This is a genomic window from Rhodobacter sp. SY28-1, assembly GCF_005222785.1.
Taxonomy (GTDB): Bacteria; Pseudomonadota; Alphaproteobacteria; order Rhodobacterales; family Rhodobacteraceae; genus Tabrizicola.
Genome location: NZ_STGH01000001.1, coordinates 945,582 through 1,173,297, shown reverse-complemented (window position 1 = coordinate 1,173,297; position 227,716 = coordinate 945,582). Strand labels below are relative to the sequence as shown.

At 65.5% G+C, this 227,716-nt stretch carries 201 protein-coding genes, 4 tRNA genes, 2 pseudogenes and 2 riboswitches (2 of these 209 only partly in view); of the genes and pseudogenes, 92 read left to right on the top strand and 115 right to left on the bottom strand.

The annotated features are described in order from the left end of the window. The 15 genes from rpsL to E8M84_RS05585 form a co-directional block, all read right to left on the bottom strand. A protein-coding gene (gene rpsL, locus E8M84_RS05655; protein WP_103259202.1) for a 30S ribosomal protein S12 crosses the window boundary here: on the bottom strand, positions 1–327 show its 5' portion. It extends 45 nt beyond the left edge of the window; the window shows 327 of its 372 coding nt (coding positions 1–327); it begins with the start codon at positions 325–327; its stop codon lies beyond the left edge, outside the window. Positions 328–609: 282 nt separating this feature from the next. Further along, positions 610–1,488 carry a DMT family transporter gene (locus E8M84_RS05650; RefSeq protein ID WP_137110176.1) on the bottom strand — a complete coding sequence of 293 codons (879 nt, stop codon included), beginning with the start codon at positions 1,486–1,488 and terminating at the stop codon, positions 610–612. A 311-nt stretch (positions 1,489–1,799) separates the two neighbouring features. Next, the gene (locus E8M84_RS05645; protein ID WP_170971855.1) at positions 1,800–2,588 is read right to left on the bottom strand and encodes a universal stress protein; all 789 of its coding nucleotides are present in this window, start codon (positions 2,586–2,588) and stop codon (positions 1,800–1,802) included. A gap of 143 nt (positions 2,589–2,731) precedes the next feature. After that, positions 2,732–6,982 (bottom strand): DNA-directed RNA polymerase subunit beta', encoded by a 4,251-nt coding sequence (gene rpoC, locus E8M84_RS05640; protein WP_137110174.1) that lies wholly within the window; start codon positions 6,980–6,982, stop codon positions 2,732–2,734. Between the two features lies 1 nt (position 6,983). Continuing rightward, entirely contained in the window at positions 6,984–7,304 is a 321-nt protein-coding gene (locus tag E8M84_RS05635) for a hypothetical protein (protein ID WP_137110173.1), read from the bottom strand. Positions 7,305–7,342: 38 nt separating this feature from the next. Then, positions 7,343–11,476: a DNA-directed RNA polymerase subunit beta gene (rpoB, locus tag E8M84_RS05630; protein WP_137110172.1), complete on the bottom strand. Its 4,134-nt coding sequence runs from the start codon at positions 11,474–11,476 to the stop codon at positions 7,343–7,345. Between the two features lie 237 nt (positions 11,477–11,713). Then, on the bottom strand, positions 11,714–12,091 hold the full coding sequence (rplL, locus tag E8M84_RS05625) for a 50S ribosomal protein L7/L12 (RefSeq protein ID WP_137110171.1): 378 nt from the start codon (positions 12,089–12,091) through the stop codon (positions 11,714–11,716). Between the two features lie 66 nt (positions 12,092–12,157). Further along, positions 12,158–12,673, bottom strand: coding sequence for a 50S ribosomal protein L10 (gene rplJ / locus E8M84_RS05620; protein WP_137110170.1), 516 nt, complete (start codon positions 12,671–12,673; stop codon positions 12,158–12,160). 230 nt (positions 12,674–12,903) lie between these two features. Beyond that, on the bottom strand, positions 12,904–13,602 hold the full coding sequence (rplA, locus tag E8M84_RS05615; protein WP_137110169.1) for a 50S ribosomal protein L1: 699 nt from the start codon (positions 13,600–13,602) through the stop codon (positions 12,904–12,906). Positions 13,603–13,607: 5 nt separating this feature from the next. Further along, positions 13,608–14,060: a 50S ribosomal protein L11 gene (gene rplK, locus E8M84_RS05610; RefSeq protein ID WP_137110168.1), complete on the bottom strand. Its 453-nt coding sequence runs from the start codon at positions 14,058–14,060 to the stop codon at positions 13,608–13,610. Between the two features lie 90 nt (positions 14,061–14,150). Beyond that, positions 14,151–14,684, bottom strand: coding sequence for a transcription termination/antitermination protein NusG (gene nusG / locus E8M84_RS05605; protein WP_137110167.1), 534 nt, complete (start codon positions 14,682–14,684; stop codon positions 14,151–14,153). 155 nt (positions 14,685–14,839) lie between these two features. Further along, a complete protein-coding gene (secE, locus tag E8M84_RS05600) occupies positions 14,840–15,031 on the bottom strand; it encodes a preprotein translocase subunit SecE (protein WP_137110166.1) in 192 nt (63 codons plus the stop codon). A 174-nt stretch (positions 15,032–15,205) separates the two neighbouring features. Continuing rightward, positions 15,206–15,736: a hypothetical protein gene (locus E8M84_RS05595; protein WP_137110165.1), complete on the bottom strand. Its 531-nt coding sequence runs from the start codon at positions 15,734–15,736 to the stop codon at positions 15,206–15,208. Between the two features lie 119 nt (positions 15,737–15,855). Further along, positions 15,856–15,931 (bottom strand) — tRNA-Trp (locus E8M84_RS05590). 82 nt (positions 15,932–16,013) lie between these two features. Continuing rightward, positions 16,014–16,664, bottom strand: coding sequence for a CatB-related O-acetyltransferase (locus tag E8M84_RS05585; RefSeq protein WP_137110840.1), 651 nt, complete (start codon positions 16,662–16,664; stop codon positions 16,014–16,016). 167 nt (positions 16,665–16,831) lie between these two features. Between E8M84_RS05585 and E8M84_RS05580 the strand changes: the two genes are divergently transcribed. Together E8M84_RS05580 and E8M84_RS05575 are read left to right on the top strand one after the other, a co-directional pair. Further along, positions 16,832–17,026 (top strand): DUF2256 domain-containing protein, encoded by a 195-nt coding sequence (locus E8M84_RS05580; protein ID WP_137110164.1) that lies wholly within the window; start codon positions 16,832–16,834, stop codon positions 17,024–17,026. An 82-nt stretch (positions 17,027–17,108) separates the two neighbouring features. Then, positions 17,109–17,966 (top strand): class I SAM-dependent methyltransferase, encoded by an 858-nt coding sequence (locus E8M84_RS05575; protein WP_137110163.1) that lies wholly within the window; start codon positions 17,109–17,111, stop codon positions 17,964–17,966. On the opposite strand, the gene E8M84_RS05570 is transcribed toward E8M84_RS05575, so the two are convergent. Together E8M84_RS05570 and tuf are read right to left on the bottom strand one after the other, a co-directional pair. Next, the gene (locus E8M84_RS05570) at positions 17,963–18,481 is read right to left on the bottom strand and encodes an alkylphosphonate utilization protein (protein ID WP_137110162.1); all 519 of its coding nucleotides are present in this window, start codon (positions 18,479–18,481) and stop codon (positions 17,963–17,965) included. The two genes, E8M84_RS05575 and E8M84_RS05570, sit on opposite strands and share 4 nt — an antisense overlap. Before the next feature lie 73 nt (positions 18,482–18,554). Then, positions 18,555–19,730 (bottom strand): elongation factor Tu, encoded by a 1,176-nt coding sequence (tuf, locus tag E8M84_RS05565; protein ID WP_137110161.1) that lies wholly within the window; start codon positions 19,728–19,730, stop codon positions 18,555–18,557. Positions 19,731–19,897: 167 nt separating this feature from the next. Here tuf and E8M84_RS05560 point away from each other — a divergent pair, with 167 nt between their 5' ends. Both E8M84_RS05560 and E8M84_RS05555 read left to right on the top strand, forming a co-directional pair. Beyond that, positions 19,898–21,256 carry a cytochrome P450 gene (locus E8M84_RS05560; protein ID WP_137110160.1) on the top strand — a complete coding sequence of 453 codons (1,359 nt, stop codon included), beginning with the start codon at positions 19,898–19,900 and terminating at the stop codon, positions 21,254–21,256. A gap of 69 nt (positions 21,257–21,325) precedes the next feature. Beyond that, a complete protein-coding gene (locus tag E8M84_RS05555; RefSeq protein WP_137110159.1) occupies positions 21,326–21,763 on the top strand; it encodes a GFA family protein in 438 nt (145 codons plus the stop codon). 6 nt (positions 21,764–21,769) lie between these two features. Here the strand turns inward: E8M84_RS05555 and parC are convergent, their stop codons facing one another. After that, entirely contained in the window at positions 21,770–24,082 is a 2,313-nt protein-coding gene (parC, locus tag E8M84_RS05550; protein ID WP_137110158.1) for a DNA topoisomerase IV subunit A, read from the bottom strand. A 215-nt stretch (positions 24,083–24,297) separates the two neighbouring features. On the opposite strand from parC, the gene E8M84_RS05545 reads away from it, so the two are divergent. Then, positions 24,298–24,828 (top strand): SH3 domain-containing protein, encoded by a 531-nt coding sequence (locus E8M84_RS05545; protein ID WP_137110157.1) that lies wholly within the window; start codon positions 24,298–24,300, stop codon positions 24,826–24,828. A 27-nt stretch (positions 24,829–24,855) separates the two neighbouring features. Further along, the gene (locus tag E8M84_RS05540) at positions 24,856–25,686 is read left to right on the top strand and encodes an SDR family oxidoreductase (RefSeq protein WP_137110156.1); all 831 of its coding nucleotides are present in this window, start codon (positions 24,856–24,858) and stop codon (positions 25,684–25,686) included. A gap of 33 nt (positions 25,687–25,719) precedes the next feature. Here E8M84_RS05540 and E8M84_RS05535 read toward each other — a convergent pair whose 3' ends face one another. Next, complete coding sequence (locus tag E8M84_RS05535) at positions 25,720–26,412, bottom strand: tellurite resistance TerB family protein (protein ID WP_137110155.1); 693 nt, start codon at positions 26,410–26,412, stop codon at positions 25,720–25,722. A gap of 85 nt (positions 26,413–26,497) precedes the next feature. Further along, a complete protein-coding gene (locus tag E8M84_RS05530) occupies positions 26,498–30,073 on the bottom strand; it encodes a hydantoinase B/oxoprolinase family protein (protein WP_137110154.1) in 3,576 nt (1,191 codons plus the stop codon). Between the two features lie 119 nt (positions 30,074–30,192). Here E8M84_RS05530 and E8M84_RS05525 point away from each other — a divergent pair, with 119 nt between their 5' ends. After that, positions 30,193–30,639, top strand: a complete 447-nt coding sequence (locus tag E8M84_RS05525) for a thiol-disulfide oxidoreductase DCC family protein (RefSeq protein WP_137110153.1) — start codon at positions 30,193–30,195, stop codon at positions 30,637–30,639. Further along, complete coding sequence (locus E8M84_RS05520; RefSeq protein ID WP_137110152.1) at positions 30,636–32,246, top strand: SDR family oxidoreductase; 1,611 nt, start codon at positions 30,636–30,638, stop codon at positions 32,244–32,246. The genes E8M84_RS05525 and E8M84_RS05520 overlap by 4 nt, the downstream gene beginning before the upstream one ends. A gap of 44 nt (positions 32,247–32,290) precedes the next feature. On the opposite strand, the gene E8M84_RS05515 is transcribed toward E8M84_RS05520, so the two are convergent. After that, positions 32,291–32,890: an arylesterase gene (locus E8M84_RS05515; protein WP_346763680.1), complete on the bottom strand. Its 600-nt coding sequence runs from the start codon at positions 32,888–32,890 to the stop codon at positions 32,291–32,293. Between the two features lie 97 nt (positions 32,891–32,987). Here E8M84_RS05515 and E8M84_RS05510 point away from each other — a divergent pair, with 97 nt between their 5' ends. Next, positions 32,988–33,683, top strand: a complete 696-nt coding sequence (locus E8M84_RS05510) for an ABC transporter ATP-binding protein (protein ID WP_137110150.1) — start codon at positions 32,988–32,990, stop codon at positions 33,681–33,683. Next, positions 33,680–36,193: an ABC transporter permease gene (locus E8M84_RS05505; protein WP_137110149.1), complete on the top strand. Its 2,514-nt coding sequence runs from the start codon at positions 33,680–33,682 to the stop codon at positions 36,191–36,193. Before E8M84_RS05510 ends, E8M84_RS05505 begins: the two co-directional genes overlap by 4 nt. Here E8M84_RS05505 and E8M84_RS05500 read toward each other — a convergent pair. From E8M84_RS05500 to E8M84_RS05490, 3 genes are all read right to left on the bottom strand, one after another. Next, positions 36,190–36,936, bottom strand: coding sequence for a class I SAM-dependent methyltransferase (locus E8M84_RS05500; RefSeq protein ID WP_137110148.1), 747 nt, complete (start codon positions 36,934–36,936; stop codon positions 36,190–36,192). The two genes, E8M84_RS05505 and E8M84_RS05500, sit on opposite strands and share 4 nt — an antisense overlap. A gap of 116 nt (positions 36,937–37,052) precedes the next feature. Further along, positions 37,053–37,964: a pirin family protein gene (locus E8M84_RS05495; protein WP_137110147.1), complete on the bottom strand. Its 912-nt coding sequence runs from the start codon at positions 37,962–37,964 to the stop codon at positions 37,053–37,055. 101 nt (positions 37,965–38,065) lie between these two features. Continuing rightward, the gene (locus E8M84_RS05490) at positions 38,066–38,458 is read right to left on the bottom strand and encodes a DUF1801 domain-containing protein (protein WP_137110146.1); all 393 of its coding nucleotides are present in this window, start codon (positions 38,456–38,458) and stop codon (positions 38,066–38,068) included. A 209-nt stretch (positions 38,459–38,667) separates the two neighbouring features. On the opposite strand from E8M84_RS05490, the gene E8M84_RS05485 reads away from it, so the two are divergent. Then, on the top strand, positions 38,668–39,459 hold the full coding sequence (locus E8M84_RS05485) for a phytanoyl-CoA dioxygenase (RefSeq protein WP_137110145.1): 792 nt from the start codon (positions 38,668–38,670) through the stop codon (positions 39,457–39,459). A 120-nt stretch (positions 39,460–39,579) separates the two neighbouring features. On the opposite strand, the gene E8M84_RS05480 is transcribed toward E8M84_RS05485, so the two are convergent. Beyond that, positions 39,580–40,227, bottom strand: coding sequence for a GntR family transcriptional regulator (locus E8M84_RS05480; RefSeq protein ID WP_137110144.1), 648 nt, complete (start codon positions 40,225–40,227; stop codon positions 39,580–39,582). Positions 40,228–40,260: 33 nt separating this feature from the next. Then, complete coding sequence (locus E8M84_RS05475) at positions 40,261–40,953, bottom strand: M48 family metallopeptidase (protein WP_137110143.1); 693 nt, start codon at positions 40,951–40,953, stop codon at positions 40,261–40,263. A gap of 124 nt (positions 40,954–41,077) precedes the next feature. Here E8M84_RS05475 and E8M84_RS05470 point away from each other — a divergent pair, with 124 nt between their 5' ends. The 3 genes from E8M84_RS05470 to E8M84_RS05460 all read left to right on the top strand — a co-directional run bounded on the left by E8M84_RS05470 (position 41,078) and on the right by E8M84_RS05460 (position 42,599). After that, complete coding sequence (locus tag E8M84_RS05470) at positions 41,078–41,413, top strand: TIGR02300 family protein (RefSeq protein ID WP_137110142.1); 336 nt, start codon at positions 41,078–41,080, stop codon at positions 41,411–41,413. 105 nt (positions 41,414–41,518) lie between these two features. Then, positions 41,519–41,594, top strand: a tRNA-Ala gene (locus E8M84_RS05465). A gap of 354 nt (positions 41,595–41,948) precedes the next feature. Then, positions 41,949–42,599: a pyridoxamine 5'-phosphate oxidase family protein gene (locus E8M84_RS05460; protein WP_137110141.1), complete on the top strand. Its 651-nt coding sequence runs from the start codon at positions 41,949–41,951 to the stop codon at positions 42,597–42,599. 1 nt (position 42,600) lies between these two features. Here the strand turns inward: E8M84_RS05460 and E8M84_RS05455 are convergent, their stop codons facing one another. Beyond that, positions 42,601–45,759 carry an efflux RND transporter permease subunit gene (locus tag E8M84_RS05455; protein WP_137110140.1) on the bottom strand — a complete coding sequence of 1,053 codons (3,159 nt, stop codon included), beginning with the start codon at positions 45,757–45,759 and terminating at the stop codon, positions 42,601–42,603. Next, the gene (locus E8M84_RS05450) at positions 45,756–46,817 is read right to left on the bottom strand and encodes an efflux RND transporter periplasmic adaptor subunit (RefSeq protein WP_170971854.1); all 1,062 of its coding nucleotides are present in this window, start codon (positions 46,815–46,817) and stop codon (positions 45,756–45,758) included. Before E8M84_RS05450 ends, E8M84_RS05455 begins: the two co-directional genes overlap by 4 nt. 377 nt (positions 46,818–47,194) lie before the next feature. On the opposite strand from E8M84_RS05450, the gene E8M84_RS05445 reads away from it, so the two are divergent. Beyond that, positions 47,195–48,556, top strand: a complete 1,362-nt coding sequence (locus E8M84_RS05445) for a DEAD/DEAH box helicase (protein WP_137110138.1) — start codon at positions 47,195–47,197, stop codon at positions 48,554–48,556. A 22-nt stretch (positions 48,557–48,578) separates the two neighbouring features. Here the strand turns inward: E8M84_RS05445 and E8M84_RS05440 are convergent, their stop codons facing one another. Then, complete coding sequence (locus E8M84_RS05440; protein ID WP_137110137.1) at positions 48,579–49,031, bottom strand: hypothetical protein; 453 nt, start codon at positions 49,029–49,031, stop codon at positions 48,579–48,581. 361 nt (positions 49,032–49,392) lie between these two features. Here E8M84_RS05440 and E8M84_RS05435 point away from each other — a divergent pair, with 361 nt between their 5' ends. Then, a complete protein-coding gene (locus E8M84_RS05435) occupies positions 49,393–49,971 on the top strand; it encodes a thymidine kinase (protein WP_137110136.1) in 579 nt (192 codons plus the stop codon). On the opposite strand, the gene E8M84_RS05430 is transcribed toward E8M84_RS05435, so the two are convergent. After that, positions 49,944–50,891 (bottom strand): DMT family transporter, encoded by a 948-nt coding sequence (locus E8M84_RS05430; RefSeq protein WP_137110135.1) that lies wholly within the window; start codon positions 50,889–50,891, stop codon positions 49,944–49,946. The genes E8M84_RS05435 and E8M84_RS05430 overlap by 28 nt on opposite strands. 188 nt (positions 50,892–51,079) lie before the next feature. Here E8M84_RS05430 and E8M84_RS05425 point away from each other — a divergent pair, with 188 nt between their 5' ends. After that, positions 51,080–52,102 carry a hypothetical protein gene (locus tag E8M84_RS05425; protein ID WP_137110134.1) on the top strand — a complete coding sequence of 341 codons (1,023 nt, stop codon included), beginning with the start codon at positions 51,080–51,082 and terminating at the stop codon, positions 52,100–52,102. 33 nt (positions 52,103–52,135) lie between these two features. Here E8M84_RS05425 and E8M84_RS21790 read toward each other — a convergent pair whose 3' ends face one another. The 8 genes and pseudogenes from E8M84_RS21790 to E8M84_RS05385 all read right to left on the bottom strand — a co-directional run bounded on the left by E8M84_RS21790 (position 52,136) and on the right by E8M84_RS05385 (position 59,110). Next, complete coding sequence (locus E8M84_RS21790; RefSeq protein ID WP_137110133.1) at positions 52,136–52,690, bottom strand: SPOR domain-containing protein; 555 nt, start codon at positions 52,688–52,690, stop codon at positions 52,136–52,138. After that, the gene (gene upp, locus E8M84_RS05415; RefSeq protein ID WP_137110132.1) at positions 52,690–53,322 is read right to left on the bottom strand and encodes a uracil phosphoribosyltransferase; all 633 of its coding nucleotides are present in this window, start codon (positions 53,320–53,322) and stop codon (positions 52,690–52,692) included. The genes E8M84_RS21790 and upp overlap by 1 nt, the downstream gene beginning before the upstream one ends. Position 53,323: 1 nt before the next feature. Next, positions 53,324–54,301 (bottom strand): adenosine deaminase, encoded by a 978-nt coding sequence (locus E8M84_RS05410; protein ID WP_137110131.1) that lies wholly within the window; start codon positions 54,299–54,301, stop codon positions 53,324–53,326. A gap of 67 nt (positions 54,302–54,368) precedes the next feature. Then, the gene (locus tag E8M84_RS05405; RefSeq protein WP_137110130.1) at positions 54,369–55,565 is read right to left on the bottom strand and encodes a phosphopentomutase; all 1,197 of its coding nucleotides are present in this window, start codon (positions 55,563–55,565) and stop codon (positions 54,369–54,371) included. After that, positions 55,565–56,875 (bottom strand): thymidine phosphorylase, encoded by a 1,311-nt coding sequence (locus E8M84_RS05400; protein ID WP_137110129.1) that lies wholly within the window; start codon positions 56,873–56,875, stop codon positions 55,565–55,567. The genes E8M84_RS05405 and E8M84_RS05400 overlap by 1 nt, the downstream gene beginning before the upstream one ends. Continuing rightward, positions 56,872–57,312, bottom strand: a pseudogene (locus E8M84_RS05395) (cytidine deaminase); the annotation flags it as partial. The pseudogene E8M84_RS05395 and the gene E8M84_RS05400, both read right to left, overlap by 4 nt. An 89-nt stretch (positions 57,313–57,401) precedes the next feature. Beyond that, positions 57,402–58,478, bottom strand: a complete 1,077-nt coding sequence (locus tag E8M84_RS05390) for a cupin domain-containing protein (RefSeq protein WP_137110127.1) — start codon at positions 58,476–58,478, stop codon at positions 57,402–57,404. Next, on the bottom strand, positions 58,475–59,110 hold the full coding sequence (locus E8M84_RS05385) for a GntR family transcriptional regulator (protein WP_137110126.1): 636 nt from the start codon (positions 59,108–59,110) through the stop codon (positions 58,475–58,477). Before E8M84_RS05385 ends, E8M84_RS05390 begins: the two co-directional genes overlap by 4 nt. Before the next feature lie 248 nt (positions 59,111–59,358). On the opposite strand from E8M84_RS05385, the gene E8M84_RS05380 reads away from it, so the two are divergent. The 4 genes from E8M84_RS05380 to E8M84_RS05365 all read left to right on the top strand — a co-directional run bounded on the left by E8M84_RS05380 (position 59,359) and on the right by E8M84_RS05365 (position 65,833). Next, the gene (locus E8M84_RS05380; RefSeq protein WP_170971853.1) at positions 59,359–61,647 is read left to right on the top strand and encodes an NADP-dependent malic enzyme; all 2,289 of its coding nucleotides are present in this window, start codon (positions 59,359–59,361) and stop codon (positions 61,645–61,647) included. 267 nt (positions 61,648–61,914) lie between these two features. After that, positions 61,915–63,801, top strand: coding sequence for a propionyl-CoA synthetase (locus tag E8M84_RS05375; protein ID WP_137110125.1), 1,887 nt, complete (start codon positions 61,915–61,917; stop codon positions 63,799–63,801). Positions 63,802–63,887: 86 nt separating this feature from the next. Further along, positions 63,888–64,406 carry a hypothetical protein gene (locus E8M84_RS05370; protein ID WP_137110124.1) on the top strand — a complete coding sequence of 173 codons (519 nt, stop codon included), beginning with the start codon at positions 63,888–63,890 and terminating at the stop codon, positions 64,404–64,406. Beyond that, positions 64,403–65,833, top strand: coding sequence for a sigma-54 dependent transcriptional regulator (locus E8M84_RS05365; RefSeq protein ID WP_137110123.1), 1,431 nt, complete (start codon positions 64,403–64,405; stop codon positions 65,831–65,833). The genes E8M84_RS05370 and E8M84_RS05365 overlap by 4 nt, the downstream gene beginning before the upstream one ends. Before the next feature lie 74 nt (positions 65,834–65,907). On the opposite strand, the gene E8M84_RS05360 is transcribed toward E8M84_RS05365, so the two are convergent. After that, a complete protein-coding gene (locus E8M84_RS05360; protein WP_137110122.1) occupies positions 65,908–66,666 on the bottom strand; it encodes an NAD kinase in 759 nt (252 codons plus the stop codon). A gap of 205 nt (positions 66,667–66,871) precedes the next feature. Between E8M84_RS05360 and glyA the strand changes: the two genes are divergently transcribed. Next, positions 66,872–68,167: a serine hydroxymethyltransferase gene (glyA, locus tag E8M84_RS05355; RefSeq protein ID WP_137110121.1), complete on the top strand. Its 1,296-nt coding sequence runs from the start codon at positions 66,872–66,874 to the stop codon at positions 68,165–68,167. Positions 68,168–68,205: 38 nt separating this feature from the next. Here glyA and E8M84_RS05350 read toward each other — a convergent pair whose 3' ends face one another. After that, positions 68,206–69,099, bottom strand: a complete 894-nt coding sequence (locus tag E8M84_RS05350) for an OST-HTH/LOTUS domain-containing protein (protein ID WP_137110120.1) — start codon at positions 69,097–69,099, stop codon at positions 68,206–68,208. A gap of 136 nt (positions 69,100–69,235) precedes the next feature. Between E8M84_RS05350 and E8M84_RS05345 the strand changes: the two genes are divergently transcribed. Then, a complete protein-coding gene (locus tag E8M84_RS05345) occupies positions 69,236–70,114 on the top strand; it encodes a DUF817 domain-containing protein (RefSeq protein WP_240790288.1) in 879 nt (292 codons plus the stop codon). 61 nt (positions 70,115–70,175) lie between these two features. Here the strand turns inward: E8M84_RS05345 and E8M84_RS05340 are convergent, their stop codons facing one another. Then, the gene (locus E8M84_RS05340) at positions 70,176–70,547 is read right to left on the bottom strand and encodes a hypothetical protein (RefSeq protein WP_137110119.1); all 372 of its coding nucleotides are present in this window, start codon (positions 70,545–70,547) and stop codon (positions 70,176–70,178) included. 112 nt (positions 70,548–70,659) lie between these two features. On the opposite strand from E8M84_RS05340, the gene E8M84_RS05335 reads away from it, so the two are divergent. After that, positions 70,660–71,433, top strand: a complete 774-nt coding sequence (locus tag E8M84_RS05335; protein WP_137110118.1) for an alpha/beta fold hydrolase — start codon at positions 70,660–70,662, stop codon at positions 71,431–71,433. Here the strand turns inward: E8M84_RS05335 and E8M84_RS05330 are convergent. The 10 genes from E8M84_RS05330 to glpD all read right to left on the bottom strand — a co-directional run bounded on the left by E8M84_RS05330 (position 71,430) and on the right by glpD (position 82,171). Beyond that, on the bottom strand, positions 71,430–71,603 hold the full coding sequence (locus tag E8M84_RS05330; RefSeq protein WP_137110117.1) for a CTP synthetase: 174 nt from the start codon (positions 71,601–71,603) through the stop codon (positions 71,430–71,432). The genes E8M84_RS05335 and E8M84_RS05330 overlap by 4 nt on opposite strands. Positions 71,604–71,688: 85 nt before the next feature. Next, positions 71,689–72,816, bottom strand: coding sequence for an iron-containing alcohol dehydrogenase (locus E8M84_RS05325; RefSeq protein ID WP_137110116.1), 1,128 nt, complete (start codon positions 72,814–72,816; stop codon positions 71,689–71,691). Further along, entirely contained in the window at positions 72,813–74,297 is a 1,485-nt protein-coding gene (glpK, locus tag E8M84_RS05320) for a glycerol kinase GlpK (RefSeq protein WP_137110115.1), read from the bottom strand. The genes E8M84_RS05325 and glpK overlap by 4 nt, the downstream gene beginning before the upstream one ends. Before the next feature lie 220 nt (positions 74,298–74,517). Next, on the bottom strand, positions 74,518–76,239 hold the full coding sequence (locus tag E8M84_RS05315; protein ID WP_137110114.1) for an ABC transporter substrate-binding protein: 1,722 nt from the start codon (positions 76,237–76,239) through the stop codon (positions 74,518–74,520). Between the two features lie 88 nt (positions 76,240–76,327). Next, complete coding sequence (locus E8M84_RS05310; RefSeq protein ID WP_137110113.1) at positions 76,328–76,735, bottom strand: DUF2160 domain-containing protein; 408 nt, start codon at positions 76,733–76,735, stop codon at positions 76,328–76,330. Continuing rightward, positions 76,735–77,538 carry a carbohydrate ABC transporter permease gene (locus E8M84_RS05305; protein ID WP_137110112.1) on the bottom strand — a complete coding sequence of 268 codons (804 nt, stop codon included), beginning with the start codon at positions 77,536–77,538 and terminating at the stop codon, positions 76,735–76,737. Before E8M84_RS05305 ends, E8M84_RS05310 begins: the two co-directional genes overlap by 1 nt. After that, positions 77,538–78,410 carry a carbohydrate ABC transporter permease gene (locus E8M84_RS05300; protein WP_137110111.1) on the bottom strand — a complete coding sequence of 291 codons (873 nt, stop codon included), beginning with the start codon at positions 78,408–78,410 and terminating at the stop codon, positions 77,538–77,540. The genes E8M84_RS05305 and E8M84_RS05300 overlap by 1 nt, the downstream gene beginning before the upstream one ends. Before the next feature lie 3 nt (positions 78,411–78,413). Continuing rightward, complete coding sequence (locus E8M84_RS05295) at positions 78,414–79,484, bottom strand: ABC transporter ATP-binding protein (RefSeq protein WP_137110110.1); 1,071 nt, start codon at positions 79,482–79,484, stop codon at positions 78,414–78,416. Between the two features lies 1 nt (position 79,485). Continuing rightward, a complete protein-coding gene (locus E8M84_RS05290; RefSeq protein WP_137110109.1) occupies positions 79,486–80,574 on the bottom strand; it encodes an ABC transporter ATP-binding protein in 1,089 nt (362 codons plus the stop codon). Between the two features lie 10 nt (positions 80,575–80,584). Then, on the bottom strand, positions 80,585–82,171 hold the full coding sequence (gene glpD / locus E8M84_RS05285) for a glycerol-3-phosphate dehydrogenase (RefSeq protein WP_137110108.1): 1,587 nt from the start codon (positions 82,169–82,171) through the stop codon (positions 80,585–80,587). A gap of 250 nt (positions 82,172–82,421) precedes the next feature. Here glpD and E8M84_RS05280 point away from each other — a divergent pair, with 250 nt between their 5' ends. Then, a complete protein-coding gene (locus tag E8M84_RS05280; protein WP_137110107.1) occupies positions 82,422–83,183 on the top strand; it encodes a DeoR/GlpR family DNA-binding transcription regulator in 762 nt (253 codons plus the stop codon). A 5-nt stretch (positions 83,184–83,188) separates the two neighbouring features. Here E8M84_RS05280 and E8M84_RS05275 read toward each other — a convergent pair whose 3' ends face one another. From E8M84_RS05275 to E8M84_RS05255, 5 genes are all read right to left on the bottom strand, one after another. Then, on the bottom strand, positions 83,189–84,322 hold the full coding sequence (locus E8M84_RS05275) for a glycosyltransferase (protein ID WP_137110106.1): 1,134 nt from the start codon (positions 84,320–84,322) through the stop codon (positions 83,189–83,191). Next, positions 84,306–85,898, bottom strand: coding sequence for a hypothetical protein (locus E8M84_RS05270; RefSeq protein ID WP_137110105.1), 1,593 nt, complete (start codon positions 85,896–85,898; stop codon positions 84,306–84,308). The genes E8M84_RS05275 and E8M84_RS05270 overlap by 17 nt, the downstream gene beginning before the upstream one ends. A 330-nt stretch (positions 85,899–86,228) precedes the next feature. Continuing rightward, positions 86,229–87,500, bottom strand: coding sequence for an organoarsenical effux MFS transporter ArsJ (arsJ, locus tag E8M84_RS05265; protein WP_276607105.1), 1,272 nt, complete (start codon positions 87,498–87,500; stop codon positions 86,229–86,231). Continuing rightward, on the bottom strand, positions 87,497–88,504 hold the full coding sequence (locus tag E8M84_RS05260; RefSeq protein ID WP_137110104.1) for an ArsJ-associated glyceraldehyde-3-phosphate dehydrogenase: 1,008 nt from the start codon (positions 88,502–88,504) through the stop codon (positions 87,497–87,499). The genes arsJ and E8M84_RS05260 overlap by 4 nt, the downstream gene beginning before the upstream one ends. 4 nt (positions 88,505–88,508) lie before the next feature. Further along, positions 88,509–89,363, bottom strand: coding sequence for a metalloregulator ArsR/SmtB family transcription factor (locus E8M84_RS05255; protein WP_137110103.1), 855 nt, complete (start codon positions 89,361–89,363; stop codon positions 88,509–88,511). Between the two features lie 287 nt (positions 89,364–89,650). Here E8M84_RS05255 and E8M84_RS05250 point away from each other — a divergent pair, with 287 nt between their 5' ends. The 6 genes from E8M84_RS05250 to E8M84_RS05225 all read left to right on the top strand — a co-directional run bounded on the left by E8M84_RS05250 (position 89,651) and on the right by E8M84_RS05225 (position 94,295). Beyond that, positions 89,651–90,952 (top strand): integrase arm-type DNA-binding domain-containing protein, encoded by a 1,302-nt coding sequence (locus E8M84_RS05250; RefSeq protein ID WP_240790287.1) that lies wholly within the window; start codon positions 89,651–89,653, stop codon positions 90,950–90,952. Next, on the top strand, positions 90,949–91,611 hold the full coding sequence (locus tag E8M84_RS05245; protein ID WP_137110102.1) for a hypothetical protein: 663 nt from the start codon (positions 90,949–90,951) through the stop codon (positions 91,609–91,611). The genes E8M84_RS05250 and E8M84_RS05245 overlap by 4 nt, the downstream gene beginning before the upstream one ends. A gap of 65 nt (positions 91,612–91,676) precedes the next feature. After that, positions 91,677–91,862 carry an AlpA family transcriptional regulator gene (locus tag E8M84_RS05240; protein ID WP_137110101.1) on the top strand — a complete coding sequence of 62 codons (186 nt, stop codon included), beginning with the start codon at positions 91,677–91,679 and terminating at the stop codon, positions 91,860–91,862. Then, a complete protein-coding gene (locus E8M84_RS05235; RefSeq protein WP_137110100.1) occupies positions 91,859–92,797 on the top strand; it encodes a ParB N-terminal domain-containing protein in 939 nt (312 codons plus the stop codon). Before E8M84_RS05240 ends, E8M84_RS05235 begins: the two co-directional genes overlap by 4 nt. Positions 92,798–92,799: 2 nt before the next feature. Continuing rightward, entirely contained in the window at positions 92,800–93,210 is a 411-nt protein-coding gene (locus E8M84_RS05230; RefSeq protein ID WP_137110099.1) for a hypothetical protein, read from the top strand. A gap of 506 nt (positions 93,211–93,716) precedes the next feature. Continuing rightward, the gene (locus E8M84_RS05225) at positions 93,717–94,295 is read left to right on the top strand and encodes a hypothetical protein (protein ID WP_137110098.1); all 579 of its coding nucleotides are present in this window, start codon (positions 93,717–93,719) and stop codon (positions 94,293–94,295) included. Positions 94,296–94,936: 641 nt separating this feature from the next. Here the strand turns inward: E8M84_RS05225 and E8M84_RS05220 are convergent. The 3 genes and pseudogenes from E8M84_RS05220 to E8M84_RS05210 all read right to left on the bottom strand — a co-directional run. Continuing rightward, positions 94,937–96,766, bottom strand: a pseudogene (locus E8M84_RS05220) (ParB/RepB/Spo0J family partition protein); the annotation flags it as partial. A 393-nt stretch (positions 96,767–97,159) separates the two neighbouring features. Further along, positions 97,160–97,771: a hypothetical protein gene (locus E8M84_RS05215; RefSeq protein ID WP_137110097.1), complete on the bottom strand. Its 612-nt coding sequence runs from the start codon at positions 97,769–97,771 to the stop codon at positions 97,160–97,162. Beyond that, positions 97,772–99,274 (bottom strand): caspase family protein, encoded by a 1,503-nt coding sequence (locus E8M84_RS05210; protein WP_137110096.1) that lies wholly within the window; start codon positions 99,272–99,274, stop codon positions 97,772–97,774. A gap of 440 nt (positions 99,275–99,714) precedes the next feature. On the opposite strand from E8M84_RS05210, the gene E8M84_RS05205 reads away from it, so the two are divergent. Next, complete coding sequence (locus E8M84_RS05205) at positions 99,715–100,758, top strand: hypothetical protein (protein ID WP_137110095.1); 1,044 nt, start codon at positions 99,715–99,717, stop codon at positions 100,756–100,758. Here the strand turns inward: E8M84_RS05205 and E8M84_RS05200 are convergent. Genes E8M84_RS05200 through tssH form a run of 8 tightly spaced genes read right to left on the bottom strand, consistent with a single transcriptional unit; the run spans position 100,740 to position 108,296 of the window. Then, on the bottom strand, positions 100,740–101,825 hold the full coding sequence (locus E8M84_RS05200; RefSeq protein ID WP_137110094.1) for a hypothetical protein: 1,086 nt from the start codon (positions 101,823–101,825) through the stop codon (positions 100,740–100,742). The two genes, E8M84_RS05205 and E8M84_RS05200, sit on opposite strands and share 19 nt — an antisense overlap. Further along, on the bottom strand, positions 101,813–102,898 hold the full coding sequence (locus E8M84_RS05195) for a DUF2169 domain-containing protein (protein ID WP_137110093.1): 1,086 nt from the start codon (positions 102,896–102,898) through the stop codon (positions 101,813–101,815). The genes E8M84_RS05200 and E8M84_RS05195 overlap by 13 nt, the downstream gene beginning before the upstream one ends. Then, positions 102,899–103,387: a hypothetical protein gene (locus E8M84_RS05190; protein ID WP_137110092.1), complete on the bottom strand. Its 489-nt coding sequence runs from the start codon at positions 103,385–103,387 to the stop codon at positions 102,899–102,901. After that, positions 103,387–103,800 (bottom strand): hypothetical protein, encoded by a 414-nt coding sequence (locus E8M84_RS05185; protein WP_137110091.1) that lies wholly within the window; start codon positions 103,798–103,800, stop codon positions 103,387–103,389. The genes E8M84_RS05190 and E8M84_RS05185 overlap by 1 nt, the downstream gene beginning before the upstream one ends. A gap of 12 nt (positions 103,801–103,812) precedes the next feature. Beyond that, the gene (locus E8M84_RS05180; protein ID WP_137110090.1) at positions 103,813–104,646 is read right to left on the bottom strand and encodes a DUF4150 domain-containing protein; all 834 of its coding nucleotides are present in this window, start codon (positions 104,644–104,646) and stop codon (positions 103,813–103,815) included. Next, positions 104,646–105,167: a type VI secretion system-associated protein TagF gene (gene tagF, locus E8M84_RS05175; protein WP_137110089.1), complete on the bottom strand. Its 522-nt coding sequence runs from the start codon at positions 105,165–105,167 to the stop codon at positions 104,646–104,648. The genes E8M84_RS05180 and tagF (E8M84_RS05175) overlap by 1 nt, the downstream gene beginning before the upstream one ends. A gap of 4 nt (positions 105,168–105,171) precedes the next feature. Then, on the bottom strand, positions 105,172–105,576 hold the full coding sequence (locus E8M84_RS05170) for a hypothetical protein (protein WP_137110088.1): 405 nt from the start codon (positions 105,574–105,576) through the stop codon (positions 105,172–105,174). Positions 105,577–105,587: 11 nt separating this feature from the next. Then, positions 105,588–108,296: a type VI secretion system ATPase TssH gene (gene tssH, locus E8M84_RS05165; protein WP_137110087.1), complete on the bottom strand. Its 2,709-nt coding sequence runs from the start codon at positions 108,294–108,296 to the stop codon at positions 105,588–105,590. A gap of 157 nt (positions 108,297–108,453) precedes the next feature. Here tssH and E8M84_RS05160 point away from each other — a divergent pair, with 157 nt between their 5' ends. From E8M84_RS05160 to tagF (E8M84_RS05095), 14 genes are all read left to right on the top strand, one after another. Next, positions 108,454–110,556, top strand: coding sequence for a serine/threonine-protein kinase (locus E8M84_RS05160; protein WP_137110086.1), 2,103 nt, complete (start codon positions 108,454–108,456; stop codon positions 110,554–110,556). Positions 110,557–110,628: 72 nt separating this feature from the next. Next, a complete protein-coding gene (locus tag E8M84_RS05155; protein WP_137110085.1) occupies positions 110,629–111,768 on the top strand; it encodes an ImpA family type VI secretion system protein in 1,140 nt (379 codons plus the stop codon). A gap of 30 nt (positions 111,769–111,798) precedes the next feature. Next, positions 111,799–112,323 (top strand): type VI secretion system contractile sheath small subunit, encoded by a 525-nt coding sequence (gene tssB, locus E8M84_RS05150; RefSeq protein WP_137110084.1) that lies wholly within the window; start codon positions 111,799–111,801, stop codon positions 112,321–112,323. A gap of 3 nt (positions 112,324–112,326) precedes the next feature. Beyond that, complete coding sequence (gene tssC / locus E8M84_RS05145) at positions 112,327–113,832, top strand: type VI secretion system contractile sheath large subunit (RefSeq protein ID WP_137110083.1); 1,506 nt, start codon at positions 112,327–112,329, stop codon at positions 113,830–113,832. A 43-nt stretch (positions 113,833–113,875) separates the two neighbouring features. Then, positions 113,876–114,361: a type VI secretion system tube protein Hcp gene (locus tag E8M84_RS05140; RefSeq protein ID WP_137110082.1), complete on the top strand. Its 486-nt coding sequence runs from the start codon at positions 113,876–113,878 to the stop codon at positions 114,359–114,361. 38 nt (positions 114,362–114,399) lie between these two features. Then, positions 114,400–115,110: a type VI secretion system baseplate subunit TssE gene (gene tssE, locus E8M84_RS05135; protein WP_137110081.1), complete on the top strand. Its 711-nt coding sequence runs from the start codon at positions 114,400–114,402 to the stop codon at positions 115,108–115,110. Continuing rightward, positions 115,110–116,975 (top strand): type VI secretion system baseplate subunit TssF, encoded by a 1,866-nt coding sequence (gene tssF / locus E8M84_RS05130; RefSeq protein WP_137110080.1) that lies wholly within the window; start codon positions 115,110–115,112, stop codon positions 116,973–116,975. Before tssE ends, tssF begins: the two co-directional genes overlap by 1 nt. Then, positions 116,939–117,967 (top strand): type VI secretion system baseplate subunit TssG, encoded by a 1,029-nt coding sequence (gene tssG, locus E8M84_RS05125; RefSeq protein ID WP_137110079.1) that lies wholly within the window; start codon positions 116,939–116,941, stop codon positions 117,965–117,967. Before tssF ends, tssG begins: the two co-directional genes overlap by 37 nt. After that, positions 117,964–119,442, top strand: coding sequence for a type VI secretion system-associated FHA domain protein TagH (gene tagH, locus E8M84_RS05120; protein WP_137110078.1), 1,479 nt, complete (start codon positions 117,964–117,966; stop codon positions 119,440–119,442). Before tssG ends, tagH begins: the two co-directional genes overlap by 4 nt. Further along, positions 119,432–119,890: a type VI secretion system lipoprotein TssJ gene (gene tssJ, locus E8M84_RS05115; protein ID WP_137110077.1), complete on the top strand. Its 459-nt coding sequence runs from the start codon at positions 119,432–119,434 to the stop codon at positions 119,888–119,890. The genes tagH and tssJ overlap by 11 nt, the downstream gene beginning before the upstream one ends. Before the next feature lie 33 nt (positions 119,891–119,923). Further along, positions 119,924–121,255 carry a type VI secretion system baseplate subunit TssK gene (tssK, locus tag E8M84_RS05110; protein WP_137110076.1) on the top strand — a complete coding sequence of 444 codons (1,332 nt, stop codon included), beginning with the start codon at positions 119,924–119,926 and terminating at the stop codon, positions 121,253–121,255. Beyond that, complete coding sequence (gene icmH / locus E8M84_RS05105) at positions 121,252–122,700, top strand: type IVB secretion system protein IcmH/DotU (RefSeq protein WP_137110075.1); 1,449 nt, start codon at positions 121,252–121,254, stop codon at positions 122,698–122,700. Before tssK ends, icmH begins: the two co-directional genes overlap by 4 nt. Continuing rightward, on the top strand, positions 122,701–126,234 hold the full coding sequence (gene tssM / locus E8M84_RS05100) for a type VI secretion system membrane subunit TssM (RefSeq protein ID WP_137110074.1): 3,534 nt from the start codon (positions 122,701–122,703) through the stop codon (positions 126,232–126,234). Beyond that, on the top strand, positions 126,216–126,755 hold the full coding sequence (tagF, locus tag E8M84_RS05095; RefSeq protein ID WP_137110073.1) for a type VI secretion system-associated protein TagF: 540 nt from the start codon (positions 126,216–126,218) through the stop codon (positions 126,753–126,755). Before tssM ends, tagF (E8M84_RS05095) begins: the two co-directional genes overlap by 19 nt. Position 126,756: 1 nt before the next feature. On the opposite strand, the gene E8M84_RS05090 is transcribed toward tagF (E8M84_RS05095), so the two are convergent. The 4 genes from E8M84_RS05090 to E8M84_RS05075 all read right to left on the bottom strand — a co-directional run bounded on the left by E8M84_RS05090 (position 126,757) and on the right by E8M84_RS05075 (position 133,273). Beyond that, positions 126,757–129,060 (bottom strand): type VI secretion system Vgr family protein, encoded by a 2,304-nt coding sequence (locus tag E8M84_RS05090; protein WP_137110072.1) that lies wholly within the window; start codon positions 129,058–129,060, stop codon positions 126,757–126,759. Positions 129,061–129,155: 95 nt separating this feature from the next. Then, a complete protein-coding gene (locus E8M84_RS05085) occupies positions 129,156–131,633 on the bottom strand; it encodes an ImcF-related family protein (protein ID WP_137110071.1) in 2,478 nt (825 codons plus the stop codon). Beyond that, entirely contained in the window at positions 131,630–132,517 is an 888-nt protein-coding gene (locus E8M84_RS05080) for a M15 family metallopeptidase (protein ID WP_137110070.1), read from the bottom strand. Before E8M84_RS05080 ends, E8M84_RS05085 begins: the two co-directional genes overlap by 4 nt. Next, positions 132,518–133,273: a PP2C family serine/threonine-protein phosphatase gene (locus E8M84_RS05075; RefSeq protein ID WP_137110069.1), complete on the bottom strand. Its 756-nt coding sequence runs from the start codon at positions 133,271–133,273 to the stop codon at positions 132,518–132,520. Positions 133,274–133,425: 152 nt separating this feature from the next. On the opposite strand from E8M84_RS05075, the gene E8M84_RS21655 reads away from it, so the two are divergent. The 3 genes from E8M84_RS21655 to E8M84_RS05060 all read left to right on the top strand — a co-directional run bounded on the left by E8M84_RS21655 (position 133,426) and on the right by E8M84_RS05060 (position 136,905). Beyond that, complete coding sequence (locus E8M84_RS21655; protein ID WP_240790286.1) at positions 133,426–134,097, top strand: OmpA family protein; 672 nt, start codon at positions 133,426–133,428, stop codon at positions 134,095–134,097. A gap of 142 nt (positions 134,098–134,239) precedes the next feature. Further along, positions 134,240–134,458, top strand: coding sequence for a hypothetical protein (locus E8M84_RS21595; protein ID WP_205914563.1), 219 nt, complete (start codon positions 134,240–134,242; stop codon positions 134,456–134,458). 2 nt (positions 134,459–134,460) lie between these two features. Further along, positions 134,461–136,905 (top strand): caspase family protein, encoded by a 2,445-nt coding sequence (locus tag E8M84_RS05060; RefSeq protein ID WP_137110068.1) that lies wholly within the window; start codon positions 134,461–134,463, stop codon positions 136,903–136,905. A gap of 138 nt (positions 136,906–137,043) precedes the next feature. Here the strand turns inward: E8M84_RS05060 and E8M84_RS05055 are convergent, their stop codons facing one another. The 6 genes from E8M84_RS05055 to E8M84_RS05030 all read right to left on the bottom strand — a co-directional run bounded on the left by E8M84_RS05055 (position 137,044) and on the right by E8M84_RS05030 (position 139,569). Then, a complete protein-coding gene (locus tag E8M84_RS05055; protein WP_137110067.1) occupies positions 137,044–137,223 on the bottom strand; it encodes a hypothetical protein in 180 nt (59 codons plus the stop codon). 297 nt (positions 137,224–137,520) lie between these two features. Next, positions 137,521–137,596: transfer RNA gene (locus E8M84_RS05050), tRNA-Ala, on the bottom strand. 71 nt (positions 137,597–137,667) lie between these two features. After that, positions 137,668–138,111, bottom strand: coding sequence for a thioredoxin TrxC (gene trxC, locus E8M84_RS05045; RefSeq protein ID WP_137110066.1), 444 nt, complete (start codon positions 138,109–138,111; stop codon positions 137,668–137,670). 61 nt (positions 138,112–138,172) lie between these two features. Then, the gene (locus E8M84_RS05040) at positions 138,173–138,490 is read right to left on the bottom strand and encodes a DUF3775 domain-containing protein (RefSeq protein WP_137110065.1); all 318 of its coding nucleotides are present in this window, start codon (positions 138,488–138,490) and stop codon (positions 138,173–138,175) included. Between the two features lie 60 nt (positions 138,491–138,550). Continuing rightward, the gene (locus tag E8M84_RS05035; protein ID WP_137110064.1) at positions 138,551–138,874 is read right to left on the bottom strand and encodes an AzlD domain-containing protein; all 324 of its coding nucleotides are present in this window, start codon (positions 138,872–138,874) and stop codon (positions 138,551–138,553) included. Continuing rightward, positions 138,871–139,569 carry an AzlC family ABC transporter permease gene (locus E8M84_RS05030; RefSeq protein ID WP_137110063.1) on the bottom strand — a complete coding sequence of 233 codons (699 nt, stop codon included), beginning with the start codon at positions 139,567–139,569 and terminating at the stop codon, positions 138,871–138,873. Before E8M84_RS05030 ends, E8M84_RS05035 begins: the two co-directional genes overlap by 4 nt. Before the next feature lie 134 nt (positions 139,570–139,703). Here E8M84_RS05030 and E8M84_RS05025 point away from each other — a divergent pair, with 134 nt between their 5' ends. Beyond that, positions 139,704–140,363: a hypothetical protein gene (locus E8M84_RS05025; protein WP_137110062.1), complete on the top strand. Its 660-nt coding sequence runs from the start codon at positions 139,704–139,706 to the stop codon at positions 140,361–140,363. An 83-nt stretch (positions 140,364–140,446) separates the two neighbouring features. Here the strand turns inward: E8M84_RS05025 and gcvP are convergent, their stop codons facing one another. From gcvP to E8M84_RS04995, 6 genes are all read right to left on the bottom strand, one after another. Beyond that, positions 140,447–143,314, bottom strand: coding sequence for an aminomethyl-transferring glycine dehydrogenase (gene gcvP, locus E8M84_RS05020; RefSeq protein ID WP_137110061.1), 2,868 nt, complete (start codon positions 143,312–143,314; stop codon positions 140,447–140,449). Positions 143,315–143,417: 103 nt separating this feature from the next. Further along, the gene (gene gcvH, locus E8M84_RS05015) at positions 143,418–143,777 is read right to left on the bottom strand and encodes a glycine cleavage system protein GcvH (protein WP_137110060.1); all 360 of its coding nucleotides are present in this window, start codon (positions 143,775–143,777) and stop codon (positions 143,418–143,420) included. Between the two features lie 10 nt (positions 143,778–143,787). Next, positions 143,788–144,909, bottom strand: coding sequence for a glycine cleavage system aminomethyltransferase GcvT (gene gcvT / locus E8M84_RS05010; RefSeq protein ID WP_137110059.1), 1,122 nt, complete (start codon positions 144,907–144,909; stop codon positions 143,788–143,790). Positions 144,910–145,068: 159 nt separating this feature from the next. Next, positions 145,069–145,170, bottom strand: a riboswitch (glycine riboswitch). A gap of 78 nt (positions 145,171–145,248) precedes the next feature. Beyond that, positions 145,249–146,661, bottom strand: a complete 1,413-nt coding sequence (locus tag E8M84_RS05005; RefSeq protein WP_137110058.1) for an MATE family efflux transporter — start codon at positions 146,659–146,661, stop codon at positions 145,249–145,251. A gap of 100 nt (positions 146,662–146,761) precedes the next feature. After that, on the bottom strand, positions 146,762–148,087 hold the full coding sequence (gene gltX, locus E8M84_RS05000) for a glutamate--tRNA ligase (RefSeq protein WP_137110057.1): 1,326 nt from the start codon (positions 148,085–148,087) through the stop codon (positions 146,762–146,764). Positions 148,088–148,220: 133 nt separating this feature from the next. Further along, positions 148,221–148,649, bottom strand: coding sequence for a DUF1801 domain-containing protein (locus tag E8M84_RS04995; protein WP_137110056.1), 429 nt, complete (start codon positions 148,647–148,649; stop codon positions 148,221–148,223). A 97-nt stretch (positions 148,650–148,746) separates the two neighbouring features. On the opposite strand from E8M84_RS04995, the gene E8M84_RS04990 reads away from it, so the two are divergent. The 4 genes from E8M84_RS04990 (at position 148,747) to zapE (ending at position 152,423) form a co-directional block, all read left to right on the top strand. Then, complete coding sequence (locus E8M84_RS04990; protein WP_137110055.1) at positions 148,747–149,157, top strand: metallopeptidase family protein; 411 nt, start codon at positions 148,747–148,749, stop codon at positions 149,155–149,157. A gap of 120 nt (positions 149,158–149,277) precedes the next feature. After that, complete coding sequence (locus tag E8M84_RS04985; protein WP_137110054.1) at positions 149,278–150,207, top strand: MBL fold metallo-hydrolase; 930 nt, start codon at positions 149,278–149,280, stop codon at positions 150,205–150,207. Between the two features lie 137 nt (positions 150,208–150,344). After that, a complete protein-coding gene (locus tag E8M84_RS04980; protein WP_137110053.1) occupies positions 150,345–151,292 on the top strand; it encodes a 1-phosphofructokinase family hexose kinase in 948 nt (315 codons plus the stop codon). A 51-nt stretch (positions 151,293–151,343) separates the two neighbouring features. Next, a complete protein-coding gene (zapE, locus tag E8M84_RS04975; protein ID WP_137110052.1) occupies positions 151,344–152,423 on the top strand; it encodes a cell division protein ZapE in 1,080 nt (359 codons plus the stop codon). Here zapE and E8M84_RS04970 read toward each other — a convergent pair. From E8M84_RS04970 to serB, 3 genes are read right to left on the bottom strand one after another with little or no spacing between them, the layout of a single operon-like run. Continuing rightward, complete coding sequence (locus E8M84_RS04970) at positions 152,420–153,181, bottom strand: TSUP family transporter (protein ID WP_137110051.1); 762 nt, start codon at positions 153,179–153,181, stop codon at positions 152,420–152,422. The genes zapE and E8M84_RS04970 overlap by 4 nt on opposite strands. Beyond that, positions 153,174–153,644 carry a GNAT family N-acetyltransferase gene (locus E8M84_RS04965; protein ID WP_137110050.1) on the bottom strand — a complete coding sequence of 157 codons (471 nt, stop codon included), beginning with the start codon at positions 153,642–153,644 and terminating at the stop codon, positions 153,174–153,176. Before E8M84_RS04965 ends, E8M84_RS04970 begins: the two co-directional genes overlap by 8 nt. Further along, positions 153,641–154,516 carry a phosphoserine phosphatase SerB gene (gene serB / locus E8M84_RS04960; RefSeq protein WP_137110049.1) on the bottom strand — a complete coding sequence of 292 codons (876 nt, stop codon included), beginning with the start codon at positions 154,514–154,516 and terminating at the stop codon, positions 153,641–153,643. The genes E8M84_RS04965 and serB overlap by 4 nt, the downstream gene beginning before the upstream one ends. A gap of 154 nt (positions 154,517–154,670) precedes the next feature. Here serB and E8M84_RS04955 point away from each other — a divergent pair, with 154 nt between their 5' ends. The 4 genes from E8M84_RS04955 (at position 154,671) to E8M84_RS04940 (ending at position 158,977) form a co-directional block, all read left to right on the top strand. After that, positions 154,671–155,828, top strand: coding sequence for a phosphoserine transaminase (locus E8M84_RS04955; protein ID WP_137110048.1), 1,158 nt, complete (start codon positions 154,671–154,673; stop codon positions 155,826–155,828). Positions 155,829–155,915: 87 nt separating this feature from the next. Next, on the top strand, positions 155,916–157,511 hold the full coding sequence (serA, locus tag E8M84_RS04950; protein ID WP_170971886.1) for a phosphoglycerate dehydrogenase: 1,596 nt from the start codon (positions 155,916–155,918) through the stop codon (positions 157,509–157,511). Between the two features lie 43 nt (positions 157,512–157,554). After that, positions 157,555–158,142 carry a dimethylsulfonioproprionate lyase family protein gene (locus tag E8M84_RS04945; protein WP_137110046.1) on the top strand — a complete coding sequence of 196 codons (588 nt, stop codon included), beginning with the start codon at positions 157,555–157,557 and terminating at the stop codon, positions 158,140–158,142. An 82-nt stretch (positions 158,143–158,224) separates the two neighbouring features. After that, on the top strand, positions 158,225–158,977 hold the full coding sequence (locus tag E8M84_RS04940; RefSeq protein ID WP_137110045.1) for a metallophosphoesterase: 753 nt from the start codon (positions 158,225–158,227) through the stop codon (positions 158,975–158,977). A 28-nt stretch (positions 158,978–159,005) separates the two neighbouring features. On the opposite strand, the gene E8M84_RS04935 is transcribed toward E8M84_RS04940, so the two are convergent. After that, entirely contained in the window at positions 159,006–159,227 is a 222-nt protein-coding gene (locus E8M84_RS04935; RefSeq protein WP_137110044.1) for a hypothetical protein, read from the bottom strand. Between the two features lie 100 nt (positions 159,228–159,327). On the opposite strand from E8M84_RS04935, the gene E8M84_RS04930 reads away from it, so the two are divergent. Further along, a complete protein-coding gene (locus tag E8M84_RS04930) occupies positions 159,328–159,903 on the top strand; it encodes a DUF2585 domain-containing protein (RefSeq protein WP_137110043.1) in 576 nt (191 codons plus the stop codon). Between the two features lie 4 nt (positions 159,904–159,907). Here E8M84_RS04930 and E8M84_RS04925 read toward each other — a convergent pair whose 3' ends face one another. Beyond that, positions 159,908–161,008: a sugar MFS transporter gene (locus E8M84_RS04925; protein ID WP_137110042.1), complete on the bottom strand. Its 1,101-nt coding sequence runs from the start codon at positions 161,006–161,008 to the stop codon at positions 159,908–159,910. A gap of 128 nt (positions 161,009–161,136) precedes the next feature. Between E8M84_RS04925 and bktB the strand changes: the two genes are divergently transcribed. Continuing rightward, positions 161,137–162,294 (top strand): beta-ketothiolase BktB, encoded by a 1,158-nt coding sequence (gene bktB, locus E8M84_RS04920; RefSeq protein WP_137110041.1) that lies wholly within the window; start codon positions 161,137–161,139, stop codon positions 162,292–162,294. Positions 162,295–162,368: 74 nt separating this feature from the next. On the opposite strand, the gene pbpC is transcribed toward bktB, so the two are convergent. Then, entirely contained in the window at positions 162,369–164,378 is a 2,010-nt protein-coding gene (gene pbpC, locus E8M84_RS04915; RefSeq protein ID WP_394347397.1) for a penicillin-binding protein 1C, read from the bottom strand. 111 nt (positions 164,379–164,489) lie between these two features. Next, complete coding sequence (locus E8M84_RS04910) at positions 164,490–169,937, bottom strand: alpha-2-macroglobulin family protein (protein WP_137110040.1); 5,448 nt, start codon at positions 169,935–169,937, stop codon at positions 164,490–164,492. A gap of 160 nt (positions 169,938–170,097) precedes the next feature. Here E8M84_RS04910 and E8M84_RS04905 point away from each other — a divergent pair, with 160 nt between their 5' ends. Continuing rightward, positions 170,098–172,632, top strand: coding sequence for a response regulator (locus tag E8M84_RS04905; RefSeq protein WP_137110039.1), 2,535 nt, complete (start codon positions 170,098–170,100; stop codon positions 172,630–172,632). 214 nt (positions 172,633–172,846) lie between these two features. Here E8M84_RS04905 and recQ read toward each other — a convergent pair whose 3' ends face one another. Together recQ and E8M84_RS04895 are read right to left on the bottom strand one after the other, a co-directional pair. Further along, positions 172,847–174,892, bottom strand: coding sequence for a DNA helicase RecQ (gene recQ, locus E8M84_RS04900; protein WP_137110038.1), 2,046 nt, complete (start codon positions 174,890–174,892; stop codon positions 172,847–172,849). Between the two features lie 16 nt (positions 174,893–174,908). After that, positions 174,909–175,196: a YggT family protein gene (locus tag E8M84_RS04895; protein ID WP_137110037.1), complete on the bottom strand. Its 288-nt coding sequence runs from the start codon at positions 175,194–175,196 to the stop codon at positions 174,909–174,911. Between the two features lie 125 nt (positions 175,197–175,321). On the opposite strand from E8M84_RS04895, the gene E8M84_RS04890 reads away from it, so the two are divergent. From E8M84_RS04890 to E8M84_RS04860, 7 genes are all read left to right on the top strand, one after another. Then, positions 175,322–175,867, top strand: a complete 546-nt coding sequence (locus E8M84_RS04890; protein ID WP_137110833.1) for a thioesterase family protein — start codon at positions 175,322–175,324, stop codon at positions 175,865–175,867. A 93-nt stretch (positions 175,868–175,960) separates the two neighbouring features. After that, positions 175,961–177,331 (top strand): MFS transporter, encoded by a 1,371-nt coding sequence (locus E8M84_RS04885; protein WP_137110036.1) that lies wholly within the window; start codon positions 175,961–175,963, stop codon positions 177,329–177,331. After that, positions 177,328–178,224, top strand: a complete 897-nt coding sequence (mepA, locus tag E8M84_RS04880) for a penicillin-insensitive murein endopeptidase (protein ID WP_137110035.1) — start codon at positions 177,328–177,330, stop codon at positions 178,222–178,224. The genes E8M84_RS04885 and mepA overlap by 4 nt, the downstream gene beginning before the upstream one ends. Before the next feature lie 83 nt (positions 178,225–178,307). Beyond that, complete coding sequence (locus tag E8M84_RS04875) at positions 178,308–178,928, top strand: queuosine precursor transporter (protein ID WP_394347384.1); 621 nt, start codon at positions 178,308–178,310, stop codon at positions 178,926–178,928. Positions 178,929–179,249: 321 nt separating this feature from the next. After that, complete coding sequence (gene arfB, locus E8M84_RS04870; protein WP_137110033.1) at positions 179,250–179,672, top strand: alternative ribosome rescue aminoacyl-tRNA hydrolase ArfB; 423 nt, start codon at positions 179,250–179,252, stop codon at positions 179,670–179,672. After that, positions 179,669–180,577, top strand: a complete 909-nt coding sequence (locus E8M84_RS04865) for a phosphotransferase enzyme family protein (RefSeq protein ID WP_137110032.1) — start codon at positions 179,669–179,671, stop codon at positions 180,575–180,577. The genes arfB and E8M84_RS04865 overlap by 4 nt, the downstream gene beginning before the upstream one ends. 54 nt (positions 180,578–180,631) lie before the next feature. Beyond that, on the top strand, positions 180,632–182,110 hold the full coding sequence (locus E8M84_RS04860) for an inorganic phosphate transporter (protein ID WP_137110031.1): 1,479 nt from the start codon (positions 180,632–180,634) through the stop codon (positions 182,108–182,110). On the opposite strand, the gene pncB is transcribed toward E8M84_RS04860, so the two are convergent. The 3 genes from pncB to pncA all read right to left on the bottom strand — a co-directional run bounded on the left by pncB (position 182,107) and on the right by pncA (position 184,850). Then, positions 182,107–183,399, bottom strand: a complete 1,293-nt coding sequence (gene pncB, locus E8M84_RS04855) for a nicotinate phosphoribosyltransferase (protein WP_137110030.1) — start codon at positions 183,397–183,399, stop codon at positions 182,107–182,109. The genes E8M84_RS04860 and pncB overlap by 4 nt on opposite strands. A 93-nt stretch (positions 183,400–183,492) precedes the next feature. Continuing rightward, positions 183,493–184,248: a DUF6782 family putative metallopeptidase gene (locus E8M84_RS04850; protein ID WP_137110029.1), complete on the bottom strand. Its 756-nt coding sequence runs from the start codon at positions 184,246–184,248 to the stop codon at positions 183,493–183,495. Continuing rightward, entirely contained in the window at positions 184,245–184,850 is a 606-nt protein-coding gene (gene pncA, locus E8M84_RS04845; protein ID WP_137110028.1) for a bifunctional nicotinamidase/pyrazinamidase, read from the bottom strand. Before pncA ends, E8M84_RS04850 begins: the two co-directional genes overlap by 4 nt. 99 nt (positions 184,851–184,949) lie before the next feature. Here pncA and E8M84_RS04840 point away from each other — a divergent pair, with 99 nt between their 5' ends. After that, positions 184,950–185,861 (top strand): rhodanese-related sulfurtransferase, encoded by a 912-nt coding sequence (locus E8M84_RS04840; protein WP_137110027.1) that lies wholly within the window; start codon positions 184,950–184,952, stop codon positions 185,859–185,861. 28 nt (positions 185,862–185,889) lie between these two features. Here E8M84_RS04840 and E8M84_RS04835 read toward each other — a convergent pair whose 3' ends face one another. Next, the gene (locus tag E8M84_RS04835; RefSeq protein WP_137110026.1) at positions 185,890–186,927 is read right to left on the bottom strand and encodes an LLM class flavin-dependent oxidoreductase; all 1,038 of its coding nucleotides are present in this window, start codon (positions 186,925–186,927) and stop codon (positions 185,890–185,892) included. A 261-nt stretch (positions 186,928–187,188) separates the two neighbouring features. On the opposite strand from E8M84_RS04835, the gene E8M84_RS04830 reads away from it, so the two are divergent. Beyond that, on the top strand, positions 187,189–187,671 hold the full coding sequence (locus tag E8M84_RS04830) for a RidA family protein (RefSeq protein WP_137110025.1): 483 nt from the start codon (positions 187,189–187,191) through the stop codon (positions 187,669–187,671). Between the two features lie 113 nt (positions 187,672–187,784). Here the strand turns inward: E8M84_RS04830 and E8M84_RS04825 are convergent, their stop codons facing one another. Continuing rightward, positions 187,785–187,982 (bottom strand): hypothetical protein, encoded by a 198-nt coding sequence (locus E8M84_RS04825; protein ID WP_137110024.1) that lies wholly within the window; start codon positions 187,980–187,982, stop codon positions 187,785–187,787. 97 nt (positions 187,983–188,079) lie between these two features. On the opposite strand from E8M84_RS04825, the gene E8M84_RS04820 reads away from it, so the two are divergent. Beyond that, positions 188,080–188,943, top strand: a complete 864-nt coding sequence (locus tag E8M84_RS04820) for a LysR substrate-binding domain-containing protein (RefSeq protein WP_137110023.1) — start codon at positions 188,080–188,082, stop codon at positions 188,941–188,943. A gap of 46 nt (positions 188,944–188,989) precedes the next feature. Here the strand turns inward: E8M84_RS04820 and E8M84_RS04815 are convergent, their stop codons facing one another. Continuing rightward, positions 188,990–189,730, bottom strand: a complete 741-nt coding sequence (locus E8M84_RS04815) for an NYN domain-containing protein (protein ID WP_137110022.1) — start codon at positions 189,728–189,730, stop codon at positions 188,990–188,992. A 123-nt stretch (positions 189,731–189,853) separates the two neighbouring features. On the opposite strand from E8M84_RS04815, the gene E8M84_RS04810 reads away from it, so the two are divergent. Next, positions 189,854–190,840, top strand: a complete 987-nt coding sequence (locus tag E8M84_RS04810) for an acyltransferase (protein ID WP_137110021.1) — start codon at positions 189,854–189,856, stop codon at positions 190,838–190,840. Here the strand turns inward: E8M84_RS04810 and E8M84_RS04805 are convergent. From E8M84_RS04805 to E8M84_RS04785, 5 genes are all read right to left on the bottom strand, one after another. Then, on the bottom strand, positions 190,837–191,220 hold the full coding sequence (locus E8M84_RS04805) for a hypothetical protein (RefSeq protein WP_137110020.1): 384 nt from the start codon (positions 191,218–191,220) through the stop codon (positions 190,837–190,839). The genes E8M84_RS04810 and E8M84_RS04805 overlap by 4 nt on opposite strands. A gap of 36 nt (positions 191,221–191,256) precedes the next feature. After that, on the bottom strand, positions 191,257–191,727 hold the full coding sequence (gene ybaK / locus E8M84_RS04800) for a Cys-tRNA(Pro) deacylase (protein ID WP_137110019.1): 471 nt from the start codon (positions 191,725–191,727) through the stop codon (positions 191,257–191,259). A 33-nt stretch (positions 191,728–191,760) separates the two neighbouring features. Beyond that, a complete protein-coding gene (locus E8M84_RS04795) occupies positions 191,761–192,354 on the bottom strand; it encodes an ATP-dependent Clp protease proteolytic subunit (RefSeq protein WP_137110018.1) in 594 nt (197 codons plus the stop codon). Between the two features lie 127 nt (positions 192,355–192,481). After that, positions 192,482–193,204, bottom strand: a complete 723-nt coding sequence (locus E8M84_RS04790; protein WP_137110017.1) for a hypothetical protein — start codon at positions 193,202–193,204, stop codon at positions 192,482–192,484. Between the two features lie 253 nt (positions 193,205–193,457). Continuing rightward, on the bottom strand, positions 193,458–194,588 hold the full coding sequence (locus E8M84_RS04785; protein WP_137110016.1) for an S-(hydroxymethyl)glutathione dehydrogenase/class III alcohol dehydrogenase: 1,131 nt from the start codon (positions 194,586–194,588) through the stop codon (positions 193,458–193,460). Positions 194,589–194,682: 94 nt separating this feature from the next. Here E8M84_RS04785 and E8M84_RS04780 point away from each other — a divergent pair, with 94 nt between their 5' ends. Together E8M84_RS04780 and E8M84_RS04775 are read left to right on the top strand one after the other, a co-directional pair. Further along, positions 194,683–194,964 (top strand): I78 family peptidase inhibitor, encoded by a 282-nt coding sequence (locus tag E8M84_RS04780; RefSeq protein WP_170971852.1) that lies wholly within the window; start codon positions 194,683–194,685, stop codon positions 194,962–194,964. Then, positions 194,964–195,245 (top strand): I78 family peptidase inhibitor, encoded by a 282-nt coding sequence (locus E8M84_RS04775; protein ID WP_137110014.1) that lies wholly within the window; start codon positions 194,964–194,966, stop codon positions 195,243–195,245. The genes E8M84_RS04780 and E8M84_RS04775 overlap by 1 nt, the downstream gene beginning before the upstream one ends. A 51-nt stretch (positions 195,246–195,296) precedes the next feature. On the opposite strand, the gene E8M84_RS04770 is transcribed toward E8M84_RS04775, so the two are convergent. After that, positions 195,297–195,737, bottom strand: coding sequence for a cytochrome c (locus tag E8M84_RS04770; protein WP_137110013.1), 441 nt, complete (start codon positions 195,735–195,737; stop codon positions 195,297–195,299). A 196-nt stretch (positions 195,738–195,933) separates the two neighbouring features. On the opposite strand from E8M84_RS04770, the gene E8M84_RS04765 reads away from it, so the two are divergent. The 3 genes from E8M84_RS04765 to E8M84_RS04755 all read left to right on the top strand — a co-directional run bounded on the left by E8M84_RS04765 (position 195,934) and on the right by E8M84_RS04755 (position 200,979). Continuing rightward, on the top strand, positions 195,934–197,610 hold the full coding sequence (locus E8M84_RS04765) for a DUF6504 family protein (RefSeq protein ID WP_137110012.1): 1,677 nt from the start codon (positions 195,934–195,936) through the stop codon (positions 197,608–197,610). Positions 197,611–197,658: 48 nt separating this feature from the next. Beyond that, positions 197,659–198,906 carry an RNA polymerase factor sigma-54 gene (gene rpoN, locus E8M84_RS04760; RefSeq protein WP_137110011.1) on the top strand — a complete coding sequence of 416 codons (1,248 nt, stop codon included), beginning with the start codon at positions 197,659–197,661 and terminating at the stop codon, positions 198,904–198,906. A gap of 72 nt (positions 198,907–198,978) precedes the next feature. After that, on the top strand, positions 198,979–200,979 hold the full coding sequence (locus E8M84_RS04755; protein WP_137110010.1) for a hydantoinase/oxoprolinase N-terminal domain-containing protein: 2,001 nt from the start codon (positions 198,979–198,981) through the stop codon (positions 200,977–200,979). 8 nt (positions 200,980–200,987) lie between these two features. Here E8M84_RS04755 and E8M84_RS04750 read toward each other — a convergent pair whose 3' ends face one another. Beyond that, the gene (locus tag E8M84_RS04750) at positions 200,988–201,803 is read right to left on the bottom strand and encodes a hypothetical protein (RefSeq protein ID WP_137110009.1); all 816 of its coding nucleotides are present in this window, start codon (positions 201,801–201,803) and stop codon (positions 200,988–200,990) included. A 107-nt stretch (positions 201,804–201,910) separates the two neighbouring features. Between E8M84_RS04750 and E8M84_RS04745 the strand changes: the two genes are divergently transcribed. From E8M84_RS04745 to E8M84_RS04735, 3 genes are all read left to right on the top strand, one after another. Continuing rightward, positions 201,911–201,987: transfer RNA gene (locus E8M84_RS04745), tRNA-Met, on the top strand. A 1,042-nt stretch (positions 201,988–203,029) separates the two neighbouring features. Further along, positions 203,030–204,028, top strand: coding sequence for an AAA family ATPase (locus E8M84_RS04740; protein ID WP_137110008.1), 999 nt, complete (start codon positions 203,030–203,032; stop codon positions 204,026–204,028). A gap of 9 nt (positions 204,029–204,037) precedes the next feature. Beyond that, the gene (locus E8M84_RS04735) at positions 204,038–206,392 is read left to right on the top strand and encodes a S8 family peptidase (RefSeq protein WP_240790285.1); all 2,355 of its coding nucleotides are present in this window, start codon (positions 204,038–204,040) and stop codon (positions 206,390–206,392) included. Between the two features lie 231 nt (positions 206,393–206,623). Here the strand turns inward: E8M84_RS04735 and E8M84_RS04730 are convergent, their stop codons facing one another. Next, positions 206,624–207,550, bottom strand: a complete 927-nt coding sequence (locus E8M84_RS04730; RefSeq protein WP_137110007.1) for a hypothetical protein — start codon at positions 207,548–207,550, stop codon at positions 206,624–206,626. A 229-nt stretch (positions 207,551–207,779) separates the two neighbouring features. On the opposite strand from E8M84_RS04730, the gene E8M84_RS04725 reads away from it, so the two are divergent. Next, on the top strand, positions 207,780–208,232 hold the full coding sequence (locus E8M84_RS04725) for a hypothetical protein (protein WP_137110006.1): 453 nt from the start codon (positions 207,780–207,782) through the stop codon (positions 208,230–208,232). 134 nt (positions 208,233–208,366) lie between these two features. On the opposite strand, the gene E8M84_RS04720 is transcribed toward E8M84_RS04725, so the two are convergent. Further along, positions 208,367–209,536: a DUF4268 domain-containing protein gene (locus E8M84_RS04720; protein WP_137110005.1), complete on the bottom strand. Its 1,170-nt coding sequence runs from the start codon at positions 209,534–209,536 to the stop codon at positions 208,367–208,369. 25 nt (positions 209,537–209,561) lie between these two features. Next, positions 209,562–212,411 carry a class I SAM-dependent DNA methyltransferase gene (locus E8M84_RS04715; RefSeq protein WP_137110004.1) on the bottom strand — a complete coding sequence of 950 codons (2,850 nt, stop codon included), beginning with the start codon at positions 212,409–212,411 and terminating at the stop codon, positions 209,562–209,564. A 447-nt stretch (positions 212,412–212,858) separates the two neighbouring features. On the opposite strand from E8M84_RS04715, the gene E8M84_RS21785 reads away from it, so the two are divergent. Then, the gene (locus E8M84_RS21785; protein WP_276607104.1) at positions 212,859–212,990 is read left to right on the top strand and encodes a hypothetical protein; all 132 of its coding nucleotides are present in this window, start codon (positions 212,859–212,861) and stop codon (positions 212,988–212,990) included. A gap of 482 nt (positions 212,991–213,472) precedes the next feature. On the opposite strand, the gene E8M84_RS04710 is transcribed toward E8M84_RS21785, so the two are convergent. From E8M84_RS04710 to E8M84_RS04695, 4 genes are all read right to left on the bottom strand, one after another. Next, positions 213,473–213,691: a hypothetical protein gene (locus E8M84_RS04710; protein ID WP_137110003.1), complete on the bottom strand. Its 219-nt coding sequence runs from the start codon at positions 213,689–213,691 to the stop codon at positions 213,473–213,475. 2 nt (positions 213,692–213,693) lie between these two features. Continuing rightward, positions 213,694–213,876, bottom strand: coding sequence for an AlpA family transcriptional regulator (locus tag E8M84_RS04705; RefSeq protein WP_205914562.1), 183 nt, complete (start codon positions 213,874–213,876; stop codon positions 213,694–213,696). 79 nt (positions 213,877–213,955) lie between these two features. Continuing rightward, the gene (locus E8M84_RS04700; RefSeq protein WP_137110001.1) at positions 213,956–214,630 is read right to left on the bottom strand and encodes a hypothetical protein; all 675 of its coding nucleotides are present in this window, start codon (positions 214,628–214,630) and stop codon (positions 213,956–213,958) included. Then, complete coding sequence (locus E8M84_RS04695) at positions 214,627–215,826, bottom strand: site-specific integrase (RefSeq protein WP_137110000.1); 1,200 nt, start codon at positions 215,824–215,826, stop codon at positions 214,627–214,629. The genes E8M84_RS04700 and E8M84_RS04695 overlap by 4 nt, the downstream gene beginning before the upstream one ends. 282 nt (positions 215,827–216,108) lie before the next feature. Beyond that, positions 216,109–216,323, top strand: a riboswitch (cobalamin riboswitch). Positions 216,324–216,352: 29 nt separating this feature from the next. On the opposite strand from E8M84_RS04695, the gene E8M84_RS04690 reads away from it, so the two are divergent. From E8M84_RS04690 to E8M84_RS04665, 6 genes are all read left to right on the top strand, one after another. Further along, positions 216,353–216,796, top strand: a complete 444-nt coding sequence (locus E8M84_RS04690) for a DUF1636 domain-containing protein (protein ID WP_137109999.1) — start codon at positions 216,353–216,355, stop codon at positions 216,794–216,796. Continuing rightward, positions 216,793–217,560 carry an ABC transporter ATP-binding protein gene (locus E8M84_RS04685; protein WP_137109998.1) on the top strand — a complete coding sequence of 256 codons (768 nt, stop codon included), beginning with the start codon at positions 216,793–216,795 and terminating at the stop codon, positions 217,558–217,560. Before E8M84_RS04690 ends, E8M84_RS04685 begins: the two co-directional genes overlap by 4 nt. Then, entirely contained in the window at positions 217,561–218,490 is a 930-nt protein-coding gene (locus E8M84_RS04680) for an ABC transporter substrate-binding protein (RefSeq protein WP_137109997.1), read from the top strand. It abuts the gene before it with no gap. A 6-nt stretch (positions 218,491–218,496) separates the two neighbouring features. Then, positions 218,497–219,837 (top strand): FAD-dependent oxidoreductase, encoded by a 1,341-nt coding sequence (locus E8M84_RS04675; protein ID WP_137109996.1) that lies wholly within the window; start codon positions 218,497–218,499, stop codon positions 219,835–219,837. A gap of 103 nt (positions 219,838–219,940) precedes the next feature. Next, positions 219,941–220,996: an iron ABC transporter permease gene (locus E8M84_RS04670; protein WP_137109995.1), complete on the top strand. Its 1,056-nt coding sequence runs from the start codon at positions 219,941–219,943 to the stop codon at positions 220,994–220,996. After that, positions 220,993–222,435: a cobyric acid synthase gene (locus E8M84_RS04665; protein ID WP_137109994.1), complete on the top strand. Its 1,443-nt coding sequence runs from the start codon at positions 220,993–220,995 to the stop codon at positions 222,433–222,435. Before E8M84_RS04670 ends, E8M84_RS04665 begins: the two co-directional genes overlap by 4 nt. Before the next feature lie 27 nt (positions 222,436–222,462). On the opposite strand, the gene E8M84_RS04660 is transcribed toward E8M84_RS04665, so the two are convergent. After that, positions 222,463–223,389, bottom strand: coding sequence for a zinc ABC transporter substrate-binding protein (locus tag E8M84_RS04660; protein ID WP_137109993.1), 927 nt, complete (start codon positions 223,387–223,389; stop codon positions 222,463–222,465). A gap of 66 nt (positions 223,390–223,455) precedes the next feature. Here E8M84_RS04660 and E8M84_RS04655 point away from each other — a divergent pair, with 66 nt between their 5' ends. The 4 genes from E8M84_RS04655 to E8M84_RS04640 all read left to right on the top strand — a co-directional run bounded on the left by E8M84_RS04655 (position 223,456) and on the right by E8M84_RS04640 (position 226,605). Continuing rightward, a complete protein-coding gene (locus E8M84_RS04655) occupies positions 223,456–223,965 on the top strand; it encodes a Fur family transcriptional regulator (RefSeq protein WP_137109992.1) in 510 nt (169 codons plus the stop codon). Next, entirely contained in the window at positions 223,962–224,720 is a 759-nt protein-coding gene (locus E8M84_RS04650) for a metal ABC transporter ATP-binding protein (RefSeq protein WP_137109991.1), read from the top strand. Before E8M84_RS04655 ends, E8M84_RS04650 begins: the two co-directional genes overlap by 4 nt. Next, entirely contained in the window at positions 224,713–225,495 is a 783-nt protein-coding gene (locus E8M84_RS04645; protein WP_137110831.1) for a metal ABC transporter permease, read from the top strand. The genes E8M84_RS04650 and E8M84_RS04645 overlap by 8 nt, the downstream gene beginning before the upstream one ends. An 81-nt stretch (positions 225,496–225,576) precedes the next feature. Continuing rightward, positions 225,577–226,605, top strand: coding sequence for a hypothetical protein (locus E8M84_RS04640; protein WP_137109990.1), 1,029 nt, complete (start codon positions 225,577–225,579; stop codon positions 226,603–226,605). Between the two features lie 3 nt (positions 226,606–226,608). Here E8M84_RS04640 and speB read toward each other — a convergent pair whose 3' ends face one another. Together speB and E8M84_RS04630 are read right to left on the bottom strand one after the other, a co-directional pair. After that, a complete protein-coding gene (gene speB / locus E8M84_RS04635; RefSeq protein WP_137109989.1) occupies positions 226,609–227,583 on the bottom strand; it encodes an agmatinase in 975 nt (324 codons plus the stop codon). A gap of 71 nt (positions 227,584–227,654) precedes the next feature. Continuing rightward, positions 227,655–227,716, bottom strand: partial view of a phosphoribosyltransferase gene (locus E8M84_RS04630; protein ID WP_137109988.1) — the end only. Its footprint extends 616 nt past the window's final position; the window shows 62 of its 678 coding nt (coding positions 617–678); the start codon falls outside the window, past its right edge; the stop codon is at positions 227,655–227,657.

Below are 227,716 nucleotides of genomic sequence, written 5' to 3'. Positions count from 1 at the left end.
CTCTTTCACGCCCTGGGTGTCCAGAACGCCGCGGAGGATGTGGTAACGCACACCCGGAAGGTCCTTGACCCGGCCGCCACGGATCAGGACGACAGAGTGTTCCTGAAGGTTGTGCTTTTCGCCGGGGATGTAGGAGATGACCTCGAAGCCGTTGGTCAGGCGCACCTTGGCGACTTTCCGCATGGCCGAGTTCGGCTTCTTCGGGGTGGTGGTATAGACGCGGGTGCAGACCCCACGCTTTTGCGGGCAGGATTCCAGGTGCTGCGACTTGGACTTCCGGACCACTGCTTCCCGGGGCTTCCGGATCAGCTGTTGAATCGTCGGCATTCACGTTCCTCGTTTCGATACTCGCCCCCCTAGCCGTTGGGGGCGCCGCTTCTCGACCGTGCCTTGCGCGAATCGCAAAACACTAACACCGCAGCCACCCCCGGCCGGGGATGTCGCGGTGGACTTTCAGAGGATCGGGGCATGTTCGGCCCGGATCATGACCACTTCAAGCGCTCTGAGCCCTGAACCAGAGGCGGACCTCGGGCGTCGGGTTGGCGGGCGTATAGGGGGAATCGGCAGGGGTGTCAATGGAAGGCCCCGGCCTAGAGCGGCGCAGGTCTGTCAGTCCCGCACCCGGCGCAGCTGGCGTTCGCGCCAGAGCGTAAAGAGACCCGCCGCGACCACGATGGCGGCACCAAGAAGGGTCCAGCCGTCGGGGAAATCGCCGAAGACGACAAGGCCCAGGACGATGGCCCAGAGGAGCGAGGTATAGCGGAACGGCGCGACAAGTCCTATGTCGCCGTGGCGCATGGCGGCGACCGATGTTAGGTATCCGACGATCAGGAAAAGCCCCGCGCCCAGGATGCGGGCCAGTTCCCATCCGGTGGGGCTTTGCCAGCCCTGGATCGCGGTGCCGGTCCAGCCCATCACGCTGACTGCGACGGCCGCGCCAAGGGCGACGATGGCCGAGGGGACCTGGCCCTGCAGCGGCCGCACCGCCAGGTCACGGACCACCACGCAAAGCGCCGAGCCGACACCAAGGAGTGCCCAGCGGTCAAACCCCTCGGTCCCCGGGCGGATGATGATGAGGACGCCGATCAGGCCGACGAGGATCGCGGTCATCCGCCGCCAGCCGATCTTGTCCCCGAAGACGAGGGCAGCGGCGAGAGTGATGAGAAGCGGCAGCGATTGCAGGATGGCCGAGAGGTTGGCGAGTGGCATCCGGAGCAGCGCTTCGAGAAACAGGATCGTGGCGGCGACATCGGCGAGGGACCGCAGCGCGATCAGGCCGGAATCGCGGCGGTTGGGTCGGAAAGTGAAGGCGCGTGTCGCCAGCGCGAGGATCGTCAGCCCCAGGATCGCGATCAGACCGCGGAGCGAGATGGACTGATAGAGCGGCAAGGTGGCGGTCACCGATTTCATGAAGGTGTCGTTGATCGTGAAGGCGGCCATTGACGCGCACATCAGCAGGATGCCGCGGAGGTTCTCGGAGATCGGCACGACGGGGTCCTTCCCTTGCCCGGCATGGGTATCAGGCGGCAAGGGGAAGGGAAAGCGCCCTGCGTGGACAGATTTGCGGGTCTTTTGGACTCAAGGGCTTAGGCGCGGGCGTTAACCGGGTGACAAGGATTGGCATCCCTGCGCGGGTGGGTGCGGTTTTCGAATTGAGCGCTGACGCGCAAGCCTTTTGTCTCGTCGTCGGCCTTCGCCTCCTCCTCGGGCGTCGGGGGCGCTTCGCCCCCCGAACCCCCAGAGGATATTTGGCGAAGGGAAAGTACGGCGGCGGGGCCAAGCCGCCCCGGCCGCCCGGCTTATGCCGAGAGCAAGACCGGGAGCGGGCAGTCGCCGTCGAGGACCCGGCCGGTGACGCTGCCGAAGATCAGCTCGTGGATCGGCGAGTGGCGGACTGCGCCGGTGACGATGAGGTCACACTGGGCCTCGTGCGCGGCGGTGAGAAGGGCGTCGTAGACATCGCGGCCCGAACGGGGGATCTCGCGGAATTCGGCCTTGATCCCGTGGCGGGCAAGGTGATGCGCGGCCTCGATCCCGGACTGGTCCATCCGCAGCGCCTTGTCATCGGTGACGCGGGCGACCACCGCCTCGGCCCCGGGGGGCAGCAGCGCGATGGCGTCCTGCATCGCGCGGGCGGCGGCATGGGTGCCGTCCCAGGCGATCAGTGTCCGGCGCGGCAGCGTGCGGCTGCCGGTCCGGGGGGCGATAACGAGGGGGCGGCCAGAGTCGAAGATCGCGGCCTGCGCCAGCAGCCGTTCGCCCACCAACGGCCCGCGTCGCCCGGTGAGGATGCCGAAATCGGCGACTTTCAGGTGGTCTGCGAAGACCTCGCCGATGCCGTAGGCATAGCTGGAGCGGTCGACGACCGAGACCGGAACCCCTGCCCTTTCGGCCTGCGCGACAATGGTGGCACGCACCTTCGCCAGGTCCGTGTCATCAGACGCGCTGCTGGTGACATCCGCCGGGAAGGCCAGCACGACCACGCGGGCATCAAGTCCGCCAGCCCAGCCCAAGGCTAGCGCCAAGTCCGTGGCGTCTTCGACACCTCGGGACGGTTCGACAAAGGTGATAATCGAGCGTGCGGGCATGGCCTGGGCCTCCTCTCCTGCGGTCCTGAAAGGGGAGGTATGCATGGCCCTGCCCGGTCACAAGGGCATGGGGACGCCAGCGCAAAAGGAAAGCCCCGCCAACCGGATGGCTGGCGGGGCTGTTAGCCTGAAAGGCGCGCGACTTAGTCGCGGCTTTCGATCGTGTCGACGAGGCCAGAGTCGAAGATCGACTCCGCGTCCGGTTCCATCACGGCCATCGGCGCTGCCAGAGCGGCGGCTTCTTCAGCCTCCGACCGGCGGGCTTCGATGACGGTCTGGTCGCGGTCGGCTGCGATCTTCTTGACGCGGCTGGTGGCGCCACCGGTGCCCGCCGGGATCAGGCGGCCGACGATGACGTTTTCCTTGAGCCCCAGAAGCTTGTCGCGCTTGCCCTGCACCGAAGCTTCGGTGAGGACACGCGTGGTTTCCTGGAACGAGGCCGCCGAGATGAAGCTGCGGGTCTGCAGCGACGCCTTGGTGATGCCGAGGAGGACCGGCTCGGCTTTCGCCTCGCGCCCGCCGCGGTTGACCGCCTTGGTGTTCTCTTCGTCCAGCTCGATCTTCTCGACCTGTTCGCCTTTCAGAAGCGTGGTGTCGCCCGAGTCCAGGATCTCGAACTTCTGCAGCATCTGACGGACGATGACCTCGATGTGCTTGTCGTTGATCTTCACGCCCTGCAGGCGATAGACGTCCTGCACTTCGTCGATCATGTAGTTGGCAAGCGCCTCGATCCCCATGATCCGCAGGATGTCGTGCGGAGCCGGGTTGCCGTCCATGATGTAGTCGCCCTTCTGGACGAAGTCGCCTTCCTGAACCGGAATGTGCTTGCCCTTGGGGATCATGTATTCGACGGCGGTCAGCGTCTCATCGACCGGTTCAACGGTGATGCGGCGCTTGTTCTTGTAGTCCTTGCCAAAGCGGACATAGCCATCGGTTTCAGCGATGATCGCGTGATCCTTCGGACGACGGGCTTCGAACAATTCGGCCACGCGGGGAAGACCCCCGGTGATGTCCTTGGTCTTGGCACCTTCGCGCGGGATACGCGCCACCACGTCGCCGGGCCGCAGTTCCTGGCCGTCTTCGACCGACAGGATCGCGTCCACCGACATGGAGTAGCTGATCGGTGCGCCCTGGTCGTTGCGGACCGGGTCGCCCGTCGCCGGGTCCATCACGATGATCTCGGGCTTGAGGTCGCCGCCCTTGGGCACCGAACGCCAGTCCGAAACGATCTTCTGGGTCATGCCCGTCGCATCGTCGGTTTCCTCGCGGACCGAGATCCCCGCAACGAGATCCTTGAACCGTGCCACGCCGGTCTTTTCGGCGATGATCGGCAGGGTGAAGGGGTCCCATTCGAAGAGCTTGGTGCCACGCTTGACCGTCTCGCCTTCCTTGACGTGCAGTTTCGCGCCGTAGGTCAGCTTGTGGGCGGCCCGTTCCTGGCCCGCCTCGTCGATGATCGCGATCTGCATGTTCCGGCCGATGACGATCTGCTCGCCATTGACGTTCTTCAACAGGTTCGCGTTGCGGAACTCGATCTTGCCTTCCTGGCTGGCTTCCAGGAAAGACTGCTGGCCACCCTGGGCCACGCCGCCGATGTGGAAGGTGCGCATGGTCAGCTGCGTGCCGGGTTCACCGATGGACTGGGCGGCGATGATGCCGACCGCTTCGCCGATGTTCACCAGCGTGCCGCGCGCCAGGTCGCGACCGTAGCAGAGCGCGCAGACGCCCTCTTCGGCCTCGCAGGTGAGCGGGCTGCGGATGCGGATCTGGGCGATGCCCGAGCCGTTGATCAGGTCGGCGCGACGTTCGTCGATCAGCTCGCCCCGGGCGACGATCACGTCGTCCGAGCCGGGCGCGATCACGTCTTCGGCCGCGACGCGACCAAGGACACGCTCGCCCATCGGCACGATCACCTCACCGTCGTTGACCGCGGCCTGCGCCGTGATCGACTGTTCGGTGCCGCAATCGTGGACGCGGATGATGCAGTCCTGTGCCACGTCGACCAGACGGCGCGTCAGGTAGCCCGAGTTCGCGGTCTTCAGCGCGGTGTCCGACAGACCCTTCCGGGCGCCGTGGGTCGAGTTGAAGTATTCAAGAACGGTCAGACCTTCCTTGAAGTTCGAGATGATCGGCGTCTCGATGATCTCGCCCGAGGGCTTGGCCATCAGGCCGCGCATCCCGCCAAGCTGCTTCATCTGGATGACCGAGCCCCGGGCACCGGAGTGGGCCATCATATAGACCGAGTTCGGTTCCATTTCGGCACCGTTCTTGTCGGTGCGCGACGCGGAGATCGTGGCCATCATGGCCTCGGTCACCTTGTCGTTGCACTTGGTCCAGGCGTCGACGACCTTGTTGTACTTCTCGCCCTGAGTAATCAGGCCGTCGAGGTACTGCTGTTCGAAGCCGGCGACCTGCTCCTTCACCTCGTTCACGATGGTCCACTTGTTGTCGGGGATCACCATGTCGTCCTTGCCGAACGAGATGCCGGCGCGGAAGGCTTCGCGGAAGCCAAGGGTCATGATCTGGTCGCAGAAGATCACCGATTCCTTCTGGCCGCAGTAGCGGTAGACGGTGTCGATGACGGTCTGCACGTCCTTCTTCCGCAGAAGGCGGTTCACCAGATCGAACGGCGCCTTCGCGTTCAGCGGCAGCAGGTTGCCAAGCCGCAGACGGCCCGGGGTGGTGTCGAACCGCTTCCAGACGATGTTGCCGGTCTCGTCGACCTGACGGAGACGCGCCTTGATCTTGGCGTGCAGATGCACCGCACCGGCGGCCAGCGCATGTTCGACTTCCTCGATGTCGGCGAAGGCCATGCCTTCACCCTGCATGCCTTTACGCTCCATGGTCACATAGTAGAGACCAAGGACCATGTCCTGCGACGGAACAATGATCGGTGCGCCGTTGGCGGGCGACAGAACGTTATTCGTCGACATCATCAGGACGCGCGCTTCCAGCTGGGCTTCGAGGCTCAGCGGAACGTGGACGGCCATCTGGTCCCCGTCGAAGTCGGCGTTGAAGGCCGAGCAGACGAGCGGGTGCAGCTGGATCGCCTTGCCTTCGATCAGGATCGGCTCGAACGCCTGGATGCCCAGACGGTGCAGCGTCGGCGCGCGGTTCAGCAGGACCGGGTGTTCACGGATGACTTCATCCAGGATGTCCCAGACCTCCGGACGCTCCTTCTCGACCAGCTTCTTCGCCTGCTTGACGGTCGAGGACAGACCCTTGGCCTCCAGCCGCGAGTAGATGAACGGCTTGAAGAGTTCCAAGGCCATCTTCTTCGGCAGGCCGCACTGGTGCAGCTTCAGTTCCGGGCCGGTCACGATGACCGAACGGCCCGAGAAGTCGACGCGCTTGCCCAGAAGGTTCTGGCGGAAGCGGCCCTGCTTGCCTTTAAGCATGTCCGACAGCGACTTCAGCGGGCGCTTGTTGGTGCCCGTGATGACGCGGCCGCGGCGGCCGTTGTCGAAGAGCGCATCGACGGCTTCCTGCAGCATCCGCTTTTCGTTCCGGACGATGATGTCCGGCGCGCGCAGCTCGATCAGGCGCTTCAGGCGGTTGTTGCGGTTGATGACGCGACGGTAGAGGTCGTTCAGGTCGGAGGTCGCAAAGCGGCCGCCATCCAGCGGGACCAGCGGGCGCAGTTCCGGCGGGATCACCGGAAGCACGGTCAGGATCATCCATTCCGGGCGGTTGCCCGATTCCAGGAAGGATTCGACGATCTTCAGCCGCTTGATGATCTTCTTCGGCTTCAGCTCGCCAGTGGCTTCCTTCAGCTCCTCACGGAGTTGTTCGGCAGTGGCGTCGAGGTCGATCGCCGCCAGCATCTCGCGGATCGCTTCCGCGCCGATGTTCGCGGTGAAGGCGTCGGTGCCGTACTGGTCCTGCGCGTCGAGGAATTCCTCTTCGGTCATCAGCTGGCCGTAGGTGAGGTCGGTCAGGCCCGGCTCGATGACGACGTAGTTCTCGAAGTAGAGGATGCGTTCCAGGTCCCGCAGCGTCATGTCGAGCATGAGGCCGATCCGGGAGGGCAGCGACTTCAGGAACCAGATGTGCGCGACGGGGGCGGCGAGCTCGATATGGCCCATCCGCTCACGCCGCACCTTCTGGAGCGTGACTTCAACGCCGCACTTTTCGCAGACGACGCCGCGATACTTCATGCGCTTGTATTTGCCGCAGAGGCATTCGTAGTCCTTGATCGGCCCGAAGATACGGGCGCAGAACAGGCCGTCACGTTCCGGCTTGAAGGTCCGGTAGTTGATGGTTTCCGGCTTCTTGATCTCGCCATAGGACCAGCTCAGGATCCGCTCTGGCGAGGCCAGAGAGATCTTGATCTCGTCGAAGGTCTTGACCGGAGCAACCGGGTTGAACGGATTGGTCGAGAGTTCCTGGTTCATTTCAATTCCTCACTTGAGGGAGGGAAGTCGGGTCTCGGCGAACGATTACGCCAAGCGTTTTTTCAATCTCGGACATGCGAAGCACATAGGTGTGCGGCCATTCCGGCGTAGGGTCAGGCGCGGTTTGCCAAGTCAGATGCACCACATGAGCCTCATCCGCATTGTCTGGGTCGATGGCCAGAACGTCGTCACTTGCGTCGTCGATGGCTACCACGTCGATACGGTTGAGTATGGGGAACAGTGCGTGTCCGCTACTGACTTCGCGCATGAGCTGGGTCTTGAAGATCGCGGCACGATCACCCGTAACTGCTTCCCAGCTCATTCTTTCCACCTTGCCTCTGCCCTAACTATGGACTGACCTCACTCCTCCTCCGCATCCAGGAGTTCCATGTTGAGGCCGAGGCCCCGCACTTCCTTGACGAGAACGTTGAATGATTCCGGCACGCCGGCTTCGAAGTTGTCCTCGCCCTTGACGATCGACTCGTAGACCTTGGTCCGGCCTGCCACGTCGTCCGACTTCACCGTCAGCATTTCCTGCAGGGTGTAGGCGGCGCCGTAGGCTTCCAGGGCCCAGACCTCCATCTCGCCGAGACGCTGGCCACCGAACTGGGCTTTACCACCCAGAGGCTGCTGCGTGACCAGCGAGTACGGGCCGGTGGACCGGGCGTGCAGCTTGTCGTCGACCAGGTGGTGCAGCTTGAGCATGTACTTCACGCCCACCGTCACCTTGCGCTGGAACTGCTCACCCGTGCGGCCGTCGAAGACCACCGACTGGCCCGATGTGTCAAAGCCCGCGCGGGTCAGCGCGTCGTTGACATCGGCTTCCTTGGCGCCGTCGAAGACCGGGGTTGCAATCGGCACGCCCTTGGTCACGTTGCCCGCCAGTTCCAGGAACTCGTCCTCGTCGCGGCCCGCAAAGGCCTCTTCGTAGGTCTCGTCGCCGTAGGCCAGACGGACAGCCTCACGCACCGGGGTCATGTCGCCGGACCGGCGGTATTCCTTCAGCGCGTCGTCGATCTTCAGGCCCAGGCCGCGCGCGGCCCAGCCCATGTGGGTTTCCAGAATCTGACCGACGTTCATCCGCGACGGCACGCCGAGCGGGTTCAGAACGAGGTCGACCGGAGTGCCATCGGCCAGGAAGGGCATGTCTTCCATCGGCACGACCTTGGAGATGACGCCCTTGTTGCCGTGACGGCCGGCCATCTTGTCGCCCGGCTGCAGCTTGCGCTTCACCGCGACGAAGACCTTGACCATCTTCATCACGCCCGGAGGCAGGTCGTCGCCACGGCGCACCTTTTCGACCTTGTCGTCGAAGCGGTGATCGAGAGCACGCTTCTGCGCTTCGTACTGGTCGTGCAGCGCTTCGACTTCCTTGGCGTCGTTCTCTTCGCCCAGGGCCAGCTGCCACCACTGGCCGCGCGAAAGCGTGCCCAGAAGTTCGTCGTCGATGGTCGACCCGGCCTTGATGCCCTTCGGCCCCTTCACGGCGGTCTTGCCCATGATCAGGGTCTTGAGGCGCGCGTAGATGTTGCGTTCCAGGATCGCGAGTTCGTCGTCGCGGTCGCGGGCGAGGCGTTCGACTTCCTCACGCTCGATCTGCAGGGCGCGTTCGTCCTTGTCGACGCCGTGGCGGTTGAAGACGCGGACTTCCACGATGGTGCCATAGGCGCCCGGGGGCAGCCGCAGCGAGGTGTCGCGGACGTCCGAGGCCTTTTCCCCGAAGATGGCGCGGAGGAGTTTCTCTTCCGGCGTCATCGGGCTTTCGCCCTTCGGGGTGATCTTGCCGACCAGGATGTCGCCCGGCTGAACCTCGGCCCCGATGTAGACGATGCCCGCTTCGTCGAGGTTGCGCAGGGCTTCCTCGCCGACGTTCGGGATGTCGCGGGTGATTTCTTCCGGCCCGAGTTTCGTATCCCGGGCGGCGACTTCATATTCCTCGATGTGGATCGAGGTGAAGACGTCGTCGCGCAGGATGCGTTCCGAGATCAGGATCGAGTCTTCGTAGTTGTAGCCGTTCCACGGCATGAAGGCGACGACCACGTTCCGGCCAAGGGCCAGTTCGCCCATGTCGGTGCAGGGGCCGTCGGCCACCACTTCGCCGCGCTTCACCACGTCGCCCACCTTCACCAGCGGGCGCTGGTTGATGCAGGACGACTGGTTCGACCGCTTGAACTTGCGCAAACGGTAGATGTCGACGCCCGGCTCACCGGGTTCCAGCATCTCGGTTGCGCGCACGACGATACGGGTCGCGTCGACCTGGTCAATCACGCCAGCCCGGCGGGCCATGATGGCGGCGCCGGAGTCACGGGCAACCACGGCCTCGATCCCGGTGCCCACGAACGGGGCATCGGATTGCAGCAAGGGAACCGCCTGACGCTGCATGTTCGAGCCCATGAGGGCGCGGTTGGCGTCGTCGTTTTCGAGGAACGGGATCAAGGAGGCCGCAACAGACACCAGCTGTTTCGGCGACACGTCGATGAGGTCCACCGAATCCGGCGGGTTCAGCATGAATTCCCCGGCCTTCCGGCTGGAGATGAGCTCTTCGGTGAAACGACCCTCGGCATCCTGGCCAGCGTTGGCCTGGGCGACGGTGTGGCGCATCTCTTCCGTGGCCGACATGTAGACGACCTCGTCGGTCACCTTGCCGTCGATCACCTTGCGGTACGGGGTTTCGATGAAGCCGTACTTGTTCACGCGGGCGAAGGTCGCCAGCGAGTTGATCAGGCCGATGTTCTGGCCTTCCGGCGTTTCGATCGGGCACATCCGGCCATAGTGGGTCGGGTGGACGTCGCGGACTTCAAAGCCTGCACGCTCACGGGTCAGACCGCCCGGCCCAAGGGCCGACAGGCGGCGCTTGTGCGTCACTTCGGACAGCGGGTTGGTCTGGTCCATGAACTGCGACAGCTGCGAAGAGCCGAAGAATTCACGCACCGCAGCGGCGGCGGGTTTCGCGTTGATCAGGTCCTGCGGCATGATCGTGTCGATTTCGACCGACGACATGCGTTCCTTGATCGCGCGCTCCATCCGCAGAAGGCCGACGCGGTACTGGTTTTCCATCAGCTCGCCGACCGACCGGACGCGGCGGTTGCCGAGGTGGTCGATGTCGTCGATCTCGCCCTTGCCGTCGCGCAGTTCGGTCAGCGCCTTGACGCAGGCGATGATGTCCTCGCGATCCAGCGTGCGCTGGGTGTCCGGCTTGTCGAGGTCGAGGCGCATGTTCATCTTGACCCGGCCGACGGCCGAGAGGTCATAGCGTTCCTTGTCGAAGAACAGCGTGTCGAACAGCTGCGACGCGGCTTCCACGGTCGGCGGCTCGCCCGGGCGCATCACGCGGTAGATGTCCATGAGCGCGGTGTCGCGGCCCATGTTCTTGTCCACCGCCATCGTGTTGCGGATGTAGGGGCCGACATTGACGTTGTCGATGTCGAGAACCGGGATGTCGGTGATGCCCTGGTCCAGAAGGACCTTCACCGTGCCGCCCTTGACTTCGCCGTCGCGGTCCAGTTCCCAGGTCAGCTCGTCACCGGCTTCGACCCAGATCTCGCCGGTTTCCTCGTTGATGATGTCCTTGGCGACATAGCGCCCGAGGATGTGGTCGAAGGGGACCAGAAGCTCGGTGACCGTGCCCTCGTCCTTCCACTTCTTGACCATCCGCGGCGTGGCCTTTTCGCCCGCTTTCAGGATGACTTCCCCGGTGGCCGCATCGACCAGGTCATAGGTCGGGCGGGTGCCCGAAACGCGCTGCGGGAAGAACTTGGTGACCCAGCCCTTGTTCTTCACATAGCGGAAGTTGATGGTTTCGTAGTAGGCATCCATGATGCCTTCCTGGTCCATGCCCAGCGCATAAAGCAGCGTCGTCACCGGCAGCTTCCGGCGGCGGTCGATGCGGGCGAAGACGACGTCCTTGGCGTCGAATTCAAAGTCCAGCCACGAGCCGCGGTACGGGATGATGCGGCAGGCGAAGAGAAGCTTGCCCGAGGAATGGGTCTTGCCCTTGTCGTGGTCGAAGAACACGCCGGGCGAACGGTGCATCTGGCTGACGATGACCCGCTCGGTCCCGTTCACAACGAAGGTGCCGTTCGACGTCATCAGGGGCATGTCGCCCATGTAGACGTCCTGTTCCTTGATGTCCTTGACCGACCGGGCCCCGGTGGTTTCATCGACATCGAACACGATCAGGCGCAGCGTCACCTTCAGGGGTGCCGCATAGGTCATGTCGCGCTGCTGGCATTCGTCCACGTCGTACTTGGGCTTTTCCAGCTCGTACTTGACGAACTCCAGGACCGAGGTCTCGTTGAAGTCCTTGATCGGGAACACCGACTGGAATGTGCCCTGGATGCCTTCGCCGTCCAGCGGCTTGTCGCTGTCGCCGGACCGCAGGAACAGGTCGTAGGAGGATTTCTGAACCTCGATCAGGTTCGGCATCTCCAGAACTTCGCGGATTTTGCCGAAGTAGCGGCGGACACGTTTCTGGCCAACATAAGCTTGCGCCATGTTTGTCTCATACCTTTCATTTTTCGCTGGCACACCACCCGTCGGGCCACGGGCGCGCACCGCTTGCGAAGAGACCGTCAGGGTTCCATTCGTGCCGCCCGTCCCGAAGGGTGGCTCCCGAACCCGACGCGTCTTGGAAGAGGCTTATCGCCCAAGCCCCTTCCAAGACGCGCATGGCTGGGACCGAATTCCTCGGCCCCAGCCCTGCTGTTCTACGGGGTTGCCCCCGAAGTCCGATTACTTCAGCTCGGCCTTGGCGCCAGCTTCTTCGAACTTCTTCTTCATCGCCTCGGCGTCGGCTTTCGAGACGCCTTCCTTGATCTTGCCGCCAGCTTCGGTCAGGTCCTTGGCTTCCTTGAGGCCAAGGCCCGTCAGTTCGCGGACGACCTTGATCACGTTGATCTTGTTCGCACCGGCGTCGGTCAGGACGACGTCGAACTCGGTCTTTTCTTCTTCAGCTGCAGCAGCCGGGCCAGCAGCCGGACCAGCCATCATCACAGCGCCGCCAGCGGCGGGCTCGATGCCGTACTTGTCCTTCAGGATGGTCTTCAGTTCCTGAGCTTGCAGGAGGGTCAGACCGACGATCTCTTCGGCGAGTTTGTTCAGATCAGCCATTTTTCAGTTCCGTTTGTTAAGATGGGTTCCAACGGTGCGGTATCAACCACGACCGGGATGAAAGGATCAGGCCGCAGCCTTTTCCTCGATGGTCGACAGGATGCTCGCGATGTTCGAAGCAGGCGCACCAATGGCCCCGGCGATGTTCGAAGCGGGCGCACCGATGCACGACACGATCTGAGCGATAAGCTCTTCACGCGACGGCATGGAAGCGACAGCCTTGACACCGGCCTGGTCCAGAACCGTTTCGCCCATTGCCCCGCCAATGATGACGAACTTGTCGTTCGTCTTGGCGTAGGCGTCGCAGACCTTGGCCGCAGCCACGGGGTCTTCCGAGAAGGACAGAACGGTCATGCCCGTGAGCAGGTCACCCATCTTTGCAGCGGGCTTCCCTTCAAGGGCGATCTTGGCGAGCGTGTTCTTGGCAACGCGAACGGACCCACCCACGTCGCGAAGCTTCGCGCGCAGGTCCTGCATCTGTGCAACCGTCATCCCGGTGTAGTGGGCAACCACCACAACGCCAGAGCTTTCGAAGATCTGGCCGAGTTCCTCGACCACTTTCTCTTTCTGGGCTCTATCCACAGTTTCACTCCAAGGTTGGGGTTTCCCCCGGCTCATGTTTGCCCCCTTGCAGGGGCGTCGGGTCCGTAACGGTTCCCGAAACCAAGACCGCCCGAAGGCGCCTTCAATCTCGTTCCCCATCTCGGGCAGGATTTATGGTGTTTGCGCACCACCCACCGTCTCGGACAGAACCGGGCCGAGAGACATGTCTCATGGCCCGGGTAGTCTCCCGGTCACCCGGGAATTCTGGCTTACGCCTGGGTCGCCGAAGCGATGTCGACCGACACGCCCGGGCCCATGGTCGAGGACAGCGACACCTTCTTCAGGTAGGTGCCCTTGGCGCCCGACGGGCGGGCCTTGGACACCGCGTCCACGAAGGCGCGGATGTTCTGGGCCAGCTTCGCCTCGTCGAACGAGACCTTGCCGACACCCGCGTGCACCACGCCGGCCTTTTCGACCTTGAACTGGACCTCACCGCCCTTGGCGCCTTCGACGGCCGTTTTCACGTCCATCGTCACGGTGCCGACCTTCGGGTTCGGCATCAGGTTGCGCGGCCCGAGGATCTTGCCCAGACGGCCGACGAGCGGCATCAGGTCCGGGGTCGCGATGCAACGGTCGAAGTTGATGTTGCCCTGCTGGATCGATTCCATCAGGTCTTCCGCACCGACGATGTCCGCACCGGCGGCCTTGGCTTCGTCAGCCTTGGCGCCACGGGCGAAGACGGCGACGCGGACGGTCTTGCCGGTACCGTTCGGCAGGGCGACCACACCACGGACCATCTGGTCGGCGTGACGCGGGTCAACACCCAGGTTCATCGCGATTTCAACCGTCTCGTCGAACTTGGCCGAAGCCGCGCCCTTGATCAGCTTCACCGCGTCTTCGACGGTGATGTTCGCCTTGCCAGCGAAGGCTTCGTTCGCCTTGGCGACGCGCTTTGCAATCTTTGCCATGGTGCTCAGCCCTTCACTTCGATGCCGCAGGACTTGGCCGAGCCGAGGATGATCTGCATCGCAGCTTCCACGGAATTGGCGTTCAGGTCCTTCATCTTGGTCTCGGCGATCTTGCGCAGCTGGGCCGCGGTGATCGTGCCAGCGACTTCACGGCCCGGCTTGGTCGAACCCTTGGCGCGCGAACGCTTCCCGACAGCCGGAAGGCCAGCAGCCTGCTTGATCAGGAACGAGGCCGGAGCCGTCTTCAGCTCGAGGCTGAAGGACTTGTCCTGGTAGTAGGTGATGATGACGGGCGTCGGGGTACCCGGCGGGATGTCGGCGGTCTTCGCGTTGAATTCCTTCACGAAGGCCATGATGTTCAGGCCGCGCTGACCCAAGGCCGGACCGACCGGGGGCGACGGGTTGGCCTGCTGGGCCTTCACTTGCAGCTTGAGGCTGCCGATAATCTTCTTGGCCATCTGGCCTTCTCCTTTGTCACTGCACCCTGGGGTGCGGTTTAGTGGTTCGGTCCGTCACCCTTGCGGGCGCTCGCCTCCCACGCGATGCACTCAGGCCCCTTTCGAGACCTGGGTGAATTCCAGTTCGACGGGCGTCGCCCGGCCGAAGATCGACACGGTGACCTTCAGGCGGCTGTGCGCCTCGTCCACATCCTCGACCATGCCCGAGAAGCCCTCGAACGGGCCGTCGGTAACCTGCACCGTTTCGCCGATGTCGAAGCGGATCAGGTTGCGCGGTGCTTCGAGGCCTTCCTCGACGCGGTTCAGGATCGCGTTCACTTCGCCGTCGCGCATCGGCATCGGCTTGCCCTGCGGGCCCAGAAAGCCGGTGACGCGGTTGATCGACGAGATCAGGTGGTAGCCGCGGTTCGACATTTCCATGTGGACCAGCACATAGCCCGGCATGAAGCGGCGTTCCGAAGTGACCTTCTTGCCGCGCCGGACCTCGATGACCTCTTCGGTCGGGACCAACACTTCGTCGATCTCTTCCTCAAGCCCCGCATCGGCGACGGCGGTCTTGATCTGCTCGGCCACCTTCTTCTCGAAGTTCGAGAGAACGCTTACCGAATACCAGCGCTTCGCCATAATGCCTGCTTCCTTGCTGCCCGGGCCATTCGGCCCATCTTCATCTTCGCCCGGAACAAAAAACAGCGCGCACCCCGAATCGATGCGCGCCGGTGTCCCTTTGGTTGGCGCGGGGTCTACCCCCTGCACGGTCCCAATTCAAGAGGGAAAGGCGATCAGGCGCCGATGATGTAGGTCAGCACCGTGCGGATACCAAGATCGACAAGGCTGAAGAAGGTCGCAGCCAGCGCCGACAGGATGAAGACCATCAGCGTGGTCAACAGCACCTCGCGCCGGGTGGGCCAGACCACCTTGGCGACTTCGGCGCGGACCTGCTGGAGGAACTGAAGGGGGTTCGTGGTCGACATGGGGATTCCGGGCTTGGGTTCGCAGGGGGAGATACGGGGTTCGGCCGGGGATTTCAAGCCGCGCCGGGAAATCGGGCGATCAAACGCGCGATCCGACCCCTGAAAATGGCGGCGCCCCCCATGCGGGACGGGCATGGGGGGCGCACAGGACAGGCGGCGGGGGGCCGCCGGTCTTTACTTCAGGCGGCTGACGACGCCTTCGGCAAACACGTCAACCAGACGGGTGTAGGCTTCGTTGGTGTCGGTCGACAGGACCACGGTCATGCCCTCGGGCACCACGACCTTCGCGTTTTCCAGCGAGGTGGTCAGCTCGTAGCCGTCGGCGTTCGAGTTGTCGGTGTCGTCCTTGACGGTGACCTGACCGACCAGGACCGCATCGCCCAGGTTCAGCTCGCGCTGGAGCGCATTGGCGAGTTCGACTTCGCGGATGTCGACGATGATCTGCGCACCATCGACCCTTCCGTTCTCGTCCGGCGTCACTTCCTCGGTCACCAGCCGGTCAACCAGACGCGCAGCGAGCGCGTTTTCCAGGTCGGCTTCCAGGTTCGCCCAGTAGGCTGCGGCTTCCTCGTTCTGAACGGCGCTCAGGTCGACCTGCACGTCGATCTTGGCAACCTTTTCCACGCCCGCGAAGGCGGGGATGGACAGCAGCGAGACAAGGGCACCGGCGGCCGCACCAGCGGCAAGGTTACGGGATTTCAGCATGATCTTCTCCGTTTCAAAGCAATCGTGTTGCTGAATACGGAACGCCCGAACCGTTGATCCGGTTCCCGCGCGGGCTGTGCAACGGCGCTGCCAAGCCGGGACGGGAGGGACGGGGGGGATGGCAGGGGCAGCAGGGCTCGAACCCGCGACCTACGGTTTTGGAGACCGTCGCTCTACCAGCTGAGCTATACCCCTACGCGAGCGACGGGTTACGGCAGGCCGCGCGGGAGGTCAAGGGATTCTCTCGCGCTGTCTGCCAGGTCGCCCGTCGCTGCGGTCAGTCCCCGGGCCGCAGGGCCTCAAGGGCCGCAATGTCGGGCTGCAACAGCGCGGGAACGGCAGCCCGGATGCGGTCAGGTGGCCAGTCCCACCAGGCCAGCGCCAGCAGCCTTTCCGCGATCCCGGCAGCAAACCGCGGGCGGATCAGGCGGGCCGGGTTGCCCGCGACGATGCTGTAAGGCGCGACATCACGCGTCACGACCGATCCCGCGCCGATGATCGCGCCGCTGCCGATGCGGACACCGGGCAGGATCAGCGCGCCATGGCCGATCCAGACGTCATGGCCGATCACCGTGTCGGGCAGGCCGGTGAAGCCCGCCTTGTAACCCTCGATGGTAGCGGGGTCGAAGACCGGGAAGGGAAAGGTGGTCAGCCCGTCCATCGCATGATTGGCCGAGGCGGTGATGAACCGCACGCCATGCGCGATCTGGCAGAACCGGCCGATGACCAGCGTCTCGGGCGCGCCGGGGTAAAGGTAGGGCGCCAGCCGCGCCGCCCAATTCTTGGGCGGGTCAAAGTCGTTGGCGTAGGTGAAGTCGCCGATGCGGATGTTCGGGTGGTCGATCACCTGGTTCAGGTGGACCATATCCGGCAGCACGGTGCCATCGGACAGCACCAGGGGATGCGTTTGGTTGGGATCAAGCGGCATGTCAGGACCTTTCATGAACGGTTCGCGGAACGGTTCAGGCAGTCAGGTCCATGTCAGCCTCCTGTTGCGGGTCCTTGCTTTTAGCACAGTGCAGTGACGGGCAAAAGACACGCTTGTCTTGCGCTGTGACCGATCCAGCTTGGTCCTTGGCCGGAAGAGGAGCCAACATGCCAAAGATGCGCAAGAAATCGGACCTGCCTGTCAAGCTCTGCGCCGCTTGTGGCCTGCCTTTCACCTGGCGCAAGAAATGGGAACGGGACTGGGAGACAGTCCGGTTCTGTTCGGATCGCTGCCGGAAGGCGGGTCCGAAGCGGGAGGCGGAGGCTCCTCGTGCGACGTCGTCCTCTCCTCGCGCCAGTTGAGACTGCGGCGCGTGACAAGGTCATCGAGGAGCGCACTGGAAAGCTGCGGCGCGGTTGCCTAGTCTCGCGGCAGGAGGTCGCCGTGCAGACAGGGACAGACATCGTCGCCGAGTTCGCAGCACGGCCCTGGGCGGCTGTGACACTGGCCGATCTCGGCCCCGCCGCGCGCGTCCCCACGATGCTGACGCCCGAGGAATCGCAGCTTTATCACTGGCTGGGTCGCCGGGTGCAGGGCGACGGCGCGGTGGTGGACCTTGGCGCCTACGCCGGCGGATCGGCGGCGCGGCTTCTGTCGGGGCTTGCCGCCGCCGGGCGGGCGAACCCGGTCCACAGCTACGACCGCTTCCGCTCCTCGCGCGCGTTCTGGGCCAGGTTCATGCCCGACGAACCCCTGCCCGAGGCCGATGACGCCGACCTTCTGCCGGTGGTGCGGCGGCATCTGGCACCCTGGGGCGATCAGGTGGTGCTGCATGTCGGTGACATCGGCGACAAGCAGTGGGCGGGCGGGCCGATCGAGATCCTGTCGGTCGACGCCGCCAAGGGCTCGGGCATGGCTGACCATATTGCCGCAGAGTTCTTTCCGATGCTGGTGCCGGGCCGGTCTGTCGTGGTGCAGCAGGATTACCTGATGGCGGTGCAGCCCTGGCTTTGCGCCCAGATGGTCGGGATGCGGGACCAGTTCCAGCCCCTGGCGCATGTGCCGAAAGTGGGGCTGGTGTTCCTGTGCGTGGCCCCGGTGACCAGGGCGGCGCTGGCGGGAGGTCGGGTGCATGACCTGACCGATGGCAAGCTGATGCAGCGCGTCCGCGCGGCGGCGGACTGGCACGAGGGGATGGTGCCACGCGGCCGGTTCAAGGCGATGCTGGAACAGATCAAGGCCCATCCGGGGGTGCGGCTGGGCTGGCAGATGAAACAAGCGGCTGCGCAGCCGAAGGGCTAGGACGACTTCTTCACATATTGGCACAGGATCACGATCTGCTGCCCGTTGACCCGGCCCTCGATCTGATCGGCATTGTCCGGCACCAGCCGGATGCCTCGTACCGCCGTGCCACGCTTGGCGACCATGGAACTGCCCTTGACGGGCAGGTCCTTGATCAGCGTCACCGTATCGCCCGCGGCAAGGCGCACACCGTTTACATCGCGATGCTCCACCGCGGGGACGACACTTTCACCCGCCATGGCGCGCGCCAGAACCTCGGGATCAAGATAGACCGTTTCCAGAAGATCGGCGGCCCAGGCCTCGCCCGGCAAGGCCTGCAAGAGGCGCCAGGCCGCGATCTGGGTGCCCGGGTCCTCGGACCAGACCGCATCGCCCAGGCAGCGCCAGCGCGGGCCGGGGATGATGTCACCGGACAGGGCCGCAGCACAGACCGGGCAAAGCAGCGCGACATCCGCCCCGGGGGAAAGGGTGACGGGTTGGGCGTCGGGGGCAGCGCAGAGAACGCAGGCGGACATGAGGATGGCCTTTCAAACGAAAAAGGCGCGCGGGGTGCCGCGCGCCTTCTGGATGCCTTGATCCGATCGCGCCCTACGCGATGATTTTCGAGACGACGCCTGCGCCGACGGTGCGGCCGCCTTCGCGGATGGCGAAGCGCAGCTTCTCTTCCATCGCGATCGGGGCGATCAGTTCCACGACGAACTTCAGGTTGTCGCCCGGCATCACCATCTCGGTGCCTTCCGGCAGCTGCACGGTCCCGGTCACGTCCGTCGTCCGGAAGTAGAACTGCGGACGGTAGTTCGCGAAGAACGGGGTGTGGCGGCCGCCTTCTTCCTTGGTCAGGATGTAGGCCTCGGCTTCGAACTTGGTGTGCGGCTTGACCGAGCCGGGCTTGCACAGCACCTGGCCACGTTCCACGCCGTCACGGTCCACGCCGCGCAGGAGCGCGCCGATGTTGTCGCCCGCCTCACCGCGATCCAGGAGCTTGCGGAACATCTCGACGCCGGTGCAGACCGACTTCTTGGTGTCGCGGATGCCGACGATCTCGACTTCGTCACCGACGTTGATCACGCCACGCTCGACCCGGCCGGTCACGACGGTGCCGCGGCCCGAGATCGAGAACACGTCTTCGATCGGCATCAGGAAGGGCTGGTCCACGGCACGCGCCGGGGTCGGGATGTATTCGTCCACGGCCTTCATCAGCGCGCGGATCGAATCCTCGCCGATTTCCTTCGACTCGCCGATCATCGCCTGGTGGGCCGAGCCCTTGATGATCGGGATGTCGTCGCCCGGGTATTCGTAGGACGACAGCAGTTCGCGCACTTCCATCTCGACCAGTTCGAGAAGTTCGGCGTCATCCACCAGGTCGACCTTGTTCATGTAGACGACCATGTAGGGGATGCCGACCTGACGGCCGAGCAGGATGTGCTCACGCGTCTGCGGCATCGGGCCGTCGGACGCAGCCACGACCAGGATCGCGCCGTCCATCTGGGCGGCACCGGTGATCATGTTCTTGACGTAGTCGGCGTGGCCGGGGCAGTCGACGTGGGCGTAGTGACGGTTCTCGGTCTCGTACTCGACGTGGGCGGTCGAGATCGTGATGCCACGAGCCCGCTCTTCCGGAGCGCCGTCGATCTGGTCATAGGCGCGGAATTCGCCGAAATACTTGGTGATCGCCGCGGTCAGCGTCGTCTTGCCATGGTCAACGTGACCGATGGTCCCGATGTTAACGTGCGGTTTATTCCGTTCAAACTTTGCCTTCGCCATCGCGTTATCCGCCCTTGTCCAGATCGGGCCCGTCGGGGACCCGAGATTACACGGGCGGCGACTTAGCCCGTGGGACGGGGAAATTCAAGCCTGATTGGCCGGAAGGCCGGGGGTGCGGCATGCCTGCGCTTTGCCGCCGCGCAAGGCTGCCCTATCTTCATCACATCATGCTCGACGCCCCCGCCCCCCTGCCCGCCCGCGTGGCGCTTCACACCGAACCCATGGGGGTCTGGGCCAGCTTCCGCGCCGCACAGCGCAACGTGCTGGAACTGATCCCGGAAGTGGCGACGCGGGTGCCGATCCTGTCGGGCCGGACGGGCAAGCGCTGGCACATGCTGATGGACCCGGACGGGCTGAAGCAGGTCCTGCGCGACCGCGTGGAAAGCTATCCGAAGTCAGTTGTCACCAAGCTGATCCTGGAACCCGCCATCGGCGACAGCCTGTTCGTGGCCGAGGGCGCGCAGTGGATGTGGCAGCGCCGGACGGCGGCGCCGGTCTTCTCGCACCGCAATGTGTCCGCCTTGGGCCCAGTGATGACGGCTGCGGCGGAACGGTCGGTCGCGCGGTTGGACAAGGCGGTGGGCCGGGCGGCGGATCTTTTTGAGGAGATGGTGACGGCGACCTTCGAGGTGATAGCGGATGTCACCTTCTCGGACGGCACCGGCTTTGACCGGGGCGCAGTGCATGCCGCCATCGAACAGTATATCGCCGAAACCGCGAAGGTGTCGCTGTTGGACGTCCTCGGCGCCCCGCCCTGGGTGCCGCGCCCGAACCGGCTGTTCACCGGGTCCGCCATGCGCGAGACGAAGCGGCTTGCCGACCGTGCCATCGAGGCGCGCAAGGCCGAGGGTGGGAAGACCCCGCCGGACCTTCTTGACCTCCTGATGGCCGGGTCGGACCCGGAAAGCGGGCGGCAGATGACGACGTCCGAACTCCGCGATAACCTCCTCACTTTCATCGTTGCGGGGCACGAGACGACGGCGCTGACCCTGTCCTGGGCGCTTTACCTTTCCGCCTTCGATCAGGGGGTGCAAGCCGCCGCGCGGGCCGAGGCGCAGGCCGCCCTTGGCGACCGGGCGGCGACCGTGGCTGACCTGCCCCGACTGCCGCTGACCCGCCGGATCGTGGACGAGGCGCTGCGGATGTATCCCCCGGCGGCCTTCCTGTCGCGCACCGCAATGGCCGCCGACACCCTTTGCGGCCGCGAGGTCCGGCCCGGCGATACGGTGATCCTGCCGATCTATGCGCTGCACCGGCATCGCCTCTTGTGGGAGGACCCCGACGCCTTCCGCCCAGACCGCTTCGCCGACCCGAAGGCCGTCCCACGCTTCCAGTACCTGCCCTTCGGCGACGGCCCCCGCATCTGCATCGGGGCGTCGTTTGCGTTGCAAGAGGCCGTGATCGTGCTGGCCACCCTGCTGGCGCACTTCCGGTTCACCCCGATCCCGGGGAAGGAACCGAAACCGGTGATGATCCTGACGCTGCGGCCGCAGGGTGGGGTCTGGCTGAAGGTGGAGCGGGCCTGACTATCCATGTTATGGCGCGACGCACCGGCGAGTGGTAGACTGGTCACCTGATTGACTTGGAGAAGTGCCATGAAAGTCGATGGCCGGTGTCATTGCGGCCACATCACGTTCGAGGCCGAAGTCGACCACGACAGGGTCCTGCTCTGTCATTGCAGCGATTGCCAGACCTTGTCGGGGACAGCGTTCCGGGTCGTCGCCCAGTCGGTACCGCGCACCTTCAGATTGCTTTCAGGCAGCCCTCGCATCTATCGCAAGACCGCAGACAGCGGACAGCAGCGCGAACAGGCGTTCTGTCCGGACTGCGGCACGCCGATCTACTCGGCGCCAGTTGCGCCCGAGCCCCGCGCCCTCGGACTGCGGGTCGGCGCCCTTCGGCAGCGCGCCGAGCTGGTTCCCCGCATGCAGCTTTGGGTCCGGTCGGCGCCGGGCTGGCTTTCAGACATTGGGGCAATCCCCAGCCACGAAACGCAACCTGCATTCGGGGCAGACGGCAGCTTCCGCAAGTGACCAGGGTCAGGTGAACCGATTGTCCCTCGGGAACCCGCGCGGGGCCATCTTGCCGGCGCTGGCGCGCGCGCCGGTCCATTCCAGAAGGTCAGTCTCGGTCCGGGTGCGCCCGGCGGGGTCCTTCCACGACAGACCCTCGGCCTTCACGAAGGTGATCGCATCCGATAGCCCGCCGTCCTTGTACTTCTGCAACCGGACGCCCTTGCCCTTGGCCATCTCCGGCAGCTCGTCCAGCGGAAAGACCAGCATTTTCCGGTTGTCGCCCACCACCGCGACCATGTCCCCCGCCACCGCGACGCAAACGGCGGTCTTGACCCCGTCCCGCACCGTCAGCACGGCCTTCCCGGCCTTGGTCTGGGCGAGAAGCTCCTCGGACGGCACGATGAACCCGTCGCCGGCGCTGGAGGCCAGCAGGTACTTCTGGCCAGGCCGGTAAATCAAAAGATCGGTGATCCCGGTGTCGTTCGGCAGGTCCACCATCAGGCGCACCGGTTCACCCATTCCGCGCCCGCCCGGCAGGTTCGCGCCCAGCAGCGTGAAGAACCGCCCATTCTCGGCCACCAGCAGGATCTTGTCCGTCGTCTCGGCATGGAAGGCAAAGCGCGGGCCGTCGCCGTCCTTGAACTTCTGTTCCGCCGCCAGATCGACATGGCCCTTCATCGCCCGGATCCAGCCCATCTTCGAGCAGATGACGGTGATCGGCTCGCGGTCGATCATCGCCTCGTAGGGGATCTCCTCGATTTCAGTGGCATCGGCAAACTGGGTGCGCCGAGCACCAAGGGCGGTGCCCTTCCCGTAGAGCTTCCGGACCTCGTCCAGTTCCTTGCCGATGCGCTTCCACTGACGGCGCTCGCTGTCCAGCAGGTCGGCGAGGTCGGCGCGTTCCTTGGCCAGAGCGTCACGCTCGGCGTTCAGCTCCATCTCCTCCAGCCGCCGCAAGCTGCGCAGCCGCATGTTCAGGATCGCTTCGGCCTGCACCTCGGTCAGCACACCCTGCCCCTTGGCAGGCGGCCGGTAGTCCTTTTCCGACGTCGCGCGGATGTGCGATTTCGACCAGTCCTCGGCCATCAGTGCGGCTTTGGGGTCGTTGTCATATCGGATAATGTCAATCACGCGGTCGAGGTTCAGGAAGGCGATCAGAAGCCCTTCCAGCACCTCCAGCCGCGCGTCGATCTTCTCAATCCGGTGGAGCGAGCGCCGCCGCAGCACGTCCCGCCGATGGTCAAGGAAGGCGCGCAGCACTTCTTTCAGCGAACAGACCTTCGGCACCTTGCCGTCGATCAGCACGTTCATGTTCAGCGAGAAGCGCACCTCAAGGTCCGAGTTCTTGAACAGGCTTCCCATCAGCACGTCCGGATCGACGTTGCGGGCACGGGGTTCCAGGATCAGGCGGATGTCCTCGGCGCTTTCGTCCCGGACATCGGCCAGGAGGGGAACCTTCTTGATCTGGATAAGCTCGGCCAGCTTTTCGATCAGCTTGGATTTCTGGACCTGAAACGGGATCTCGGTGACGACGATCTGCCACGTCCCGCGGCCCAGATCCTCGACCTCCCACTTCGCGCGGGTGCGGAAGGCGCCGCGCCCCGTGCGATAGGCCTCAAGGATACTGTCGCGCGGTTCCACGATCACCCCGCCCGTCGGAAAATCCGGGCCGGGGATCAGCTGGACCAGCGCCTCGTCCGTCAATGAAGGATCGGCGAGCAGCGCCTGACAGCCGTCGATCAGCTCATCCAGGTTATGCGGAGGGATGTTCGTCGCCATCCCGACCGCGATACCACTGGAACCATTGGCCAGAAGGTTCGGGAAGGCGGCGGGCAGCACCACCGGTTCTTCCAGACGGCCATCGTAGTTCGGGCGGAAATCGACGGCGGTTTCGTCGATGCCTTCCATCAGCGCCTCGGCAGCAGCCGTGACGCGGGCCTCCGTATAGCGGGACGCCGCCGGGTTATCCCCGTCGATGTTGCCGAAGTTGCCCTGCCCGTCGACCAGCGGGTAGCGCATGTTGAAATCCTGCGCCAAACGCGCCATCGCGTCGTAGATCGCGGCATCCCCGTGCGGGTGGAAATCCCCCATCGTGTCGCCAGAAATCTTGGCCGATTTCAGGAAGCCCCCCGTCGGCGTCAGCCGCAGCCGCCGCATCGCCCAGAGGATTCGCCGGTGCACCGGCTTCAGCCCGTCGCGCGCGTCCGGCAAGGCGCGGTGCATGATGGTCGACAGCGCATAGGTCAGATACCGCTCACCGATCGCGCGGGACAGCGGTTCGGCGGTTGTCAGGCCCTCTGGGCCCTCGATCTTGGGCTCGTCATCATCTGCGCTCATGCATGTTGTGTAGGGAAAACATGGTCACGGGTCCAGATGGCAAACTCGCCCTCTGGAACCATCTCTATGCTTGTGCATTTTTCCTGCACTCCCACCCGGCGCCTGTGCTAAGAGGGCCGAAAGAGAAAGACGGATTCCAGATGCTGCGCTTGACGCTTATTTTGTGTGCCGGCCTGTTTGCCGCCCTAATGATTGCTGGGGAGGACCGCGGCCAGATGCGGCCGGGCCTGGCCGAAGCTGCCGCACGGAAGGCCGCCGATGGTCCTGATTCGGCTGTGCCGACCGCAGAGACCGAGGCAGTGACCGTCGTCGCAGCAGCTCCGGCCGCCAAACCCGAGGTTGCAGAACCCGTGGCCAATCCCGCAGTCGCTGACCCCGCCCCGGTGGTCGCGCGTGCCGAGCCCGAACCCTATGTCGAACCGGAACGCACGCTGGTCACAGAGATCGAGGAGCCGGTCTTTTCGCTGTCCTCGGTCGGCAACGAAACCGTTCCCGAAGCGCCCGCCCCGCAAGCAGCCCCCGAAGTCGTCGACGGTGGGACGGGGACAATCTGGTACGTCGTGGCCAATTCGGTGAACGTCCGCGCCGAACCTTCGACCGACGCGGAAGTGCTGGGCAAGCTTGGGTCCGGCGAGGCAACTCTTCTGGTGCAGGCGGTCAATGACGAATGGGCGCGGATCGTGATCCAGGGCGACGGGGTGGAAGGCTTCGTCGCGATGCGCTACCTGAGCCCCGAGGCCCCCTGAGGGGCTCTTGCCGCTCGGGAGCCCCTGATGACCCAACGTTCGATCCTGATCACCGGATGCTCTTCGGGCATCGGTCTGGATGCGGCACGCACGCTTCATGCGCGGGGCTGGCGGGTCTTTGCGACCTGTCGGCAAGAGGCGGATTGTGACCGGCTGCGTGCCGAGGGGCTGGAAAGCTTCCGCCTGGACTATGCCGATGAAGACAGCATCGCCGCCGCCGTGGCCGAGGTCGTCGCGCGGACCGGGGGCACACTGGATGCGCTGTACAACAACGGTGCCTTCGCCTGCCCCGGCGCGGTCGAGGACCTGCCACGCGGCGCCTTGCGGGCAATCTTCGAAACCAACCTTTTCGGCTACCACGACCTGACCCGCCGGGTGATCCCGCTGATGCGGGCGCAGGGCCACGGGCGGATCATCAACTGTTCCTCGGTCCTCGGCCTTGTCGGCATGACCTGGCGCGGGGCCTATGTCGCGACCAAGTTCGCGATGGAAGGCCTGACCGACGTGTTGCGGATCGAGATGCGCGGGACGGGGATAGAGGTGATCCTTATCGAACCCGGCCCCATCGCCACCAGGATCCGTGAAAATGCGGTGCCGCATTTCGAGAAGTGGGTGGACTGGGAAAACTCCGCCCGGCGCGAGCAGTATGTCTCCTTGCGCGGTCGGCTTTACGACAAGAAGGTCAAGAAGGACACGTTCGAGCTTGGCCCCGAGGCGGTCACGCAGAAGCTGATCCATGCGCTGGAAGCCAGCCGCCCGAAGGCGCGCTACTATGTGACGACACCCACCTATCTGATGGGCGTTGCCCGCCGCATCCTGCCGACCCGCGCGCTGGACTGGCTGATCGCCAAGGGCTAAGCGCCAGATTCTGCGCCGGGAAATCGCTATCCGCTACAGACGCGCGGCCTCGGCATGCAGATTGTCGACCAGCGCCTGATCCAGGTTCATCCGCGCCGCCAGCATCGCGAGATACCCTTTCTCCGCCGGGTTCGCCTCATCCACCACCAGAAGCGAGGCCGTGTACAGCTGAGCCGCCTCCGCCTCTGACCCGGCCAGCGCGGCGATCCGCCCCACGTCCAGCGGTGCGTCAAGTTCCGCCCGGATCAGGTCGTTGGCATCGGCCCCAAGGCCAAGAACGTCCAGCTGCTGGTCAATCGCGGCCCGCTCGGCCTCTGACACCTCGCCATCGGCCTTGGCCGCCGCGATCATCGCCTGCAGCATGTGCGTCGCGAGATCGTCCGCCTCTGCGCCCTCCACGGGGTTGAAGGCGCTTCCCTCCGGCGCAGGCAGGGCCGTCGCCTCGGTGCCGCCCGACCGGCCCGCCTTCCAGTCCTCATAGGCCTTGTAGGCCAGCCCACCGATGGCCGCCATGCCGCCGATCTTGAGCCCGGTCCCCAGCATGCGCCGCCCGCCCCGCGTCAGAAGCACGCCCAGAAGCCCCCCGGCAATCGCACCCTTGCCCAGGGTCGACTGGTTGTTCCAGGCCGCTTTCGCCTTGTCGGTCAGGCCGTTGGCGCCCTGCCCCCCGGTCATCTGGTTGAGACCGCCCACGAGGTTGTCCAACAGGGATTTCGCGTTCAGCATCCTGACCTCCTACCTTTGACGCGCGGAGTATGCGGCCCGTCCTGCAACGCCGCAATGACAGCGCGGGGGTCCGGCCAACTGCCGCCTACGCCACCCCCCAGCCCCCGCCGCCGGGGGTCCGCATCTCGAACACCGCACCCTCAGGCAGATCGCGTTCGTCGTTACCGTCCAGCTTTTCGACCCGTCCGTCCGGCCAGTGCACCAGGTTTTCACCCACCGCCCCCGGCCCACCGCCGGCACCTCCGAAAGGCGCAATCTTGCGGCTGCCGCACAGCGTCGTAACCGTTACCGACGCCAGGAACCGGAGCTTCCGCACCGCCCCGTCGCCACCCCGCCACTGCCCCGCCCCGCCCGAGCCCTTGCGAATCCCGAACGCCTCCAGCCGCACCGGGAACCGCTTTTCCAGCACCTCGGGGTCGGTCATCCGGGTGTTGGTCATGTGGCTTTGCACCGCGTCACATCCGGCAAAGCCCGGCCCCGCCCCGGTGCCCCCGGCGATGGTCTCATAGTTCTGGAACCAGTCATTGCCCCAGATGAAGTTGTTCATCGTCCCCTGTGCCGCCGCGACCACCCCCAGCGCACCATACAGCGCGTTGCAGGCCGACTGGCTGACCTCAGTATTCCCCGCGATCACCGCCGCCGGGGCGCGCGGGTTCAAAAGCGTCCCCTCCGGCACGATGATATCCAAGGGCTTAAGGCAGCCCTCGTTCAGCGGAATGGCCTTCCCGACCAAAGTGCGGAACACATACAGCACCACCGCCCGCGTCACCGCCTGCGGGGCATTGTAGTTCCCGGAATGCTGCGCACTCGTCTCAGTGAAATCGATTTTCGCTGATCGAGCGCTGCGGTCCACGGTGACCCGCACCACAATCTCCGCCCCGATATCCATCGGATAGCGGAAGGCCCCATCCGACAGCCGGTCGATCACCGCGCGCACGCATTCCTCGGCGTTTCGCTGCACATGGCCCATGTAGGCCGCGACCACCTCGGCCCCGTGCAGGGCCACAACCCGCAACAGCTCGCGCCGCCCGGTTTCGTTCGCCGCAATCTGCGCCTTCAGGTCGGCCATGTTCTGGTCCGGCGACCGGCAGGGCCAACGGCCTGACCCCAGCAGAGCCCGCGTCTCCACCTCTTGCAGCACACCGGCCCGGACCAGCGGGAAAAGGTCGATCAGCACGCCCTCCTCCTCGATCGTCGTGCTGTCCGGCGGGCCGGAGCCTGGCGTGCGACCGCCAATGTCGGCGTGGTGACCGCGCGAGCCCAGCCAGAAGGCGGGCCTGCCGTCCACAAAGACCGGGGTGATGACCGTCACGTCGGGAAGATGCGTCCCACCGTTCCAGGGCGAGTTCAGCATCCAGGCATCACCCTCGCGCGCTGTCGCGCCGACCGCCGCGATAACCGTCTTCACCGCGTGGGACATCGACCCCAGATGCACGGGCACATGCGGAGCGTTGGCGACCAGATCGCCCGCCGCATCGAAGATCGCGCAGGAAAAATCCAAGCGTTCCTTGATGTTGACCGACCAGGCCGTGTTGGCCAGCGTCGCGCCCATCTGGTCGGCCACCGACATGAACAGGTTGTTGAACACCTCCAGCAGAACCGGATCTGCCTCGGTTCCCGCTGCCGGGGGGCGGGCAATGGCGGTCACCCGGCCCAGGATCAGGTTGGCCTGCGCATCGACGGTCGCCTCCCAACCTGGCTCGACGATCACGGTTCCCGTCGCCTCCGAGATCACGGCGGGACCACTGATCCGGGTAGCTGTGCCGCAGGCGTCGCGCCGGTAAAGCGGCACGTCCTGCCATTGGCCGCCTGCCCAGACGGGCAGTTGCCCTTCCGGCGTTCCGGCCCCCAATGCCGGTGCCATGTCGGGAAGGTCAGCCCCGCCGCCCTCGGCCTCGACCGCCAGTATCTCGAACAGAAGTGCGCGCTCGGGCGAGGTAAATCCAAACCGCGCCTGATGCGCTGCGGCAAAGGCATCCGCCATGGCAGCGGCTTCGTCAAATGGAACCGGCAGTGACTGGTGCTGGCCCTCATAGCGCAGATGCGCGGTCCGGGTCACGGCAGGCGCGGCCACCCCTTGCGCCGCGAGTTCGGCGACCGCCTCCGCGGCAAGGGCCTCGATCCGTTTGCGGGCCTCAACCAACGCGGAAAGCGGGGCATCGAACTGGGCCTCCCGCAGCACCCGCAGTTGCGCCAGACCCATTCCGAAGGCCGACAGGACGCCCGCCTGTGGATGGATGAAAACGGTTTTCATTCCCAAAGCATCGGCGACGCCGCAGGCATGTTGCCCCCCGGCGCCACCAAAGCACTGCAGCGCGTAGCCCGTCACATCATGCCCGCGCTGGACACTGATCTTCTTTATCGCATTCGCCATGTTGTCGATGGCGATGCGCAGGAAGCCTTCGGCGATCACTTCGGGCGGGTCGCGTCGTCCCGTTATGGTCTCCACCTCTGCCGCAAGCGTCTGGAATCCCCTCCGCACCGCCTCGACATCCAGCGGCTGGTCGCCACCCGGGCCGAAGACCGCAGGGAAATGGGCAGGCGACAGCCGCCCCAGCATGACATTGCAATCGGTGATCGTCAGCGGCCCGCCCCGGCGATAGCTGGCCGGTCCCGGATTGGCCCCGGCACTTTCCGGTCCCACCTGGAAACGTCCGTCCCGGAAACTGCAGATCGACCCACCGCCCGCCGCGACGGTGTGGATGTCCATCATTGGCGCGCGCATCCGCACGCCTGCGACCTCGGTCTCGAACGATCGTTCATATTGGCCGGCATAATGGCTGACATCGGTCGAGGTCCCGCCCATGTCAAAGCCGATCAGCCGGTCAAATCCCGCAACCTGCGCGGTCCGCACCATGCCCACGATGCCCCCGGCCGGACCGGACAGGATGGCATCCTTGCCCTGGAACCGGCCCGCCTCAGTCAGCCCGCCGTTCGACTGCATGAACAGAAGCCGACCCGTTGCCCGGCCCATGTCCAGCGCGCCTTCGACTTGCGCCACATAGCGCCGCAGGATCGGCGACAGATAGGCATCAACCGCCGTCGTATCCCCCCGCGCGACCAGCTTGGCCAGACGAGAGACTTGATATGACAGGGAAATCTGGGTGAACCCCGCCGCACGGGCCAGCTCACCCACCCGTGCTTCATGCACCGGGTTCACATGGCCATGCATCAGCGCCACCGCCACTGCCGCGATGCCATCGGCGCGCGCCTTGGTCAAAGCATCAAGCACTGCGGCCTCATCCAGCGGGCGCACCTCCATCCCGTCGGCATCCAGCCGCCCAGGGATTTCGAACACCTGTTCGTAAATTAGATCCGGCCGTCTGATGTTCAGCGCAAAGAGATCCGGCCGCGCCTGCGTTCCGATCCGCAAGAGGTCACCGAAACCTTCGGTGATCAGAAGGGCAACACGCTCTCCCTTGCGCTCCAGCAGTGCATTTGTCGCAACGGTCGTGCCCATCTTCACCGCCGCAATTGCCCCGTCCGGGATCGGCTCACCTGGGCCGAGACCGAGACAGTCGCGGATGCCCTGCACCGCGGCGTCCGGATAGCGTTCGGGGTTTTCCGACAAGAGCTTTGCGGTGACCAGCCGACCGTCCGGAGACCGTCCCACCACATCGGTGAAGGTGCCGCCCCGGTCGATCCAGAATTCCCACGCCATGCCCTGTCCTCCTGCCACCCTTGGTGACGCCAGCCCCAGCAAGTTGCAAGCCGCTACCGCGCGCATTGGCCACAGGGCGACCGCTTGCCTTCCTGCGCGCCGCGACCGAACATCGGCCCATGCGCCCCTGGTCCTACCGCGACGACCCGGCCGTCCCGGCCTTCGACGACAGTGCCCTCGTCGCCGTGATGGACGCTGAATGCGCAATCTGCAGCTGGGGCGCGCGGATGATCCACCGGCTGGACCGCGCCGGAACCACCAGGATCTGCCCGATCCAGTCGCCGCTGGGCACGGCGCTCTTGCGCCACTACGGCCTTGACCCGCAGGACCCGGCGAGTTGGATGTTTCTTGACGAAGGCACCGCCCACAAGGATTTCGAGGCGGTCCTGCATGCCGGTCGCCGCTATGGCGGCTTCGGTCACCTGACCCTCGCCCTTCGCCTGATCCCGAGACCCCTGCGAGACTGGCTCTACCGCCGCCTCGCCCGCAACCGCTATCGCCTGTTCGGCCGCGCCGACCTCTGCGCCCTGCCTGACCCCGCCCTGCAGCGCCGCATCCTGCGATGAAGGTCCTGATCCTTGGCGGCACAGGAGTTTTCGGCGAACGCCTGGCCCGGCTTCTCGCCCGCGACGGCCACCAGATCACCATCGCCGCCCGTGGCCTGCCCGCCGCTCAGTCCCTTGCCGCCGAGTTGAACGCCACCGCCCTGCAGCTTGACCGAAAGGGAGACCTCTCCGCACTCCACGGCTATCAGGTCATCATCGACGCAGCCGGGCCCTTCCACGCCTACGGAGCCGACCCCTACCGCCTCGCCAAGGCCGCTCTCGCGGCTGGGAGCCACTACCTCGACCTTGCCGACAACGCCGCCTTCTGCGCCGGGATCACTGCGCTGGATGCCGAGGCCCGCACCGCGAACAAGGCCGCCATCTCCGGCCTCTCTTCGGTCCCCGCGATCTCCAGTGCCGCCGTCCGGGCGCTGGCCGGAACGGACTGCCCGCTTCACATCGACAGCGCGATCCTGCCCGGCAACCGCAGCCCCCGTGGCCTGTCGGTCATGGCCTCGATTCTTGCTCAGGCAGGCCGCCCATACCCGCTTTACAATGCGGGCCGATGGACCACCGTCCCCGGCTGGTCCGCCCCGCAGGACTACGCCCTCCTTGGTGGCCTGTCCCGGCAAGGCTGGCGGATCGAGGTGCCCGACACCCGCCTGTTCCCCGCCCATTTCGGCGCCGAGACCGTCGAATTCCGCGCAGGGTTGGAACTCGGCATCATGCGCTACGGCCTTGCCGCCTTCGCCACACTCCGCCGTGTGCTCCCCTTCCCCGTCACCGCCCCCCTGGTCCGCGCCTTCCGACTGGCTGCCGACCTTCTCGCCCCCTTCGGCACCGGGACCGGCGGCATGTCCGTCACCGTCACCACCGCCACCCACCGCCTCCGCTGGTCGCTTCTGGCCACGCATGGCGACGGCCCCTTCGTCCCCGCCATCGCAATCCGCGCCCTCCTGCGCCGACCGGACCTGCCCGTCGGCGCCACTCCCGCACTGGAGACCGTCACCCTCGACGAGATCGAGGCGGCACTTTCCGACCTGTCCATCCGCTGCGAACGCCAGTCCGAGACCCTGGACCCGATCTTCCCGCGCGTCCTTGGCCCGGCCTTCACCGCTTTGCCCAAGGCGATCCGCGCCACCCACCTGACCGCCGCAACCACTCGCTGGACCGGTCGGGCTTCGGTCACCCGGGGCACGCAGGCCTGGAGTCGACTGATAGCCACACTGTTCCGCTTCCCGGCAGCGTCCGAAGAGACCGAGGTTGAGGTCACCAAGACCGTCACGGCCCAGGGCGAAACCTGGACCCGCCGCTTTGGCACCCGAAGCTTCCAGTCCCACCTGAAGGCCACTCCGCAAGGCATGACCGAACGCTTCGGCCCCTTCACCTTCACGCTGGGCCTGACGGTCAAGGACGGCGCCTTGCATTACCCCGTTCTTGCAGGGCGCGTCGGCCCGATCCCGCTGCCCCGCTGGGCGCTTCCCGGGTCCGACACGCGCGAGCATGCCGAAAACGGCCGCTTCCATTTCGACGTCTGCCTGACGGCACCCCTGACTGGCGGGCTGATGGTCCACTACCGGGGAACGCTGTCCCCAAGCGCGCCCGAAGACCCATCACCACCAGGCTGAAGGTCCACCCAGGAATTTTCGTCGAAATTCTTGGGCTTGCCTCGTCAGGACCCGGCTTCCTTCAGCAACTCCTCCACCTTCGGCCCCAGCCCCTCGACAATCAGCTTCACCCCCTCGGGGTTCGGATGCAGCCCGTCCGCCTGCATGAACGCCGCCATCGACGCCGGATCGGTCGGGTCCGCTCCTGCCGCGCGCAGGCCACCGAAGAAGTCGTCCGCCAGGAAGGTCCCATAGGCCCCTGCCAACTCGCCATACATCCCGTCGAAGGCCGCCTTGTACTCTGGCCCGAAATTCCCCGGCGCCTTCATCGACACCAGGAGGACCGGCAACTGCCGGGCCGCTGCTTCCTTTAGGATGCCCTCCAGGTTCGCCTTCGACGCCACCGGGTCCAGCCCGCGCAACAGGTCGTTGCCGCCGAGGGTCACGATCAGCGCATCCGCCTCCGGCCCCAGCGCCCAACCGATCCGGGCAAGTCCCCCCGCCGTCGTATCGCCTGACACGCCCGCGTTCTGCACCGCAACATCATGCCCCCGGGCCTTCAGCCAGCCCTCCAGCACCGGGACAAAGCCCTGCGACTGGTCCGCCAGCCCATAGCCCGCCGTCAGGCTGTCGCCCAATGCCACGATCGTGACCGGCTCAGCCATTGCGAATGTTGACAGTGCCAAGACTGCAATTGCAGCATTGCGCATTCGCCGCAGCGCGCCATATCCCCTTGAAAGCCCAACCCGAAGGACCCTTTGCATGACCGATCCCGTCCTCGCGCTATCCGATGCGCGGCTGACCCTTGCCGGCAACGCGGGCCCGGTCGAGATCCTGAAGGGCATTTCCCTGTCCATCCACAAGGGCGAAACGGTCGGGCTGATCGGGCCATCGGGGTCGGGCAAGTCGTCGCTCCTCATGCTCATGGGCGGGTTGGAGCGTGCCACCGGCGGCAAGGTTCTGGCGCTGGGGCAGGACCTGACCGCGATGAACGAAGATGCGCTCGCCCGCTTTCGTCGGGGGAATATGGGGGTTGTCTTCCAATCCTTCCACCTCATTCCGACAATGACCGCGCTGGAGAACGTGGCACTGCCGCTGGAACTTGCCGGGGCGACGGATGCCTTCGACCGGGCGCAGGCGGAATTGACCTCCGTGGGTCTGGGCAAACGGATGCACCACTACCCAAGCCAGATGTCGGGGGGCGAACAGCAGCGCGTGGCCCTGGCCCGCGCCGCCGTCCCGCGCCCGGCGATCCTTCTGGCCGATGAGCCGACGGGCAATCTCGACGGCGTCAATGGCCAGGCGATCATGGACCTCCTCTTCGGCCTGCGGGACCGGCACGGCGCGACGCTGGTGCTTGTCACCCACGCGCCCGAGCTTGCGTCCCGTTGCGACAGGGTGATCCGTCTCGCCGACGGCCTTCTCGCGCCCGAAGCGCTCGCCAAGGCCGCCGAATGAGCCTCGCCCTCACCATCGCCCGGCGCGAGCTTCGTGGCGGCCTGCGCGGTTTCCGCGTGTTCCTTGCCTGCCTGGCCCTTGGCGTCGCCGCCATCGCTGCCGTTGGCACCCTGCGGACCGGCATCCAGCAAGGCCTGACCGATCAGGGTTCCGTGATCCTCGGCGGCGATGCCGAAATGCGCTTCACCTACCGTCAGGCCGACGCAGACGAACGCGCCTACATGGACCGCATCGCCACCAAGGTGTCCGAGGTCTACGATTTCCGCTCAATGGCGCTGGTGCAGGACGACCAGGCGCTGACCCAGATCAAGGCCGTCGACGATGCCTGGCCCCTGACCGGCGCGGCCCAGCTTGACCCGCCGATCCCGGTGGCCGAGGCACTGGCCGACCAGAACGGGCTGCCCGGCGCGATCATGGACCCCGTCCTGATCGAGCGTCTGTCTCTTGCGGTCGGCGACACCTTCCGCCTCGGCACACAGGAGTTCCGCCTATCGGCAGCCCTCACACGAGAACCCGACTCCGCATCCACCGGCTTCACCCTTGGCCCCCGCACCATCGTTCATTCCGACGCTCTGGCCAACTCAGGCCTTCTGGCCTCGGGCTCGATGTACGAGACCCGCTACCGCCTGATCCTGCCCCCAGGCGCGGACCTGCAAGCCCTTGAGGAACAGTCCGAAACCACTTTCCGCGACAAGGGCATGCGCTGGACCGACAGCCGCCGCGCCGCGCCGGGGATTGAAAGCTTCGTCGACCGCATCGGCAGCTTCCTCGTCCTTGTTGGCCTTGCCGGTCTGGCCGTCGGGGGCGTCGGCATTTCCGCCGCGATCCGCAGCTATCTGGATGGCAAGGTGGAAACCATCGCCACGCTGAAGACCCTCGGCGCGGAAGGTGGCCTGATCTTCCGCAGCTACCTCTGGCAGACCGCGATCCTGTCGGCCCTCGGCATCGCCCTCGGCCTTGCCCTTGGGGCTATCGTCCCCCTCCTCGCCGCCCCCCTGATCGAAGCCTCGCTCCCCTTCCCGGCCGAAATCCGCCTCTCCCCCATGGCGCTGGTGGAGGCCGCCTTCTACGGCACCCTATCCGCCCTGATCTTCACCCTCCTCCCCCTCGCCCGGACCGAGCGTATCCGCCCCGCCGCCCTGTACCGTGGCGGCTCCGGCACCCGCGCCTGGCCGAGGAAACGCTACCTCACCGCCCTCGCACTCGCGGCACTGGCGCTCATCGGCAGCGCCACTTGGCTCTCCGGCATCCCCGAGCTTGCCCTTGGCGCGGCAGGTGGCGTCCTCGGCGCGCTTCTCATCCTGGCGCTGGCCGCCGCGGGCCTGAGATGGGCCACCAAACGACTCGCCCGCACCAAACTCACCCACGGCCGCCCCGCAACCCGTGCCGCCCTGTCCGCCATCGGGGCACCCAGGTCCGACGCCACCTCCGTCGTCCTCTCCCTCGGCCTCGGCCTCTCGGTCCTTGCTGCCGTGGGCCAGATCGACTGGAACCTGCGCCAAGCCATCGCCACCGACCTGCCCACCCGCGCGCCCGCCTTCTTCTTCGTCGACATCCAGCCCGACCAGATCGACCCCTTCCTCGCGATGATGGACGCGAACCCCGCCGTGACCGACATGGAAACCGCCCCCATGCTGCGCGGCGTCATCACCCAGATCAACGGCAAGCCCGCCCGCGAAGTGGCAGGCGACCACTGGGTCGTGCGCGGCGACCGCGGCATCACCTACGCCGCCACCCCCGGCGCCAAGACCCGGATCACCGACGGGACCTTCTGGCCCGAGGATTACCAGGGCGACCCGCAGATCAGCTTCGCCACCGAGGAAGCCGAGGAAATCGGCCTGAAGCTCGGCGACACGATGACCGTCAACATCCTGGGCCGCGACCTGACCGCAACCGTGACGTCCTTCCGCGAGGTGGACTTTTCCAACGCCGGGATGGGCTTCGTCATGACCCTGAACCCCGCAGCGCTGGCCGGGGCCCCCCACACCCACATCGCCACCGTCTACGCCCCGCCCGAGGCTGAGGCCCAGATCCTGAAGGACGTCACCAAGACCTGGCCCAACATCACCGCCATCGGCATCCGTGAGGCCGTGGACCGCGTGGCCGAAGCCCTGTCCGCCATCGCCACCGCCACCGCCTGGGCCGCCGCAGGCACGCTGATCACCGGCTTCGTCGTCCTGATCGGGGCGGCGGCGGCAGGCGAGCGCGCCCGGATCTACGAATCCGCGATCCTGAAGACCCTTGGCGCCACGCGCGGCAAGATCCTGTCCAGCTTTGCCCTCCGCTCTGCCCTGATGGGGGCCGCCGCAGGCGTGGTCGCGGTGATCGCCGGGGGCCTTTCCGGCTGGGCGGTGATGACCTTCGTGATGGACTCCAGCTACCGCTTCGAACCCGTCTCGGCCATCGGCATCGTCGCGGGCGGCGTTCTGGCCACGCTTCTCGCCGGCCTCTTCTTCGCGATCCGCCCGCTCAACGCGCGCCCGGCCGGGACGCTCCGCGCACAGGACTAGGGCGTGATCTGCTGCGGCACCAACGCCGTCTCCTCGGGCAAGGCAACGGGGCGGAACATCTGGAACACCTTGCGGGCCACCAGCCGCGCGCCGGTGTATTCGAAGGACGCGAAAAACCGTTCGACCCCGAACTGCTTGATGTCCATGTCAGTGAAATCCGCGACGATCCGGTCGTAGTTGTCCGCCAGCACCCGGTTCTTCGGGTCCAATCCGCTGACCGCGACCAAACCCGTCGGCTGGCAATCCAGCACTGTGATCGTCAGCTCCGGCCGCCACTGCTGCAGGATCGGGATCAGCTTCCAGACATCCCCCGTCCAGGCCCCCTCCGGCAGGTTGTCCAGATCACGCCGGGTCATTTTCAGCCCGTAGGGCACGCAGTCGTGCAAGAGGATCACCCCCTTCGGGTCCATCGCCGCCTCGGTGTTCAGGAAGTCGCGCAGCAGGAACTCGAACAGGTGCATCCCGTCAAGGAAGGCGAGGCTCAGCCGGATGTCGTTCCGCGCCAGAAAGCCATTCGCAAAGAAGTCATCGCTCGTCGCCTGGAACACATGCAACGCGGGCTTTGACCCGATGATGTTGATCTCGGCCCGGAAGAACGGGTCGACCGCGATAGTCTTCGACCGGACGGGGGCGAAACTTTCCCCCGACCGGCAGCCAACCTCCAGATACCAGTCGAACAAAAGCTGGGAATGCAGCGTGGCCAGGAACCGGCGGTACTGCATTCCAAGCGGCTTGTTGTACATGTGGGCTCTCTCGGGCTGACCTGCGCGACGTTCGCCGCACCATGCCGAGAGCCTTGGCCGGTTGCAACCCGTGGCAGCGCCCAAGAATTTTCGGCGAAAATTCTTGGGCTGCCCGATCAATGCGCCGGGCGGATGAAAGTCCCGTTGCGCAGTTCGGTGAAGGCCTGGCGCAGTTCGGCCTCGGTGTTCATCACGATCGGCCCGGCCCAGGCCACCGGCTCCTCGATCGGCGCGCCGCTGACCAGCAGGAACCGCACCCCGTCCGGCCCCGCCGTCACCGTCACCTCATCACCCGCGCCAAAGCGGACCAGCGTGCGGTTGCCGGACAGGTCGCGAATGTTAACCTCTTGGCCCTTCACTTCCTTCTCCAGCAGCACGCCTTCCGGCCGCGCCGCATCGCGGAAGCTGGCCGAGCCCTCGAACACATAGGCAAAGGCGCGGCGGCGGGTATCGACCTTGAAGGTCTTCCGCTTCCCCGCCGGGACATAGACATCCAGATACTGCGGGTCCGCGGCGATGCCATCCACCGGGCTTTTGACCCCGCGATAGTCGCCGATGACCACGCGAATGCTGGTGCCATCATCCTCATGCCGTTCCGGCAGCGCCTCGGCCGGCATGTCCTGATAGCGTGGAGCGGTCATCTTGAGCCGCCCGGGAAGGTTGCCCCACAGCTGGAAGCCATGCATCCGGCCCTGCGCATCACCCTTCGGCATCTCCTGATGCAGGATGCCCCGCCCGGCGGTCATCAGCTGCAGCGACCCCGGCCCGAGGATCCCCCGGTTGCCCAGCGAGTCGCCATGCTCCACGGTCCCGGCCAGCACATAGGTGATCGTCTCGATCCCCCGATGCGGATGCCACGGGAACCCCGCCGAATAGTCGCGCGGGTGGTCCCCCCGGAAGTCGTCGAACAGCAAGAACGGGTCCGCCTCGGTCGGGTCCTGGAACCCGAAGGCGCGGTGCAGATGGACGCCAGCGCCCTCGATATGGGGCTGGGCGCGGCGGGTCTCGATGACGGGACGGATGGACATGGGTCTCTCCTGAATTGCGTTGCGCTGAAGATGGGGCCAGGCGGCCCATAGGCCAAGGCGCAAATGCGGGGGGCATCTGTGCAGGGATGCACCGAAGAACCCTAGACGAGCCGCTCCAGCCTGCCCTTGCGCATCAGGTTCTGGTAATCCCATTGCACATGCCGGGCCTTATCCAGCCAGCGCTGCAGATCGGTGGGGTCGATCTGATCTGCCGAAATGTAGAAGACGGAAGCGTCCTTGAACTTTCCCGTCCCCGGAAGCAGCCCGGGCTCATCGAACCCCATACCGCTCCAGAACATCAGCCGGATGCCGCGCTTCTGCTTGCTGTAACCCACGGTCGGATTCCCGGCCAGAAACCAGACCGGATGCCGGTGCCAGATCTTGCCCTCGGCCTCCGGCAGCCCGGCCTTGATCTCGGCGCGCAGTCGGTCGCAGATCGCCCGGTCATCGGGATTCTGAAGCGCGTGGTAGGCGTCGATGGTCTCGGGTTTCATCCAGACACCCTACCCATGGCGCGGGCACCACACAACTTTAGGCACCGCCATAAGGAAGCGGATTGTCCCAGAGCCCCCGGCCCCCTATCGTCTGCGCATGATGTTCATGTCTACCTTCTTCCCGCTGGTCTGAGGCGCCCCCGTCGCCCGGCACCGTTGCGTGCCGATCCAGATCGCATCCGGCCCGCGTGGCCGAAGGACCTTTCATCATGCCTGTATCTCCTCAGATCGACCTGACACCGGGTCAGGTGACCCACTTCATCAATCAGGGCTTCGTCCGGTTGGACGATGCCTTCCCAGCCGATCTTGCCGCCGAATGCCGGTCCGCCCTATGGGAGCAGATCGGTCTTTCGCCGGATAGGCACGAAACCTGGACCGCGCCGGTGGTCCGTGTCCCCTTCATGGGCACTCCGCCCTTCGTGGCCGCCGCGAACACGCCGCGGCTGCACCGGGCATATGATCAGCTTGTCGGCGCGGGCCGCTGGGTCGCACCAACGGGTCTCGGCTCCTTCCCGATCCGCTTCCCCTCGCCCACCAGCCCCGGCGACGACGGCTGGCATGTCGATGTCAGCTTCGGCACCGATCATCCCGACTTCATGGAATGGCGGGTGAACGTTAAAAGCTCCGGGCGGGCGCTTCTCATGCTGTTCCTCTTTTCGGACGTCGGGCCAGAGGACGCACCGACCCGCATCCGTGGGGGATCACACAGCGTTATCGCCCGTCAGCTTCTGCCGCATGGCGAGGCAGGCCTGACCCTGCGTCAGCTTGCCGCCGACGGCTTTGCCTCGACGGCGCACTGCCCCGAGGCGCTGGCAATCGGGCCTGCGGGCACCGTCTATCTATGCCATCCGTTCCTCGTCCACGCCGCCCAGGCGCATCGCGGAACGCAGCCGCGCTTCATGGCGCAACCGCCGCTATTTCCGGTGGGCGAGTTCAATCCGGCCCTGCCACCGTCCCCGGTCCAGATCGCAATCCGTCAGGCCTGCAGTCTGACGTTCTGAGCGTTCCCCGGGCGGTGGGGAGACCTGCCGCCCGGAATGTGCAGACCTTAACTTTCGGTAAATGCCCGCAGCCAACCTATTGTTTTCTTTCAAGCATCCACGACTGTCCACCGTGGACACTCACCCCGCCAGATGCCGCAGCCCTTGCGTCACGTCGGTCCGCACCGCCAGCCGCAACCCCGGCTCATCCCCCGCCTTCAGGGCCGCCAGGATCATCCGGTGGTGATGGGGCGGCTCCCTCCGCTTGACCCGCGCATAGACCGCCCGCATCGTCGGCCCCAGCTGCAGCCAGACCGTCTCGCACATCGCCAGCATCGCCGGGGTCTGGGCGCGCAGGTAGAGCGTCCGGTGGAACTCCAGGTTGGTGCGGACATAGGTGACCGCATCCCCCCGGACCGCCGCCTCACCATTCATCAGGTTGATCGCCGTCAGCCTCTCGATCAGCGCGAAGTGGGCCCTCGGGAGCGCCCGGGCCGCCATCTCCGGCTCCAGCAGCGCCCGGATCGCCGCCAGTTCCTCGATCCGTTCCGGGGTCAGTTCCGGCGTCGAGATCCGACCCGAAGACGACAGCGTCAGCGCCCCCTCGGCCACCAGACGCCGCACCGCCTCCCGCGCGGGGGTCATCGAGACTCCGAACTGTTTGCCCAGGCCACGCAGCGTCAGCGACTGGCCGGGGTCCAGCTCGCCATGCATCACCTGCTGGCGCAGCGACCGGTAAAGCCGTTCATGCGCGGCGGCGTTGGGATCGGTGGGACGCGGGGTCAGCATGGGCCGCAGGGGAACACCCGCCGGGCCGGACGGTCAATCCTGAAAGCGCAGGCGGTGCAGGGTCTGGCCATTGTCATGCAGCCAGGCCCGCCGGGCCTGCCAGCCGGGATAGATCCCGTCCACCACCGCCCAATAGGCCGGGGAATGGTTCAGCTCGACCAGATGCGCGACCTCGTGCGCGGCGACGTAGTCAAGGACGGCAGGCGGCGCCATGATCAGCCGCCAGGAATACATCAGCCGCCCGTCCGGCGAACAGGAGCCCCAGCGCGACCGGGTGTCCCGCAGGGCGAGCGAGGAATAGGGCCGCCCGACTAGTCCTGCATAATGGGTCGAGGCCCGCGCCAGCCGGTCCCGCGCCAGAACCTTCAGCCAGGCCGCGACCCGCGCGCCCGCAGTGGCCGAATCGCCCGGCACCAGCAGGCGGTCATCCTCGACCCGCACGCCACGCCCGGTTCCGGCGGCAATCATCAACTCGCGCCCCTCGACCGGGATCACCGACCCGAGGCCCACCGGACGCCGCGCCGCATCCGGCATGGCCTCCAGCGTCTCGCGCAGCCAGCCCTCGTGGCCGCGCAGGAAGGCCAGCGCCTCCCCCTCCCGCGCCCGCAGCGGCATCGACAGGGTGACCTTGCCATCCAGTCGCGACACCCGCAGCGAAAAGCGCCGCGCCCGGGGCGAGCGCTTGAGATGGACCTCGACAGGAGGAGAGCCGGGCAGGACGGCCATGAAAACCCCTTGAAACCTTCGCGGACGATAGCCATTTCCCGCAGCACACAAAAGGCTTTGACAGTCGCGCAGCCTTGTGGCAAGCGGCAGCTTTCCTGCTGACCCACCATCCAAAGGGATCACTATGCCCAAAGCAGAATGGGGCACGAAGCGCATCTGCCCGACGACCGGCAAGCGCTTCTACGACCTGAACAAAACCCCGATCGTCAGCCCCTACACGGGCGAGGTCGTGGACATCGAATCCGTTCGTCGCAAGATGGCCGCCTCGGTCATTTCGCGCGCGGTGCCTGAGAAGGATGACGACGTTCTGGTCGAGGATCTGGAAACCGAAGACGCGCTGCTGGACGGCGCCGTCGCGGATGATTCCGAACTGGACGACGATCTTCTGGAAGACGACGCAGACGACAACGTCTCGCTCGACGACCTCGCCGACGTGCCGGGCGACGAGGAAGAAGTCTGAGGGCAACCGCCGGGCGACAAGGGCGATTTTCCCCCTTGCAGCCCCCGGCGACCTGTCCTAGATAGCCGGCATCGCGACGGCAGCGCCGCGATGCTTCTCTCCGGTGGGGTCATAGCTCAGATGGGAGAGCGCTTGAATGGCATTCAAGAGGTCGGGAGTTCGATCCTCCCTGGCTCCACCAAAGAGAACCTTCGGGTTCACACCTAAAGCGGCCTGCTTCTGACGAAGCGGGCCGTTTTGGTTTTGCGCTTGCCGCAGCGCAGAAACTTCAGAGCCTGAAACAAATCAGCCTAGTCGTTGACCCATAGCGCCGAGGATTCTAGCTTGCCTCACGCGCAACTGGGTGAGATTGGACAACGCTATCACACCAACTTGCCCCGAGCGGGCGTCTTCTACCGGCTCCGCCCGCTTTCAGGCTCATATATATATTTTTCCTTCTGAACTATTTCTTGCGTTTTTGTCCGCTTCCGCTTTGATGGCCCCGCTTCCCGTTTCGACCGGCACGACCGCCCCACCCAATTTCGCAGGACATCCCATGCCAGCCACAAGTCCGAACCCCGAACTCTTCGTCCAGGATGAAACGGCCCTGCGGGCGCTCTTCCCGGCGACCCACGCGCTGGCCGCCTTGAAATCGCTGGGGATTCTGGACCCCCACGCGCGGGAGTTCATCCGCCGCTCGCCCTTCCTGACCATCGGCACGCAAAACAGCGAGGGCCGCGCCGATGTCAGCCCGCGCGGCGATCCGACAGGATTCGTGCAGGTGCTGGACGACCGGACGCTCGCGATTCCGGACCGGCCCGGCAACAACCGGCTGGACACGCTGTCGAACATCCTTGCCAACCCGAATGTCGGTCTTCTGTTCATGGTGCCCGGCTTTGACGACACACTGCGTGTGAACGGCACGGCGCGGCTGTCGACCGACCCCGAACTCTTGCGCGCCATGGCGGTCAATGATCGCACGCCGACGCTGGCCATCGTCGTCTCGGTGTCCGAGGTCTTCCTGCACTGCGCCAAGGCCTTCCGCCGCTCGCGCCTGTGGGACCCGGAGGCGCGGCAGGACCGCAAGGAAATGCCCAGCCTGCTGAAGATGATTCTCGACCAGACCAACGGCGCACCGCAGGACCCGGCCGAGATGCGGAAGATCGACGAGGGGTTGGAGGCCGACTACCGCAAGTCGATGTACTGACCTATTCGGCGGGCTGGGCGCCCCTGCGACCGCCGGTCCGCAGCTTTTCCGGCCGGTACTTCGCATACCACTCGCGCCGCTTCTGCCGCTGCCAGAACCAGGGCTTCGGATTGTCGGCCCGGGTGACCAGCATCAGCATCGACGGGATGATGACCAGGGTCAGGACCGTGGCAAAGGCCAGCCCGTAGACGATGGCGCTGGACAGCGCGATCCACCACTGCGTCGAGGGCGCGCCGATCGTGACCTCATGGCTAAGTAGCTCCATGTTCAGGCCGAAGGCGATGGGCAGCACGCCCAAGATTGCGGTCAGCGCGGTCAGGACCACGGGGCGGGCGCGTTCGCGGCAGGTCTGCAGGATCGCCTCGATCTTCGGCCGCCCCTCGCGGCGCAGGGTGTCGTAGGTGTCGATCAGCACGATGTTGTTGTTCACAACCACGCCCGCCAACGCGATGATCCCGATGCCGGTCATCACCATGGTGAAGGGCTGCCCCATGATCATCAGGCCCAGAAGGACGCCGATCGTGGACATGACGACCGCCGACAGCACCAGCCAGACCGAGGTGAAGTTGTTGAACTGCGCCAGAAGCACAATGAAGATCAGGAAGATCGCCGCGGCGAATGCCTTGGACAGGAAGGCCCCGGCCTCGGCCTGCTCGGCGTCCTCACCGGCCAGTTTCCAGCGGATGCCGTACTGGTCAAGCTTCGCCTCCTCCAGCGCCGCAGTCACCTGGGCATAGATCGCGTCGGCTTGCACGCCTTCACGGATGCCGGCCTGCACCGTCACGGTCCGCGCGCCGTCCAGCCGGGTCAGCGTGCCCGTCGTCGGCGCGGCTTTGCGGGTCACGAAGTTCGAAATCGGAACCGATCCTTCCGCCGTCTGGATGCGCAGCTGGTCAAGGGCGGAGATCGTCCGCTGGTCGGCAGGCAGGCGCAAGACGATGTCCACCGCGTCGTCGGCCCCGGCAGGGCGATAGTCCGACAGCTTCAGCCCGCCGGTCACCAGTTGCACCATTGCCCCCACGGTCGAGGGCGCGATGCCGTAACGCGAGGCGGCGGCGCGGTCGACCTGCAGCTCCCAGTCGACGCCGGGCGGCGGCAGGCCGTTCGAGATGTCGATGACGTCGGGAACGCTGGCCAGCCGGGTCGCGACCTGCTGGGCGACCTCGTTCAGATAGGTCGGGTCGTCGGCGGACAGCTGGATCTGGATCGCCTTCCCTGTGGGCGGCCCGGCCTGCGGAACAGAAACCTGGATGTCCACGCCCGGGATGCCCACCATCGCATGCCGCAGGTCGGCGAGGATGGCGTTCGCGTTCTTCCGTTCGCGCCAGTCGACGAATTCGTACTGGATGGTGCCGATCACGTCGGCATCGACCTCTTGCCCCATGCCGCCCCCGCCCTGGCCGGTCCGGGTGTAGACCGTCTCCACCCCCGGCCAGCCAAGGATACGCGCCTCGGCCTGGGCAACCAGCGCATCCTTCTCGGCGATGGACAGGTTGCCGCGTGCCTTGACGTAGAGAAGGCCGAACTCGGGTTCGACATCGGGGAAGAAGATCATGCCCTTGCCGTATTTGGCGTAGGCGAAGGGCACCGAGACCAGGAGGCCGATGGCCAGAAACAGCATGATGACCGGGTGCCGCACCGCCTTGCCGACAACCCACATGTAAGGGCCGTCCTTGTGTTCCGGCGGGTGCTTGAAGGGCTTCGCGATCAGGGCACCCAGGGTCGGCACGAAGATCAGTGCGTAGACCAGCGAGGCCGACAGCGTGACGATCAGCGTGATCGGCAGGTACTTCATGAACTCGCCAACGATCCCCGGCCAGAAGAGCAGCGGAGAGAAGGCCGCCACCCGCGTCATCGTCGCGGCGACCACCGGCCCAGTCATCTTGTGCGAGGCCATTGCGAAGGCCTCACGCTTTTCCATCCCTTCGGACATCCGGCGTTCGGCATATTCGGTGACGATGATCGCGTCGTCGACCAGCATCCCCACAGCCAGGATCAGGCTGAACAGCACCACGATATTGACCGTGTAGCCCCACAGCGACAGCGCCAGCATCCCCATCAGGAAGGATGCGGGAATGGCAAGGCCGATCAGCAGTGAGGCACGGACCGACAGGGCGTAGAGAATGACGATGAAGACCAGGATCACCGCCGTCAGGACCGAGTTCTGCAGGTCGAACAGCAGCTGCCTGATGTCCTTGGACTTGTCCTGGCTGAAGGTGACCTCGGTGCCCTCGGGCAGCAGCGACTTGAACTCCTCGGTCACCGCCTTCACCTGGTCGACCGTCTCGATCAGGTTCGCGCCCGACCGCTTGGACACCTCGATCGCGACGGCCGGAACACCGTTCAGGCGGGTCACCGTTTCGGGCTCTTTCAGCGTCGGCAGAATGTCGGCGATATCGCGCACGCGGACCGTCGCGGTGCCCGTCGACACCACCGGCAGGTTCGCCACATCCTCGATCGTTTCCAGAAGCGACGGCACCTTGATCGCATAGCGCCCCTCGGCCCCCTGCAGGGCCCCGGCGGCCACAAGCTGGTTCCCGGCGGCGAAACCGGCGATCAGGATGTCGGGCCGCAGACCATAGGTCGCAAGCTTGCCGGGGTCGATCACCACCTCGACCAGATCGTCGCGCACCCCCTGCAGATCGGCGTTCAGGACCGGGGGCAGTTCCTCGATCCTGTCCCGCAATGCGCGCGCCGATTTGGCCAGTACCCGCTCTGGCACGTCCCCCGACAACGTGATCACCAGGATCGGGAATTCCGACAGGTTGACCTCGTTCACCGTCGGCTCGTCGGTCCCGTCCGGCAGTTCCGGACGCGCCTGGTCGACCTTGGTCTTCACATCGTCCAGCGCCTTCTTCAGGTCGGCCCCGGCCTGGAACTCGATCAGGACGTTGCCGCCGTTCTGATAGGCGGTCGCGGTCATCTTCTTGATGCCGGTGATCGACTTCAGCGCCGTCTCCATCGGGCGAAGCAGCAGCCGCTCGCTGTCCTCGGGCGAGATGCCGTCATAATGCATGCTGACGTAGAGGATCGGGATCTGGATGTCCGGCTCGGCCTCTTTCGGGATCGAGATATAGGCCATCGTCCCGGCCAGCATCAGGAACAGCAGGACCGAGATCGTCAGCCGCGCGTTGGCGATGGCGGTTTCGACAAGCTTCATTGGCCGACCCCAGAAGCAACTTCGACCGTGTCGCCATTGCGGACCAGGTCCTGCCCGGCGGTGATGATGCGGACGCCTTCGGGCACGCCAGTCACCACCAACCCCTCGGGCGTGTCGTCAATGATCTGCACCACCGCGAACTGGGCCACGTTGTCGGTGCCGACCACGCGCAAACCAAGCTCGCCCTTGTCCGACAGCGTGATGACCGAGCGCGGCACGACGACGGCGCGGACCGGCTGGGCATACAGAGAAACCTGGGCCGTCATCCCCGAGGGCAGCGTCATCCGCGGGTTCGGCAGCGCGATTTCCACCGGGAAGGTCCGGGTCTGGGCCGAGGCCTCGCGCGCGACCAGCCGCACGGTCCCGTCCATCTCGGTCCCGTTCACCAGCCGCACCTTTGCGGTCGAGCCAACGGAGACCGCGCCAAGGTCAACCTCGCTGACTTCGGCCTTAACCAGGATCGGGTCCAGCGACAGGATGGTGGCGACCGGCGCCCCGGTCTGCACCCATTCGCCCAGTTCCACCAAGACGGTATCGACCACGCCTCCGAACGGCGCCTTGAGGCGCAGCCGGTCGGCCGCCGCACGGGCGCGGTTCAACTCGGCCTGCGCAGCATCGCGGGCGGACCGGGCATTGGTGAGGTTCGATTCCGAGGTGCTGCCGCCTTCGAACAGCTTTTGCGCCACGGCGAGGTCACGCTCTTTCTGCTCCAGCGCGATGCGGGCGATCTCTTCCTGGGCCAGCGTCTCGGGCCCCTCCAACTCCATCACCACGGCCCCGGCTTCGACCATGCCGCCTTTCGTCATCGACAAGGACGCGATGACCCCCTCGGCCCGCGCGGCCAGTTCCACGCGCTTGTCGGCCTCGGTAATGCCCGACAGCCGGATGGCGCGGGCATGGTCGACAAAGACCGGCTCCACCGCCGAAACGGTACGGACCAGCGGCGCATTCTCGACCGGCGCCACCTCGGACGTAGGGGATTCCTGACCCTCGGAGGTCTGCGCACTGCCCACCGACGAAAACTCTCCGGTGGCGATCCATGCCGTAGCGGCAGCCATCACGCAAAGGGCGGCAATTCGATGAAATTTCGGCATGATCGGCAGCACCCGGGGCAAGTCGTTGATAGGAAGGTGTTTTCTAATTGGTCTGGCGGCAGATCCATCGCCCTGAAGGGGGCGCGGATGACTGTCAGGCTTGACGCGGCAAGTGATACGCGCGTGCAGGCAAGAGGTCCAGCCCTTGCGTACCGGACGGTTTGTCTTGACTTGGCCCGCCAAAGCGCCCATTTGCCCCCTGTCCGATGCCCGTGCCGCGTGAGCACCGAAAGGCCCGGACATTCTGGTTCCCACAGTCACGCAGGGGCGCCGCTTGCGGCACGGTCACGGGCAAAGGTCCGGGGCGAGGGTCGCAGGCCCTCTGTAGATTGGGAACACCCATGACCACTTTTGCCGACCTCGGCCTGTCGCCGAAAATCCTGAAAGCGCTGGAAAAGACCACGCTGAAGACCCCCACGCCGATCCAGGCGCAAGCGATCCCGCACATCATGGAAGGCCGCGACCTGATGGGCCTGGCCCAGACCGGCACCGGCAAGACCGCCGCTTTCGGGCTTCCGCTACTCCACCGTCTTCTCGACGTCGGCCACCCGCCGGGACCGAAGAACGTCCGCGCGCTGATCCTTGCGCCCACGCGCGAGCTGATCGGCCAGATCAAGGACAACTTCGAGGTCTTCACCAAGGGCACCGCAGTCAAGATCACCATGGTCGTCGGCGGCGCATCGCTGTTCAAGCAGGCCCAGGCCCTGTCCAAGGGCACCGACGTGCTGGTCGCAACCCCGGGCCGCCTGATCGACCTGCTGGAACGCGGCGACGTGAGCCTGGAGAAATGCGGCTACCTCGTCCTGGACGAAGCCGACCACATGCTGGACATGGGCTTCATCCATTCCCTGCGGAAGATCGCCAAGCACATCCCGCTGAAGCGCCAGACGCTGCTGTTCAGCGCGACGATGCCCAAGGACATCGAGGAAATCGCCGACACCTACCTGCGCAACCCGATCCGCGTCCAAGTGGCACCCCCCGGCAAGCCGGTGGAGCGGATCAGCCAGGGTGTCCATTACATCCCGAACGGCGACAAGGCGAAGCTGCTGGAAGAGTATCTGAAGAAGCACCCGGGCGAGCAGGCTCTGGTCTTCGGTCGCACCAAACACGGGTCGGAAAAGCTGATGAAGCTGCTGGCGACCTGGGGCTTCAAGGTCGGCTCGATCCACGGCAACAAGAGCCAGAACCAGCGCGACCGGACGCTGGGCGAGTTCAAGGCCGGCGAACTGGACGTGCTGGTCGCGACCGACGTTGCCGCGCGGGGGATCGACATCCCGACTGTGCGCCACGTCTACAACTTCGACATGCCGAACGTGCCGGAAAACTATGTCCACCGCATCGGCCGCACTGCACGGGCGGGGGCCGAGGGGTCCTCGATCAGCTTCTGCGCTCCGGCGGAAATGGGCGAGCTGCAGGCCATCGAGAAGATGCTGAAAAAGCCGCTGCCGGTCGTGGGCGGTGCGCCCTGGGCCGCTGACGTGGTGGCAGCTGCGCCAAAGCCCGGCCAGAACCGGGGCCAGCGGCAAGGCAACGGCGGACGCCAGGGCCAGAAGCTGACGGCCAAGCCGCAAGGCGCCCGCGGTCCGGCCAAGCCGGGCCAGGGACGCCCGCAGGGTCAAGGCAAGCCCGGCGGCCAACGGCAGGCCCAGGGTCAGGGCAAACCGCAGGGCGGCAGCTTCGCCCCGCGGCGCGACGCGCGCTAGAACCTGACGGCGGGCTGATCCCTCAGCCCGCTTCCTCTTCCAGGTTCAGCTTCATCTCCAGCAGCACCTGCTGGATTGCCAGCGTCTCGCGCAGCAGGCGCTTCGCCTCGTTGATCGAGATCTTCCCGTCGCCGATGGCCTGGTTGTACTCGGCCATCAGCATCCCGAACCGCTGCGCCAGCGCGACCACGTCCTGATTGACCCCCGACGAAGTCGCGTTGCGCTTCTCGCCGTCATAGGACAGCGTGATCCCCCGCAGATCGGCCAGCGCCGCCGTGACATGGGGAAACCGGCTTGCTTCCTCCAGTGCGGCAACGACGTCGATCGGCATGAACCGGTCGTCATGTTCGCCGCTGTCCGAATAATAGCGTCCCAGCGTCGCCTTGGACTTGCCGGTAATCTCGCAAGCGGCTTCGATTCCCACATCCTTGACCAGCGCCTCGGTGTGCTTCTTGAGGTAGGACTCGACCGACATGCACTCTCTCCACTCGCCTGACCCCGGGTCACTGCCGGGGAAACCCGCCGTTTTTTTCCCATTAATCGGATGGGAACCCTTTGTCATTTATAAAGATGTTCCGGTCATGCCGGAACGTGTAGCGAGTGGCCGGCGTCCCCAGCGCCGGTAGGGGTGGGGCCCGCCGCATCAGCCTGACACAGGCTGACGGCGGCGCCGAAACGCGGCGGGCCCGTGTTCCGTAACAAGTGTGCGGCAGTATCCGCAGGTGACAGTAACGGGCCCGCATGGCCTACCCGGTGCCAGTATCCGTCGTCGTCGGGCAGTGTCTGCAGGTCCATGACTTGCAGCGCGGCCCGGTGATCGGCTAGGGCTTCGCCCCATGGCAAAGCTTTACTTCCACTACTCGACGATGAACGCGGGGAAATCGACCTCGCTTCTGCAGGCCTCGCACAACTACCGCGAGGGCGGCATGCAGACCTATCTCATCACCGCGCAATTCGACAACCGCGCCGGACAGGGCCGGATCGCCAGCCGCATCGGCATCGGCGAGGATGCGGATACTTTCGGCCCCGATGAGGACATGTTCGAAAAGCTGAAGGCGCGCTTCGCCAAGGGCCCCGTGGCCTGCGTCTTCATCGACGAATCACAATTCCTGTCCAAACCGCAAGTCTGGCAACTGGCCCGCGCCGTCGATGACCTTGGCGTCCCGGTCATGTGCTATGGCCTGCGTGTCGACTTTCAGGGCAACCTGTTTCCCGGCTCGGCCGCCCTCCTCGCCTGGGCCGACGAGATGCGCGAGGTCCGCACGATCTGCCACTGCGGCAAAAAGGCCACCATGGTCATCCGCCGTGGCCCGGACGGGCGCGCGCTGAAGGATGGCGAGCAGGTGGTGATCGGCGGGAACGAGACCTACGTCAGCCTCTGCCGCCGTCACTGGCGCGAGGCGGTGGGCGACTGATCCAGCGACGGTTCGCGGGCCGGGCGGGCGATCAGCACCCCGGCCACGACGATCAGCCCCATGCCCGCGATGGCGATCCAGGTAAGCCGCTCGCCCCACAGGATCAGGCCCCAGGCGGCCGAGGCGGGGAGAATGACATACTCGAAGACCGAAACCCGGGACGCCTCGGCAATCTGGTAGGCCTTCACGATCATCCCGACCCCCAGAAGCGACCCGGCTGCCTGCACGAAGGTCCACCACAGGAACTCCCCCGTCGGCCAAACGGGCCCGCGTTGCAGGAACCCTTCCGGGCCCTCGGGCACCGGCAGCGGAAAGGCCCAGAGGACCGCCATCCCGACCAGTCCGATCACGCCCAGCATCCCGAAGAAACCCGCCACCACCGTCTCGGCGCTTTCCCCCGCGCACCAGCGCTGGGTGGCGATGTTGCCCATCGCGTACAAGGCCCCGGCAATGATCGGCAGCAGGGCCGCGAGCGTCGCGCCCGACATCGCCTCTGGCCCAAGCACAAGGACGACGCCGACAAAGCCGACAAAGACCGCCAGCACCTGCACGCCGCTGATGGCCTGACCGTAAAGAGACCGCTGGATCAGCAGCACGAAAATCGGTGCCGTGAACAGACCCGCCGCGACCTGCGCCACCGGCAGAAACGCAAGTGCGCCGAAGTAGATCACCATGGCCGCGCCGTGGATCGCGGACCGCGCCAGCACCGCGCGGGGCCGCTTGGGGCGCAGCTGCAAGCCAAGGGGTACCGCAACCAGCGCGAGGATCACGAAGGCCATCAAGGTCCGCGTGGCATGGAACTGCCAAAGCCCGGCATCCCGCGCGATCACCCGGACGTAGTTGTCGGTGAACGCAATGACACAGGCATAGATCAGCACCGCGCCAAAGGCGGCCAGGGTTCGGTTCTGCGCTGTGCTCATCGCCCGGTCCAGAGTCTCATCGGCCCTAGATGCCGGGCTTGCCCGCCCGTCGCCAGTCCGAACGCGACGCAAAGCGACAAATCCCGGTCGCGGATGCACCTTCGGGGCGACGGGCAGCCCGGGGGTCATTGTCGGCGCCCGCCGGGCCGGATAGAGTTGCGGGCAAACAGGCAGAGACACTCCGGCCAATGACGGCGTTGAAGAAGTATCAAAGGCTGGAATGCGGCGGGCTGTGGCGTGAGACGCCGCAAGATCAGCGCCGCGATGTCCTGGTGCGCTTTGGCGATGCAACCCTGGTCCTGTCCGATCCGAAAAGCGGCACTGCGATCAGTCACTGGTCGCTTCCTGCGATTGAACGCATCAACAAGGGCGAAGAGCCTCCGATCTTTGCACCGGGGGTGGATGCCAGCGAAAGCCTGGAATTGACCGACCCCGAAATGATCGCGGCGCTTGGCGCGGTGCGTCACGCGGTGCAGGCCGCAACCGCCCGCCCCGGCCGGCTGCGCGGCGTGCTGCTGACCGGGACGACGCTTGCAGTGCTGGCCATCGGCGTCTTCTGGCTGCCCGGAGCCCTGGTCCGGCACACCGCTTCGGTCGTGCCCCCTGCGCAGCGCGCCGATCTTGGCCAGCGCGCGCTGGACGATCTGGCCCGGGTCACCGGCGCCAACTGCAGCAACCAGTTCGGCCTGCAGGCGCTGGCCAGCGTGTCCGAACGGGTCTTCGGACCCGTCGACACGCCCATTCTCTACGTCATGCCGGAAGGGGTCGAGCAGCCGCTCCACCTTCCCGGCGATGTGATCGTCCTGCCGCGCCGAATGATCGAGCAGGCCAATGGCCCCGAGGCCGTGGCCGGTGCGGCGCTGGTCGAACGGCTGCGGGCGCGGGCCGAGGACCCGATCATCCCGATGCTGGAACATGCAGGCCTGCGCGCGACGCTGCAGCTCTTGACGACCGCCGCCTTGCCGGACGAGGCCATCGCGGGCTATGGCGAGGCGCTGCTGCGGACCGCCCCCCTCGCCCTGCCCGACGCTTCGGTGCTTGCCGCGTTCGAGGCGGCGCAGATCCCCGTGACGCCCTACGCCCTTGCGATTGATCCGGACGGGAAAACGACCGCCGGTCTTGCGGCGGGCGATCCCTACAAGGGGCTTTCCCCTTCGCCGCTGATCCCGGACGAATCCTGGGTCGCGCTGCAGGGCATCTGCGGCGGCTAGAGTCAGACAGGCTCGGCCAAAGCTCGGGCCGCGTCAGGGGCCCATCACGATGGCATCGGGATAGCCGTTCCCGCGCAGGGCCATGCGTGCCTCGCTCGCCGCCGAGGCATCGGCAAACGGTCCGGCAAAGACCGTGATCAAGGTCGAGCTGCCACCCTGCAACTGGCCACGGACAGCCTGATACCCCAGCGCGCGCAAGGTCTTTTCCGCCCGGTCCGCATTCGCCGCCACGCCAAAGCTGCCGACCGCCACGAAATAGCCGCCGGGCGCGGCGGGTGCTGACGGGTCGGCCGATGCGGCAGCTGGTTGGTCGTCTGGGGCATAGGTCGTGGCGCCCGTCTCCTCTGCCACCGGCACCCGCCTGCCCGAAGGCGGGTTGCTGCAGATCGGCGAGCCTTCCCGCGATACCCGTGGCACCCAGACGACTTCTCCGCCGCTCCCGGCCCGCACGAACATGCAGCCCTTCGAATCGACATATTGCTGCCCAGCGTATCCCGGCGGCGGCAGTTCCGCCGGACGCAACGGTTCCCGGGCCGGGGCCGGTCCGACAAGACCAAGGATCAGGCCCGCAGCCAGGACCGCGCGCATCACTTGGTCCCGAACATCCGGTCCCCGGCATCGCCAAGGCCCGGCACGATATAGCCGTGGTCGTTCAGGTGGCTGTCGACCGCCGCCGTGACGATCGGCACATCCGGATGCGCCTCTTTCATCCGGGCAATCCCTTCCGGAGCCGCAAGCAGGCAGAGGAACCGGATCTGCTTTGCCCCCGCCTTCTTCAGCAGCGACACCGCTGCCGCAGACGAGTTCCCCGTGGCCAGCATTGGATCGACGACAATGGCGATCCGGTCCTCCATGTGCTCGGGCAGCTTGCAGTAGTATTGCACCGGCTGCAGCGTCTCGGGGTCGCGGTAAAGCCCGACGAACCCCACCCGCGCCGCCGGGATCAGCTCTAGGATTCCGTCCAGAAGCCCGTTCCCCGCCCGCAGGATGCTGACGAGCGCCAGCTTTTTGCCCTCGATCATGGGCGCGTCCATCTCCTCCAGCGGCGTCTCGATCCGCTTGGTGGTCATCGGCAGTTCCCGCGTGACCTCATAGGCCAGAAGCAGGCTGATCTCGCGCAGCAGCTTGCGGAACGACGCGGTCGAGGTGTCCTTCTCGCGCATCAGGGTCAGCTTGTGCTGGACCAGCGGGTGCGACACGACGGTCAGGTGATCCAGCATTTCAGGCCTCCAAGCGCTTTCCGATCCTCGCCTTGGTATCCGCGTCACAAAAGGCCGCGTCAAGCGACTGGCGCGCAATCCGCCGGAATTGCCCCTCGTCCCAGTCGAAGGCCCGGTGCAGCTCCTCATATTCCCGCGCCATCGTGGTGTGAAAGAAGGGCGGATCGTCGGTGCTGACGGTGACCTTCACCCCCCGCCGGTCGAGTTCATGGATCGGATGATCGCGGAAGCTCTTGTAGACCCCCAGCGTCACGTTCGACCCCGGACAGACCTCCAGCACGATCCCCTTCTCGGCCAGCTCATCCACCAGCGCGAGGTCCTCGATTGCCCGCACCCCATGCCCGATCCGCTCCACTTCCAGGTCGCGCACTGCATCGCGCACAGACTCCGGCCCACCCCATTCCCCCGCGTGCGCCGTAAGCCGCAACCCCGCCTCCCGCGCGCAGTCGAAGGCCCAGCGGAAATCCTTGGGCGCCCCCACCTTCTCGTCCCCCGCGATGCCGAAGCCGACGATCCAGTCCCCTGCCGTTTCCGCGGCACAGCGCGCCGTCTCCCGCGCCTTCTCGGGTCCGAAATGCCGGATGCAGGTGATGATCCCCCGCAGCGTGATCCCCAGATCGCGCTCCGCCTGATCCGCCGCCTCCCGCATCGCATGCAGGTATTCCCGCCAGGCCCCGACATCGCGCCCGCCGCAGAAATCGGGCGACAGGAAGGTCTCGGAATAGACCACGCCCGAGGCTGCGGATTCCTCCAGCACCGCGAGGGTCAGCCGCTGATAGTCGCGCGGAGACTGCAGCGCCGAGGTCGCCGCCTCGTAGACCTTCAGGAAATCCCAGAAGTCTTTGTAGCGGTAGTTTCCAGCGGCATCGAACACGCCGGATATATCCAGATGCTTCTCCTTCGCCAGCCCCGCGATGAAGGCCGGCGGGGCCGCCCCCTCCAGGTGCAGATGCAGCTCGACCTTCGGCAATCCGCTCATGCCATCCCCATTTTCTGTCTACAAATATCCTCTGGGGGTCCGGGGGGCGAAGCGCCCCCGGGGGTGGTCACAGGAAACTCCGTCCGGGCCCCTTGGCCATCACCCCCAGATGCGCCGCCACCGATGCCCCCACATCCACGAATCCGCACAAACCGACCTCGCGCAGACCCGCACCCCAGCCCACCACCGGCACCCGTTCCCGCGTATGCTCCGTCCCCCGGAAGGTCGGGTCATTGCCGTGATCTGCCGTGAAGATCGCCAGGTCCCCCGGTCGCAGATTTGCGAAAAACCGGGGCAGGCCCGCGTCGAACCACTCCAGCGCGCGGGCATAGCCCGCCACGTCGCGCGGGTGACCATACAGCGTGTCGAACTCCACGAAGTTCGCAAAGGTCAAGCTGCCCTCCTCCGCCTCGGCCCCAAGCCGGACGAGATGTTCGAAAAGATCAGCATCAGACTTGCCCTTGTGCAGCTGTCCGATCCCCCGCATCGAAAAGATGTCGCCGATCTTGCCGATCCCGTGCGTCGCCCGCCCAGCCCCCGCCACCCAGTCCAGAAGCGTCGGCGACGGCGGCTCGATGGCAAAATCCTTGCGGTTCGAGGTCCGCTTGAAGTTGCCCGGCGTGCCCGTGAACGGCCGCGCGATGACCCGCCCGACCTTCCTGGCATGCAGCATCGGCGCCAGGTCCTTGCACAGCTTCAGAAGACGCTCCAGCCCGAAGGCCTCTTCATGGCAGGCGATCTGAAACACGCTGTCCGCGCTCGTGTAGCAGATCGGCCACCCTGTCCGCAGATGCTCCTCGCAATGCTCGGCGATGATCGGCACACCCGACGCATGACAGTTCCCAAGAATGCCGTCGGTCCCGGCCAAGCGGCAGACCTCGGCCACGATGTCCTCAGGAAAAGCAGGCACCGTGTCGGGAAAATAGGTCCAGTCCCAGGGCACCGGCACCCCTGCCAGCTCCCAATGTCCGGACGGAGTATCCTTGCCGCGCGACACCTCGGTCGCGGCTCCCCACAGCCCCTCCGGCACCGCCGCCAGCCCCGGCGTCGCCGCCCCGGAGGCCAGCCGGATCGCCGCGCCCAGCCCCAGCCGGTCGAGGTTCGGCATCTTCAACAGCCCCGACCGCCCGACCTCCGCCCGACCTTCCGCACAGGCCGCCGCGATATGGCCCAGCGTGTTCGAGCCTTCATCCCCGAAAGCCGCCGCATCGGGCGCGCCGCCGCAGCCGACGGAATCCATCACCACCAGGAAAGCGCGCGCCATCAGCCGATCCTTTTCTGTATCAGCGCGGGCTCGTCGGGCAAGTCCGGCACGATCCCATAGGCCGCCTGCACGGCCGCAACCGCCGCGCGGCCAGCGTCTTCAGTCACTGCATGGACCATCGCCAAGGGCACACCCTCGCCCGTCTCCTCACCGATCCCGGCCAGATCCGACAGCCCGACCGAGGGGTTGACCCGGTCGCCTTCGCGCAACCGTCCGCCGCCCAGATGCACCACGGCCAGCCCCAGCGCCTCGCCGTCGATCCGCGCGACAAACCCGTCGTGCAGCGACGGCACTTCCATCATCACGGGGGCCGAGGGCAACCGGTCCGGCCAGCGTTCCACGAAATCCGCAGGTCCGCCCTGCGCCACGACCATCCGCCCGAAACACTCCGCTGCGGCACCCGATTCCAGCGCTTGGGCGATCCGCCCCTCGCCATCGCTGGCGTCCGAGGCAAGCCCCGCCAGCGCCAGCACCTCGCCACCCAGCGCCACGGTCACGTCCCACAAGGCCGCGTTGACCGAAGTCCCGGTCAGCGTCTCCATCACCTCGATCACCTCCAGCGCATTGCCCGCCGCCGTCGCCAGGGGCTGCGACATGTCGGTGATGAGCGCCGAGGTCATGCACCCCGCCCCCTGCGCGGTCTTGACCAGCGACCGCGCCAGCGCCTCGGCCTGCTCGGCCGTCTTCATGAACGCGCCGCTGCCGCACTTGACGTCCAGCACCAGCGCCTCCAGCCCCGCCGCCAGCTTCTTCGACAGGATCGACGCCGTGATGAGATCGATCGACTCCACCGTCGCCGACACATCGCGGATCGCATAAAGCCGCCGGTCCGCCGGGGCCAGGTCGCTGGAGGCCGCCACGATTGCGCATTTCACCTCTGCCATCTGCTTCCGCAGGGCCGCTTCCGTCAGCCCGGTCCGGAACCCCGGGATCGCCTCCAGCTTGTCCAGCGTGCCGCCGGTATGGCCGAGCCCCCGGCCCGAGATCATCGGCACATAGGCCCCGCACACCGCCAGAGCGGGGGCCAGAAGCAAGGACGTGCAATCCCCGATCCCGCCCGTCGAATGCTTGTCCACCACCGGGCCGGGCAGGTCCCACTCCAGCACCTTCCCGCTGTCGCGCATGCCCCGCGTCAGGGCCACCCGGCCCTCCTCGGACAGGCCTTTCAGCAGCACCGCCATTGCGAAAGCCCCAGCCTGCGCATCCGTCACCGCGCCCGAGGCCAACCCCATGGCGAACCAGCGCAACTCCTCGACCGAGGGTTTCCCGCCATCCCGCACCCGCGCGATGATGCTGCGGGCGTCGCTCATGTCCGTTCCATATGGGCCGCCGTGAAGACGCCCGGCAAAAGCTCGGCCACCGTCATCACCTTCTCCTTGCCGTCCGTCGTGCACAGCGTGACCTTCACCTCCTGCCCGGCAAACTCCGCGATCTTCTGGCGGCATCCGCCGCAGGGCGGCACCGGGTCCGGGCTGTCGGCGATCACGCAGACCTCGGCGATCCGGGTATCCCCCGCTGCGATCATCGCCGCGATGGCCCCGGCCTCGGCACATGTGCCTTCCGGATAGGCCACGTTCTCGACATTGCAGCCGACATGCACCGCGCCAGAGGTTGACCGCAGGGCCGCGCCCACCTTGAACCGCGAATAGGGCGCATACGCCCGTTCCCTGACCGCCGTCGCCGCCTGAAGAAGCGTCATCGCCACCCCCTGTTTGACCATTTGGTCAGAGTGTGAAGCCGCCCGCCGATTTCCGCAAGCCGGGTGTGCTCGTCGTTCGCCTCCGTCTCCTCCTCGCGCGCGCCCCCGACGAGAAGCCGAAGGCGCACGAGGAGGCGTCACACCACCCGCGTCGCCGGATTGCCGGGCAGCGTCACCTCCAGCAGCTCCAGGTCCTCCGTCGCCTCGGAATACCGCGTCGCCATCCCGGGCGGGATCACGAAGGCATCCCCCGGCGACAGGCGGAACGGGTCCTTTCCCTCGCCCTCCAGCGTCATCCCGCCCTGCATCACGAAGGTGAAGAGGATATCCCCCTCATGCACCGTCCACGGCGCCACGCCCTTGGACCGCGCCACCATGACCGAGGCGACACCCTTCGTCGCCGCCATGATCCCGGTATCCCGCGCCTCGAAACCGGGGATACGGAAGGGTTTGAAGACGCCATCCTTCCCGATGTCATGGACGAACCGCTGCCCCTCCCACTCCCGCTCGGGCCGGAAGTGCGGGGTGGGCAGCTGCATCTCGTGGTCAATCTCGGTCACATGTTCGGCGGGCACACCGATCTCCACCACCTGCACGCCCTCGGAATGCAACACCTTGTGGCGGATGCCCGGCGGCTGGATGAAGCAGTCCCCGGCGTGGATGCGGCGGATACCGCCTTGATCTTCATAAAGAACATCCACCCAGCCCGCAACGCAGAAGATCAGCTGGAAGCCCACCTTGTGGAAATGCACCATGTCCGGCACCGGCCCGTCGGGCACCCGGATGTGGCTGGCGATCATCGCGCCGCCCAGCCGCGTGGGCACCAGGTCGCGATACTCCATCCCTGCCCGCCCGATCACCCAGGGCGCCTGATCCGCCAGCCGCCGCACGACGAAGGCATGTTCTGTCACCGGCGTCACGACCGGGGGATTCAGCTCGTCGATCTCCACCTTCGTCCCGTTCGGCGCTGTCAGAGACTTCGCGCCCCCCGCAAACCCCGGATCATCGGTCAGGATGCGCAGCGTTCCGGGGGCCTCCGCCGCCCCTTTCTCGATCCGCAGCCGCACCCCATGGCCCGACAGCACCGCCACCGAGGGATTGTCGGCCGGAAAGATCATGTCCAGCCGAAAGCCCAGCGTGTTCGTGTAGAACGGCAGGTCGTCCCGCAGCTCCTGCGTCGGCAGCCGGATCTCGGCGCGGATGTCCTGAGTCATGATCTCTCCTCAATGCGATGATAGGCAGTTTCGGCGTCGTAGATGAAGCGCAGCATCAGATCGGCGGCGCGAGGACCGTCCTGTGCCTCGAAGGCATGAAGCAGCGCCTGCAGGCCGCCGATGATCGTGAGCCGCGCCGCAGGGTCCGGCAGGGTCGCAAAGCGCACCGACTGCACCTGACCGGAATAGCGCTGGATCGCATGGCGAAGCTCACCGTTCCGGACCGCCCCCAGCCAGGCATTCCGAAACGCCTCGGACCCCCGGTGAAACGACGCGACGTCCGCCCCCGCGCGCTCGGCCACTTCCAAGCTCGCGCGCATCCCAGCAAGGTCATCCCCCGTCCTGTCCCGCGCCACGCAGGTCACCGCATGGGGTTCAAGCAGCCGCCGCAAGGTGAAGACCTCGGCAATCCGGTCCGGCGAAAGGTTCGGCAGGGCGAATCCCCGACTGGTGCTTTCCAGATACCCTTCCGAGACCAGTTGCATCAGCGCCTCGCGCACCGGCATTCGGCTGACCCCCAGTTCGGCGGCGATGGCATGGTCGACCAGGCGCGCATCCGGCCCCACCTCGCCGCGCAACAGGCGCAGGCGGAGGGCCTCATGAATGCGGGTGCGATGACTGGTGCGCGACATGACGCATAAAAGTATACTGTTTATGGCAATCGTCTAGAAAAAACGGCAGAAATGGCAAGTTATCGTCGAGAACAGTATACTCCTTATCCCAACCAGCGCCATCACTCGCTTGCAAAGCCGAAAAGCGCTTGCGGGTTTTCCACGATTTCCATAACCCGCAAATGCAGGCATTGTGGGACCGCAAGGTCGGGCCAAACCCGGCCAGGGATAAGATGGTTCAACGTTAAACCATCTTGAGGAGGGGACAGATGGACGATCGGCTGGACGAGGCGAAACAGGCAGCACGGCAGGCAGCGCTGGACTACCATGAGTTTCCGAAGCCCGGGAAACTGGAGATTCGCGCCACAAAGCCCCTCGCGAACGGCCGCGACCTCGCCCGCGCCTATTCCCCCGGCGTCGCCGAAGCCTGTTTGGAGATCAAGGCCGACCCGTCAACTGCCTCGCGCTACACCTCCAAGGGCAACCTCGTCGCGGTCATCTCGAACGGCACAGCCGTCCTTGGCCTTGGCAACATCGGCGCGCTCGCCTCCAAGCCGGTGATGGAAGGCAAGGCCGTCCTTTTCAAGAAATTCGCCAACATCGACTGCTTCGACATCGAGGTGAACGAACCCGACCCGGTCAAGCTGGCTGAAATCGTCTGCGCGCTGGAACCCTCCTTCGGCGCGGTGAACCTTGAGGACATCAAGGCCCCTGACTGCTTCATCGTCGAAAAGCTGTGCCGCGAGCGGATGAACATTCCCGTCTTCCACGACGACCAGCACGGAACGGCAATCGTCGTCGGCGCCGCGGCAACCAACGCGATGATCGTTGCGGGCAAGACCTTCGGCGACATCAAGGTCGTCTCCACCGGCGGCGGGGCCGCGGGCATCGCATGCCTGGAGATGCTGGTGAAGCTGGGCGTGAAGCGCGAGAACGTCTGGCTCTGCGACCTTGAGGGCCTCGTCTACCACGGCCGGGCCGAGCAGATGACTCAGCAGAAGGCCGCCTTCGCCCAAGGCGACAAACCCGCGACGCTGGCCGATGTCATCAAGGGGGCCGACCTCTTCCTCGGGCTCTCGGGTCCCGGAGTCCTGACCCCGGAGATGGTCCAGACCATGGCCCCGAACCCGATCATCTTCGCTTTGGCGAACCCCACGCCCGAGATTCTGCCCGATGAGGCGCGCAAGGTCGCCCCCGGCGCGATCATCGCCACGGGCCGCAGTGACTTCCCGAACCAAGTCAACAACGTCCTCTGCTTCCCCTTCATCTTCCGCGGCGCGCTGGATGTAGGTGCCACCACCATCAACGATGCGATGGAACTGGCCTGCATTGAAGGCATCGCTGCACTGGCCCGCGCCACCACCAGCGCCGAGGCCGCCGCAGCCTATCGGGGCGAGACGCTCAGCTTCGGCCCCGACTACCTGATCCCCAAACCCTTCGACCCGCGCCTGATCGGCGTCGTCGCCAGCGCCGTCGCCAGGGCCGCGATGGAGACGGGCGTCGCGACCCGCCCGCTCGCCGACATTGACGCCTACAAGCGCAACCTCGACGGGTCGGTCTTCAAGTCCGCCCTCCTGATGCGCCCGGTGTTCGAGGCCTCGAAGATGGCCGCCCGCCGCATCGTCTTTGCGGAAGGTGAAGATGAGCGCGTCCTCCGCGCGGCGAACGCGATGCTGGAGGAAACCAACGACCAGCCCATCCTGATCGGCCGCCCCGAAGTGGTCGAGGCGCGCTGCGAACGCTTCGGCCTGCCGATCCGCCCGGGCCGCGATTTCCATCTGGTGAACCCCGAAAACGACCACCGCTACCGCGACTACTGGGGCACCTACCACGAGCTGATGGCGCGGCGCGGGGTGACGCCCGACACCGCCCGCGCCGTGATGCGGACGAACACCACCGCCATCGGCGCCATCATGGTTCACCGCGACGAAGCCGACAGCCTGATCTGCGGCACCTTCGGCCAGTTCAACTGGCACCTGGGTTATGTCCGCCAGATCCTGGCTCGAAACGGCCTCCACCCTGTCGCGGCTTTGTCGCTGATGATCCTCGAAGACGGCCCCCTCTTCATCGCCGACACCCATGTCCACCCCGAACCGACCCCGCAACAGATCATGGAGACGGTGATCGGCGCCGCCCGCCACGTCCGCCGCTTTGGCCTGGCCCCCAAGATCGCGCTCTGCACCCAAAGCCAGTTCGGCAACATGGACACCGCCTCTGCCCGCCGGATGCGCGACGCTTTGGAGATGCTCGACCAACGGGAGCCCGACTTTGCCTACGAAGGCGAGATGAACATCGACGCCGCCCTGGACCAGTCGATCCGCGACAGGCTTCTTCCCGGCTCGCGCTACGAAGGCGCGGCGAACGTCCTTGTGTTTGCGTCCTCCGAAGTCGCCTCGGGCGTTCGCAACATCCTGAAGGTCAAGGCGGGGGGCCTTGAGGTCGGCCCGATCCTGATGGGCATGGGCAACAAGGCCCACGTCGTCACCCCCGCCATCACCGCGCGCGGCCTGCTGAACATGTCAGCCATCGCCGGAACCCCGGTCGCGCATTACGGCTGACCGCTCCTCGTTCGACTTCGTCTTCTCGTCGCAGAAGCCAGGCGACGAGTGACGAGGTCGCAGGCGGGCGAATCGTCCGAGCGCAGGTTTTGCAAACTCGGCGGATCAGGCCATCCGCTCCTTGCTTGTTGGCGTTATTTGCAAATTTTGGCGTCCGCTAACCGCAAATTCTGCAAATCTGTCGCACCCTGCTACCGGTAACACCGTTGCGCGACCGGCATCCCATCGCATACGAACCCTTCAGTGCATCAGCGGGGGGAGATCGCGATGAGCTACGCACAGGTCTATCAGCAGTGGCAGAACGACCCGGAAGGCTTCTGGCTGACCGCGGCGAACGGCATCGACTGGGTGAAACGGCCCAGCAAGGCGCTCGATGACAGCCGCGCCCCCCTCTACGAATGGTTCACCGACGCGGAAGTGAACACCTGCTGGAACGCCGTCGACCGCCACGTCATCGCCGGGCGCGGCAAGCAGCCCGCGATCATTCACGACAGTCCCGTCACCGGCACGAAACACGTCATCACCTACGCCGAACTGCAGGACCGCGTCTCCCGCCTGGCCGGGGCGCTGAAAGCCAAAGGCGTCGAAAAAGGCGACCGCGTCATCATCTACATGCCAATGGTCCCCGAGGCGTTGGAGGCGATGCTCGCCTGCGCCCGCCTGGGTGCCATCCATTCGGTCGTGTTCGGCGGCTTCGCGGCCCATGAACTTGCCGTCCGCATCGACGACTGCGCCCCCAAGGCGATCATCGCGGCCTCCTGCGGCATCGAACCCTCCCGCGTCGTCCACTACAAACCCCTCCTCGACGCCGCAATCGACCAAGCCAGCCACAAGCCCGACTTCTGCGTGATCTTCCAGCGCGAACAAGAGGTTGCCAAACTCACCGAAGGCCGCGACGTCGCCTGGCACGAATTTCAGTACGGCGTCACCCCCGCCGACTGCACCCCCGTCGCCGGCAACCACCCGGCCTATATCCTCTACACCTCCGGCACGACCGGCGCGCCCAAGGGCGTCGTCCGCCCCACCGCCGGGCATCTTGTCGCGCTGAACTGGACCATGCGCGCGATCTACAACTGCGGCGCGGGCGACGTGTTCTGGGCCGCCAGTGACGTGGGCTGGGTCGTCGGTCACAGCTACATCTGCTACGCCCCCCTCATCGCCGGCTGCACCACCGTCGTCTACGAAGGCAAACCCGTCGGCACCCCCGACGCCGCCGCCTTCTGGCGCGTCATCAACGAACACAAGGTCCACGCCTTCTTCACCGCCCCCACCGCGCTCCGCGCCATCAAGCGCGACGACCCCGAGGGCAAACTCGTCCCGAAACTCCCCACCCTCCAGGCCCTCTACCTCGCCGGAGAACGCGCCGATCCCGACACGATCCACTGGGCGCAGAACCACCTGAAGGTCCCGGTCATTGACCACTGGTGGCAGACCGAAACCGGCTATGCCATCGCCGCCAACCCGCTCGGCATCGAACACCTGCCGGTCAAGATCGGCTCGCCGTCCGTCGCCATGCCCGGCTTCGACGTCCAGGTCCTGGACGAAGGCGGCCACCCGGTCAGCCCCGGCACCCTTGGCGCCATCGCGATCAAGCTGCCCCTGCCCCCCGGCACCCTTCCCACGCTCTGGAACGCCGAGGACCGCTTCCGCAAGTCCTACCTCAACCACTTCCCCGGCTATTACGAGACGGGGGACGCAGGCTATATCGACGCCGACGGCTACCTCTACATCATGGCCCGCACCGATGACGTCATCAACGTCGCGGGCCACCGCCTGTCCACCGGCGCGATGGAGGAGGTCCTCGCCTCGCACAAGGACGTCGCCGAATGTGCCGTCATCGGGGTCGCGGACGACCTGAAAGGCCAGTCCCCACTGGGCTTCCTGTGCCTGAACAAAGGATCGAACCGCCCGCATGACGAGATCGTCAAGGAATGCGTGAAACTGGTCCGCGACCAGATCGGCCCGGTCGCTGACTTTAAGCGGGCCGTCGTGGTTGACCGCCTGCCCAAGACGCGGTCTGGCAAGATCCTGCGCGGGACGATGGTCAAGATCGCCGACAGCCAGCCCTGGAAGATGCCCGCCACAATCGACGACCCCGCGATCCTGGACGAAATTGCCCTTGCGTTGCAAACACTGGGCCTCGCTCGCCAATAAAGCGAAGATTACTGGACAGAAGCTGCCATCTGCGGCAATCTTTGCATTATGCAAAGACATCTTTCGCATTTCGGGACGATTCGGGCGTGACACTGGCGGGTGGAAAGACCCAGGCGCTGGCCAATCTCCGCCAGGCGGTTGAGGGGTTGCGCCCCTATCTCTCCTCGACCGACGAACAGGCTGCCCTGCTCCTGATCGAGGAAACTGCCGCCCGACTGGCCGAACCGCAGGCCGTCGGGGTGACTGGCCTCATGGATTTCGACCCCACCCGGCTAAGCCACCTGATGGAAATCACCGGCCCCGAGCTTGCAGTCGAGCTCCTTGCTCGCCTGACGGAAGACCTGACGGCTACCGAAACCAGCCTTTTGTCGGGGGCAGGTGGGCGGAACTGGAAGGCGCTGCGCGAGGGCAGCCATGTGCTGATCTCGCTCTCGGGCTCGGTCGGTGCCATATCCCTGCAGACGATGGCCGAAAACCTGAACGCCATCGCGCACAGCCAGGACCAGGACGCGCTGGACCGGCTGATGCCCCCGCTTGCATCTGAACTGGCCAGCCTGATCCGGCTGATCCGCGGCACCCGACCCGCTGGCGGTGCCACCCGATGAAAGGTGCAACCCCCCTCACGCGGCCTTCGGTGCTTCTGGTTGAAGACACGCTGTCCTTGCAGATGGTCTACCGGTCGATCCTTGCCACCGCCGGTCACCGCGTCGCCGTGGCCGGCACGGCCGAGGACGGTTTGCAGCAATTCCGCGCGCATCGGCCGATGGTCGTGCTGCTGGACCTGATCCTGCCCGACCGCGACGGGCTGGAACTGATGCGCGAAATCCAGGCGCTGCAACCGGAAACCCGGGTCATCGCAATCACCGCCAACGGCTCGGTCAACCGCGCGGTCGAGGCGATGCGGGCCGGGGCCCATGATTTCCTGGTCAAGCCGTTCGACGAAGGCAGGTTCCTGTCGGCCGTCCAGAACGCCTTGGCCGAGGCCACGCCGCGCGAAACAGCAAAGCCCGACAACGGCTCGACCACCCAGACCCGGGATCCGGCGGAAGTCTCGGAAAGCTCGGGCTTCATCGGCACCTCCGACGCGATGCGGCGCATCCATTCCACCATCGGCTCGGTCGCCCGTTCGATGGCAACCGTGTTCATCACCGGCGAAAGCGGCACCGGGAAAGAACTGTGCGCCCTGGCGGTTCATGCCAATTCCAACCGCGCCTCTGGCCCTTTCATCGCCCTGAACTGCGGCGCGATTCCGCAGGACCTGCTGGAGTCCGAGGTCTTCGGCCACATGAAGGGCAGCTTCACCGGCGCGATTTCTGACAAGCAGGGCGCCGCCACCGCCGCCGATGGGGGCACCCTGTTCCTCGACGAGATCTGCGAAATGGCCCCGGCCTTGCAGACCAAGCTTCTTCGCTTCCTGCAGACCTCGACTGTCCAGCCCGTCGGCGCCACGCGCCCGCGCAAGGTCAACGTCCGCATCGTCTGCGCCACGAACCGCGATCCCTTGGACGCCGTTCGCCGCGGTCATTTCCGCGAGGACCTTTACTACCGTCTCTACGTCGTCCCGATCCACATGCCCCCCTTGCGCGAACGCGGGCAGGACGTGATCGAAATCGCCGAAGCCGCACTGGCCCGCTTTGCCCAGGAAGAGGGTCGGGATTTTCACGGCCTTGACCACGCGACACGGTCGCTGATGCAGTCCCTGCCCTGGCCCGGCAACGTCCGTCAGCTTCTGAACGTGATGCGCAACGTCGTGGTGCTGAACGAAGGCGGCTGGGTCACGCCCGACATGCTCCCGCCCGGTCTGGCGGACGAAGGCAGCGCTGGCACTGAACCGGTGGCCGTCATGGCCTCACCGGACGCCCTGACCGCCGACAGCCTACTGGGCCTGCCCTTGGCCGAAGCCGAACGCCGGTTGATCGAGGCGACACTCTCCCTGCACGGCGGCTCAATCCCCAAGGCCGCCCGGGTGCTGGACGTGTCGCCCTCCACCCTCTACCGCAAGATCGAAGCCTGGAACGCCAAGGCCTCCTGACCGCTCCTCGATGACTTTGTCACGCGTCGCTGCCCCCTGCGAGGAGAAGTCGAAGACGAACGACGAGCTGACCCTCAGACGAACTGCTCGCCGATCAGCCGTTCCTCCAGCCCATGACCGGGATCGAACAGCAGCCGATGCCGCACTGTGGGTTCCGACCGCACCTCGACGCTGACCACATCCCGCACCGAGGACCGGCTGTCCGCATCCGCCATCACCGGCCGTTTCTCCGCCTCGACCACCTCGAACCGCACCACCGCATTGGACGGCAACAGCGCCCCCCGCCAGCGCCGGGGCCGGAAGGCCGACATCGCGGTCAGCGCCAGCACATCCGACCCGATGGGCAGGATCGGCCCGTGGGCCGAATAGTTGTAGGCCGTCGACCCCGCAGGCGTCGCCACCAGCGCCCCGTCGCAGACCAGCTCCTCCAGCCGCACCCGCCCGTCGATGGAAACCCGCAGCTTCGCCGCCTGCGGCCCCTGCCGCAGCAAGGACACCTCGTTGATCGCCAGCGCCTCGGTGACCTTTCCCCGCGCGTTCTCGGCCCGCATCGCCAGCGGATGGATCACCGTCTCTTCGGCTGCCGCCAGCCGGTCCGGCAGGTCCTCGACCGCATAGGCGTTCATCAGGAACCCGATGGTCCCGCAGTTCATCCCGTAGACCGGCAACCGCTGCCCATGCGCCGCATGCAGCGTCTGCAGCATGAACCCGTCGCCCCCCAGGGCCACGATCACCTCGGCCACCCGCACATCCGCCTGGCCATAGCGCGCCGTCAGCGCCGCATGCGCCGCCACCGCCGCCGGGGCCTTCGATGCCGTGAACCTGATCCGCACTGCCCGTGCCTCCTGCCTGTCCCGTACTCTTGCCGCCCCTGCCCCGGAACTCAAGCCCGATACGCGCGCCCGTTTCCGATCCACGCCCCCGGTTTCCGCTGCGTAAGATTATTTCGCCCCCACCATGGGACATGTCGCTTTCTTGCCTTTCCCGACCGCGCCCCATGCTCTAAATAGCCCCGCACACCCTGGCCCGGAGGACCTCATGAACGCCCCGCACCGCGACACCGGCTTCTTTACCGAACCCCTGTCCTCCCGCGACCCCGAACTGTTCGGCGCCGTGACCCAGGAACTCGGACGCCAGCGGCATGAGATCGAGCTGATCGCCTCCGAAAACATCGTCTCCCGCGCCGTGATGGAGGCGCAGGGCTCCGTCATGACCAACAAGTATGCCGAGGGCTACCCGGGCAAGCGCTACTACGGCGGCTGCCAGTTCGTCGACGTGGCGGAAAACCTCGCCATCGACCGTGCCAAGCAGCTGTTCAACTGCGGCTTTGCGAACGTCCAGCCGAACTCCGGCTCGCAGGCCAACCAGGGCGTCTTCCAGGCGCTGCTGAAGCCCGGCGACACCATCCTTGGCATGTCGCTGGACGCCGGCGGCCACCTCACCCACGGCGCCGCCCCGAACCAGTCCGGCAAATGGTTCCACGCCGTGCAATACGGCGTCCGCAAGCAGGACCTGGAACTGAACTACGACCAGGTCCAGGAACTGGCGACCGAGCACAAGCCCAAGCTCATCATCGCCGGCGGCTCGGCCATCCCGCGCATCATCGACTTCAAGCGCATGCGCGAAATCGCGGATTCGGTCGGTGCCTACCTCCTCGTCGACATGGCGCACTTCGCGGGTCTCGTGGCCGCGGGCCTCTACCCCTCGCCCTTCCCGCACGCCCATGTCGCCACCACGACGACGCACAAGACCCTGCGCGGCCCGCGCGGCGGCATGATCCTCACGAACGACGAAGAGATCGCCAAGAAGGTCAATTCGGCCATTTTCCCGGGCATCCAGGGCGGCCCCCTGATGCACGTCATCGCCGCCAAGGCCGTTGCCTTCGCCGAGGCGCTGCGCCCCGGCTTCAAGGACTACCAGGCCCAGGTCGTCAAGAACGCCCAGGCCCTCGCGGATGAGCTGATGAAGGGCGGCCTCGACATCGTCACCGGCGGCACCGACACCCACCTGATGCTCGTGGACCTGCGCCCCAAGGGCGTGAAAGGGAACGCGACCGAGAAGGCCCTCGGCCGTGCCCACATCACCTGCAACAAGAACGGCATCCCCTTCGACACCGAAAAGCCAACGATCACGAGCGGAGTCCGCCTCGGCACCCCCGCCGGCACCACACGCGGCTTCGGTGAACCCGAATTCCGCCAGATCGCCCGCTGGATCATCGAGGTCGTCGACGGCCTTGCCGCCAACGGCGAAGACGGCAACGCGGCGGTCGAGGCCAAGGTGAAAGCCGAGGTCGAGGCGCTTTGCCAGCGCTTCCCGATCTATCCGGAGCTTTAAGCGAAAGTAGGGTGCGCTTCAGCGCACCCTACCGGACACTATTCGAAAGAAATCGTAAGGTGGGCAATCTGCCCACCACCCTTCTTATGATCATCGTCTCGCAGACGGAAATGCCGCCGACGAATGCCGTTCCTCTCCAGGATACAGAGGTCGAATTCGCCAGATTGATGCACCACCTGACGCATGCTTACGCATCCGTATTTCTCAGGTGTCTGATCGGGAAAGTGCTCTGCGATCCAACGCGCAGCCGCCGAAATCTCTGCCCATCCATCGACGTCCAACGCCTGCGCAGCCTGCCGTAGCGCCAAGACGAGGCCAGCTCCGGGCCAGAATACTGTGCCGTCCGGTAGGATACCGTTGACCACAGTCTCTTGTAACGCCTCTGACCGGACTGTCTGCGAAGCCTCCTGCAGGACACGCTCAAGATCAGTGGCCGATTCCCTCAGGCGCGCGACATGGGTCCCTATCCGGTCGCAGACAGCCATCAGATCTTCCTGCGCGGTCCGGCAACCTTCCATGGTCCACAGATCATGCTTTTCCATGAAATGGTGGATCAACTCGTTCCTTAGCTGGACCAACTCCCGCAACTCCGCTTTAGTCTGGGCAAAGTCCTCATCGGACATGCCAAGACGCACGACCATTCGAAATCGCGGCGGGCCTTGGTCCTCGTCGTCCTCACCCTCGTCGATTGCGGCTGGTTCTCCGTTGACAAGGACAGAACCGACGAATGCCTTGACCAGGCTTCCCAGGGTCTGGCGCGACACTTCGGCCAATCTGGCCGCACGCACCACGGACTTGGACCGCAACTCTCCAGAAACATCTTGGTACGCGAGGATGGCTTTCAGCTGCACCTCGTACTGCTGAAGGCGCAGCACACAGCGCCCCATTAGGCGTTTCACTTCCTGCTGCGCCTCGTTCAAACGTTCATCCATCAAAAAATTCCGAATAGCTCGCAGCCATCCCAGCACATCCGGGACCATCCTCCAAGACAGAAGCAGGTCGAGATCCAGACCTTGACGTGCAGCCCTCCCCCCGCTCACATCCCCCGACGTAACCGTCAGGACCCGCATGACCACGCCCGAGACCCGTTCCCTTGAGCACCGCATGGGCGACTGGGCTAGGGCCCGCCTGCCCTTCGCCATCGCCGAACTGGTGATGTTCGTCCTCAAGCAAGGTTGGGCCTGCCTGTTCGGCGGCCTCCTCCTTGCAGCCATCCTCCTCACCAAGCTGATCTGGCAACCCGACTGGCCGCTCCACCGGTATGACGCCCTCTTCCTCTTCGCCATCGCCACGCAAGTGATCTTCCTTGCGACGAAACTCGAAACCTGGGAAGAAGCCCGCGTCATCCTCCTCTTCCACCTCACCGGCACAGCGATGGAATGGTTCAAGGTCCATGCCGGGTCCTGGGCCTACCCCGAGCCAGGGATCTTCAAGCTGATGGGCGTGCCGCTCTTCTCCGGCTTCATGTATGCCGCCGTCGGCAGCTACATGGCCCGCGTCATCCGCGTCTTCGACATGAAATTCGCCCCCTACCCCAGCATGTCCCTGACCGTCCTTCTTGCCGTGGCGATCTACGTCAACTTCTTCGCCCACCACTTCCTGCCCGACATCCGCTACGCGCTCTTCGCGGCCACCATCGCGCTCTACTGGCGCACGCGGATCTGGTTCCGCATCCACGACCGGCACTGGTGGATGCCCCTGCCGGTCGCGGCAGTCCTGTCGGCCTTCGCGCTTTGGGTGGCCGAGAACGTGGGCACAGCCACCGGAACCTGGATCTACTCGGGCCAGCTCAAGGGGGAAATGGTCAGCTTTGCCAAGCTGGGGTCGTGGTATCTGCTGTTGTATGTGGCCTTCGTCACAGTGACCCTTGTCAGCCGCAGCGCCCTGTCGGCGACCCCGCATGACCCCGGTCGGGCGGGCGCGATGGCAAACCTTGCCAAATCGTAAACGCCCGCGAGCAAACTTTTGATATCAAAAGGCTATCCGGAAATATCCACCGTGGACAGGGTCAGAAATAGCCCCGCCAGGCCAGCAAGGCCGCAATCGCGATGACCAGCGCCAGCACACCGAAGCCGACCGATCCGACCATCCCGGCAAACAGGTCCCGCTTGCGGTCGACCGGGTCGATGGCGATCAGGTGTTTCAGGCAGACATCATAGGCCTCGGTCACCTCGCCCATGTCGATCTGACCCAGAAGCTTCGGATTCTGCGCCTTCTGCGCCGAGGCCGCCAAGAGCTTGCCCGAATCCCGCACCTTGCGCGGCAGGCTCCGTCCGGCACGCTTCAGCTTGGCCGCAAGCCCCTTGCCCCCAAGACCAAGCCGTTCCTCCAGAAGCTGGGCCACCCGATCCGCCATCTGCTGGATCGTCACCGCACTCATATCGCCACCCCTTCCCACACCCAGACCCGAACCTAGTGGCGAATTCCGGGACGTTCAACTGCCCAGGGCCGACAGGACTGGCCTGAAGCGCCGGGTTTCGCTAAGGAAACCCATGCTTGCCACGATCCGCCACCCGGCCTCGTCCTCCCCGGACGCCCCGACCCTGGTCATCGCCCATGGCCTCTACGGCTCGGGCCGGAACTGGGGCGTCATCGCCCGCCGCCTTGCCGACCGGCGCGACGTGGTGGCCGTGGACATGAGAAACCACGGCGACAGCCCCCGGTTCCCGACCCAGGGCTACCCCGACATGGCCGCGGACCTTGCCGAGGTGATCGAGGCCCTTGGCCCGCATCCGGTCGACCTCATGGGACATTCGATGGGCGGGAAAGCCGCGATGCAACTGGCGCTGACCCGTCCGGACCTCCTCCGCCGCCTGATCGTCGCCGACATCGCTCCGGTCCCCTACAGCCACGACCAGACTCGGAATGCACGGGCGATGGCGGACCTCGACCTGACGCAGATCACCACCCGGGCCGAGGCGGATGCCGCGCTGGCCGGAAAGATCGACGATCCCGCCTTGCGCGCCTTCTTCCTGCAGTCCCTCGACCTGCGCCAGCATCCCCCGCGCTGGCGCCTGAACCTGCCGGTCCTTGAAGCCGAGATGCCGAAGATCGTCGGCTGGCCGGGCACCGCAGGCCAGTTCGACCATCCGACACTGTTCCTGACCGGCGCCGAAAGCCAGTATGTGCGCCCCGAACACCGCGAGACGATCCGAGCACTGTTCCCCAAGTCACGGTTCGCGAAGATTCCCGGCGCAGGCCACTGGCTCCATGCCGAGAAACCGCGCGAGTTCGAAGAGACGGTGCGCGTCTTCCTGGAAGCCTAGCTGATCTGGCGGGCGACGACCCAGGCCACCGGCACCGCCAGCACCGCCCCCGCAGCTGCCGCGATGACGATGGGCCACAGTGTGCCGTAGCCCGCTGTCAGCACGGCCACCACAGCCGATCCTGCCAGAGCTGTCGCGATTATCGAGTAAAGAACCATCATCAGGCGCATCGGGACACCTCCACTGCTGCCAAGTTGAAGCATCGCACGGCATGGAAGATTCCGCCTTGATTCCGGTCAATCCGGATGCCCCGGCTCAGGATTTTTCCAGCACGTCGCGCAGGATGGCTTCGCTCAACGCAACCGGGTTGCCCTTCATCGAAGACGACTCCAGCGCGGCCTGCGCGATGCGGGCGTGGTCCTCGGCTTTGACCCCAAGCGCGGCGAGGTCGGGAAGTCCCGACACGCGCGCCCATGCCTGCAGGTCATGTGGGGCGTCCTCCGCCCGGCAGCCGAGTTGCTCGGCAAGCTCAAAGCAGACCCGGTCAAGCCTGCCGCGAGCAGCCGAAGTCGCGGCGTCGCGGTTGGCTTGCAACACCGGCCCCAGAAGCGCGCCGCAGATCGCACCGTGCGCCGCGCCGGTCAGCCCGCCGATCACTCCGGCAAGACCGTGCACCGCCCCAAGCCCCGCATTGGCCAGTGCGAGCCCGCCGCACAGGCTGATCCAGGCCATGCGGTCGCGCGCGTCCGGATCTTCGGCCGCCATCAGCCGGGACAGGGCGTCGACCGCACCGATCATCGCAGGCAAGGTCAACGCATCGGTGTAGGGCGTCGCCTTGATCGAGACATAGGGTTCGATGACCTGGGTGATCGCGTCGAGGCCCGAGGCCAGCGTCACCGGTTTCGGGCAGCCGTCGGTCAGGGCCGGATCGACGATGGCCAGGCGCGCGACCATCCGGTCATCCCTTAGGCTGACCTTGCGGCCAAGATCCGGCAGGCCGATGACGGCGTTCTTGGTGACTTCCGCTCCGGTCCCCGCCGTCGTCGGGACCGCGATGAAAGGCAAGGGCTCGGCCTTAAGGGGCAGGCCCTTGCCCACCACCTCCAGATGCTCCATCGGCCCATCGGGCGCCGGGATCAGGGCGGCAAGCGCCTTGCCCAAGTCGATCGCCGCGCCGCCGCCCAGACTGGCGACCCAGGCGGGGCGATGGGGGCGTACGGTGGCGAGGGCGGCTTCGAGGTCGGTCAGGCTTGGCTCGCCCTGACAGGATAGGGGGAGGGTTTCGGTCCCCAAAGCATCGACCAGCCAGGCTGCACGGGCAGGGTTGGACCCATGCACCACGATCCCGCGCGGACCGAAGGCGCGGATCAGGGCGGGGGCCTTGGCGGCCTCGCCGCGGCCAAACAGGATGCGTCCGGGACTGGTGATCCCGAACGGGGTCATACTGACATCGTCGCGGCGATGGCCTTGCCCCAGCGGGCGTACTTCGCGTCGCGGGTGGCAGTGTCCATCTGCGGCGTGAAGCGGCGGTCGAGTGCCCAGGACTTGGCGAACTCCTCTGGCCCGCCGATCACACCTGCCTGCATCGCCGCAAGATAGGCGGCCCCCAGCGCGGTGGTTTCCGTCACTTTCGGCCGGTCCACGGGTGCGCCCAGGATGTCGGACAGGAACTGCATGGTCCAGTCGCTGGCCGTCATCCCCCCATCGACGCGCAGGACACCGTCCGCCGCCGCGCCCCAGTCGGCGCGCATCGCCTCCAGAAGGTCGCGGGTCTGGTAGCCGACGCTTTCCAGCGCGGCGCGGGCGAACTCGGCGGGGCCAGAGTTGCGGGTCAGCCCGAAGACCGCCCCCCGGCAATCCGGCCGCCAATAGGGCGCGCCAAGACCGGTGAAGGCGGGGACGAGGATCACGCCCTGCGCTTCTTCTGCCGCCTCGGCGAGAGGGTGGGTCTCCTTCGCCTCGCGGATGATCTTGAGGCCGTCGCGCAGCCACTGAACCACGGCGCCCGCGATGAAGATGGAGCCTTCAAGCGCGTAGGTGGGCTTCCCCTGCAGCTGGTAGGCGATGGTCGTCAAGAGGCGGCTCTTCGACGGAACCCTGTCTCGCCCGGTGTTCAGCAGCGCAAAGCAGCCCGTCCCGTAGGTCGATTTCATCATTCCGGGCGAGAAACAGGCCTGCCCCACGGTCGCCGCCTGCTGGTCGCCCGCAACGCCGAGGATCGGGATCTCGCGGCCGAATAGATCGGCGCGGGTGGTGCCGAAGTAGGCGGCGCAGTCCTTTACCTCGGGGAGGAGGGACATCGGCACGTCGAGGAGGGCGCAGATCTCCGCGTCCCACTCTCCCTTGGCGATGTTGTAAAGAAGGGTGCGGGAGGCGTTGGTGGCGTCGGTGGCGTGGACCGTCCCGCCGGTGAGGTTCCAGATCAGCCAGGTATCGACGGTGCCGAAGGCGAGCTCGCCGCGCTTGGCCTTCTCTCGCGCTCCCTCGACGTGGTCGAGGAGCCACTTGACCTTGGTGCCGGAGAAGTAGGGGTCGAGGAGGAGTCCGGTCTTCGCGGTGATCGCGGGTTCGTGGCCCCCGGCCTTCAGGGCGGCGCAGGTGTCCGCCGTCCGCCGATCCTGCCAGACGATGGCGGGGTGGATCGGCTGGCCGGTCTTGCGGTCCCAGATCAGCGTCGTCTCGCGCTGGTTTGTGATGCCGATGGCGGCGATTTCGGTGGCCTTGATGCCCGCCTTTTCAATCGCGGCCCGGGCGGTTCCGGCCACGGTGGACCAGAGATCTGCGGGGTTGTGTTCTACCCAGCCAGGATGGGGGTAATGTTGGGGAAACTCTTCCTGGGCGGTCGCGACAGGTCTCAGAGAGGCGTCGAACAGGATCGCGCGGGAGGAGGTGGTGCCCTGGTCGATGGCGAGGATATGGGTCATTTATGGGGCCTGCCGGAAGAAGTGTCCACGGTGGACAAACGCGAGAGGGTGAAGGATTTCAACAGGTTGGTCGCGGGCGTTAGGGAAATCTTAACCTCTGGTCAGAGCCGGACGCCAGCACCCGGAGACAAGAATTTTGAGTAAAATTCTTGCCAAATTTCTTCCTCAAGAAATTTGAGCCCGGGCGGAACTGGTGCGCTCCGCCCGGACCCGTGTCAGCTTACTGCTGCCAGGACTTGATCAGCTCGTCATAAGCGATGGTCTTCGGCTCTTCATCCTCGTTTTCGAGTTTGGCCACCGGAGCACCGGGGGCGTCCAGCCAGACCTGGGCGTCCTGCGGCTCGTTCATCTTCGGGCCGATGTCGCCCTGCACGCCGGACTTCTCGATCCGCTCCAGCACTTTCTCCTGCTCTTCGCAGAGGGCATCGAGCGCTTCCTGCGGGGTCTTCGCCCCCGACATGGCGTCGCCGATGTTCTGCCACCACAGCTGCGCCATCTTCGGATAATCCGGGATGTTGGTGCCGGTGGGCGACCACTGAACGCGGGCGGGCGAGCGGTAGAATTCGATCAGGCCGCCGAGTTTCGGTGCGCGTTCGGTGAAGCTTTCGTGCTGGATCGTCGATTCACGCACGAAGGTCAGACCAACATGCGCCTTCTTCACGTCCACGGTCTTGGAGGTGACGAACTGGGCATAGAGCCAGGCCGCCTGAGCGCGGTCCACCGGGGTGGACTTCATCAGGGTCCACGACCCCACGTCCTGGTAGCCGATCTTCTGGCCTTCCTGCCAGTAGACGCCGTGCGGCGAGGGGGCCATGCGCCACTTGGGCGTGCCGTCCTCGTTCATCACCGGGGTGCCTTCGACGACCGATGCCGCGGTGAAGGCGGTGTACCAGAACATCTGCTGGGCAATCGCACCCTGGGCCGGGACGGGACCCGCTTCACCGAAGGTCATGCCCTGAGCTTCCGGGGGCGTGTACTTCTGCAGCCACTCGATCGCCTTGGTCACGGCATAGACGGCTGCCGCGTCGTTGGTGGCACCGCCACGCGTGACGCAAGAGCCGACCGGACGCGAGTTTTCGTCCACGCGGACGCCCCATTCGTCAACCGGCAGGCCGTTCGGTTCGCCCACGTCGCCCATACCGGCCATCGACATCCACGCGTCGGTGTAGCGCCAGCCCAGCGAGGGGTCCTTCTTGCCGTAGTCCATGTTGCCCCAGGCCGAGGCCGGCCCGCCCATGTAGGACATGTCTCGGCCGGTGAAGAACTCGGCGATGTCCTCGTAGGCCGACCAGTTGACCGGAACGCCAAGGTCATAGCCATACTTGGCCTTGAAGTCGTCCTTGGTCTTCTGGTCGTTGAACCAGTCATAGCGGAACCAATAGAGGTTCGCGAACTGCTGGTCGGGAAGCTGGTACAGCTCTCCGTCCGGCGCGGTGGTGAACTGGGTGCCGATGAAGTCGGCCAGGTCCAAGTTCGGGTTGGTGACGGCGGCGCCTTCGCCGGCCATCCAGTCGGTCAGGCTGCGGGCCTGCTGATAGCGCCAGTGGGTGCCGATCAGGTCGCTATCGTTGACGTAGGCGTCATAGATGTTCTCGCCGGTCTGCATCTGCGTCTGCAGCTTTTCGACCACGTCGCCTTCGCCGATCAGGTCATGGGTGACCTTGATGCCGGTGATCGCCGTGAAGGCCGGGGCAAGGACGCTGGCCTCGTAGCTGTGGGTGTCGATGGTTTCCGAGACGACCTTGATCTCCATGCCTGCATAGGGCTTGGCCGCGTCGATGAACCACTGCATCTCCGCCTCTTGTGCGGCGCGGTCCAGGGTCGAAAGCTCGCCGACTTCGGCATCAAGGAAGGCTTTCGCCGCCTCGATGTCGGCCCAGGCGGGGGCGTGCGTGGCCATAAGCGCAAGCGCCATGGCTGTTGCGGTTGTACGAAGTCTCATGTGATTCCTCCCAGAATGTTGAGACGTTTAAGTCACTGTGCCCCGGGCGGTCCTACTCCCCCGCCCGGAGGTCTTTGTTGCCCGCACCTCAGACCCAGCGGAAAACCGCGAAGGCATAGGCGAGGGAGAGGATGAGCGCGCCCCAGAGTGCGTCGGGGCCCGCAAAGAAGAGCCAGCCCAGATGGATGAAGGCCGAGCCCAGAAGGGTGATGAACAGCCGGTCGCCGCGCGTCGTCTCGATCCGCAGGATGCCGACGCGGGGGGTTTCGGGGAACCGGATGGCGAGAAGCGTCATGATGATGAGAAGCGCCGCGATGCACCAGAAGAAAAGCGCCACCGGGAAGGTCCAGGCCATCCAGAAGCCCGGGATAAGCTGCCCGGTCCATTCGCGGACGCCGTCTTCGTCCACAGGGACCGCGAGGACCAGCAGCGCAAGGATTGCGCCCATGATTGCTGCGAGGGTGAGATAGATCGGGGTCCAGCGGGTCTGGGACATCACACCCTCCCCAGGGCGAAGCCCTTGGCGATGTAGTTGCGGACGAAGTAGATCACGAGCGCCCCCGGCACGAGGGTCAGGACCCCGGCGGCGGCGAGGACGCCCCAGTCCATGCCCGAAGCGCTGACTGTGCGGGTCATCGTGGCGGCAATGGGTTTGGCGTCGGTTGTCGTCAGGGTGCGGCTGAGAAGGAGTTCCACCCAGCTGAACATGAAGCAGAAGAAGGCAGCGACGCCGATGCCCGAGGCGATGAGCGGCATGAAGATCTTGATGAAGAACTTCGGGAAGGAGTAGCCGTCTATATAGGCGGTTTCGTCGATTTCCTTCGGGACACCGCGCATGAAGCCTTCGAGGATCCAGACGGCGAGGGGGACGTTGAAGAGGCAGTGCGCCAGAGCCACCGCGATGTGGGTGTCGATCAGGTTCATCGCGGAATAAAGCTGGAAGAACGGCAGCGCAAAGACGGCGGGCGGCGCCATGCGGTTCGTCAGCAGCCAGAAGAACAGGTGCTTGTCGCCCATGAAGCTGTAGCGGCTGAAGGCGTAGGCCGCGGGCAGCGCCACGGTGATCGTGATGACCACGTTCATCGTCACGTAGATCATCGAATTGACGTAGCCCATGTACCAGCTGGGGTCGGTCAGGATCGTCACGTAGTTCTGCACGGTGAAAGCCTGCGGAAACAGCGTGAAGGTCGAGGTGATCTCGGTGTTGGTCTTGAAGCTCATGTTGATCAGCCAGTAGATCGGGATCAGCAGGAACAAGAGGTAGATCGTCATCACGACGGCGTTGGAGCGGATGCGCATCAGCGGTTCTCCTCACGGTCGAGGTTGGTCATGACGGTGTAGAAGACCCATGAGATCAACAGGATGACCAGGAAGTACATGATCGAGAAGGCGGCGGCGGGGCCAAGGTCGAACTGGCCGGTCGCCATCTTGGCCAGGTCGATCGAGAGGAAGGTGGTGGAGTTCCCCGGGCCGCCGCCGGTGACGACGAAGGGCTCGGTATAGATCATGAAGCTGTCCATGAAGCGGAGGAGGACGGCGATCAGGAGGACGCCCTTCATCTTCGGGAGTTCGATGTAGCGGAAGACGGACCAGCGGGTCGCCTGGTCGATCTTGGCGGCCTGGTAATAGGCCTGCGGGATCGACTGGAGGCCCGCGTAGCAGAGGAGTGCCACCAGCGAGGTCCAGTGCCAGACGTCCATCACGATGACGGTGATCCAGGCGTCCAGCGGGTCGTTGGTATAGTTGTAGTCGATCCCCATGGCGGCGAGGGTGTGGCCGAGGAGGCCAATGTCCACCCGGCCGAAGATCTGCCAGATGGTGCCGACGACGTTGAAGGGGATGAGCAGCGGCAGCGCCATCAGGACGAGGCAGAACGAGGCCCAGAATCCGGATTTCGGCATGTTCAGAGCGATGAAGATTCCGAGGGGGACCTCGATGGCGAGAATGATGAGCGAGAACAGGACCTGCCGACCAAGGGCTTCGTGCAGGCGGTCGGAGGTGACCATCTCCTCGAACCAGTCGATGCCGGCCCAGAAGAATTCGTTCTGCCCGAAGGTGTCGTTGAAGGCGTAGTTGACGACGGTCATCAGGGGAAGGATGGCCGAGAAGGCCACCAGCACGAGGACCGGAAGGACGAGGAACCAGGCCTTGTTGTTCTGGGTCTTTTCCATGGCTCAGGCCCCCATCGGCGACACGCGCCAGTCGTTGTCGTAGACGTTGATCTTCGCGGGCGGGAAGGCCGCGCGGGGGTCGGCGGGGACGGTCTGCCCCTCGGCCAGGATCGCGTTCAGGGGCTGACCGGCGAGTTCGGCCCGGACGATGCGGTGGCGGCCCACGTCCTCGACCCGTTTGACGGTTACCGGAAGGCCTTCGTCCGAGATCGTGACGTAGTCGGGCCGGATGCCGATCTGGGTGCGGCCTGTGGTGGCCCCATAAGTCGCACCCAGAGGCAGCGAGACGCCCCCCAACCGCGCCTCACTTCCCGAAACTTCGGCGTCCAGAAGGTTCATCCCCGGCGAGCCGATGAAGTAGCCGACGAAGGTGTGGGCGGGCGTCTCGAACAGTTCCTCGGGCGTGCCCATCTGCACCACGCGGCCGTCGTACATGACCACGACCTTCTGCGCGAAGGTCAGCGCCTCGGTCTGGTCGTGGGTCACGTAGATCATCGTGTGCCCGAACTCGCGGTGCAGGTCCTTGAGCTGGGTGCGCAGCTCCCACTTCATGTGGGGGTCGATGACGGTCAGCGGCTCGTCGAAAAGGATTGCGTTCACGTCCTCGCGCACCATGCCGCGACCAAGGCTGATCTTCTGCTTGGCGTCCGCGGTCAGGCCACGGGCCTTGCGGTTCAGGTCGGCTTCCATCCCGATCATCTGGGCGATCTGGCCCACGCGCTTGGCGATGTAGGCGGCATCCATGCCCCGGTTCCGCAAGGGGAACGCCAGGTTGTCGCGCACGGTCATCGTGTCGTAGACGACCGGGAACTGGAACACTTGGGCGATGTTGCGTTCTGTCGTCGCCGCATCGGTCACGTCGCGGTCGCCGAACAGGACGCGACCCTGCGACGGGCGCACCAACCCCGAGATGATGTTCAGAAGCGTGGTCTTGCCGCAGCCCGAGGCGCCAAGCAGCGCATAGGCCCCGCCGTCCTGCCAGACGTGGTCCATCTCCTTCAGCGCATAATCCGCATCCGAGGTCGGGTTCGGGTTGTAGCTGTGGGCGAGTTTTGAAAGCGTGATCCGGGACATGTCAGGCCGCCATCGCGTAGGGGGCGGGTGCTGCAAGGCGGCCCGTGCTGTCGAACAGGTAGACGTGGGCAGGGTCTACAAAGATCGAGGTCTGTGTCCCCGCCGTCAGCGGATGCACCCCGTGGATCAGGCCCACCCAGCGGTCGTCACCATGCGTGAGGTGCACAAAGGTCTCCGATCCGGTGATTTCGGTCGCGCCGAGGGTGCAGCGGAATTCGACGGCGTCACCGGAGTGGCGGTTCAGCGTGACGTGGTTCGCGCGGAAGCCTGCGGTGTAGGTGCCATCGACCAGATCGCGGGTCGGGCCTTCGGCGGCAGCATGGGCGCTGTCGCCGAATGTCAGGCGCCCGGCTTCCTTGCGGACGGCAACAAAGTTCATCGGTGGGTCCGAGAAGACGCGGGCCGTGGTCGCATCCTCGGGCAGCCGGTAGACACTGGGCGTCGGGCCGAACTGGGTGACGCGGCCTTCCCAAAGTGTCGCCGTGTTGCCACCCAGAAGCAGCGCCTCCTCCGGCTCGGTGGTCGCATAGACGAAGATCGCGCCCGAGGCCTCGAAGATACGGGGGATTTCGATGCGCAACTCCTCGCGCAGCTTGTAGTCGAGGTTGGCAAGGGGTTCGTCCAGAAGCACCAGCCCCGCGCCTTTGACCAGCGCGCGGGCCAGGGCGCAGCGCTGCTGCTGGCCGCCCGAAAGCTCCAGCGGCTTGCGGGTCAGCATCGGGGTCAGGCGCAACATTTCGGCGGTCTGGCGGACGGCGCGGTCGATCTCGGCGCTGGCCTTGCCCATCAGGCGCAAGGGAGAGGCGATGTTTTCATAGACCGTCAGGCCCGGGTAGTTGATGAACTGCTGGTAGACCATGGCGACCTTGCGGTCCTGCACCTTGACGCCGGTCACGTCCTGGCTTTCCCACAGGATGCGACCCGCCTGCGGCTTGTCGAGCCCCGCCATCAGGCGCATCAGGCTGGTCTTGCCCGACAGGGTGGGGCCCAGAAGCACGTTCATCGTGCCATTCTGCAGCGTCAGGTTGGTAGGATGGATATGCACCCTGCCCCCGACCGACCGCGAGACCCCCTGAAGTTCCAGCGTCATTCCGTTCCCCCTATTCCGCCGCCGGGCGCGTGGCCCGGGCGGCGTCCGCCATGAAGCGGTCGAGCGTTTCGATCTGATTGGCCGTCATCCGCAGACCAAGCTTGGACCGCCGCCAGACGACATCGGCCGCCGATCCGGCGAACTCATGTGACATGAGCCAGCGCACCTCGGCCTCGGTCAAAGTGGCCCCGAAATCCTGGCCCAGGGCATCGGGCGTTGTGGCATTGCCCAGAATCCGCTCCGCTTCGGTCCCGTAGGCCCGGATCAGGCGGGCGGCCCAGTAGTCGGTCAGGAACGGATGATTGGACTTGAGCCTTGCCGTCAGTGCAGCCACCCCGTCATGCGGGAAATCGCCGCCTGGAAGCGCCACGCGGGCGGTCCAGGCGGCAGTCGCCTTCGGGAAGAAAGGCATCAGTCTGGCCAGCGCCGATTCCGCAAGACGGCGGTAGGTGGTGATCTTGCCGCCGAAGACGTTCAGCAGCGGCGCGCCGTTCTGGTCGAGGCTGAGGACATAGTCGCGCGTGGCCGCCGTGGCCGACTTGGCACCATCGTTATACAAGGGCCGGACCCCGGAATAGGTCCAGACCACATCGTCCCTGGTCACGGGCTTGGCGAAATACTGCGACGCGAAGGAAAGGAGGTAGTCCCGCTCTTCATCCGTGCAGTGCGCATCCTTCGGCGCACCCTTGTGGTCCTTGTCGGTGGTGCCGATCAGGGTGAAGTCCTGTTCATACGGAATGGCAAAGATGATGCGGCCGTCAGACCCTTGAAAGAAATAGCAGCGGTCGTGGTCGAAGAGCCGTTTCGTCACGATGTGGCTGCCGCGGACAAGGCGGACACCCTCGGACGAATTGATGCGGGCGACGTTGCGGATCACGTCCTCGACCCAGGGCCCGCCAGCGTTCACCAGCGCCCGGGCCATGTGCTGTGCGGTCCCGTGCGGGCCTTCGGTGGTGACGTGCCACAACCCGTCGCGGCGTTCGGCGGATGTGACACGGGTCCGGGTCAGGATCCGCGCGCCCCGCTGGGCGGCGTCCCGCGCGTTCAGCGCAACAAGGCGCGAATCCTCGACCCAGCAGTCGGAATATTCGAAGGCCTTGCGGAATTTCGGTTGCAGGGGCTTGCCGGCCGGATCGCGGGTCAGGTCCAGCGTGCGCGTCGCGGGCAGGATCTTGCGGCCGCCCATCGTGTCATACAGGAACAGGCCCAGCCGGATCAGCCAGTCGGGCCGCCGCCCCTTGGCCCAGGGCATGACCCAACCCAGCAGCCTCGCCGTTGGCGTATCGTTGTCAAAGCGCATGTCGGGCGACAACGGCAGCACGAAGCGCATCGGCCAGCTGATATGCGGCATGGCGACAAGCAGTGTCTCGCGCTCCTCCAGAGCCTCGCGGACCAGGCGGAACTCGAAATACTCCAGATAGCGCAGGCCGCCGTGGAACAGCTTGGTGGACGCCGAGGAGGTGCCTTGCGCCAGGTCGCCCTGTTCGGCAAGCGTGACGGACAGGCCACGCCCGGTGGCGTCGCGGGCAATGCCGCAACCGTTGATGCCACCACCGATGATGAAGAGGTCACTGACCCCTGCGTTGCCGTCCGTCACGTCGGGTTCCTCCCCCGGCGCAAAGCTGCGACGATTGTCACCGCCTCGTCAACGGGATTTTTTCGTTTGCGCGCGCTTTTTGGCAAAGCGAACATACTCGCGCAATGCCCTAAGGTCATTTCTGCAGGTGCGCAATGATCTTGCTGCATTCGCAAACAAACGAAACCGAACGCGTGATTGCAGAAATCCGCTGACAGAGGGGGATCAGCATGGCAGAAGACGCGGGAAGGCAGGGCGAAGGGGGCCGCAGGTGGCGCTGAATTTCCGGCAGACCGAGATCCTGGAACTGGCCCGGGCCGAGGGCCGGGTGATGGTCGAGGACCTGGCGCAGCGGTTCGACGTGACGCTGCAGACGATTCGCCGGGACCTGGCCGACCTGGCCGACGCGGGGCATCTGGACCGGGTGCACGGTGGGGCGATGCTGCGCACCGGGGTGGCCAATATCGGCTATGAAGCGCGGCGCAAGATGAACGAGGGCGCGAAGGCTGCCATCGCCCGGGCCTGCGCGGCCTCGATCCCGGACAACTGCAGCCTGATCATGAACCTTGGCACCACGACCGAGGCGGTGGCGCGGGAACTGCTGACTCATCGCAACATCACGGTCATTACCAACAATATGAACGTGGCAAATATCCTGGTCGCGAACCCCGGCTGCGAAATCGTCGTCGCGGGGGGTGCGCTGCGGCGGACGGACGGGGGGCTGGTGGGGGAGCTGACCACCCAGTTCTTCGAGCAGTTCAAGGTCGATTACGCGGTGATCGGCGTGTCGGCGCTGGACCGGGACGGCGACCTTCTCGACTTCGACCTGGCCGAAGTGCGGGTGTCGAAGGCGATCATCCACCAGTCGCGCAAAGTGCATCTGGTGGCCGACCATTCCAAGATCGACCGCTCAGCCCCCGCGCGGCTGGCGTCCTTGTCCGAGATCACCGCCCTGTTCACCGACCAGCCCCTGCCCGAAGAGCTGATGCGCAAGTGCCAGGACTGGGGGACGGAAGTGCAGGTGGCGGGGTAAGGGGACTAGGTGGCCAGCAGCGGCGCCATCCTTCGGGCGAAGCGGTCGGAGGCGAGCCAGGTCCGCAGCGTCTCGAAGGCCCGCCGGGCCAGGCGTTCGCGCAGGGGCGCGTCTGCCAGCAGGCGGTGCAGGATCTCGGGGAAATCGGACAGGTCCCAGGCCACCGGGGCATAGGTTTCCCAGGGGATGAAGATGTCGGGGTCGGTCACGATATGGCTCATGTCCGGCTTGACCAGGACCGCGCCGGTCAGCACGGCTTCGTAGTCGCGCCAGCAGACCTCACCATAGCCGAAGGGGCTGAGACAGACTTTGGAATTGCACAGCTCGGCCAGGAACTGCGCAGGATGCACGCCAGCCCCGCGCAGGACGCGAACGCCTTTCAGAGCGCCGACGGCGGCATCCGCCTCGGCCCGCATGGCGCGATACCAGGGAGTTCCGCTCAGTTCGAACCGCGCATGCAGGTCGAGTTCGCGCGGACCGGCCGGGGGCGGCTTGCCCAGAAGCCGTGGCAGCACCGTGGGCGCCGTCGCGAAGGAGGGGCCGACGACCAGCTTGTCCAGAAACCCGGAGGGGATGTCGAACTGCCGCTGCGGCTCATCCAGGTTCAGCCTGCGGGCATAATGGTCGCTGAGGTTCGTATCCCCCAGCGTGGGCTTGCCGTAGCGGTCCAGGTCGCGCAGGACGTGCTTTTTTATGTAAAGGTCGATCCTGTCATTCATCCGGCTCGCATTGCGCAGGTCGGTGGGCGCGAACCAGTCAAGGCAGGCAACCCGCGCCCCCGGATGGTCAGAGGCGATCCGGGCGAACAGCCGGTCCAGATCGTGGTCCGACACATCATAATGGGTCTGGAACGCCACCACTGTCGCGCCTTTCGCCACGACGGGACGGCCAGAGAGAAAGTCGCCCAGATCTGCCTCGCGCAGTTCGGCGCCATAGAGACGACGCAGGTCGGCGGCATAGTGGTGGAAGGGATAGATCTGGCTTTGCGGCAGGCGCTCGCCTTGCGTGACCAGGAGAAGCCGGGAGGCGGCACCCCGCGAAAACGGCCTGGACATCGCCCGCATACGCAGCCACTCCGCCCGGCGGCGGTGCAGGTATTTGCGGACCCAGATGATCTGCGCTTCAAGCGGTAAAGACATCACTCACTACTCCTTGGCCCTTGGGCGCCGCGCCGCTGAGCCGTTCCTCCAGGGCAAGCAGACGACGCGCCTCGGAGGCGGACATGGATGCGACGAACGCGGCGTGCAGCCGGTAGATATCGGCCGGCGCCCGGCGCAGGGGCTGGCTGGTCACCGCCTGTTTCATGGCAGCGATGGCGCGGTCCGGTTGGGCCATCGCTGACACGCGCAGACCGTCCAGAAGGTTCGCCACCCGCGCCCAGCGCAGGCGCGGCAGGGGCTGGCTGCGGAAGCCCGATTCATAGGGGATGTCGGCGAAGTCCGGGTAGGCCTGCGCGATGGCGTCGTCGTGCAGTCTTTGGTCCCGGGTGACAGAGAAGGGTAGCGACAGGCCAAGTTCGACAAACTCGGGCGACAGGAACGGGCAGGCGACCATCGCGGCGCCGCCGAGAATGCCGGTGGAGACGAACGAGATTTCGCGCCGGGTGCGGTTCCAGAACCAGAAGGCCTGATAGGGGTCGGGGGCGGCCTCGAAGGCGCGGATGGCATCGGAGATGCGGGCGATGGCGGCCTCTTCAAGGTCGGGCGAATAGATCGCCCCTGCCCCGCCGGTATGGCCCGAGCCGCTGATGACGCGGCCATGCCCGGCTGCCAGGTTGCGGGCGATGCCGTCGAAATCCCCCTTGCGGGCGCGGGTGAAGAAATCCGCGGCATCATCGTCCGGGTTGGTCAGGATGTCCCCGCCGATCCCGTCCAGCGTGGCCATGCCGTGGGTGCCGCCCAGGAAATCGTGCATCGGCATCATCTGGGCATGTTCGTCGGCGCAAAGCTGGGTCAAGAGAAGCGCGCGCAAGGCGTTCCGCAGCCGGGGTCGGGGATGTCCCAGGAGAGCGTGGCGCACCCCGGCCCGGGACGCCAGCGCCCGCGCGGCCTGCACTTCGCGGTCAAGGTAGCGGCCGCCCTGATGGAAGGTCGCCACGGTGTCGGGCTTGCGGCCCTGATGGCAAAGCTCGAGCAGGATGTGCCGCGAATCCCGTCCGCCGGACAGGGGCAGGGCAATCGGCCCATCCCAGGACGCAAGGAACCGGCGGATCGCCATGCGCGGAAGTTCGATGAAGCCTTCGACCGCCTGTGCCCGGCTGAGGCTTTGTTCGCGCGGGACAGGCAGGCTGCCGGTCACCGTGGCCATGCCGTCCTTCCAGACCAGCCGTCCCGCCGGAGGCAGGACCTTGATGTGGCGAAACGGGGTGCCCTCGCCCAGGAAATGGCCGATCCGGTGGAAGACGGCGAGCGCCACGGGATCGGGTTCCGGGTCGGTGCCCAGGGCCAGAAGCTGCAGGATCGACGGCGACACCGCGATCTCGGGTCCCTTGCAGTAGACGAACAGGCTGAAGTAGCCCAAGGGGTCGACTTCGGCCTGCAGGGTGGTCCCATCCCAGGACCAGCTGCCGTAAAGGCCAAGCGATGAATCCGGTGGATCGCTGCGATGCCCGATGAAGGCTTGCGCAGCGCCGGTCGCGGTGACCTGGCCACCCTGAAAGCGCAGATGCAGGACAGGCGCATTTGCGGCCAAGGGAGGGACCGGGGAATGGCGCAAGGCAGCGCGCTCCGCAGGGATGCGGTCAAGAGGGACGAAACTGTGCGTCAATGTTGTGTCCCTGGCGAGGGGCGGTAAAAACCGGAAGCGCGTGCGACAGCGGGCATGGCTTTTGAACTTCCCTTGCAAAATCAATAGCAAACGTGTCGCCAAAATCGGCGGTTCGGCAGGTTCCTGAATTTTCCGTCAGTAGGGGTGGAAAAGTTTCACCCGAGACCGCCAGTGGATCAAGCGTTTTGTGCACAACCGAACGCTGAAAGTCAGAGCCTTCGCCCAGCATCCGGCAACCGCAAGTCGAACACGTTGCCTTCGCACTCTGGACGATTCGGTTCAGCCCTGCCCCAGCCGTCTGGCCGCAAGCCAGCTGGCCAGCGCCATGACCCCGGCGGTGGCGAGGCAAAGCGGCAGGCCCCCGGTCTGATAGCTGAGGCCGGAGAGCAGCGTTCCGACAAGCCGCCCGGCAGCATTGGCCATGTAGTAGAAACCGACATCGCGGGTGATCCGGTCTGCCGATCCGAAGGCGAGGATCAGGTAGGAATGGACCGAGGAATTGACCGCGAAGACAAGGCCGAAGACGAGAAGGCCCGCGATCAGCGTGGCCGTCAGCCAGGGGGCGGGTCCGCCAGCCGCCCAGGCCGCGCCCGCCAGCAGGAAGGGGATCGGCACCAATAGCCCGGCCCAGAGGATTGCCTTGCGGACGGTTTCGGCCTCGGGTTGATCCTTGGCCCCCAGCAGGCGTGGGGCGATGGCCTGCACCGCGCCATAGGCGATGATCCACAGCGCCAGAAAGCCGCCGATCAGGAAGAAGGCCTCGCGGCGGCCCTCGGCTGTGCCGTCGGAAAGGACCGCCTGGAAATAGACCGGGATGCCGACGACGAACCAGACGTCGCGCGCACCAAAGAGGAACAGGCGGGCCAGGCTGAGCCGGTTGACGCGCGGGTCCTGCGACCGCCAGCCGCCCCAAGCCTCATCCGCCTTCATCCGCCCGGGCAGGCCTGCGGGCAGGAACAGGGCCACGGCGAGCAGGATCACGGCAAGCACGGCCGCCATACCCCAGACCGCCGCCTGAAACCCCGCCACAGCCAGAAGCGCCGCGCCGAGGAAGAAGCCCAGGCCCTTAACGGCATTCTTCGACCCCGTCAGCAGCGCGACCCAGCGGAAGAGCCCCCCGGTCTCGGTCGGGGCCAGAAGCTTGACCGCGGATTTGGAGGACATCTTGGCCAGATCCTTGGCCACGCCCGAGACACCCTGCACCACCATCACGAAGGCGACAGAGGCGGCGATGCTCCACGCCGGATCAAGCTGGGCAAGCGCCAGCAGGGCTGCGATCTGCAACGCAAGCCCGCCATAAAGCGTTGCCGCCAGGCCAAAGCGCGCGGCCAGCCAGCCGGCAGCGAGGTTGGTCACGATCCCGGCGACCTCATACAGCAGGAACAGCCAGGCCAGTTGCACCGGCGTGAAGCCCAGCGCGTTGAAGTGCAAAAGCACCAGCATCCGCAGCGCGCCGTCGGACAGCATGAAGGCCCAGTAGGCCGCCGTCACTGCCGCATAGGCCCGCAGCGGATTGGGCGGTGGGGCGGCTGGGCTCGCGGCGTTCGTCACAGCGATCCTGCGACCATCCGCGCAATGTCGGCAAGGCGGCAGGAATAGCCCCACTCGTTGTCATACCAGGCGTAGACCTTCACCTGCGTGCCGTTGATAACCATGGTGGACTGTGCGTCGATGATCGCCGAGCGCGGATCGTTGGTGAAGTCGCAGGACACCAGCGGACGCGCCTCGTACCCCAGGATCCCCTTCAGCGGGCTCTCTGCCGCGGCCTTGAAGAGGGCATTCACCTCCTCGGCCGTCGTCGCCCTTTCCACCTCGAACACGCAATCGGTCAGCGAGGCATTCAGAAGCGGCACCCGCACGGCATGGCCGTTCAGCCGACCCTTCAGCTCGGGGTAGATCAGCGTGATGGCCGTGGCCGAGCCGGTCGTGGTCGGGATCAGGTTCATCAGGGCTGACCGGGCGCGGCGCATGTCCTTGGCCGGGCGGTCCACGATGGTCTGGGTGTTGGTCACATCATGGATCGTGGTGATCGACCCATGCCGGATGCCCAGGCTTTCGTGGATCACCTTCACCACGGGGGCGAGGCAGTTCGTGGTGCAGGAGGCAGCGGTGACCAGGGTCTGCGAGCCGTCGTAAAGCTGGTGGTTCACCCCGTAGACCAGGTTCAATGCCCCGCCATCCTTGACCGGCGCGCTGACCACGACCTTCTTCACCCCGGCGGCGTAGTAGGGTGCCACTTTCGCCGCCGTCTTGAAGACGCCCGTGCAGTCGATGACCAGATCGACGCCAAGCTCTGCCAGTGGCAGGGCCTCGATGGTCTTCTCATGCGTCAGGCGGATAGTCTGGCCGTTCAACACCAGCTTGCCCGGCTCATGTGCAACCGGCGTGCGCCAGCGACCGTGGACCGAGTCGAACTCCATCAACAGGGCGTGCTGTTCGGCATCGCCTTGCGCGTCGTTCAACAGCACGATCTCGCCCCCGGCGCCGCTGTCGATCAGGTCGCGCAGGACAAGCTTTCCGATGCGGCCAAGGCCGTTCAGGGCAATGCGGGTCATCTGGTCAGGCCTTTGCCTTGGAGTCGGCGCCGATGGCATCGACACGGGATTGCAGGGAAAGGCGGTTCAGGCTTTCGAACGGCAGCTCGACAAAGGCCGCGATCCGGCGACGCAAGGCCGCGTAGGTCTGGGCGAAGACCAGCGCCTTTTCCGCATCGGTGCCCGAGGCCTTGACCGGGTCGGGCAGGCCCCAGTGGCCGGTGATCGGCTGGCCGGGCCAGGGCGGGCAGTCCTCGGCCGCGGCGGTGTCGCAGACGGTGAAGACGAAATCCATCACGATGGCGCCGGGCCTCTGGAACTCCGAGATATGCTTGGAGCGCAGGCCGGATGTGTCGTGGCCGTTCCGCTTCAGGATTTCCAGCGCGAAGGGGTTCAGCTGGCTGCCGGGGTTGTAGCCGGCCGAAAAGGCCTGGAACTTGCCGCGGCCCAGATCGCGCAACAGTGCCTCGGCAAAGATCGACCGGGCCGAGTTGCCCGAGCAGATGAAGAGCACGTCGAAGTCGGTGTCGGGGATGGTCCGGTCCATGTGGGGGATGTCCTTCGGGGCGGAGAGGAGGGAGGCAAGGAGGTCGGGCCGGGCCCGGCCAACGTCGAGGGCGAGGTAGCCGATCAATCCTTCGGTCCTGTCGAGATCGACGGCGTAATAGAGCGACCTGCCTGCCCGCGTGACCTGGACGAGGCCAGACGCGGTAAGGTCAGCCAGATGATGTGACAGGGTGTTCGGTTTCAGGCCCAAAGCCTCGGCGATCTCGGTCGGGCGCACGCCTTGGGGCGCAAACCGCATCAGCAGGCGGAAGACCGCCAGCCGGTCAGGGTGGCCGAGGGTGGCAAAGGCATGGGTAGCGTGATTAATTTCCATATTTCCTGAATAATGGAAATATGCCTGGGCGTCCAATGAAGGTTTTATGACAGACTGGCGACGGAACGCGACCGCCAACGGGCGCTGTCCGGTCGTTGATGTTCAGTAAGGAGGGTTGGTGGAGCAGAGGACCGCCATTCCGCTTTTGCATCCCGCAACAGACCGCTGCACCACGCCAACCAAAAGCCACGATAATTCAGATACTTCATGCATCAACTTGTTTCAGTGCGTTGCATCCCGGCGCTTCAAGTGATAATCTTTTAGGTGGGTAAGATGGAGGCTATCGCTTGCCGCGCGTTGCGAAGGAACTCGGGCCGCTGGACGTGAAGCGGGCGACTCATGCAGGGGGCAAGGGTAACACCATGCTCCCGGTCGGGGGCGTTGCCGGTCTCTACCTGCAAATCACCCCCAAGGGGGGAAAGACATGGATCCTTCGGGCCGCGATGGCTGGACGGCGGGCCGAGATTGGCCTTGGCGGCTTTCCGACCGTGACACTGGCCCAGGCCCGCGACAAGGCGAGGGAAGCCCGCGACAAAATTGAGCGCGGCGTTGACCCGATGGCAGAGCGGAAGGCGGCTAGAGAAGCTCTGGCCGCCGCGACAAGCAAGGGGCTGACCTTTGCCGAGGCGGCGAACAAATACCTCGAAGCAAAGCTGGACGCCTACCGGAACGAAAAGCACCGCAACCAGTGGCGCGCGACTCTTGAGCAACTCGCTTTCCCGGTTCTCGGAAAGCTGGCCGTCTCGCAGATAACTGTTCAAGACGTGCTGCTAGTTCTGCACCCGATCTGGACCGACCGCACAGAGACCGCTTCCCGCCTTCGGGGGCGGATCGAAAGCGTCTTGTCCTGGGCAACTGTCGCCGGGCACCGGACGGGCGACAACCCCGCCCGCTGGGCGGGCAATCTCAAGGAACTGTTGCCCGCACCGTCGAAGGTGAAAGCGAAGGGCAATCAACCGGCGCTCAGCCTAGACGACGCCCCTCGATGGTTTAGCGCCATTCGGCAGCGGGAAGGCTTCGGGCCGAGAGCTTTGGAGTTTGCCGCCCTGACTGCCGCCCGCTCCGGGGAAGTGCGCGGCGCGATCTGGTCAGAAATCGACCTGGACCGCACCCTTTGGATTGTTCCAGCTGAGCGCATGAAAATGGGTAAGGAACATCGCGTCCCGCTGACCGACCCTGCGCTGGCGCTTCTGAAGGCCCTGCCGAAACTGGACGGGACCGATCTGGTCTTTCCGTCCAGTAGAGGCGGGCAACTGTCTGACATGACCCTTTCCGCGACTATGCGGCGCTTACATGAGGCCGACATTTTAGCGGATGGGCCGGGATTTTTGGACCGCGTGAGCAAGCGCCCTGCCGTGCCACATGGCCTCCGCAGCACGTTCCGCGACTGGGTTGCCGAGCGAACCGACTTTCCCGGCGATTTGGCCGAGGTTGCACTGGCCCACAAAGTTGGAAATGCCGTGGAAGCTGCCTATCGGCGGGGAGACATGGTTGAGAAGCGCCGCACAATGATGTCAGCTTGGGCGAATTTCTTGAAGGGCAACGATGCCAAGTCTGCAACAGTGTTTAGCCAGAAGAGTGGGTCGTGAACAGCTTCGAAATCGTCCGCGAACTGTTACTTCGATTTGCCGAGGTGGATCGAAGTACTGCTGATGCGAAGACACTTCTGCTAGTAAACCGGTTCTCTCTCGTGATTTTTTCCTCGGGCATTCACAAGGATCGACGCAGCCTTCGACCAGATTTACTTGAAGCTGACCTGGAAGCGATCCGAAAACAGATCCAGGAACTCGTTAACGCTATCTCCGATCTTGATCCATGGGTGGTGCAGATCGTTCGGCTAGAAGGTCACGTGGCAAGACGTGTAGCAGCCGGTGTTTCCGAAGATGTGGCACGACGCGAACTCCTGGATATTGATACAACCAAGGACGAGTGGATCGATAGCGCGGCTATCTCACTGCTGACGGGTCTGAAGGATGCTCTGAAAGAACCGATCCAGAGGCTTATCCACGAGGGCCGCTCGTTTCCGTCCGGCAAAGGGAGAAAGCCTGATCTAGTCGCTCGGAAAGTTGCTTACTATGCTGGCTTGGCCATCTGTAGGATTGGCCAATCCAGACCAACCTATCGCAAAGGTAGCACTAAGTTCGCGAAGTTCTGCGAAGCTCTTTTCGACGAGTTTTCAATATCTTCTGACTGCAGAAGAGCCTGTGAGTGGGCGTTGTCAGAAATGCAGAAAAGCGGCGAATTTTGACACTTAGACAAGTTGCCTAGAGGTCAGCATTTTGCGCCCCATCGTAACCGATGGGGCGCACGACAATGACAGTACTCTACGTCTCGGACATTCAGCTTGCTTCCCGCTACGGCGTGCACCGTGCCACGATCTGGCGCTGGACAAGAACTGACTCCGACTTCCCTAAACCGATGAAGCTCTCGCAACAGTGCTCGCGTTGGAAGCTGAGCGAGATTGAGGCTTGGGAAGCCGGCCGTCCGGTGTCCAAATGATGATGGATATTTCCAGGATCCGCCTCGACGGCGGGACTCAATCCCGAGTGAAGATCAATGAGATAACGGTGTCTGAGTACGTCGAAGCCATGTCTGATGAAAACAACGTCTTCCCTCCCGTTGTCGTCTACCACGACGGAACAGACTACTGGCTGGCCGACGGGTTCCATCGCCTCGCTGCATGGGCACGGATCGGCAAAAGCAAAATCCCGGCTGATTTCCGCAAAGGGGACCAGCGTCGCGCGATCCTGCATTCCTTGAAGGCGAATACGACGCACGGCCTCCGCCGTAGCAACGAAGACAAGCGCCACTCGGTGATGATGCTTCTCGAGGACCCTGAATGGTCCCAATGGCCGCAAGCCAAGATCGCTGAAGCCTGCGTGGTCAGCCGTGAGTTCGTCAACCGCGTGAGCAAAGAGATGTCCGCATCTTGTGATCGGTCACAAGATGCGATCCGGACCGTCGATCGGTCTGGCAAAACCTATCAGCAGAATACGACGAAGATAGGGAAAGCCAGATCGGAGGTCAGTGCAGACGCGCTGCCTGAGCAGCAGGACATCCTTGAAGAAGCTTCTGCGCCGCGCGCCGATCAAGGCTCTGACCCATTCGGATCCGCGGTGGAAGATGCCCGCAACGCGCTGGCGCAAATGACCCGCGATATGCTGATTGATACAGTGATTGGGCTAAGGGTCGACCTTGCCGAGGCAAGGGCCACCATCGAGGGCCTGCGGAGCAAGAACGTCAACCTCGCTACTCAGCTCGAGGCAGCACTCGCAGGCGATGCCGTTACCGTGTTGGCGGGGCTACATGCTCAACTGGAGCCAGCTGACGTCCCGAAATCCCACGAGCCCGAGGAACACGAAAGCTTCGGGAACCAGGACTGCGTGCCGAACGAGCAGGTCGAGGACATCTGGAATACGGAGGCCCCTTTTTGACGATGATCGACGACCTTCGCGCTCAGATTTGCGAATTCATTCCACTCGGCCTGGAACGCAAGCTCATCCGGGGCGGGATAGCATGCGCCCATTTCGCTTGGGCGCGGGCGAACAACAACGCGCTTCTTCAAAAGGCACGGGCGGAGTTCTCCTGGTCTGAGCGAATGGCGATAACCGCCCTCGCCGCTGACAGTATCCGTCGCGTCGATACAAAGCTATGTGGGTCAATCAGCGCCATCGCCATCAATGCGCCAGGTCAGCTTTTGCGCGACTTGAACGCTGGGGCATCCTGCGCCCGGCGGTCGGGTAGGGTCGGAGCTATGCCGTCCCTCGGCGAGCAATTCAACGACTGGCACCAACATGAGGGCCTGCGGGCTGCCGCGGTGCATTTACGGGAGGCGACACGCCGCTGAGGATAGGCCGTCCCCGTAGGCCTGCAAAACACGGGGTTGTCTGCGGAATGGGCATTCACGGGTTGGCCGGGGCCGCAGATGCAAGGATCAACCGGGGAACGGGCCAGGATCCAGGGGCAGCTATTCCGCATCTCGCGGTCTCTCCATGCCCCAAGGCCCCGCTGCCACCATCAGGGCGGCGAACATGGGAGAGCGGACCGTGCCGATGGAAAGGCAGGTCTGGCCTAAGCGGCGGGCGGTTCCGAGGAGCAGGTCAAGATCGCGGTGGTCAGGGTGGGAGGTGGGGTTCGATCCCCAGCCACAGTAACCCGCCTTCTGACCATCACAACGAGCTCACCAAAGAGCAGATATAGGGTTTCGTTAGTTAAGGTAAAGATAAGCAACTGATCGGACGCGAATTTTGCCATTCGCACTAGCCTAGAAAAGCTCAACTACCGAGACGATCCGAGAGCAGGATTCCGCTCCTAAACGCGCACAACGACTGAAAACCAGCAGAGGCCTTTCTCATGGCGCACCGCTCCTCCACTCCACCACCGCCGCCCACTCTGGATGCGACGACCGCGTCGCATCTGACACCAGCGGGATCTGTCCAACGCCCGACCCGTCAGATTGCCAACACCGCCGGTCTCTCGATTGGCGAGATGGCGCAATGCATCCCGTCACCAGAGGAGCTGCGCGTGATGTTCGGGATGAGAACAGCCCACGCCGCCAATCTCATGGCAAGCACGGCAGTGTTGGGGCTCGGCGAACGCAACATCAACTTCCTCGACCTTCTGCTCGCGATGGGTGCGGAACTCGAGCCACAGGACGCGATCGAGGCGATGCTGGTGACCCAGATCGGCCTTGCCCATGTCGGGGTGATGACCGCCATGGGCAGGATGACCGATGCCACGAACGATCAGGTACGCGAAAGCTATAGCCGGATCGCCGCGCGGATGAACCAGGGCTTCCTCAACCAGCTCGACGCCCTTCGGCGCCATCGCGCTCGCAGCAGCCCTGCGGTCAGCGTCGGGCAAGTGACGATCAATGAAGGTGGGCAGGCGATCGTCGGGACGGTTCACACCAAGGCATGTCATGAAAAGTGACGTTGACCCCATGCAAAGCGCACACGCGTCCCCGAGGTGCACAGCGAAATCGAAACGCAGCGGCGATCCGTGCCGGGCTCCGGCAGTGAAGGGATGGTCGGTCTGCCGGATGCATGGCGCCCACGGAGGCTCACAAGGGGACACGGCGCATCCGAATTATCGACATGGGCTCAGGAGCCTGGGCTTCTGCAAGTTGCGGAAGCTATCGATGCGACTCTTGACACCACCTGGCGACTCGGCCTGACAAAGCGGTCTCTTCAGACGATTGGGAACCAGTCTTCATTACCAGTACCACCGCGAGTAATCGGGCGGCGACACGGTCGCGCCATTCGACGAGATCGGCGGCAGTAGTCATCTTGCAAAGGCGGCATACGGTTGCTCCGAGCGTGCTGATGATGCTACGGTTAGAACGGCGACAAATACTGGAACGGAAGCTAAGGGCGGAAAGCGGACGTTCGATGCGCCGCTCTTATATGGCAGATGGCGCTTGGGGTTCTGCTTCTTGCAGATGACAAGCCAGACGCTGCCCGAGGTCGCACGATGAGCCTCGAGCCAGGCGCGCTGATGCGCCCGGCTCGTGACCTAGATCCAAAGAAAGTCGCTGCCCGCCGCTATCAAGCCCGCCCCTCGAACCAGGCGAAGAGATCGTCGGCACGCGCCACCAGATCGGCATGGGTCATGCGACGGGTCAAGCCGCTGGCCGAGATGCCCGCTCCATAGGGGTTCACCTTCTCATGGAGAGCGTTGATCCCGTAGCTGAGACAATGCGCCAAGAGCGCCAAACGGCTGCCCTGGTCGAGCACGCTCAGATAATCCCAGAGCGCGGCATCATCGCCGAGAGGCAGATCGGCTTCCCAGGCTGCGTAACGCTCATCGACCAGCTTGGCCACGACGCTATCCTTCAGATCGGGCGCCTGCGCTGACATGTAGACCTGACGCACCGAGGCTTCGAGACAGCTGCCCGTAGCAGAGGAGGTGCGGAAGGTATCCGTCACCAGCTTCAGAAGCAGCAGCGTCAGCGCCACGTCCGGGGAACGCCCGATGGCCTCGCGCAGCGCGAGGGTCCGATGGGCGGTCAGTTCCATGACCAGCCGCTCGGGCAGCGGCTTCAGTGTGCCGTCGTCCGCATCGTCGGTTTGATCAGCACTGATCGGCTGACCACCCGAGGTGACGATGGTGCCGCCAGCGGAGGTCGCTGACGGGTGCCAGCTGGAAACACTGCCATCACCCCCCTGCCCCATGGCATCCACGCCATCGCCATCCTGGACCGCGGTCTCCTCGCGCGGCTCGTCCTCGGGCCGGACATAGCCGCGATAGACCGCAAGGCTGCCATCCCGATCCAGCGTGACGAAGACACCCGCGCGCGCAACCTCGGCCGGGTCGTGGATCAACGGCCGCTGCTCGAGCGCTTCCATCGCCGTCACGAGCTGACCGAGCCGGGCATCGATCTTCTCAGGGTATTCGTCCTGATCGGAGAACTCCTCCTCCAGCGCACGGTACTCGGCGAGGAGCGAAGCGTGGGCGGCGCTTTCCTCGTCGCTCAGCGGCGCACGATCACCGGCCAGACGCCGCAGACCGTGGCTGTAACCATAGGGCAGGTCGGTCGCCACCTCGATCCACTTCCAGCCCTCGGAGACCAGAGCCTCGGCTTCGGCCTGTAGCTTCTCGGCCACCAGACGGTCCAGAAGCGCAGGGTCCTCGAGCCAGCCACCGTCGTCGCCTTGGAAGAGATCGCGCAGCACAGCGCAGCCCGCCGCCTCAAAGGCATCGATGCCGACGAAAACCGCGCGACGATCCGAGGCCCGAACCGAGGTCTCGGTCAGCATGCGGCGGATGGCGTAGGGCTCCTTGTTCCAGGAGTTCTTCACCGCATCCCAGACCTGCACCTGACGCGCATGATCCGGGTTCACCGTGAACGCCATCAGCTGTTCGAGCGTCATACCAGCCTCGGCATAGGCCTCGAGCAGGGCAGGGGCCACGGAGGCAAGCTTCAGGCGCTGCTTGACGATCTGCGGCGTGACGAAGAATGCGGCCGCAATCGCTTCCTCGCCCTGACCTTTCTCGCGCAAAGCTTGAAAGGCGCGGAACTGGGCGAGCGGATGCAAGGCAACGCGCTGCATATTCTCCGCGAGCGAGTCGTCCTCGGCCAGGATCTCCGACGCAGCATCCCGTACGATGCAGGGGATTGGCGCGGTTTTCGCCAGCCGCTTCTGCTTCACAAGCAGCGACAGCGCCTGGAAGCGACGGCCACCGGCCGGGATCTCGAACGTACCGGTCTCGACACCATCGGCATCAAGCACGGGCCGCACGCTCAACCCCTGCAGGAGCTCGCGACGCGCGATGTCTTCGGCCAGTTCCTCAACCGAGACCCCCGCCTTGATGCGCCGCCCATTGGACTAGCTCAACACGAGCTTGTTGAAGGGGATGTCCCGCGAGGGGGACAGGTCGACGTTCTGGGCAACTTTCGCCATCAGATCGTCTCCACGACGGGCGCCGGAAGCCACTCTCCCGATCTCACTTCCCGTCACGCCTCAAACCCCCATCCTTTCCCTCTCTTGTCCCGTGATCGGGAGACGCTGCTCTGAACATAGTCCCACATTGCGCCGGGACATCAGCGCCAGGAACATCGCCCACCAAAGAACTCGTCGGCTGCCGCTTTGGATTGAAGCGCGCTGAAGTAGCCAGACTGCCAGCCAATCACAGTCGAGCAGCCCGTCACCGCTGTAATGGATCAGACTTTTACGACGGGTGCAGGCGGCACTCTGCCTCCCCAAAGCAGATGAAGCAGTCGTTGAATGTCAGCGAGTTTCTTGGATGCCGGCTGCAGTTGGTCTTGGGAATTGTGATCCTCGACAGCGTTGCCCTCAGGACGAACGCAGGATCACCAGGTTCTCTTCGACCGCTGCGGCTACCTCAGTGTAATGCTGCGTCCGACGGGCGGGATCGCCACCCGAACGGATGATGATCAACTCGGTCTCTTCGACAACCATTGCAGCCTCGACCGCTGCTGCTTCGGCAAAAGCCTCTTTCACCGGTCGCACTTGTGGCAGGCGTTTGGCTAATGGCTTGTGGCGTTCACGCGGACGGATGACCGGTGCACTCTCGTCCTCGTACTTGGTTACGATAGCGTCAAGCTTATCGGCCGCATCTATCATCGCCTTCTTGATCGGCAAGTAGTCGCCTCGGTCAGGCAAACGGTCCGCGACCTTCAGGTAGTAGATGCGAAGGCAATCTATGCGGTAGCGTAGCTCGATCCGGTCGTCGTCGCAGGTTTCGTTGGCACCCGCAATGATCTTGACGATCTCCTTGGTAACTCCCGTATTGATCGCTTCGCCGCTTGGACCGCCGTCATCGTTGTCGGGCGGGCATTCCGGTTCCTCAATCCCGCCACAGGACTGTGCCTGCGCCGGGTGCGCCGCAAGGAAAAGGCTGAGTCCTAGTACCAGGAAAGCGGTGAGCCACAGGGATTTCATCACTCAATCCTCCGATCCAAAAATGCCATATGCTGCAAGCACTGCGCGGCGGGTTCCGGGGCCGAAAGAGCCATCGACCGCACCGTCGTATAGACCCTTGTCGGCGAGGATCTGCTGCAATCCGGCCCAGGTCTCGCGCGGGAACTTGTCCGCGTTGCTCAGTAGTCCATCCAGCGCCAGTTCGCTGCCACCGCGCAATGCGCGGTATAGAAGGTCGGCTGCGTCAGTCGAATCCATGCCCGGGACAAGGCCGTTTGCGGCAAAGGATGCCACATTGAACATTGCCTCGGTATGGCCTTGGGCGGCGGCCTCCCGGAACAGCGCCAGCGCCTTGTCGCGGTCCTTGTCGAGGCCCAGCTCTCCGGTGAAGTGGAAATAGCCCATGTCGTTCAGCGCAGCCGGGATCTTCGCCAGGGCGGCTTCCTCATACAGCGCTCGGGCGCGCACCGGGTCGGGGTCGGCACCCAGGCCACCTTCCAGCACCTTGGCCAACCGGTACTTAGCATCCGGGTCCCCCGCGGCCACCGCCTTTTCCAGAAGCGCCAGCGCCTCTTCCGGGGCGTAGTCGGTGCTCTGCCGATCAAGCTTTGCAAGAGCCAGACCGACGAGCGACCGCGAGTCCCCGGCAGCTGCGGACTTCTCAAGCATGTCGCGCTCTGAAGCCACGACGCGCTGCCAGGCGGATGCCAGCTCCTCAAGCCCGGGTTCAGCCGAGCCAGTGGTATCGCTTGCGAGGTAGAAGGGTTCACTTGGCAGGGCGCCATAGGTCGTGGGCTCCTGCTGGTTTGCGGTTGCGGCCAGCACGTCGTCGCGCACTCGCCGGAAAAGCAGGCTGATTTCCAGCTCTGGCCTGACGATGTTCTCGCGCAGTGCTATGTTGAACGGGCTGTTCTGGCCTGTTCCGTCCAGCGCCACTGCGCCGTCCCGGGCCGCAAAGGCAACCAGGGTGCCCCGATCCGGCGAGGGAACGGCGAGACCGCCCTTGCCCGTGGTCAGACCTTTGGCCACCTCGGGGTCTCGCAGGTCGATGACATCGGGAAAGGGATTGTCCCGGCAACTGTCCAGAATCACGATCGACATCTTCCGCGCTCCGTCGACGGCGGCGAGCATCTGGTCCATCGTGACCGAGGCCGAGACGATGTCTTTTGCCTGTCGCACCTCTGCATCAACGGGGATCAGGAAAGTCGTCCCTTGTACCGAAACCCCGTGGCCGGCGTAATAGACCAAGGCGATGTCGGCCGTTTCGGCCTTGAAGGCGAAACTTTCCAGCGCGGCGAGCGTCTCTTCACGGGTGGCGTCCATCAGCACATCCACCTGGAAGCCGATTCCCTCCAGCGTCTTGGCCAGCGCCCGTGCATCGTTGACCGTATTCCGCAATGCCTGGATGTTCTGATAGCCGGCCATCCCCAGAACAAGGGCGACCCGGTCCTTGGCTCGCGTTTCGGACGCAGCCGGGAATGCCAGCAACGCTAGGAACAGCGGAAGGACCAACAGGCGGAAAAGCATGACGGAATCCGTTGCCGAAAAAGAGACGATACGTCAAAGGCTACGCCCAATCGGCGATCACAGAAACGAAAAAAACGCAATTGCGCATCGAAACCGACCAGCAACCGGTTGGGACGACTGAATCTTGGCCAGAGGAGCCTTCGTCGCCCATTCGTGTTTGACGTCGCCGGCAGCCGGACGCGCCTGCCGAAACACTCCTTCACCAAGGGTCCTGACCGCGGGCACGGTCACTACGACATGGAAAATATTGTCAAAGATGTTGCGGCCCGCATCCCCGCTGAAAACTCGGCCCGGTGTCCGGCTCACAAGCGCCGACATGGTGCCTCCGACCCCGCGTCCAGCACACGCACTACGGGACATGACACTGCGGCACTGCGGGCGTAAGATCGGGCTCGTTGGCGCAAGATGGTTTCGCAATGAAGACTTTGGCCGCAATCCCGATGCTCGTCCGGCAACACGCCGAGGATGCCGCCTTTCTGTTTGTTCAGCGCGGTCGCGCCTTCCACGGCCAGTCCTGGGACGAGATGCAGCTTGGCCGCACCGATCAGCGGATCGCCGGCAACATTGCGGGGCTGGTCGCGGCTGGCAAGACCGGGCTGGAGATCGCAGCGGAATATGCCGAGACGGTTGGCGGCGCGGGAGAGGTCTTCGCGCTTGCGGTCACCGCCTTCGCGCAAGGTTCGGCTGTGGAGTTCACGCTAGCCGCCGGGTTGGGCAGTCCGGCTGGCCGCAAGGGCCTTTCCGGCGCTCTGGCCTGGACCGAACCGCGGGTCATCGGGCCGCAGGTCCGGCGCTGGCTCGAGTCTGGGGAAGAGGGGCTGCGGTTCCTTGGGCTGGTGGCGTTGTCGCATCACCGGAGCGACCCAGGGGCGATGTTGGCCGGGTTCCTGACCGATCCGGCGCCCGAGGTTCGGTCCCGTGCGGCCCGGCTGGCCTTCGAACTGGGGCGGGTAGACCTGGCGGGGCATATGTTGGACCTTGCCGCGGGGGACCTCTGGTCACTCCTTGCACTTGCGCGCTTCGGCAAGGGGGCTGGGCCACTCTACGACCACGCCACGATGGCCGAGGCGCCGGTGGCAGAGCTTGCGCTGGACACCGCGCTGATCGCCGCGCCCGACCAGGCGCGGGAGCGTCTGGGGGCGATGCTGCGCCAGCCTACGACCCGGGCGCTGGCCCTGTCGCGGGCCGGGGTGACGGGGGACCTGTCGGTGGCGGGCTGGCTCTGGCAGCAGCTGGATCAGGAGGCTGACGTCGACGCGGCACAGTTCGCACTCTTCGATATATACCCGCTGGACCCGGACCTTTGCGGCGACCTCGCGCAGCGGCCTGTGTCGCTCGATGTCTGGCTGAAAGCGCACGCCAACGACCCGCCGCATCTTTCCCTGCGACGCAAACGACTGGACGTGTTGCGCGCTGGATTCCGTGACCGCGCAACACCCCTTCCGGACTGGCGCAGGACCCGCGCCTATCCCGCCTGGAGCTGAGCCGCCGCGGCCGTGGTCCGCAACATCGCCGCAGAGCGCAGGCCGTCGTCCGAGGCGATTTCGGCCATCGCCACTCTCCCCGGTGCATAGCCATTCGCAAAGGCATCGCGGGCCACTACCAGCGTGAGTGCTGCCGAGGCGCTGCCAGTCTCGCCCACGGACATCGCAGGCATCGCGGTAGGGGTGCGCTCGCGTCGGGTTCGGTAAAAGCGCGCGCAGGTGATCATCGATTCCCAGGCGCCATAGCGTTCGCCATTGCCGTTCGAAAGGACGAAATCCACGAAAGGCTCGCCATCCGCTTCGCCTTTCCGGCTGGCCTCGCGCAGCGCGGACAGCATGGCGCGGCCCTGGCTGAAACCTTCGGAGAAGACCGAGTTCACTTCGCGCGCCGAGGCGACGGAGAGGATTGCGCAGGTCGGTCGCTGCTTGCCAGGCGCGCGGGGCGACAGCACCACTGCGGCGGCACCTTCGCCGGGGATCAGGCCCTGCGAGTTGCTGCCGCCAGCCAGCCGGTTTGCACCCATCAGCCTGGCAAGGTCGGTCGGGTTCACCAGGCTGTCGACGCCGGCCAGGATCACCCTGTCCACGGCCCCCTGCGCCAGAAGAGCGCTTGCCTGCGCCAGAAGGCCCAGCCCTGCGGCAGCACCACCATCAACCACGCGGGAGGAATGGTGAAAAGTGATTTCACACGCGGCAAAGATGCCGTCCAGAAGCGCTGGGGGCGCAACGTTTTCGTAGGCCGGATGGTTACGGTGGCTTTCCGGCGGCGTCAGGAAAAGTGCCGTACGCTCCATCGGGACAGGATCGGCCTCTGCAGCGTCCTGTACCGCCTCGCGGATCGCGCGGGCGGCAAGGTTGATCAGCCACTGCCCCGCATCACGCTTCAGCCGCCAGTTCGCCGGAACCCGCGCTACGGTCTGTTCTGCGCCAAACGGCTCGGACAGCGTCTCCAATGAAAATCCGGTCACCCCGGCGCGGATCGCGGCACAGGTCTGCGACGCGGTCAGGCCCGCCGCTGTGACCGCACCTGCGCCGGTGATGTAGAGTGGAAGGGTCAGCTGGCCCACACCGGCACCTCGCGCAGGGTCCCGTCGCCACCAAGCGGGTTGATGTATTCCTTGTACTTGCGCCGCGCGTTCAGGAAGACGGGCGAGACGTGGCCGACAAGTATCTCGCGCAGCTTGGGGGCGTTGCGGCGGGTGATGAAGCTCATCCGGGCCTTCAGAGTGATCCGGCGGAGGTCAGGCTCGATCAGCACGGTGTCAGGCTGGAACGCCACCTCCTCGACCCCTTGATCGCGGAACAGACGGACGGGTGCGGCCAGCGAAGGGATGCGAAAGTCCCAGCGACCCTCCGGCGTCAGGTTGATCAGCGTGGCAGAGGCCCCGGGGCGGATCGAGGCCGATTGCTGGTCCGACGGAGCGACCTGGTCGTGGCGCGGGTCGTAGTCGCGGGGCGGCAGCGGCCACTGGGTGTCGAGCCAGACCTGGTCATAGGTCCCCGCGAAAGCCAGGCGCGGCTGCCAGCCCCGGCCGATGCTGGAAAAGCCCACCGGCTCGGGCTGGTCGTCGCGTGTGGTGGCGACCTCGTGGGGCCGAGTAATGTTCGGTGCGTCGCCGCGGGCAGAGGGGTCAGCCGAGCGGGCGCCGCTGAAGCCGATTCCCACCGGATTGCGCGGATCGCGGTTCCCGTCCTGCGCCGTGCCTCCAAAGGCACGCTCCCAGGTCAGGGGCATGGTGACGAAGGGCTGCGGCGCGCTGAAGGCTCCGAGGTGATGCACCCGGTCGCCCGTGACCTGCAGCACCTTCCGGACCTCCCCGATCTGGAGGCCCACCATCACCTGCTCCGCAGGCCCACCACCGGGCGCATGGGCCGAACCGTTCACGATCACCTCGGGCAGCGGCTTCACTGGCGCGATATCGGCGTCATAGCGGATCGAGGACAGGACCGGATCGCCCCAGGGGATGTCGGCATAGGTCACAGGCAGCTGGTCATCCGCGAGCCCGACCTTGCCCTCGGCGTCGGCGGTAAAACTGGCCGAAAGCATCACCACAAGCCGCTCCTGCCCCTCGGACGTGAGCTGGACATGGGTCTGCACGTCGAAGGGAGTGCGGTTGTCGATGACGGTGTCGTAGCTCATTCAACACCAGTTCCCGTTTTCGTCGAGCCCGATGGGCCAGTAGGGCATGCAGGCGATCAGGCGCACGAGCTCAGTTTCGCCTGCGTCGATGAGCCATAGGAGGAGAATTTCTTCGGGATAGGCCAACCCGAACGCTGCGGAGCTTGGATCAGTATCGCTGCAAAGCAGCCAATAGGACCTGACGACCCAGACGACATTCGGATGCGCTGCCGGACCTGCCAAGCGCGTGTCGAACGCCTCTTTCAGCGCCTCATCGCGGGATAGGCCGAGGGCTTCCTGTGCCTCAACAGTTCCTTCCCACCAGGCGGATGCTACGTCGCCAGCAAGTCGTAAGTCATTCCGGTATCCAGCGAAAAGCTCGCGGAGCCGCGCTGGGGCTGCGTACTCCTTCAGCCCTGCCCGTCTGCCGCTGCGCGGGAGGATGTCGCTCGGCTGGACCATGAGTCGGGCAATTCCATTCTCCATTGGAAAGAGCGTAAGAAGCGGCATCAGACAGGCTCCTCATCAGGCTGCATCCCAATCGGTACGAAGCAAAGGCCGTTGACCAAGTCTTCGAGCTCCGGTGCCTCGTCCAAAATACTGAAGATGAGCCAGTCGGCTTGGTCTTCGACGGCAAAATCGTCTGCATCGTCCTCCTCACCCCAAAGTTCTTCATCTGGTGTTTGAGGGTCGTCGCCAGTCGATCTCTCGATGGCCGCATTGTTGACCGCTTCGATCTGGAAATAGTACTTCCGGAAAACCGCCAAAACGCGCGGATGACCCGAATAGCCCGTCGGCCAACGCTTCCAGGCGGCATCGCCGTACACGGCGACCACTCCGCTCCACCAGTCCTCCAAGTAGGGAAGCAAAGCCTTCATCTCGGCGATGTAGCGAGATTGGATGGTTTCGACGCTGTCGGTCATGCTGCCCGGCCCCTACATGTTGCGAGCATACTTCGCAGCCTTTGACCCCTGGCTGCGCTGATGTGCAAAGCAATGCGGTTTGACACTCTGCGGGGTCGAGAAGTGCTTCTTGAACTCCTTCACGCCCATGTGGCAGCCGCCCATCGCCCAGGCAACCACAAGAGGGGGCTGGTGGTCGTGGACCATGTACGCGCCTTTTTTCGACTGGCCGGCTATCTTGCTTTCCAGCCGTTTGACCTTCGAGGCGACCTTGGCCCCGTTCGCAAGCCGCTTCTTCAGGTTGGCAAGGTCGCGCTTGCATTCCCAGCAGGGTTTGCCGTTCACCTTGTCCGCCTGTTTCTTCTTCCGGCTGGGGCGATGTTTCCTGCCGTTGTACTTCCGCGCGCACTTCTTGCCAGTGATGACGCCCGGCGCGGTCTTGAATTTGGTCATCGCCGCTGCATCGATACAGTTTGGAGGGGTGCTCATCGTATTCTGAAACATCGGGTCGCCGTGGCGGCAGACGCCCTTACCTTCCACCTTCACCGTGAAGGACCACATCGTGAAGCTGGCCTTGCCCTTGTTGGTGGCCGTCACCACCCCCTTCGGCGGCTGGCTGCCTGGCTCGTTGCCGGTGCTGGTCGAAACCTCGGAAACGTCTTCCAGCGCCGTGGGCTCGCCGTCGATCTTCACGCTCTTCGAGCCCTTCGTCAGGTCCGACGCCTGCGCGATGTTCACATAAGGTACCGGGATCGGGCCGGCCGGGGGCGGTGGGGGGGTCATACAGACATCGCCGGGGGCGATGCCCTTGCCGCCGCTGCCCTTGTGGAAGAAGCCCATGTTCTCGGCATAGACGGTCAGGCCCATCAGTCCCTCCCCTGCGGCAGGCCGAAGGCGGCGAAGGCGCGGCCTGTGGGGAAGGACAGCTCGTGCACCTCCCAGTCGTCGCGCCACATCAGGATGGCGGCAGAGGGGGGCGAGGCCGGACGCGGCACCGGCAGGCCGGGAAGACTTCGGGCCAGCTCGGGCGCCGCGATCTCGCCGTCGACAGCGCCGGTCAACAGCCGTTCGGCCGCGTCGAACCAGGGATCGTCGACGGCCAGTGGTTGGCCGAGGGTGGCGATAACAAGGGGATACCGCCCCCCGCGCGCGTCGCGGCTGTGCCGCCAGACCCCCGCGGCAGGAAGTGGTCCGAAAAGGCCTGGCGCTGCGAGGAAGCGCCAGGCGGGTTCGTCGTAGGCGATGGGAGGGGGATCGGTCTCGCGGGTGGCGGTCGCATACCAGGTGTCCCAGCGGTCTGTGAAGTCCTGTGGCAGCGACGCGCCGACGAACCCGGCTGCCAAGGGCAGCTTGCCGAAGTAGCCGGTCAGGGGCGGGTCAGCGGGCATGGGATCAGTTCAGCTGGACAGTCGCCCCCTGCACCCGGTTCGCGCCTTCGGACCGGCTGAGGAGCTGTGTGCCACGGATCGTCACCCGACCATCCGCGGTCATCGTGATCGAGGCCGCGCCGCAACGCAGGGTCAGTTCCCGGGTGGCCTCGATGACCTGCGCCTCACCATCGGCGTCAACCTGCGGCAGCGGTGGCTGGAGCAGGCCCAGGATCAGCGGCTGGTCATCCATCATCGTCACGGCCGCCAGCCGCCCGACCGCAGCTGTGCCGATCGGGACCAGGGATTCGGCAAAGAGGACCGTGTCGCCAAGCGAAGGGATCAGCACCTTGGCCCGGCCATCGGGGCCGATCTCGGCGATCCTCGCGCGGTAGACGCCTTGCAGGCCAAGGAAAGGTCCATCATGCATCGCGTCTCTCCTTACTCGAAGGCATAGGTGAAGCCTGCGTCCGAGCCCGTGACAGTGACTCGCGTCAGTTCGGCTCCTTCCAGCTTGCGGTTCAGGACCTGGCGGGAAAGTTCCGGGAGAAGAGTGTTCGTAAGGATTGCGTCGATCATCCGGCCGCCAGACTCGATCTCGGTGCAGCGCGCCTTGATCGTGTCCATCACCCCCTCGCCGATCACCAGTTCCGCGCCATGGCCCGCCTCCAGCCGCCGGGCGATGCCCCGCAGCTTGTGGCCGGCGATGGATTCGATCATCGCGTCAGAGAGCGGGTAGTAGGGTATCGTGACCACGCGACCAAGAAGGGCTGCCGGGAACACCTTCAGAAGTGGCGCGCGAAGGCTGGCGGTCAGCTCTTCAAGATCGGCGCCGGACTTTCCATCCTCGGTCATCGCCATGATTTCCTCGGAGCCGACGTTGGAGGTCAGAAGGATGAGGGTGTTCTTGAAGTCGATCCGGCGGCCTTCGCTGTCGTCCATCATCCCCTTGTCGAAGACCTGGAAGAATATCTCGTGCACGTCAGGGTGGGCCTTTTCAACCTCATCCAAGAGGATCACCGAATAGGGCCGCCGCCGGACGGCCTCGGTCAGGATGCCGCCCTTGCCGTAGCCGACATATCCCGGCGGCGCGCCTTTCAGGGTGCTGACGGTATGGGCTTCCTGGAACTCGGACATGTTGATCGAGATCAGGTTCTGCTCGCCGCCGTACAGGGTTTCTGCCAGTGCCAGCGCGGTCTCGGTTTTCCCCACACCCGAGGGGCCGCAAAGCATGAAGACGCCGATGGGCTTCTCAGGTGCACCAAGGCCCGCGTAGGACGTCTGAATGCGGTTCGCGATCATGCCCATCGCGTGGTCCTGGCCGACAACACGTTCCGATAGCGTTCCCGCAAGCTGCAATGCGCGTTCGGTCTGGCTGGCAAGCATCCGGCCCATGGGAATGCCGGTCCAGTCCTGGACGATGGCCCCGACGGCAAGACGGTCCACCGCCGGAAGGATCAGCGGGCGCTCGCCTTGCGCCTCAGCCAAAGTCGCCATGCGGGCGCGAAGGGTTGCCAGCATCTCTGCCCTGGCTTCGGGCGTCAGCGCCTCTGGCTCGGCGGTCTCCTCGCTGGCCTCGGGCGGCGTCTCCCCCGTCATCCCGGTCTCGTCCACCGGCTGACCCGCGCCGCGCAGGGTGGCACGCAGCGACAGGACCTCATCAACCAGCGCCTTTTCAGCGTCCCAGCGCGCCTTTGCGGCCTCCAGTTCTGTCGTGGCCTTCGCCAGGGCGGCCTCAACCTCGGCCTTCCGGTCGCCCACCTCGATGCCGATTGCTTCCTCGCGCCCGATGATCCCCTGCTCGACCTCCAGCGACGACAGGCGGCGTTCGATGTCCTCGACCTCGGCCGGGGTTGCGTGCTGCGAGACGGCCACACGGGCGCAGGCGGTGTCGAGGAGGCTGATCGCCTTGTCGGGAAGCTGGCGCGACGGGATGTAGCGGTGCGACAAGGCCACTGCAGCCTCGATCGCCTCGTCGAGGATTTCGACCTTGTGGTGCTTTTCCAGCACCCCCGCCACGCCGCGCAACATGCGAACGGCGGCGTCTTCGGAGGGCTCCTCGACCTTGACCACCTGGAAGCGGCGGGTCAAGGCGGGATCCTTTTCAATGTGTTCCTTGTATTCGGCCCAGGTCGTGGCAGCGACGGTACGCAACTCACCCCGTGCGAGGGCCGGCTTCAGCAGGTTCGCCGCGTCGCCCGTCCCTGCGGCACCTCCGGCCCCGATCAGGGTATGCGCTTCGTCGATGAAGAGGATGATCGGCTTTTCCGAGGACTGCACCTCGTCGATCACCTGCTTCAGGCGCTTTTCGAATTCGCCCTTCACCGAGGCCCCGGCCTGCATCAGGCCTACGTCCAGCATGTGCAGTTCGACCGCCTTCAGCTGCGGCGGCACGTCGCCACGCGCAAGGCGCAGGGCGAAGCCTTCGACGACGGCGGTCTTGCCTACCCCAGCCTCGCCCGTAAGGATCGGGTTGTTCTGACGCCGGCGCATCAGGATGTCGATGATCTGGCGGATTTCCGGGTCGCGGCCGATCACAGGGTCGATCTTCCCGGCCCGGGCGCGTTCGGTCAGGTTCGTCGCATACTGGCTCAGGGCCGACTTGCCGCCAGGGGCCTGCTTTGCCTTGGGGGCCTCGCCCTCGAGTTTCGCGCCTTCGACGGACTCGGCCAAAAGGTCACCCAGCTGGCCGGACATCGACGCCGGGTCGATCTTGTCGAACTCCAGGCTGATCTTGAAGAGAAGCCCCTCCAGCACCGGGACCTTCAGCGCGCCGAGAAGAATGTAGGCCGACCGCACCGTGTCGTCGCCGAATTCGAGGCTGCCGAAGGTCCAGCCCTCCTGGATGGCGCGGAAGATATGGTCCGAGAACTCCTCGACCGACCCCGCGCCGTGCGGCAGCGCGTCCACCGCGCGGGTGATGTCGGCTGACAGCTTTGAGGAGTCGACCCCGGCCGAGGCACAGAGGATTTCGAAATCCGACCGGGCAGATTGCGACAGCGCCTCAATGAAATGGACCAGCTCGACATAAGGGTTGCCACGGGTCTTTGCGGCCTGGGCTGCGGCGGAAAACGCCTTCAGACAGACGGGGTTCAGCTTCCCGACCAGCTCTTTTCGCTTGATCGTCTCGGTACCGCCACGTGGGGCCATAATGCTTGCCCTTTATCATTTTTGAATATGCTTGCTCATCGGTCCGGAAAGTCGCAGGCTTTCCGCAAGGTCAATCTAAACCGGAAATTTTCCTATGGCGACTGTTTTGGCGGACGGGGTCGCGAATACCGGACCCGCGCGGGCGGCGGTCTAGGCCATGATCGACCGACTGCCGGGTGACATATTCCGCCAGGGTCAGGTGCTGAACCACACCTACGAGATCGAGGGTGTCCTTGGCCGTGGCGGCACAGGCGAGGTTTACCGGGCGCGCAACCAGATCTCAGGGCGGATCGTCGCTATCAAGGCACTGAACGCGCAGTTTTCCGGGAACGACGATTACATCCAGCTCATGCGCCGCGAAGAGCAGATGCGCGACGTCATAAACGACGCTGTGGTGCGGTATTCCGAGTGCTCGCGGACGGATCAGGGTCACGTCTTCCTGGTGATGGATTTCATCGACGGGCCGTCGATGAACGACATCATGACGCGCCGCCGGATGGAGCCGCGTGAGCTGATGATCATCGCGCACCGGGTGGCCGAGGGGCTCGTTGCCGCCCATGCGCGGGGGATCGTCCACCGGGACCTCTCGCCCGACAACGTTGTCCTGCGCGACGGGGCGGCGGAAAAGGCGACAATCATCGACTTCGGCATCGCCAAGGACACTTCGGCTGGCGCAAAGACCATCGTCGGCAACGAATTCGCCGGGAAGTACGAATACGCAGCCCCGGAGCAGCTGGAGGGTCGGGCCGAGAAGCGGTCGGACCTTTATGCCCTTGGCGCGACGCTGCTGGCGGCCTTCCGCGGGCAGGTGCCGTTCGGTGGCTCGACGCCCGGCGAGATCATCCGCCGCAAGCAGACAAAGCTGGACACCGAAGGCGTGCCAGAGCCCTTGAAGGCACTGGTCGACTGGCTGACGGCCCCTGCCCTTGCAGAACGTGCACCGAGTGCCGAGGCGGTGGTCGAGCGCCTGAACCAGGCGCTGAAGCCACCCTCGACCAGGGGTCGCCGTGCGCCGCCCGAGCCGGGAGAAGCGCGGAAGGGGCGCGGCGGAACGCTCGCATTGCTTCTTGTCCTGCTTCTCGGGCTGTTCGGCGGTGGGGCCTGGTATGCGGGGCTTATGGACCCCTGGCTGAACCCCATCCCCGTCGCCTCGCCCTACCGGTTGACCGCAAGTTTCGGGCCGGAAGGGGCGCAGCTTTCCGGCAACACCCCGGATGCCAAGGCTGCGCAGCAGCTGGAGCTTGCCTTCATCGCCGCAACTGGCGTCTCTCCACCCGCCGATGCCCTGGTGCTGGCCCAGGGTGTGCCGGACGAGCGCTGGGTCAGCAGCCTGGCAGAGCTGTTCGAGCTTCTGCAGGGCATTCCCGAATGGCAACTGACAGTGACGGACACCGTCGTCGACATCGCGGCGGTGACGGCGAACCGGGATCAGACCGAGGCAAAGCGCAAGGCGATCCTGGACTTGGCATCGCGGACCGGGATGAAGATCGGCTTCACCCCGCGGACCGGTCCCGCCAAACTGCAGGGCCAGACCGTGCTGGATGCGCTCTCCCCCTTCGCTCTCTGCGGCCCCCTGAGCCCCGACAAGGGCCCGCTGCAGATCTACGAGCTGGGCGAGACCATCGCGGTGACCGGCGCAATGGAATCGGTGGAGGCGCGCGATGCGCTTCAGGCGGCGGTGGAGCCGACGCTGGGCGACCGCAGCCTCAGGCTGGACGTGACGATCCTGAACAAGGACCTCTGCACCGTCCGCAAGGTCCTTCCCCCCGTGAGTGCAGGCGATGCGGTGATCTGGTTCGGCAATGGCGCGACGGGCGAGGTCAACCTGTCCGGGATATTCCGTGCGGGCGAAAACCCGGTGGTCGAAGTGCTGGTCCCGGCCGACCTGACGGGGCTGTCGCTCTGGGTGCTGGTGGTCGACAACACCAACCAGGTCTTCAGCCTGCTACCAAACGAGAAACAGGCCGAGCATGACATCCAGAACATCGGCAGCGTGGTCGACGGGGTCCGGCGCATCCGGGTCCTGGGCAGCATGGCCGATTTGCGTGCGGGGACCTCCGTCTTCTCGATCGAGGTGGATGCAAGCAATTTCGGCAAGTCCGAGATCATCGCGATCCTTTCGAAACGACCGCTTTTCGGCACCCGGCTGCCCGAGACGCTGTCGGTCGGGGGCCTTGCGGACGAGCTTGCGGATGTCATTGCGAAGGACCCGGAGAACATCGTTTCAATCGCCTCACGGGTCATTGATGCAAGACCTTGACTTTAGGTCAGGTGGTGCAAGAGTTGTGATGCAGATTTTGTTTCAGCTTAGTGCAGAAGGCTTTGGACCGAGATGGAGCTTGAACCGTTCCTGGTTCCTGTGGCAGACGGCAGCGCCTCGGGATCGGAACTGCGCAACGACCCGCGTTTCCATGCCGTCGAGCGGCTGATGGAGCCTGCCGCCCGAAGTTTCCGGCTGGAGAATGTCAGGACCGGCGGGACGGGCAGCGCCAACGTTGACTGGGCCGGGATCCTGTCGCAAGCCGAGGATCTGGCCCAGACGGGGCGCGACATCCGGCTTCTGGTGATCGTGGTCCGGGCGCTGGCGAATTCCGAAGGGTTCGACGGGCTGGCGCAAGGCCTGGGCCTGCTGACCAGCACGGTCGAGACCCACTGGGACAGCATGCATCCGGTGCTGCGCGAAAGCCCCTCGGTCAGCGAGGCCGCACGGCGGCGCACCAACGCGATCCTCGACCTGCAGAACCGCGAAAACGGGCTTCTCTGCGACCTTGAATTCACCGTCGTCCTGAACCCGCGGGGTCTCGGTGCGATCACCTTCGGTGACCTTTGCGCCGGAGCACTCACGCGGATGCAGGCCCAGGCGGAACTGCCGCAGGGTCTCGGCGACAAGGAACTCGCCGAACTGCTGTCGCGCCACGAAGCCAGGGTGAACCGTGTCACCGCCGCCTGCCGCGCCATCGCTATCGAGCAGCCCGACACTTTGACGACCCTCGCCCAGGGGATCGAAGCCGCGCGGTCAGCGCTTGCCGAACTGGAAGCCGCACTGACCGCCCGGGTAGGCGAGAACGGCGTTGGTTTCAGGTTGCCCGAGCTGGAAAAGGTCCTGTCGCGGGCGCTCATCCCGCTGACCGCCACTCAAGGGCAGGCAGCCCCTGCCGCTCCTACATCGGAGATGACTGCCATGGCCGAGCCTTCCCCTGCCCCGATGACGAACGGTGCCCATCCCCCGCCCGCCGCCGGTGGCACCCCGGGATCAGTGAACTCGCGCCGGGACGTGGAGCGCTGTCTCGACATGATCATCGCCTTCTACGAACGCACCGAGCCCTCCAGCCCGATCCCGCATCTGGCGCGGCGGATGCGGAAGATGGTGCCGATGAACTTCCTGCAGCTGATGGAAGAGATCGCCCCCAGCGGGATGAAGGAATTCAAGAACGTCGCCGGCGTGGACGACAAGAAATCGGCCCCACAATAGGCCCCACGACAGTCAGGAGAGGTCTGAGACATGGCAAGTGAAAGCAAGGCAAAGGTGATCGAACGCAACCGCGCGCCGCGGGTGCAGATCGCCTATGATGTCGAACACTACGGCAGCCCGACCACCATCGAACTTCCCTTCGTCATGGGCGTGATGGCCGACCTCGCCGGCAAGTCCGAAACGAAAGAGGCGATGAAGCCGGTCAACGACCGCACCTTCGTCGACGTCGACGCAGGCCGCTTCGGCAAGTTCATGGAAGCGTTGGCACCACGCGTGAAGGCGCGGGTCCCGAACCGCCTGCCCGCCAAGGATGGCGCTGCGGACGAGGAGATGTTCGTCGACCTGACGTTCAAGCGAATGTCCGACTTCACCCCGGACAAGGTGGCCGAGCAGGTCCCCGCACTGGCCGAGCTTCTGAAGATGCGTCGTCAGCTTGAAGAACTTCTGGGCTACATGGACGGCAAGGTGAACGCCGAAAAGCGCATCGCGCAGCTTCTGCAGAACGAGCCCCTGCTGATGCAGGTCGCCGATGAAGCCATGAAGAAGGAGGGCTGAGCGATGGCCGAACAGGAAAAGCAGGCGACCGCCGCCGAGGCCCAGACCATTGACCTGGGCGAATTCAGCGACCTTCTGGAAAAGGACTTCCGGGTCAAGGAAGATGAAAGCGCCAAGCTGCAGAAGCTGGTGCAGAACCTGGCTCTTGCGGCAACCGAACGATCAGGCACGGCCACCATCTCGGGCAACGCGGTCAAGTCGATCAAGAACCTGATCGCCGGGATCGACAGCCTGCTGACCACACAGATGAACGAGATCATGCACGCCCCAGAAGTGCGCGAGATCGAGGGCACCTGGCGCGGGCTGCATTACCTTGTGAACAACACCGAGACTGACCAGAAGCTGAAGATCCGGGTGATGAACATCACCAAGGACCAGCTGGCCGACACGCTGGAGGATTTCGAGGGCCAGATGTGGGACCAGTCTCCCATCTTCAAGAAGCTCTACACGGACGAATATTCGATGTTTGGCGGCGAGCCTTTCGGGGCCATCGTCGGCGCCTACGAGTTCAGCCACCACCCGCGCGACGTCGGCCTTCTGCGCAACATGTCGGGCATCTGCGCTTCCGCCCATGCGCCGTTCATCGCCGCAGCGGCCCCGCAACTGTTCCGGATGCAAAGCTGGCAGGAACTGCCGAACCCGCAGGACCTGCAGCAGATCGTATCGTCGCCCGACTATGCCAGCTGGCAGTCCCTGCGGGAATCCGAGGATGCGCGCTACATCGGCCTGACCATGCCCCGCGTGCTGGCACGCCTGCCCTATGGCGCCTCGACGATCCCGGTAAAGGGTTTCGCCTTCGAGGAAGAGATCGACGGAAAGCATGACCACTACGTCTGGATGAACGCGGCCTTCGCGATGGGCGTGAACATCAACCGCAGCCACAAGCTTTACGGCTGGGGCAGCCAGATCCGCGGCGTCGAATCCGGCGGCGCGGTGATCAACCTGCCGGTTCACAGCTTCCCCACCGACGACGGCTCCATCGCGATGAAGTGCCCGACGGAAATCGCCATCGACGACCGGCGCGAGGCCGAACTTGCCAAGCTGGGCTTCATGCCGATCCTGCACCGCAAGAACACCGACATCGCGGCCTTCATCGGGGCACACAGCCTGCAGGACGATGAGGCGCGCGCGGGTCGCCTGGTCGACCCTGATGCCCAGGCGAACGAGCGGCTGTCGGCCAACCTGCCGTACCTCTTCCCGGTCAGTCGCTTTGCGCATTACCTGAAGGCGATGGCGCGCGACAAGGTAGGAACGTTCAAGGAACGTGCCGACATGCAGATCTGGCTGTCGGAATGGATCAACCGCTACGTGCTGTCGAACACGGCAATGGCGGATGACAAGGCCAAGGCGAAACGCCCGCTGGCCAAGGCCGAAGTGCAGGTCGATTCCGTCGAAGGGCGCCCAGGCTATTACAACGCGCGCTTCTACCTGCGCCCGCACTATCAATTGGAAGGCATTAACGCCAGCCTGCGGCTCGTGTCCGAGCTGCCGTCTGTCAAGAGTAAGTAAACTCGTTCAAACCTACTGATTTCACAGCAGAAAGGACAAAGGAATGGCCGTTTCAGGATACATGAAAATCGCCGAGATCCCCGGCGAAAGTGGCCGCAAGGACCATGAAGACGAGATCATCATTTCCTCGCTTCAATGGGCGGCGACGCGTCCAATGATCAACACCCCGGGCGTCGGGCGCAGCACCGGCATGGCTAACGTCACTTCGGTGAATGTCACAAAACTGTACGACAAGTCCTCGCCCTACCTCGCGCAAGCTGTCCTGCTTGCCACAGCGTTCCCGGAGATCGTGGTGACGCTTCGCAAGGACTCGGGTGAGACCCACCTTGACTACCTGACGATCACGCTGACGGACTGCATGATCGAATCCTACACTTTCTCTGGCGGCATGGGCGGCGACGATTCCCCGCCGATGGAATCCGTCTCTGTCGTGTTCAACAAGCTCAAGGTTCTTTACATCGAGCAGGCCAGCGACCACTCGGCCGGTGGCGAGCATGAGTTCGAATATGACCTGGTCGCCGGTGCCTGAACCAAGGGCCCAGCGACGATCAGGAGAGGGAACGCCAAGTGGCTGATCCGATCCTTCAATCCCGGACCGAGGCGGTCCAGCCAAGTCTTTGGGACCGCCTCGTCGACGACTTGCCGGGCATCGTGTCCGAAACCGACCGTCAGCGTGCCGATCTGGTCGCACGGATTGGCGCTGCGAAGGTTGCTGCGGTGCTGTCCGGCGGCGTACGAGCGGTCGAGGCGGACACCGATTTCGATGCCGACACCCGGCGCGACCTGCACCAGTTCCTGACCCAGATGGCCCGCCGCGCCTTTCTGGAGGAACGTGGCATCGTCGTGAACGCCGCGGTCCTGCGAGAGGCGGTCCGGCGCGACATCGAGGCGCTTTTCAACGTCGAACGCTTCGAATCCGGCCTGCAACTGACCGATATCGAGCGGAAGGGGTTCGAGACCCCGAAGGACATGATCACCGACTTCCCGCATGTCCGCCGATCCGTCCTGAACTACGGCGTCCCCTCCTTTTCGGGCCGGGCCATGTCGGACTTCGACCTTGCCGACCTCGCCAAGGAACTGCGCGAGGTCATCGCCGTGTTCGAGCCGCGCCTGAAGCGCGACACGATCCGCGTCAAGGTGGCCCAGGGCGACCGCACCGGCATGAAGATCGAGGTCGACGCGATGCTCATGCTCTCGCCCGTCCCGGAACGACTGCGGCTCTCCACGATGATCGACCTCGACAACGGCCGCGCCACCACTGCGGTGGAGGACGCGTGATGGACCGGAACTTCCTGGCCTATTACGAAGACGAACTCGCCCATATCCGCGAGCTTGCAACGGAGTTTGCAGCGATCCACCCCACGGTCGCGCGCAACCTGTCGCTCGACGCGGTGCCCTGCCCCGACCCTTACGTCGAGCGCCTGCTGGAAGGCGTGGCCTATCTTGCCGCCCGGACGCGTCTGAAGGTCGATGCGGAAAGCAGTCGCTATGTCCGCAACCTCCTGGACGAGCTTTACCCCGACCTTGTCTGCCCGGCACCTGCGATGACCATGGCGGTCCTCCATCCAGGTCCCCAGGTGCAGACCATGCTCGACGGCCACCTTGTCGCACGCGGCACCCGGTCAGTCGCAGCCTACCGCGAGGGCATCGCCACCCGCGCCACCTACACCACCGCGCAGGACGTGACCCTCTGGCCCATCACTCTGGAGAAGGTCGATTACCTGCAGGACAAGGGTGCGATGAACGCGGCAGGCCTCGACCGTCCCGAGGCCGAGGCGGCTTTGCGGTTTACCTTCACCCGCGTCGGCCCCGGCACCCTCTCAGAACTCAGCCTTGACCGCCTCGACCTCTGGTTCGTCGGCGGAACGCGCGGCGGCGCGATCTTCGACGCACTCTTCGGCCACGGTGCCGCCGCCGTCGCCCGCGCACCAAAGGGCAAGCCACAGCCCCTCACCGGACCCTCCCTTGTCGGCGTCACCGACCGCGAGGGCCTTCTCCCGCGCGTCCGTCCGTCGTTCGAAGGCTACCGCCTGATGCGGGAATACTTCCTGATGCCGGATCGCTTCCACTACCTGCGGCTCGACGGGCTCAACCCCGCTCTGCGGACCTGCGGCACCGGACCCTGCGAGGTCGTGGTCTATCTCGACGCCGCGCGGCCGGAACTTTCCGACATCGCCGCCAAGGACTTCCGCCTGTTCGTGACGCCACTGGTCAATCTCTTCGAGAAAGAGTGCAACGTGATCGAGATTGACGGCCGTTCCGCCGCCCATGTCGTCCACGCTGACCGCACTCGCCCACGCGACTTCGAAATCTACCGTCTCACTAATGTCGAGGACGCCGACAGCGACGGCCCGGATGCCCGGGTCGAGCCGCTTTACTCCGTCGGCCAGCACCGCGGCTCGGGCCTCGTCTTTACCACCGAACGCCGCCCCCGCCGCCCGGGCGAGGACGAGATCCGCCGCGGCAATACCCGGACCACCTATGCCGGCGACGATCTCTTCCTCTCGATTGCACGCCCCGCCGACGTGACAGTGACCAAGGCGATCCGGCGGCTCGACATTCGCGCGCTTTGCACCAACCGCGATCTGCCGATCCTGGATGACAGCCCCAAGCTTTCCCTGGAAACCGGCGACCCTGTCGGCCGGATCGAACTGATCGCCCCTTTCCGCCGACCGCGTGCTTCGGTCTCCTCGGCGCTGCCGAATATCGTCTCGGGCGGGGAAAGCCAGCTGGATGACCTCGCATGGCGGCTGGTGGCGCAGCTGTCGCTGAACCACCTGTCCCTTGCCGAACCCGGCCAGGACGCCGAACCCCTGCGCGCCATGTTTGACCTTTACGCCGGGCGCGGCGACCCCGCGATGGTCCGCCATGCCCGCTCGATCACCCGCGTCCGGTCACGGCAAGTCGTCGAACGTCTGGGCATCCCTGGCCCGATCTGCTTTGGCCACGGCGTCGAGATCACGCTCGACGTGGACGAAAACACGCTTGCAGGGGGCTCCACGCTCCTCCTCTCCGCGCTGCTGAACCAGCTCTTTGCCCGCCACGCCGCGATCAATTCTTTCGTGCGCACGAAAACCCATCTTTTGCAGAGACAGGAGGACGTGTCGTGGCCGATGACGCCGGGCAACCGCGCCCTGATCTGACCGGGGATGTGCCTTCGCCGGAAACGATGGGGTTCTTCGAGCTTCTGCGACGGCTCGAACACGACCAGATGCGCTTTGGCCGGTCGGGCGGGCCGTCGAAGGAACCTGCCCGCCTTGGCCAGCGCGCCCGGCTGACCTTTGGCACCCGTGACGTCGCTGGCTTTCACCCTGGCACCCCACCCAAGGTGGATGTCGAGGTCATGGGGCTCCTCGGCCCAGAAGGTGCGCTGCCGTTGCACCTGACTCGATGGGTCATGGGCCGCTTGTCGGACCGCTGGTTCACCGAAGGCAGCGATGCAGCCTCGGACACGACGTTCCTTGATTTCTGCAACCTTCTGCAGCATCGGATGATGGCACTTTACTGGCGTGGCTGGGCCGATGCCCGGCCCGAGGTTCAGATCGAACACGGTTCCGCAGGCCGGGTGCAAGCCATGGTCGAGGCGCTGGCCGGCGTCGCCCTTCCGGGAACCAGGCCAAAGGCCCATGATGCCCGGACCCGCCTGAAGATGCGCCACGCCACTGCGCTTGGCCGCCAAGTCTACAGCGTCGAACGCCTTACCGCCTACCTGTCCGACGTGCTGGAAGCTCCGGTGTCGCTCGTCGAGTTCCTCGGCACCTGGACCGAGATCCCGCTCCGCCTGCAATCCCGCCTCGGCCGGCAGCATGCCCAGCTGGGCCGGTCCGCCGTCGTCGGCGCCCGCAGCTTCCAGCGCCAGACTCTGGTCGAACTCCGCGTTGGACCCCTGCCTCTGGCCCGCTTCACCGACTTTCTCGCCGACGCCGAACTCATCTCCCGTCTCCGCCATGCGATCCGGCATGCCATGGGTCGTGAGATGGAGTTCAACCTGCGCCTCGTCCTCGCCCGCGACGATATCCCCGACACCCGTCTCGGCCACAGCCAGCTCGGCCGTACCGCCTGGCTCGCCCCGAGACGTCAGCAGGACGCCGACGACCTCCGCCTCTATCACGTCGCGCAGGTGGAGTCCGCATGACCCTCCGCCTGACAATCGAGCACAGCCCCCATCCCCAGGATCGCCGCGAGATGCGGCATCCGGGCGGCGAATTCTCGATCGGTCGCGGGGCCGAATGCTCCTGGCAGATCAACGACCCCGACATGTACGTCTCACGCAAGCATTGCGTGATCACGGGTGAGGCCGGGCAGTTCATCGTCACCGATGCAAGCCGCGGCGGCCTGTTCATTGACGGCAAAGACCAGCCACTCGGCCCCGGCAACGCGGCCCGACTGGAGCCGGGGATGCGCCTGCGTCTCGGCGACACTGTGATACGGGTGGAAATCGAGGCCCCCGCACCCGTCGCCACGCCTCGAACGCAAGCCCCGGCGCAGCGGCAGATGACGCATGACGATTTCTTCTCCACCCCCGTCACGCCGCCGTCGCCGGTCTCGCGCCCGCAGGGCCTGCCGCAGCCCTTCGACACCGGGCCCACGGACGCCCGCCGTTACGATGCTACGCCGGATCGTGGCGCACCGCCGCCCCTTTTCGACGATCCCTTCACGCTTGACCGCTCTGTTGCGGCCCGCCCGGCAGGCAGCGTGCCCGAGCCGATCGCGCCGCGCAAAGACGACCTCGGCTTCGGCTCCTTCTTTGACGAACCCGCCAAGGCCCGAACGCCAGAACTGCCACCGGTTCAGCCCGCCAAAACTCCTGCCGCAGACGACTGGTGGTCCATGCCACCCCCGCTCGCTGCCTCGGACCCTCCGCCCCCTGCCCCCGCACCGCCCGCGCCCGAACCGCTCCAACTGGCCCCGGAAGCGCCCGTCGTTCCCCCCATTGCGCCCCCGGTCATCGACGACGAGAACCGCACCCGCCAACGCGGTGAACCTGCCCCGCAACCGCCCATGGCACCACAGCCCGTCGCCTCCGAGGCAGCCCTGCGCGACGCCTTCTTCCGCGGCTTGGGGCTTGACCCGTCCGCCACACCTGACGCAGAGGCCGAGATGGAGGCAATGGGCCAGCGCTTCCGCCTGCTGGTCGAGGGTCTGATGCTGATGCTCCGGACCCGCGCCAAGGAAAAGCAGAACGCCCGCGTGGCGCAAACTGTGATCAGCAACACCGACGTCAACCCTTTGAAATTCCTCGCAACCACCAACGAGGCCATCGCCTCGCTCGTCACCCCAAAGGGACCCGGCTATCTTGACCCTGAGACCGCGATCAATGGCGCTTTCCGCGACCTGGCTGACCACCAGGTCCGCTCTTGGGTCGCCATTCAGTCCGCGCTCCGGCGGATGATCGACCGCTTCGATCCAACGTCGGTGGAGAAGGATCTTGAAGACCTGGGGATGCTGGAAAGCCTTCTCTCGGGTGGGCGCAATGCCAAGCTCTGGAAGGCCTACACCGACCGGTACAAGGACATTGCCCGCGCCGCCGAGGACCGGTTCCTCGGCGAAGTGGGCGCCGATTTCCGCGACGCATATGAAGGCAACAGGGAGAAGACCAATGACCCATGAGTTTCCACGCCGTGCCTTTCTGATCGGGAGCAGCGCCGCCCTTCTGGTGGCCTGCGCCCCCGCCGGCCCCGGATCGGTGACCATCGTCGCGCAAGGGGCGGCGGGCATGAACCCTGGTCCCGACGGTGCCGACCGCCCGCTTACCCTGCAGGTCCTGCAACTGCGGGGCGCTGGGGCTTTCGACGGTGCTGATTTCTTCGGCCTCCAGAACGCCTCCGCCACCCTGGGAGGCGATCTTGTCAAGGCCGACGCCATCACGCTTGCCCCAGGCGGCAAGGCCACCAAGACCGTGGCACTTGAGGCCACGACCGCCCTGATCGCCATCGTCGCCGGTTACCGGGACCCTGCGGGAAAGCAATTCCGCGCCAAGTCGTCGGTCTCGCCGACCGACACGGTGACGTTCGCGCTTGACGTGACCGCCAGCGGGATCAAGCTGACCCCGATGTGATCCCTCGCCAGTGTGCAGGAACAGGACTGAAGAATGAGTGACAAGAACAAGGTCGTCTGGTCCGAAGGGCTGTTCCTGCGCACCCAGCACCTGCAGCAGCAGGACCGCTACACCGAAGGCCTGGTGCGCGGCGCGCTTCAGGCCGCCCCCATGCAGGCCTGGGGGTTCCGGTCACTGACCCTGGACAAATCTGCGCTTGATGCGGGCCGCATTGCCATTGCCGCGGCCTCCGGCATCTTCCCCGATGGCACCCCCTTTGCGATCCCCGAGACAATGTCAGCCCCCGCCCCCGTCCAGATCAAGGCCGACATGGCGGGTCTCGTCGCCCTTGCCATCCCCATCGAACGTCCCGGCGCCGCCACCATCGACCCCGCCCATGCTGAGCCCGCCGGCTCGCGCTACCACGGCGTGATCCAGACCGTCCGCGATGCCATCCGTGGCGGGGCCGAGCCCGAAGAGCTTGAAGTCGCCCGCCTTGCCGCCCGCCTGATCCAGCCGGGCGAAGACGGGGCCGGATACGTCGCCCTCCCGGTCGCGAGGGTCGAGGGCCTGCGCGCCGAAGGCTCGGTCGCCGTTTCCGAAGGCTACCTCGCCCCCGCCCTCTGCCTTGCCGCGAACCCCTGGTATGCGGGCCTCGCGCAAGAGGTCGTCACTGGCCTCGATCGCATCGCCGAAGCCCACGGTAAGCTGGTACTCGGCGGTGCAGGCCGGTCGATCGAGAACCTCCTCCTCCTCGAACTCGCCAACACCGCCCGGCCCCGCGTCGCGCATGTACTGGCGCAGAACCTGCACCATCCGTCGGAATTCTTCATGGAGCTGGCCGGATTGGCAGGCCGGATGGCGACCTATGGCTCCTCCTCGCGGCGCCTTTCCGACCTGCCCGCCTACGACCACCTCGATCCCCAGCCCGCCTTCGCAGCGCTGGCTGACACGCTGCGCTCCCTGATGCTGTCCTTGCGCCACGTCGAACCCAGGTCCCGTGCACTGCAAGTCGCCCGCCACGCCCAGAACATCTGGAAGGTCCGCATCGACAATCCCGACCTCCTGAAAACCAGTCGGATCGTGCTGCGCATCGGGTCGGACATCTCGGACGAAAGTCTCCGCCGCATCTTCGTGAGCCAGGCCACCGTCGGCGCCGCAGATGCCTTCGAGAAGCTGTGGAAATCCCGCCTCCCCGGTATTCCGCTGAAACCTCTGCACTCCCAGCCGCGCGAGATCCCCTATGACGGGGAACGCCTCTGCCTGGAGCTTGACCAGAAGTCAGAACACTTCGCCCAACTCACCGACGCGCCCGGCTTCGTGATCGGCGTGTCAGGGGCACTCGACCGTGAACCCGAAATCGACTGCTACGCCGTGAACCGATGAGCGACCCGGACGATCCCTTCGGCCTTTCCAACGACGCCGGACGCACCCGCATCCGGCCGGTGAAGTCGAACACGCCCGCCACAACGCCCCAGCCCCCGATCTTCGGCGCGGAACGCCCCGCCCAGCAGCAGCCACCCTACAGCGGGCAATCCTACGGCCATGGCTATGGCCAGCCCTTCGGCACACCCCCGCAAGACCAAGTCGGTCGCGGCCCCAAACCCCGCCTGACCCGCGCGCATCCAAACCCGCTGATTGTCGCCTTCGCCTCGCTCCTCGAACTCGCGCCCGAGCTTGAACGCGCGATGCCCCCGGCCAATGCGGAAGCCTTGCGCCTGCGCGTCCAGGAAAACTTGATCGACGCCCGCGACTCTGCCGTCGGCATGGGTGTCCCGATGACCCGCGCCAATCAAGCCGCTTGGTTCGTTGCCGCGCTGGTCGACGACATCGCGCTCAACACCCCCTGGGGCGGCCATTCCAGTTGGCCCCGTCAGCCGCTTGTCGTGGGCTTGTCGGGCGAGGTGGACGCCGGAACCAAGTTCTTCGACCGGCTGGAAGAGCTTCTCCGCTACCCCAACCGCGACCCCGAAATGCTGGAGCTGGGCTTCCACTGCCTGAACCTTGGCTTCCGCGGCAAGTACCGTGTCGAGGGCCGCACCGGCGACGCCGCTCTCCTCGCCATGCGCTCCGCCATCGCCCGCGCCATCCGCAACCCCGAGGCCGAGGCGGCCGAGCTTTCCCCGCATTGGAAGGGCGTCATCGCCCCCGACGAAAAGCCCCGCTTCGCCGTACCCTTGTGGACCATTGGCCTTGCCGCCGTCGCCGTCATTACCGCGATCTACGTCGGCCTCGGTATCCAGCTGTCGAACAAGGCGACCCAGCTTTACGCCCTCGCCCGCCTCCTGCCGCCTGCAGAACGGGCCGAGATCTTCCGCCCCGTCCGCACCAACGCCGAACCCGCCGCGCCCGAGATCAAGATCGAGCCCGTGGTGCTTGAACTCGTCCCCGCCTGTCTCGCGAAGGCCCCCGCCGACACCGCCGCCGCGCTGACCGGCAAGGATGACGTGGGCCTGGCCTTCATGACCCTGCGCGGCTCGAGCCCCGAGGTCTTCCGCAGCGCCAAGGCCGACATCAACGACGTCTATGGACCGCTTGTGACCGCCTTGGCCGACTGCATCAAGGAAAACGTCGAGGTCATCGGCAAGGTCACCATAATCGGCCACACCGACTCTGTCCCTGTCCAGGCCTCGAACCCATTCGCCTCGAACCAAGGCCTGTCCGAGGCGCGCGCCAAGACCATCGCCGACCTTCTGACTGCCGCCGGGGTGCCACCCGAGCTCCTGGCCGCCGAAGGCCGCGCCGACAGCGAACCCGTAGGCGACAACGGCACCAAAGTGGGCCGGGCCGAAAACCGGCGCATCGAGATCAAGATCGAGAAGAAGCTCTAGATGAAAGTCCTCAAGGCCATCTTCAGGTTCCTCTTCTCCCGTCGCCTGTGGACCTTCATCGGCGTCGTTCTTCTTTGCGCACTGATCTGGCTTTTCGGCCCCCTCGTCTCGGTCGGCGATATGGTCCCCTTGGCCGATGACCTCGTCCGGATGATCGTCATCGCCGTCATCCTCGTCCTCTGGCTCTTCTCCCTCCTCCTCGCGCAACTGCGGGCCGCGAAGAAGAACCAGCTTTTCGTCACCGAACTAGCCCAGCCGGAAAAGCCCAAGGTCTCGCTTCCGGGCGAGGCCAACGTGGCCGAGATCAACACCAAGTTTGCATCCGTCCTGACCGAGATGAAACGGTCGAAGCTTGGCGGCAAGAAGTTCCTGCGCGACATGCCGTGGTATGTCATCATCGGCCCCCCCGGCAGCGGCAAGACCACCGCGCTAAGACAGTCCGGCCTCCACTTCCCGATCGACCTCTCCGATGACCTGAAGGGCGTCGGCGGCACCCGCAACTGCGACTGGTTCTTCACCGAGGATGCCGTCCTCGTCGACACCGCCGGTCGTTACGTCCAACAGCAAAGCGACCCCGAGATCGACTCGGCAGAATGGCTCGGCTTTCTGGACATGCTGAAGAAGCACCGCGGCAAACGGGCGCTGAATGGGGTGATCCTGGCCCTGTCGCTGAAGGAGCTTCTGGCCGGGGAAGCCGCGGTCCGCGAACACGGCCGCGAAATCAGGAAGCGCCTCGCCGAACTCCGCGAACGCCTGCAGATCCAGCTTCCGGTCTACCTGATGTTGACCAAGGTCGACCTTGTCCCCGGATTTGAGGCCTTCTTCGGCAACCTGCCCACCAAGGATCGCGAGCAGGTCTGGGGCGCCACCCTGCCCACCGACGCCCGCATCGACCGCACCACCATCGAACGCGAGACGAAGGCGCTTCTGGCGAACCTTGAAACCCGCCTCACTACCCGCATGTCCGAGGATGTGCCGCTTGACCAGCGCGCCGAGATCTTCCGCTTTCCCTCCCAGGTCGAACGCCTGGAAGCCCCTCTGAAGCTCCTCATCGACACCGTCTTCGGTGAAAGCCGCTACGAGGAAAGCCCCTGGCTGCGCGGATTCTACCTGACCTCTGCCACCCAGGAAGGCTCACCCATCGACCGTCTCGTCGGCGAACTCGCGGGCTCCTTCGGCCTGAGCGCCGACGCCGCCCCGCGCCGCGCCTTCGGTGAAAAGCGCTCCTACTTCCTCCGTAACATGCTGACCGACCTCATATTCCCCGAGGCCGGCCTTGGTACTTTCGACGCCGCCGCCGAAGAACGCCGCAAATGGATCTGGCGCGGGTCCATCGCCGGGGCCTCGCTGGCGACCTTGATCGCCGGCCTCGTCTTCCTGTTCAGCTTCCTGCGCTACTCCGGCGGCATCGACGACCAGGAACGTCTCTTGGCCGACCTCTCTGGCCGGCTTGCCAATGTCGCCGCCCGCCAGGCCCCAACCGACCCGCTCGACCTCGAACTCGCCCTCGAAGGCGTGACCGAGGTCAAGGCCGCAGCCACCGAAGTCCCGACCTCGCCCCTCACCTACATCGGACCCACCGCGCTGTCGGAACTGACCGAAGCTCAGCGCATCGCCTACGACCGCTCGCTTCGCAACATCCTGGAACCTCGGATGGTCGCGATGCTGGAGGCCACGATGTGGCGCCAGATCCGCGATCCGGAGTATCTCCTCGGCGCGCTCAAGGTCTATTACATGATGACCGGCCTTGCGCCCTATGATCGAGAGTTCGCGGCCCAGTGGTGGCAGGACCAACTGCCCCTGAACGCCCCCACCGACCCTTTCCCGACCGAGGCCGCGCTTGAACATCAGCTGGCAGCCATCGACCGCATGGGCTCCGAAGAAGAGAAAATTGCGCCCGACAACGCCCTCGTCCAGCAGGCCCTTCAATCGATCTGCACCATCCCCTTGGCTGCCCGCGCCTACAGCGCCCTGATCTCTGACCCGACCGTCACCGCGCTGCCCGAATGGATCCCGGCCGAGAAGGCAGGCCCGAACGCCACCCGTGTCCTGACCCGCATCTCGGAAAAGACCCTGCGCGTCGGCTTGCCTGGCGCCTTCACCTATGACGGCTTCCACACCACCGTGCTGCCGCTGATCCCAGAGGTCGCCGCCACCGCTGCCCTTGACCAGGCCGTCTTCGCGGGCGGTTGTGCCGAAAGCTCCGACGCTTCGGTTGCAACGCTGGAGGCCGACATCCTCAAACTCTACCAGGACGACTTCATCGCCCAGTGGAACGGCTTTCTGCGCGATATCCGCCTGGCGCCAATCACCGACCTGCCCACCGCCACTGCAAACATGAAGGACCTCGCCAGTCCTGACTCGACCCTCCGCCGCCTCGTCCGCGCCGTGGTGGACGAGGTCGACCTGACCCGCGTCATCCCCGAGGAGGAAGGTGCCGCAGCGACAGACGGCCTTGCGAAGAAAGCCGTCTCCAAGCTTGGCAAGGTCGGCAAACTGCTCAAGGCGGGCAGCAAGCTTGCAACCTCGACCGGAGGCATCGAAGGCCCGCCCCCCGGCACCGACATCGCGCTGCACTTCGCCCCCCTCAAGGCCGCGATCGAGGAAGTCGACGGCCTGCCCCCGCTTCTCGACGATGTCGGCCTCCAACTTGATGGCCTGGCAAAGGAACTGGCCAGCGCGATGAACTCGCCCGATCCCGAGGCGACCCTCCTCGCCCGCGGCGGTCTGGGCGAACTGACTGGCGCCGTCGCGAACGCCGCCAAAGCGCTCCCCGATCCGCTGGACGACTGGGTCGCGGGCATCGCCGGCGACACCATCGCCGTGACCCGGGACGCAGTGATCTCCCAACTCAACGACCGCTGGCGCGCCGATGTCTACGACTTCTGCGTGAAGGCGACCGAGGGCCGCTATCCCTTCGACGAGGCCTCCGCCATCGACGTGAACGTCGCCGACTTCCGCGAGCTTTTCGCCCCAGGTGCCCGGATCGACAAGTTCGTCACCGACAACCTTCTGCCCTACATCGACACGACCGTGAAACCCTGGGCCTGGCGCGCCGACTTCGGCCTCGACGGCTCGCTTCTTGCCCCGTTCGAACGCGCCCGCTCGATACGCGACGGCCTCTTCCCCGGCGGGTCGGGCCCGGTCATGGCCTTCACGCTGGAGGCCAAGGATCTGACCCCCAACGCCGCTTCGGTCACGCTGAACGTCGATGGCCAGGTCCTGACCTACCTCAACGCCGCCACCCGCCCGATGCCGATGACCTGGCCCGGACCCGACGGTACCAACCTGATCTCCCTCTCGTTCCAGCCCGCCGACGGCAGCGGAGAGCTGCTGACCTCGGAAACCGGCTCCTGGGCTTGGCTGCGGCTGATCCGCAAAGGTCGCCTTTCGTCGACCGACCTGCCCGAGGTGTTCCGGCTCAGTCTCGGCCTCTCCGGCTTCTCCGCCGCCTTCGAACTCCGTGCCGCATCGGTCGACAACCCGTTCGACCTGAAGATGTTCGGCAACTTCAAATGTCCGACGAGGTTCTGACGCCACAGAAGCCGGGGGACGAAGACCGTCGCCCGGTGGCGGGAGTCTTCGGCAAGATGCCGAATACGGGCGATTTCGTCTGGCGCGGGCTGCCGGATGCCTTCCGGAAACACTGGGACTTCTGGCTTACCCGGCACATCGTCCCTCTCGGTCGAGCGGGAGCCGTCTTCCCGCCCGGCGGGCTGCGGTTCAGCCTGCCCTCGGGAGGGCGTCTGGCAGCAGGGGTTGTCCTCCCAAGCCACGACAGCGCCAATCGGCACTTTCCGCTGTCGCTGCTTCTGATTGCCGATGGGACCCTGAGCCAGGACCAGATCGACCCTTGGTGCGATGCGGCGCTGGCGCTTGGCTCGGATGGCCTGTCGCCGGACGAACTGTGGATAGCTCTCGACGCCCTGCCCGCGCCCATCCCGGGCCACGAACCCGCCTCGGGCGCGATGCTGCTCTGGGCGCGCGGCGGCCCGTCCATCACCACGGAGCCCGCGGACCCTGGCGCTGCGTTGCACCATCTGCTTTTGACCTGACTCAGTTCTGGTGGATGTTCGACCCCTTCATCTTGATGTCGCCGCCCGCCTTGACGTTGATCTTGCCCGACCCGTCCAGCGCGATGTCCTTGCCCTTGATGGTGATCGTGCCGTCCTTCTTCATCGTCACTTCGGCGTCGCCACATTTCAGAGTGATCTCGTCGGCGACGGTCAGCACAAACTTCTTGCCGACAGTCACCCCCATGTCCTTGCCGACACCAAGGCTTTCGGCCCCGGCGATATTTGCGCCACGGTCCTTCCCCACCGAGACCGACACACCACCTCCCACGCTTTCCGACTGGTCACCGCCGATCGAAATCGCCTCTTTCCCGCCAACCGATACCGTCCTGTCCGAACCGATGGTCCAGCTGTCGTTCGACCCGATGGAATGGCTCTCCGAGGCGCCGACATTCACATCGCGCGAGGCACCAATGGTCATCGACTGCGCGGCGCCTACGGTCCGCGTCTCGGAAGCCCCCACGCTGTCCACCCGCGCAGCACCCACGGTAATCGCCTGGGCTACGCCGACGGTCTGGGTATGGTTCAGCCCGATCGTTTCGCTGGAACTGGACCCGATCGAGATCGTCTCGTTCGACCCCACCGTCAGAGCCCGGTCCACCCCCACCGTCTCGGTGTCGTTGTTGCCGATGCTGGTGGTCTTGTCGTGACCCACGGTGACTGACTTGTCGTTGCCTACGGTCTCGGTCCGGTCGTGGCCGATGTCCTGCTTGGCATCATGGCCCACATCCTCGGCGAAATCGTTGCCGATGGTGCGGGTCTCGTTGTTCTTGACCAGCTCGTTGTGGTCCTTCTCGGCCTGGAAATAGACCTCTTCCGACCCCTTCTTGTCCTCGAACCGCATCTCGTTCCAGCCGCCCCCGCCGGGCGAAGAGTTCGACTTCCACCCCGATTGCGTCGCGTTCGCAGGCAAGCCGTAGGGCGGCATCTGCGCGGCGTTGTAGACCCGGCCAGTGATGATCGGCATGTCGGGATCGCCTTCCAGGAAGTCGACGATCACCTCCTGCCCGATCCGGGGAATCTGGATAAACCCCCAGCCCGACCCGGCCCAGACCGAGCTGACGCGGACGAAGCAACTGGAGTTTTCGTCCTTCCCTCCCAGCCGGTCCCAATGGAACTGCACCTTCACCCGGCTGTACTCGTCGGTGAAGATTTCCTCGCCCGAGGGCCCCACCACCACCGCCGTCTGTGGGCCTGACATCAGCGGCTTCGGCGTGCGGCGTTCCGGCCGGAAGGCCAGGCTCAGCGGTTGCAACTGCAACTGGACCCCGAACCCCTCGCCCTGCCGCTGCATGCCCGCACGATACTGGTCGTCCCACATCTCATAATCCGACCGCAGCACCAGGTATTTCTGGTTGTCGGCCTCGCGCTCGAACTCCTCCAGCGTGAAACTGACCCCGGACCAAAGGCCCCGGACATTCCCCTCGGCTGCAACCCGCACATGCGGGGCCTGTGCCTCTTCCAGCCTGATTGCCGCCAGCGGCTCACCAGCCCCAACCTCGATGTAGTCGCCGGGGTAGTGATAAAGCTCACCCTTCGCCGCTTCGTGCGATTTCGGGGCGTCGGACTTGGTCATCAGGTCGGTTGCGGGCTTCTTGAAATCATAGTCCGTGTGCACATAGACCCCTGACCGGACCGAGGTGCGCGGCAGAAGCTGGGTGATCACGTCATCCTGCCCGATCACGTTGCCGGCCTCGCCACGGAACTTGATCGTCTCGAACCCTTCGGCATCCTTCACGCTGGCATTGGCATCCGACAGGACCAGCGTGTGGTCGCCGTCGGCATGGTCGAAGTGATAGAAAATCCCCTCATGCTCCATCAGCCGCTGCACGAAAGTCAGGTCGCTCTCGCGGTACTGAACGCAATAGTCGCGCGGCGGGTAGGATTTTTTCAGCCGCTTTTCCACCTTCACATGGGCGTAGGGCTTCCAGACCTCTTCGATGATCTCGACCACGCTTTTCTTCTGGAAGATCCGGTTGTCGCTGCGATTGGTCAGGAACCACAACCACGGTCGCAGCACGGCGCGGTAATGGGCGTAGTCCTCTCGGTATTCGTGGAAGGCGAACTCGGCGACGATACCGTGGATGAAGCGCTTGGCGCTATCGGTGCGGACGGTGATCGTGACCGGGGTCCCAAGGATATCCTCGGCCTTGACGTTGATGTCCTTGCTGACCAGGCCCAACTCGTAGCGGAAGCACTGGCTGATCTCGTCCCAGCCTTCCATCTGCGAAAACAGAAGTTTGTCGCCCAGGGCCGTGCTGACCGTGATGTTGCGACCGTCAGCCATGCTGATCTCTCCTGTCCGAAAGCCGTTTCAAATCGCGTCGGGGCAAATGCACCATTACTCTAGCCGAATTTCGCGCCCGTGGGGCAAAAAGGGGATCAGAGCGCGGTGGGGCAAGCCAGACCCTTCAGCAGGCTCCATCGCGACAGGGGGTTGGCTTCGGCCAGGACCGTCAGCTCCATGAAAAGTCGCGCATCGCCGGACTTAAGGTCGATCAGGAAACGCTTGCCGCCGTCACGTTCGCGCAGCCGGATACCGTCGAGGATGCGGAAGAGGCCCCATTCCCCGGGCTGCGTCACGGTCGCGTCTCCGGCTGCGGTAGTAAAGCGCACTTCGGCGCCTGCCGAAGGATTCGGGCCCGGCCAGGTTAGCTTCAGGGGTGCGACAGTCGTCTCCACCGGTCCGCCCTGCCCCCCGATTGCCACGAAAGTCTTGCCGCGTTCCGCCAGCGCCGCCAGCGTCAGCTCGGTGTCCTGCGATAAAAATCCGGCCGCAATGGCCTGGGTGCGCTGCAGGAACTCGGCGCTCTTCGGGTCAAGGCCGGCAAAGCGCGCGTCCGGTTTCCACCGCCAGGGGGTGCTGGAGGTGTCGATATAGGGCTCGGCCCGGGTGCGATAGAAGCGGTCGATGGCCCCCCCGGCCCCCAGCAGCGCGGCGACTTCGGACAGCGGCGCATCCGCCCCATCGGCAAAGGGATAACGCGCTTCGGTCACCTGTTTGCACAGCGACAGGACTTCGGTCTGCCAGGCCTTCGTCAGCGGGTTTGACAACGGGTCTGCCTGCGCCGCACTGGTCTCGGCCAGCACATCCTCGACGATCTGCACCACCATCGGCGGCGCGGTCCGCAGGGCGGCGAGAGTGGCGCCGCGCGACTTCGCGCTCATCAGTCGCTGGAGACCACGCGGCTCGTCCCGATCCATCGCTCCAAGCGCCACGTTGAGGCTGCCGAACAGCGCAGCGATCTCGTCCATCCGGCCATCTTCGGAGTACTGGATCAGCGCTGCAAAGTCCGAGGCAATGCGCAGTTGCAGGGCATGGGGGCGCTGCCGGTCCAGACCGCCGACCTGCGTCCAGACTTCGGGCAGCAGTCTGGCCAAGGGCGAATCCGGCGCAGCAAGACGTCCCGAGACCAGCACCGCGTTCTCCGGATCGCTGAAGGGGCGCACCTTCACGTCCGCCAGAAACCGCTTCCACCGCGCCAGCGTCTCGCGCTGGAGGATGTCCAGCACCTGGTCCGGGCTGTCGTTCTGTGTTCCCGGTGGCTCGGGAAACAGTCGCGCCGCTTCGGTCCGCGCGGTCTGCACCGCAAGTCCGGCCCCGACCTTGCGGGCGTAGTCCCAGCCCGCCTGGGTGAAAAGTCCGGGCAACGGACTGTCCATCGCCGCTCCCGACCGGCGTTGCAGGACGACCGAGATCCCCGGCACCGCCGTTTCCGGCACCCAGGGCAAGAGGTCGGCAGCACCTTGCGAGCGCAGGAGTTCCAGATAAGCCCGCGCGGGTTCCCCGGCCTCCGTCGCATAGGCCCGCGCCTGAGCCAGAAGCTCGGGATCGGGTTGCGGAAGTGCCTCGGTCGGCGCGCGCATCCGGGCGATGTGCGGGACAAGTGGTTGCAGGTCCGGCATCACCCCGACCCGGTCGGCAAGCCACCCCGACAGATAGGCGGGCGACCAGTCGGCCTGCCCCGACAACACCGACCACGCCCGAACGGTGTCGTAAAGCGGCAGGCTTTCGCCCTCGGAAGCCAATGCCGCATCGACGGCCCGCGCCAGGGCTCCCGGCAGGTGCTTCTGCACTGCCACGTCATACACCGCATCGGCATGTTCCGCCGCATCGAATCCCAGCGGTGCTGCAAAAAGCCGGATCGGCGCCTTGTCTGCCGCCTTGGCCACGTCATCGGACGCGTCGCCAAGCCGCGTCAACCGCCGTGGCAGGTCCGGCAGCACCCCGTCACGGTCCAGCCCGATGTCCAGCGCCTTGGTATCGAAGAGCCGGATCAGGTCGCGGTGGAAGCGCCATTCCACGAAACCCGCCCAGCCCGCCACCATCAGGACGAAAGCCAGGATCAGGACCAGCGTGATCCCTGTCCAGCCCGCGCCGAGGTCTCGGTCAAAGGCCGTGCGGCTGCCCTCCAGCACGGCAAGCCGCCGCTCCATGAAGGCCCTTACGCCCTCGAAATCCGGCCCCGCGACTTCCGCCTTGCGGATGAAGTCGCGCAAGGTGGTCGCAGAAATGTCCCGCCCGTCGAAGAGCAGCCGATGCGCCCCGGCGCCCCAAAGCGCCACATCCACCGCCCGGTTCTTCCGCGCCACCTGATCGAGAACCAGCCCCAGCGCATAGCGCGCCGGCTGGATGGTCGAGGGCGTGACCCCCGCCCGCTCAAGGTCAGCGTCGAAGCGGTCCAGTGCCTCGGCCGCGCGCTGAACAAGGACCTGAGCCTCCACCCCCCGGATCGTCGCAAGCTGCTCGACCATCCGCAGCACCGGCCCCGCTGCGTGCTCATAGACCTCCGGGTCGGACCGCCTCGCCCCGCGCCGCGGCGGCAAGACCGTGCGTGGGTTGTTCGGGTCGGCAATCATTGCGAGGGGATCAGGCCTTCATCGACCCATTTCTTCAGCGTCTCCTCGCCCACCTCGAAATGCATCCCGTCCTCGCGGTTGTAACCTCCGCCCCAATACCAGCCTTCGGCGTTGAAGTGCTCGGCGAGGATTACGAGACCAATCTGCATTGTGCCGTCGGCAAAGGGATCAAGCTCGCCCTGCAGGGTGATGTCGATCGCTGTCCCGAAGGAATGGTTCGAGACCGACGAGTTGGACCCCCGGATAAGCCGCACGCACAGCGCCCCGGCGGTGCCCAGCTTGGCAGCGATGTCCGGCTCGTCCTCCTGCAGCTTGGCGACGATGCGCTCCAGGCTGTCCAGCGCGGGTTTCAGCATAGTGGCCTTGATCGTTCCGATCTGCCGCGTCTCGACCAGCGACTTCAGCCTCGGATTGGTGATCCCCCGGCAATCGGTGCCCAGGTCCTCGCGCGGGCGGCCCAGAAGCGCCAGCATCGTCTTGTTGCGTGGCTGGGCAATGCCCTTGTTGAACCGGTCCCGCGCCGCGCGCATCTGTTCGGTCAGCGCCTCGGTCTCGGGCAGGTGCTGCTCGTCCTCGCCCGCCGACAGTCCCTCGGTGTCCACCGTCGGTGCCTCGACGGCCGAAGGCGCAACCGGCGCGCGGTTGGCCAAGAGGCTCACGTCGTCGCGGAGCCGCGCTAGGTCGGCCTTTAGCGTGCCAATCTCCGCCTCAAGCCGCGCGCGCTGTGCAGCCTCGGCATCGAAGGCCTCTTCCAGACTGGTGAGACGCAGATCGGCCGCACTGTCTGCCGATTCCAGCAGCGTCGTGACCATCGCAAAGGCCACCGCCGCGATGATGACTCCGATGGCGACGATGATGGGCGCAATCAGGTTGTTCGACTGCATTCAGTCCTCGCAGATCTGCACGGTGATCGCCGACACATTGTCCGGTGCACCATTCTCCAGCGCCTCGCGCACCAACCGCCGGCAAGCGTCTTCCGGCCCGGCAGCCTCGCGCAAGAGGGTCTCGACGGTCTGTTCGTAGACGCATCGCGTCAGCCCGTCGCTGCACAGAAGCAGCCGGTCTCCCACCGCCAGTGGCACGCTGACCAGGTCGACCTCCAGGTTCTCGGCCCCGCCCACCGCCCGCGTGACCAAATGCGATTCCGGATGGCCCTCCGCCTCCTCGGGCGACAGTTCGCCCCGGTCAACCATCTCCTGCACCACCGAATGATCGCGGGTCAGCGGCCGCAGGTGCCCACCGCGCAACAGATAGGCACGGCTGTCCCCGACCCAGGCGACATGCGCCACCGCACGCGAAACCAGCATGGCCACCACGGTCGAACCCATCCGACCCATTCCCGGCGCGCTCTGGCGTTCCAGCACCAGCTGGTTCGCCTCCTTCAATCGAGCGACCAGAGCCGGGCCGGGGTCGGCTTCGTCGGGAATCTTCGCCAGGCAGTCGATCACGATATCTGATGCAACATCGCCGTTGCCATAGCCTCCCATCCCGTCGGCCACGGCCCACAACACGCCCGTCGGGTCAGTCAGGATCGAATCCTCGTTTCTTTCCCGCACCACTCCTCGGTTCGTAAGCCCCGCCCCGACGGCTACCGGCATGGCGGGCGAAGACCCCGGCACCACGGTGATCGGCGCGGTCATAGCCAGACCTCTTCCAAGGACTGACGCATCGGAAAACCAGTAGAGACATGGAGCATGGCACGGGCCCGCCCAAAGGTGTGAATTGAATGCAACGCCATCATAGCCTAGACTTCCACCAGTCATAAATCCGTTTTTTGGAAGGTGCTTCGAATATGCGCAACGTGCTCGCCGGCCTTGCATTCTGTGCCGCGCTCGTTCCCGCCGGGGCCTGGTCACAGGACCTTTCGGAACAAGAGCTTCTGGAACTCTTTCTTGCACAGCGCGACGCCTACAAGGCCGCGGTCGAGGGCAACACCAGCCTGACCCGCGGGTTGAAGCTTGTCACTGCCGACGATGTCGAGATCGCGACCGAGGTGGAAAAGACCGACACCGCCGAAACCGAAAGCGCAACGGCGACGCCGGAGGGCACCGAGGTCGCCGTGGCCGTGCCTGCGACAGAAACGGTGGTCAAGGAAACCGAAACCGCCACACTCGTGAAGATGCCCGAGGATCTGGGCGTCAACATCCGCATCGAGTTCGCCTTCGACAGCGCCGCGCTCGACGAAGCACAGAAGCCAAAGCTCTCAAAGCTCTGCAACGTGATGAAGACCGCCGACATACAGCTTTTCCGCATCATCGGACATACCGATGCCTCGGGAACGGAGGATTACAACGAGCGTCTGTCGCGTCTGCGGGCCGAGGAGGTCCAGCGCTTCTTCGTCAATGACTGCGGCATCGAGGCGTCGCGGCTCGAGGCCGTGGGACTGGGAGAGCGATTCCTTCTGGAAAACGCCGATCCCAACTCGGACGAGAATCGACGGGTGGAGTTCCAGGCGCTCAGCTGATCCCGCGAGGGGGCGGCGAAAGCGACCCTCAGGCAGGCAACGCCGCCGTTGCCTGGATGGTCTGACTGTGGCATCATTCTCGAACGGATTATGCCATTCTCGTTCCTTGCGACCGGCCCTCGCATTAGCAAATGGGGCATTCATGCTTGCATCCTGGTCTCGCTCCTTCCTCCTGCTTTCCGCCATTGGCTTTCTCGGAGCCTGTGAAGAGCTGACACCTCCGCCACAGGAAGAGGCACCTGTCGTCGTCGCACCGGTCAAGAAAGTCGCACCTGCGCCAGCACCGGCCCCCGTCAAGAAGAAGCCCCCGGTCGTGATCGACTTCGACGATGGTGGTTCGGGCGGCGGCGGCTGGGGCTGACCATGCCCGTCCTGCGCTTCCTGTCGACTTTTAGTGCTTCGGCTTTGCTTCTGGCCGCGACTATCTCGACGGCCGCCGCGCAGGACAGCGCCCTTGGACCCTTTCCTGAAGGACATGTCTCGGCCAGCAGCCGCAAGCTTGCGCCTGACTCGGGCCCGCGCCAGAAGTATGCCATCGTCATCGGCAATCAGGCCTACGCGCACGCGCCGCAGCTTCCCAATGCCTGGAACGATGCGCTGGACGTTGCCGATCTCCTCGCCGACCAGGGCTATGACGTCACGCTGATGAAGGATGCCTCCAAGCGCGACTTCGAGGCGCTGATGCAGCGTGTGCTCTTCGATGTCGACCGCAATACCGAGGTGCTGTTCTACTATGCCGGCCACGGCGTCCAGATCGGGTCCGAGAACTATCTCATCCCAACTGACGCCGAGCTTGACCAGGTCGATGACCTGCCATTCGAGACGGTCTCGGTCGGCAGCCTCGTCTCGATCGTCGGCGCGCGTGCGCGATTGCAGATCGTCATCCTCGACAGCTGCCGCAACAACCCGTTCGCCGGGGTCAAACTGCAGGATTCCCTCGGCCCCGACGTGCGCGAAGTCGAAACGGGCTTTGCCTCGCTGGCGGCCCCGGTGAATTCCTACGTGGTGTTCTCGACCTCGCCGGGAGAGGTCGCCCTGGACGGCGCCGGCGAGAACAGCCCCTTCGCCAGCGCCTTCCTGCAGGCCGCGTCACTGGGCGCAGTTCCGGTAACCGACGTCTTCGAAGAGGTGCGCCGCAAGGTCTTTGTCGAAACCCAGGGCGTGCAGGTTCCCTGGGACAGCTCGACCATGGTGGAAGAGGCGACAATCTCGCAGGTCAGCGCCACGACGGACACGGCCGCGCCAGAGGCAGAGGCGGGCACCTCGGTTGCGCGCGGCCTGACACTCTTCGCAAGTTCGGCCGAGCTTCTTCTGGTCGAGACCACGCTGCCCACACCCGACATCAGCATCGCCGCCCCGCTGGCACCCGCCGTTCCCATCGGTGCGACACTGGTGCAGGACCTTAGTCTTGGCCCGTCGGACAAGGTGGGCCTGGCCGAGCCTCCGCGCGGCGGCCGCCTGGTGCTGCTGGACGACCGGGGCCTGCAGTCCGCGCCCGTCTTCCCGTTGTCCGCCGCCGATCTTGGCCGTCTCGCCTTCGCCTATGTCAGCGGGCCGGTGGTGCAGTTCGGCCAGGACCCGGTGCTGAAGGTCCAGTTCAAGATCGACCAGGGCGGCTCGCCGAAGGTGGTGCAGGTCGACCTGACCCCGGACCCCTGCGACCTGGCCGCAGCCGACCACCTTGACCCAGATGGCGTTGGCCTTGCGCGTTTTGCCAACGAGATCGCGCCCGAAGCGGCGGTGCAGGCCTGTCAGGCCGCCGTCGAGCGCGAGCCGCAGAACGCCCGCTTCCACTATCAGCTCAGCCGCGCGCTGACAGCCCTGCGCCGCTACGACGAAGCGCGTGCTGCGCTGGATACGGCCCGCAAGCTGGGCCATTCCCGCGCCTCCTATGCCATCGGCAACGCCATCCTAAACGAGTCGCGGGAAACCGGCGGCGCGACAGCCGAGGCTGCCCCGGAAGAAGCGCTGAGCTACTACCGCGAAGGGGTAGAGCTGGGAGACCCTTATGCTTTCTACGCCTTGGGCCGTCAGCTGGTGCGGTTCGGCGAAACGTCCCAGGACCGCTTGCGCGGCTACGACCTCATGATGCGGGCGCTGGAGGTGGGGCACACCTATGCTATGAACGAACTCGGGTATTTCTACCTGGATGCCGAAAGTGAGTATTACGATCCGGCCCGCGGGTTGCGCTACCTGAACGAAAGCGCGGCACGGGGGGACATCTACGGCTACAACAATCTCGGACTTGTCTACATGAACGGCCTCGGCGGCCAGGAGAAGGACGCCAAGGTGGCGCTCGACTGGTTCACCAAGGCCGCCGATGGGGGGCATCCGAACGCGCCGGGCAATATCGGCACGCTGATCGCCTCGGGTGCCTTGGGAAAGGGTGATCTCGGCCAGGCTGTCGAGTGGTTCGACAAGGGCCTGGAGCGCGGCGATGCCAATGCAGGTGCCTATGCCGCCTATCTTATCCTGACCGAAGGCGCGGGCGGATTATCCCCCGCCGATGCTGCCTACCGGGCAGGCCGCGCCGCCGCCCTGCGCGACACGAAAGCAGTCGATCGGGCTCGAAAGGTGCTGGAGGCCCTGCCCGCCGAAGCCGTGGACGAAGCCGCGCAGCATCTGCTGCAATCGCTCGGCGCCGCGATCACTCCAGACGGAGCCTTCGGCGAGGGCAGTCAAGCGGCCTACAAGGCCATTTCCGAACAGCACGGCGACACTTCCCTGGAAGCCGACCCCACCGAGCGCCTGATCGACATCGCCCGTATCCAGTGGTCTACCACTCCGTTCCGAGTGGATTTGTACTAGCCTGAACGGAATTGCCGGACGACGGTGATGGTGGTCTTGCGGGTTCTCTCGCGTCCAGGCGAAGGATGAGTCCTGGCAACCGCATGCCAGCGTTCACCTTGTCACGCCCGGCTTGAAGCCACCGCCCGCCTGCAGCCCTCAGGAAACCATCTGAACGTCGCGGAAGCTCGGGTCGATCTGCCGCAGCGCGCCAAGCACCCGGTCCTTCAGATTGGTACCGACATAGGTGGCATGAAACCGCGTGGGCGCGACAAGCGTCAGGCAATTCGCCTCCTGCCCGGACTGGACCAGCGCATGCAGCCATGCCTCGATAGCCACCTTGCGAATGCGAAGTGGCGCAAGCTTTCGTCGGCAGCTTGACCCACGAGGGAGCGCCACAGATGAATCCGGATTCGTAACCTAGCCGCAGGACAAGTACTCCGGAAAACTAGTAGCCATGTTATCATTAGGTGCGGGGGGAGTTGCTTTCCTCACGCCCAGCTCTTGGCAGATCGGTTGGGAAAAATGTTTTCACCGCGAAATCGCGCCTCTAGGTCCAAGCGCTTTTGAGTAGGGGGGGTTTTAGGCGGGTACACCGCCGCAATTTGACTATTATTGATTGAAATCAATGGTCTTTGGTGGAGCAGAGGGGGATCGAACCCCTGACCTTATCATTGCGAACGATACGCTCTCCCAACTGAGCTACTGCCCCATCCGCGCCGCCGTATTCAGCGCAAATCGGGGGTGGAGTCAAGCGCGGTCGGCGGGCGGGGTCGGCGCTCGTCAGCGGGCGTGCTGGCGGACGAAGGCGATGATGTCGGCTGCGGGACGGGCACCGGCCAGACGCGCGACCTCGCGGCCGTTTCGATACAGGATCAGCGCGGGGATGCCGCGAATACCGGCCCGGGCCGAGATCTGCGGGTGATCCTCGGTGTTCAGCTTCATCAGCCGCGCTTCGCCCTGCAGCGCTCCGGCGGCCTTGGCGAATTCCGGGGCCATCACCCGGCAAGGGCCGCACCAGGGCGCCCAGTAGTCGACCAGCACCGGCAGGCCGTCGCCCCGGGTCACCTTGTCATGGGTGGCCGCGTCAAGTTCCGCCACCTTGCCGTCCACCAGGACGCTGCCGCAGACCCCGCATTTCGGGGCGTCGGCCAATCGGGCGGCAGGCACGCGGTTGGCTTGGCCGCAGCTGGCGCAGGTCAGTTTCAGGGCATCGGTTACAGGCATGGCGCACCTTACATCTTGTCAGGTTGGAAGATGTGAAGCACAGTCCGGTTGCGCAAGGGGCCTAGAGAAAATCCTCTTCCTCGCCAGACACATCTACCCCCAGCGCATCCAGACCCGCCTCCAGGTTCTCTGCCAGATGCGGCATTCCCATCAGATAATCCGCCGTGGGCGTCGTCGCCTCGGCGATGGCGGTGGCGACGGCTTCGTCGAAATCTTCGGGCTCGAAGGCACCGCGACCGACCCAGGCCACGGCGGTCAGCTGCGCCTTTTCATCGTCGTTCAGGGCGTCGATGAAGGCGTGCAGCTCGGCCGACCCGACAGCGGCCTCGCGCGCAAGATAGATCACATGCACGACTTTCTGTGGGCTGATCTCCAGCATGGCGCACCTCCGTCGCTGACCCCATCGTTGCGCAGGCCGTCCCCCAGCGCAAGCGGCGATCTAGCCGAGCGCCCAGGTGGCCAGCCCATGCGCAACCGCCCCGGCGAGCATGGCCAGCACCACGGACCGGCGGGCAGCATAGAGGCCAAGCACGGCAAGAGTGCCGACAATCACTGGCGCCAGGGCGCGCACATCGGGCGTCAGCGCGGGCAGGATCGCCGCGACGAACAGCGTGGCGATGGCCGCGGGGCCGGTCGCGGACAGGAACCGTTCCAGCCAGCCGCCTGCGGCCATGCGGTCGCTGCGGGTGATCACCGGCAGGGCGCGGAAGGCCCAGTTCGCGGCCCCGGCCAGTACCGCGACGGTCAGCAGATCCCAGTTCATCGCCGCACCAGCCCGGCGGCCGCCCCGGCCAACATGCCCAGAAGAATGCCGCTGGTCGCGCTGATCGCGAGTGTCCCGGCCACGGTGACCAGACCCGCCACCGCGATCACCGGCAGCTGGCGGCGACTGAGGATCGACAGCAGCAGCGCGAGGAACAGCGCGGGCAGCATGAAGCCAAGCCCGGCGCTGAGCGCAGGCCAGCCTTCCAGCGCGCTTCCACCTGCCACGGCCCCGGCCACGGTCCCCAGAACCCAGGCGGCATAAGCCCCGAGGCCAAGGCCGAACATCCAGGCCTCCGAGAACCGCTGCCCGCGCGCCAGCGCACCGAGGGCCTGGCCGAAGACCTCGTCCGTCAGGCCCCAGGCCCAGGCCCAGGCATGGCGGGTGCTGGCCCTGTCCCCGGCCTCGCGCATCAGGGCGGGGCCGTAGAGCACATGCCGCAGGTTCATCGCGATCAGCGTGAAGGCCGCGACCAGCACCGGCGCGCCCGATGAGAGGAGCGCCAGCGCCAGGAACTGCGAGGCCCCGGCATAGATGATCAGGGACAGGGCGAAGGCTTCGGTCGCGCTGAACCCGGCCCTTGTGGCGGCGACGCCGAAGGAAAAGGCGATGGGCAGATAGCCCATGACGATGGGCAGGCTGGCGGCCAGTCCCTGGGCAAAGGTCGGCTTGGTCGGGAGGGTCTCTTCGGTCATCACCGGCAGGGCTAGCGCGGGGGCGGGACGTGGTCAATGCCGGGCCGCTGTTGCGGAAAGCCTGACTTGCGCGAGAGACGACAGCCCGGCATTGTGGCCTCGAACCCTGCCCCAAGCCAGTCCCGGGATGTGCCATGCGACTTTCCACCCTCGCCGCCGCAGCTTTGCTTGCCGTCACCCTGTCGCCCGCCACGGCGCAGGTCGCGGAAATCCCCGGATCGCAGTTCGAGGCCGGAAACTGGGTCGGGGGGGCCTATACCGACAGCGCCGGGGCGTTTTCCTACTGCTACACGACGGTCAGCTACATGAACGGTCAGACGCTGTGGGTCGGGATCTATCCCAATGACACGCTGTCGATCCTGTTGTCGCAGCCCGACATCAAGTTCACCCCGGGCGAGAAGTTCGAGCTTTGGGTGATGATGGAAACCGGGTTGCCTGCCATCGGCAACGGAGAGGCCTGGGATGCGGACTATGCCGGGATCACCTATGACGGGATCGGCGCAACGGTCGATTTCCTGAACAGCGGGCGTTACCTGCGGATGCTGGGCATGGGGATAGATGACGGCTTCGACATCGACGGGATCGGACCGGCGCTGGTGCAGGCGCAGGATTGCCTGGCCCGGCACAGCGGGGCGGGCGGCGGCAAGGTGCTTGGCTCGGACCCGGGCGTGAAATCCCCACCCAAGGTGCCGGACCTGACCCGCCCGAAGACCAGCGGCATCGGCGCGGGCGGCGGGCTTGGGACCCGGCCCGGCGGTACGCTCGGGACGCCAGCGCCGAAGCCGCAGCCCTGAAGATTTGGCCCCCGGGTTGCGCCAGGGGCCAAATTTCTTAAGCAAGAAACTTGTCAAAATCCTTACTTAAGGATTTTGGCTCCTCACTCGGCCGCTTCGGCGTAGGCCTCGACTGGCGGGCAGGTGCACACGAGGTTGCGGTCGCCGTAGACGTTGTCGACCCGTCCCACGGGCGGCCAGTACTTGTCGACCCGGAACGACCCCGGCGGGAAGCAACCGGTCTCGCGGGAATACTTCCGGTCCCAGTCGCCGACCAATGCCGCCACCGTGTGCGGGGCGTGGCGCAGGGGGGAGTCCTCGGCCGTGATCTCGCCCTTTTCCACCGCGCGGATCTCGTCGCGGATGGACAGAAGCGCGGTGATGAAGCGGTCGATCTCCGCCTTGGTCTCGGACTCCGTCGGTTCCACCATCAGCGTCCCCGCCACCGGCCAGCTCATCGTCGGCGCATGAAAACCATTGTCGATCAGTCGCTTGGCGATGTCGTCCACCGTGACGCCCGCCTCGGCAAAGGGCCGGGTGTCGAGGATGCACTCATGCGCCACGCGGCCCTTGTTGCCCATGAAGAGGATCGGGTAATGGCCGCTGAGACGCGCCGCGATGTAGTTGGCATTAAGGATCGCCACGCGGGTCGCCTGCGTCAGGCCCGGCCCGCCCATCATCAGGCAATAGGCCCATGAGATGAGGAGGATCGACGCCGAGCCGTAGGGAGCCGCCGAAACGGTCCCCTGGTCGGTGCTCTTCAGCCCGCCGCCCTCCGGATTGTCCGTCTCCGGATGCCCCGGCAGGTGCGGAGCCAGATGGGCCTTCACGCCGATCGGCCCCATGCCCGGACCGCCGCCGCCATGCGGGATGGCGAAGGTCTTGTGCAGGTTCAGGTGGCTGACGTCGCCGCCGATCTCGCCCGGCTTCACCAGCCCGACGAGCGCGTTCATGTTCGCCCCGTCGATATAGACCTGGCCGCCGTGGTCATGAGTGATCTGGCAGATCGTCCGGACGGTCTCCTCGAAGACGCCATGCGTGGACGGATAGGTGATCATGCAAGCCGCGAGACGGTTCCCAGCCGCTTCGGCCTTGGCACGGAAGTCCTCGACATCCACGTCGCCGTTGGCCGAGGCCTTCACGACCACAACCTCCATTCCCGCCATCTGCGCCGAGGCCGGGTTGGTGCCGTGGGCGCTAGTTGGGATCAGGCAGACCGTGCGCTGGGAATCCCCTCGCGCACGGTGGTAGGCGAGGATGGTCAGAAGCCCCGCATATTCACCCTGCGCGCCCGAGTTCGGCTGCATCGACATGGCGTCGTAGCCGGTGATCTCGCACAGTTTGGCCGACAGGTCGCTGATCGCCTCGTGATACCCCGCCGCCTGATCGCGCGGCGCGAAGGGGTGCAAGGACCCGAACTCCGGCCAGGTGATCGGCATCATCTCGGCCGCTGCGTTCAGCTTCATCGTGCAGGATCCTAGCGGGATCATCGCCCGGTCCAGCGCCAGGTCGCGGTCCGACAGGCGGCGCATGTAGCGCATCATCTCGGATTCCGCCCGGTTCATGTGGAAGACCGGATGGGTCAGGTAGTCGCTGGTGCGAAGCATCTCTTCCGGGAAGCCCAGCGTTGCGCGGTGCGGCGGCACCCCGTCGATGCCGAAGGCGCGGAGGACCTTGATCAGGACGCGTTCGTCGGTGGTCTCGTCCAGGCTGATGCCCACGCGGTCGTTGCCGATCTTGCGGAAGTTCAGCCCTTCGTTGCGGGCGGCGGCAAGGATACCCGCCTGCCCCACGCCGACCTCGATGGTGATCGTGTCAAAGAAGGCCCGCGGGTCGACCTTGGCCCCCGCCGCCTTCAGCGCCCGTGCCAGGCGCTGGGTCAGGAAATGCACCCGTTCCGCAATCGCGCGCAGGCCTTTGGGCCCGTGGAAGACAGCATACATCGAGGCCATCACGGCGAGTAGAGCCTGCGCCGTGCAGACGTTACTGGTCGCCTTCTCGCGCCGGATATGCTGCTCTCGGGTTTGCAGCGACAGCCGGTAGGCCTTGCCCCCCTGCGCGTCGATGCTGACTCCGACGATCCGCCCCGGCATCTGCCGCTTGTGCGCGTCCTTCACCGCCATGAAGGCCGCGTGCGGGCCGCCATAGCCCATCGGCACGCCAAACCGCTGCGCGGAGCCGACAGCGATGTCCGCCCCCATCGCCCCGGGCTCCTTCAGGATGCACAGCGCCAGCAGGTCCGTCGCCATGATCGCGATGGCCCCCGCGGCATGCAGGCTGGCAATGCGCTGGGTGAAGTCGATCACGTGGCCATAGCTGGAGGGATACTGGAAGATCGCGCCGAAGACCTTCGACGGGTCAAGCTTCCGGACGTCATCCTCGATGATCTCGATCCCGAGCGGCAGCGCCCGGGTCTTGATCACGGCGATGGTCTGGGGGTGGCAGAAGCGGTCGACGAAAAAGGCTTTCGCCTTCGACTTGGCGACGCGTTCTGCCATCGTCATGGCCTCGGCCGCTGCCGTCGCCTCGTCCAGCAGGGACGCGTTGGCTACGTCGAGACCCGTCAGGTCGCAAACCATCGTCTGGAAGTTCAGCAGTGCCTCAAGCCGGCCTTGGGCGATCTCCGGCTGGTAGGGCGTATAGGCCGTGTACCAGGCCGGGTTCTCGAGGATGTTCCGCTGGATCGCCGGGGGCGTCACGGTGCCGTAGTAGCCCTGCCCGATGAGCGAGGTCATCACGCGGTTCTTGGCGCCGACCTCCTTCATCTTGGCCAGCAGCTCATGCTCGGCCAAAGGCGCCCAGGGGAGCGGTTTCGACTGGCGGATCGAGGGGGGCACGGTCTGGTCGATCAGCTCGTCCAGCGTGCGGACACCGACGGCGGCCAGCATCTCCTCCATCTCCACCGGAGAGGGGCCGATGTGGCGGCGGTTGGCGAAGTCGTAGGGGTTGTAGTCGGTGGGCGTGAAGGTCATGGCACAAGCCTCTGGCATGGAGCAAACAAATCCCTTCGAAGGGATTTGCAATTTTCTTCGAAGAAAATTGCCCGGAGTTTTCGAAAACTCCGGGGCGCGACGATCAGCCGATCAGGTCCTGATACTCATCCTCGTCCATGAACTGGTCGAGCACGCTCAGGTCATCGACCTTCAGCTTGAAGAACCAGGCAGCCCCGGTCGGGTCCTCGTTCACAAGGCCGGGGTTGTCGACCAGCTTGGAGTTGACCGCGACGATTTCGCCGTCGATCGGCGCCAGGATGTCGGAGGCGGCCTTGACGCTTTCAATCACGCAGACCTCGTCTCCCTCGGCGACCATCGTATCGGTCTCGGGCAACTCCACGAAGACGACGTCGCCAAGCTGGGTCGCGGCGTGTTCGGTGATGCCGACGACCACGAGGTCACCCTCGACGCGCAGCCATTCGTGTTCCTTGGTGTATTTCATCGGTCAGTCCTCAGCGCTTGTAGGTTGTCGGTTGGAAAGGCATCTCGGTCACGGTTACGGGCAGGCGCTTGCCCCTCACTTCGCCCATCAGTTGCGTGCCGACCTTAGCATGAGCATTGGCGACGTAACCCATCGCAATCGGGGCATTCACCGACGGACCGAACCCTCCCGAGGTCACTTCTCCGACAGGCGTGCCGTCCTGCGCGAAAAGCTCCACGCCCTCGCGCATCGGCGCCCGTCCCTCGGGGCGCAGGCCGACGCGCAGCCGCTCCGGCCCCTCGGCCAGTTCCTTCAGGATACGCGCGGCACCGGGAAAGCCGCCTTCCCGTGCTCCGCCCGCCTTGCGGGCCTTCTGGATCGCCCAGGTCAGGTTGGCCTCGACCGGGCTTGTCGTCGTGTCGATGTCATGGCCGTAAAGGCAAAGCCCCGCCTCAAGCCGCAAGGAGTCTCGTGCACCAAGGCCGATAGGTGCCACACCCGGCTGCGCCAGCAGCTTGCGCGCAAACCCGTCCGCTTGCGCCTCGGGGACCGAGACCTCGAACCCGTCCTCGCCGGTATAGCCGGACCTGCTGACCCAGATGTCGCCGAAGATCCGGTGATCCATGAACCGCATTGCGGCCGCACCCGGCACCATTGCCTCAAGCGCCGCCTCGGCCCCAGGCCCCTGCAAGGCCAGCAGCGCGCGGTCGGTCACCGGTTCTACGGACACGCCCGGCATCCCGGCAGTCATGTGGGCGATGTCCGCCGCCTTGCAGGCTGCGTTCACCACGACATACAGATGATCCCCCCGGTTGGTGAACATCAGGTCGTCAAGGATCCCGCCGCTGTCGTTTGTGAACAGCCCATAACGCTGCCGCCCCTCGCCCAGGCCCAGCACATCGACCGGCATCAGCGCCTCGAACGCCAGCTTCAGGTCGTCCATCGTCCCCTTGGGCCGCAGGATCACCTGCCCCATGTGGCTGACGTCGAACAGCCCCGCCGCCGCACGCGTGTGCAGGTGTTCCTTCAGCACCCCGTCGGGGTACTGCACCGGCATCCGGTAGCCCGCGAAGGGCACCATCTTGCCGCCCATCTCCTCATGCAGGGCCTCCAGCCCCAGATGAAGAAGCTCCGGCTCCTCCAGGTCGGCCATCGCCGTCCCTCCCATCGTCTCTGGCCGGAAAACGCACCGGCACCGTCAGGCGGACCAATCCCCACCCTGCGATGCCCCCTCTGTCCTTGCGCCAGCTGGCGCGCCTGAGATCGTTATCCCTTCGGCGTCCCGGATGGCCCGGGAACTCTCCAGAGTCTGTCGTCAGCTACGGTCCCTTGCGCCTGAGAGTTTACCGGGGCGGTTGCTCCTTCGGCACCATTGGGCCCCTGGGGGCCCGCCGGATTCTCCCGAACCTGACGACACTTGCCTAGCGCAAAGCCACCCGGCGCGGCAAGAGGAAATCGGGATACGACGGTATGCAGCGCATCAGCGACGCAGTCAGGCCCGCCGCTCTCCGGGGCTGGCCACCGGCTCGGTCTCCGGCGCGGCCTCGGGCACCGGGCGGCCGCGGGGGGCGGGCTGGATCGGCGACCGGATCGCCAACAGGGCAAGCCAGGCGGCGGCAAGGCCGAAGACCACCCCGCCGATGGCCTGACCGATAAGCACGCCCTGCGCGCCCCAAGTGCCGCCCAGCCAGATCGCCAGCGGGATCGTCCCCACCGTGTGGCGACCCCAGTTGACCACGGTCGACCAGAAGGGTCGGCCAAGGTTGTTGCAGACCGCGTTGCCGACAAAGATCATCCCGTTGAAGAACCAGAGAAGCGCCAGGGGACCGCAGAAAAGGTAGACCAGATCGCGCGTCAGACCTTCCGCCTTGAACGCATCGGCGATCGGCGCGCGCAACAGGAACAGAAGGGCCGAGACCAGCACGATCACCAGGCCCGTGAAGATCAGCCCGTCAATGAAGGTCCGCCGCACCCGGTCCATCCGGCCCGCGCCGAAGTTCTGCCCGATGATCGGGCCAAGGGCGCCCGACAGCGCGAAGATCACTCCGAAGGCCACCGGCGTCAGGCGACCCGCGATCGCCATGCCCGCGACGGCGGCCTCGCCATAGGCGCTGGTGGCTCGGGTCACGAAGGCCTGCCCGACAGGCGTCGCCACCTGGGTCAGGATAGCAGGCACCGCGATAGCCCAGATCGGCCCCATGTCGGCCACGACTCCGCCCAGCGTCGGTCGGTCGAACCCGCCGTACTTCCTGCGGATCGGCTGCAGCGCGACCCAGGCGATCACCACCCGTGCCACCACGCTGGCAATGGCGGCCCCGGTCAGCTCCATCTTCAGGCCGAAGATCAGGATCGGGTCCAGCGCCGCCGTCGCCACCGCGCCCCAGACGGTTGCCATCATCGCCGCCCGCGCGTCGCCATGGCTGCGCAGCACTGCCCCGCCGATCATGCCGACCATCAGAAGGGGCTGCGACGGAATCACGATCTGAAGGAAATGCACGGCCAGCGCCGCCGTCTCTCCGGTCGCCCCCAGAAGCCCGACCAGCGGCCAGAGGAAGAGCCAGACCACGGCGGCGAAAAGCGAGCCGAAGACAAAGCTCAGCACCAGCCCCGTTGTCGCCTTCTCGCGCGCCAGTACGGGGTCGCGCGCCCCCAGCGCCCGGGCGACCAAAGCGCCAACCGCGATGGACATGCCGATGCCGAAGCTGGTGGTAAAGAACAGGATCGCCCCGGCGTAGCCGATGGCCGCCGCCAGTTCCTCGCGCCCCAGCAGGGCGATGTAGAACATGTTGATCAGGTCGACGACAAAGACCGCCATCAGCCCCACAGACGAGGTCAGCGCCATCACCGACACATGCCGGAAGAGATTGCCCTCGACAAACTTCGCCTGCGCGCCTGGGTTGGCCATTCTCGCTCCTCAAGAGAACCGGCCCAAGCCCTTTCTCTTCTCAAAATATCCTCGGGAGGGTCCGGGAGGACAGACGGCCCTCCCGGGGCCAGCCAAGGGCTCAGACGCTCGGCACCTTGCGCAGAAGCGGCATCACGTCGGCCATCTCCGGCCCCGCATCCCGCCCTGTCAGCGCCCGGCGCAGCGGGCGGAACAGGTCCTTGCCCTTGCGGCCCGTCACTTCCTTAACCGCTTGGGTCCACTCCCCCCAGGTCGCTGTCGTCCACGGCTTCGCAGGCAGCAGCGCCAGCGCCTGCCGGACAAAGTCGCGGTCGGCCTCATCAACCACCGGCTCGGCCCCGTCGCGGAACAGGGTCCACCAGGGACCCAGATCGTCCAGGATGGTGATGTTGCCCTTGGCCACCGCCCAGAACGCCTCGGCCTCGGCGTCGGGCACGCCCAGCGCCGCGATCCGGTCCTTCACGGCCGAGAACGGCAGCGACTGCACATGGTGGCGGGTCAGCGGGAACAGGTCCTCGGCATCGAACTTCGTCGGAGCAGAGCCGAAGCTTCCGACGTCAAAGCCCGCAACCAGATCATCCATCGACGACGCAAGTTCCACCGGCTTCGAAGACCCCAGCCGCGCTATGAGGCTGAGAAGCGCCATCGGCTCCACCCCCCGCGCCCGCAGGTCGCGCAAGCTGAGAACCCCGAGGCGCTTCGACAATTCCTCGCCCTGCGGCCCGGTCAACAGCGAATGGTGCGCAAAGGTTGGCGGGGTGCCCCCCAAAGCCTTCATGATCTGGATCTGCGTCGCGGTGTTCGTCACATGGTCTGCGCCTCGGACAATGTGGGTCACCCCCATGTCCACGTCATCCACGCTGGAGGCAAAGGTATACAGAACCTGCCCATCCGCCTTGATCAGCACCGGGTCGGACACCGACGCGGCATCGATCGAGATGTCGCCGATAATCCCGTCCTTCCACTCGATCCGCTCCTGATCCAGCTTGAAGCGCCAGTACCCCTGCCGCCCCTCGGCGCGGTAGGCGGCCTTCTGCTCCTCGGTCAGGCTCAACGCCGCGCGGTCATAGACCGGCGGTTTCCCCATGTTCAGCTGCTTCTTCCGCTTCAGATCCAGCTCGACCGGCGTCTCGAAGCATTCGTAGAACCGCCCCGCGGCCTTCAGCTGCTCGGCGGCCTCGGCATAGCGCGCCATGCGCTTTGACTGCTGCTCGATCCGGTCGTACTTGATCCCCAGCCAGTCGAGGTCAGCCTTCAGCCCGTCGATGTATTCCTGCTTCGACCGCTCCTGATCGGTATCGTCCAGCCGCAGGATGAAGGTCCCGCCGTTCTGGCGCGCGATCAGATAGTTCATCAGCGCGGTGCGGAGATTGCCCACATGGATCCAGCCAGTGGGCGAGGGGGCGAAGCGACAGGTCACGGTCATGGGTGGCTCCTTGAACCGCCCTTCCCTGTCACAAGGCCCCGGATTTGTCCAGTTGGCGGCCTGCCGGTCCGGCTGTCCGTGGCAACGCCGTCCGCGTGGCTCGATGCCACTAGGACGGCTTCCCGTCCAAGGATCACACAGGATGCACTGGCCACAGTCTGCCCAGGTGCTCCAGTCCCGCCCGGATCAGCTCACGCAAGGCACCTTCGTCCACCGCTTCGAGTCGCTTCAGATACAGGCAAGCCTTGGCCATCCGGTGCGGGCCAAGCCGCGCCAGGATTGGTGCCAACGTCTCGCCTCCGGCCATCAGGTAGATCGACAGCTCCGCCTTCCGCGGAGAAAACCCCGTCGCCAGGCTCTCGCCGCCGTGCCCGCTCTCATAGCGATACTCATACCGCCCGAAGCCCACCATCGACGGGCCCCAGAGCCGCGGCTCCCAGCCGGTGACTTCACCAAACAGCACAAGCAGCCGCTCTGCCTCCGCCCGCCGCTTCGGGTCCACCCCGGCCAGCCAAGCCTCCCGATCCAGGGGCGCGCTTCTGGTTTTCGCTTCACTCGTCATCACGGTTCGTCCACCACCTGAACCCTAGCACAAAGCGCGGCGCATTCCTCTCCCTCCACCCCTTCCCACCCTGCGCCCTGCTTCCTATCTTTGCCCCATGACCAACCCATCGCCCGACAGCATCGCCCCCTCGCTCGCCTTCATCGAACAGCTGGCGCACGAGGCTGTGTCCACCCTGCCCACGAGCTTTCGCGAAGCTGCAACGCTTGTCCGCATCCGGGTCGAGGATTTCCCGGACGAGGACATGCTGGAAGACCTGGGCGTCGACGATGCCTTCGACCTGACCGGGCTTTACGACGGCATTCCGCTGACCGAGAAATCCACTGCCGACCAGATGACCCGCCCAGACGTGGTCTGGCTGTTCCGCCGCCCGATCCTCGACGAATGGGCGGAACGCGGCAACGTCTCGATCCAGGAACTGGTCACCCATGTCCTGATCCACGAGATCGCACATCACTTCGGCTGGACCGACGACCAGATCGCCGCCATCGATCGCTGGTGGGAGTGAGCGGGTTCCCGGCCCTCCTGCACAGGGGCTGTGCAACCCGGCACGATACATGACGCGCCCGTGACCGGACGATCGTCCTGACTGCCCTACCCTTCCGCCATCCAATCGAAGGAGGACAAGATGACCCGACTTTCCCGCCGTCAGGCCCTATTCGCCGGTGCCACCATGCCCCTCGCTGCCACGCTGCCGCTGCCCGTCTTCGCCAAGGCCGAGATGCAGGGCGCAGGCTTCGCCCCGTTCAACCGGTTCAAGCTTGGTGCCTATGAGGTGACCACCCTTCTCGCCGGCACCCGGGCAGGCGACAAGCCGCAGGAAACCTTCGGCACCAACGCCAGCCCCGAGGATTTCGCCGCGCTTTCGGCAGCGAACTTCATCCCCGCCGACAGGACGCAGAACTTCTTCACCCCGGTCGTCGTCAACACCGGGGCCGAGCTTGTCCTGTTCGACACCGGCCTTTCCGCCGAGGGCACGCTGGCCGCCATGACCGCCGCCGGCTTCACCCCCGATCAGGTCGATGTGGTCGTGCTGACCCACATGCACGGCGACCATATCGGCGGGCTGATGGGTGCGGATGGCGCCACGCCCACCTTCGCCAACGCCCGCTATGTGACCGGCGCGGTCGAGCACAACGCCGCAACCGAAGCCGCGGATGAGGGCTTCGTGAAGAACGTGACTCCGCTGAACGACCGCATCACCTTCGTCGACGATGGGGGCAGCGCGGCTGCGGGAATCACCGGCATGGCCGCCTTCGGCCACTCGCCCGGTCACATGGTCTACAGCGTGGAATCCGAGGGCCAGCGCCTGATGATCACCGCCGACACCGCGAACCACTATGTCTGGTCGCTCCAGCGCCCGGACTGGGAAGTGCGCTTTGACCGCGACAAGGCCGCCGCAGCGGCAGCCCGCAAGGCTGTCTTCGGCCAGATCGCAGCCGACAAGATCCCGTTCATCGGCTACCACATGCCCTTCCCCGGCGTGGGCTATGTCGAGGCGACGGGCGACGGCTTCCGCTATGTGCCTGCCAGCTACCAGCTGATGCTGAACGGCTGATCCCAGGGCCCAAATTCCTTAAGCAAGGAATTTGCCAAAAATCTTCCTCAAGATTTTTGCCCCCGGCCTGACCCGTCGGGGGCAGTTCCATTTCGGCGCGAAGGGTCTATGATAGCGGTAACAGCCACAGGTGCCGCATGTCCCAGCTTCCGATCCTGACCCTGACGCTCAACCCCGCGCTCGACATGGCGACCGAGGTTCACGAGCTGATCCCCGGCCACAAGCTCCGCTGCACCGAGCCGCTTCTGGATCCCGGTGGCGGCGGCCTGAACGTCTCCCGCGCGATCAAGTCGCTTGGCGGCGACAGCCTGGCGCTCGTCGCCATCGGCGGGCTGACCGGCGACCGTCTCGCTGGCCTGATCCGCGCCGAAGGCGTGACCTTCCTCTCGATCCTCGGCCCCGGCGAGACGCGCCAGTCGTTGACGGTCAACGAAAACACAACCGGCAAGCAGTACCGCTTCATGCTTCCCGGCCCCGTCTGGGGCGAGGCGGAACGCGCCCGCGTCTTCACCCTTCTGCGCGCCACGGCCCGTCCCGGCGGGTTCTCGGTCATTTCGGGCAGCCAGCCCCCCGGCGTGCCGGTCGATTTCCCCGCGCAACTCGCAGCCTCCATGCCCGAGACCCGTGTTGTCCTCGACACCTCCGGCTCCACCCTGACCGAGGCCGTGCGCCACCCGATCCCCGGCCTTGAGGTCCTGCGGATGGATGGCCCCGAAGGCGAGGAACTGGCGGGCAAGCCGCTGCCGTCACTGTCCGACACGGCAGAATTCGCGCAAGCGCTGGTCCACCGCGGCGTGGCAAAGACCGTCATCATCGCGCGCGGCGCCGAAGGCAACGTGCTGGCTGACAAGGACCAGAAGCTGTTCGCCAAAGCCGCCAAGGTGAAGGTCAAATCCACTGTCGGCGCGGGCGACAGCTTTGTCGCGGCCTTTGTCCTCGCGCTGGCGCAGGGCCAGACCAATGCCGAGGCGCTGGCGCTCGGCTCGGCCGCTGCTTCGGCCGCCGTCACCACCGACGCGACCCAGCTCTGCCGCCCCGAGGATGTGATGCGCCTTTTGCGCGAATGCACGGTGACCGAGGTCTGAGGCCCCGGCATCGCCCTTTCCTTGGACCGGCACCCCCGCTAAGTCTGGCCCATGCGCCAGACCCTGACCGAAATCTACGAGGCCCGCGTCGCGGACGGCACGCTGCGGGCCGATCCCGCACAGCACGCGGTCCTGCCCCGGCTTGAGGCCCTGCGCAGCTGGCTGGAGGCGAACGCCACCCGCAAGGTCGGCCTCTTTGCCGGGCTCTTCGCCAAGCCGGTCACCCCGCCGCGCGGCCTTTACCTCTGGGGCGGTGTCGGGCGCGGCAAGTCGATGCTGATGGACCTGTTCACCGACGCCACCGCCATCACCCAGAAACGCCGCGTCCACTTCCATGCCTTCATGCAGGGCGTCCACAAGGGGATGCACGCCGCCCGGCAACGCGGCGTCGAAGACCCGCTCGGCCCGGTCGCCGATGACATTGCCCGCGACCTCCGCCTTCTGGCCTTCGACGAGATGCAGATCACCGACATCACCGATGCGATGATCGTCGGGCGCCTGTTCGAAAAGCTGTTCGCCGCTGGCGTGGTCATCGTCACCACCTCGAACCGCCCGCCGGTCGACCTCTACAAGGACGGCCTCAGCCGCGCGCTGTTCCTGCCCTTCATCGCCATGCTGGAAGAACGGCTGGAGGTCGTCGAGCTGGAAAGCCCGACCGACTACCGCCAGCACCGCCTGCAGGGCGCACAGGTCTACTTCCACCCCGCCCGCACGGCAACCGCGCAGATCGCAGCGATCTGGACTGACCTGACCGGCGGCGCTGCGGACAATCCGCTGGTGCTGCAGGTCAACGGCCGCCAGGTCACCCTGCCCCGCTTTGCCAACGGGGTCGGGCGGGCCAGCTTCTGGGACCTCTGTTCAAAGCCCCTCGGCCCCGGCGACTACCTCGCCATCGCCCGCGCCGTCCGGGTGCTGATCCTTGAGGACATCCCGCAGCTGTCATCCGCCAACTACAACGAGGCGAAACGCTTCGTCACCCTGATCGACGCGCTGTACGAGGCGAAGGTGCGCCTGATCGCCTCGGCGGCCGAGACACCGGAACGGCTCTATATCGAGGGCGAAGGGTCCTTCGAATTCGAACGCACCGCCAGCCGGTTGCGCGAAATGCAGGGCGCGGACTGGGGCCTTTAGCTCAGCGCCTGCCACAACAGCCGCAGCGCCATCGCGGATGAGGTGAAGACCAACAAGGGCTTGATCAGCCGCGCGCCGATCCGCATCGCCAGTCGCGCGCCCAGAGAAGCCCCCGCCACCTGCGCTGCGGCCATCGCCAACCCCACCGCCCACCACATCGCGCCCGAGGGGATGAAGACCAGAAGCGACCCGATGTTCGAGGCGAAGTTCAGCATCTTGGTATGGGCTGTCGCTTTCAACACGCCGTATCCCGCCAGAAGCACGAATCCCATCATGAAGAACGACCCGGTCCCGGGACCGAAAAATCCGTCATAGGCGGCAATCGCCGGGACCACCGTCAGGGCAAAGACTGCAGGCTTTACCTGCTCGGCCCGGGCATCGTCCGACAGCCCCGGCTTCAGCGCGAAGAAGGCCGCGACCCCGATCAGCACCACCGGCATGATGATCCGCAGCACCTCCGCCGGGATGAGATGCGCGACCAGCGCGCCAAGCGCACCGAAGACCGCACTGATCACGGCCATCCCCATCTGCGCCATCGGCCGGACATGCCCCGCCCGCGCATAAGTCAGCGTCGCCGTCCCGGCCCCGAACGTGCCTTGCAGCTTGTTCGTCGCCAGCGCCTCGATCGGCGACGCGCCCGCCAGCAGAAGAGCCGGTACCGAGATCAGCCCCCCGCCCCCCGCGATGCTATCGATGAACCCCGCACAGAAGGCGGCAAGGATCAGGAGAAGGGCAAGATGCGTGGCAACCTCAAACAAGATCGAACCGCCGATGAACCCGCCCCACAACCCGGCCGTCCGAAAGCGCAAATCCCGGGTCCTGCCCCACGTCGACAAAACCGATCCGGGCGTAATAGGCCAACCCCGGTAAATTATCTGCCCTGATCGAGGCCATGACATGGCGCAGTCCCAGCGCGCGCAGCCGGTCGCAGGTCAGGCCGAACATCGCCACGCCCGCGCCCTTGGCCTGCCCGCCCGGATCGACAAAGCTGCCGATATGCGGATCGCCTCGCCACCAGCCGACCGATTGCCAGCCTATCACCGCGCCCGCGCCCTCGACGACGACCGAGGAAAGGACATCCGGGCCCGCGACATAGTCTTCCAGCACCTTGCCTGCGGTTTTAGGCGTATCATGCGCCGTGGTTCCGCCGATGGCGATGATCCGGTTCAGGATCGCGGTCATCGCTTCGGCATCGCCCGGGCGGGCATCGCGAACGATCACGACAGAAACTCGTCACGGGCATAGCCCTGCAAATACAGCAACGCCGTCAGGTCGCCATGGTTCACCCGCACCTCACACTCCGCCTGCACGCGGGGCTTGGCGTGCAGGGCAACCCCCGTCCCGGCAGCTTTCAGCATCGGCAGATCGTTCGCGCCGTCCCCCACCGCAATCGCGTCGCTTGGAGCAATCCCCAGCCGCGCCGTGATCTCGGTCAGCGCCTGCAGCTTCGCCTCCTTGCCCAGGATCGGCTCGGCCACCGTCCCGGCCAGCTTTCCCTCGGCAACATGCAGCGTGTTCGCCCGGTTCTCGTCGAAGCCCAGCCTCGAAGCCACCGCTGAGGTGAAGGCCGTGAACCCGCCCGACACCAGCGCGGAATGGGCCCCGTTCGCCTTCATCGTGGCCAGCAGCACCTTGCCCCCAGGCATCAGCGTGATCCGGTCGCGCAGGACTTGCCCGATCACCGCTTCGGGCAGCCCCTTCAGCAGCCCCACCCGCTCCCGCAGCGCGCCTTCGAAGTCGAGCTCCCCGTTCATCGCCCGCGCCGTGATGTCTGCCACCCGCGCGCCGACCCCGGCCTCGTCAGCCAGTTCGTCGATGCACTCCTGCCGGATCATTGTCGAATCCATGTCGGCGATCAGCAGGCGCTTCTTCCTGCCCTCGGCCCGCTGCACCACCATGTCGACGGAAAGCGCCTGCAGGCCCTCCCAGACCTCCCACTGGTTCTCAGGAACAGCCCCAAGGTCGAACTCCGCCGCCACTCCAGGGTCGAGCCACCGCGCCTCACCTCCGCCCCAGGCGTTGCGCAAGGACTCCACCGTCACCCGCTCCAGCACCGGGGTTTCGGGGTTGGTCAGCAGGGTGACGACATACATGGGGCAGGTTTCCGATAGTGAACAGGCCTGTCGCTTTTTCGCGACCAAGCGTCGGACTATCGCGATTTTTCCGCTTGCGCCAGAGCCGGGCCGTCCTTATCCACGGCGGCGGGACACCCTTCCCCAACGAAGGGCTTTTAGCTGGAAGGCTACCATGACAGACCTGACCCCGCCGGCCAAGCGCCCGGCCAATCCGCGCTTCTCTTCTGGCCCCTGCGCCAAGATCCCCGGTTATTCCCTCGATATGCTGGCAGACGCCCCCCTCGGGCGGTCGCACCGCGCTGCGGTTGGCAAGGCCAAGCTGAAAGAGGCGATCGACCTTACCCGCGAAATCCTCGGCGTCCCCGCCGACTACCGCATCGGCATCGTGCCCGCGTCGGACACCGGCGCGGTCGAAATGGCGATGTGGTCGCTCCTCGGTGCCCGCCCGGTCGAGATGCTGGCCTGGGAGTCGTTCGGCGAAGGCTGGGTCACGGATGTGGTCAAGCAACTGAAACTGGACGCAACGGTCCGCAAGGCGCCCTACGGGCAGATCGTCAATTTCGCCGAGGTCGATTTCGACAAGGACGTGGTCTTCACCTGGAACGGCACCACCTCCGGCGTCCGCCTGCCGAACGGCGATGCGATCCCCGCGAACCGTCAGGGCCTGACGATCTGCGACGCGACAAGCGCCGCCTTTGCAATGGACCTGCCCTGGGACAAGCTCGACGTCACCACCTTCTCCTGGCAAAAGGTCCTCGGCGGTGAGGGCGCGCATGGCGTTATCATCCTGAGCCCCCGCGCCGTCGAACGGCTGGAGAGCTACACTCCGGCCTGGCCGCTGCCGAAGATCTTCCGGCTGACCGCAAAGGGCAAGCTGATCGAAGGCATCTTCCAGGGCGAGACGATCAACACGCCGTCGATGCTGGCCAACGAGGACTACCTCGTCGCGCTGAAATGGGCGAAGTCGATCGGTGGCCTCAAAGGCCTGATCGCCCGCGCCAATGCCAACGCCAAGGTCGTCTGGGACTTCTGCGACGCGAACCCCTGGATCGCGAACCTGGCCGAAGACCCGGCGACGGCCTCCACCACCTCCGTCTGCCTCAAGTTCACCGACCCGCGCATCGCTGACGGCGAGGCCTTTGCGAAAGCCGTCGCCAAGCGGATCGAGAAGGCCGGCGCCGGCTTCGACCTTGGCGCCTACCGTGACGCGCCTCCGGGGCTGCGGATCTGGTGCGGCTCGACGGTCGAGACGGCGGACGTCCAGGCGCTGATGCCCTGGATCGCCCATGCCTTCGAGGCCGAGATCGCGGCCCTCGCGCAAGCTGCCTGACCGGGCGGTGGGCGGATCGCCCACCCTACAAACCCCCTTCGTAGGGTGGGCGATCCGCCCACCTTCCCCACCCAAATTCAGGACCCCATCATGCCCAAAGTCCTCGTTTCCGACGAACTCTCTGAAACCGCCGTCCAGATCTTCCGCGATCGCGGCGTTGAAGTGGATTACCTGCCCAAACTCGGCAAGGACAAGGATGCCCTTGCCGCCGTCATCGACCAGTATGACGGCCTTGCCATCCGCTCCGCCACCAAAGCCACCGAGAAGCTCCTGGAGAAAGCCACCCGCCTGAAGGTCATCGGCCGCGCCGGGATCGGCGTCGACAATGTCGACATCCCGGCCGCGTCGAAGAAGGGCGTCATCGTGATGAACACGCCCTTCGGCAACTCGATCACAACGGCGGAACATGCCATCGCCATGATGTTCGCTGTTGCCCGGCAAATCCCCGAAGCCAACGCCTCCACCCATGCCGGAAAGTGGGAAAAGTCCAAGTTCATGGGGGTCGAGCTTTTCAACAAGACCCTCGGCGTCATCGGCGCGGGCAACATTGGCGGCATCGTCTGCGACCGCGCCGTGGGCCTCCACATGAAGGTCGTGGCCTATGATCCCTTCCTGTCCGACGAACGCGCGAAACAGCTGGGCGTGACCAAGGTCGACCTCGATGAACTCCTCCACCGTGCCGACTTCATCACCCTTCATGTCCCGCTCACCGACAAGACCCGCAACATCCTGTCGAAGGAAAACCTGGCCAAGACGAAGAAGGGCGTCCGCATCATCAACTGCGCCCGCGGCGGCCTGATCGACGAAGCCGCCCTCCTCGACGCCCTCAATACGGGCCATGTCGCCGGAGCCGCCCTTGACGTGTTCGAAGTCGAACCGGCCAACGAAAACCCCCTCTTCAACCACCCGAACGTCGTCTGCACCCCGCACCTCGGCGCGTCCACCACCGAAGCGCAGGAAAACGTCGCCCTCCAGGTCGCCGAGCAGATGTCGGACTACCTTCTCACCGGCGCGGTGCAGAACGCGCTGAACATGCCGAACGTCACCGCCGAAGAGGCCGCCGTGATGGGCCCCTGGATCAAGCTCGCCTCCCACCTCGGCGCCTTCATCGGCCAGATGACGGACGAGCCGATCAAGGCGATCAACATCCTGTATGACGGCACCGTAGCGAACATGAACCTCGCCGCGCTGAACCAGGCGGTGATCGCGGGGGTCCTCAAGGCGCAGAACCCCGACGTGAACCTTGTCTCCGCCCCCGTGGTGGCGAAGGAGAAGGGCATACAGATCTCCACCACCCGGCAGGAAAAGACCGGGGTGTTCGACGCCTACATCAAGGTGACGATGGTCACCGACAAGCGCGAACGCTCGGTCGCCGGGACCTGCTTCTCGGACGGCAAACCGCGCTTCATCCAGATCAAGGGCATCAACATCGACGCCGAGATCGGTGCCCATATGCTCTACACCACGAACGAGGACGTGCCGGGCATCATCGGCCTTCTGGGAATGACGATGGGCAAGAACAACGTCAACATCGCGAACTTCACCCTCGGCCGGTCGGGCGTGGGGCAGGATGCGATTGCGATCCTCTACCTTGACCAGCCGATCGACCCCAAGGTGATCGAGACGCTGGAAGGCACCGGCATGTTCCAGCAGGTCAAGGCCTTGCAGTTCGACGTCGCCTGACCCACGCTGCCTCGGTCGGGCACCCCGCCTGGCCGAGGCACCCATGCTGCTCCCCGACCTCCTGCACACACTGGCCGACCTCACGGCAACCGAGCCACGCCCCGAGGCACAGACCACCGCCGAAGGTCTCCGCGCAGCAGCCGACACCGACTTCCCGGCTTGCGCGCCCTCTGCCCTCTCCGCCGGTATCCTCGCCACGGCAGCCCTCCCCGGCCACTCCGCCGCGCGCCTGATCTACGATGCGCATCCCTGGCTCCCCTGGGCCGACAGCCCGATCGCCTCACAGCAACCCACCGACCTCCGCGCGGTCAAGTCCGTGGTCACCCTCCTCGGCCCCGGCGCGCCGATCCGGTCGGAAGCCCTCCTCTTCGGCCTCTTCTACCAGGCCCCCGGCAGCTACTATCCCCTCCACGCCCACAACGCCGCCGAGACCTACACGATCCTGTCCGGCACCGCTCACTGGCAGGCCGGGGACCAGCGCCTGACCCTTGCCGCGGGCCAACACATCCACCACCCGCCGAACCTCCCCCACGCCATGCACGCGGGTCCCGACGGCTTCCTTGCCCTTTGGCGCTGGTCCGGCGACATCGGGTTCGAGAGCTATCGGATGCTCCCCGACCCCGACGCCTGACCGGCCTTGCAGCTTGCCTATGTAACAAATACTCCGGGGGTCCGGGGGTAGCACCCCCGTGGCACAACCCAGGACCCGACGCATGCACCTCTACGCCATCGGCGACATCCACGGTCACATCGACCTCCTCCGGGCCGCGCATGACCTCATCGCCACCGACATGGCCCGCCATGGCAAGGGCCAGGTCATCCACCTCGGCGACCTCGTCGACCGCGGGCCGGACAGCCGGGGCGTCGTCGACCACCTGATGCAGGGCATCGCGGCCGGCGAGGACTGGATCGTCCTGAAAGGCAACCACGACCGGATGTTCTGGCGCTTTCTGCGCGACCCACATGAGCCCGAACCGGGACTGCGCGCCGACCTTGGCTGGCTGCACCCCAAGCTGGGCGGCCCCGATACCCTGCGGTCCTACGGCGTCGTGAATGCCGCCGACCGCCCGACCACCAAGGTCCATGTCGAGGCGCGGGATCTGGTGCCGCAGGCGCATCTCGACTTCCTTGCCACGCGGCCGAGCCTCTACCGGGCGGGCGACTGCATCTTCGTCCACGCAGGCATCCGTCCGGGCATCGCGCTGGAACAGCAGACCGAGACCGACCTCGTCTGGATCCGCGAGCCCTTCCTGTCCGAGGCCACCAGCCATGGCCCGCTGATTGTCCACGGCCATACCTCCATCGACGCCGCCACCCACTACGGCAACCGTCTGAACCTCGACTCTGGCGCGGCCTATGGCGGCCCCCTGTCCGCCGTGGTGATCGAAGGCCGCGAGGCGGCGCTGCTGACCCCGCAAGGGCGGGTCAAGCTGCCCGTTCCAAACCTGGCGCACCACCAGCGATGAGCGACCGGACGGGAGCGAAGAGCAACGGTCAGGGATGCTCCCGCCGGATCAGCCGCTTGACCGACCGGCCGCCGAGATAGCCGAAGACCACCGTGGCCAGCCCCACAACTTCGGCAATTGCCGGGCCTTGGGGGATGCCGCGGACGACCAGCGCCACCGCCATCAGGCCAAAGCCTCCCGCGCTGATCCACAGCCAGAACCACAGCTCGCGCCGCGTCGGGCAAAAGCGCCAAGGGTTCTTGTCATCCATTCCTCTGCCTTCCGCAACTTGGCCACAGGGCGCGAAATTTCTTTTCCGCCCCGGGATTACCGCACTTTACCAGGGTCCGCCCACATGATTGCGTGTCGCGATGATCGACAGCCGCAGCCAGACCCGCCTCACCCCGATCCTCATCACGCTGGGGATCATCCTTCTTACGGCCGCCTATCTTCTCTGGATCGGACGTGAGCCAATCTGCAAATGCGGCTATGTCAAGCTCTGGCACGGAGAGGTGGTCAGCTCCGAGAATTCGCAGCACATTTCCGACTGGTACACCCCCAGCCACATCATCCACGGCTTCCTGTTCTTCGGCGCGCTTTGGCTTGTCGCCCGCAAGCTCAGCTTTGGCTGGCGCCTGGCCATCGCCACGCTGGTCGAATGCGCCTGGGAGATTGTCGAGAATTCGGATGCGGTGATCGAACGCTATCGCACCGTGACCATCTCGCTGGATTACTTCGGCGATTCCGTCCTGAACACTGTCTGCGACGTTCTGGCGATGATCCTCGGCTTTTGGCTGGCCTCGAAGCTGCCGGTCTGGGTGACGGTCGCGCTGATGATCCTGTTCGAGGCAGTCACGATTCTGATCATCCGCGACGGGCTGGCGCTGAACGTTCTGATGCTGCTCTACCCGCTGGACTGGGTGGCGGAGTGGCAGGCGGGACGCTGACGCTCTAGACCCGCATCCGCCGCAATGACACAAGCGCCGCCACGCTGACCGCCACCAGGAGGCCAGCGGCAAGGACGAAGAACCCCCGCTCGCCCAGCGTCGCACTCAGCGGGGCCAACAGCAGGGGCGTGCAGATCGCGCCCACCAGACCCGAGGCGACAATGGTCGGTGGCACCCGCAGGTCCTCGCCCATCTTGCCGCTGGCGGTGACGTAGAAACCCGGGAAGAACACTCCGGCCGAGGCCCCCATCGCGACGAAGAAATAGGCGGGCGACACGAACACGGCCCCCAGCGCAAACAGGGCGGCAGACCCGACGGCCACGGTGTAGAGGACAAACGGCTCGACCCGATGCGCCACGAAGATCAGGGCGACGCGGGCCAGCAGGAAGACGACGAAGAAGGCGCTGAGGAGCTGCGACGCCGTCTCCTCGGCGATCCCCGCCCGGATCAGCGCGGTGGGGCCGAGGCCCGCAAGGCTGGCCTCCATCCCGATGGCGACCATGCCGAAGGCAAGGATTGCCCAGTGCGGCCGAAACGCCTTCACCTCGCCCGACTGCACCACGCCCTCGCGCCCCGCGGCCCCCGCGCCCAGCCAGATCGCCGCCAGCACCAGCGCCACGATCCCGAAGGCCCAGGCCGGGTCGCTGCCCAACCAGACGAAGACCAGCGGCGCCGCAATCGCCCCCACCCCGAAGGTCGCATTCAGAAGGCTCAGCATCGACGGCCCCTTGGCCCCGAACGCCCGCATCACGCGCGGATTGAACACCGCCGTCGCCATGCCGTAGCCCATCCCGAAGACGACCCCGCCCGCCAGCGTTACCCACCAGTTCGGGCTGGTGGCCATCAGCCCGGTCCCCGCCGCCATCACCGCCAGCGTATGCCGCGGCCCGACCAGCGCGCCCTTGAAGAACATGAAGCCCACGCCGACGAAGCAGCCGACCCAAAGCAGCGCCACGAACAGGCCCGCCTCGGCCTCGCCCAGGGCAAAGTCGCGCACATAGACCGGCAGCGCCGGCCCGAACAGCGACTGCCCGGCCCCCATCATCACGAAGGTTGCGACACCGACGAACAACAGGCCGGCATGGGCCCGGATCAGGTCTTTCAAGGCTGGTCTCCCGCTGACCCGCCTGACTTCCCCCGCCGGTCCGGCACTGTCAATGCCGCCCGTGACGTGACGTCGTCTCTGCAACTCACTGCGGATCGTGCAGACTGCGCCAAACCCCGGAGGCCCCCATGACCGACATCCACATCCTCTCTGCCGCCCGCACCGCTATCGGCGGCTTTGGCGGGTCGCTTGCCCAGATGCCGCCCATCGACATCGCCACCCATGCCGCGAAGGCCGCCTTGGCGCGCGCCGGGGTGGACCCCGCGCAGATTGGCCAGGTTGTCATGGGCCATGTCATCAACACCGTACCCCGCGACATGTACCTGTCCCGCGTCATGGCGATGAACGCTGGCATTCCCGAGACGACGCCAGCGATGAACGTCAACCGCCTCTGCGGGTCCGGCGCGCAGGCCATCGTATCGGCCGTCCAGGCGCTGATGCTCGGCGACGCCGAGATGGCGCTGGCCGGGGGCGCGGAATGCATGAGCCGCTCGCCCTACATCCTCCCCGCCGCGCGCTTCGGCCAGAAGATGGGCGACACCCGCGCCTTGGACATGATGACCGGCGCGCTGACCTGCCCCTTTGGCACCGGCCACATGGGCGTGACGGCCGAAAATGTCGCCGCAGCCCACGGCATCAGCCGCGAGGATCAGGACGCCTTCGCGCTGGAAAGCCAGACCCGCGCCGCCCGCGCCATCGCCGAGGGCCGGTTCGAAAGCCAGATCGTCGCGGTGGAGGTCGGCGGCAAGAAGGGCCCCGCGACCTTTGCCGTGGACGAACACCCAAAGTCCACCAGCGCAGAGGCCCTGGCCGGTTTGCGCCCCGCCTTCCAGAAGGACGGCACGGTCACGGCGGGCAACGCCTCGGGCATCAACGACGGGGCGGCGGCGCTGGTCCTGTCTCGCAACGCAAACGGCTCCCGCGCCCGGATCATGGGCTATGCGCTGGCCGGGGTCGACCCGAAGGTCATGGGTATTGGCCCGATCCCGGCGGTGCAGGCGCTGTGCAAGAAGCTGGGCGTGAAGGCCCAGTCCTTCGACGTGGTGGAATCCAACGAGGCCTTCGCGGCCCAGGCCATCGCCGTCTCGCGCGTGCTGGACCTTGATCCCGCCAGCGTGAACCCGAACGGAGGGGCCATCGCCCTTGGTCACCCGGTCGGGGCAACTGGCGCGATCCTGGTCGTGAAGGCCCTGCACGAGCTGGAACGGACCGGCGGCAAGACCGCCCTCGTCACCATGTGCATCGGCGGCGGCCAGGGCATCGCGCTGGCCATCGAGCGCGCCTGACGCCTCCTCGTTCGACTTCGTCTCCTCGTCGGAGGTCGCGATGAGAAGCCGAAGGCGCACGACGAGCCGCCCCCTCAGCGCACCCGAACCTGCACCCGGTCCGACCGCCCTTCGGCGTCGATCACGCTCAAGGTCACGAAGCCCGCCCCCGGCATCGCCAGCATCGCCTCGCGCGCGTCGGACCCGACGACCACCGGCACCCCGTCCGCCAGCCAGGTGAACGGCGCGGTCCCGCCCGCGACCTTGACCTTGAGGCCCGCTGCCAGCAGTTCCACTTCCGCCCCGTCCGGGGGGAAGGCCACCGCAGGGGCGTCCGCCTCTGCCTCGAACACCGCGGACCGCGACTTGAACCGCTGCAGCGGCAGCGGCAGTTCGGCGTTGGCGACCAGCAGGGTCGAGGCCGGTGCCGGCGGTTGCGGGTCAAGCTTGCCCTTCAGCCGGTTGAAGGCCTGGAACAGCACCGGCGCCGCTACGTCCGCCCCGAAGGCCCCCGGCACCGGCGTCCCGTCCGCACGGCCCATCCAGACACCCACCACATGCTTGCCATCAAACCCTATCGCCCAGGCATCCCGATGCCCGTAGGAGGTTCCGGTCTTGTAGGCCAGCCGGTTCGACGGCGCGCCGGGCGGAGGGGCCAGACCGGCCAGAATGTCCCCGACCTGCCAGGCCGCGACCTCGGACACCAGCCGCTGCCCTTCGGCGCCCTCGGCATCCAGCCGCCAAATGAGCGGTCGGGCAACCCCGCCCCGTGCCAGGGTGCCGTAAAGCTGCACCATGTCGGACAGCGATACGCCAACTCCGCCCAGTGCAATCGCCAGCCCGGGCTGGTCGCCCGGGAACACCGGCTGCATCCCCGCCTTCTCCATCGCCGAGATCAGCTTGGCCGGTCCCAACGCATCGGTCAGTTCCACCACGGGAATGTTGCGCGACAGCTGCAACGCCTCGCGCATCCGGATCGTGCCCATGTACAGCTTGTCGAAGTTCTGCGGCGCGTAAGCCCCGAATGACATCGGCTTGTCGTCGATCATCGTCTCGGGGTGGCCCAGCCCCTCATCGAAGGCCAGCGCATAGACCAGCGGCTTCAACGTCGACCCCGGGGATCGCAGCGCCTGCGTCATGTCGACGAACCCCTGCCGCAAGTCCGCCTGATAGCCCGCCGAGCCGACCGAGGCGAGGATCTCGCCCGAGGCATGGTCGGCCACCAGAATGGCCACCTGCAGACGTTCGCCCTTGCCTTCGACCGACTCCAGCGCCAGGGCCTCAAGCTTCTTCTGCAGATCGCGGTCCAGCGTCAGCCGGTGCGTCCCCGCCTGCGGCGCCTCGTCCCGCGACCGGTCGGCAAGATGAGGTGCAAAGGCCGGAAAGGGTTTGCGCAGGCCCGGAACCACTTCGCGGCGGGCCGCTTCGGCCTCGTCCGCGTCGATCACGCCTTCGCCGACAGCCCGGGCCAGCACCCGGTCGCGCGCGGCCTCTGCGCGGTCGGCAGCGCGGTCCGGACGGCGGGATTCGGGGGATTGCGGGATCGCGACCAACAGCGCCGCCTCGGCCGGGGTCAGCCGCTTCGGCTCTTTTCCAAAGTAGGAAATCGAAGCCGCCCGAACCCCCTCAAGGTTCCCGCCAAAGGGTGCTAGATACAGGTAAAGCTGCAATATCTGGTCCTTGGACAACCGCCGCTCCAGCGCCAGCGCGACGCGCATCTGCCGCAGCTTGCCGCCAACCTCGCCGGTCGTACCCTCTTCCAGCAGCCGGGCGACCTGCATCGTCAGGGTCGATCCCCCCGACACGATGCGACCGTTCCAGGCCGCCTGCAGCACCGCCCGCGTCATCGACCGCCAGTCGACCCCGGCATGGTCGCGGAACCGCTTGTCCTCATAGGCCATGAGCATCTTCAGATACAGCGGATCGACATTGTCCGGCGGCAACGCCAGCCGCCAGCGGCCGTCGGCCACCGTATAGGCGCGCAGAAGATCGCCGTCCCGGTCCAGCACCTCGACCGACATTTCCACCGCCAGAGGCGGCAGGATCGTGGCGTCGATCCAGACGTCGAAGCGGTCGCGGCCAAAGCCGGCAAGCCAGAGGCCCATCGCCAGCGTCAGAACCCAGCGCCCAAGCCGCACGCCTCGGGCCGGGGCCGAAAATTCTTCGGCGAAGAATCTTCTTCCCCGGACCAGGATGCGCATCCCCTGCCCCACGACTTACGGCGTGATCGTCAATGTCCCGGTCTCGCTTCTCGCCCTGAAGTCCGGCCGATACATGTCCTCGACCGAGGCTGCCGGGTGGTGGAACGTGCCCGGACTGACCGCCCGCACCACATAGGCCAGCTTGAACGGCTGGTCCGAGGACCAGTCCACCGCCGTCAGGAACCGGTCCTGCCGGAACTCGCTATGGGCGACGTTCTGCAACGTATCCAGCCACGACAGTTCCGACGTCGACCCCGCCGACATCAGGTTCGGGTTGTCGATCTCGAACCCCGCAGGCAACGGATCGCTGACCATCAGCCGAGCCTCGCCATAGCTGAACGGAGTGACCTCCAGCACCGTCACCAGCCGCGTTCCCGCCGCCACGCTGCCCGGAGCGACTTCCTCGCCCGACATCGTGTAGTAGGTCCGCGTGATGGCATAACCGTTGCCGCCCGCCGGTTCCGGTTCCGAAGGCACACCGTAGGTGGTGACAGTAACCGTCGTATCCGCCCCGTCGTTCTTGACCACGACCGGCGTCACCGCGCCCGCGTCCAGCACCCGCACCAGGGGCCCATCGGCAGGCTTGCCGTCCATGGTGATGCCTTCGGCGCCCGGCCGGTCGATCAGCGCATTCGTGGCCAACAGCGCCCAGGTCAGCTCCTGCGTCGACAGGTTTTGGCCTTGGGTCGCGATCCGGTCGGTCAGCGCCTCGCGGTCCACCGCCTGGCTGCCAGCCTCCACCGCCAACGTCAACAGCGCCGCCGCGTCGCGATACCGGGTGCCATAGTCCACCCGCCAGACCTGGCCGACCTCGGGCTGCAGCGCCTCCATCTTGGCGACGGCCTTGCGGAACATCGAATCGGCCCGTGCCTGGTCGCCGTAAGAGGCCAGCGCCGCCCCCAGCTGCGCCATCGCGATGGGGGTGGAGAAATCGTCCCCCTTCACATCGACGTAATAGCGCAGGTCGCCCACCGCCGCCGCACCTTCACGCGCCAGCACCATCAGCGCATAGGCCAGCGCCTCACCGCCACCATTGGCCTCAGCACTGAAGTCGGGCGCATAGTTCACCTGGTTGCGCAGGTTCGACAGCGCCGACTTGAACGCGATGTCCGGCACCTGATAGCCCTGCGCCTTGGCCCGGCTCAGGAAGTCGGTGACATAGGCGTCCAACCAGAAATCGCCCTCGCCCGGACCCCACAGCCCAAAGCCGCCCGTGGAAGACTGGTTCGCCAGGATCTCCACCACCGCCTCGTCGATGCGCTTCTGGATGTCTGCGGCGCCCTTCAACTCCATCACCTGCGCGACTTGGTCGAAGTAGAGCAGCGGCAGCGCCTTGGACGTCATCTGTTCCGTGCAGCCATAGGGATAGCGGTCCAGCGCCGCCAGCAGGCCCGGAGCGTTCAGCCGCGCCAGCGGCCCAACTGCCATCGTGGCCTTGCCCGAGCCCGGAACCAACCCGGCAAAGACGTTCTCGTCAAAGGTAAAGCTTTGCCCGCTGGCCAGTTCCAACCGGCTGATCTTCGCCACCTCCGGGTCGTTCACCTGCACCGGGATCGTCAGGGTCTTCTTCAAGACCTTGCCATCCGGCGTCGTCAGGCTGATGTCGATGGTGTCCACCCCGACATCCCCAGCCGTGACCGGCACCTCGAACACCGCCTTGGCCTTGTCGCCCAGGTCAAAGCCCGACGGCACCTCGCCCAATGTCAGGCCATTGGCCGCCACATCCAGGCTCATCCGGCCCGAGGGTCCGGTGGCATGGACGATCTCCAAGAGAAGCCGCGACTGGTCGCCCGGCGACAGGAAGCGCGGCACAGAGGCCGTCACCACCACCGGGTCGCGCACCAGCACATCGGCTGACGCTTGCCCGACCCCGGTCTTCGACCACGCAACCGCCATCACCGTCACCGTGCCGTTGAACGACGGCAGGTCAAAGGACGCACGAGCATAGCCATCCGCGCCCACCGTCACCGGGCCGGTGAAATAGGCCACCAGTTCCTCTGTGGGGGGTGGAGCCTGCAACCGCGCTTGCGCGCCTGCGTCACCACCCGAGCGGACCTCGCCCGTCGCGCCGTTCAGCCCGTCGATCAACCGGCCATAGATGTCGCGGATGCCGACACCCAGACGCCGCTGGCCGAAATAGTGGCCCTGCGGATCGGGGGCCTCAAAACCGGTCAGGTTCAGGATGCCCACATCCACCGTCGCGATGGTGACATAGGCCGTCTCGCCCGCCGTCACGCCATCGACCTTGACCGCCACGTTCAGCGGCCCGCGCGGGGCGGCTTCCGCAGCCACTTCCAAGGTCGCCGACAAGGCCCGGGCACCCGGGTCAATCGAGGCATGGGTCAGCCCCAAGGCCCGCGCCGGGTTCCGCCCCGCCGCCACATCCATCGGGCGCAGCGCGGACGCCGTCACATAAACCCCCGCGCCCCATTCGTCGGTGACCGGAAGCTGGATCAGGTTCTCACCTTCCTTCACCTCGACCGCCTGCATCGAAACAAGGCGGTTCGACAGCACCGTCACCAGCGCCGTCCCCGCCGCCCGCGGAACGATCCGCAGGGTCGCCGTCTCACCCGGCTTGTAGGCCGGTTTGTCCAGGGACAGTTCCAGCGTGTCCGGCGTGGCCGAAGCGTCTGCCGGGGCATACCAGCCCGCATAGAACTCCATCGAGCTTGCCGACTTCCCGCCGTCCCGGCGCTCCACGACGATCTCGTAGCTGCCCCAGTCCACATCGGCGGCGATCTCCACCGGGACGGACCCCAGCGTCGCATCGCCCTCCATCACCATCTCGCGGCTGACCACCGGCTCCCAGTTCCAATTGCCGTAGCTTTGGTACCACTGATAGTCGTATTCGACGCGGGAGACCTTCCAGTGCACCGGCAGGTCAACCAAGGCCTCGCCCGCGCCGACCGCGATCAACTCAAAGCGCGCCTGGCCACCTTCGGCTGTGACACCGTCGAACAGCGGCTTGATCCCGATCATCGGGTCGGCAGGCGACAGCGCCTTGGTGACCGACCGTTCCACCGGACGGCCCGAACCTTCGGCGACCCGCACGGTGATCTTCGCCTCCAGCGGGCGGAACGGGTCTGCGACCTGCGGCAAGTAAACCGGCAGGACAGCATTCCCCGCCTCATCCGTTTCGCCCCCGTCCAGCGACGACATCTGCGCGCTGAAGGCCTGGTCGTGCCGCCCGAAGACAAAGCCCGGGAACTTTTCCAATCCAGAGGCAGCGCGGAGCAGCACTTCGCCCTCGATGGCCAGCCCAGCGCCCGGCGCGCCGAACAGATAGCGCGCGGCGATGTTCAGATCGACAGGCTCGGACCCCAGCGCCAGCGGCGTGTCGGCCATGGTCAGGTCAAAGTCGATCCGTTCCGGCAGGAAATCCTCGACCAGGAAGGTCTTCGAGGTCAATGCCGGGGCTTCTAGGTCGGCATACATCTCCAGCCGCCAGACACCGCGCGGGACAGACCCGGCGATGGGCAGCGCAAAGACATGCCCACCCGCGCCCTGATCCTCGACCAGCTGGCGCGAATACTCCACGCCATCGGGCCGTGACAGCACTGCCGTCAGCGGCAGGCCTTCGACAGCCTTCTGTTCCGGGTCCCGCGCAAGGGCGGTGACATAGACCGTCTCACCGGCGCGGTAAGCGCCCCGGTCCGTGGTCACGAAGACATCAACGGGAGGCGCCGCCTCGCGCCCCTCGACCCCACGGTCGGACAGATCGAACTCCGGATCGGTCAGCGACAGGAAGGCAATGTCTGTGTCCGCCTCCTTCACCACCACCATCGCCGGGGCAGACCCGCCCGTGCCGCGCGTCAGACCCGCGTCGAACCGGGCATAGCCCTGATCATCGGTCGTGGCAGTCCCCAGCACTGTGTTGGCGCGGTTCAGAAGCTCAACCGTCACCCCGGGCTTGGCCCCCGCCGTCCCAAGCGAGCGGACAAAGACATGTAGCCCGTCCACCCCCGACATCGTCGTGACCCCAAGGTCCGAAATCACGAACCACTGCCAACCCGGCGGAATGGTGTAGGGATCCACCCCCGGCACCTCGGCCTTCAGCGCGTAGATGCCCGCCGACAGACCCTCCAGCGCCTCGCCCATCGGCAGGCGGGTGGTGACGTCCTTGTTCACCTCCTGCGCCACCGTGGCTTCGCCGTTCCACAACACCTCGCCCACCGTGTCGGCGAAATACTCCTCGGAATAGACGTTGATCGGCGCGCCGAAATAATAGTCCTGGATCGACCGCAGCAGGTTCCGGTCAGTGACCCGGTACAGCGTCAGGTCCAGCTTTTCGGTGTTCACCGTCTGCACCGGCAGCGCCGCATCGCCCGCCTTCGGCAGAACATAGCCCCGTCCCGGAAACTTCACCCCGGGCGAGCGGTCGCGGATGTACTGGCTGATCTCGACCGACTTGGCCATCGTCTGCCCATCCGCCGCCGGCAACCCCTCGCGGAAGGTCACCGCATAACGCTTGCCATGCTCAATCCCCGCCACGCACAGCTGCCGCCAGCCGCCGTTTTCCACGACGAGGCCCGGTTCAGTCAGCTGGACAAAGGTGGAATAGTCCTGCCCGGATGCCACCAGATCCTCCGAGAACGTCACGCAGACCCGTGGCCGCGCCAGATCGGACTGCACCAGCGTCTCGACAATCCGGAAGCCATACTTCCCGATCGCATCGTCCAGCAGCGCCGCCGTATCCGTCCGGTCCTGCAGCGACTGCGCCAGACGCAGGGCCTGCACCGTTTCGCGGCCCCGGCCGTTGCGTTCCAGCACATCGCCCATCACCACCAGGATCGAATGCCGCAGCGCCGGGTTCTCGGCCCGCAGGTACGCGTTGATCGACGACAGGAAGGCCTGATTGAAGAAATAGCCCGACTGATTGCTGTCCGCGATCCCGGCCTGCAACTGTCGCCGCGCAAACTCGCCCCAGGTCGCCGCATCGTCGGTCAGGTTCAAGGCTGCCCCGGTGAAGGCCGCTGCCTCCGCCCAGCTGTTTCGCGCCTCGGCCTCGGCCGCAGCCGCCAGATGCTCCTCGGCGCTCCACGGACCCGTGGTATGCTGCCGCCCCAGGCCCAGCGCCTGGTCAAAGGCCGGCTGGATATCCCAATCCTGCAGGAACGCCAGTTCCCCCCGCCGCGCCTTCGCCGCCTCGATGACGCCCGCATCCGCCTCGATCACAGTGGCCGAATAGGCGCCTGCAAAGAACTCGCCCGCGCCCGGACCGTTCTTGACGAAACAGGACCCGTTCTTGGTGTTGAACACATAGGCCGTGCAGCGCGCGTTGGTCAGGCAGGCCCGCTCGCAAGCCTCGATCGTGGTGTCGAAGACGCTGGCGACATCGCCCCCCGGCAGGTCCTGGTCCTGGGTCACGACGAATCGCCGCTCGGGGATCAGGTCTTGCGCCTGCGCCAGACCCACGCTGCCCAAAAATGCCGCCGCCACCGCAGCCTTCAATAACCAACGCATCAAAATGACTCCCTTGTGGATTGTCCCGACTGTCGCATGGGCCACCCCACACAGGCAAGCCGCGAGACCCGTTCGGCGTTAAGGCTTGGTTCATTTTGATCGGCGAGGGTAGTCGCGAATACCGGATGTCGGCACCCGCCGCGCCGCAGGGTCAGGACGCATGGATCTCTCGGAACGTCTCGTGAAGGAACGGCGCGCAAGGCTTGCCGCCGAACGCCTTCTCGAACAGAAAAGCCGCGAACTTTTCGCCGCGAACGAAAAGCTCGCGATCCACGCCCGCAGCCTGTCGGACCAGATCGTCGAACAGCGTCAGGTGGTGAAATCCGCCCTGTCCGAGGCTGAGCTTCTGAAATCCCAGAACACCCGCTTTGTCGAGGATCTGGACCGCGCCCACACCGCCGCCGTCATGGCCGAGCGCAGGCTCTGGGATGCGCTGGAAACGATCAACGACGGCTTCGCCGTTTTTGACAGCGCCAAGCGGCTGGTCAGCGCCAATGCCGCCTGGCTTGCCCCCCTGCAGGGCAAGGTCATCGCCCCCGGCTGCCCCTACGAAGACATCATCCGTTACGCGGCCGAAACCGTCATCGACCTCGGCGACGACACGCCCGATGACTTCGTCGCACGAATGATGACCCGGATCGAGGGCGACCGGATCGAACCCGTCACCGTCAAGCTGCGCAACGGGTCCTGGGTCAGGATCCAGGAACGCCGCGCGCGGGACGGCGACCTCGTCTGTCTAGCCGTCGACATCACCGAACAGATGCGCATCTGGGCCGCCATCGACGTGCTGCCCGATGCCTTCGTCCTTTTTGACAGGGAGGAACGTCTATTGGCCTGCAATCAGCGTTACCGCGAAATGTTCCCCGACAGCGCCCCGCTCATGCAGCCCGGCGTCACTTTCGAAGACCTCTTGCGCCATGGCTTGAAGAACGGCCATGTCCCCCAGGCCGTGGGGCATGAGGAAGACTGGCTCGCCGACCGCCTCGCGCATTTCCGCGCTGCCGACACGATTGCCGAAAACACGCTGGCCAATGGCAGGGTGATCCTCGAATCCGACCACGTCACCCCCGATGGTGGCCGCGTCGGCCTGCGCACCGACATCACCGCGATCCGCGAACAGCAGGCCCAGCTTGAATCCGCCCGAACGGCGGCCGAGGCCGCGAACCGCGCCAAGTCGGCCTTCCTGGCGAACATGAGCCATGAGATCCGCACCCCGATGAACGGTGTCGTCGGCATGGCGGAACTCCTGTGCGACACGGCCCTGTCCGAAGAACAGCGCCTCTTCGCAGAAACCATCCGCTCCTCGGGCGAGGCGCTTCTGGTCATCATCAACGACATTCTCGACTATTCCAAGATCGAGGCCGAGCGTCTGACCCTGCGCCCCGAACCCTTCGACCTTGAACGCACGATCCACGAGGTGACGATGCTCCTCCAGCCCCGCGCGCGGGAAAAGGGCATCGACCTGATGATCGACTTCGACATGTTCCTGCCCACCCGCTTTGTCGGCGACCCGGGCCGGTTGCGACAGGTGCTGACCAACCTGATCGGCAATGCGGTGAAGTTCACCGAAACGGGCCATGTCCTGACCCGCGTTGTCGGCGTCGATGCCGAAGACGGCAGCCAGACCCTGCATGTCACCGTCGAAGACACCGGAATCGGCATCGCACCGGAATTCCTTGACCACATCTTCGGCGAATTCAACCAGGTCGAGGATGAACGGAACCGCAAGTTCGAAGGCACCGGCCTTGGCCTCGCGATCACGCAACGGCTGATCGAACACATGGGCGGCGCAGTCTGGGTCGACAGCGACCTTGGCCAGGGCTCCAGCTTCGGCTTCCGCGTCACCCTGCCGGTGGCCGAGGATTCGGCCCCGGTGCAGGTGCCGGTCGCGGTCAGGCGGGTGATCGCGGTCGACGACCAATTCATCAACCGCACGATCCTGGAACGCCAGCTTGCCCCCTGCGGGATCGAGGTCACGCTCTGCCGCTCGGGCGCCGAGGTGCTGGAACGGCTGGCAAAAGACCCGGCCTATGACGTGGTGCTGACCGACCATGCGATGCCGGACATGGACGGGGTGCAGCTCCTGGACAATATCCGCGTCGCGGGCCACACACTGCCGGTGATGCTGCTGTCATCGAACCCCACCGGCCTTGGCACTCTGGCCCATGACTTCGCGGCGATCCTGCAAAAACCGATCCTGCGATCCGACCTCTATCGCCATCTGCAGGGCCTGACCGCCCCGGCCGTCGAGGCAGCCGCGGATGTTGCCCCGTTAGCCCAGATAGATCTGCGCCAGATGCGGGTGCTCGCGGCCGAGGACAACAAGACGAACCAGCTCGTCTTCCAGAAGATGGTCCGCGACATGGACATCGACCTGCGCTTTGCCGACAACGGCCGCCTCGCGGTAGAGATGGTCCCGGATTTCCAGCCAGACCTGATCTTCATGGACATCTCAATGCCCGAGATGGACGGCAAGGAAGCTGCCCGCACGATCCGCGCGATGGGGTCAAAGGTGCCAATCGTCGCGCTGACCGCCCATGCCATGGACGGCGACGCCGAGGCGATCCTTGCGGCCGGGATCGACCGCTACCTGACGAAACCCCTGCGCAAGACCGCCATCGAAGGCGCGCTGGCCGAATACTGCCCAAAGGCAGCGCGCGCGCCTGTCACAGCCCCAGCCGAAGACGCGGCATGACCCGCCCTTCCCCCCGCCTTGTCCCGCCCCACCCGGACCAGCTCACCTGACAAATCTGCATTTGCCCATGTCCAAATACTCTGGGGGTCCGGGGGCTAGCCCCCGGCGGGCTGCCAAGGGGCGCGCCGGTTGGTTGACAAGAGCTGAATGCCCACGCCCAAGCCATTGATAATGCAAGACCGCAAATGCCTGTCCTGCGTGGACACCCCCGCAGTCAGGCCCCCCGCAGCACGGCCAGAAAGGCCTCCCCGAACCGCTCCACCTTCAGCTGTCCCATCCCCTGGATCGCCTGCAGTTCCGCCAGGGTCGAAGGCCGCCGCTCCGCGATGGCCCGCAATGTCGAATGGGAGCAGGTCAGGTATTTCCCCGTCCCGTCCTCACCCCGCACCAGGTCCAGCTGAACCTCTGCCAGCCGGTCGAACAGCGCCCCCTCCGGTCGCCCCGCCAGCTTCATCCGCGCCGGATGCAGCCCCTCCGTCGACCCGGTGATGACCTCCAGGAAAGCCGCCCCATAGCTTTCCAGCTTCCGCGCGCCCACCCCCGTGATCCCCGCCATCTGGTCCAGCGTCGCAGGCTTCCGCTCCGCCATCTCGATCAGCGTCTTGTCCGGGAAGACAACATAGGCCGGCACGTTCTGCGCCTCGGCCAGCGCCCTCCGGCGGGCCTTCAGAAGAGCCAGCAGCCCCAAGTCCTCCTCCGCGACCTGAGCCCTCACCACCGGCTCCCGCTCCCCTGCAGCCACCACAGTATCCCGGCGCAGGGTCACTGAAGCCTCACCCCGGAGAACCGGCCGCGCGGCGTCGGTCATCCGCAGCGCCCCGTGCCGGTCGGGGTCGGGGCGCACAAGGTCGCGCCCCATCATCTGCCGGAACACGGCGCCCCAGGCGGGTTTCGACAGGTCGCGGCCAACGGCAAAGGTCGGCAGCTGGTCGTGCCCGCGTTCGCGGACCTTCTCGGTCGCGGTGCCGGTCAGGATGTCGATCAGATGCCCCGCCCCGAACCACTCCCCCGTCCGCAGGATCGCCGACAGGGCCTTGCGCACCGCCTCGGTCGCGTCGAACAACTGCGCCGGCCGGTCGCAAAGATCGCAGTTGCCGCAGGGCTCCGCCTGTTCCCCGAAGTAGCCCAAGAGCACCTGCCGCCGACAGCCCAAAGACTCGGCCAGACCCAGGAGGGCATTCAGCCGGGCATGATCTGCCGCCTTCCGGTCCCCCGGCGCCGCGCCTTCGTCGATCTGCGACCGCCGCAGGCGGATGTCGTCGTGGCCGTAAAGGGTCATCGTCTCGGCAGGCGATCCGTCGCGACCTGCGCGGCCAATTTCCTGATAGTAGCCCTCGATCGACTTCGGCAGGTCGGCATGCGCCACCCAGCGGATGTCGGGCTTGTCGATCCCCATCCCGAAAGCGATCGTCGCCACTACGATCAGCCCGTCCTCGCGCTGGAAGCGGGTCTCGACCTGGCGGCGCTCCTCGGCCTCCATCCCGCCGTGATAGGCGACCGCCTCGTGCCGCGCCTCGCGCAGCGCCTGGGCCAGCGTCTCGGTCTTGGCCCGGGTCGCGCAGTAGACGATTCCGGATTGACCCCGCCGGGCCGAGGCAAAGCGCAGGATCTGCTCGCGCGGCTTGTCCTTGACCGCGAAGGCCAAGTGGATGTTCGGCCGGTCAAAGCCGCGCAGGAAGGTGACCGGGGCCTCGCCGTCGAACAGCCGGGTGACGATCTCGGCCCGCGTCTCCTCATCCGCCGTTGCGGTGAAGGCGGCCAGCGGCACCCGCAAGGACCGGCGCAGCTCGCCGATCCGCAGGTAGTCGGGACGGAAGTCGTGGCCCCATTGGCTGACGCAATGCGCCTCGTCCACCGCGATCAGGCTGCACTTCGCCCGCCGCAGCAGACCCAGAGCCGAGGCCGAAGCCAACCGCTCCGGCGCCATGTAGAGAAGCTTGAGCCGCCCTTCGTCGATAGCCTGGAAGACCTCCTCGGTCTCCTCCTCCGTATTGCCCGAGGTCAGCGCGCCGGCCTCGACTCCCGCCGCCCGCAAGGCGCGGACCTGGTCGCGCATCAGGGCGATCAGCGGAGAGATGACGACCGTCACCCCGTCCCGGCACAGGGCGGGCAGCTGGAAGCACAGGGACTTCCCGCCCCCCGTCGGCATGATGGCCAACGTGTTCCGCCCCTCCAGCACCGATTGCACGATCTCGGCCTGTCCGGGCCGGAAGTCCGGGAAACCGAAGACGGAATGCAGGAGGTCTGCCGCGCGGTCCACCGCACCGTCTCCGGGATCAGAGGAACAGTGCGATGTTGTTCGACAGGATGATCTCAAGCGCGTAGATCGCGATCAGCACCACCAGCGGCGACAGATCAAGCCCGCCCATCGCAGGCAGGATGCGGCGGATCGGGCCGTACAGCGGTTCAAGCAGCCGGTTCAGCGCGAACCAGACCTGCTGGACGAAGGGCTGGCGGATGTTCAGCACCTGGAAGTTGATCAGCCAGCTCATGATGAAATGCGCGAAAACGAAGAACTTGGCGATGCCGAGGATCAGCATCAGGATTTCGTAAAGCGACGTCATCGGGCACTCCATCTGGACTTCGCCACAGGTAGCGGCAGGGGCGGCGAAGGGCAATGGTTTCCGCAGCGTTCCGCTTGACGCCGCTGGCCACCCGGTCCACCCATGCCGCCGAACCGGAGGCCCCAATGTATCCCTTCCTGCGCATGTTCAAGGAACTGGCCCGCGCCCGGCGGATGCCGGAACTTGGGCTGTTCGACACCCATGTCAGCCATCACCTCTGCTGGCCCTGGGACCTTGACCCCTGGGTCGAACTGAACAACGGCCGCACGCTGACGCTGTATGACCTGGGCCGCCTGCCCTTGGGGGCACGGACCGGCCTGCACCGGGTTCTGAAGGCGAAAGGCTGGGGGATGACGGTGGCGGGGTCGTCCGTGCGCTACCGGCGGCGGGTCACGATGTTCTCGCGGCTGACGACCTACAGCCACTGCCTTGGGTGGGACGCGCGGTTTCTATATACCGAGCAATCGATGTGGACGGGCGAGGACTGCGCTTCGCAGGTGCTGATCCGGTCAGCCATCGTGGGCAGCACGAACGGCGCGCGAACCGGGATCGTGCCGCCGTCCGAACTGGCCGTCGCACTTGGGGCCGCTCCGGAAAGCCCGCCGCTTCCCGACTGGGTCGAGGCCTGGATCGCCGCCGAAGCCACCCGCCCGTGGCCGCCCCGACGCTGACCCAGCGATGAGCAAGCGCCAGCGCCGCGAAGAGCCGTCCCTTGCGCCAGCGCCCGTTTCCGGGTTCACTTCGCGGAAAAACAGGGGGCAGTCATGGCAAGCGCGCGGCAGCGGATCTGGGGCTGGTACTTCTTCGACTGGGCCAGCCAACCTTACAACACGCTTCTCCTGACCTTCATCTTTGGCCCCTATTTCGCCGAGGTCGCCCGCGGGCACTACATGGGCACGGGCCTTGACGAAGAGGCCGCGAAGGCCGCCGCCCAGGCCTATTGGGGCTGGGGACTGGCCATCGCCTCGTTCGCCATCGCTATCCTGGCGCCGATCCTTGGCGCCATCGCCGACGGCACCGGGCGACGGCTGATCTGGGTCTGGACCTTCTCGCTCTTCTACGTCGTGGGGTCGGCCGGCCTGTGGTGGGTAGCCCCGGGCGGTGGCGAGGGGATGCTGCTGTGGGCAGTCTGCCTGTTCGGGATCGGCTTCATCGGGATGGAGTTCGCAACGATCTTCACCAATGCGCTGATGCCCTCGCTGACCCAGGCGGATGATCTGGGGGCAATCTCGGGCTCGGGCTTTGCCTTCGGCTATCTTGGCGGCCTCCTGGCGCTGGTCATCATGCTGCTGTTCTTCGCCGAAGGGGCGGACAGCGGCCAGACCCTGCTGAAGACCGAACCGCTGTTCGGACTGGACCCGGAAGCCCGTGAGGGGACCCGTTTCGTCGGCCCCTTCACCGCGATCTGGTTCGTCGTCTTCATGATCCCGTTCTTAATGTGGGTGAAAGAGCCGCACACCGACCGCCGCCCGCTGCATCTGGGCCGCGCCTTTGCCAGTCTTAAAGACCTGATCCGGTCCTTGCGGTTCCGGCGCAGCCTTGCTGCCTATCTTGCCTCGTCGCTGTTCTACCGCGACGCGCTGAACGCACTTTACGGCTTTGGCGGTGTCTATGCCTCGGGTGTCCTTGGCTGGTCTATCATCCAGATCGGCATCTTCGGGATCGTGGGCGCGGTGACCGCGATGGTCGCCGCCTTCATCGGCGGACGCGCCGACCGGGCCTTCGGGCCGAAGCCGGTGATCGTGCTGTCGATCATTGTGCTGATCTTCGTCTGCCTGTTGATTGTGGGGATGAGCCGGGAAAGCGTCTGGGGCATTCCCCTGGACCCGGCCTCGGGCGTGCCGGACCAGATCTTCTTTGCCTGCGGCGCGCTGATCGGTGCGGCGGGCGGCTCGCTTCAGGCGGCAAGCCGCACCATGATGGCCCGCCACACCACCCCCGACCGCGCGACCGAGGCTTTCGGGCTTTTCGCCCTGTCCGGCAAGGTCGCCAGTTTCATGTCTCCCGCGCTGATCGCGCTGGCCACCACGATCAGCGGATCGCAGCGGATCGGCATTGCTCCGCTGGTTGTGTTGTTCCTGATCGGACTTCTTCTGCTAGTCTGGGTCAGACCCAAAGGTGAGTTGCCCGCATGACACTGACGCGCGTCTTTCTTCTGACCCTGCTGCTCGCCGCCCCGGCCCAGGCCGAGAAGCTGGCCAACAAGCTGTTCGGCGCGATGGCGGAACCGTCGAACCAGGACTCAATGCCGATCGGCAGCTATGCCAAGGGTTGCGCGGCGGGAATGGTGGAACTGCCGGAAACCGGGCCGACGTGGCAGGCGATGCGCCTGTCGCGCAACCGCAACTACGGCCAGCCCGAGATGGTGCAGTTCCTGATGGACCTGTCGGGTACCGCGCGGGACATCGGCTTTGGCCGTGGGCTTTACATCGGCGACATCAGCCAGCCACGGGGCGGGCCGATGACCAGTGGCCATGCCAGCCACCAGATCGGGCTTGATGCCGACATCTGGATGCTGCCGCCGCGCCGCCTGGACCTGTCCGAGGCCGAACGTGAGGAGATCAGCAGCATCCCCGTCCGTTCGGCCGACCAGCGCTCGGTCACGGAAAACTGGACCCGCACCCACCGTGAGCTTCTGAAAGCGGCCGCGCTGGACCCGCGCGTCGACCGGATCTTCGTGGCCGCCGCCGTCAAGATCGAGATGTGCAAGACCGCCAAGCGGGCGGACAAGAAGTGGCTGCAGAAGATCCGCCCCGTCGCGGGCCATGACACCCATTTCCACGTCCGCCTGAAATGCCCCAAGGGCGCGCGGCTGTGCGAGACACAGACCCCCACCGTCGATGACCTGTCCAAGGGCGGCGACGGCTGCGACGAGACGTTGATGTGGTGGGTGACCGACTACCTGAACCCGCCCAAGTCCGACGGGAAAAAGCCCAGAGAAGATGACGCGCCCAAGAAGAAAGGCCCGCGTGAGTTCACGATGGCCGACCTGCCGAAGCAGTGCAAAGGCGTGCTCGCATCCGATTGACAGGCAATGACGGCGGGTATAGGCCGCCCCCGCCCCGGGTCCCGGGGCCAAGTCTCCGCGACCTTGTCAAAACGGATATGACCATGCGCATCCTGATCCCTGGCGTTCTCGCCATGACGGCGATTGTCGTCGCCTCGAACATCCTTGTCCAATACCCGCTTGGCACCTTCCTGACCTGGGGGGCCCTGACCTATCCCTTCGCCTTCCTCGTCACCGACCTGACCAACCGGCTGGAAGGCCCGGTCGCCGCCCGCCGCGTGGTGCTGGCGGGATTTGCGGTCGGGATCGTCTGTTCCTTCATCGGCACCCAGATCATGGGCGAATTCGGCCCGCTGGTCACCTTCCGCATCGCGCTGGGGTCGGGGCTGGCTTTCCTTTGCGCCCAGCTTCTGGACATCGCCGTCTTCAACCGGCTGCGGGAGGGCAGCTGGTGGAAGGCCCCGCTGATGTCGACCCTGTTCTCCTCGACGCTCGACACCGCGATCTTCTTCACCACTGCCTTTTCGGCGACGCTTGTCTTCCTTGAGCCCGCAAACGACGTGTCCTGGGCGACCGCTGCGGCCCCGCTTCTGGGCGTTGGCCCCGAGGCTCCGTTCTGGGTCTCGCTGGCGGTTGGTGACTGGCTGATCAAGCTTCTGCTGGCCTTGGTAGCATTGTTGCCGTTTAGATTGGCAGTTGCGAAACTCGGCGCAAAGGTTGCGTGATTTGTTTTGACAAACACAAAATCTGTGGCAGGCTCACCTCATCGGCAACCATTTGAAAGGAGGTGATCCAGTGTCTAGAGTGATATTGGAGAGAGGTGTCGGGACAGTCGGGAGGAGTATTTTCTAAGGGCAGCCCCTGGAAAATAGACCACTGATTGGATTTGGATGCCCTAACTGGCCCATCTCCTTGGATCTCGGAAAGGGTTGCCTGAGCAGGGCAACCCTTTCTCTATTTCTCCGGCGAATTCTTCGTGGCCCAAAAAGTCTTCGGCGAAAATTTTTGGGGTCGCACCGGGGACCACGTCACGCCATAACCTGACCATGCTGCACATCACCGAAACCCTAGCCATCGCCGAATGGGAACTGACCGAAAGCTTCATGCGGGCTTCGGGTCCCGGCGGGCAGAACGTCAACAAGGTCTCGACGGCGGTCGAACTGCGCTTCGAGGCGGAACGGTCGCCCCATCTTGCCCCCGGGGTGAAGGCGCGGCTGAAGAAACTGGCCGGGCGGCGCTGGACGACCGAAGGTGCCATCGTCCTGCAGGTCGAGGATACCCGCAGCCAGGCCCAAAACCGCGAGATCGCCCGCGAGCGTCTGGTCGAACTGATCCGCGCCGCGCTGGTGGCCCCCAAACGCCGGATCGCTACCAAACCCACGCTGGGCAGCCAGCGCCGTCGCATTGCAGCCAAGACCGCCCGGGGCGAGGTGAAGGCGCTCCGCGGCAAGGTCGGGGACGAAGAATGACCCCCGCCGAAGAGGCCGCTGGTCACTGGGAGGGCCGCATCCTCCGCCTGCTCCGCGACCGCGAGAACCATGTGTTCGAGATGGAGACCCCGCAGGGTCGCGCCGCCCTGCGCCTGCATCGCGCGGGCTATCGGTCCCCCGCGGCCATCCGGTCCGAGCTTTGGTGGTGTGCGGAACTGGCGAAGGCCGGGCTTCCCGTCCCCGCCGCCCTGCCCACCCGGGATGGCACGTTTCTGGTGCCGCTGTCGGACGGCCGCCATGCCTCGGTCATCGCCTGGATGGAGGGTGATGCCCTGGGCGAGGCGGCGCGTCCCTTCACCCGGCCGCTGCCCGAGGTGCTTGACCTTTACCAATCGCTTGGCGCCCTACTTGCCCAGGTCCACAGCGTGACCGACGGGCTGATCCTGCCGCCCGACTTTACCCGTCCGCGCTGGGATCTTGACGGACTCGTCGGGGAAAGCCCGCTCTGGGGCCGGTTCTGGGAGCATCCCGCCGCCAGTCCCGACCAACGCGCCATGCTGATCCGTGCCCGGGATGCACTGCGCGAAAGGCTGTCCGGAGAGATCGGCCTGATTCACGCCGACGTGCTGCGCGAGAATGTATTGGTGAACGGTCGTTCGGTATCCCTGATCGACTTCGACGACTCTGGCTTCGGCTTTCGCCTGCATGACCTTGGCACCGCGCTGCTCCAGACTGTCGAGCATCCCGAGCACCCGCAACTGCGCGATGCACTGATGGCAGGCTACGGCACCAGCGATGTCGCGATGGTCGAAGCCTTCACCCTGGCCCGCACGCTTGCCTCGGTCGGTTGGACGATGCCAAGGCTTGAACCGGGTGATCCGATCCACAAAAGCCATCTCAAGCGCGCCATGACCTGCGCTGGACGGGTATTGAATCGCTTGTGACAGGGTTTGCGAATGGATATTCACCGCGGCAGGTAACAGCGGCGTGACGATTCCATGACAGACCAGACCACCCCCCCGGTCAACCAGTGGAAGACGCTGGACAAGGATCTTGCCCGGTTCAGCCAGCTTGAAGCCGCGACCGCCGCCATCGGTCGCCCGGTGGTGGCCATTGGCATCGCCTTCGTCTTCGTCGTCGTCTCGGCCCTGGTCGCCTTCGTGCTGACTGGCCACCAGTCGGGCAATCTTGTCATCGTCGTCGCGGCGGCCTTCGGCGCCTATATGGCGCTGAACATCGGCGCGAACGATGTCGCCAACAACATGGGTCCGGCGGTCGGCGCCAAGGTGCTGACCATGGGCGGCGCGATCCTGATCGCCGTCGTCTTCGAGACCGCCGGCGCGCTGATCGCCGGGGGCGATGTGGTCAACACGATCTCCGGCGGGATCGTCGCCCCCGAAGCGGTGGACGAGCCAAAGGTCTTCGTCTGGGCGATGATGGCGGCACTGATCTCGGCGGCGCTTTGGCTGAATCTGGCAACCTGGCTGGGCGCGCCGGTCTCGACCACCCACTCCATCGTTGGCGGGGTGATGGGGGCGGGGATCACGGCGGCGGGCTTTGGCGCGGTGGACTGGGGCAAGATGGGCCAGATCGCCGCCAGCTGGGTGATCTCTCCGGTGATGGGCGGCGTGATCGCGGCGCTGTTCCTGGCCTTCATCAAGGCCAAGGTGAACGACGTCCCCGACAAGATCGGCGCGGCCCGGCGCTGGGTCCCCTTGCTGATCGGGATCATGGCCGGGGCCTTCGCGGCCTACCTGGCGATGAAGGGGCTGAAAAAACTGTTCGACGTCTCGCTGGGCAATGCGCTTCTGATCGGCCTTGTCATCGGGGTGGTGACGACCCTTGTCATGCGCCCGATCATCCACCGTCAGTCCGAGGGGATGGAGAACCGCAAGAAATCGCTGAAGAAGCTGTTCGGCGTGCCGCTGATCCTGTCGGCCGCGCTTTTGTCTTTTGCCCATGGCGCAAACGACGTCGCCAACGCGGTCGGGCCGCTGGCAGCCATCGTCCATGCCGTGCAGGACCATGGCACCGCCGACAAGGTCTCGATCCCGCTCTGGGTGATGCTGATCGGGGCTTTCGGGATTTCCTTCGGCCTGATGCTGTACGGTCCGAAGCTCATTCGCATGGTCGGGCAGGAAATCACCAAGCTGAACCCGATCCGCGCCTATTGCGTGGCGCTGTCGGCAGCGATCACCGTCATTATCGCATCCTGGCTGGGGTTGCCTGTGTCCTCGACCCATATCGCGGTGGGCGGGGTATTCGGCGTCGGCTTCTACCGCGAATGGGAGGCCGAGCGGAAAGCGCGCGCTCTGAACCTGCAGAAGGGCACGCCGGTGATGCCCGAGGAGCGCCGCCGCCGCAAACTGGTGCGCCGCGCACATGTCCTGTCGATCGGGGCGGCCTGGATTATCACCGTGCCATTGACGGCGGGTCTGTCGGCGCTGGTCTTCCTGGCCTTGCGCGCGATCGGCTAGACCAGAACCTCCTGCACCTGCTGCTCGCCCACGCCGAACACCCGCTTGTAACGCTCGATCTGGTCTGCCGGTCCCATCGCCTTGGCGGGATTGTCCGACAGCTTGACCGTCGGCCGTCCGTTCGCCGACAGCGCCTTGCAGACCAGGCTGAACGGCGCCAGCGCGTCATTGGCAACCAGACCCCGAAAATCGTTCGTCAGCATCGTGCCCCAGCCGAAGGACACCTTCACCCGCCCGCTGAACTGGGCGTACAGCTCTTCGATCTTCTCGACATCCAATCCGTCCGAGAAGATCACCAGCTTCTTCGTCGGGTCCTCGCCGCGTTCCTTCCACCAGCGGATCGCCGTCTCGGCGCCCTTGGCCGGGTCACCAGAGTCGATCCGGATCCCGGTCCATCCCGCCAGCCAATCGGGCGCGTTCTTCAGGAACCCCTCGGTGCCATAGGTGTCGGGCAGCATGATCCGCAGGTTGCCGTCATGCTCTTCGTGCCAATCCGCCAGAACGCGGTAGGGCGCCTGGCGCAGTTCTTCGTCGGTATCGGCCAAGGCGCTGTAAACCATTGGCAATTCATGCGCGTTGGTGCCAATGGCCTCGATGTCGCGGCGCATCGCGATGCGGCAGTTCGAGGTGCCGATGAACTGCGCGCCCAGCCCCTCTTGCATCGCCTGCACGCACCAGTCCTGCCAGAGGAACCCGTGCCGTCGCCGCGTGCCGAAATCGGCGATCCGCAGGCCCTCGATCCGGCGCAGCCGCTCGATCTTTTCCCACAGCCGCGTCATGGCGCGCGCGTACAGCACCTGCAGCTCGAACTTGCCCATGTCGTTCAGGACCGCACGGCTGCGCAGCTCCATCAGCACGGCCAGCGCCGGGATTTCCCACAGCATCACCTCGGGCCAGCGACCCTCGAAGGTCAGTTCGAACTGCCCGTCACGTTTTTCCAGGTGGTAGGCGGGCAGGCGCAGGCCCTCGAACCACTCCATGAAGTCCGACCGGAACATCTGCCGCTTGCCGTAGAAAGTGTTGCCGCGCAGCCAGGTGCTTTCGCCGCGGGTGAGACTGAGGGACCGGACATGGTCCAGCTGCTCGCGCAACTCGCCCTCGTCGATCAGGTCAGCGAGGCGCACCTTGGTCGAGCGGTTGATGAGCGAGAAAACCACGGTCGTATCCGGCTTGTTCCGGAAAATAGATTGACACATCAAAAGCTTGTAAAAGTCTGTGTCGATCAGCGACCGCACGATCGGATCGATCTTCCACTTGTGGTTCCAGACGCGGGTTGCGATGTCGACCATTGCCTATTCCTCACCTCGAACCGCTGTCGCGGGTTGTAGTCTTGTCCAATGCCTGATCAGCCCAGCCAAGCCGGTCCGCCCGGTTCCTGTGCATCATGGCGGTATAGTGCAATCGTAGGGACGTCCGTCAGGCATCCTGCACAGCAGGCTGGCGAAGTCAGGCGGAACGGTCTTTGCCCCCGGGTCCACCTTCTCGCGGTCCAGTGCGTCCAGATAGTTCGAACAGATCGCGAATGTGTAGATCTCGCGCCGCTCCGCCCGTTCAAACCACTGAGCGAAGGTTGCCGAAGTTGCGGCCACCTCGTCCGCTCCCGCGGCGATTTCGTCGGCAAAACGGCTGACCAGGTCATCATGCGTCGGCCAGGTAGACAGGCTGTCCCAAGGCCCGGGATCTCCACCCTCACGCAGCTTCCAGGCAGTAAAGACCCCGATCGCCGAGGCGTCCGCCTCAAGTGCCAGTCGGACGCGGATGTAGTCCGAAAGCCTGTCAGCAATTGTCGGGCAATAGCCCCGATCAAACTGCTCCAGATGCCGGATCTCGTGCAGCAGGATGGCCAGTTGGAAGTCCTGGTCGAGCCTGGAGTTCAGGACGATGCGGTTCGTCTTCGGCTCATAGTAGCCTTGCTCCTCGACCAACCCGTCATCCAGACACAGGACGGGCGCCTGCTGCTTCAGCGCCCGTTCCAGTGACGGGAAAGCCGCAACCGTCCGGTCCAGTCGGTCTGACAAGTCCGACAGCGCACCGGTGGCTTCCGCATAGGGGTGGGAAGCGCAGGTCGATTCGGCAAAGGCTGCAGGGGCCCGTGCAAGACCAAAGAGGACAAGCGCAAGGCAGCCTGCCCGGGTCATGTCAGGCGCACACCCGCAGCCTGCATCTCGGCCCGCGCTGCTGCGAGCGAGCCGTTCAGGTCGATGGCCCGGGTCGCGCCCTCAAGGACCGTCACATTGAACCCCAGGCGTGCCGCATCCAGCGCGGAATAGGCGACGCAGTAATCCGTGGCGAGGCCGACCAGCGTCAGTGCCGTCACCCCCCGGCTGCGAAGATAGCCCTCAAGGCCCGTGGGCGTATTGTGGTCATTCTCGAAGAAGGCCGAATAGCTGTCGATCTCGGGCCGAAAGCCCTTGCGGATGACAAGCTGGGCGGGATCCGTGCGGAGGTCCTTGTGGAACTCCGCCCCCGCTGTCCCCTGCACGCAATGCGTCGGCCACAGGACCTGGGGGCCGTAGGGCATGGTCGTCAGGCTGAACGGCTCGGCCCCGGGATGGTTCGCGGCGAACGAGGCATGATTGGCCGGGTGCCAGTCCTGCGTCAGGACCACCGTGGCGAAATCCCCCATCAACCCGTTGATCCGGCTGATGATTTCGTCGCCCCCCGCCACGGCCAACGCGCCGCCGGGGCAGAAGTCGTTCTGCACGTCGATCACGATCAACGCATCCGTTGCGGGTTTCATGGCGGCCTCCCCGTGGTGTTTCCCCTTGCGTAAGGGTGGGTCCGGGGTGCGTCAAGCGAAGCGCTTGAAATTTCGGGGGGATGGGCGCAAAGGGGAGCCATGCTGACGGTTGCTGCCCTTTATCATTTCACCCGCTTTCCCGACCCCGCCGCGCTGAAGCCGGGACTTGCGGAAGTCTGCGTTTCACACGGGGTGAAGGGCTCGCTTCTGCTCGCGCCCGAGGGGATCAACGGGACCATCGCCGGGACGCGGGAGGGGATCGACGCGGCGCTTGCGGCGATCCGGGCGTTGCCGGGGTGTGCCGGGCTGGAGTGGAAGGAAAGCTTCGCCGACTCAATGCCTTTCGGGCGGATGAAGGTGAAGCTGAAGCGCGAGATCGTGACCATGGGGCAGCCCGATGTGGACCCATTGGCTCGGGTGGGGAACTACGTCTCGGCCCGGGACTGGAACTCGCTGATTTCGGACCCCGAGACCGTGGTGATCGACACCCGCAACGATTACGAGGTCGCCATCGGGACGTTTCAGGGCGCGGTGGACCCGGGGACACGGGCCTTTGGCGAGTTTCCGGACTGGTGGCAGGCGAACCGCGACCGCTTTCAGGGCAAGCGGATCGCGATGTTCTGCACCGGGGGCATCCGCTGCGAGAAGTCGACGAATTATCTTCTGGGTCAAGGGGTTAACCAGGTATTCCACCTGAAGGGGGGGATCCTGAAATACCTGGAAGAGGTGCCGGAGGAGGCCAGCCTCTGGCAGGGTCAGTGCTTTGTCTTCGACGACCGGGTCTCGGTCGGGCATGGGCTGCAACCCGGCGGCCTGAAGTCCTGCGGGGCGTGCCGGAGGCCGGTGACCGAGGCGGAGCAGGCGCACCCCAGTTATGAGGACGGGGTCTGCTGCCCGGCTTGCGTGAACGAGTATTCCGCAGCGGACCGTGAGCGATTCCGGGAGCGCCACCACCAGATGTTGCTGTCCGCCAAGCGCGGCACACAGCATCTGGGGTTTTCCTCATCGTAAGGTGGGCGTGTCGCCCACCCTACGCTGATCAGGCGGCCTGGTCCGCCAGCATGTCCTGCACCATCGGAATGACCTTCTCACCGTAAAGCCGGATGCACTCCATCAGGTCGCCATGCGGCATCGGGCCGGTCGAGTACTTCATGTCGAACCGCTGGATCCCCAACACCTTCACCGTCCGTGCGATCTTCCGCGCTACCGTTTCCGGGCTGCCAACATAGAGCGCACCGTGGTGGACTTCGTTAAGGTAGCGATCCTTGGTCACCGGGGGCCAACCACGCTCACGCCCGATCCGGCCGAACATGTCGGCGTAGTGCGGCCAGAGCTTTTCCTGTGCGATTTCATCGCTTTCCGCGACAAAGCCGGGGGAGTGGACGCCGATTGGGCGCAGGGGTTTACCCAGTTGCGCGCAGGCGCGCTGGTAAAGATCGACGTAAGGGGCGAAGCGCGAGGCGTCGCCGCCGATGATGGCAAGCATCAGTTGCAGGTCCTGCCGGACCACGCGGACCACGCTTTCCGGGGACCCGCCGACGCCGACCCAGGTGGTCATCGGCTGGCCAAGAGTCGGGAAAACCGGCTGGTTGTTCAGCGGGCTCCGGGTCTGGCCTGACCAGGTGATGCGGGGTTCGCGCAGGAGTTTCGCAAAGATTTCAAGGCGTTCCTCGAAAAGCTGGTCATAGTCCTGCAGGTCGTGGCCGAACAGCGGATAGCTTTCGGTGAAGGACCCGCGCCCCAGGATCGGCTCGGCCCGGCCGTTGGACAGCGCGTTCAGGGTGGAAAACCGCTGGAACACGCGAACCGGGTCGTCGGTCGACAGGACCGTGACGGCGGTGCCAAGCTTGATGCGATGGGTCCGGCCCGCGATGGCGGCCAGCACGATTTCCGGCGCGGAAATCGCGAAGTCGGCGCGGTGGTGTTCGCCCAAACCAATGAAATCGATGCCAATTTCATCGGCGAGCGTGGCCTGGTCCAGGACCTCGCGCAGGGTCACGTCCATCTGTTGCGGCTTGCCGTCCTGCCCGTGCGAAACGTCGCCGAACGTGTCGAGGCCGAGGGAAACATGGGTCATGGGATGCTCCTTTGCCGCCAAGGTAGGGAGTGGTTGACGGGAAATGAATGCGGATTTGGAGAGAGGTGCGGTTCAAAGGCGCACGGGATGGCGCAAGTGCTTGCGGACGCTGGATTAATTGCTGCAGGCCGCGCCGATCCGGGCGTCTACATCACGTCTATGGCGCGTCTACATCGGATGCATACGCGCGTATGCGCTGCGCCCGATTAACCATGGCGGCGAATCGCCCGGCGGGGCAGGTTGGCGGCGAAGGAGACTGCCATGACCACACCCGAAAGCCTGGCCATCCGGATGGGCCTCGACATCCCCGACTTTGACCGCGACGGCTATTACGGCGCGGACTACGGCACGATGAAACCCTTTCACCGGGTCGGGAGCCTGCTGTTCCTGTCCGGCCATGTGGCGCAGCAGGGCACGGAGATCACGCACAAGGGGCGTCTGGGAGCCAATGTGACGGTCGAAGAAGGCTATCAGGCGGCGCGGCGGACGGGACTGAACGTGCTGGGCGGCATCCGGCAGGCGGTGGGGTCGCTGGACCGGGTGAAGGGGATCGTGCGCAGCCTGAACTTTGTCGTCTGCTCGCCGGAGTTCGAGGAGGTGCACAAGGTGTCATCCGGCCTGTCGGACCTGTTTGTCGAGGTCTTCGGTCCCGAGCGGGGCCTTGGGGGCCGGGCGACGATCGGGGTGATGGCGCTGGCGAACGGGGTCTGTTTCGAGACCTGGGTCACGGTCGAGGTGGAATGACGGCTCCTCGTTGTGGCTGCGCCTCCTCGTCGCTTCGCGGTTGTCTGGCGATGCACCCGGTGATCCCCCCGGGGCGCCGCCCCGGACCCCGGAGTATTTTGCACATGGGCAAATCAGGGGGCTTGTTCGGGGCAGGGTTGCGGTGCGGGTGCGCGATGCTGGTCGAAGAGGGCGCGCACGCGGGCGAAGCGGTCCAGCCAGTGCTGGCGGCGGGCTTCGCGCAGGTCAGCCAGATGGTCTGACTTGTGGTGGGCATGGCGGTCCGTCGGGCGGACGGTGGCGCGGAGAAGGTCGAGGTTGACGCCGTGCATGGCTTTCGTCCCAAAGTGGATTGCCCCTTTGGAATGCCAGAAAACCTGCGATACTTCGAATCAGGAAAATAGCTGGAACGAAAGCTGAGCTTACGTCATGCGCTGGCGCGACCTGCCATCCCTTTCGGCCTTGCGGGCCTTTGACGCCACCGCCCGCAGCGGCAGCTTTGCCGAGGCCGGGCGCATGCTGAACGTGACCCATGCGGCGGTGACACAGGCCGTGCGCGGGTTGGAGGCGGAATTGGGGGTGCAGCTTGTGCAGCGGGCGGGGCGGACCGTCGCGCTGACCGAAGCGGGCGCGGCACTGGCGCGCAGCCTTGCGGACGGGTTCGGCACCATTGCCAGCGGGGTGGAGGCGCTGCGCCGGTCCGAGGCGCGGCGGGTGGTGCGGGTTACGACAACCACGTTCATTGCGGAAACCTACGTCATGCCGCGTCTTCCGGGCTTCTGGGCGCAGCATCCGGGCGTGGAAGTGGCCTTGTCGCCCAGCCCCGCCAAGATCGACCTGGCGCGGGACGGGTTCGACATGGCGATCCGGGCCTTGTCGGACGGCTGGGTCGAGGGGCCAGACGAGGAGATCCGCCCGCTTTGCCGGTCGCAGGTCATCGCGGTCTGTGCGCCGTCGCTGGCGCAGTCGGGCCTTTCCCCGCAGGACATGCCCTGGGTGATCGGTGCGGACAAGCATCTGGACCTGATCGAGGTCCAGGGCGCGGGCCTCGATGTGTCGCGCCTCAAGCGCGTCGAAGTCGGCAGCCCGCATCTGGAAATGTCGGCCTGCCGCCAGGGTCTGGGGGCGGGCACCGCGACCGAGATCATCTGTCGGGCGGATCTGGAGGCGGGACGGCTGGTCCGCCTGCCCCTGTCCGGATTGCCAGTGGTGACCTATGCGGCGGTCCTGCCGCGGGGTCCCCGCCGTCCGGTGGTGGAGGCCTTCGCGGGCTGGCTGCAGACGATCTTTTGAGGCGTCACGCCCCGAACTTCACGCCCGGGTCTTCACGCCTCGGACTTCACGCCTTGTCGCGGACCATGAGCTGACTGCCGTCGCCCTTCTGCACGTCGAAACGGCCGGTGCGTTTCAACAGGTCGGACAGCCGCGCGCTGCCATAGCTGCGGCTGTCGAAGTCGGGGTAAAGCTGGGTCAGGACCTGGCCAAGCTGGCCGAGGGGATAGCTGTCCTCCTCGATCCCGATCTTCTTCATCGCGGCCAGGATCAGCGGGATCGCCTTGGAGGGCGGGTCCTTTTCTGCCTTGGCCGGCGAAGTCGCGGGTTTCGCCGGTGTGGGGGCATCGACGGCTTCGGGCGCGGCGGTGAGGTTTTCGAGGAAGAGGAAGCGGTTGCAGACGTTCCTTAGCGATTCCGGGGTCTTCTTCTCGCCCACGCCTATCACCTGCAGCCCGTCCTCGCGGATGCGGGAGGCGAGGCGGGTGAAATCGCTGTCCGAGGAGACGAGGACGAAGCCGTCGACCTTGCCGGCGTGCAGGATGTCCATCGCGTCGATGACAAGGCCGATGTCGCTGGCGTTCTTGCCCTTGGTGTTGGCGGACTGCTGGTGCATCACCAGGCCCAGGCTGCGGGCCTTTTCCTTCCATTGCGACAGGGCGGAGGACGACCAGTCGCCATAGACCCGACGGACGGAAGGCTCACCCAGTCCGGCGATTTCGTCCAGCACCGCTTCGATGTGGCGGGCGGGGATGTTGTCCGCGTCGATCAGGACGGCAAGGCGCGGGGTACGGGTATCAGCGGGCATGGGGCCTCCGGGGCACGGTTGCCCCTTTGTCGCCGAGCCCGGGCCGCAAGGAAAGCGCAATCGGTCGGTTGACTTGGGACGGGTGCCGGGCAACATCGCGCCGGTCAGTGTGGGGCGGTGCGGATGATCGGTGGCTTGCAGATGCTGCGCGGGGTGGCCGCCACGCTGGTCGTCCTGTTCCATCTGCAGGCGGCGGCAGTGGCCGAGGGTCACGATCCGGGTTTCCTGCGCTGGTTCCGCTTCGGCGAAGCCGGGGTCGACGTGTTCTTCGTCCTGTCGGGCTTCGTGATCTTTCACGCCGTGCAGGGCAGGCAGGACCGGGGCGCGGGCTGGTTCCTGCGGCAGCGGTTCTGGCGGATCGTTCCGCCCTATTGGGCGGCGCTGGGGCTGACGCTGCTGGCGCTGGCCGGGCTGTCGCTGATCCGCGGGGATTGGTCGGAGTGGCCCGCGGCCGGGCAGCTCCTGGTCTCGGCCCTCTTGCTGCCCCTGCCCGATCAGGTGATGGCCGTGGCCTGGACGCTGACGGTCGAAGGCCTGTTCTACCTGGTCTTTGCCGCGACCTTCTTCCGCTTTGGCGCGCGGGGGGCGATCCTGGCGCTGGCGATCTGGGCGCTGGTCACGCAGGGGCTGAAGGTCTGGTCGCCGGGGCTGCCGGGCTGGCTGGGGCTGGTGCTTTATTCCGGGGTGATCGAGTTCCTGTTCGGCGGGCTGATCGCGCTGGCCCATGCGGCGGGCTGGCGGCGCGGGGCGGTTCCCGCGCTGGTGGTCGGAACGCTGGGGTTGGCCGCAGTGGTCGCGGGCCTTCTGCCGTTCGCCTGGGGCCGGGAATGGGTGGCGGGCCTGCCCTCGGCGGCGCTGGTCTACGCGCTGGTGGCGGGCGGCTGGCGGATGCCCGGCTGGACGCTGGTCTGGGGCGAGGCGTCCTACCTGCTTTACCTTTTGCATATTCTGGTCTTTTCGGTCGCGGGGACGCTGTTGCGCATGGCGGGCGTCGCACCCTATGGGTCCGTGCCGGTGATGCTGGGGCTGGGCATGCTGTCGATTGCAGTGTCGGTCGCGGCAACCCTTTGGCTGGAGCGGCCCTACCGCGCCTGGGCCAAGGGCCGCTAGCTGTCCGGCACTTCAGCGCAGCGCGGCCCGGTCAGCAGCGCCTGCAACCGGTCGAGTCGGGCGATATCGGTGTCAGAGATGACAAACATCGCCTCGTTGATCGGCGCGTTCAGGTAGGGCTCGACCGCAAGCTCGTTGCAGATCAGAAGCTTTCCCGTCTCGCCGACATGGGCCGCGGTCAAGTCGGACATCAGCCGGTCAAAGCTGCCGGAGAGGCGGATCACCAGCGCGGCACCCCGGTCACCTTCGTCGATCCGGCGGACGGACCGGATGTCCTCGGGCGCGGCGTTAAGGGCGTCGGGGCCGAAGATCAGGCTGATGCGCGGGACTTCGGCCTGGGCCGGAGCTGCCAACAAGGCGATGAGGACGAGGCTGCGCATGGGGCGAAGGGTAGCATGGCCGGTGCGTCCGGCAAGTCAGGCGATCAGCGGCAAGGCCTTGGCGACAAGCGCCCGGAGTGCCGCTTCAGGCGGCAGCGAGAGGAGGAGCCCGCGCTGCCCGGCGTTGATCCAGACCTGGGGGGCGGTGCAGGCAGTGGCCTCGATGGCTGTCGGAACGGCGCGCTTCTGCCCGAAGGGAGAGATGCCGCCGACATGGTAGCCGGTCATTTTCTCGGCCTTGGGGGCGGGCATCATGGCGGCGGATTTGCCACCGAAGGCTGTGGCGACCTTTTTCATGGACAAGTGCCGGTCCGAGGGGATGACGCAGCAGGCGGGCTTGCCGTCAACCTCGACCATCAGGGTCTTCAGCATAACGGCGGGGTCGATCCCCAGGGCCTCGGCAGCCTGAAGGCCCACGGCATCGGCCTTGGGGTCGTAAGGATAGGGGTGCAGCGCGACCTCGATGCCAAGGGCGGCCAGCGCGCGAAGGGCGGGGGTTGAGGACATGGGATGCGCGGGCCGTTTCCGGCCCGCCTTTCGTCATTTCAGCGCGTCGATCGAGTTGATGACCTGACCAACCAGACCATAGTCCAGCGCCTCACGCGTGGTCAGCCAGAAGTCGCGGCGGGTGTCCTGCGCGATGCGTTCGGGGGTCTGGCCGGTGGCCCTGGCGAAGAGGTGGTGGAACCGGTCCTGCATGATCTCGATCTGGCGGGCCTGGATCGCCATGTCGGACGCCGTGCCGCCGATCCCGCCCGAGGGCTGGTGCAAGAGGAAGCGGGTGTTCGGCAGGCAGTAGCGGTCCTCGACCGGGGCACCGACGAAGATCAGCGCGCCGGCGCTGGAGACCCAGCCCGAGCCGATGGTGCGGACGCGGGGGCGGATTAAGCCGATCACGTCATGCACCATGTCGCCCGATTCCACATGCCCGCCGGGCGAAGAGATGTAGAGGTTGATCGGGTCGTCGCTTTCCTCGGCCAGGGCGAGGAGATGGGTCACGGCGCGGGCGGCGACCTTGTCGTTGATCTCGCCGGTGATGATGACGCTGCGGGACTTGAAGAACAGCTGGTCGATGGCACCGCGAGGGCCGTCGTCCTTTTGCGCACGGGTATCGTCAAGAAGCGTGGTCAGCATGGCAAACTCCCTCTTGTTAATGGCCGGAGCGTGGCCGAGGGGGCGGCGAGGTGCAAGGGGGGGGCAGGATTTTCCAAGCCTTATCGAGATCTCCCTTGCGGCTGACTGCTGCGGGCAGCGGGGGCCGTCAGAACGTGTGGCCGGCCGCACAATCCTGAGGTGCGACCCACTCGCGGCTGCGCTGGACGAAGCTGTCGCGCCCCGTGCGTCCGTCAGCCGAATTCTCGGATACGGCTCTCACCTGGTCGCGCAGTCGCAAGGCTGCATTCTGGTCGTCGCCCGCATCGAGTGTTACGGCATAGTGACCGGATACTCTTGTCTGCAGCACGGATAGGCGGATGCCTGCGTCGACCTGAGCTTGCAGCAGGTTGGCAAACTCGGAGATATCGTCCTTTGCCAGAGCGCAGCCCTCAGCCGTTACGTCATAGGAGGCAATCACTGCGTGCCATTGTCCCGGCTCGGGCGTTTCGGGGCGGCTGACGATGGCGTCCAACGTCGGGCTACCTTCGGTCGCGGGCGCCAAGGCTGCCTCGGCCACCACGTCACAGTTGGCCGACCAGAGGCCTTGCGACTTCAGGTCTTCGACGAACTGGTGCACCAGCAAGGGTTCGCTGGTATCGGCCTTAAGCTCGGCACGGAGCAGCGTCGTGATGAACACGGCGCGCTTCGGATCGCAACCGTTTGCCTTTTCCAGCTCTTCCCAGGACTCGGCCAAAAGGCGCAGGGTCGCTTCGTTGTCGAACTTCCGCTCGTTCAGGCTTTCGGCAGCAATGCGGGCCTCGTAGGCGCTCCAGGCGGACAGACCCGAGAGGGCAAGGGTCAGGACTGGAAGAATGGATGCCAGAGTCATGATCGTCTCCGTTGAATGACAAGAGAAAAGTCGGGCAGTGCAATGGAGTTTGAGGATAGCAGAAAGAGCCGCACTTGTCATGCATGCGGCGGGCCGGACGTGGCAGCGGCAACAGGGTGCGGGTGTCGATCCAACGGGTCAGAAGTGTCGTCCGGCCAGTCGGCGACACTTACGCCGGTGCCGCGCGGGCAGTCCGGCCGGGGCACGGCGTAATCAGGCGTCAGACAGCCGGCCGGCGACCCTTCTTCCGGGGTTAGTAGACCACGACCGCCCGGATCGACTTGCCTTCATGCATCAGGTCGAAGCCCTTGTTGATGTCGTCGAGTGTCAGGATGTGGGTAATCATGCTGTCGATCTCGATCTTGCCGTCCATGTACCAGTCGACGATCTTCGGCACGTCCGTCCTGCCCCGAGCACCGCCGAAGGCCGTGCCTTTCCAGACCCGGCCGGTGACCAGCTGGAAGGGGCGCGTCTCGATGGTCGCGCCCGCCGGGGCCACCCCGATCACAATGGACTGGCCCCAGCCGCGGTGGGTGCACTCCAGCGCCGCCCGCATCACCTTGACGTTGCCGGTGCAGTCGAACGAGTAGTCGACGCCGCCGATCTTGTCGAAGGGCGTCTTGGTCATGTTGACGATGTGCGGGGCGATGTCGCCCTCGATCTTCGTCGGGTTGACGAAATGGGTCATGCCGAACTTGCGGCCCCATTCCTCCTTGTCGTCATTGATGTCGACGCCGATGATCTTGTCGGCCCCGGCCAGCTTGAGCCCCTGGATCACGTTGAGGCCGATGCCGCCCAGGCCGAAAACGGCTGCGGTGGCGCCCTGCTCCACCTTGGCGGTGTTCAGCACGGCACCCACCCCCGTGGTGACGCCGCAGCCGATGTAGCAGATCTTGTCGAAGGGCGCGTCGTCGCGGACCTTGGCCAGCGCGATTTCTGGCAGGACCGTGTGGTTGGCGAAGGTCGAGCAGCCCATGTAATGGTAGATCGGCGTGCCATCCAGCATGGAAAACCGCGTCGTCCCGTCCGGCATCAGCCCCTTGCCCTGCGTGTCGCGGATCGCGGTGCAGAGGTTGGTCTTGCGGCTGAGGCAGCTCGGGCACTCACGGCACTCGGGCGTGTAGAGCGGGATCACATGGTCGCCCGGTTTCAAGGTCTTCACACCCGGCCCGCACTTGACCACCACGCCCGCGCCCTCATGCCCCAGGATCGAGGGGAAGATCCCTTCCGGGTCCGCGCCGGACAGGGTGAATTCGTCGGTATGGCAGATGCCGGTGGCCTTGATCTCGATCAGGACCTCGCCCTCTTTCGGGTCGTCGAGGTTCACCTCCATGACCTGCAGCGGTTGGCCTGCGGCAACGGCGACGGCGGCACGGGTGCGCATCTGGTATTCCTCCCTTAACGATTTTTCGGAACCTGTGCCAAACTGGCGCGTAAAGCAATGCGGGATGCGACTCCCGACCCATGAGGATGCGACAATGAAACGTGCCTTTCCCCTTCTGCTCTGCGCCCCGCTTCTGCTGTCGGCCTGCGTGATGGAGCCGGTTCCGATGCCTCCCGATGACACCCTTGCGTCCTGTGGCGCGGACGACCTGCAGTATCTGGTCGGTCGGCCGGGCGTGGTGCTGGACGGGATGCGGTTCAGCCAGGACGTGCGGGTGATCCAGTACGGCATGGCGGTGACGATGGACTACAACGCGAACCGCCTGAACATCTGGCTGGATCGGCGCGATGTCATCGAACGCGTGACCTGCGGTTGATGCGGGCGGCTATCGCCCTTCTGGCCCTCGGGTTGGCGGGGTGCACGCCAGAGTTGGACGAGCTTTACATGCCGACGACGCCCGTGGATTTGGCGGCTTGCGGCGCGGACAAGTTGCAGAACCTGGTGGGTCAGCCTCGGTCGGTGCTGGACGGGATGCGCTTCAGGCAGGAGGTCCTTGTCCTTGATCCGGCTTCGCCAGTGCCCGCGGATCTTGTGCCCGAACGGCTGGTCATCGAGCTTCTGGAATACGACACGATCACGGTGGTGACCTGCGGATAAAGAAGGCCCCGGTCAGATGACCGGGGCCCTTTCGCTGCCGGTGGGCAGAGGTCAGTTCATCGCGCGGAAGTCGGTGTGGCAGTCCTTGCAGGCCCCGCCAAGCGCACCCATCCCGGCGCCGATCGTCTCGGCCGAGGCGACGTCCATCGCGGTCGCGGCATCGCCAAGGGCCTTGGCATCGGCCAGGAAGGCATCCCAGTTCGCCCAGATTTCCGGCTTGGCTTCCGAGGCCGGGTCGGCACCGCCCTGGTCCTTGAAGGCGGCCTCGATGGCGGCGGCGTCCGCGATCAGCGCGGCCTTCGCCGCTTCGGCGGCGGCGGCGTCATAGGCGGTCTTGCCACCGGCCATGTCACCGAGGATCCCGGTGTTCTTGCCGATGTCGCGCATCAGGTCGGACCGCGCCTTGGCATTCGGGTCTGTGCGGTCACCCTTGGCATAGGCTGCCCCGGCAATCACGACTGCACCGATCATTATGGCTTTGACAAACTTCATATACTGGCTCCCTCGCTGGCCTGCGCGCTCACTATAGACGTGACAATCGGTCGCGATAGCACAGGAGTTGTGCACTCACGCACTTGTCATCTGCGGTTGTGCCACCGGCTTCACGGGGTTGTCATTATGGACAGGACTCGACAGGGGCGCGGCGGGCTGGCATCACTGGAACATAGCATGAACAATCGAGTCGGTGATGGCGGGTCGGCGCATCCTGTCCCTGTGGTTTCCGCGCCTCGCGGCGGACCGGATCGCCCGGCGTCGCGGGGATGCGGTGCCGACGCCGCTGGCCGTGGTGGGTGACCGGAACGGGGCGCAGGTGCTGGTGTCGCTGTCGGTCGAGGCCGAGGCTGCGGGTCTGGCCCTGGGACAGCCCCTGCGCGATGCCACGGCGATCTGCCCTGCCCTGCTGACCGTCCCCGCCGATCCCCCGGGCGAGGCGCAGTTCCTGATGACCCTGCGCCGCTGGGCTGGGCGCTTTTCGCCCTGGGTGGCCGAGGAACCCCCTGCCGGGCTGATGATCGACCTGACCGGCTCGGCGCATCTGCATGGCGGGGAAGAGGGTGTGCTGGCCCGGGTGGCCGAGGATTGCGAAGGCTTGGGGCTGACGGTGCGCGCCGCGATTGCCGACACGCCGGGGGCGGCCTGGGCGCTGGCGCGCTATGCCAGGGCCGGGGTTGCACCCTTGCGGTCCGGCGATGCCATCGACCAGGAGGCGCGGGCGACCCGGTCGCGCGCGGCCAAACGCCGGGGCTGGGAGCGCGGCGGCGGCCCGCCCCGCGTCGTCACCGCCCGGGGGGCCGAAGCCGCGGTGATCGCCCCGCCCGGTCGGCTGTACGAGGCCTTGGCCGACCTGCCGCTCGCTGCCCTGCGGTTGCCAGGGGATGTGGTCGACCGCCTGAACCGCCTTGGCCTGCGCCGGATCGGCGAGATTTCGGGCATCCCCCGCGCGGCCCTTGCCCGCCGCTTTGGCGCCGACACGCTGCGCCGTCTGGATCAGGCGCTGGGGCTGGAACCCGAGCCCGTCAGCCCCGTCCGCCCGCCGATGCATTTCGCCGTGCGCCTGACCCTTCCCGACCCCATCGGCCTGCGCTCCGATGTCGAGGCGGCGCTGGACCGCCTGCTGCCGCCCTTCTGCGAGAAGCTGAAAGCCAAGGGGCGGGGCGTGCGGCGGGTGCTGTTCCAGGGTTTCCGCGCCGATGGCGGGGTGGCTTCGGTCGAAGTGGGCCTTGCGCGGGCCAGCGACAGCCCCGACCGCATCCGCCCGCTTCTGCACCTGAAGCTGGACCAGATCGACCCAGGGTTTGGCATCGACTGCCTGCGGCTTGAGGCGCTGGCGACCGAAGCCGTCAGCGCCGTCCAGCATCGCGGGCAGCTTGAGGTGACGGCGCATGCGCTGGCCAATCTGGGGCCGGCCCCGGTCGGCTCGGCCCAGGCGCTGGAGGATCTGATCGGCCGGCTTGGCGCAAGGCTGGGGACCGAGGCGGTCCTGCGACTTCACCCCGCCGACAGCCACGTCCCCGCCAAATCCGCCAAGACCCTGATGGCCGCCTGGAGCCAGCCGCATGACGGCCCCTGGCCCGCGCCCACCGCCCCGCGCCCTCTGGTCATGTTCCGCCCCGAGCCGGTGGACGCGCCCGGGGTGCCCGACCTGCCCACCCGCTTTCGCTGGCGGCGGCGCGAGTTCGCCATGCGGATGGCGGCGGGACCGGAACGGTTGCAACCGGAATGGTGGTTCGAGGATCCCGACTGGCGCGGCGGCACCCGCGACTACTGGCGGGTGGAAACTGAAGGCGGCGAACGGCTGTGGCTCTTCTTCGGGCGCGGCGGTGCGGTGACCGACCAGTGGTATTGCGAAGGGGTGTTTTCCTGACACAGCATGGCCTTGCGATAGCCATGTGTCCGTGTGAACCATCGCGGAATGAAGTCCAGAAACCGCATTTCCGTCCTGCAGACCCAGCGCATGGCGCTGACCACCGGGCTTGCGACCTCGATCCGCATCCTGCGCGCCGATGCGGCGGGGCTGTCGCGCTATCTGGAGGAACAGGCGGCGGAGAACCCGCAGATCATCCTGACCCGCCCGCAGGTGCAGGACTGGATCCCGCGCTGGAAATCCGCCTTCGGCTCGGATGCCGAGCGCCCGGAACAGGAAGCCGCCGGTCCCAGTCTTGTCGCCCATGTCCTGGGGATGATCGAGGCGCTGCGCCTGGACGAGGCCGAGACGCGGATCGCCATGGCGCTGGCCGAGGCGCTGGAGCCTTCGGGCTGGATCAGCCGGTCGCTGCCCGCCATCGCCGGGCAGTTGGGTGTCCACCTCTCCGTCGTGGAAAGCGTGCTGCACCGGCTGCAGGCGCGCGCCGAGCCCACCGGCCTTTTCGCCCGCAACCTGGCCGACTGCCTGCGGCTGCAGGCAGAGGAAGCGGACGAGCTTGACCGGCCGATGCAGGCGCTGCTCGACCGGCTGGACCTTCTGGCCAAGGGCGAGATCGAGCGTATCGCCCGCGAGGCGGGGCTGGAGCTTGCCGATCTGCGTCAGGCCTTCGGGCGGCTGCGCAGCTATGACCCGAAGCCCGGCGCGGGGTTCGAGCCCTTTGCCGCCCCGGTCCGCGAACCCGACCTGATCGCCGAAAAGGGCGCCTCGGGCTGGATCGTGTCGCTGAACCGCTCGGCCCTGCCCTCGGTCTCGGTCGCTGAAGGCCGGGGCAAGGGCCGGGCCGAGGCGCGGGCGCTGATCAAGATGATCGAGGGACGCAACGCCACGTTGCTGTCGGTCGGGCAGAACATCCTGACCCGGCAGACCGCCGCGCTTGAGGCAGGCCTGGGAGCGCTGGTGCCGATGACGATGGCCGAAGTGGCCGAAGCGCTGGGTCTGCACGAAAGCACGATCAGCCGGGTCGTCGCGGGGACGGCAGTAGATACGCCGCGGGGGACCTGGTGGCTGCGGGCGCTGTTCACCAAGGCCCCGCGTGAGGGCGGGCCTTCGGCCGGGGCGCTGCGCGACCGGCTGGCCCGGCTGGTGGCCGACGAGGACCCCGATCACCCCCTGTCCGACGACGCGCTGGCCGAAGCGCTGGCCGACGGCGGCGCGCCAATCGCCCGGCGCACGGTGGCGAAATATCGGGCGATGCTGAACCTGCCCCCCGCGCATCGGCGCAGGCGACGGGCCTGATGTCGTTTCCGGGGCTGACAGTCCCCTGATCCTGCACTAGCTGGCAGGAAACGGGACTGGGACAACGGCGAAATGGCGATCTTTCTGGGTGTCGATACCGGGGGCACCTACACCGATGCGGTGATCCTGGATGAGGCCGCGAATGCCGTGCTCGGCAAGGCCAAGGCTCTGACCTCGCGCCACGATCTTGCGGTGGGGATCGGGCAGGCCGTCGATGCGGCGATTGCGGCAGCGGGGGTGAAGGCCGCCGACGTGGCGCTGGTGTCGCTCTCTACGACGCTTGCCACCAATGCGCTGGTCGAAGGCCAGGGCGCCCGCGTGGCGCTGGTGTTCATCGGCTTTGACGACGCCGATCTGGGCCGGGGCGGGCTGACCGAGGCGCTGAAGGGCGATCCGGTGGTCCGCCTGCCGGGCGGGCATACTCATGCGGGGGCCGAGGTCACGGCGCTGGACCTGTCGCTGCTGGAACTGATGGTGCGCGAGCTGGGCGACGAGGTCTCGGGCTTTGCCGTGGCCTCCCAGTTCGCCACCCGCAACCCCGCACACGAGATCGCAGCGCGCGACCTGATCCGTCGGGTGACGGGCCGCCCGGTGACCTGTTCGCACGAGCTGTCCGCGAACCTCAACGGCCCGAAACGCGCGCTGACGGCGGTGCTGAACGCGCGCCTGATCGGCATGATCGACCGGCTTGTCGCGGCCTGCGAACGCCACCTTCTTGCGGTGGGCATCGACGCGCCCCTGATGGTCGTGCGCGGCGACGGGGCGCTGATCTCGGCGGCCATGGTGCGCGAACGCCCGATCGAGACGATCCTCTCCGGCCCCGCAGCCAGCATCGTCGGCGCGCGCTGGCTGACCGGGGCCTCGGATGCGCTGGTCAGCGACATCGGCGGAACGACGACCGACGTGGCCCTCCTCCGCGATGGCCTGCCCGAGATCGACCCCGAAGGCGCCCGCGTCGGCGGGTTCCGCACCATGGTCGAGGCCGTGGCGATGCGCACCACCGGCCTTGGCGGCGACAGCGAGGTGCATCTGGTGACCGAAGGGCTGAAGGGTGGCCTCCGCCTTGGCCCCCGCCGCTTGATGCCGGTGTCACTGCTGGCGGTGGAACATGGGCCGATGGTGCATGCGGCGCTGGACCGGTGGCTTTCGTCGGAAGCGGTGGGCGAGATGGACGGCCGTTTCGTCGTGCCGATGTCCGGACAGCGCGGCGGGTTGAACGCCCGCGACATCGCGGTGCTGGACCGGATCACCCATCCGATGCCGATGGTGAACGCCCTGACCTCGCGGCTGGAGGTCGCGGCGCTGGAACGGCTGGTGGCGCGGGGGCTGGTGATGATTTCGGGCGTCACGCCCTCGGACGCAAGCCATGTGCTGGGTCGGCTGGACAGTTGGGACGCGGCGGCGGCGGAAAAGGCGCTGCGGCTGATCGCCAAGCGGCGGACCGGCGCGGGGGAACGCTTTGCCACGGGGCCAGAGGTCTTTGCGCAGGCCGTGGTGGACCAGCTGACCCAGCAGACCGTCGATTGCCTGCTGGAAGCCGCCTTTGGCGAGGATACAGGCTTTGCAAGCGAAGTACCCGAGACGCTTGCCCGCCATGCGCTGACGAAGGCGGGCCTTGGCCAGCATCGCGGCGTGATCGAGGTTTCTGTCAGGCTGGGCGTCCCCGTGATCGGCCTCGGCGCCTCGGCCCCGTCCTACTACGGCGCGGTTGGCGAAAGGTTGCACTGCCCGATGATCCTGCCCGAACATGCCGGGGTCGCCAACGCCATCGGCGCGGTCGCGGGTCAGGTCAGCCAGCGGGTGACGGGAACGGTGTCCTCGCCCGCCGAAGGGCGCTTCGTCGCGCATCTGGCGGACGGGCTGCAGGTGTTCTCCAGTTCCGAGGCGGCGCTTTCGGCGCTGGAGGCAGCGCTGGTGACCGAGGCGTCAGCCCGCGCCAGGGAGGCAGGCGCGGTGGACCTGCGCGTCACCGTCGACCGCGAGTTGAAAGAGGTCGAGATCGAGGGTCGCCAGATGTTCATCGAGGCGAAGGTCACGGCCACGGCGTCGGGGCGGCCAAGGGTGGCGCACTGACGGGCCGCTCATCGCTTCCTGCGGTCGCTCTTCGCTGGCGCGGGCCCGATGTTTTCGACCCAGGGCAAGGTGAAGGTCTTGGGCAAGTTTGGCGAGCCCAGGATATCGGTCTCATAGAGATGCCGGTAGGCGGCAAGGAAGGAATCCCTTGCCCTTTGCGGCAGGGCGAACAATTCGGCCCATTGGCCCTGCAGGCGGAAGGTGGCGTTGTCCTGCATGTCACCCGTCCGCAGGGCGTCCAGCAGCACGATGGCCATGCAGGGAATGTAGCCTGTCGATTTCGGCACATGCGCGACAAGTTCAACCACTTCCGCAGGATACCAGAATTCACCCGGGGGATAGGCCACGTCGGGATCGGCCAGCAGGGCAACCAGGGCATCCCGGTGGCGCGCGACATCCATCCCGTAATCGGCGCGCGCGATGTGGTCCATCTCGGGCAGGGTCATCGCCCGCGCGATGGTCTTCAGGGCGGCATCCACACTGCTGCGGGGATGGGTCACCCGATGGTCCGGCAGCGGCTTGCACCTCTCCTCCAGAAGGCCAAGGTCGCGCAAGCGCTGGAAACCGTTCATCAGCGCGGCGCGGATCGGGGCCGGTGCCGCCAGCAGCTCTGCCTGCCACTGGTCCCAGATGTCCTCCAGAAACGGGTCCCGCCGTCCGCCCGCCATCGCCTGCCACAAAAGGCTGGCCGTGGCCGCCCAGACTCGGTCCGGCAGGGCTGCGCGGTCAAAGGCAGCACTTGTGTCATCCGCCAAGGGGTCGCCCCCAGCGGCGCGTTCAAGATCGGCCAGGGCCTGGCGGCTGGAAAAGTCATCGGCGAACATCCCGCGATGCTGCAGGCGCGGGCGGACCCGGTCAATCCGGCAAGTCTGCACTTGCGTCGGATTCACCCTTGACCTCTGCCCCGGCCCCCCTTAATTCGCGCCGCAGTGGCTAGGTAGCTCAGCTGGTTAGAGCGCGCGACTCATAATCGCGAGGTCGAGGGTTCGAGTCCCTCCCTCGCCACCACTAAACTTACATAAGGTTCTGTAATCCCAAGGGAATATCGGACCATCTGGGGTTTGACCCACCGGTTTTCCCACCAGCGCTCACTCAGTTACCCGAAAAAGATAGCATCTCGTCCTGCATGCGGCTTGTGCGCTCCATCCTGTTGGCGCGTTGGAGGAGAGCAAAATGGCTGTGATTCCCGAAGACCTACGAAGGCGCACAATGAAACCGGAGGTGCGATCAGTTGGTCGACGGCTTCCTGGAATCCCTTGAGGACGTCCTGTAGGAAGCGGCGGCGGTGAACTCGCCATACGCGCGCGATTGCGATGTCGAGGATCTCCACTCCTTAGTTGGCCGCTGGACACCGAAAGAAAGGCGGCGCCCGTTCGACCGGTTGGTGCGGCTTCTGTACGACCTCCCTGCGGCTGGTGGAACTGGCGCCCAAAAACCGGCCATGTATGTCGGCGATCGTGCGCACAGACCCCGCGGGGGTCGCGCGCGGGGGGGTGGGGGAAGAACTGACCGCGCGATTGGAGTACTCCACTCCAGCTTTCGCGAACAAGTTTTTCGCAATTTTTTATTATATTACATGGATATAGAGAAAAGATTGATCTGACGGAGTTCGGTCATTCGCCGCCGAGGCGAGGTGATTGCGCGTAATGTACGGAGGCGGACGAAGGGGGACTCTGTCGGCACATAGAGTCCAGATAGGTGCCGGGCCGCTGCGCAACAGTTGCCAGCCGAGTTTTCAGGATGCTGCAAAGTGCACTAAGGTGGCTGCTTCGATACGGGCTGCGGATGCAGCAGACGGTTCCATTTGGTTCTGGACTTTTCCGCCACAACGCCAGGATAGTTGGCAGCGGCGCCACGATAATCGTCGATCAGCTCGGCCGAGCCGCGGCGTACGTCTTAAGGGCGATAGCGTCTTTCTTTGCAGGGCCCGTTCTAACTGCGTCCAATGATCCGAACCCGAGTGCATCTGGCTCCTGGAACTTCAAGACTTCAGTTATTGTTGGCAAGGCCTTTCTTGAACAGCTAGGGTAGATGGGAAACGGGAGGTGACATGGCGCGCGGCGAACTGATGAAGAAGCTCATAACGAGCTACGGTCGCGACGATAAGTTCCGCACCGTGTTCGAGCAGATAATTGGCGAGGAAGAGCGCAAGGGCAATCGAGTGCTCGCAGATTCTTTGCGTAGGTCTCTTGATCACCTCGGTGAAGGTGCAACCCGAGCGGCTCCCGCAACTAAGCTCTTGCCCTTTCCGGACGAAGCACGCGAGTTTATCCAGCGGGTGGAGCCACGCCGCACGCCGACCGAGCTTCACCTGTCTCAGGAGAACACCGAGCTTTTTGCCGGCATAATCCGCGAGTACCGGCAGGCGGACCGCCTACGCCGCCATGGTCTCGAAGTTCGATCTAAACTGCTTTTCTGTGGCCCGCCGGGGACCGGGAAGACCATGTGCGCCGAGGTGTTCGCCGGCGAGTTGGGACTGCCATTCTTCCATGTACGTCTCGACAGCCTCGTGTCGTCCTATCTCGGCGAGACGGCAACCAACATCCGCAAAACCTTCGAGTTCGCGCGGCGCCAGCCTTGCGTTCTCTTCTTCGACGAGTTCGATGCGCTGGCGCGCTCGCGAGAGGATGCGACCGAGACTGGCGAGTTGCGCCGTGTGGTCAATAGCCTTTTGATGTTCATCGAGCAGATCGAGCCTGGCGGATTTCTGATAGCAGCGACGAACCTTGCCAGTCAGCTCGATCCAGCGATTTGGAGAAGGTTCGACGAGGTGGTCTGGTTCGACCTACCAGACGCCCGGATGATCGAGACCTACCTGCGCCACGCCTTTCGCAATGTAGCTAAGTCTATTGATCCGACGACCTATGTCGAGCGTCTGACGGGATGCTCCTATGCGGAACTGGCCCGAATTACCCAACAAGCGATCAAGATGTCGATCCTCGATGGCAACACGGGTGTGACGGACGGCCATCTGCGCTCAGCCCTGCGCAATTCAGAGCGCCGGCGTGCGAGGACGCAGAACGGTGGCACGTCGGCCACCTCCCTTTAGGAAGGCGGGATGGCCCAGCTCGACCACTTGCAACTAATCCGTGCCCGTGTGCCGATCGCGCGGCGCAAGACCGGTGGCGGCGGTGCGCCACCTGGACGCGGCGGAGGTCACGGCGGTGCACTTCAGACCAAGACCCAAGCTGCAGTGGCGGAGCAGCGAGCTGCCAAGCCAGCCGCCTTCGTCGATCCCTCTCTACTCCTTCGCGTCCAAGTAGAAGGGCATATCGCAGAGAGCGAGTGGGAGAAACTCGGCCTGTCGGTGGTCTCCAGCGATGCCGATCGCACAGTCCTGCTTTTCTCTTCAACAGGCGACTTGACTGAGTTCGTCGACCGCCTCGGCAAGTTCGACGCTCCGCCCGCAAACCCAGGTCAAAAGAATCCGAACTATGCCGGCCTCGTGGGACGGATCGACGAGATCGGCTGGCTCGCCCCGCGGGATCGACTGGGGCCGAAGATTAGAGCCGAAGGCTTCACCGAAGCCGAGGATCTTCAGGACGATGTTCGCTACGTCCTCGACATTGAGCTCTGGGAGTTTGGCATCCGGGCCCGGCGCGAAGCGAAAGTGGCGGAGATCGAACAGTTCCTGATTGCTCAAGGCGGGGCCGTCTACGACACCTATATCGGACCATCCATCACCGTGATGCGTGTAGAAGCTACGGGGCGTGGCATCCGCCCTCTCCTCGGCGTGCCAGAGGTCGCAGTAATTGACCTACCTCCGGAGCCGGATCTCACAGCCCAGCCAATGGTGGCCCTAGAAGCGAGTGGGGTCCCATCCGTCCGCAGTCCTGCGGATGGTGCGCCGGTCATCGGCGTCCTCGACAGCGGCGTGAATGATCATCCATTGCTGGACGGGCTAATCGTGGGGCATTACCTCGGCGAGGGAATCGCGGACTCTGCCGATGTTTGGGGACACGGCACATCAGTCGCTGGAACAGCACTTTTTGGTGACCTGCGCGACGCGATTCCCACGGGCGCTTTAGAACCGGTTGGACGGCTAGCGGTGGCCAAGGTCGTTGGCGACAACGGCCGGTTCCCAGACCGACGCACCGTTCCAAATCTAATGGATTCCGCGATCCGCACACTGCATACAGACCAAGGTTGTCGACTGTTCGTACTGTCTCTTGGCGATACAAACGCCAACCTTCCACAGGGTCGGGTCGGTCCTTGGGCCGCTACCCTTGACGCACTCGCCCGCGAGCTTGACGTACTAATTGTCGTGTCCGCCGGCAATCGGGGGCGGCCAAGACCCTTCAGATCGGCAACGTCCGAAGAACTTGTAACCGTATACCCAACCTATCTGCTTGAGCCAGAAAACCGGCTGGCTGAGCCCGCAGGCGCGGCAAACGTCCTGACGGTTGGAGCGGTGGCGGGAGGAACCGGCCTCGATGCCCGGCATGAGCGAGATGCAAACGTTCGGCCGATCACGCGGGAATGGGGCGAGCCTTCGCCCTTCACGCGGGTTGGACCTGGGGCAGGCGGTGCGAGAAAACCCGATGTCGTCGACCTCGGCGGGACGGTTGTCTTTGATGTGCCCTCTATCAGCTTAACTGGCGCACCACATCTGCCTGCAGCTGGTGTTATAACGCTGAACCATCGCTATACCGAGCAGTTTCTCACGGCCGCCGGAGGCACATCCTTTGCAGCGCCGCTGTTGATCCGCAAGGCAGCACAGCTGCTACGCCGTATGCCCAATGCATCCGCCAACCTCTTACGCGCGCTCCTCGTGGGCGCGGCTCGCTCACCCGACGCCTTCGAACGACGGTTGGCCGCAATGTCCGCCACCGAGCGAGTCAGGATCGGAGGCAACGGGGTCGTCGATCCCATCCGCGCTGCATACTCGGATGAGCATCGTGTAGTCCTCTACGCCGAGGACGCCTTGGAGATGGATCAGTTCGCAGTCTACCGCCTGCCCATACCACCCGAGTTCCGAACGGGAGGCGCCCGGACGATCCGGGTCTCCCTCTCCTATGACCCGCCCGTCCGCCGCACCCGGAGTGACTATCTGGGCACCAAGATGGATTTCCGTCTTCTGCGCGGCATCGACGAGGCAGAGCTCTTTGAGCATTTCCGCGAAAGGGACAAGGCGCTGGAGGGGGCAGCACCAGACGTTCCAGAAAGGTTTAAGTGCAAGCTCCAACCCGGATCGGATGAGCGGGCGAGTAACACGCTTCAGACGGCCTCAATCACTTTCAAGCGTGACACCAATTACTATGGCGAAGTCTACTATCTCGTCGTTCGATGCCTTTCACATTGGGCACTGGACCAGGTTCTCGATCAGCGGTTCGCAGTTGTTGTGGAACTCGAGCATCAACCGGAGATCAGGATCTACAACCGTGTTCGTGAGCGCGTGCAGGTACGTGCCTAATCCTAGCAATGAGTCTCTCTTCGGTGATGGAACAATCGCCCAGAACTTTGCGTGAGCCGGAGGCGCATGGATAGCGTTGCTAAACGTCTGCTAATCGGGCCCCGCCGGACCGTGTAGCATAGTGCAAGGAATGGCTGGTTCGGAGAAGCTGCACCGCGGCGTAGAACTAATGGACATATGTCCGCCAAGGGCTGAACTCTAAAATGCGCGTGGCATAGTCCAAAGGACCATTTAGGTGTCATTGACCTGCTGAGTTGTCGCTGGACCGCTGGCCGATGCGGAGCCAGTCACTTGGCGCAGCTGAGGAACCAACGGGCCCGCGCCGCGCAAATGGGGCATGCGCCACACGATCTTGCCCGACCTGCCTTTCATATAGTGCCCCCTGACCCAATGAGTCCTTCGAGGCGAGCCTTTTCGCTCGTCAGTCGATATGCCTTCCTGCATAGCCTCGACTTGTCCGCGCCCGGCCTTGCCCAAGGCGATCTTCGTGATGAGTGTGTCAGGAAGTACTTTACCGGACCGCTCAGCTTGGCGCCTTTCGTGCCTGGGGTGGAGCGAAACTTGCTGGACATCCAGCATGCCATGATGGCGCAGCAGGGTGGCTATCGCGACGGCCAAACCAAGGAAGTTTCGGCTCATGGCCAGTTCTTCCTCAATCAGGCCATCCAAAACCGGCATTCCTACAGCTTCGAACAGCTCGCGGGTGGGCGTCGGGACGGCCGAGGCTCCCATGCCCTTGGTGATCATACAGTAGGCGCTCGGGCCGACGGTATTCTGGCGAATGGCGAAACGCTGGGTGTAGATTTCGTCGTCAACCTGCGTGACGAGGCCGAACACCGAGCCATCATTCTGCCGCATGATCCCATCCGCCCCCACGAGAGGTGGCATAATAATCATAGTCGGGAACGGCAGTTGAACCTGGGAGAAGAGCTCGTCTAGGCCTTCCCGCTTCATCTCATTGATCAGCTCGCTCATCATCCAATACGCATCGACATCGATACGAAAGACTTGGGCGTCCTCAAGGATGGCGAGAGACCTATCCCGATAGTCCAGTAGTCGATCCATCAGGCCCGCGGGCAGCTCGGCTGGCCTCACCCCCTGCATCTCCAGGATCTGCCGTGGATAATCTGTGAAAAAGAGCTTCAATTCCTGGAACATGTTAACTCCGACATTTGACGCCAAAGCAGACCCGATAAGGGCATGGCCGTCAACATGGACGGAAGTCTGACGACAATTCGCGCGGAAGCAATTGCATACTTTGAGCCGGCTGCTTTGAGCGGTGAGCAACCTATGGCGTCCAGTGAGTTCGCCGATAACAGTTGACCGGACTGCTCCCCGAAACTGACCGTGCATTTGCTGCAGTCCCCGAGGAAAGTACTTTGGGCGCATGCCGCAAACCCTCGCACTCGCAAACCATCGCCCTGCCCGGATATCAAAGAAGTTCCGTGCGGTCCTTCGCCTTCACGAGATCGAGGGCATGTCTGTCACTGATGCCTGCGCGAAGGTCGGATACAGCCGGGCGGCCTACTACAAGGCCCGTAAGGCTCCCGACGTCCAAGAGTTAATCCGTGAACTCCGTCGCGAGCTTGTTGAGACCGCAGAGGCAAAGAAGGCCTATCTCAAGGTGAAGGCGCTGGAGGTGGGCCTCGATCTCATGCTGAATGCCAAGAACGAGACTATCCGCGCTCGCATGGTTGAATTCCTCGGGTCCGATGCAAAGGTCTCTCCGGTTTCGGTTCATGTCGACGCGCGTCAGGTCGAAGTCCCTTCGGGCTACAGGTACATTCGGCCTCAGCAAATGATCGATAGCCGGACGAGCGACAAGGCTGCAGGTGTTTGAGAGAACGATCCGGCATCCCGCAGCTCTCTCAGTGTGCGCTGCGTCACAGTTGGCGCGTAAGGGGAGCAATATGGCAGCAATGCGCAGACTGGCTTAGCATAGGGAGCGGTCAGAGGTTTGCGAGCAACGAAGTCTCACTTCTGCACTCGATCGAGATCTTGTTCAGACTCGTCGTCTTCGTCCTTGAGACGGACCATACGTCCGACCTTGGTCAATGGACCCGAGAATGCAGCTTCAAGGGATTTGATGTGGTTGGACAACCAGGCTGTTATGGCAGGCCAACTATCCTTGTCCAACCCATCGAATTCCTTGGAAAACACGATGCGGCTTTGCTTCTTGCTATCCATTCGTCGCCAGTCGAGTTGGTGGCCGAATGCGGCCTCAATCTCCTTCCGGCTTGCCAGGAGTTGATCGAACAGTCGCTTGTTTTCTGAGGCGTCCGGACGATTGAGACTGAGTTCAACGCGGGCTTCGCTTAGTCCAAAAACCATCGCATATGGGCATGACCTCACTCCCGACCCGGCATTCAGCCAATGAGAGCTCGCGGGGCTCACATTTTCAAAAAGCCGCACTCCGTCGGCTCGCAGCCGCTCCAGAGCCTGCGCCCAGAACTGAAGCCGCAAATCGTGGCGCCTCTTCTGCGTTCCTTGAACGGCGGTCTCCTCCACTTCTTTGGAAGAGATACCGATCATATAGTCAGCGGCTTCTGGCGGGGGGATAATCTGCTGCAGGTCGAGGAAAAGCTCGTCGCCGAATGCAAACGGGGTAACGCGGAAACACTGCATAGCGATGCCGCGGCCGATCAACCACATGGCAGTCGCAGTCACCTCTCGCCGGAAGTTCGCAGCGATAAAGATCATCCTTTGCCCGGTCGACGGGTTCAACTTCGCTTCCTGCAGTTCCTCAACTTCAAGAAACTCGCAGATCAGCTCACTGGCCGAGCCCCCTCCGCAGTATCGATCAAGATATTTCTGAAAGACCTCGACGATCTGCACGGCCTTAAGTGTGGAGACGTAGGCAGCGTACTTGAGCGCTTGCCAAGTCACGTCACGGCCCGAGTCATCAAGCTTGTTCTCGATCACCACCAGGTTGCCGGCCTTGTCTAGTGCCAGAAGGTCCAGCCGCTCGCGGGTCTCGTCGAATCCATCAAACTCCTTCTGCAGGATCAGCAGTTCTTCACCCAACGCATCGGGCTGATGCACAAGCCATTCTTGGAGATGGTCACGCTCGCGCAGACCTAGATCACCAAAGCGCTTCTGAGTTAGTCGCGAGATGCGGTTGGCGCCACGATCCACACGAAACATGAGACTTCCTCCCGTATGGTAATCTCTAGGCTGTTGCCCGTTCTTGGTTCAGGTGGAACAAGCGGGCGAGGATTTCGTCGTCGGTGAGTTTGCCCGCGTGCCAATCATCGCCCCATCCGTAGGCCTCGGCTACAGCTTCATCCACGGCATTGTGGACAAGGGTCAGCCAAGCTGGGCGGGCGTTATAGAGGTTGGTCAGGGTGCGCTTCTTCAACTCGGCTTCGGCCTTAGCGTCTTTGGGCAGGATGCGGTCCGGATAGCCTTGGACGACCTCGGCGACGCGCTGCACAAGGTCCGGCGGGTTCAGCCAGTTTTCGCGAAGCTCGTTCAGCCGGGCGGCGGCGGCGGCGATCTTCTGCGCGCGGGGGTCGGCAGAATAGTCGGCGGCGGGAATGTTGGGGGTTAGACCTTCGGGGAAGGGGAAGGTTTCGAAGGTGGTGGAGGGGGTGTAGCGGGGCCGATCCTCCAGTGAGGTGCCCATGCGCAGCGCCCAGAGTTCATGGAACCGTGAGTGCAGGATGCCGAAGGTGGTGTCATCGTCGCGCGCGATTCCATAGACAGATCCCGTGGGAAGCATGCCCTTATACTTCCAAACAAAGACCCGATGTTTAGAAACTTCCGGTGTGGAAATGAACCGGTCTTTCTTCATGCAATCCCGTATCCCCTCCGAAGGTCGACCATACCGCCACCAAAAGTCTCGCCGCGAAGCCATTCGGACGTTGTCCCTAACTGGCTTCACAAATTTTCTCACATGCTCAAAAGGCTGCTCATATAGAACTGAGTCCGCAAACGTTGCGTATGGTCCAAAATCCACTACCCATCGCCGCTCGGCGCGGCGTGTTACATCCATACCATTGAACCAGAGCCTTAGAACATCAGAATTGGGCCTGCCATTTGGATTCAAAGGGGCGCGAAGCCAGTCGACGGCGATTGCTTCATCGATATCGAAACTTCCGACAAATTTTACGCCCTGAAACATTACGTTTCTATTGGCTTGCAGCTGCGACGCACTGCTGATGTCTATTCCACTGACGCTCGCCGAAAGGTCCGAGTAAATCACATCGACCTTTCTCCCATCGAGACTCGCTGCCCCACCTCTGTCACTATCGAAACAGACAAGCGACACGCGCACGGCAGCACCGTCGACTGTCCAGCCTTCATCGCTCAACGCTTCATAGATGCGCCCGCCTTCGACTATGGGTCGAAGCACCTCGCGGTTCGCCCCACCCCGGATGGAATTGGTGGCGACCAGGCCGGCGCGGGACAAGTCGCCCGCCTGCATCTGCTGCCAAGCTTTGGCGAACCAGTAGCACACCAGATCGGCCCCGCCTGGCACGTTGCCCCACGCCTTGCGCAGGGCGACCGGGTAATCCTCACCCAGTTCGCGGATCATCTTCTTGTTGCCCAGGAACGGCGGGTTGCCCACGACCACATCGGCCTTGGGCCAGTCTGCCCGCGTTCCATCGGCATTCAGAACGGCATCCCGGTTCTGGATCGTGTCCAGCGTCTTGAGGATCGGGTTCTTCGCGGCTTCGAACCCGTTGCGGCGCATCCACTGGATTTCCCCGATCCAGACCGACACGCGGGCCAGTTCGGCGGCATAAGGGTTCAGCTCGATTCCCAGCACAGCCTCGGGTCCGATGCGGGGGAATTCGCGGGGCAGGCCCAGCGCCTCGGCCTCTAGGTTCACCCGGTGTTCGATGTTCTTCAGTTCCAGAAGCGCGAGATATAGGAAGTTCCCCGATCCGCAGGCCGGGTCTAGCACTCGGAAGTTCAGCAGCTTTTCGCCGAATTCGCTGCGAAGGCGCTGGCCCTCGGCCCTTGCCTTGGTGGCTGCCTTGCCGGTCAGGGTTTCAGCCTTGTCGAGTTCGGCCACGATCCGGGCCTTTACGCCCTCCCACTCGGTTAGAAGGGGCTCCACGATCACCGGCCGCACGATCTGCATGATCTTGTCGCGGTCGGTATAGTGTGCGCCCAACTGACTGCGCTTGTCCGGGTCAAGGCCGCGTTCAAAGAGGGTGCCAAGGATTGAGGGGTCGATATCCGACCAATCCATGTCGGTGGCGCGGATCAGATCGTCCATATCCTCCCAGGTCAGGGGGAGGGTGTCGTCGGTGTCGAAAAGCCCACCGTTGAACCATTCGACGTGTTCAAAGCCGACCAGCCCGCCGGTCCGCATTGCGGCAAACAGGGTGGCGGCAAGGGTGGCGAAGGTTTCTGGCTTGGGCCGGGCGGCCCGGATCATCCGCTCAAACATCTTCGGCGGCAGAAGGTTGACGTCTTCCGCGAACATGCAAAACACAAGGCGATTGACGAAATGGGCGACGGCCTGCGGATCATGGCCGCGGGCGCGCAGCCGCTGGGCGATCTGGGCAAAGCGATTGGCAGCTTCCTCGGTCAGGACCTGGCGGGTCTTCTGGGGCTTGAGGCGTTCGGGGTCGATGAAGCAGGCCTTGAGAAGGTCGCGCTTGGCCCCGTCAAGCAGGTCTTCCAGGGTGATCTCGTGCACCTTCTGGACGGTGTTGGTCCAGTTGGTGTGGATGCGGATGCGGTCCATGTCGGACACAATCAGCAAAGGCGGGTTTTCCAGCGCGATAGCGTATTGCTGAAGCTGGGCGAAGGCGGCGTTCAGGTCCTTGCGCTTGCCCTTGTATTCCCAGGCGAAGCAGTCCTTGCGCCAGACATCGGCCCAGCCTTCGCCACCCGATGATTTCGAGGCGCCTTTTTCGAAGGTGAACCATTCGCCCTTGGGGTCTTCAGATGTCGGTTCCTTGAGGCCGAGAAGTGCGCATAAGTTGTTGAAATGGGATTGGCTGGCAGAGCGTTCCTTCAGTTCGACGGTGCGCCATTTGGCGATGAACTCTTGCGGCGTCATGAAATGCCTCTACTGGACAAACCCAATAGACAGTCCGCGATGTCCAGCGTCAACGCTGACTGCTGAAGTAGTAGGAGAGGATTCCCGCCTAGCAGGACGCGGAAAGGAGAGCGTCAACCCTGCGGAGTGGGGGGAGAGTGCTTGGCGACCGGGGAGCCTCACCACACGCTCCACAGTGGCCGAAAACAGGCTTCAAGGCTTACTTCCAGCGTCTGCCATGCGACAACTGGTCAACCCGTCTTCTTCGCGGCCCAGATCAACAAGAAAAGGCCCGAACAAAACCGCACGGGATGAAAAGGTGGACGGCGGGTGGTGCTCCTCACGCGCGGGCCGACCTCTGGCTCGGTGGCGAGTGCGGCGGCGCCAGAAAGTGGGCGAGGACGGGGAAGAACTCTGCTATGGCTGACGCGCAAGACAGTGTCGCCAAAGTGAGTTCGGAGGTATGCCATGAATGAATTCCACAAGCATCCCATCCTGACGATTTTTGCGGCCGCTTGGGTGATCTTCGGCATCTATTCTGCGGCCACCAGAGACAGCGGCGACTGCTACTATTTCAGCCAGCACGCGACCGACTGCTAGCTGCGCATCAGCGACCGGCTGCACTTTGTAGGCACTGGCGCGACTTTTTCGCGGATCCGGTCGACCGAGTATGTTTGGGAAATCGCCGCTCGTTCGACCGCGCTGAGGTTGATCGACGTCATCGTTCGCTCTTGCCTCTTTGGCCTGCTCAATGGTGAGGCTGCTGTGGCGGGCATAGGACGACCTACCCCAGCCAACTGGCTCGGGTAAGTCCCCATGCCCGCGCGATCTTGCCTGCTCAACGGAGCCTGGCCGCCGCTTAGGGCCCGAAGGTGCGCGTGATTTTCGCCCTCCGGTTGGCCGCTACTTCCGACGCCTTCAATCACTGGCACCGGCCCCCCTGCTTCGGCCTTTCGGACTGCAGTCTGGTCTTCGGGGGCACCCCATGGTAAACCTCTTCCGATCAGCGCCACCGTCCAGCCCGTCCAGAGCCTACCGACCGCTGACCGGCCCGCCGAACAAGTGCGGTGGGCCACTTAAATTCAGTCCTCGATCAACACGAAGTCATCTTCGCGCTGGGCCTCAGCTTCCCGAACCATTGTGCGCATGATCCGAAGTTGCTTGCGGCTGGGCATCCAGCGCATGTCGTTCCCGGCCTGTTTCCAGACCGACTCAGCAAACTCTTTGGCCCACGGATCAGTGGCTAGCCGCAAGACCAGAGGCCAGTTGTTTAAGAGTCGTCGGACCTCGGCGCGCGTCATGATCAGGCTGCGCGCCGCGTCATGGCAAAGGCGTCGATGGTGCTGCGATGCCATCGTGTCAGGCCCCCGATCTTCATCGGAGCCGGAAAGGAGCCGAGCTTGACCCAGCGCCAGACAGTCGAAACGCCGCAACCAAAGTGCGCGGCAACTTCACGGACAGAGAGGTAGAGGGGTTCGGGCGTCATCGGAAGGACCTCTTGCGGTTTCATCTGCCGCCAAAGGTGTCAGGTCCGTCTCCCCCGGTCCAAATGGAGAAACGCAGGGTCAGCGGGCGAATTTCTCCATTCGCGCGTCTGATTGAGAAGTGGATCGAGGATTCACAGCAATTCGAATCGCAGCAATCCGCTCCGGTGTCAGTCCTTTGACTGCCTCTAGGCAAGGGGGGACCACATCTGCAACTTTGATACCCAGCAGCGCACAAACGTTCGCCACGGTCTGCCCGTAGATGCCGCTTGGGCCGCCCCCATCCTCAAGTCGGCCGACCTTCGGTGGTTTCCCTTTGCCGATCAGGTGAATCTCAGCCAGTGCAGATGCAATCCGATAAGCGGGTTCATTTTTCGGTCGCCCGCGTTTGGCCCTCTCTTCTTCGTGCTTCAGAAACTCTTCCCAGCGGAGCAGGCCTGGGCTAATCGCATGAAGAGCCTCAATGGCAACTCCGACATGATCAGGCCAGCCTTCATCCCGATGGTCAACTGGCGTCGACTCCAGATTGATCGTGCCTCGTGCATCGTCTGAGAGTGCGGTCAGGCCCTCGACACTCGCAAGGATCGCAACGCAAAGTCTGCGATGCCGCTTGGCTGCCGCCACTGCTGCTTTTGGGCTAGGCGCGACCAAGCCGCCGTAGACTTTCAGTGTAGTCGAAAACCAAGCTCGCTGCCATGGATCGACGACCCGCGCCCAGCCGATCTTGTTCAGTTCGGCCTCGACTTCCGGCGTCATGCGCGCACCAGTTGCACGACTTGCCCTGCCTGCCCAGTCGCATAGCGCGCCCAAACGTCCATCAGGTCGCGCCGCCGCTCGAACAGGTCGGATCTCGCATAGGCCCTTGCAACGGTTGTGCCGACCGAATGGGCCAGCGCAGCCTCGGCAATCTCGAAGTCGGCCCGGGCGCTTTCGGAACACCAATCGCGAAAGCACGACCGGAAGCCGTGGGTCGTGATGCCCTCGATCTTCATCCGCCCGTAGAGCGCTTTGAAGGCCATGTCAGACATAACCTTTGCTCTGCCCTCACTATCGCGCTGAGCGCTGGGGAAGATCAGTTCAGACTCCAGCCCGCGCACCTTCGCGAGCACGGCGAGAGCGGCCTCGGAGAGCGGCACGCGATGCACCCTGCGGGCCTTCATCCTCTCGGCCGGCACGGTCCAGACCTTGGCCTTCTCGTCGATCTCGCTCCACGTCGCGCCGCGCACCTCTCCGCTTCTGGCGCAGGTGAGGATCGCGAACTCCAGGGCCCGGGCCGACACACCCTCACGCTCGCCCAGTTGATCCATGAAGGCTGGCAGGTCAGGCCAAGGCATCGCGGCCATGTGCACGGGCTTCCGATCGAAAGTCTCAAGTGAGCGGATCGTACCCCGCGCGGGGTTCGCTTCGTGATACTGGCCGCGATCCGTCGCGTAGTCGATCACTTGCGCCAGACGGATTTTCAGCTTCCGGGCCGTCTCGTGCCTACTGCGCCAAAGGGGCTCCAGCACGTCGACGACGTCCGGCCTGCGAATGTCCTCGATGGGACGACCTCCAATCTTCGGGAAGGCATAGACCTCAAGACTTGCCAGCCACCGCTTCGCATGACTCGCGGCCCAAGTAGGCTCTTCCTTAGCGTAGAGCTGTAACGCGACTTGCTCAAACGTCTGGCGTTCACGGCGCTTCTGATCCAGCGGGTTAACGCCTGCTCGACATTGCTTCCGCATCTGCGCGGCTTTCTCGCGCGCCTCCGCAAGACCAATGTCCTTGAGCGACCCTAGCCCGATCTCAACTCGGTAAGGTGTCCCCTTGCCTGTTGTGCGGCCCTTGATGGTGCTCCGAAAGATCCATGATCGGGCGTCAGCCGTTGACACAGAGAGATAAAGCCCGTCGCCATCAGCATGTAGCCCTGGGGCCAGCTTGCCCCTCACCCCTCTGTCAGTGAACTTCCCCATCGCTACTATCCCACCGATTATCCCACCTATTTCGGTGGGATTGCATGAACCCACATGAGATAGCTTGATATAGGGAACCAAACTATAGTTCAATAAAATAAGGACAAAGTGGGGCTATGTGAGACAAGGTTGAATGGTAGTTTGGTGGCCTCCCTCGCCACCACTCCTCCCCCGATCCGTCCAGAAACCGCCTGTCGTGCGTGTGCATGTCACGCATGCCGACCGCCTGGCGCGGGCAGCGCGCACTGTGTCGCTTTCCGTCTTGATCGGCCTGCCGTTCCGGCGCACACAGGGGGCGATGGTTCCCGGCACAGCGCAAAGCGCCGCCGGGTGAAAAGGGAATGGGGTGAGGTGTAGGCATCAGCCGCCAAATCCCCGACTGCCCCCGCAACTGTAAGCGGCGAGCGACCCTCCGAAGCCACTGGCGACAGCCGGGAAGGTGGGGGAAAGCTGTGACCCGCGAAGTCAGGAGACCTGCCATCGAAGCCGACCAGACCCGGGCGGGGTGCCCCGGAAGGAGTGTTCGATGGACGACCCGCGGCCCAAGGCCCGATCCTATTCCGTGGCGCAATCCGCACCGCACCAGATCCTTGTGTGCAAGGCCTGCAAGCACAAGGGTGATGCCTGCAAGCCGGGCTTCGACCTGTTGAAGAAGCTGCACGCGGCAATCGCTGCCGCCGATCTTGGCGAGACATTCGAGGTTTCGGGCACCGCCTGCCTTGCGGGCTGCGTCCCCGATCATGGCGCGCCTTGCGTCGTCGGCTACCGCGCCACCGAAAAGGCCACCTGGCTGTTCGGCGATATCGATCCCGATCAACCTCTGGACGATCTGGTGGATTTCGCCCGCAGTTACGCCGCCGTCGACGACGGCTGGATGACCGGGCGCGACCTGCCGCAGCGCCTGTGCGACACCACGCTGGCCCGCATCCCGGCTGCGATGATCGTCACCCGGGAAGGGGCGATCCAGTGACCGTCCTCGAACTGCGCAACGTCACCTGGGGGCCGAAGCGCACGCCCGCGATCCTGCACGACATTTCCTTCAGCCTGGCCGAGGGCGAGGTGCTGGCGATCTGCGGGGCGAACGGGGCGGGGAAATCCTCGCTGTTGCGGCTCCTTTACCGGCATCAGGCCCCCCTCTCCGGGTCGGTCATCGTCGAGGGCCGCGACCTCTGGCTCACCCCCGCCCGCCAGGCCGCACGCACCGTCGCGGCGGTGTTGCAGGAACAGCCGACCGACTTTGCCCTGACCACCCGCGACATTGTCGCGCTTGGCCGCCTGCCGCACCGGCAGGGCATGGGTCCGGGGTCCCGCGACAAGGCCATCACCGATGCCGCGATGGTTCGCATGGACCTGGCCCATCTGGCCGATCGCCGCTTTGGCACCCTGTCGGGGGGCGAGCGTCAGCGGGTCATGGTCGCCCGCGCGCTGGCGCAGGAACCCCGCATCCTGGTGCTGGACGAACCGACCAACCACCTCGACATCCGGCATCAGCTGGAACTCCTGAGGCTTCTGCGCGGCCTTGGGCTGGCCGTGGTCTGCACGCTGCACGACCTGACGCTGGCCGCCGAATTCGCCGACCGCGTCCTGATCCTGGATCAGGGCCGCGTCATCGCCGATGCCACGCCCGATGCGGCCCTGACCGAAGCCACCATTGCCCGCGCCTTCCAGGTTGCGACCCGGATCGACCGCACCGGCTCCACCCCCCGTTTCTCTTTCCACCTCACGGACCACTGAATGAAAACCGCCCTCCTCGCCGTCTTCCTCCTCTCCACCCCCGCGCTGGCCTTCACGGTCACCGTGCCAAGTTGCAACCGGCAGGTCACGTTCGACGCGCCCCCTGCCCGCGCCATCGCCAATGACGTGAACCTGATCGAGATGATGCTGGCCCTTGGCCTGCGCGACCGGATGGTCGGCTATACCGGCGTCTCGGGCTGGAAGACGCTGGACGAGGAACTGCGCGCCGGCATCACCGAACTGCCGGAACTGTCCGCCCAGTATCCCACCCGCGAGGTCCTGCTGGGGGCCGAGCCCGACTTCTTCTTCGCCGGCTGGAACTACGGCATGAAGGTCGGTGGCGAGGTCACGCCGGAAACGCTGGAACCCTTGGGCATCAAGACCTACGAATTGACCGAAAGCTGCATCCATATCGGCCCCAAAGCCAAGTCCAGCATGGACGACATGTACAATGACCTGCTGAACCTCGGCACGATCTTCGGGGTCGAGGATCGGGCGCAGGCGCTGGTGGACGGCTACAAGGCGAAAATCGCCGAGGTCACCGCAAGCGTCGACCGCAACCAGCCCCTGCGCGTCTTCGTCTACGATTCGGGTGAGGAAACGCCCTTCACCGCCGGGGCCTATGCCATCCCCACCGCGATGATCGAGGCCGCTGGCGGCCGGAACATCATGGACGACCTCGATAAAAGCTGGGCCACCGTCGCCTGGGAGCCGGTGGTGGAACGCAATCCCGAGGTCATCGTCATCGTCAACTACGGCGATGTGACGGCCGAGCAGAAGATCGCCTTCCTTGAAGGCAATCCGGCCTTTGCGGGCATCGACGCGGTGAAGAACGACCGCTATTTGGTGCTGGAATACGTCGAGGCCACGCCCGGCCCCCGCAACATCCGCGCGGTGGAAAAGCTGGTGGCGGGCTTCTGGGGGAACTGACCACCGATGCACCGCCGCCAGGCCCTGTCCCTTCTGCCCGCAGCGCTTCTGGCGTCTCGGGCGCGCGCGCAGACGCAGCGGCGTGTAATGGTCATCGGCGCGGGTCTCGCGGGCCTAACCGCCGCGCGCGACCTGCAGGCTATGGGGCATCAGGTTACCGTGATCGAGGCGCGCGACCGGATCGGCGGGCGCCTCCACACCTCGCGTCTCTGGCCCGACCTGCCCATGGACCTCGGCGCCAGCTGGATCCACGGCACCAAGGGCAACCCCCTGACCGCGTTGGCCGACGAGGCCGGGGCACAGCGCATCACCACCTCCTACGACCGCAGCCTCTCCCTTGGCCCCGATGGGCAAGAGGCCGACCTTGGCCATGACGACGCCGAAGCGCTCGTCGAAGACGCCCGTGCCGCAGCCGAGGACCTTTCGGCAGATGTCTCCCTGGCCGAAGCTGTCCAGTCTTCCCCCGGCTGGGCCGAGGCCGACCCCCAGACCCGTCGCAAGGTCCGCCACTACATCAACGGCGCTTTCGAACAGGAATACTCGGGCGACTGGACCAAGACCTCCGCCTGGTACGTCGACACCGCGGAAGAGTTCGACGGCCCCGATGTCCTCTTTCCCGCCGGCATCGACCGGCTTGCGGCCCACCTCGCAAAAAGCCTGACCATCCGCCTCGGCCAAACCGTCACCGCGCTCGCGCCCACCGCCAGAGGCGTCGCGGCGACCCTGGCCGACGGCACCACCATCGCCGCCGACCAGGCCATCGTCACCCTGCCCCTCGGCGTCCTGCAATCCGGGCAGGTCACCCTTGCCGAACCTCTCGCCCCCGCCCGGCAAGCCGCCATCGACAGCCTCGGCATGGGCCTTCTGAACAAATGCTGGCTGCGCTTCGACCGCATCGCCTGGGACGACAGCGTCGACTGGATCGAATGGCTTTCCCCAATGGACGGCCACTGGTCGCAATGGGTCAGCCTTGGCCGAGCACTGAAGGCCCCCGTCCTCCTCGCCTTCCACGCCGGATCGCAGGCCGCCGAAAAGGAAGCCCTCGACGACGCCTCGATGATGGCCGAGGCGCATGCCGCGCTGAAATCCATGTTCGGCACCGCCTTCCCCGCCCCCCTTGCGGCCCAGATCACCCGCTGGTCGCAAGACCCCTTCGCGCTCGGCTCCTACTCCTTCCACGCCCCCGACACCTCGCCCAAGACCCGCCGCGCCTTTGCCGGGACCGACTGGGACGGCCGCCTGATCTTCGCCGGCGAAGCGACCGAGCCCGACTATTCAGGCACCGCCCACGGCGCATACCTCTCCGGCCAGACGGCCGCCCGCACGATCCTGGGGAAGGCCGAATGACGCAGCCCCGCGCCCCGCTCATCCCCATGGTTCGCCGCTCTTATCTGGCCACCCCGCGAGGAGAAGCCGATGGCGCAGGACGAGTCGCCCCCGGGGGCCACCCATGACCGAAACGCCCCTCACCGTCCCCACCTCCGCCACCCTCCGCCTCACCCGCCGCGCGGGCTTCGCGCTTGGCGGCGGCGGCGTCCTCCTCCTCGCCATCCTCCTCGCCGTGTCGGTCGGGGCTGTCCCCGTGCCCCTTTCCACCGTCTGGGGTGTCCTGGCGAACCACCTCGTCCCCGGCCTCGTCACCCCCGACTGGACCGAAGGGCGTGAGGCCATCGTCTGGGACATCCGCTTCCCCCGCGCCCTCCTCGCCGCCCTCGTCGGCGCGGGCCTCGGGATCACCGGCGCCGCCCTACAGTCCGTGACCCGCAACCCCTTGGCCGACCCCCACCTTCTCGGCATCTCCTCGGGCGGGGCCTTCGGGGCGATTGCCGCGCTCCTCCACACCGGGCTTTTTCTCGGCCTCCTCACCGTCCCCCTCATGGCCTTTGGCGGAGCGCTTGCCGCCACAGTCCTTGTCCTGGCCGTGGCCCGGGTGACGGGGGCAACCAGCGCCGACCGCCTCGTCCTGGCGGGTGTCGCCGTCAGCTTCATCATCATGGCCGGGGCCAATGTGCTGATCTTCCTCGGCGATCCCAAGGCCACCCACACGGTCGTCTTCTGGATGCTCGGCGGCCTCGGCCTCGCCCAATGGTCGCACCTGATCTATCCGCTGGCCGTCCTCCTCCCCGCGGGCCTCTGGCTCTGGAGCCAAAGCGGTGCCCTGAACGCCATGAGCCTCGGCGATGAAACCGCCGCCTCGCTTGGCATCCCCGTTGCCCGTTTCCGGCTGACCGTCTTCGTCGCAGGCGCCCTCATCACCGGCGTGATGGTCGCCTTCTCCGGCCTCATCGGCTTTGTGGGCCTGATGATGCCCCACCTCGTCCGCTTCGCCGTGGGGGGAGACAACGCCCGCGTTCTCCCCCTCTCCGCCCTTGCCGGGGCCATCTTCCTTGTCGGTGCCGACACCGTCGCTCGCGTCGTCATGGCACCCGAGGACATGCCGATCGGCGTCGTCACCGGCCTTGTCGGCGGGGTGTTCTTCCTCGGGCTCATGGCGCGCAAGACATGAGGATCATGATCCAGGGCGCAGGCTCGAACGTCGGCAAGTCGCTGCTGGTCGCGGGCCTCTGCCGCCATTTCAGCCGCCAGGGCCTGACCGTCCGCCCCTTCAAGCCGCAGAACATGTCGAACAACGCCGCCGTCGCCACCGGGGGCGAAATCGGCCGCGCTCAGGCCTTGCAGGCCCGTGCCTGCGGGGTGCAGCCGCATGTCGACATGAACCCGGTCCTCCTGAAGCCCGAGTCGGAAACCGGCGCGCAGGTCATCGTCCAGGGCAAGCGGCTCACCACCGTCCGCGCAAAGGATTACGCCGCCCTGAAGCCGCAGCTGATGGCCCCGGTCCTCGACAGCTTCCACCGCCTGCACGGCGAAGCCGATCTGGTGATCGTCGAGGGCGCCGGAAGCCCGGCCGAGGTGAACCTGCGCGCGGGCGACATCGCCAACATGGGCTTCGCCATCGCCTCACAGACTCCGGTGATCCTGACCGGAGACATCGACCGCGGCGGCGTCATCGCGCAACTCGTGGGCACCCAGGCCGTCCTTGACCCGCAAGACGCGGCGATGATGCGGGGCTTCCTCATCAACAAGTTCCGCGGCGACCCCCGGCTTTTCGACGACGGCTATCGCCTAATCGAGCAGCGCACCGGCTGGCCCGGCCTCGGCGTCATCCCCTGGTTCGCCCATGCCCACAAGCTCCCCGCCGAAGACGCCGCCGACCTTGGCGGCACGCGGGGGACCGGAGACTTCCTGATCGCCGTCCCGCACCTGAACCGCATCGCCAATTTCGACGACCTGGACCCGTTGGCGCAGGAACCCGGTGTCACCCTCAGGATCATCAAACCCGGCCAGCCCCTGCCGGTCGAGGCCGACCTCATCATCCTCCCCGGCTCGAAGGCGACCATCGCCGACCTGAGCTACTTCCGCGCCCAAGGCTGGGACATCGACCTCGCCGCCGCCCTGAGACGCGGCGCAAAGGTCCTCGGCCTCTGCGGCGGCTACCAGATGCTTGGCCGCGAAATCTCCGATCCGGAAGGGATCGAGGGCAAGCCCGGCTCCGTCCCCGGCCTCGGCCTTCTCGACCTGACGACCACAATGACCCCCGACAAGCGCGTCACGGAAACCGAGGCGCTGCACTCCGCCTCGGGCACCCGGGTCAGAGGCTACGAAATCCACCTCGGCGCGACCTCCGGCCCCGACCGGACGCAGCCCATGTTCACTGTGAACGGCCAGCCCGAAGGTGCCGTGCGCCCCGATGGCCGCGTCATGGGCAGCTACCTTCACGGCATGTTCACCGAAGACGCCTTCCGCCGCGCCTTCCTTGCCAGCCTTGGCGCCACACCCGGCAACGTCAGCTACGACCGGACAGTCGAGGAGACGCTGGACGCCCTGGCCGACCACCTTGCCGCGCATGTCGACTGCGACAGGCTTCTGGCCTTGGCACAGGCGTAGGGCGGGCGATTCCGCCCACCTTCGTCCTTAGCTGCCCGCACAATCCGCGATCGTCTGCGCCAACCCGCGCAACAACGCGGCATAGGCCCCCGGACCCGGCTCCAGCGACGAGCCCACCGGGTCCAGCGCCCCGCCGACCTTCGCGCCGGTCCCTTCGGCCATCTGGCTCACCAAAGCCGGGTCGTGCTGCACCTCGGGGAAGATGCACAGGACCTCGCCCGCTTCCAGCGTGGCGCGCAGGTCCGCCAGCCGTGCGGCCCCGGGCGAGGCTGCGTCGCCTTCGGCAATGCTGCCCATCTGCTTCAGGCCATAATGATCGACGAAATAGCCATAGGCGTCGTGGAAGGCCACAAACGGCTTGTCCTTGACCGGAGCCAGCAGCGCCTGCAACTCGGCATCCAGCGCCGCGATCTGCTCGCTTGCCGCAGCCGCATTGGCCGTGTAGGTCGCGGCATTATCCGGGTCCAGCTTGCCCAGATCGGCCGCGATCAACCCCAGCCAGACCTGCGCATTGCCGGGGTCAAGCCAGGCATGCGGGTCTTCCGATCCATGATCGTGCCCGTGGTCATGCCCCGCCTCATCGGCATGTTCATCTTCGTGCCCGTGGTCGTCCGTCTTCGCCTCACCATAGGGACGCCGCACCGTGCCCTCGGCATCCAGCAGCGCCAGTGCCGAAGCGCCCTCGGGACGGCTGTCCATCGCGCCGTCCAGCCACGGGGTCAGCTCCGGCCCGATCCAGACCACCAGGTCCGCATCCGCCACCGCGCCTGCCTGGCTGGGCTTCAGCTGAAAGTCATGTTCGTCCGCGCCCTTGGCCAGCAAGAGGTCCGGTTGGCCCAGATCGCCCATCACCTGCGCCACCAGCGCATGAACCGGCGGGATATCGGCAACCACCTTGGGGACCTCTGCCAGTGCGGGGGTGGCGGTGGCAAAAAGAGTAATGATATAACGCATCGGGCGGGTTCCTTCTGACATGATCCGCTCTATGTATGTAATATCATAACAGGTCAAGAGCCGCCGATGCCCGACACCCACGACTGCCCAGGCTGTGCGGCCCCCGATCTGGCCTTTGCCGCGCATGACCACGCTCATTGCTCGCATGACGCGCTGGAACGGGCCGAGGCGCTGACAGCCGCCACCGGTGCCCGGCTGACCCCGGTGCGGCGGCGGGCGCTGGAGATCCTCCTGGAGGAACACAAGGCGCTTGGCGCCTATGACGTCCTGGCGCGGCTTGCGGCCGAAGGCTTCGGCAACCAGCCACCCGTCGCCTACCGCGCGCTGGAGTTCCTGGTGGAACAGGGCCTTGCTCACCGCATCCAGCGCCTGAATGCCTTCACCGCCTGCGTCCACCCGGGCGAGGACCATGCCCCCGCCTTCCTGATCTGCCGCGCCTGTCACACGGTCGCCGAGGCCGAAGCCAGTGGTGCCCGCCAGTCGCTGGAGGCCGAGGCCGCCCGCGCCGGGTTCCAGGTCGAACGCACCACCATCGAGGCGCTTGGCCTGTGCCCGAACTGCCGGGGGCAGGCATGAGCCTTCTGTCCGCCGACCATGTCTGCGTCCGCTTCGGGGCGGATGAAGTGCTGCACGACATCAGCCTGAAGATCGACCCGGGCGAGATCGTCACGATCCTCGGTCCCAACGGCTCCGGAAAGTCCACCCTCCTCCGCGCGCTTCTGGGCATCGTCCCGGTGGCCGAGGGTCGCATCCTACGCGAGGCGGGGCTGCGCGTGGGCTATGTCCCGCAGAAGCTGACCGTCGACCGCACGATGCCGATCACTGTCCGGCGGTTCCTGTCCCTGCCGACCCGCGTCACCGATCATGCCGCCGCCGAGGCCCTGGCGCGCGTCGGCATGGCGGGGCAGGAGCGGGAGCAGATGACCACCCTGTCGGGCGGGCAGCTGCAGCGGGTGCTTCTGGCCCGCGCCCTTCTGGGCAAGCCGCAACTCCTGATGCTGGACGAGCCGACCTCGGGCCTTGACCAGCTGGGCGAGGCCGCCTTCTACCGGCTGATCGAGGAGGTTCGGGCCGAGACAGGGGCGGCGGTCCTGATGATCAGCCACGACCTGCATGTGGTGATGGCCGCCAGCGACCGGGTGATCTGCCTGAACGGCCATATCTGCTGCGAAGGCACGCCCCGCGTCGTGTCCACCGCACCGGAATACCGCGCCCTGTTCGGCCTTGGCACGCAAGGCGCGCTGGCGCTCTACCGCCACGAACATGACCACGATCACGAAGACGGCCACCCGCACCACCATCATCACCACCACGAGCACGACCATGCTTGACGATTTCCTGGTCCGCGCCGGTCTGGCGGCTGTCGGCCTGTCGCTTGCCACCGGGCCGCTCGGGTCGTTCGTGGTCTGGCGCCGCATGGCCTACTTCGGCGATGCGACCGCCCATGCCGCCGTCCTGGGCGTGGCGCTGGCGCTGGCCACCGACCTGCCCATCGGGATCGGCACCCTCACCGTCGCGCTGGCCATGGCTGTCACCGTTGCGGGCCTGTCCGCACGCGGCTGGGCGATGGACACGACGCTTGGCGTCCTCGCCCATTCGGCGCTCGCCTTCGGCCTTGTCGCCGTCAGCTTCTTCCCTGCCGTCCGCACCGACCTGTCGAGCTACCTTTTCGGCGACATCCTTGCCGTCTCGCGGCCCGACCTGGCGCTGGTCTGGGCGGGATCGCTTGCCGTCCTCGCCCTCATGGCCTGGCGCTGGCAGCGGCTGCTGACCGCCACCCTGTCGGAAGACCTTGCCCATGCCGCCGGGATCAACCCCGACCGCGAGCGGCTGGTCCTGACGATCGCCCTTGCCCTGGTCGTCGCGGTCGCGCTGAAAATCGTCGGCGCGCTTCTGATCGCGGCGATGCTCATCATCCCCGCCGCCACCGCCCGCAGCCTGGCCCGGACCCCCGAGGCGATGGCGCTTCTGGCGATTGCCGTGGGCGCGCTGTCGGGTCTGGGCGGGCTGGCGCTGTCGCTCTGGCAAGACACGCCGACCGGGCCGTCGATCATCGTGATCGCGGCCACGCTTTTCGCGCTGTCCACGGCCTGGCGTCGGGCATGACCGGAAGAATCTTTTCGCCTTGCCCGAAGCTTGCCCAATTTCCCGGCTATTCCTGACGCGCGCGCAGACAAGGACTGACTCGTGATACGGCTCATCGGCACCCTTCTCATGCTCACCACCACGGCGGGCGGCTACATGTTCTACGACTACAAGATGTCCGCGCGCATGGCCGGCGGCGACAGCGCACAGGAGCTGACGTTCTCCGAGTACCTGTCGCATCTGTCCGGCCGGGTGGCCGGTCTGTCCGCCGCAGCCAGCACAAGCGGTCTGCCGACCAAGCTGGCCGACATGCTGCCACGCCCGCCCGAAGGCTGGAAAGCCCGTGCCGTGGCCCCCGAGGATATCGACCCGTTCCTGCCCAGCTCGAAAAAGAAGGCCGACAAGGCTGCCGTTGCGGCGCTTGAGTCCCTGCTGAAGACCGATTCGGGCGAAGGCACCGAGGTCGCGACCCTCGCCTATCAGAAGGGCGACCGGACTGTACTGATCCGCGCGGTGCGCTATCCGAACCTGATCTTCACCGGCTTTGCGGCGCTGGACCAGCGCAAGAACCTGCAGGACATGGGCGCGCAGTTCCGCGGGACCCCGTTCATGACCGTCCGCGGCCTGGACGTGACCGAGGATCTTCTGCCCGAAGGGTTCCGGGGACGGCTGTTCCTGGCCGATGTCGGCGCGCAGATCCACCTGCGGGTGCTGGCGCCCAAGCGGATGAAGGATGCCGAACTGGTGGCCTTCTTCGAAACCCTGCATGTCGAGGCGATGAATGCCAGCGTGATCGACAAGGCCGAGGGGCTGGGGAAGGTGCCGGTGATCCTGCTGGCCTCGGCCATGGCGGATACGGACCGCGATGCCTACTACGCCGCCCGCACCGCGCGAGCGGAAGAAGAAGCCAGACGTGAGGAAGCCGGTCGCAAGGCCGCGGAGGCCGAGGCCGCGTCAGGCGCGGCGGCGGAAGATGTCGGGATCAGCGACATGATCGGCAGCCTGTTCGGCGGAAACGAACCCAAGGCCGAAGAACCGGCACCGGCAGCCAAGCCGGAACCGAAGGACGCGGACTGCACGACCAGCAAGGACGGCGTCAAGCGCTGCAAGGTCGGCGCGACCGAGGGCTGACGGTCAGAACGTCAGCCCCGAAAACCGCGACGGGTTCTGCGGCACGCCGGGCAGGACGCACAGCATCTCGTACAGGTAGTTCGCCGCGATCAGCGCGGTGTTGCCCGAAGGGTCGTAGGGGGGCGAGACCTCGACCAGATCGCAGCCCACTAGGTTCAACCCGGCGCAGCCCCGGATGATCTCCAACCCCTGCCATGTCGACAGCCCGCCGGGTTCGACCGTCCCCGTGCCCGGCGCGAAGGCCGAATCCAGGCTGTCGATGTCATAGGTCAGATAAACCGGCGCATCGCCGATCCTGTCCCGCACGATCCGCATCAGCGGCGTCAGCGACTTGTGCCAGCATTCCTCGGCCTGCACCACCGTCCAGCCCTTGTCGCGGCCCCAGTTGAAATCGTCCGCCGCATACCCCGTGGCGCGCAGGCCGATCTGGAACACCTTGTCGCTCAGCAGACAGCCATCCTCCCAGGCCCGGCGGAAGGGGCAGCCATGCGCCACTGTCTCGCCGAACATCGTGTCGTTGATGTCGGCATGGGCATCGACATGGATCAGCGCCACAGGGCCATGCCGTTCCTTGATCGCGCGCAGGATCGGCCAGGTCAGCGTGTGGTCGCCGCCGAGGGTCAATGGGATGACGCCTTCCGCCAGCACTCCCCGGTAATGGGCGGTGATGATGTCCACCGTCTTCTTCAGGTCGAAGGTGTTGATCGCCACATCGCCCAGGTCGGCGACCTGCAGATGCTCGAACGGGGCGGCCCCTGTCGCCATGTTGTAGGGACGGATCATGCGGCTCTCGTCCCGGATCTGCCGGGGGCCAAGGCGGGTCCCCGGGCGATTGCTGGTGCCATGATCCATCGGGATGCCGATGAAGGCCGCGTCCAACCCCTTGGCGCTGGTCGCTGCCGGCAGCCGCATCATCGTAGCCGGTCCGCCGAAACGCGGCATCTCGTTGCCGCCGAGGGGTTGATTGAACTGGGTCATCCTGTGCGCCTTTCCCGACCATCGCCCCTGCATCGGGCTGCTGCAGCTTTAGCCGGAAGGCAGCGTGCCGCCTAGCCCGCCTGCGACCTACCGGATGACGCAGGACGCCGCGCCGCACCCAGGATGCGGCGCA

Excerpts from the sequence above, each read along its gene's own strand:
- E8M84_RS05240 (WP_137110101.1), top strand. The coding sequence starts at position 91,677 with ATGACAGTACTCTACGTCTCGGACATTCAGCTTGCTTCCCGCTACGGC.
- E8M84_RS05155 (WP_137110085.1), top strand. The coding sequence starts at position 110,629 with ATGGAGCTTGAACCGTTCCTGGTTCCTGTGGCAGACGGCAGCGCCTCG.
- E8M84_RS05405 (WP_137110130.1), bottom strand. The coding sequence starts at position 55,565 with ATGGCGCGCGCTTTCCTGGTGGTGATGGATTCCGTCGGCTGCGGCGGC.
- E8M84_RS05350 (WP_137110120.1), bottom strand. The coding sequence starts at position 69,099 with ATGGATGAACGTTTGAACGAGGCGCAGCAGGAAGTGAAACGCCTAATG.
- tssC (WP_137110083.1), top strand. The coding sequence starts at position 112,327 with ATGGCCGAACAGGAAAAGCAGGCGACCGCCGCCGAGGCCCAGACCATT.
- E8M84_RS05495 (WP_137110147.1), bottom strand. The coding sequence starts at position 37,964 with ATGTCCATCCGTCCCGTCATCGAGACCCGCCGCGCCCAGCCCCATATC.
- E8M84_RS04850 (WP_137110029.1), bottom strand. The coding sequence starts at position 184,248 with ATGACCCGGGCAGGCTGCCTTGCGCTTGTCCTCTTTGGTCTTGCACGG.
- E8M84_RS21790 (WP_137110133.1), bottom strand. The coding sequence starts at position 52,690 with ATGCGCGCGGTCCTGGCTGCGGGCCTGATCCTTGGTCTTGTCGGACCG.
- E8M84_RS04840 (WP_137110027.1), top strand. The coding sequence starts at position 184,950 with ATGCTGACGGTTGCTGCCCTTTATCATTTCACCCGCTTTCCCGACCCC.
- E8M84_RS04825 (WP_137110024.1), bottom strand. The coding sequence starts at position 187,982 with ATGCACGGCGTCAACCTCGACCTTCTCCGCGCCACCGTCCGCCCGACG.
- E8M84_RS05535 (WP_137110155.1), bottom strand. The coding sequence starts at position 26,412 with ATGCTGAACGCGAAATCCCTGTTGGACAACCTCGTGGGCGGTCTCAAC.
- E8M84_RS05560 (WP_137110160.1), top strand. The coding sequence starts at position 19,898 with ATGCTCGACGCCCCCGCCCCCCTGCCCGCCCGCGTGGCGCTTCACACC.
- E8M84_RS05460 (WP_137110141.1), top strand. The coding sequence starts at position 41,949 with ATGCCAGCCACAAGTCCGAACCCCGAACTCTTCGTCCAGGATGAAACG.
- E8M84_RS21785 (WP_276607104.1), top strand. The coding sequence starts at position 212,859 with ATGAATGAATTCCACAAGCATCCCATCCTGACGATTTTTGCGGCCGCT.
- E8M84_RS05490 (WP_137110146.1), bottom strand. The coding sequence starts at position 38,458 with ATGAAACCCGAGACCATCGACGCCTACCACGCGCTTCAGAATCCCGAT.
- E8M84_RS05085 (WP_137110071.1), bottom strand. The coding sequence starts at position 131,633 with ATGATTGCCGACCCGAACAACCCACGCACGGTCTTGCCGCCGCGGCGC.
- E8M84_RS04930 (WP_137110043.1), top strand. The coding sequence starts at position 159,328 with ATGATCGACAGCCGCAGCCAGACCCGCCTCACCCCGATCCTCATCACG.
- E8M84_RS05400 (WP_137110129.1), bottom strand. The coding sequence starts at position 56,875 with ATGAGCGACGCCCGCAGCATCATCGCGCGGGTGCGGGATGGCGGGAAA.
- E8M84_RS05475 (WP_137110143.1), bottom strand. The coding sequence starts at position 40,953 with ATGGCCGTCCTGCCCGGCTCTCCTCCTGTCGAGGTCCATCTCAAGCGC.
- E8M84_RS04910 (WP_137110040.1), bottom strand. The coding sequence starts at position 169,937 with ATGCGTTGGTTATTGAAGGCTGCGGTGGCGGCGGCATTTTTGGGCAGC.
- E8M84_RS05635 (WP_137110173.1), bottom strand. The coding sequence starts at position 7,304 with ATGAGCTGGGAAGCAGTTACGGGTGATCGTGCCGCGATCTTCAAGACC.
- E8M84_RS05390 (WP_137110127.1), bottom strand. The coding sequence starts at position 58,478 with ATGACTCAGGACATCCGCGCCGAGATCCGGCTGCCGACGCAGGAGCTG.
- E8M84_RS05305 (WP_137110112.1), bottom strand. The coding sequence starts at position 77,538 with ATGCGCATCCGCTCCAACGCCGTCGTGATGACGATCTACCTCTTGTTC.
- E8M84_RS04755 (WP_137110010.1), top strand. The coding sequence starts at position 198,979 with ATGGCGATCTTTCTGGGTGTCGATACCGGGGGCACCTACACCGATGCG.
- E8M84_RS04770 (WP_137110013.1), bottom strand. The coding sequence starts at position 195,737 with ATGAAGTTTGTCAAAGCCATAATGATCGGTGCAGTCGTGATTGCCGGG.
- E8M84_RS04695 (WP_137110000.1), bottom strand. The coding sequence starts at position 215,826 with ATGGGGAAGTTCACTGACAGAGGGGTGAGGGGCAAGCTGGCCCCAGGG.
- E8M84_RS05325 (WP_137110116.1), bottom strand. The coding sequence starts at position 72,816 with ATGACCCCGTTCGGGATCACCAGTCCCGGACGCATCCTGTTTGGCCGC.
- E8M84_RS05005 (WP_137110058.1), bottom strand. The coding sequence starts at position 146,661 with ATGGCCAACCCAGGCGCGCAGGCGAAGTTTGTCGAGGGCAATCTCTTC.
- ybaK (WP_137110019.1), bottom strand. The coding sequence starts at position 191,727 with ATGTCCTCAACCCCCGCCCTTCGCGCGCTGGCCGCCCTTGGCATCGAG.
- pncB (WP_137110030.1), bottom strand. The coding sequence starts at position 183,399 with ATGGTCGACATCGCAACCCGCGTCTGGAACCACAAGTGGAAGATCGAT.
- E8M84_RS04655 (WP_137109992.1), top strand. The coding sequence starts at position 223,456 with ATGCCCGACACCCACGACTGCCCAGGCTGTGCGGCCCCCGATCTGGCC.
- E8M84_RS04790 (WP_137110017.1), bottom strand. The coding sequence starts at position 193,204 with ATGACTCTGGCATCCATTCTTCCAGTCCTGACCCTTGCCCTCTCGGGT.
- E8M84_RS05060 (WP_137110068.1), top strand. The coding sequence starts at position 134,461 with ATGCCCGTCCTGCGCTTCCTGTCGACTTTTAGTGCTTCGGCTTTGCTT.
- glpK (WP_137110115.1), bottom strand. The coding sequence starts at position 74,297 with ATGACCCATATCCTCGCCATCGACCAGGGCACCACCTCCTCCCGCGCG.
- E8M84_RS05450 (WP_170971854.1), bottom strand. The coding sequence starts at position 46,817 with ATGGCTGCCGCTACGGCATGGATCGCCACCGGAGAGTTTTCGTCGGTG.
- E8M84_RS05505 (WP_137110149.1), top strand. The coding sequence starts at position 33,680 with ATGAGCCTCGCCCTCACCATCGCCCGGCGCGAGCTTCGTGGCGGCCTG.
- tssB (WP_137110084.1), top strand. The coding sequence starts at position 111,799 with ATGGCAAGTGAAAGCAAGGCAAAGGTGATCGAACGCAACCGCGCGCCG.
- E8M84_RS04785 (WP_137110016.1), bottom strand. The coding sequence starts at position 194,588 with ATGCGCACCCGTGCCGCCGTCGCCGTTGCCGCAGGCCAACCGCTGCAG.
- E8M84_RS05295 (WP_137110110.1), bottom strand. The coding sequence starts at position 79,484 with ATGTCCCGGATCACGCTTTCAAAACTCGCCCACAGCTACAACCCGAAC.
- E8M84_RS05645 (WP_170971855.1), bottom strand. The coding sequence starts at position 2,588 with ATGCCCGCACGCTCGATTATCACCTTTGTCGAACCGTCCCGAGGTGTC.
- E8M84_RS05345 (WP_240790288.1), top strand. The coding sequence starts at position 69,236 with ATGACCACGCCCGAGACCCGTTCCCTTGAGCACCGCATGGGCGACTGG.
- E8M84_RS04940 (WP_137110045.1), top strand. The coding sequence starts at position 158,225 with ATGCACCTCTACGCCATCGGCGACATCCACGGTCACATCGACCTCCTC.
- E8M84_RS05380 (WP_170971853.1), top strand. The coding sequence starts at position 59,359 with ATGGACGATCGGCTGGACGAGGCGAAACAGGCAGCACGGCAGGCAGCG.
- E8M84_RS04990 (WP_137110055.1), top strand. The coding sequence starts at position 148,747 with ATGACCAACCCATCGCCCGACAGCATCGCCCCCTCGCTCGCCTTCATC.
- E8M84_RS05335 (WP_137110118.1), top strand. The coding sequence starts at position 70,660 with ATGCTTGCCACGATCCGCCACCCGGCCTCGTCCTCCCCGGACGCCCCG.
- E8M84_RS05170 (WP_137110088.1), bottom strand. The coding sequence starts at position 105,576 with ATGCATGATGGACCTTTCCTTGGCCTGCAAGGCGTCTACCGCGCGAGG.
- E8M84_RS05510 (WP_137110150.1), top strand. The coding sequence starts at position 32,988 with ATGACCGATCCCGTCCTCGCGCTATCCGATGCGCGGCTGACCCTTGCC.
- E8M84_RS04645 (WP_137110831.1), top strand. The coding sequence starts at position 224,713 with ATGCTTGACGATTTCCTGGTCCGCGCCGGTCTGGCGGCTGTCGGCCTG.
- gcvH (WP_137110060.1), bottom strand. The coding sequence starts at position 143,777 with ATGAAATACACCAAGGAACACGAATGGCTGCGCGTCGAGGGTGACCTC.
- E8M84_RS05540 (WP_137110156.1), top strand. The coding sequence starts at position 24,856 with ATGACCCAACGTTCGATCCTGATCACCGGATGCTCTTCGGGCATCGGT.
- E8M84_RS04775 (WP_137110014.1), top strand. The coding sequence starts at position 194,964 with ATGCGGGCGGCTATCGCCCTTCTGGCCCTCGGGTTGGCGGGGTGCACG.
- upp (WP_137110132.1), bottom strand. The coding sequence starts at position 53,322 with ATGCTGGATCACCTGACCGTCGTGTCGCACCCGCTGGTCCAGCACAAG.
- E8M84_RS04865 (WP_137110032.1), top strand. The coding sequence starts at position 179,669 with ATGACCCCCGCCGAAGAGGCCGCTGGTCACTGGGAGGGCCGCATCCTC.
- rplA (WP_137110169.1), bottom strand. The coding sequence starts at position 13,602 with ATGGCAAAGATTGCAAAGCGCGTCGCCAAGGCGAACGAAGCCTTCGCT.
- E8M84_RS05195 (WP_137110093.1), bottom strand. The coding sequence starts at position 102,898 with ATGAGCTACGACACCGTCATCGACAACCGCACTCCCTTCGACGTGCAG.
- E8M84_RS04895 (WP_137110037.1), bottom strand. The coding sequence starts at position 175,196 with ATGACGTCGCTTTACGAAATCCTGATGCTGATCCTCGGCATCGCCAAG.
- E8M84_RS05470 (WP_137110142.1), top strand. The coding sequence starts at position 41,078 with ATGCCCAAAGCAGAATGGGGCACGAAGCGCATCTGCCCGACGACCGGC.
- E8M84_RS04835 (WP_137110026.1), bottom strand. The coding sequence starts at position 186,927 with ATGACCCATGTTTCCCTCGGCCTCGACACGTTCGGCGACGTTTCGCAC.
- E8M84_RS21595 (WP_205914563.1), top strand. The coding sequence starts at position 134,240 with ATGCTTGCATCCTGGTCTCGCTCCTTCCTCCTGCTTTCCGCCATTGGC.
- E8M84_RS04715 (WP_137110004.1), bottom strand. The coding sequence starts at position 212,411 with ATGACGCCGCAAGAGTTCATCGCCAAATGGCGCACCGTCGAACTGAAG.
- E8M84_RS05425 (WP_137110134.1), top strand. The coding sequence starts at position 51,080 with ATGACGGCGTTGAAGAAGTATCAAAGGCTGGAATGCGGCGGGCTGTGG.
- E8M84_RS04945 (WP_137110046.1), top strand. The coding sequence starts at position 157,555 with ATGCTGCTCCCCGACCTCCTGCACACACTGGCCGACCTCACGGCAACC.
- tagF (WP_137110073.1), top strand. The coding sequence starts at position 126,216 with ATGTCCGACGAGGTTCTGACGCCACAGAAGCCGGGGGACGAAGACCGT.
- serB (WP_137110049.1), bottom strand. The coding sequence starts at position 154,516 with ATGTATGTCGTCACCCTGCTGACCAACCCCGAAACCCCGGTGCTGGAG.
- E8M84_RS04995 (WP_137110056.1), bottom strand. The coding sequence starts at position 148,649 with ATGACGAGTGAAGCGAAAACCAGAAGCGCGCCCCTGGATCGGGAGGCT.
- E8M84_RS04680 (WP_137109997.1), top strand. The coding sequence starts at position 217,561 with ATGAAAACCGCCCTCCTCGCCGTCTTCCTCCTCTCCACCCCCGCGCTG.
- E8M84_RS04725 (WP_137110006.1), top strand. The coding sequence starts at position 207,780 with ATGCCGCAAACCCTCGCACTCGCAAACCATCGCCCTGCCCGGATATCA.
- E8M84_RS05500 (WP_137110148.1), bottom strand. The coding sequence starts at position 36,936 with ATGTACAACAAGCCGCTTGGAATGCAGTACCGCCGGTTCCTGGCCACG.
- E8M84_RS05290 (WP_137110109.1), bottom strand. The coding sequence starts at position 80,574 with ATGACGCTGGAACTTCAGGGGGTCTCGCGGTCGGTCGGGGGCAGGGTG.
- E8M84_RS05545 (WP_137110157.1), top strand. The coding sequence starts at position 24,298 with ATGCGGCCGGGCCTGGCCGAAGCTGCCGCACGGAAGGCCGCCGATGGT.
- E8M84_RS05255 (WP_137110103.1), bottom strand. The coding sequence starts at position 89,363 with ATGGAAATTAATCACGCTACCCATGCCTTTGCCACCCTCGGCCACCCT.
- tagH (WP_137110078.1), top strand. The coding sequence starts at position 117,964 with ATGACCCTCCGCCTGACAATCGAGCACAGCCCCCATCCCCAGGATCGC.
- E8M84_RS05225 (WP_137110098.1), top strand. The coding sequence starts at position 93,717 with ATGGCGCACCGCTCCTCCACTCCACCACCGCCGCCCACTCTGGATGCG.
- E8M84_RS05385 (WP_137110126.1), bottom strand. The coding sequence starts at position 59,110 with ATGTCGCGCACCAGTCATCGCACCCGCATTCATGAGGCCCTCCGCCTG.
- E8M84_RS04875 (WP_394347384.1), top strand. The coding sequence starts at position 178,308 with ATGCGCATCCTGATCCCTGGCGTTCTCGCCATGACGGCGATTGTCGTC.
- E8M84_RS05555 (WP_137110159.1), top strand. The coding sequence starts at position 21,326 with ATGAAAGTCGATGGCCGGTGTCATTGCGGCCACATCACGTTCGAGGCC.
- E8M84_RS05530 (WP_137110154.1), bottom strand. The coding sequence starts at position 30,073 with ATGGCGTGGGAATTCTGGATCGACCGGGGCGGCACCTTCACCGATGTG.
- E8M84_RS05275 (WP_137110106.1), bottom strand. The coding sequence starts at position 84,322 with ATGTCTTTACCGCTTGAAGCGCAGATCATCTGGGTCCGCAAATACCTG.
- icmH (WP_137110075.1), top strand. The coding sequence starts at position 121,252 with ATGAGCGACCCGGACGATCCCTTCGGCCTTTCCAACGACGCCGGACGC.
- E8M84_RS04730 (WP_137110007.1), bottom strand. The coding sequence starts at position 207,550 with ATGTTCCAGGAATTGAAGCTCTTTTTCACAGATTATCCACGGCAGATC.
- E8M84_RS04860 (WP_137110031.1), top strand. The coding sequence starts at position 180,632 with ATGACAGACCAGACCACCCCCCCGGTCAACCAGTGGAAGACGCTGGAC.
- parC (WP_137110158.1), bottom strand. The coding sequence starts at position 24,082 with ATGAGCGCAGATGATGACGAGCCCAAGATCGAGGGCCCAGAGGGCCTG.
- E8M84_RS04700 (WP_137110001.1), bottom strand. The coding sequence starts at position 214,630 with ATGACGCCGGAAGTCGAGGCCGAACTGAACAAGATCGGCTGGGCGCGG.
- E8M84_RS05595 (WP_137110165.1), bottom strand. The coding sequence starts at position 15,736 with ATGCTGAAATCCCGTAACCTTGCCGCTGGTGCGGCCGCCGGTGCCCTT.
- tssH (WP_137110087.1), bottom strand. The coding sequence starts at position 108,296 with ATGGCCCCACGTGGCGGTACCGAGACGATCAAGCGAAAAGAGCTGGTC.
- gcvP (WP_137110061.1), bottom strand. The coding sequence starts at position 143,314 with ATGACCTTCACGCCCACCGACTACAACCCCTACGACTTCGCCAACCGC.
- E8M84_RS05160 (WP_137110086.1), top strand. The coding sequence starts at position 108,454 with ATGATCGACCGACTGCCGGGTGACATATTCCGCCAGGGTCAGGTGCTG.
- E8M84_RS05205 (WP_137110095.1), top strand. The coding sequence starts at position 99,715 with ATGCTCGTCCGGCAACACGCCGAGGATGCCGCCTTTCTGTTTGTTCAG.
- E8M84_RS04805 (WP_137110020.1), bottom strand. The coding sequence starts at position 191,220 with ATGCGCAGCCTCGTCCTCATCGCCTTGTTGGCAGCTCCGGCCCAGGCC.
- E8M84_RS05570 (WP_137110162.1), bottom strand. The coding sequence starts at position 18,481 with ATGTCCGCCTGCGTTCTCTGCGCTGCCCCCGACGCCCAACCCGTCACC.
- gltX (WP_137110057.1), bottom strand. The coding sequence starts at position 148,087 with ATGACCGTGACCTGTCGCTTCGCCCCCTCGCCCACTGGCTGGATCCAT.
- rpoC (WP_137110174.1), bottom strand. The coding sequence starts at position 6,982 with ATGAACCAGGAACTCTCGACCAATCCGTTCAACCCGGTTGCTCCGGTC.
- E8M84_RS05515 (WP_346763680.1), bottom strand. The coding sequence starts at position 32,890 with ATGGCTGAGCCGGTCACGATCGTGGCATTGGGCGACAGCCTGACGGCG.
- E8M84_RS04670 (WP_137109995.1), top strand. The coding sequence starts at position 219,941 with ATGACCGAAACGCCCCTCACCGTCCCCACCTCCGCCACCCTCCGCCTC.
- E8M84_RS05140 (WP_137110082.1), top strand. The coding sequence starts at position 113,876 with ATGGCCGTTTCAGGATACATGAAAATCGCCGAGATCCCCGGCGAAAGT.
- tssM (WP_137110074.1), top strand. The coding sequence starts at position 122,701 with ATGAAAGTCCTCAAGGCCATCTTCAGGTTCCTCTTCTCCCGTCGCCTG.
- rpoN (WP_137110011.1), top strand. The coding sequence starts at position 197,659 with ATGAAGTCCAGAAACCGCATTTCCGTCCTGCAGACCCAGCGCATGGCG.
- rplL (WP_137110171.1), bottom strand. The coding sequence starts at position 12,091 with ATGGCTGATCTGAACAAACTCGCCGAAGAGATCGTCGGTCTGACCCTC.
- E8M84_RS04890 (WP_137110833.1), top strand. The coding sequence starts at position 175,322 with ATGTATCCCTTCCTGCGCATGTTCAAGGAACTGGCCCGCGCCCGGCGG.
- speB (WP_137109989.1), bottom strand. The coding sequence starts at position 227,583 with ATGACCCAGTTCAATCAACCCCTCGGCGGCAACGAGATGCCGCGTTTC.
- tssF (WP_137110080.1), top strand. The coding sequence starts at position 115,110 with ATGGACCGGAACTTCCTGGCCTATTACGAAGACGAACTCGCCCATATC.
- rpoB (WP_137110172.1), bottom strand. The coding sequence starts at position 11,476 with ATGGCGCAAGCTTATGTTGGCCAGAAACGTGTCCGCCGCTACTTCGGC.
- nusG (WP_137110167.1), bottom strand. The coding sequence starts at position 14,684 with ATGGCGAAGCGCTGGTATTCGGTAAGCGTTCTCTCGAACTTCGAGAAG.
- E8M84_RS04710 (WP_137110003.1), bottom strand. The coding sequence starts at position 213,691 with ATGACGCGCGCCGAGGTCCGACGACTCTTAAACAACTGGCCTCTGGTC.
- glyA (WP_137110121.1), top strand. The coding sequence starts at position 66,872 with ATGAACGCCCCGCACCGCGACACCGGCTTCTTTACCGAACCCCTGTCC.
- E8M84_RS05180 (WP_137110090.1), bottom strand. The coding sequence starts at position 104,646 with ATGGGCCTGACCGTCTATGCCGAGAACATGGGCTTCTTCCACAAGGGC.
- E8M84_RS05300 (WP_137110111.1), bottom strand. The coding sequence starts at position 78,410 with ATGGAAAAGACCCAGAACAACAAGGCCTGGTTCCTCGTCCTTCCGGTC.
- E8M84_RS05185 (WP_137110091.1), bottom strand. The coding sequence starts at position 103,800 with ATGACCGACAGCGTCGAAACCATCCAATCTCGCTACATCGCCGAGATG.
- E8M84_RS05340 (WP_137110119.1), bottom strand. The coding sequence starts at position 70,547 with ATGAGTGCGGTGACGATCCAGCAGATGGCGGATCGGGTGGCCCAGCTT.
- E8M84_RS05410 (WP_137110131.1), bottom strand. The coding sequence starts at position 54,301 with ATGAGCGGATTGCCGAAGGTCGAGCTGCATCTGCACCTGGAGGGGGCG.
- E8M84_RS05035 (WP_137110064.1), bottom strand. The coding sequence starts at position 138,874 with ATGAACTGGGATCTGCTGACCGTCGCGGTACTGGCCGGGGCCGCGAAC.
- E8M84_RS05310 (WP_137110113.1), bottom strand. The coding sequence starts at position 76,735 with ATGTCCCAGACCCGCTGGACCCCGATCTATCTCACCCTCGCAGCAATC.
- arfB (WP_137110033.1), top strand. The coding sequence starts at position 179,250 with ATGCTGCACATCACCGAAACCCTAGCCATCGCCGAATGGGAACTGACC.
- zapE (WP_137110052.1), top strand. The coding sequence starts at position 151,344 with ATGCGCCAGACCCTGACCGAAATCTACGAGGCCCGCGTCGCGGACGGC.
- E8M84_RS04720 (WP_137110005.1), bottom strand. The coding sequence starts at position 209,536 with ATGTTTCGTGTGGATCGTGGCGCCAACCGCATCTCGCGACTAACTCAG.
- E8M84_RS05025 (WP_137110062.1), top strand. The coding sequence starts at position 139,704 with ATGCGACTTTCCACCCTCGCCGCCGCAGCTTTGCTTGCCGTCACCCTG.
- E8M84_RS04780 (WP_170971852.1), top strand. The coding sequence starts at position 194,683 with ATGAAACGTGCCTTTCCCCTTCTGCTCTGCGCCCCGCTTCTGCTGTCG.
- rplK (WP_137110168.1), bottom strand. The coding sequence starts at position 14,060 with ATGGCCAAGAAGATTATCGGCAGCCTCAAGCTGCAAGTGAAGGCCCAG.
- E8M84_RS05455 (WP_137110140.1), bottom strand. The coding sequence starts at position 45,759 with ATGAAGCTTGTCGAAACCGCCATCGCCAACGCGCGGCTGACGATCTCG.
- E8M84_RS04765 (WP_137110012.1), top strand. The coding sequence starts at position 195,934 with ATGGCGGGTCGGCGCATCCTGTCCCTGTGGTTTCCGCGCCTCGCGGCG.
- tssK (WP_137110076.1), top strand. The coding sequence starts at position 119,924 with ATGAGTGACAAGAACAAGGTCGTCTGGTCCGAAGGGCTGTTCCTGCGC.
- trxC (WP_137110066.1), bottom strand. The coding sequence starts at position 138,111 with ATGCCTGTAACCGATGCCCTGAAACTGACCTGCGCCAGCTGCGGCCAA.
- E8M84_RS05585 (WP_137110840.1), bottom strand. The coding sequence starts at position 16,664 with ATGCCGCTTGATCCCAACCAAACGCATCCCCTGGTGCTGTCCGATGGC.
- E8M84_RS04735 (WP_240790285.1), top strand. The coding sequence starts at position 204,038 with ATGGCCCAGCTCGACCACTTGCAACTAATCCGTGCCCGTGTGCCGATC.
- E8M84_RS04935 (WP_137110044.1), bottom strand. The coding sequence starts at position 159,227 with ATGGATGACAAGAACCCTTGGCGCTTTTGCCCGACGCGGCGCGAGCTG.
- E8M84_RS04740 (WP_137110008.1), top strand. The coding sequence starts at position 203,030 with ATGGCGCGCGGCGAACTGATGAAGAAGCTCATAACGAGCTACGGTCGC.
- E8M84_RS05260 (WP_137110104.1), bottom strand. The coding sequence starts at position 88,504 with ATGACCCGCATTGCCCTGAACGGCCTTGGCCGCATCGGAAAGCTTGTC.
- tssJ (WP_137110077.1), top strand. The coding sequence starts at position 119,432 with ATGACCCATGAGTTTCCACGCCGTGCCTTTCTGATCGGGAGCAGCGCC.
- E8M84_RS05525 (WP_137110153.1), top strand. The coding sequence starts at position 30,193 with ATGCGCCCCTGGTCCTACCGCGACGACCCGGCCGTCCCGGCCTTCGAC.
- E8M84_RS05480 (WP_137110144.1), bottom strand. The coding sequence starts at position 40,227 with ATGCTGACCCCGCGTCCCACCGATCCCAACGCCGCCGCGCATGAACGG.
- E8M84_RS04665 (WP_137109994.1), top strand. The coding sequence starts at position 220,993 with ATGAGGATCATGATCCAGGGCGCAGGCTCGAACGTCGGCAAGTCGCTG.
- E8M84_RS05440 (WP_137110137.1), bottom strand. The coding sequence starts at position 49,031 with ATGTCGGTCGAGTCCTACCTCAAGAAGCACACCGAGGCGCTGGTCAAG.
- E8M84_RS04690 (WP_137109999.1), top strand. The coding sequence starts at position 216,353 with ATGGACGACCCGCGGCCCAAGGCCCGATCCTATTCCGTGGCGCAATCC.
- E8M84_RS05075 (WP_137110069.1), bottom strand. The coding sequence starts at position 133,273 with ATGACCGCGCCGATCACCGTGGTGCCGGGGTCTTCGCCCGCCATGCCG.
- E8M84_RS04810 (WP_137110021.1), top strand. The coding sequence starts at position 189,854 with ATGATCGGTGGCTTGCAGATGCTGCGCGGGGTGGCCGCCACGCTGGTC.
- E8M84_RS05210 (WP_137110096.1), bottom strand. The coding sequence starts at position 99,274 with ATGCTTTTCCGCCTGTTGGTCCTTCCGCTGTTCCTAGCGTTGCTGGCA.
- E8M84_RS05190 (WP_137110092.1), bottom strand. The coding sequence starts at position 103,387 with ATGCCGCTTCTTACGCTCTTTCCAATGGAGAATGGAATTGCCCGACTC.
- E8M84_RS04980 (WP_137110053.1), top strand. The coding sequence starts at position 150,345 with ATGTCCCAGCTTCCGATCCTGACCCTGACGCTCAACCCCGCGCTCGAC.
- E8M84_RS05365 (WP_137110123.1), top strand. The coding sequence starts at position 64,403 with ATGAAAGGTGCAACCCCCCTCACGCGGCCTTCGGTGCTTCTGGTTGAA.
- E8M84_RS05485 (WP_137110145.1), top strand. The coding sequence starts at position 38,668 with ATGCCTGTATCTCCTCAGATCGACCTGACACCGGGTCAGGTGACCCAC.
- E8M84_RS04955 (WP_137110048.1), top strand. The coding sequence starts at position 154,671 with ATGACAGACCTGACCCCGCCGGCCAAGCGCCCGGCCAATCCGCGCTTC.
- E8M84_RS04830 (WP_137110025.1), top strand. The coding sequence starts at position 187,189 with ATGACCACACCCGAAAGCCTGGCCATCCGGATGGGCCTCGACATCCCC.
- tuf (WP_137110161.1), bottom strand. The coding sequence starts at position 19,730 with ATGGCGAAGGCAAAGTTTGAACGGAATAAACCGCACGTTAACATCGGG.
- E8M84_RS05315 (WP_137110114.1), bottom strand. The coding sequence starts at position 76,239 with ATGAGACTTCGTACAACCGCAACAGCCATGGCGCTTGCGCTTATGGCC.
- E8M84_RS05235 (WP_137110100.1), top strand. The coding sequence starts at position 91,859 with ATGATGATGGATATTTCCAGGATCCGCCTCGACGGCGGGACTCAATCC.
- E8M84_RS04650 (WP_137109991.1), top strand. The coding sequence starts at position 223,962 with ATGAGCCTTCTGTCCGCCGACCATGTCTGCGTCCGCTTCGGGGCGGAT.
- E8M84_RS04705 (WP_205914562.1), bottom strand. The coding sequence starts at position 213,876 with ATGACGCCCGAACCCCTCTACCTCTCTGTCCGTGAAGTTGCCGCGCAC.
- E8M84_RS04815 (WP_137110022.1), bottom strand. The coding sequence starts at position 189,730 with ATGCCCGCTGATACCCGTACCCCGCGCCTTGCCGTCCTGATCGACGCG.
- mepA (WP_137110035.1), top strand. The coding sequence starts at position 177,328 with ATGACACTGACGCGCGTCTTTCTTCTGACCCTGCTGCTCGCCGCCCCG.
- secE (WP_137110166.1), bottom strand. The coding sequence starts at position 15,031 with ATGTCGACCACGAACCCCCTTCAGTTCCTCCAGCAGGTCCGCGCCGAA.
- E8M84_RS05030 (WP_137110063.1), bottom strand. The coding sequence starts at position 139,569 with ATGACCGAAGAGACCCTCCCGACCAAGCCGACCTTTGCCCAGGGACTG.
- E8M84_RS04820 (WP_137110023.1), top strand. The coding sequence starts at position 188,080 with ATGCGCTGGCGCGACCTGCCATCCCTTTCGGCCTTGCGGGCCTTTGAC.
- E8M84_RS04985 (WP_137110054.1), top strand. The coding sequence starts at position 149,278 with ATGACCCGACTTTCCCGCCGTCAGGCCCTATTCGCCGGTGCCACCATG.
- pbpC (WP_394347397.1), bottom strand. The coding sequence starts at position 164,378 with ATGGGCCTCTGGCTTGCCGGCTTTGGCCGCGACCGCTTCGACGTCTGG.
- bktB (WP_137110041.1), top strand. The coding sequence starts at position 161,137 with ATGACCGACATCCACATCCTCTCTGCCGCCCGCACCGCTATCGGCGGC.
- E8M84_RS04905 (WP_137110039.1), top strand. The coding sequence starts at position 170,098 with ATGGATCTCTCGGAACGTCTCGTGAAGGAACGGCGCGCAAGGCTTGCC.
- E8M84_RS05435 (WP_137110136.1), top strand. The coding sequence starts at position 49,393 with ATGGCAAAGCTTTACTTCCACTACTCGACGATGAACGCGGGGAAATCG.
- gcvT (WP_137110059.1), bottom strand. The coding sequence starts at position 144,909 with ATGGCCGACCTGGAGGAGCCGGAGCTTCTTCATCTGGGGCTGGAGGCC.
- tagF (WP_137110089.1), bottom strand. The coding sequence starts at position 105,167 with ATGCCCGCTGACCCGCCCCTGACCGGCTACTTCGGCAAGCTGCCCTTG.
- E8M84_RS04750 (WP_137110009.1), bottom strand. The coding sequence starts at position 201,803 with ATGTTCGCCGATGACTTTTCCAGCCGCCAGGCCCTGGCCGATCTTGAA.
- E8M84_RS05445 (WP_137110138.1), top strand. The coding sequence starts at position 47,195 with ATGACCACTTTTGCCGACCTCGGCCTGTCGCCGAAAATCCTGAAAGCG.
- E8M84_RS05430 (WP_137110135.1), bottom strand. The coding sequence starts at position 50,891 with ATGAGCACAGCGCAGAACCGAACCCTGGCCGCCTTTGGCGCGGTGCTG.
- E8M84_RS05040 (WP_137110065.1), bottom strand. The coding sequence starts at position 138,490 with ATGCTGGAGATCAGCCCACAGAAAGTCGTGCATGTGATCTATCTTGCG.
- E8M84_RS05090 (WP_137110072.1), bottom strand. The coding sequence starts at position 129,060 with ATGGCTGACGGTCGCAACATCACGGTCAGCACGGCCCTGGGCGACAAA.
- E8M84_RS05580 (WP_137110164.1), top strand. The coding sequence starts at position 16,832 with ATGCCAAAGATGCGCAAGAAATCGGACCTGCCTGTCAAGCTCTGCGCC.
- E8M84_RS05080 (WP_137110070.1), bottom strand. The coding sequence starts at position 132,517 with ATGCAGTCGAACAACCTGATTGCGCCCATCATCGTCGCCATCGGAGTC.
- E8M84_RS04885 (WP_137110036.1), top strand. The coding sequence starts at position 175,961 with ATGGCAAGCGCGCGGCAGCGGATCTGGGGCTGGTACTTCTTCGACTGG.
- E8M84_RS05330 (WP_137110117.1), bottom strand. The coding sequence starts at position 71,603 with ATGCGCCTGATGATGGTTCTTTACTCGATAATCGCGACAGCTCTGGCA.
- E8M84_RS05520 (WP_137110152.1), top strand. The coding sequence starts at position 30,636 with ATGAAGGTCCTGATCCTTGGCGGCACAGGAGTTTTCGGCGAACGCCTG.
- E8M84_RS21655 (WP_240790286.1), top strand. The coding sequence starts at position 133,426 with ATGCGCAACGTGCTCGCCGGCCTTGCATTCTGTGCCGCGCTCGTTCCC.
- E8M84_RS04675 (WP_137109996.1), top strand. The coding sequence starts at position 218,497 with ATGCACCGCCGCCAGGCCCTGTCCCTTCTGCCCGCAGCGCTTCTGGCG.
- E8M84_RS05375 (WP_137110125.1), top strand. The coding sequence starts at position 61,915 with ATGAGCTACGCACAGGTCTATCAGCAGTGGCAGAACGACCCGGAAGGC.
- E8M84_RS04795 (WP_137110018.1), bottom strand. The coding sequence starts at position 192,354 with ATGCTGACCACGCTTCTTGACGATACCCGTGCGCAAAAGGACGACGGC.
- E8M84_RS04660 (WP_137109993.1), bottom strand. The coding sequence starts at position 223,389 with ATGCGTTATATCATTACTCTTTTTGCCACCGCCACCCCCGCACTGGCA.
- pncA (WP_137110028.1), bottom strand. The coding sequence starts at position 184,850 with ATGAAACCCGCAACGGATGCGTTGATCGTGATCGACGTGCAGAACGAC.
- E8M84_RS05230 (WP_137110099.1), top strand. The coding sequence starts at position 92,800 with ATGATCGACGACCTTCGCGCTCAGATTTGCGAATTCATTCCACTCGGC.